Source organism: Acinetobacter sp. FB, from assembly GCF_056033405.1.
In genome coordinates, this window is sequence record NZ_CM148502.1 from 1,902,305 (window position 1) to 2,132,990 (window position 230,686).

Consider the following 230,686-nt stretch of genomic DNA (forward strand, 5'->3'; position numbering starts at 1 on the left):
ATTTTTTCTCCTATGTGATCTATCAATGAAAACCACATATAGATCACATATCTTTTTTAATACTTTCATATCTATTTAGATATATTTTACATATAGAAATTCTATTCACTTTCTCTTGTAAAAAATATTTATTATTTTATTTATGAAAATTATCAATAACTTAAAATTCATTAAAATAAAAACAAGAAGATTGGCACACTCTCTGCAATAACACATCCAAGAAACAACAACTTAAAATTTATGGAGGATGCGTCATGTCAAACCAGACAATTTTTGCCTCTCAGGCAACTAAAAAACAATTGATCAGTAATGAAGCTGGCGGTCGTGCATTTCAATTAAATCACCGTCAAGCCTTAGCTCAACTTGCTGCAACAGGCACGTTGAATCATACTTTTTACCAAAATGCGCAAGCACATCTTGAACAAGTTTTAGCATTTACCCAAAATGTACAGCCAACTTTTATTGCTAAAACAGCAGTCTACACACGTAAAAACAATCATATGAAAGATATGCCTGTTTTACTATTGGCAATTTTATCACAACGTGATCAGGCTTTATTCAAAGCAGTGTTTCCCTCAATAATTGATAATGGAAAACAGCTACGTAACTTTGTACAGATCATGCGTTCAGGTGCGATACAACGCAAATCTTTAGGTAGCTTACCTAAAAAAATGATCAATCAGTGGTTGATCAATGCCAATGAAAATCAGTTGCTTGCAGCCAATATTGGCAATCAGCCTTCTTTGGCAGATGTGTTAAAAATGACCCATCCAAAGCCTAAAGATGCAAACCAAGATGCTTTCTTTGCCTATATCTTGGGTAAAAAATATGAGCTTGAGCAACTGCCACTCAAAGTGCAGGTATTGGAAAAGTTCCGTCAAGGCTTAACACAGGATGTACCTGATTTACCAATGCAATTGCTGACCAATTTATCGCTTTCAGCACAGCAATGGGCTGAGATTGCTAAAAATGGCGGTTGGCAAATGCTCAGAATGAACTTGAATACTTTTGCTCGGCATGGTGTATTTGAGATCGAAGGTATGAACAATGTCATTGCAAATAAATTACAAGATCAGGATATGATTCGTAAAAGTCGAGTTTTGCCTTATCAATTGATGACAACTTGGGCAGCTTTAGATGATGCAGTACCTCAAGTTGTACGACAAGCTTTGGAACAAGTGATGCAAGCCGCCTTAGAAAATGTGCCTCGTTTAACAGGTCGGGTGGTGGTTGCTGTGGATGTATCCGGCTCAATGGCAAGTCCAGTCACAGGCTATCGTAAAGGCGCAACATCAACTTTACGTTGTGTCGATGTGGCATCGTTATTTGCTTGTGCGTTAAAGCAAGTCAATCCTGAGATTGAAATTATGCCGTTTGATACGCAACTGCATTCTATTAACATTACAGAAAATGAATCAGATCAAGCGAGCCTATTTGCTCGATTAAAACAGGTTTTCTATAGCAACAAAACACGCTCTATTTTTGAAGTTGCCAAACAATTTGCTGCACTTGGTGGTGGCGGAACAGATTGCAGCATTCCATTAAAGCGACTTAATCGAGATCAGACAGCTGTGGATTTAATGATTTATTTTTCAGACAATGAATCTTGGGCTGATCAGTTACGCCCACGACATAAAACAGGTATGCTATATGAATGGGATATTTTAAAACAACGCTGCCCAGAAGCTAAATTGGTTTGTGTTGACTTGCAACCATATACACATACGCAAGTCCCTGAACGAACTGATACCATTAATATCGGTGGTTTTAGCGATGAAGTCTTTCGTTTAATAGATCTGTTTGCACAAGGTAGAATGCACAGCGATCACTGGGTTAATGAAATTGAAAAAATCGAATTACCGACTTGATTCGTCAGGTCAGTAAAGTATGGCAAATGCTTTAGGAACTACATCTTTTAAATCTCATGTTTCTAATTTCACTTTGTTGTCATACAATAAAACTGCACAAATGCAGATGGAACTACATCACTATCCTTCCACGATAGCTCAGTACAAGCTGGCTCGATGTTTCATCATTCTTGTTGTGCAGATTTATGATTATCACAAATGCTGATTGGATTACATTACATAGGGCTAATACCCTAGTTCAAAAAATCTAATCACTGACTTGTTGTGATAGTCATAGCCAGTAAAATGCCAATAGGACTACATTTGTTGAGGGTTCAAGTCCCTTCAAATTCATGCAAATCAGTTTGTAGCTCAATTGGATAGAGCCATGTATAAAAGGTCTTATCATTTTTGTTTACTGGTCACAGACCAAATGCTGTTAGGACTACATAAAAGGCTTCAGCGTCAGTAATGACTTGATGGTTCGATTCCATCTTGATCGACTTCGATCAATGGCGGAAAGGAAAACGCACTGAAATGATTGTCTTAATACTCTTTGTTGGTCTATTTTTTGTGGTAAGGCATAAAATGCATTAAGGACTACATTCCTACCATCAATGTGAGTAGCCACTCTCACCTGTATGCAAGTACAGTCGTCTAAATTAAGGCATAATGGTTTTAAGTCTTAGATAATTTTTGTTTATGTCGCATCATCACAAATGCCAATGGGACTACATGGTGAATGCATAAGCATAGGGTTCAAATCCCTATTCCTTTTTAGGAAAAGTCTCATTATTTTTGTTGTGATGATTACTTTTAATCTCAATCAAATGCAATAAGCACTACATCGCAATTGGAGCGTCGCTATATCTATTTATAGATTAGACAACGACATACATGTGTTTATCCAACTTGTTGATTGAGATTAATTTATTATTTATGGAATAATATCTGGAGATGAAGAGTCGAATATTCCTCGCAATAACCGAAATGGTAAAGTAACGATCCAATAAACAACTTCAACCGTAATATCGATCACATCCAGCCAGTCTAACGTATCATTTTTACGATCATGGTTTTCTCGTTTTGGTTTTACCCAATAAGCAAGCAGAAAACAGACCAAACTTACTGCTAGAAATACAAAGTTAAAACCATCTACTAAAAAACGTATAAGGCATAACACCCCAGTAATAAATAAAAGAATCGTGAGTAAATAACGAAGAATATCCATGAGGCTTGGCAATTTATTTGTCTTTTGTTATGTTTATAACATGCCTTTATACAAAGACATATCCTCACCCTTAATAAAAGACAGGTGTCAGTCTTTAAAACGCAAAATATGTCCATTACAGTCTATCTTCAAGACGATCAAGACATTGATCAAGCCTTACACTTGCTCAATCAAAAACATTACTATCTAGAAGCCACTCGTTGGTATAAAAAAAGATATGGCTATTTTGAAAAGCCCTCAGTATTAAAGCGCAAAAGAAAGAAAATGAAGCTTAATCTTAGTCAAAGAAATCGAGCACTATATTATTGCTACCATGAGCATCCTCAGCACACTTTATGGTTAAAAATTAAAAGAGAAAAACAATTTTCTCGTACAGGTAAAAATGCGCTGGGTTATTAAATATAATTTAGGATATAAAAATATATATTTTTATATCCTCCCTCTTATAAAATTCTATTTCAAAAATATTAAAATTAAATTATATAAATAAATATCAATACTTTAAAATTAATTTCATCTGTTACAAACAAGTTGGCACACTCACTGCAATAGTATATATACACAACATCATTGGGATCTTGTGTATATCACCTATCTGCAACCGTTTGGCAGGCAGGCTTTGGAAGGAAAGGAAAATGTCAGTCATTGAAGAAATTAAGCAACAAGTTCAAATTGAACAAGAACAACAAAAACGTGCTTACCAAGTGCTGCAAAATGAAAAAAGTATGCCTGTGAAAATGTGGACAAATGGCGTAATTGTTGATGACAACTCAAAACAACAACTATTACAAACAGCGCAAATGCCATTTATTTATAAATGGATGGCAGTGATGCCAGACGTACACTTTGGCTTAGGTGCAACCATTGGAAGCGTGATTCCAACCAAAGGTGCGATTATCCCTGCTGCTGTCGGTGTCGATATTGGATGTGGAATGATGGCGACCCGTACCAGTTTAACAGCTTCAGATTTACCTGATAATTTACATGGATTAAGAACTGAGCTTGAACGTTTGATTCCACATGGTATGACTAAAACACGTGGTCGCCGTGATCAAGGTTCATGGGAAACGCCACCAGAAATGGTTGATCAAGCTTGGATGGGGTTAGTTGCAGATTTTGAGTTAATTTGTGCCAAACACCCTCGCCTCAAAAATACCAACAACCGTAAACAATTGGGAACTTTAGGAACAGGAAATCACTTTGTAGAAATCTGTTTGGATGAACACGATCACGTTTGGATTATGTTGCATTCAGGTTCTCGTGGTGTTGGTAATGCCATCGGTAATCATTTTATCGAACTGGCGCGTAAAGATATGCAAAAGCATTTTATTAACTTACCGAATAAAGACTTGGCTTATCTAGTGGAGGGTACAGAACATTTTGATGATTACTGGTTTGCAGTAGGTTGGGCACAACGCTTTGCCATGAAAAACCGTGAAATCATGATGCAGTCTGCAATTAAAGCCTTAGCAACGATTATTCCGAAACCGTTCCAAGCACGCTTGGAAGCCGTAAATTGCCACCATAATTATGTGGAAAAGGAAGAACATTACGGCGAAGAAGTGATGGTGACCCGCAAAGGCGCTGTTCGTGCACGTTTGGGAGAGTATGGAATTATCCCAGGTTCCATGGGTGCTAAGTCCTTTATTGTGCGTGGTCTTGGAAATCAGGAATCGTTCTGTTCATGTTCGCATGGTGCTGGTCGTGTGATGAGCCGTGCCGAAGCTAAACGCCGTTTTACTGTCGAAGATCAAATTGCGCAGACTGAAGGTGTGGAATGCCGTAAAGATGCTGATGTGATTGATGAAATTCCATCGGCTTATAAACCGATTGAAGATGTAATGAATGCACAAAAAGATTTGGTTGAAGTAGTTTATACATTAAGACAAGTGGTTTGTATTAAGGGGTAATCATGGAAAAGAATTGTTTAGATATTGAAACCTATAAAATCAGGGTGAATGAAAGAACTGATTTAGTTCTACCTGAGCAATCCTATTACATCATCTTAGTTGTGAATACTAATCAGGTTTTACCTGAATGGCGTAATCAGCTTTGTGAACAGATTGTCCATTCAAAACTATGTATTCAAGCAATGGTTACAGGACATGAATGTTCTATTTGGGACGATGTTTTAGACGAGACTTATGTGGCTTTTTATAACAACGAACCGCCAATTGATACTTTTTTTATGACCACTTGGCATGAGAATGAAACTTTAGATGAAGTTATTGAGTTGGCAAAAATCGGTATGCAATTGGAAAGTATTTCAAAATTAGTCATTGTACAAATTGAATAAAAGGTAAATAAAATGAAACTCGCAGAAGCACTTTTACTGCGAAGCGATCAACAAAAAAAGCTCGCTTCATTAAAACAACGGATCAACGCCAATGTATTGGTACAAGATGGCGATGAACCCAGTGAAGATCCAAATGAACTGATCAAACAGGTATTTGCTTTAACCCAAGAAAGTAATCAATTGATTTGTCATATTCATTTGAGCAATGCACAAGCCAAGTTGGAGGATGGCAAAATATTGCTGTCCCTACTAAGCTTACGCGACAGTTATGCTGAACAGCATAAGATTCTGGTTGATGCGATTACCAATACCCATCGTGAACCTGATCGTTATAGCTCACGTGAGATTAAATGGCAAAAAGTTATCCCTGTTTCTAGCTTGCAAAAACAGGCAGATGATATTAGTGCAAAATTACGTGATTTAAATATCAAAATTCAGGCTGCAAACTGGCAGATTGATTTAGTCGAATAGAAAATAGATTTTGTGAAATCATTTCACAACACCAGTTTGAACATACTGGGCGAGTACAAGATCCCGCTTTACTCCGATCTGAGGGATTGAAAATAATTCAGGCGGCTCTGGCAGCATGTGAGCCGTGCATCAATCTTCACTGATTAGGCTCAGCACAATGTACTTAGTAAACCTTTGCCAAAAGCAAAGTCACGCGTTATTTCGCATTACCATGTACTGACAGTATGTTCATTAAATTAGAAAATAAGGAAAATAGAAGTGAATAAAGCTTTGGCAAAAATGCCAGCAACCATCCAGATTGATGGTTCACAAGGTGAAGGTGGTGGACAAATTTTAAGAACCGCCCTTGCCCTTTCAATGATTACAGGTCAGGCATTTGAATTAATCAATATTCGTGCTGGACGTAAAAAACCGGGGTTAATGCGTCAGCACTTAGTCTGTGTACAGGCATCCCAAAATATCAGCCAAGCGTATGTGGAAGGTGCTGAGCTCCATAGCCAGCGCTTATACTTTGCACCTCAACATGTACAAAGTGGAAAATACCAATTCCAGATTGGTTCAGCAGGCAGCACAACTCTGGTTTTACAGACCCTATTGCCTGCTTTGCTATTGAAAAATGAAGCCAGTGAACTCACGATTTCTGGGGGTACTCATAATCCGCTTGCACCGACAGCTGATTTTATTGAGCATTGCTTTTTGCCTACACTCACAAAGATCGGAATAGAAACCGAATTTAATTTAAATAAAGCAGGCTTCTTTCCGATTGGTGCAGGTGAAATTCAAATCAAGATTCAGCCTTGGCAACATCGAAATAAACTAAATTTATTAGATCGTGGTACTTTACAAAGTACTGAGGCTTTTGCAGCAGTATTAAACCTTTCCGAAGAAGCACAAATTACACAGCGGGAATTAGCAACTTTAAACAAAAAACTAAAGCTGGATACACAGCAGCAATTCCACTTAAATGGCATTAGCCAAGGCAATACGGCGTATGTCAAAGTTGAGCATCAACACCACACTCAGCTATTTACTGCTTTAGGTGAAATGCGCAAAAGTGCAGAACAAATTGCCAACCATTTAGCTGAACAAGTGAAGCAATATACTGCTTCTCAAGCGGCGGTGGATGAATATTTAGCAGATCAGTTGTTATTGCCTTTGGCATTGGGGCAAGGGGGCGAATTTACCGCACAATGTATTAGCGAACATACCCGCACTCAGGCTGCAATGATTGAAAAATTTATTGATTGTGAAATTGAATTTATCGAGTTGGCTAAAACGCTATTTCAGGTCAAAGTAAACGTAGAATAGTGAATATTAAATATGAAAGAACATACTCAAATAAGCAAATTTTTAAGCCTCATATTAAGACATAAGCCTGAACAAATTGGACTTCAGCTTGATCAAGAAGGTTGGGCAAAAATTGCTGAGCTCATTGAAGCTGCGCAACAACACGACGTTCGTCTAGATCAAGCATTACTCCATGTAATCGTCGAACAAAATGATAAAAAACGCTTCCAAATCTCAGACGATGGTTTAAATATTCGTGCAGTACAAGGTCATTCAACCCCTACAGTACAAAGAGAGATGATTGCAATTGAACCACCACAATATTTATTTCATGGCACAGCGAGTCGATTTATAGATTCAATTCAGACGCAAGGCCTAATCGCAGGACAGCGCCATTATGTGCATCTAAGTGAAGATAAAGAAACGGCCTTGAATGTAGGCCAACGCTACGGTAAGCCTGTGCTATTCTTAATCAATACGATACTAATGCATAAAGATGGCTTTGAGTTTTATCAAACAGAAAATGGTGTTTGGCTAACAATACATGTACCAACACAATATTTATCGTTGATTGATCAGACCAAGACAGGATCATTGGTCTGATCTGATGCTAAGATTAAGTTAACGCACACTTTCCAAAGCTGTCACCAACAACTTCCAGCATTTTTCTACCGTGTCGACTTTGACTCTTTCACCCGGTGCATGTGCGCCCTGAATATCAGGGCCAAACGATACCATCTGTAAATTCGGATAATGCTCCGCAATAATTCCGCACTCCAAACCGGCATGAATCACTTTCAAGTTTGGCTCAATCTGAAATGCAGATTGATAAGCTTGTTGTAAACATTTCAATGCAGCTGAATCTGGATTTGGTGTCCAACCTGATACCAACGGCGTTAATTCAGATTGAATCTGGAAATTGGCAAAGTGCTGTTGAATGTTATGTGCAAATGACACTGCTTCTTGGTTTACCATCGAACGAACCATAATCAAAGTTTTGGCTTCGTCTTTAGTCAATTTGACCACACCAAGATTATTCGAAGTCTCAACCACATCAGCTAAAGCACGGCTCCACTGTGCAATGCCGTATGGACACGTTGCCAATGCTAGCAACCAAGCGTGTTGCTGCTGTAATGTCATAACTTCATTTATCTGATTAGCATTTTGCTGTACGGTTATTTGCAACTGATCATCAACGCCCTGTAGCTTTTGTTGCCATTCAACCTGTGTTGCTGCGACGGCTTTTTCTAGACCAGTCAATTGATCTATTTTAATTGCAATGGTTGCCACAGCTTCACGTGGGATGGCATTTCGTGCCGAGCCACCGACAAACTCTACCAATCGACCACCGGATTGCGCCAAATAATCATTAAGAAAATTGGCTAGAATGACATTGGCATTCCCACGACCTAAATGAATATCAACCCCAGAGTGACCACCTTTCAAGCCTGATACCAGTAAATCTACAAAGATTAAATCATTTGGTGCAGCGTCATATTCAAGTGGCTGTCCTACTTCTAGGTCAATACTGCCTGCACAACCAAGATACAGCTCACCCCATTCTTCGGTATCAATATTGAAAAGCCACTGTCCAGTTAACACACCTGACTCAAGCAAACGAGCACCGCTCATTCCTGCCTCTTCATCAATAGTGAGTAGGACTTCAATCAGACCATGCGCAATATCATTTGATTCTAGGACTGCTAACGCCAGTGCAACTCCGATGCCATTATCGGCACCCAATGTAGTATTTTCAGCAATCAGCCAGCCATCTTGTAATACAGGTCGAATGGGATCTTTAAAGAAATCATGCTGGGTGCCACGATTTGCCTGAGTCACCATATCCAAGTGCCCTTGCAAAATCACACCTGCGACTTGTTCTTTACCCTTAGTTGCCGCTTTTCGAATAATTAGGTTACCAATCTCATCGACATAGGTTTCCAAATTGCGCTGTTCTGCCCAATCTTTTAAATGCTGTCTTAACCGTTGTTCATGTTTAGATGGTCGAGGAATTGTACATAAGGTCTCAAAATGCCGCCAAACTACTTGTGGAGATAATTTAGAAAAATCGACCTGTATCATGCACCAATACTCTCAAATAAAGTGTTTAAACAAATATACGCCTAAACAGCGATGCTTAAATCACTTTATTTAAGATTTTATTAGCAATATCGTCTTAGCTTTTCCATACAAATTGAGAAAAGCTATGCTCTGCTTTTAAGCTATTTTCTACGGCTTGGGCCAACTGTCGGATAATACTTTGTGTTTCTATTCGTTCAAACCAAGCTTGTTCTTGCTGTGGATTGGCAGAGATTTCACAGAGAATATGACCTTCTGTTTCTTGTTGAGAGCATAAGATTGACAGAGGTAGTTGATGATTATCGATGCGTACTTCAATTTTTTCATGCTCATGACGAATATGTTCTGCGTCAAAACCATAATGTTCTAATTGTTTATAGAGTAGCGCTGCAACATATTCTTGCGTGATATAGCATTCATTTGGTGGATGATCAATTACCCCATGTTTAGGGCAATCTGCTATAAATTGCAATGTTTTCATGGTATTCCCTCTATTTTTATGTTTTTAGCTGGATCGCAGCATAAAACCGACTCGTACGGTAAGGATTATTATATATACAATTGTCTTTAATTGATTAGCCGATTGTCTTACTTATTTTACTAAATTGATAAATTTAGACCTAATTAGATATGTACATGGCCAAACTCATCATTTTCATTATTTATACGTTTTATATTTGCAGCTAACAACTTATTTTTATGTATAAACAAATAAAAAATGCAGCATTTAGCTATTCTAAATACTGCATTTCTCAATTCGTTTACTGATTTACGACTTGTAAATCTAAACCTGCTGAGTTTGCTAGCTCAGTAAAGGTTGGAAAACTAGTTGCGACAGTTTCTGTACCATGGATCGTGATGTTACCTGAAGTACGTAAACCAGCCATACTGAAACTCATGGCAATACGGTGATCATGGTGTGATTCAATTTCACCGCCAGCAAAGATTGCCGACCAGTCACCAGACTTGCCTTTACCTTCGATGATGATGCCATCTTCCGTTGGTGTACAGTCAATGCCCATGATTTTCAAGCCATCAGCCATGACTTGAATACGGTCAGACTCTTTGACACGAAGTTCAGCTGCACCCGTTAATACGGTTTGACCTTCTGCACATGCAGCCGCAATAAACAATGCTGGGAATTCATCAATTGCTAAAGGTACTTGATCTTCAGGCATATGAATACCCTTCAATGTTCTTGAACCTCTGATATGAATATCTGCAATCGGTTCGCCGCCTGCAATACGTTCATTCTCAACAGTCAGATCAGCACCCATTTGCTTGAGAATTTCGATCACGCCTGTACGGGTTGGGTTAATGCCCACTGCTTCAAGGATCACATCGGCACCTTCAGTAATGGCAGCACCCACCATAAAGAATGCAGCAGATGAAATATCCGAAGGCACTTGAATATCTGTACCAACTAATTTACCACCACCCACCAGCGAGATTTTATTTCCTTCAGTTTTCACATCATAACCGAAAGCACGCAACATACGTTCAGTGTGATCACGGGTCGGTTCAGGTTCCGTCACCGAAGTTTCACCCGCAGCCCATAAACCTGCCAACAAAATACCTGATTTCACTTGAGCTGATGCCATTGGTAAATCGTATTGAATCCCTTTAAGGGCTTGACTACCCGTGATACTCACTGGGGGCGTACCTTTCTCACCTGTGGTTTGGATTTGTGCACCCATTTCACGAAGCGGTTTAGCAATACGCTCCATTGGGCGTTTAGATAATGACGCATCACCTGTCATCACTGAATCAAACTTCTGCGCAGACAACATGCCTGACAGCAAACGCATACTAGTACCAGAGTTACCCATATACAACGCGCTCGCTGGTGCTTTTAAGCCTTGCATACCCACGCCATGAATCGTGACTTCACCATTCTTAGGCCCTTCAATGCTCACGCCCATATCACGGAAAGCCTGCAAAGTTGCAAGTGCATCCTCACCTTCCAAGAAGCCTGTCACATGCGTTGTGCCTTCAGCAATCGCACCGAACATGATTGAGCGATGTGACACAGATTTGTCACCCGGTACGGTGAATTTACCTGTAAACGTTTTCTTTCCCGGTAAAATGGTAAATTGCTGTGTCACCTTGTTTTTCTCCATCAAAGGTTTTTTGGCCAACATATGGTTAAAGTGCTGACGTGCTGCTTGAGCATGCCCGAGCAGTCCCATCAACGCTTGCGAATCTTCCTGTGCAATCAATTTCTTTAAAACTGATAATTGCTGTTCAAAGCCATCAACAGCATTTAAAATTGCCGTTTTATTGGCAAAGAAAATGTCATGCCACATCTGTGGGTCACTAGCCGCAATACGCGAGAAGTCACGAAAACCTCCAGCAGCATAGCGGAAAATATCTAAATTATCTTCACGATTTGCCAGTTGCTCAACCAGATTGAATGCCATCAAATGCGGTAAATGACTGGTATGTGCCAACACTTCATCGTGCTTAGTGACGTCCATGCAAATCACTTCTGCTTTTGCCGCTGACCAGAGTTGAATCAGTTTTTCAACTGCCCAATCGGCACTGGTCGCAAGTGGTGTCAAAATTACTTTATGATTGGCAAATAAATCAACTTTACCCGCATGTACACCTGTATGTTCTGCACCTGCAATCGGATGACCGGGTACAAAACCGACTGGTAAATTTTCGCCAAATACTGCTTTTGCCGCTTCAACCACATTGCCTTTGGTACTGCCCACATCGGTAATAATGACATTGTCTGCAAGATAAGGCTTGATCTGTTCAAGCACTTTTTGCGTTGCACGAACAGGTAAGGCTAAAACAATTAAATCAGCATCCTGAACAGCTTCTTCAGGTGTTTCATAACCGTATTGAATAAGACCGAGTGCCTTGGCATCTTCTAATGTTTTTTTTGAGCGTGTTGAAGCCACAATTTGAGATGCAAGTTGTTCAGCCACAATCACACGAGCAAGACTCGACCCAATCAGCCCAAGCCCAATAAATGCAACTTTCTTAAATAATGGTTGAGACATAAAACATATTTGCCTAATAAGACGACTTTGATATGGATAGATGCTTCATACATCTATCCATAGGATCTAAGAGAATTAAAGAACAGCGATTGGATATGAACCGAGAACACGTAACTCTTTCACCATTGGACGGATTTCTTCCAATGCAGCCGCAACATTTTCCTGACCGATATGTCCTTCTAAATCGATAAAGAACACATAAGCCCATTTTTCAGGTAATGCTGGACGCGTTTCAATACTGGTCAAGCTAATTTTATGCTTGGCAAATGGTGCAAGAATTTCCAACAAAGCACCGGCACGGTCATGGGCAGAGATCAACAGAGAAGTTTTATCATTACCACTTTGAGGAATCTTTTCACGACCAATTACAAGGAAACGAGTGGTATTTTCAGGGTTATCTTCGATATTGCTATGTAAAATCTCAAGGTTGTACATGCTCGCTGCAATATCAGATGCAATCGCAGCAGAATGCCATTCGTTACGAATACGACGAGCCGCTTCTGCATTTGAATTCAGTGCAACACGCTCTACGCCCGGATAATGCGCATCTAACCATTTACGACATTGAGCCAAGGTCTGTTGATGTGCATAAATCTGCTTAATGCTGTCTTTACGCGTATTTTCAGATACAAGGAATTGATGATGGATACGCAGTTCAACTTCACCAATCACATTCACGGTCGATGATTTAAAGCAATCGAGGGTATGGTTCACAATACCTTCTGATGAGTTCTCTACTGGAACAACACCATAATGTGCGCTGCTCGCTTCAACTTCACGGAATACTTCATCAATGGTTGGTAATGGACGTACAACAGCATCTTTACCAAAATGCTTTAGCACAGCCGAATGGGTATAGGTCCCTTCAGGTCCGAGAAATGCAATGCTTTGTGGTGCTTCAAGTGCCAAACATGCAGACATAATTTCACGGAATAAACGTGCCATGGTTGCATCAGATAAAGGACCTTGGTTACGCTCCATGACTTTACGTAACACCTGAGCTTCACGTTCTGGACGATAAAACAGCGGATTTTCTTCTGATGCAAACTTCGCTTTGGCTACCGCTTCTGCAAGCGTTGCACGGCGATTAAGTAACTCTTGGATTTGTTGATCAACACTATCAATATCGTTACGAATTTGTTCTAAATTAAGTGAATTCGATGTGTTTTGTCCATCGTTTACCATTGGAATGCAGCCTCAGCAAAATCATCTATAAGAATGGATTACAATTCATCTGTGAATTGATTATCAGAGCTAGTATAACAACACTTTAAACTATTAAACACGCTGAGTTTTAACTCTTTTTATTACCAAACTTTATTGATAATGATTTTCATTATATATTGCTAATAAAATTTTAATGTTCTCGAATAAATTATGATTAAACAATTTGGTATTTTGGCTTTTTCTCTGCTCATGGTAACACCATTGGCTTTTGCACAACCAACGAGTACCAGTACAAACAAGCCGCCGTTAAAAGCACAAACAAATATTCAGCAAAGCTTTGAAATAACCTCAAAATATACCAAACATGATTATTTGATTCAGATCTCTGTTTCTGCTGGTGAAGCTCCAAAGCAAGGTTTTCCAATTCTGTATGTATTGGATGGTAATGCCACATTTGATAGCGCTGCCAATATTGCTAAATCTATGGGTAGTGCTGCCAATCGTCTAGGTTTAAGCCCTATCGCAATTGTGGCGATTGGATATCTAAAACAAAGTACTTTTGACGTAGAAAAGCGAGCTTTAGACTACACGCCTAAAGCATCGGCCGAATTTCAAAAACAAGCCAAGTACAGTTATGGGGGTGCAGATCAATTTATTCAATTTATAGAGAAAGAACTCAAGCCTGCCATTCAGACCAAAATTAAAGTGAATACACTGCAACAAAGCTTATTTGGTCATTCTTTTGGTGGGCTATTCGTTTTGCATACCTTTATGACACACCCAGAAACTTTTCAGCGTTATATCGCCGCAAGTCCTTCACTTTGGTTTGATAATTATGCATTGCTCAATCGACAGGTAGATTGGTTAAATAGCAAAGCCAATAAAGTACAAAATACAATGCTTATGGCAACAGTTGGGACACACGAGCGACGTAAAGAAACGCAATCAAATGAAGACTCAACACAAATGCAGTATGATTTTTATCAAAATTTTAATAAACAACTTTCAGAAAATTTTTTATTTTGGAAGTTTCAACATCCAGCAGAGCAGCACTTAACTAATCTCTATGCCAGTTTACCCAAAGCGATTATGTTGGCAGGTTGTATAGATCATAAAAGTTGTTCCGCATTTTTTGATGAGCCAGTCACTCCTTAATCTTAAAAACATCACTACAAATAAAAAGACTGAATCAAATTTCTTGATTCAGTCTGAAATCATTTACTAAATAGAGATGATTTTTGTGCTTAAGACTTACCAATCAATCCACGCGCAACGATTTCTTTCATAATTTCATTGGTACCACCATAAATACGTTGGATACGCGCATCAACGAAGAAACGTGAAATTGGATATTCTGTCATATAGCCATAGCCACCAAATAATTGAAGTAAATTATCCGATACTTTCATTTGCATATCGGTACTAAAGCTCTTTAATGCTGCTGCGGTTTCTACATCCAACTTACCTTCATTATACAACGCAACATTTTGGTTATAGAAAGCTGCTGTTGCTAATTCATCAATTTTTGCTTGAGCCAATACAAAACGTGTATTTTGAAATTGAGCAATTGCTTGACCAAATGCTTGGCGTTCTTTTACATAAGCAGTTGCTAAATCAATTGCACCACGGATTGCACCCAAAGCAGTTGAAGCAATTGCAGTACGTTCACGAGGTAATTCTTGCATTAAATAAGCGAAGCCAGAACCCGCATTCCCCAATAATTGGTCTTTAGGTACTTTGACATTATCAAAGAACAATTCAGATGTATCTTGTGAATGTAGACCAATCTTATCGAGATTAGTTCCCTTCTTGAAACCATCTAAATGTGTGTCAACTAACATCAAAGACACACCTTTAGCACGTGCTTGTGGATCAGTTTTGACTGCTAGAACAACAACATCGGCATGCTGACCATTTGAAATAAAGGTTTTTGAACCGTTTAACACATAATGATCATCTTGCAAAATTGCACTAGTACGCATTGCCTGTAAATCAGAACCAGCCCCTGGCTCAGTCATACCAATCGCACCAACAACTTCACCAGAAACCATTTTTGGTAACCAGTACTGCTTTTGTTCTTCAGTTCCGATATGTTGAATATACGGTGCCGCAATTTCAGAATGACAAGAAATCGCAGTTGATAATGCGCAATAACCCGCACGTGCAGATTCTTCAACTAACATTAATGAATAATGGGTTGGTACACCATAACCACCATATTCTTCTGGTACATCTACACAGAGAAAGCCATTTTCACCCAATGAAGACCAAACTGAACGTGGCATAATGCCCTCGCGTTCCCACTGATCATAATGAGGTGCAATTTGCTCGCTCATAAAACGTTTAAAGTTATCACGGAAAAGCTCCAAATCTGCATCGTAAGCTAACATCATTATTTCCTTTCGCTTTCATTGTTTTTAAAAATTCGATTTGCAGCCATGCTAATGATTTTTAGATTGGATGTCATGTTCCGTTTACATCAAATCACTAGACTGATTCGGTCAATAATTTTATTTGCACTCGGCATAAGCAAACACTAATTGTTTATTGATTAGACAGCTCCACATATTTTTTACGCTAAATACGTCACTTTTATGTCATATTCCTTTTATTGTTGGCGAAGATTTCTCATACGATCATGAATACAAAACGAAATATTTATAAAACTGTAGAACATCCCTTTGCTCAGTATGTTCGTATCTTGGGTAAAGGGAAAACAGGTTCTCGTTCCCTCAGTTATGAAGAAGCCTATCAAGCATTTAGCATGATTTTAAAAGATGAAGTTTTGGATGTTCAGTTGGGTGCATTCTTAATGCTTTTACGTGTTAAGGAAGAATCTGTCGATGAGTTGGCTGGTTTTGTTCAAGCCACACGTGATCAACTCAATTTTCAGCCACTTGATGTCGATCTTGACTGGTCATCTTATGCAGGCAAGCGTAAGCACTATCCGTGGTTTTTATTGGCGGCATTAACATTGGCTCATCATGGCTATAGAATTGTGATGCACGGCGCATCGGGTCATACCATTAACCGTGTTTATACGGAACAAGTTTTACAATACTTAGGCTATTCGATTTGTGAAAATGAGCAAGATGTTCGCAAACAACTAGATCAACATAATTTTGCATTTTTGCCACTTGAAGCCATTTCACCAATTCTGAGTGAATTGATCTCACTCCGCAATGTAATGGGCTTACGTTCTCCGATTCATACGCTTGCTCGCCTAATTAATCCGTTTAATGCCAAAGCCACTTTACAAGCCATTTTCCACCCTGCTTATCGTACTTCTCATCAACACACCGCTTTTCGTTTAGGCTATCAAAATAGTTCTGTGATCAAAGGTGAAGGTGGTGAGTTTGAGCGTAATCCTGATGCCAAAACCTTAATTTGCGGGATTAAAAACGGCGAGCTATATGAACACGAGCTACCAAAATTAACACCTGACCGTAGTCCGATTGAAGAAGAACTTGATCTAGCTGTATTTAAAGCAGTTTGGCTCGGTGAGCAAAAGCATGAATATGGCGAAATGGCAGTGATCGAAACCATGGGAATTGCTTTATACACGATGGGTGCTGTGAATAGTTATGATGAAGCAATGATTAAAGCGAAAGCGCTTTGGGAAAGTCGATTCTAATCGATATTTTCTGTTTTTCGCTGCATTCTATATAAGGGTGCAGCGAAATAATATCTACTTATAAATCATCAAAATTTAATCATTTGTGCAGATAGATCAATGAATTCTGAAAATAGATTAATTCAGCTTAAAGAGTTGCTACAGAACTATGAGGCTGGTCTTTATCTTGAGGGCGAAGTTATCTCGATTTGTTTTGAGTTACTCAATTGCCAACTTACTAGAACTCAAATTTGGTCTGTTACACCTGATTGGGTTAAATCTCAAATTATTACAGAAGTAAAAAATTTTTCAGATGAAGATGAAATTATAAGCTTTGGTAGAAAGGACATTCAAACAATTAAAGCTGAAATGTTAGAAATCAAGAATTGGTTATCTATACAAGGTTTATTGGATAAAATCCAAACAAATACACTTTACACAGGCTCCAAACTACTATGAAAAATATTCAAATAACATTACAGCGAAATATATCAACAACCAACCACCTAGCAATACAAATGTCCTGTTAGGCTATTTTTGTTAAAAACCGACTGATAAAAAAATTTATATTCATTGTAATCAACCACAAAACCCAGCTATAAATTTTCAAATCGTCTATAGAATTAAACTGAGCATAAAAGGCACAATAGAAATTGATCAAAGTGAGTATGTACATCATCCACTCTGAAACCAAGATTGTGCTCTGATTCCGCTTAAATAACAGTAAAAATAGAACAGGACAAATAAGAACAACATTTAAGTAAGTTAAATATTCTCCATACATTTATTATTTTTCTCATTTTATTAATTTAATTATAAAAGATGACTTCACAATATAAAGCCATCTTATTCAGGCATATTTAATGATCAAACAAACCTTATCGGCTTAAATTCAGGCTCATTTTTATGATGATCATCATCACACTCTTCACCTTCTTCTTTCGTACCACGATCAATATAACCACTGCGCTGTTCTTTTGGTAAATTTTCCATTTCCCATGCATAAACAGCTTGCATACAAATTTCACGTTGCTCTTTGGTCAATGCAATGCCATTTGGCCATTTACCAATTTCAACAGCAGTTTTCAGACGCTCAACAATTTCAGGATTTAAAATAGCGAGCATTTGTTCAATATTCATGAGTCATCCTGTTGAAAAGATTCAAAATCTTGATTCCAGCCCAGTTTAGTACGGCAAGCCATATAAAAATCATAACCAGGTGGATGTAATAAGCTTAGTTTAAACGGATGTTTACGAATATGCACCGTATCACCCACATTTAATGCAACACTATGTTGTCCATCGGCACTCACCATCGGTAAGACACGATTTTCACGGATGGTGATCTTAATCTCACTTTGTCCACCGACAACGATTGGACGAGATGACAAAGTATGTGGGTGCATTGGTACAAGTGCGATCGCATCCATACTTGGATGCAAAATTGGCCCACCACCCGAAAGTGAATAAGCGGTCGAGCCTGTTGGTGTCGATACAATTAAACCATCACTGTGCTGACGATAGACATATTGCCCATCAATACTCAATTCGAAATCGATCATATGAACCGATTTACCTGAGTGTAACACCACATCATTTAGGGCAATTGCATCATAAATGGTTTCGTTATTGGTACGAACTTCCATTTCGAGCAAGAAACGTCGATCTAGTTGAAATTGACCTTGTAGTACCTGATCCAGTTTAAAAATTGCTTCTGCCGGCTTAATATCAGTTAAGAATCCGAGTCGACCACGGTTAATCCCAATAACGGGTGTATTGTATCTGACTAAAGCACGTGCCGCATGAAGTAAAGAACCGTCGCCACCCACAACGATCACCAAATCCACTACTTCACCTAATAAATTACGGCTCACGGTCTGACCATAACTATAAGGTACAAGTTTGGCTGTTTCCTGATCAAAAACGGGATTTAAGCCTAAAGTGATCAAATGATCATGAATTAAACATAACGTTTCTACTACAGAATTCTTATCTGGTCGCCCAATTAGACCAATATTTCGAAAGGATTTATGTGAAATTTGCACGAATAACTCAGCTCCACCGCGACTATTGACTATCATATCATTAACAATCAAATTTTCGTTGATGATTGATTAAAAAGTATAAAAATGTCTATTCGTTGTTTTTTTATACGATTAATGTCAACACCTTCTGAAAGTTTTTATTGCATGTTGCTATTTATTCACAGTTTTATGATTGCAAAATGACAATAAGCTATCGCATCATTACTCACATTGTTTCGGTTTTAACGCAAGTCTATGAAGTGTGAACGTGGTATTGGTTTTCTAGCACTAATTTTTTCAATTTTAGTGATTGGTGTGTTTATTGCCTTTAGTATCTATCTGATCCGTTTGGATAATATTATTCGCAATAAATTTGAAGGTCAGCGTTGGGATATTCCTGCCAAGGTATTTGCTCGTCCATTAGAAATCTATGCGAATGCACCCATTACTCAAGATAATTTTGTCCAAGAATTAAAATTATTGGGCTATAAAAATACGGCGAACTATGAAAAATCAGGAAGTTACATCATTCAAGGTAACCAAATGTATGTTCATACACGTGGTTTTGACTATGGTGATAGTAATGAACCTGAACAGGTGCTTGAGATTGCTTTCAATCAAGGTCAAGTCGGTGAAATTCGTTCAACTAAACCTTCTAGCACAGGCATTGCTCGTTTAGAACCTCTATTAATTGGTGGTATCTATCCACAACATAATGAAGACCGTGTCCTCATTAAGCTGAATAAAGTACCAAAAACACTAATTGAAGCCTTAATTTCAACAGAAGACCGAAATTTTTATCACCATCATGGTATTTCTATTCGAGGTACAGCACGTGCCTTAGTCAGTAATGCAACAGGTGGTCGACGTCAAGGCGGCTCAACATTAACCCAACAGTTAGTTAAAAATTTCTATCTTTCACCAGAAAAAACGCTCAAACGTAAAGTCAATGAAGCCCTTATGGCGTTGTTGATTGAGCTACATTACAGCAAAGATGAAATTCTAGAAGCTTATTTAAATGAAGTAAATTTAGGTCAAAATGGCAATTACTCAATTAACGGTTATGGCTTAGCTTCACAATTCTATTTTGGTTTACCTCTGAGTGAATTAAATATTTCCCAACAAGCCTTTTTGGTTGGTTTAGTACAGGGTCCAACTTTATATAATCCTTGGCGTAATCCTGAGGCGGCAAAAAAACGCCGTGATGTTGTATTAAACAATATGATGGTGATGGGCTATTTATCTGAAACAGAATATCAAGATGAAATCTCACGTCCTTTAAATATTGTGAGTAAACCAACTTTAGGACCTGCAAAATTCCCAGATTTCCTTGATATCGTACGTCGCCAATTACGTACAGAATATCAAGAAAGTGATATTACCAATCAAGGCTTGAAAATTTTCACAACGCTTGACCCGATTGCACAGACACAAGTTCAAAATGCTTTTAAAGACTCTGTTGAACGTTTAGCAAAAGCAAATCCAGCACGTTTGAAAAACTTACAAGGCGCTGTGCTTGTTGCTCATCCTGAGAATGGTGAATTGGTTGCTGCTGTTGGTTCAACCCAAGATTTTACTGGCTTTAACCGTACACTAGACGCTAAACGTCAAGTCGGTTCGTTGTTAAAACCAATTATTTATCTAAATGCGATCGAATCCGGACGTTATACGTGGGCGAGTCCGATTGAAGATAGTGCCGTTAATATTCCAGTTGAGGGCGATAAGAGTTGGACACCAAAAAATTATAGTGGTGGTGAACACGGTGTTGTACCTATGCAACAAGCCTTGGCAAATTCATATAACCTATCTGCTGTTCGTTTAGGAAATGAATTTGGATTATCAGCATTTTCAAATAAGCTAAAACAATTTGGTGTTAGTTCAAATATCCCAGCTTATCCATCTATCTATTTGGGTGCAGTAAATATGTCCCCAATGGAAGTACTTGGCATTTATGGTAATTTTGCAACAGGTGGTTTCAAATATCCTCCTCGCTCTATTCGTACTGTTGTTGATGCAAAAGGACATTTGCTTGAACGTTATAGCTTAAATGTTCAACAAACTATTGATCCTGCTGCTGCCTATATTTTGAACTATGGTTTGCAACAAGTTATGCGTTCAGGTACTGGACGATCAGCTTATGGCAGCTTACCTGAAACCTTAAATTTAGCTGGTAAATCTGGCACCACCAATGATACACGCGATTCATGGTTTGCTGGTTATTCAGGCAATCATGTCGCTGTCGTCTGGTTAGGTCTGGACGATAATAAAGTTACCGGTCTCACAGGTTCTTCAGGCGCATTACCTGTCTGGACCAATGTAATGAAACAGCTTCGTCAAGAACCCGTCAATCTTCGTCAAACTGACAATGTAGAATGGCAATGGATAGATAGCGCAACAGGTGATTTATCGGCGCAAGGCTGCGATGGCGCAATGTATATTCCCCTACTTCGACAAACTGTACCTCGTCGTGCAACCCTCTGCGGTCAATCACATTATGAAGTTGAACCAACCAATATCCCTTCCGAAGAAGACACTCAAGGGGATCATTATGGTGATGGCAATACCAATTATATTCGAGAAAGTGAAAATCAAATGGACACCGATTTATCCAATCATAATTCTACACGTGTGATTTCGAGCGGTAGTTATAGCGGTGAAAACTAAGTTACAAGGATGATTGGACATGATGAAGAAAATAACGATTGTGATTGGTGTATTGCTGCTTGCAGGTTGTAATTCAGCCCCAACACCGAATAAAAAAGTGGTAATTAAATTGGGAGAACCACCAAGTACGTCAAACACGCAGAAAAAGAAAACTGCTCCGCCCGCGTCGAATGTAAAAATTACGCCGTATGAGCAGAAGGAAATAAAGCGTCAAAACGTACAAGTGGTTGTACCTGAGCAAAAAGTACAGCAAAAGTTCAATGATGGGAGTCAATTACCAGCATTTAGAACATTAATGCAAAAAACCCAAGTTGCTTATAAGCAACAGCAACTTGCGGAAGCAGAACGTTATGCTCTTCAAGCTCAACGTATTGCTCCCCAAGCGACCGAAACTTATTTGTATTTGGCACTGATTGCAGACCAACGCAAGCAATATGCAAATGCGGAAGCTTTGGCACGTCGAGGTTTAAGCTATGCGCAAAGTAACTCGATGAAAAAACAACTTTGGTTTATTGTGCTCCGAGCAAGCGAAGCACGTAATCATCCTGTAAAAGCCCAAGAAGCTAAAAAAGCCATTCAAGCATTATAAAAGTTTGATCAATCAATTGAACTAAATTGACGAATCCCAGCAAGCCCATAAGCATGATGTTTTTGGGCTTGTTCTAAATCTTCAGGTGAGACACCACCTAAAGCAAAAACTGGAATATCACTCTGCTGAGCTAATGCAGCAAAGTCATTCCAACCCAATACTTTTGCATTTGGATGTGTTTCAGTTGCTTTCACAGGGCTCAAAAATACTGCATCACAACCTATATGCTGTGCATGTTGTAATGAAACAGCATCATGACAGGCTGCAATAAAACGTTTACCAACAATCAATTCACCTTTTTTAAGTGCCATTAATTGTGATTGTTTAAGATGAATTGTCTTCACTCTAGACTGTAGAACCATGTTAATATTTTGATAAATATCAGTATTGATTATAATTTTTTGTAATTGTTCATCAGTTAAAATCTCTAACTGTTGTTCAAGCTTTTCAACTTCCGCTGTTGGAATGCGCCAATACATTTGAAAGTTATGATGTGGTAAAGCATCAATTTGATCACTGATCTTAATCAAATGAGACCAGATTAAGCGTTCCAGAATTACAGCATTTGCCTTCGGAAAGTTTAAACTCGCTAGTTGAGCGCGTTGATACCAAGTCCAAGGTTGATGAATTTGATTAAGCATTTCCTCAGGTACGTGTGCATGAAAAAGATGTAAATTAACAATAACATCTTCATATTCATGACGAATAATATCAAACGCATGCCACACCTTTAAACCAATACCGACTTCCTCATAAATCTCTCTACGACAAGCTTGTTCAGGTGATTCCCCTAGTTCGACTTTTCCACCAGGAAATTCATGTTTATTACCTTGATGTTGATCTGCTTGTCGCCAACCCACTAACACTTTAGATTTATGCAATAAAATTGCGATCGCAACATCAACAATAGCTTTTGCCATAACAGTTTAATATCTCTATTTTTTTCACAACAATTTTAATGAATTTAACAACGATTTCACATGCTAAAAACATCAATAATTAATGATTTTGTAAATTCTTGAAATTTACGTTGACAGGCCTATTCGATAATGATTATCATTTAAATCATTAAAAAACACACCACGGAGCATAACAAATGAACGCACCATTTAACCTATTTACACGTAGTACAGATGCAGCTCAATCATTGCCAATGTTGCATTCCAATAATCTTTTTGCCTTAGGTCGGGAAATACGCATAATGCATGCGGGTGAAGAATACCGCTTGCGTTTAACTCGTAATAATCGTCTGATTTTAACGAAGTAATATAATAACAACCGCATAATAATAAACGTGGGAATAGCAGTATGTCAGCGCGTACTGCTTTTTTTGTTTGGTCAAATTAGACCGTATTTAATTGAATACTCACTTTGAGTCCACCATACTCAGATGGTGAAAATACTATTTTACTATCATGTAATTCGATGATTTTTCTGCAAATTGAGAGTCCTAGACCAGAGCCTTGAGTTTTAGTCCCTAAAGCACGATAAAAACGTTCACCCAAGCGCTCAAAAACCTCCTCTTTCAATGCTTCTCCCTCATTCTCTACAATTAGTTCTAAATAAGATTGTTTCTTTAAAGTAATGTAAACATGCCCATTTTCTGGCGTATAACGAATTGCATTATCAACAATATTTCGAATGCAGGTAAAGAGTAACTGTTGATTGGCAAGAATTGTGTGGTTTTCAGTTCCCATAAGTTGTAGATGTAACTTAATCGACTTTTGATTAGCAAATAACTCTAAAGCTTGAATAACTTCATCAATAACAGTATGTAAATTGATACATATTTTAGGCAAATTTTCAGCATGTTCTGGGTCTAGCCGCGCCAACAAAAGTAGATTTTCTAAGGTCTGAATGCCTCGACTTACATCTTGCTGCATTTGTCTAAAATCTGTAGCGTGCTCAGGATATTTGCGTTGTAAAAGTTGTAAACGCATTTGAATAGCGGACAAAGGAGAACGTAATTCATGCGATGCATCAGCTGTAAATCGTTGCTCTGCCTGCAACGATTGATCTAAACGGCGCAATAAATTATTGAGTTGCGTTATCATCGGTTGTAACTCTTTTAACTCAATAACACTGGGCAGAATCGGGCTTAAATCATTCGCATTTTTTGCTGATATTTTGGTAGATAATTGATGAATAATTTTGAATTGACGTTTAATCAAGAAATGTAAAATAATCCATTGCAGTAGCCACACCAGTATTAAAATGAATGAGTAGCTCATAAAGCTATGAAGTAACTCATTAAACCGCTCATCTAATGCTTGTAATACCATAACCTCTAAATTGGAATTAGGCTCATCGACAATATAACTACGCCATAACTTTTGATCTTGCCAAATCAAGCCATAATGATCAGCAGTTTTAAAGATGAGCTTGTAATACGATTGATCAAGATGAAAATCTTTAGACTGTGTTAATACCTGTTGGTGATTACTCAGACGGTATTCAATATCGAACTGATCACTTAACTCATCAATCTGCTGACCAGAGGTTTTAGTTAAATCAGAGATCAATAACATATCAGAAATCTCATCCATGATTTCATCTTGCACTTGCATGGTTTGATATATTGAAATCACTACAAATAGTAGCAATGCCATGCAACCTGCAACAATCGAACTGATTAACGAGGTCTTTAGCAGTTTAGTTTGCAAAGACACGACTTTCATAAGCTTATTCCTGATCCATTCGATAGCCTAAACCACGAATGGTTTTGATATAGTGCCCACCAATTTTTTTACGAATCTGATATATAAAAACCTCAATTGCATTACTTTCAATTTCTTCCCCCCACGCATAAAGGGATTCTTCAAGTTGTTCACGAGTTACAATATGATCAGGTTTTAGCATTAATTTATGCAAAATTTGAAATTCTTTAGCAGTTAGATTAATTGGCTGTTCGGCTTTGGTTAGTGTTTTTGCTTGTGGATCTAGCTGTAAATCTGAAAAATTCAAATATTGCCCAGCTTGAGCTTGATGTTGGCGTAACTGAGCACGCACTCGGGCAGACAATTCTTCTAAGTTAAATGGCTTAACCAAATAATCGTTTGCGCCTAAGTCTAAACCTTCGACTCGATCCTGAATATGATCTCTTGCAGTAATAAAAATAACAGGGGTTTGCGCATTTTGACGGCGAATTACTTTAACAATTTCATCGCCAGAGGCTTGAGGTAAACCACGATCTAACAAGAGACAATCATAATGATGTTGTTCTATTGCCAAAATCGCGTGATCGCCACGTTCTACCCAATCCACATTATAACCATCCATTTCTAACCAGTCTTTAATGCTTTCTGCCTGAGAAGCATCGTCTTCCGCTAGTAAAATGCGCATAAATAATTGTTCTCTTTCTATTTTTAGAATTTAATTAAAGGATAAACAAAAAACCACATGAGCGTCATGTGGTTTTTATTAGTAGTTATGATTTAAAACTGAACTTGATCGACATCGACTTCAACACGCTTAGTCGGTTTATAGTCAATATCAATCTCACCAATAATAGTGACTGGCGTTTTAGCTGAAATAGGTTTTCCTTGCCATAGATCATCATCAATATCGACTGTAATCATCCCCGTCTGATCGCTAAATTGATATTTCTCATCTCCAGTCGCTTTGACTACATAACCTTTCAATTGCACTGGGGTATCGTCTTTTAACGTCAATGCTTGTTTTACTGTGATTACCTGAGTTGGAGCGAGAGCCTGTTGGTTAACTGCACCAGTGTTTGCAATTGCAAATGTTGTGGTACCCACTAAACCAGCAATCACCATAACTTTAGAAAAGATATTCATATTTGATTCCTCATCTTCGTTGCTTGATTTCTATAGAGTCATTAAAACAAATGAAGATGAGGTGAATCTGAAGATCAATAATTTGCTTAACTCAAAGGGACAACACGCAATACCTCTTCTAACGTGGTTGCACCTTCAATGACTTTGCGTGCACCTGCAATCCGCAGTGGCTCAACACCCTCTTTCTTAGATTGTGCTTTCAGATCATTCAGTGTGCCATGAGCACTAATAATAGACTTTAACTCTAAACTTACTGGCATAAATTCATAAATACCTACACGACCTTTATAACCTGTATGGCGACATGCTTCACATCCAACTGCTTTATACATCGTCGTTGGCATATCCATCATATAATCAAAAGTAAGATGCTCCCACTCTTGTTCATTAATTGCCGTTTCTTGCTTACAAAGTGGGCAGAGTCGGCGCACCAAACGTTGTGCTAGAACACCTAAAATCGTTGCTGCGGTTAAGAATGGTTGTACGCCTAAATCATGCAAACGGGTCAGACTTGAAGGTGCATCATTGGTATGTAAAGTCGAAAGAACCAAATGTCCTGTTAATGCTGCTTGAATCGCCATATTGGCGGTGTCATGGTCACGAATCTCTCCCACCATGATAATGTCAGGATCTTGACGCATCAGTGCACGAACACCATCGGCGAAACCTAGTTCGATATTTGGATTCACCTGCATCTGGTTAAAACTTGGTTCCAACATTTCAATCGGATCTTCAATGGTACAAACATTCACTTGTTCTGTTGCTAATTGCTTTAAAGATGAATATAAGGTTGTCGTTTTACCTGAACCTGTTGGCCCCGTCACCAAAATAATCCCGTGGCTATGTTGTGTTAGTTGCTGCCAACTCTGTAATAAATGCCCTTCAAAACCCAATTGTTGAAAACTACGTACTAAGACTTCTGGGTCAAAAATACGCATGACCAGCTTCTCACCAAATGCCGTAGGAAGTGTAGAAAGACGTAACTCGGTTTCTTGACCTTTCGGTGTTCGCGTTTTTAAACGTCCATCTTGTGGTTTACGTTTTTCCGCAACATTCATGCGACCTAAAATTTTAATACGGGAAATCACTGCTGTAAGTGTATTGGCAGGCATATTATAAATTGTATGTAATACACCATCGATACGAAAACGCACCTTGCCTTTGTCTTTGCGAGGCTCCAAATGAATATCACTTGCACCCTGCTCAAAAGCAAATTGCAATACCCAATCAACGAGTTTCACAATATGCTGGTCATTGGCATCAGGGTTTTGTGTATCGCCTAATTGCAGTAAAGCTTCAACCCCTTTATTGTCACGGTCAAAAGCACTTGTGCCTTGAGAAGAACTCACCGCTCGACTAACTTGATAATATTCAATCAAATAACGTTGTAGCTGTTCTGGATTTAATAGCACAGCTTCAACTTTTTTTGGGCTCAAACTTCTTTCTAAATTATTTTTCCATTCCATCATAAATGGCTGATCTGTACCGATTAAAATACGATCAGAGTGAACTTCTACTGCCAAAATATGATTTCGAGCTGCAAACTCTTGAGACATAACATTGGTTAATGCCGTCACATCAGCCTTTAGAGGATCAATTACAAACAAAGGAACATGCGATTTTTCAGCCAACCATAGACATAGACGATTGAGTGTTAAAATGGTTTCTGGATTTAGTTGATCTTTAAGATTAAATTTTGCAACCCACTGTAAAGGATGCCACTTCAATTCATCTTTTTGACGATGTGTTGTTTGTACTAATAATTTATCCCGTTCATTGATTCGTCCATCTTTTTGTAATTGTTCTAAGCACCAAAAAATATCGATTTGAAAATTAAACGTCATTGTTATACCCCAAGCTATTTCTATAATATAACAGAGATTTATTGAAATCTCCCAGATCATTTCATGACTCAATATTGATTAAATGCACTTTAAAAAACATATAGATAACTTAGCCATAAAAGCAAAAAGGATTAAGATAGAGCAATGCATTTATGAAATTTTAAAGCATATAAATTCAACTAAATTTTGCCTAAACAATAACGATGATCCTCTAAGCGAAAGGATATGACATGACTGATTTACTTGATTTATCAATACAAAATACGGCTTTGAGTCAGTTAATCATGATCTTTGCTGTATCGCTCGGTTGTGGATTATTGATCGGCTTAGAACGGGAACAAAGCAAAGCGAAGCATAAGACCAAAACCTTTGCTGGTTTTAGAACCTTTGCAATTAGCTCTCTTTTAGGAACACTGTGCTTTTTATTTAATTTAGAAATAGGAATTACGGGGGCAATTTTAATTGGTGCTATAAGTATTGCATCACTTAAAAATCAACCCGATGATCCTGGTGTGACTACTGAACTTGCACTCATAATGACCTATTTCATTGGTGCTGTTTGCATATGGAATATCAATTTGGCTGCTGGGCTTGCAGTGACGCTGACCATTCTACTTTTTGCGAAGCAATCACTTCACGGGCTCGCAAACCAGTGGATTAATGAAAGCGAACTACGCGATGGCGTGCTATTACTGGCTTTAATACTGATTGCACTGCCCTTAGTACCTAACCAAGCATTTTGGGGACCAGTATTAAATCCCTATACAATTTTGAAATTATTAAGCCTCATACTATTTGTACAAGCATTAGCACATTTTGCCAAAAGACTTCTATCATCAAAAAATGCAATCGTATTTTCTGCTTTGGCATCTGGTTTTGTCTCAAGCACAGCAACTATCGCAAATCTGGGTATGGAAGTTCGTAACAATGGTGCGAACCCTCATGTAAATGCTGGTGCTGCCTTGATGTCCTGCGTATCTACGCTTATTCAAATGCTCATTATTGTTGCAAGCATTAGCTTGGCTTGGTTCAAAATCATATTTTTGCCAACTATCATTTCAACCATCGTTCTATCTATTTGGGCTTTATATTTGATGCGGACATCTATTGGCGATGGTGAAACAATCGTAACCAATGATAGCAGCCGCATGTTCAGCTTCAAAAATGCCATCATTATTACTTTTGCCTTATCAGCAATTCAAGCCGCGGTATATGCTCTCAACCTTTGGCTCGGTAGTTCAGGTCTGATTTTAGGTACATTAATCGCATCTCTTTTTGAAATACATGCGGCAATTGCTGCTATCGTTGTCCAAGCAGAGCCTGATACCGTTCAGGCAACAACACTTATGCTTGCATTAATGATTGGACTTGCTGCTCATGCTTTAGCGAAAAGTATCAACGCTGGACTAACTGGAGGATATAAATATGCTCTTGCTTTTATTCCAGCCCAAATCATACATATGACTGTGTTAATTATCATGCTCTGGATGCAACAGCACTAATATCAATGCTAATTGAGAGTTTCAAGCTTTAAAATACTGATCTTGTCATCGTCAACATTAAAACTCACATCGAACGTGGAAAACTTCATTTTATAAATTCGACTCGCATCATCATGATAAGCAGGCCGTGGATCTAAAGATAGAACTTGTTCTAACTCGTCAAAGATTTTCGGCTGAGTGTCATTCTCTTGAATGAACTTCTGCTTAATTGATTGTGCTAATTCGCTCCATAGAACACGCTTTCGAATCGGCTCGTCTTGCGCATAGCCACTGACTGAATCTATCACTGCATCTGAATAATGGATATAAGGTTTAATATCTAAAATTGGGGTTTTATTGAGTAAATCACTTCCCATCACATACATGCGAACACTCTTAGCACATTTTTCAACACGTAAAAAGCGAACGACCGACAAACCTATAGGAGATGGACGATACATACTCCTCGTTGCAAATACCCCAATTTTTTGATTACCACCTAGTCTTGGCGGACGTACTTGTGGACGAAATTTAGACATTTGATTCAAGGAGTTATCAGTATTTTTATTATCATGGAATTGCCACAACAACCATAAATGACTGAAGTCTTCAATTCCCTCAAATGCCGAAAGATCATTATAAGGTTCTGACAACTCTATATAGGACTCCACCTGCACCAAATTTGGCTGTCTTGGAATACCAAATTTCTCCTGATAAGGAGAGTGCATATAACCGATAATCGGCATGACCACAGAATTGCTCATCACTTTTTCTTATAAACACAATTAAATATATTCAGTTTATAGAGAATGATTTTAGATTAGAATAGCAATCTGTTTCTTTTAACTGTGATCGAGACCTTTAATGGCTGCTTTTAACGTTGAACGCATTACTCATGTTCACCACTGGAATGACACGCTTTTCAGTTTTAAAACTACGCGCGATACAAGCTTACGTTTTAAAAATGGTCAGTTTGTGATGATCGGACTTGAAGTGAATGGTAAGCCTTTAATGCGTGCGTATTCGATTGCGAGTGCGAATTATGAAGAAGAACTCGAATTCTTCTCAATTAAAGTACAAGATGGTCCTTTAACATCTATTTTACAAAAAGTAGAAGTGGGCGATGAAATCCTTATTTCTAAAAAACCTACAGGTACTCTTGTACATGATGATTTATTGCCAGGTAAAAACTTATATCTGTTATCTTCAGGTACAGGATTAGCACCATTCTTGGCTTTATTACGTGATCCTGAAACATATGAAAAATTTGAAAAAGTGATCATGGTTCACGGTACGCGTTATGTATCAGAGCTTGCATACCAAGATTTAATCTTAAATGAACTACCAAACCATGAGTTCTTTGAAGAATTGGGTATCAAAGATAAATTAATCTACTATCCAACTGTGACACGTGAACCTTTCCATACCCAAGGTCGCGTTACAACCGCAATTGAGTCTGGTCAATTATTTGAAAAAATTGGTTTGCCACGTTTCAATCGTGAAACTGACCGTGCAATGCTTTGTGGTAGCCCTGCATTCCTTAAAGACGTTGCAGCATTACTTGATCAACATGGTTTAGTTGAATCACCACGTATGGGTGTAATGGGTGATTATGTTATTGAACGTGCATTCGTTGAAAAATAAATAGAAACAAACTGCTACAAATAAACCGAGGTTATAAACCTCGGTTTATTTTTTATAATAAATATTTTAAAATTCTAAATAAACTATTTAGCAATATTAAATACTAATCAAGCTGCATCTAAATTAATCAATTTTTCAATATAATACCAGCATTCTTCTATTTGTGTATGGTCTTTATTTACTTTAGCATAAGCAGTCATACCATCTAAAATATTAATATACATTGATGTTAATACATGAGGCTGAAATACTTTAGCTTTTTCAAAAAAACCTTCTAATAATTGCATTAACCACTCTCTATATTCAATGATTGGTCGAATAATAGACGGGTACTGTTGTAATACTTCAAGTGATGCTTTCTGAAACATACAACCATGAAAATCATCAGAATTAAACCAAGCTACATGCCAAAAATAGACTGCTTTAATTTTACCTAAATAATCATCTTCGTTAAGTATACTAAGTTCTTTTTCAATCGCTTCTTGAATACTCTTATTACGCCTAGACAAGCACTCCTCTATGAGGTTCTCTTTTGAAGGGAAATACTTATAAAAAGTCATCTTGGCAACGCCAGACTCACTGATAATTCGGTCTACCCCTACTGAGCTGTAGTTATAGCGGTTAAAAAGATTCAGAGCCGTTGCAATAATATCTTCTTTTTTTGACATTTTATTATCCTTTTTAAATTTTATCAAAAAGCTTAATTAATTATTTAGACATAGTTAAATGCTAGAAGTTTCTGGCACCTATGTATATTTATATTAAGCGAATTTCTTATATACCCTCATATAAATTAAGCAAAAAACTTATGATTAACAAGCTTATTTGTAAAAAAAAATTTCCATTTAAAAAAAATTAAAATATATAGTGAATTATATCACCTTTTTACATCAGTTAAGTTAATTAATAATCTTTCTTATTATTTTTTAGATTGTTTAATAAATTGATTTCACAAAAAAATCATTTTATATTTATGTCATCCAATAAAAAGATATTTGGTTGAACTAATAGTTATTCAAAAGCAACCAAAGCAAATCGACACTATATAATTGGAAAAGCAATAATATTAATTCATTGAGTACAAGACTATGCCAAAAAAATTTGAAAACTTTAACGACCCTAGACAGAAAGCTATAGACGGAATGAAAAATAGTATTTCTGAAGAATTATGGAACAAGAATTTGAATTTTCTGAAAGAGTTAAGAGCAGAGATTTCAAATCATCCTGTTTCAACTCATCCAGCTATTCAAATGCTAAATGATGGTGTAATTGATAAAGAAACATTGAAGCATATTCATTTAGAATATCGTCATGCGATTGTTCAGGTGTTTACTGATGCATTACTCATGGCACAGTTCCAAACGAAGCAATTAGAGCCGCGTTTGCTATCTGGTTCTAAGATGTATCCTCGCTTCTTACTTAATCTTAATATCTTAGATGAGTTTGGTTTCCGTCCAGGTTTTGATCAAGAGGGTTACTATGCTGGAAATCCAGAGTATGCACACTATCCTCTCTTTGAAGATGTACTGGACGACTTTGAATTGACTCAATCTGAGCGTAATGATTACCAGCCGTCTCTTATTGCTCAACAAGTACGCAACTACTTAGAAAAATCTTTTGACCGTTATCAGGCAGTTTCAGCTCTTTTAGCCGTTGCTGAAGAAGAAGTGATTTTATTTAGTCCAGCTTTACGTCAAGCAACCAATGCCGTTGGATTCGATGTAGATAGTGGATATTACTACGTTCATGGTGTATCACATGATGAAACAGCAGAAGCTGCTGATGATGATCATGAAGATGATTTATGGTTCGTGCTTGCTCAAGCTTGCGTTGAATCTGATTACAGTGCGATTCGCCAAATGTGCTTAGAATATTGTGACTTATGGCAGCAATTTTGGGATGAACAAATTGCTTATCAATATGGTACATATAAAAAGTTGGCTTAAGCATCAGATCGGGCTACAAGATATTTTGTCTTTAGCCCGTTTCACTATGAAAACACATTCATTCTCAATAATTTAATCCATACAAATACAGCAAATTAATCATCAGTCGTTAAGATAGCGACAATTTACGTTTTTTCTTTTCACCATACATATTCAAATCAGCAACATCAATCAACTGCTGTAACTCTAAACTGTCATGTGGGTATATTGCTAAACCAATACTCGCACCAATTTTCAGATAAATATTTTCAAAACTGAACGGTTGGCTACATGCATCAACCAAACGCACAGTCATTTGTTTAGCTACATCATAATTTTCTACAGAAGGTAGAATAATCGCAAACTCATCTCCCCCCAATCGAGCGACTAAATCATTTTTGCGAATATTCTGTGAAAGCCGTTTAGCAATTTCAATCAGTGCCGTATCACCATACCGATGTCCAAATTGATCATTGATTAATTTCAAACCATCCATATCTACGATCAAAACGGCTAACTGCTCTTTAAATTGTTTTGCTTCTTGCAATTTCAGTCTTAAAGAGTCTAAAAATAATGCTCTGTTTGCTAAACCTGTTAAGTGATCTCGTGTTGCAAGCTTATACAACGCTTGATCGCTGAATTTTGTAGCATGGTACATTGCAGCCGCTATCAAATCTGACATCAATCCTAAAAGAGATAAATCCTTTTCATGAAAAGCATTTATCTGATCAGAATAAATTTTGATTACACCAATCACCTGCTGTTCATAAAATAATGGTACAACTGCCATCGAGCGCAGTCCGACACGTCGACAAGCTTCATGATTAACTCGAGCATCTGTTTCACTATCACGACAATATAAGGTTGTTTTTTGTGAAATACATAAACCTGAAAGGCTCTTATTCAATGGCAGACGCAGACCCAATAGATGCTCAGCTTTATTTGAAACAGCTCGATAGACCATTTCATCGTCTTCAGCCAACTCAACAATTGTTCCTGTTGCAGAAATCACCAGTTTTTGAATTTGATTCGCAACTAGCGTCATTACCGCGTGTAAATCGACACCCAATTTTGCAATAGCAGTTTGAGTTTCGATGACAGACATTAATTGTTTGTTCGATAAGGAGGATTGTTTTGGCATTTTTTGAACAAGCGCAGTTGCATGGCTCAATTGTGCGAATTATTTCTATTAAGTCAAGTTATTGGTTTAATAGACAAAACTGTCTATTAAACCCAAATAAATAAATAAATAAATAATGTTTTTAAACAGTGTAATACTGCGTACGTTTCTGAGAAAATTTTTCTAGTTGTTTGATGAAACCTTCAAAGTAATTCTTCTCCTTATCTTCAGTACGGTAGCCTGCATATAATGTACGTCTCAATCCTTGCGGCGACACACAGTCTAAACGACGACTGACAACCCATCCCTTTTGTTCATATTCATTAACGACCCAGTCAGGTAAAGCCGCAATACCACGCCCACTTGCAACCAACTGAATTAACATCTGCGTTAAATCAGTCGTTCGAATATGCTTAGGTTGAATATTTGCTGGAATGAATAAATGCGCCATGATATCTAAACGATGTTTATCAACTGGATAAGTAATCAACGTTTGTTCAGCCAAATCTTCAACTAGGATTTTTTCTTTACGCACCAACGGATGTGTCGTTGAGAGTACCAAACGTGACTCGTATTCAAAAATCGGAAAGTATTCAATCCCTTTGAGTGCAATTGGATCAGCAGTGATTAATAAATCAAACTCAGCATTTTGCAATAATTCATGCGGATTAGACTCAAAACCCGCTGCAAAATCTAAATCGACATCTGGATATTGCTGACGATATTGATTTAATAAAGGCATCAGCCAGTCAAAACAACTATGACATTCAGATGAAAAAATAATTCTCCCCGTTTGTCCATGCACGATACGAGTAATATCCGTTTGTGCTATCTGAACCTGAGGCAACACATCATCTGCTAGTCGAAGCAAACGCTCGCCGACATTGGAGAAACTTACTGGACGACTACGGCGATTAACAACTTCTACCCCATACCAATGATCAAGTTCTTTTAATTGATGAGAAATTGCTGAAGGAGTTAGGCATAGATCTGTCGCAGCCGCAACCAATGAACCATGCTCACGTAGTGCAATTAATGTTTTTAAATGACGAAGTTCTAACACAACGATCACCACAATTGAATTTAATTCATCCTATCATGTTATTCATGAGTGTGTCTCACCATGAATTTTATTTTATTATTGTTTAGTGAGATGAAATGTACTCACAATTAGAATCTTGACTATATCGATTTAAGCTTATGTTCTTATTTATAAAAATTAGGAAAAGCTAATGACCTAATGCAATTTTGTGGAATATTAAAAATTTTTTATCAGATAATTCAAATATTTGATTGTCCATACCCACCCAAGCACTGTATATTTTCCAAACAATAATAATGATGAAGATAAACTATGAGCATGCTCAAAGAAATTGAAACCCAACTAAGAATCATTCATGCGTGTGAAAAAGGAGCAACGGGGGTTTACTACGGTCATAGGCTGATTGCAAAACTATTTTTTAAAGACATGGTCAAAGCACTAGATGAAATGCATCAGCATGAAACTGAACATTTTAACCTGTTCGGCTATTTTTTTGCTCAATACAAAAATGCTGTTGTCTTACCCTCTATACTCTGGTGTGCAGGCGGAATAATTTATGGATTATTGATTGGATTGCTAGGTAGAAATGCAATTTGGATCAGTACTGCAAGCATTGAAAATATTGTAAACAAAGAACTTGATGAAGCTGCAATTTTCTTCAAAGAAAAAGATATTGAGATTCATCATGCAGTATTAGATATTCAAAAAGATGAAATTCATCATCAAAAGATTGCTTCTGAACATGCAGACTTTGATAATAATTTAGCAAAAATTATCAGTTACTTTGCTCAACAGTGTGCACATTTAGCAAAGTTTCTTGCCATTTATCTCAAAATATCTGTTCCAACAAAAAAATAATCTTTATAACTGATAAAGACTATAGAAAATACGATCTCTCAAATTCACTCAATTATTTAAATGTATGGCCGAAAGGCTCTACGAAATCTGATAAATATGCACAATCAATACGATAAGCTTAAGATCTAAAGTATCTTGATGGTTATAATTTAGATCTCTCTATGTTCTGATTAAAACAGTTGTTAAATTTATCTCTTCAACCTAATTTCTCTCTTTTTCTGGTTATTTTCTCCTTGGCAGTTGGTAGTTTCTGTATTGGAACGACTGAATTTGTTGCTATGGGATTGATTCAAGAAATCGCTACTGATTTAAATGTCAGTGTTCCACATGCAGGCTATTTCATTAGCGCCTATGCGCTTGGTGTTATGGTTGGCGCACCAATTATTGCAATTTTAGGAGCTAAAGTACCGCGTAAAACGCTATTACTCAGCTTGATGTTATTTTATGGTTTAGCAAATGCCGCAACCGCTTTCGCAACAACATCTGAAGCTATGCTGATATCCCGTTTTATTGCAGGCTTTCCTCATGGTGCTTATTTTGGTGTAGCAGCATTAGTTGCAGCCGAATTGGCAGGAAAACAACGTAGAGCGACTGCGATTGCACAAGTAATGATGGGACTCACCCTTGCTAATGTGATTGGTGTTCCTATTGCAACTTGGCTTGGTCAGCAATTTGGTTGGAAATCTGGTTTTGAGTTTTCTGCCGTCATTGCCTTTATTACTTTAATCGGTGTCAGCCTTTTTGTGCCCAATATTCCGCTTCAAAAGACAGCCAGTATTAAAGCGGAATTGGCAGGTCTAAAAAACATCAATATGTGGCTAACACTTGCCGTGGGTGCAGTTGGTTTTGGTGGTATGTTCTCTGTTTATAGTTATGTGTCTCCAATTTTAACTGAATATACACATGCCGATATTCGTATCGTCCCGATTGCACTAGCCATTTGGGGCGTTGGTATGGTGATTGGAGGTCTCGTTTCAGGCTGGCTAGCAGATAGAAGCCTATTTAAAACGATGATTGGAATTTTGGTGAGTTCTGCACTCGCCTTTGTACTTGCAAGTTTTATGATGTCTAATCTCTATACTGCGATTACAGCCTTATTTCTAATTGGTTTCACTGTGATTGGATTAGGTGGTGCATTACAAACACATTTAATGGACATCGCAGGCGATGCACAAACATTAGCGGCATCATTAAATCATTCCGCATTTAATTTAGCCAATGCCTTAGGCGCATTTCTTGGAGGATGGGTACTTAGCCATAATATGGGTTGGTTAGCACCGATCTGGGTTGGGTTTGTACTGAGTTTAGGGGGATTAGCAATCTTATTAATTGCTCTGGCTTATGCTAAATACACTCACAAAAATCAATCTGCCGTAATTTAACGGCAGATTGATCAGTTTATCGATATGAACTGATCAATTTATTGATTTGTTGGTTATGCCATTTAGATAAGAATAACAAGGCTGCGATCGCTCCTATTAAGGCAAAGAACATATCAGATTGAGTGTCCCACTCATATCCTTGTGTACCAAGAAACTCTTGCGCACCTTGTCCAAGTGCTAATGCAGCTGCCCATTCAATCAATTCATAAGTCGCACTAATGGCTAGCACAATACAGATCACAATAAAACTAAGCATTTTCCCTTTGGCTAAAATCTGATGTCGAATCAAAATTTCCCGTGCAGCTATGGCAGGCACAAAACCCTGCATAAAATGTCCAATCTTGTCATAAGGATTTCGATCTAAACCAAACCATTGAGCAATCTCAAAACCCAAAGGTACACGTGCATAGGTATATGCCCCACCGACGATTAATACCATTGCATGCAAAAAAATTAGGCTATACAAGAGATTAGTTAGTGGAAATTTGGAATAAGTTGCAAATAAGATAGGTAAAACAACGAGGACAGGAACAACTTCCATCAACCATGTCGCTCTATCATACGGCTGTAAGCCAGATAAAAGCAGCAACAAAATTAAAATAATAGCTGCTAAACATAGAATCTTTGATTGATTCATATCAAACTCTCAAATTAATTTTATTTTTAATTACATTAACATCAAAGCAAAAACATATTCCAGTAGATCGCTTGGTCAGACCAAACATCGAATTAGAAAAAGAAAAATTTTACGGAATCTATACTTGGCTTTATTATTGAAATGACCAAAAGTAAGGCCATAGATCCATTAAAGAGTTGAACTTTTTTCTGATTATTGACAATCTTTTGCAAGCGCTCACCCATGTAAGCCCAAATACCTACACATGGGATACTCACTACACCAAATACTGTACCAATAAAAATAAACTCAGCGAGATGGCTATCTACAGTACTATAAGTTGCGATTGCACCCATCGCCATAATCCATGCTTTAGGATTAACCCATTGAAACAGAGCTGCCCCAATAAAATTCAATGGTTTTTCTGGACGCTCCTCAGCTTGTACGCTACCCGCACCATAAATTTTATATGCCAAATATAATAAATAGACAATGCCTATTATTTTAAGCATTTCATACATAACAGCAGATTGACCTAAGGTTGCACCAATACCGAAACCAACTAAACTGACCATGACCCCAAAACCAAAGCCGATGCCCAAAATATGTGGAATACTTTTTTTAAAGCCAAAATTTAGTCCTGAAGCAGCTAACATAATATTATTCGGCCCCGGTGTAATGGAGGTCACAATCGAATAAATCACAAATGATAAAAAAGTCAGTAAACTCATAAATGCAGATAAAAAATATTTTCAAACTTGCAGACAATATAGCAGTCAAAAAGATTATTTTTGATTGATTGTTAAAATAATTCTGCCACCTTACTCCGAAAGCTTCTCACCACAATGTGGACAGAAACGATAAGATTTCTTCTCCTGCTCCTGATCTTCAAGTAGTTTTTCTCGCACGAGCTGAATGATAATTTCATGCGTCTGCTCTTTGGGTAAGCCGACTTTTTTCCGAATGCGTTCAATTTCCATTTGATCATGCAGTAGATCCAGACCTTTAGCTTGTAAGACTTCACGGAACTCCTGTTCCAGTCGCTGATTCCTCATATTCAGTTCATTGGCTAGACCTGAAGCCAAGATACCCGCTGGTAAAGCAGCAATCCCTACACCGAGAATAGTAATAAATGCACCTAATATTCGTCCTAGATTAGTCACAGGTGTGACATCGCCATAACCCACTGTAGTTAAAGTTACTACGGCCCACCACATAGCTTGTGGAATCGAACTAAAGGCTTCAGGTTGCGCTTTATTTTCAACGACGTAAATCGCAGAAGCAGTCATCACAATCATAATGACCAAGATAAAAATAACCGCTTGGAACGAGCCTTTTTCTCGCTGAATCACCCGTAAAAGAATTTGTAATGACACAAAATAGCGCGTCAATTTGAGCAATCTTACCAACCGTAGAACACGCAGGAAACGTAAATCGATATGGACAAAGAAATTCAAATAAGCAGGTAAAATAGCCATTAAATCTATAATTGCCCCACCACTTTTCATCCAACGAATACGCTGCTTCCATGCAGCCTCGTCTGGATTTTTTTCGACGATACTCCACAATCTTAATAAATACTCTCCACTAAAAATCAGGATTGAGATATTTTCAAACAAATCAAAATAAGGTTGGTACAGCTTATAGATTTCATTAATCGATTCAAGGAGAACAGCAGCAACGTTACCAATAATGAGAATAATTAATAAATAGTTAACATAAGAACTTATTGTACTTTTGTAGTCATCATTATGAAGATTATTATAAATAAAAAGTCGCAACCGTTGCCATGAAAGTTGAGCCATACCGTACCGATCATGATGTAAACTAAGCTAAAAATGTAACACGTTGCTTAACGATTTGATAAGTGATTTTGAGCAAAGACAATAATTTTACTTATCAATCAAAATAACGCTCTTTACACAAAATTACCTTTGAACTTTTCTGTTTGGCTTTTAATAATCAATCTTTAATGAAAATTTTTTAAATGCTCATTTATACACAACTATAAATTTTATTAAACCCATGACAACAAGGGGAATTCACGTGGGATTCAAGCCTATTCCAACCCTTATTTCTTTATTCATTTCGCTTCTCATATGGTTCATTATTCCAGTTCCTTCAGGTGTCGACCCTAATGCATGGCATTTATTGGCAATGTTTGTCGGTGTCATTTCCGCGATTATTGGTAAAGCCATGCCGATTGGTGCAATTGCGATTATTGCTATTACCTTAGTCGCCGTGACAGGTGTGACTAATGACAGTCCAAGTGGTGCCATTCAAGATGCCCTCAGCAGTTTTGCCAACCCTCTGATTTGGTTGATTGGTATTTCGATCATGATTTCCAAAGGTTTGCAAAAAACCGGATTGGGTGCACGCTTAGGCTATTTATTCATCGCAGTTTGGGGCAAGAAAACAATTGGTATCGGTTATAGCATGGTGCTGTCTGAACTGATTCTTGCGCCAGTAACACCTAGTAATACGGCTCGTGGTGGTGGGATTATTCATCCAATTGTACGCGCGATTTCCACCAGTTATGACTCCGACCCCACCAAAGGTACCGAAGGTCGTATGGGGAAATATTTAGCTTTGGTGAACTACCAAGCCAATCCCATTACTTCTGCCATGTTTATTACTGCAACTGCCCCTAACCCATTAGTGGTTGATCTGGTGGCAAAAGCAACCAACAGTCAGATTTCCTTGAGTTGGAGTACTTGGGCACTGGCGATGTTATTACCCGGTTTAATTGCTTTAATCATCATGCCGTTGATTATGTACTGGATGTATCCACCTGAAGTCAAAGAAACCCCAAATGCAGCTCAGTTTGCGAAAACCAAGCTAAAAGAAATGGGCCCTGTCAGCAAAAATGAAATCATTATGCTGGGTGTATTTGGGATTTTACTGCTGTTATGGGCAGGTATCCCTGCCATGATCTTCGGTTCAGCTTGGGCGGTTGATCCCACCACGACAGCCTTTATTGGTTTAGGCTTACTGTTAATTACTGGTGTATTGACTTGGGAAGATATCCTGACGCAAAAAAGCGCGTGGGATACCATTACTTGGTTTGCTGCTTTAGTGATGATGGCGACTTATTTAAATAAGCTGGGTTTAATTACGTGGTTCTCGGGTGTGCTTGAAACTGGGATTGGCCATTTAGGCTTGAGTTGGATGCCTGCCTGTTTATTGTTAATGCTGGCTTATCTGTATGCACATTATATGTTTGCCAGTACCACAGCACATATCACCGCCATGTTTGCAGCTTTTTATACCGCTGGACAGGCGTTGGGTGCACCACCGATGTTGTTTGCCTTAATGATGGCAGCAGCATCAAGCATCATGATGACCTTAACCCATTATGCAACGGGTACATCGCCTGTGGTATTTGGCTCAGGTTACACCACACTGGGTGAATGGTGGAAAGCTGGCTTTGTTATGAGTGTGGTCAATATCATCATCTTTGTGGTAATTGGCGGACTTTGGTGGAAAGTGTTGGGATATTGGTGAGTTGAATATGAGGAACATTCTGTACGAATAGAAATGTTCCTCTAAATTTAAATACCCAAATGCAGCACATACAAACTATTATTAGAATGAATGATCTTCTGCATCAGTTCTGCCAATATTTCAAATTGTCCTATTACTTCTCTCGTTTGCATAATGATTTTTTCATAACCTGCTGTTTCTTTTAAAATACGATCAACATTTTCATTTGGGTCAATCACATCATCATATGCATGAATAAAAGTATACTCACCTGTTAACGTTAAAACTTTTGGCGATAACTTTAAAATATTAACTAGACTAGAAAACAATTGAAATGCTTCTTTAGCTCCATCTCCATCAATTACTGTTACACCATAATAATTTAAACCAGTATGCCTAACTTTTAAACTTGGATTATAGGTAGGTATCCATTTTAAAAAATCATTAAAATAAATAATAAGATCATCATGGATTGAAACATCATAAGAATCTTTACCGACTAGCTCGCAGCAATCATCATAAGAGAATTCATTTTTATTCAATAAAACAAAATCATGTAGTAGTGCCATAAATAGAACCTCAGTTTAAATGGTGGTTTTCTCTATCAGTCAAAGCTTTCCACTCTTCATGGCTATAAAGTTTAAGATTCTTCAGTTGAGTACCTACTAATAAAAAGCGATCGTCCCATGTTAATACTTCCCTACTGTCGTCTAATTTTTTATTTGAAAAACAAGGAAATAAAATTGGATTAAAATGTATTAATCCAATTTCAAGTAAATGCTTAATCTCTTTCGGGTTCTCAGGAATAGAGTGAAGTACGGGTATATTTTTTATTAATTTGCAAGCAATTTCATGAGGTTCAGAATCTAAATCATCCAAATACCATTTTTGGTCATCGCACCTCCATAAATAAGCAGTAAAACCATTTTGCTCAATCAGTAATGTCTCTGTAATTGCATTTGGTTCCTCATACCAAACAGAAAATGCTAAAGTTTTTGTCGGAATAATTGAAAATTTTGGCGGTTTTAAATAAGGATAATCCTTTAACATTAAAGAAACTAAATCTTTAATTGCTATTTCTAGATCCTCAACCTTCTGCTTTTTATGGATAATATTAACTAGTTCAGAAATGTTATCTTTTATCGTCAAAATACTTTTCATTTTATAAAAAATAAGGGCTGATTACTCAGCCCTTATTTTAGCTTTTTGCTCAAACAAAGCATAGCTTTGTTCTTGCGCTAGGGAAAAGCCTTTCGGCTTTTCTTGATCCTAGCTCATTAAGTCAATTGAGCAGCTTGGATCTTCTTAGTATCAACTTGATCAGCTTCTTTAGTATATTCGCCCATCTTGTCGAAGTTTAAGTATTTGTAGATGTCAGCAGCAGCGCTGTCGATTTGAGACGCGTACTGTTGATATTCTTCTGGGCTTGGTAATTTACCAAGAACCGCAGCTACAGATGCAAGCTCAGCAGAAGCTAAGTAAACGTTTGCACCTTGACCTAAACGGTTCGGGAAGTTACGTGTAGAAGTCGATACACATGTAGTGTTCGGTGCAACACGTGCTTGGTTACCCATACACAATGAACAGCCTGGCATCTCTGTACGCGCACCAGCACGGCCATAGATGTTATACAAGCCTTCTTCCATCAATTGATGCTCGTCCATACGTGTTGGTGGAGCCAACCATAAACGAGTAGACAATGAACCACCAGGTACTTTGTCAAGTAGCTGACCCGCTGCACGGAAGTGACCGATGTTGGTCATACAAGAACCGATGAATACTTCATCAATCTTGTCGCCTTGAACGTCAGAAAGAAGTTTCGCGTCATCTGGATCGTTCGGGCAGCAAAGAATTGGTTCTTTGATGTCAGCAAGATCGATTTCGTAAACTTTTAAGTATTCTGCATCAGCATCAGCTTTCAACAAGCTTGGGTTATCTAACCACTTCTGCATGTTTTCAGCACGACGCGCCATAGTACGCGCATCGCCATAACCTTCAGCAATCATCCACTTCAACATGGTGATGTTAGAACGTAAGTATTCAGCAACTTTCTCTTCAGAAAGTGTGATTGAACAGCCAGCAGCAGAACGTTCAGCAGATGCATCAGAAAGTTCGAATGCTTGCTCAACGGTCAAGTCATTTTCCATTTCTGATAAATCGATCTCAAGGATACGACCAGAGAAGATGTTTTTCTTACCTTTCTTCTCTACAGTTAAGTCACCAGCTTTGATCGCATAGTAAGGAATCGCATGTACAAGGTCACGTAAAGTGATACCAGGCTGCATTTTACCTTTGAACTTAACAAGTACAGATTCAGGCATATCCAGTGGCATAACACCAGTCGCAGCTGCGAACGCAACAAGACCAGAACCCGCCGGGAATGAAATACCGATTGGGAAACGAGTATGTGAGTCACCACCAGTACCAACGGTATCTGGAAGTAGCATACGGTTTAACCAAGAGTGGATAATACCGTCACCTGGACGTAAAGATACACCACCACGGTTCATGATGAAATCAGGTAATGTATGGTGAGTTGTTACGTCAACCGGTTTTGGATACGCAGCAGTGTGACAGAAAGACTGCATCACTAAGTCAGCTGAGAAGCCCAAGCACGCTAAGTCTTTTAACTCGTCACGAGTCATAGGACCAGTTGTATCTTGAGAACCAACAGTTGTCATCTTAGGTTCACAGTAAGTACCCGGACGGATACCTTGACCTTCAGCTAAACCACATGCACGACCAACCATCTTCTGAGCTTGTGTAAAGCCTTTACCAGTGTCAGCAGGTTGTACAGGCGTACGGAATAAAGTAGAAGGTGCAAGACCTAATTCTTCACGCGCTTTCGCAGTTAAACCACGACCAATGATCAAGTTAATACGACCACCAGCACGTACTTCGTCTAAAAGTACAGGCGTTTTAAGCTCAGCTTCTGCAATTTGTACACCGTCTTTGAATGCAGTAACTTTTGCAGCAGCATGATCAATTTTCAATACAACTTCGTCACCCATGTTCATGTTGGCAACGTCGATTTCTACAGGTAATGCACCTGCATCTTCCATTGTATTGAAGAAAATTGGAGCAATCTTAGAACCTAAGCACACACCACCATCTTTTTTGTTTGGAATGTGTGGAAGTTCGTCACCGAAGAACCAAAGTACAGAGTTAGTTGCAGATTTACGGCTTGAACCCGTACCAACAACGTCACCCACGTAAGCAACTTGGTTGCCTTTCGCGATCAATTCTTTGATTTGGTTTAATGGACCAACTTCACCTGGCTTTTCAGGGTTGATACCGTCACGCTCATTTTTCAACATTGCATTTGCGTGTAATGGGATATCTGGACGGCTCCAAGCGTCTTGAGCTGGAGACAAGTCATCAGTATTCGTCTCACCTGTTACTTTGAACACAGTGATTTTGATTTCTTCTGGAACGTCAGCACGGCTTGTGAACCATTCTGCTTCAGCCCAAGATTGTAAAACAGCTTTAGCCGCAGCATTGCCTGCTTTTGCTTTGTCTGCTACGTCATGGAATGCATCAAATACAAGAAGAGTTTTCTTCAATGCTTCTGCAGCTAATTCAGCAAGCTCAGCATTGTCAAGAAGTTCAACTAAAGGAGCAACGTTATAACCACCAAGCATCGTACCTAGTAAGTAAACTGCACGCTCTTTAGTTACAAGTGGAGAAGTTGCTTCGCCTTTTGCTAGAGCAGCCAAGAAAGCAGCTTTAACATACGCAGCTTGGTCAACACCTGCTGGAACACGGTTTTCAAGCAAATCTACTAAAAATGCTTCTTCGCCTGCTGGTGGATTTTTTAATAAAGTTACAAGTTCAGCAGTTTGAGCATCATCAAGCGGCTTCGGTGGGACTCCGAGTGCGGCACGTTCTTCAACGTGTTGGCGGTAAGCTTCTAGCACAGTGTTATTCCTCTTTTTTAAAAAATTACTTGTAAGTTCCAGCTTGCTACAAGCTTTACAAGTAATATGGACAGCAAAATTTTACTAGACTTCGCGTTAAAAGTTAATGCAACTACCGTATTTCTACGTGATGCCCATTATTTTATAGCGAAATGTTCGTCTCTTTTGAATACCGCTTTGGTCTTAGATCAAAGCTTAATAAAACAACAAATTACATGCATAAAAAAAGACAACTGATGTTGTCTTTCAAATGAACCTATTAAAATGATTTATACTTTGGTAGCTGATCATGTGGTGTAGCCAAGCATTGTTCAGTAAATTTCTGTTTCAACTGTTCACGTTCTGCATCAGGATTCGCCTTCAGTTGATCGATTGGCATTGCATATACCGTTTCAATAATTTCAAAGATAAATTTACGTGTTGTTTCATCTTCAATTTTATCTGCATGTTCTTTTGCTTGCTTTTGTTCAATGCCATTTTGACGGTCTAAAGTAATTGAACGTGCTGCATTGCCCACACTGACACAATAACCATGCCACTGTTCTGCTGGAGTTAATTGCTTTTTATCTGCACAACCAACTAACACCAAACCTATTGCAATCAAAAAAACTTTTTTCATCATCGTACTGCGATTAATTTGATGCACACATCATACTGAAAGTTGTTCATTTTGCAAAAAGAAGCGTTTAAATCCGTATGAGCTGCAATAAAATAATACAAATCATTTACTGCATCGCATGCTATTACCCATTTTCTGACATTTACCGCCTGTAGAAGAAAGATATGTTGTGCCTGCAACCAAATTATAAGGTTTGCTTTTCGCATCCCAACATCTTACACCATTGCAATTCTTCACAGGGATCAGTGCTTCACTCGCGACTGTAATGGTTGCATTTGAGGTTGCAGTAGTAGTACCTGCTGATTTCGCAGTTTGTGTTGTTACCGTTGGAACATTTTTTTGTTCTTTGTTATTGGTCACGGAAACATTTATCGCACTGGGAGTTGTCACTGTTGCATTTATATTTTTTTTAGTTGGATCAAGTTGAGGATCTTGCTTCTGAGTGGGCGGTGGTGTTGCAGAATAAGTCGTTACCCCTTTCGAATCGACCCATTTATAATACTCTTTTGCATGTACTTGGAATGTAAAGCTGAGCAATATTAAGCCTATAGTTGCCAAAAGTTGACTTAAAGTGACAGGTTTCATCCACTCTCTCCAAAAAATGTCATTAATCTATATATTTTTCAATAGCTTATTTTTATTTTAGCATATTTTTAAAAATACTCAGCATAAAAAAACCTGCTTTATTTTCATAAAACAGGTTTTCTAAAAAAGCTTTAAAAACGCCAGTTGTAGAATACGTCAATGGCTCTCTCTAAAGATTGACTTGCTTCTAAGTATAAACGGCGATTCATTTGATAACGCAAGGTCAATTTATTTACAGGTGTAAATACGCCTATGCCATAACGAATAAACAGGTCTGGCGTGATATAGCCCGTTAAACTCACTTGAGTGTCATCACCTGTACCCTGTGCATCAAGTGCTAAACCACTGAGACCAAATGTTCGACCTATTTGATTCGTTAACGCGCGCGTTCCTCCTAAGCCCATACTAATGCCTGCCGCTGCAATGGTATTGTTTACATCAGATTTAAAACCTTCTGTATTACTTAGGCCGCTACTCCCTTCATTGATACGACCTGTGACCAATGCATTCAATGCTTCTTGTTCAGATAGACCTGCATCATTATAAATTTGAACATTTGGAACTGTTGCTGTCCCAGTCACACGTAAACCAACCATACTACCTTGGACTGATTTATTCGCATCAATATCAAGTGTTGGATTCGCAAGTGGACCATTAAAACGTGCGATTGCTCGGTTCAAATCTAAGCTTTGACCATAAGCTTCAATCTTCACTTTCTGACTCACACCAATTGCACCATTTGCTCGCATTGCAGTTTCTAACCCACGTTGTGATAAATGCAAGCGACCAACCAATGGAATATTACTTTCAAAACCTTGGAAAATCACTTGATTGCCCAATGTCAGTGTCATATCCGCGCGAATATCCCACGGTTTAGCTGCTTTCAATGTCGCAAGTAAATCTTGCCCTTGCTGTACGACTCGTACATCTGGTGAAATATTTACAACTGGTGCGGTAGTCTCTGGCATAGAAATACGAGCACGTGGTACATCAATCGTTCCTCTTAAACTCAATTGTTGTTTAAATGGGTAAACATCCAAATTTAAATCTGGTTGCACGATCGCGGTAATCATCGGCGCTTGTCGAATTAAAAGATTATCACCTTTCAAACTAAGCGCGAGATGAGGATCTTCTTTCCAATCGAAGCTACCTTTTAATCGCCCAACACCTTGTCCACTGTTGAACGCACCATCAATACTTGCTGAATCTTGTCGAATAGACGAATAAAGCTGAATGTTGTTTAGATTTACAGGCAGTGAAATCATACTAATTGCACCATTTTTTAAGCGCATTTCACCTGTAAATTGTGGTTGAGTCAGTGTGCCATTAATTTTTCCAGCAAGAGCTAATGTACCCGCCATTGAACGTACATCTTTAATAAATGGCTTGAATACTTTGAGTTGTACATCATCAAAAGCAACTTCACCACGCATTGGCATTCCATTTTGAAATGGATTCACGATCACGTTAGCGTAACCTGTACCAATGTCTGGTGTTTTCATATCCACACGCAATAACAAGCCATCATTGACACTTTTCGCGATTAAGCTCAATTCATCATAGGTGACTGTGGTCGCAATATCTTGAGGATCATCAGGCGCAAGACCTATTTCACCTTTACGAGTGACTAAACTTGCATCCAGTTTTGGGCGACTACCTTTAGCCCACGAAGCTCGAGCATAACCATTCAGTTGACCAGTAACTGCTAAACCTTCAGGCATAAATACCGCAAAATCATTTAAATCTAGATTTTTGGTAACAACTGAAAAATTCCCTTTATTTTGGCTAATACGTGCCGATTGATCTAAACAAACCTGACTATGCAGACTTTGCCAACAATGCTGTCCAATATAAAGTTCAGACTGGGCTGTAGAATAAATGATAGCTGCGCTTTGATTTTGTACTAAATCAATACGGCGTGATTTAAAGTGACCTTTTTGTAATTGTCCTAACCATTCATTATTCTGATTGAAACCACCTGCAAGCTGTACATAAAAATTAGATTGGCGATTATTACTTTCAACTTTTAATACATGTGCTTTGCGCGTACCACCTAAGTTAATCGTTGCATTTTCTATTTCACGATTACCACTACGTAAATGATCAACTTTGGCAACTAATAATGTAGGTGTTGCTTCAGAAGTAGGCAATTCACCTTGAATACGTAAAGATCGAATACTCGCCAATTCATTAAATGCAAAATTATCTACGGCAATATTTGCTGTTGCTTTTAAACGTGGTTGTGATTGAACGTTTAAAACGCCGTAGGCACGACCTTGCAAACCCGGATAAAGCTCATACAGGGCTGGAGCATTCAGTTTCACTCTTAAACTTTGTGCATTGCCTGTGGCTTGTAACTGGTTCTGAGCATAGGCAAAAAATAAGTTATTGGCTTCAAACTGTTGTGGTAAAAAACCTTTCTGATTGGAGTCTAACAACAAAGTAAGGTTACCACGACCACGAACAGGTTTATTATTAAGAAAACCTGCCGCGTTTAAATCCCGAATATCGATACGCTTCAGCTTTTCAGACCAAACACCTTGTGTTTTAACATGGCCTGAGAGTTCACCTTTAAGAGTTGAAACAAAATACTGTGGTTTGAAGCGCACTAAAGATGCATTGATATCCCAACCAAGTTTATCTTTTAGGTTCACAGCACCTGTAGCAAAAATCTTACCTGCCACACCATCATGTTTTAACTCATTAATTTTTATATATTCTGGTGTTCCTGCCACTTTGATTTTCAACAATCCATTGCCTTGATTTAATGCATTTAATGAACCGTCGTAATCAACTGCAAAACTTTTAAAACCTCCACCAGACTTCTGATCATTAAACATTAAAGCGGCTGTACTTTTGCCTTTTAATGCAACGGTTTCTATACGATCTGACTGAACAATTTGACCTTTTAAATCAATACGATCAAGTTGAATGATCTGTTGATTCGGTTTTGCAAAACCGGTTGCTTTAATATCGCCATTTAATAGATTAACAGGTGCAGTAGCAACAACTGTTTGTGGATTGAAATTCTCAGCTTTAAGCTGAGCCTGCCACGCTAACTGTTGCTTTTCAGTAGGTAATTTAACTTTTGCTTGCCCAGACAAACTCCCTTTCACAGCCTGATAACGAAAGTTTTCAACATTCAGCAGATTTGATTTTATATCAAGACGGGCATCATATTTACCTGTTGGTAATAATGCTTTCTCATGAGGTTTCACTGTTGTAGAAACATAGATATCTTGTTGACCTTGTTTTAAGGCGATGTCGGTATGACCGTCTTCGCTACTCAACCAACCAATATAAGGGACTGCTCGATCTATATTTTTCCATGCCACATTTAATAGCATCGGCTGCGGTTTGTGATCTTTCGATGCAGCTTGATTGAGTTTAACAGCCCAAGTTTCATATTTATCAAAAGCAAGCTGTGCACTTAAAGCCAAACCTTTTTCCAAAGATCCGGATGAACTTAACTTAGCATCTAAATTCGGTGGTAAAAAATCCTGTGCGATTTGCGGAACAGTTTTATCTTTAGGATTTAAATGATCCAAACGACCTTTAATATCCCATGAAACATGCTCATGCCAATTGACTAAACCTTTGAGCGCAATAGATCCACCCATTAATTGACCATTAAAATCTTGAATATTCAATTGATTCTTTAGATCTGTCTCCATTAAAGCATTGTATTTACCTTCGGGGATTTGCTCACCTTTCAAATCGGTATCTAGATTTAGAACCAATTTCTGAATATCACCGCTAAATCTTGCAACACCATCTTTGGCAAATAATTTCTGTTCTTGCAACAAAGGTAAATGATAATTTTTAAAAAGCAGTTCGCCTTGCATCGGTACGTGATCACGTACTGGATGTATAACAGCCCAACCCGTTAATAAATCTGGAGTCTGTGTTGCGATACCTGCTTTTAATGTATCTAAAGATCCCGCTGCAACAACTTTAATAGTATGAATATTTAAACTTTTTAACGATGGAATAATTAGATCTGCTTTCGCATTAATTGGATATTTACCACTAAAATCCATTTTCCCTGTTGCATGTTGGACTGCTAGATATCCCATATCCATTTTAGAGTCCTTAAACTCTAATTTGGTTCCAGACCATAGAGCATCTTTCAAGTAAATATCATTAAAACCAACTTTCGATGTTTGAGTTTTAATCTCAAGATGATCAAGAGTTGCTTCATCTACACGCAATACAAATGGAAGTTTGATTGCATCAAAGGCAAATGGTTTACCTGAAGGCGGTTTTTTGTTGATCACTTTCAGATTACGTACATCAGCATGACTTAAATGTATTTCTTTATTTAAGATTGCGCGCCAACCAAGAGAAACATCAGCGCGATCCAAAGAAACATCTACAGCTTTTAATTGTACTAAAACATTCTTAAGGATGATTCCTCTGAGTAAATTTCCACCTTCATATTCATAACGAATCATTTTTTGGCTTTGCAGTACCCGATCTAATAAAAAACGACTGCCTTTGTCGGTAGAAATCATAACGATTAAAGAGCTAACCAATAACAAAAGTATGATCGACAAAATTAACGCAACACTTCTCATGATGCGTCGTTTTGATCTTGGTCCAACTGGTAGCGTTAGTTGCGGTTCTACTTCCGTCATAATCAACCTAAAATTGTTTGAGCTTTTCTAAAGGATGTTTTTAAATTATTAAAGCTGTGAGCCGATGAAAAAATGTAATCGGATCGGGTTATTGTCATTGGAAATACCAGATGCCACATCAAGCCGTATTGGTCCTATTGGTGATTTCCAACGGATACCCACCCCAATACTATATTCGGTTGGGTTACTAAACTGTTTGTCATAGGCATTACCAAAATCAGAGAAAATTGCTGCTCGCCAACCATCTTTAAACTGATAATTGTACTCTAAAGATCCTACGCCTAAAGCTTGTCCACCGATTTTAAAACCGTTCTCCTCTGGTGAAAGGCTTTTGTAATCGAAACCGCGTAAGGACTGGTCTCCACCTGTAAAGAAACGGAGGTTATAAGGCACTTTATTAAAATCATCTGTGAAAATATAACTTGTGTCAGCTCGACCTACAAATTGGTGATTTTCATTTTCACCCAATGAATAAATAAAACGCCATCCACCTGTCAAAATTGCCATATTAGCATTTGATAATAATGATTCTGTTCCTAATTCAAGCTTGTAAGTTTGCTTAAAACCTTTGGTTGGATTCAAACGAGAATTACTATTGGTCTTAGAAAGTTCATATCCAAATAACAAGGATTCTTGTTCCGAATCAATCCCAGATACTTTAAAAGCGTCAGGTAATTCATTGATATCAATATCACCTTTTTTAGTTAGACGATCTAAACGGTAACGTAAACCAATGATATGTTGCCAATCACCCAAAGGATTTTTAATAACACGTTCACCGCCTAAAACAGCAGACTCAACCAATAAATTAATATCTGGGCCAATGTCATTACGTTCTTCACGCTCGTAACCACCCACAAGGTTAAAGTAATCGTTGAGTGGATGCTTATAAGGAATGCTGTATCGCCCATCTATAGATTGACGAATTTGCGACACTTCAATATTGGCATCAAATGCATGACCATATTTATTCACAATCGCTCGTCTGTATTGACTACGTACACGAGCACCCGTGTCTGTACCATAACCAATACCAGTTTCTAAACTATTCAAACGATCTGCATTAAGCGTTACTACGACTGGAATTTTTTTCTCAATTCTCGTTTGCTCCTCTAATTTTTGGCGTTCATCTTCGTCATCATCATGTTCATGTGATAAAGGCATAGAGCGTGCTAAAGCATAGGCTTGAGGGGCTTGCCCTCCAGAAAATTGCGTTTCATCAACGACATCTTGTGTTACTTCTTGTGCAGACGTTACTTTTTGTCTTGCCAATTCTGCTTTCTGTTGACTATTTAGCAATTGAGATTGTTGGATTTTCTGTTGATCGACTAAAGCTTGAAGATCTGGCGCTAACTCTAAAGTAGGCTGAACTGGATCAGGTTTAATCGTATCTACCAATGTGTAATTAAAGTAACGTGTATTCGTTAAGTTATTTGCTAAGGCATTTACACGCCAAAATGCATAGTCATCACCCTCTTTCCAAGGTGCCAAACTATCTAAAACTTTTTGAGTTAAAGGCAATGGCTTAGTTGGATCGCTCATACGATACTCAACTTGTTTAAGTTTATATCGCTCACCCGTCTCATATTTTAGATTAATTTCAGCTACTTTTTCTGGCTGGCTAATTTTGACATCATGCAAACGCCAATAACTATCAAAAAAACCGTTATCTGATGCGGCATTCACTATCTTTGTTTTTGTTGTTTCATATTTACCGTGATTAAAAATGTCCCCTTTGTCTTGTTCTGGGATCAAACGTAAAACTTGGAATTGAGGCAAGTTTTCACCCGCACCAGAAAATTCAATATTTTGCTCTTTAATACGGACCGGCTCATTCGGTGTGACAATGACTTTGACTTTATTATCACTTACCCGTTCAAACTTATACGTGGCATTATAATAGCCTACAGCTTGTGTAGCCTGATTGGTCAACACTCTTAACTGAGGTAAAGCGACGTTAAAGTCTTCAAAAGATTCTTGAGTAAAACTTGATAGTTTTGCTTTTATATTTGTAGCCAACGCAGGAGGAGCACCAGTTACATCAGCAGTAATACGTGGGATTTTCTCTGCACCCATTAAGTTATCTGGGTGAAAACGATTCCATATTTTTCGAAAGAACCCGACTTTTTCTTTAGGCTGATCACTTTGTGTTTGAAACTCCGGTAATGTTCTACCTGTTTCATTTGCTTCAACGACAATCTTACTGTCGGTTTGAATGTCTTGCATCAGCCGATTAATATCCACTGGAGCCTTAGTAATTTCTATCAGTTCAGGCTGTGAAATCTCATTAACAACTGTTGGTGGATTTTTTGACGTACTTTCTCGATAAGCTTGGGCCTCATTTTTTGCACTCTCAGCCTCACGAAAAATTTCATTCGCCATTGTTTGATCAACAGGGATAACTGGCAAATTTTCTAAATTATCATCAAGCTGAATCGGTTTTAATTCATTAATCTGATTATTAGATTGCTCTTGCTGTTTTAGTGCCATCAAGCTGTCTTGTTCGGCTTGATTAGCAAGAGGCTGATTTGTACTGCTTGATAAAACAGTTGATGTATCCTCAGTACTTTGATCAGATTTAACTTGATTCAAAGACTGTTGGTCTACGGTTTTATTATTTGATGTATCTGTTAATTGTTCTTGCGCACAAGCAGCTGATATACAAGAAGTAATTAAAAAAGTGCTACAAATAAGTTTAGGAAAGCTCTGCATTTTAAATATTAAATGCATAGAATGAACCAACGTTAACTGTTTAAAATTAGCTTTAGATGACATGTAGAACTCTAAACTTATTTTTAATTTATCATTTGTGACTGGTGAAAATACTTCAAATCTTTGATTTTCATCCAATCAAATATGAAAGTATCATACATGCATTTTGTAGCATTTTTACAGTACGTCACATTTTTTTATAAAACACAATGAAGTGAACACACGATGAAACAAGATGAGCGCTTAATGACATCACGTCGGTTTGCACCGATGTTTTTCACTCAGTTTTTTGGAGCCTTAAATGACAATGTTTTTAAGCAAGCTCTACTTTTAGTGATCACTTATGGTTGGATCCAGCAACAAAGTGCTCCCGTCAGTACACTCAATAATCTAGCTGCCTTATTATTTATCTTGCCTTACTTTTTCTTTTCTGCAACTGCTGGGCAAATTGCTGATAAATATGAAAGATCTCAACTCATTCGCTTTATAAAAATATTAGAAATTATCATTATGTTGATTGGAACCGCGGGGTTCTTGCTTGGAAATTTATGGTTACTACTTTTTGCATTATTTCTGATGGGGACGCATTCAACTTGTTTTGGTCCAATCAAATATGCAATTTTACCAGAAATTCTAAAACAAGAAGAATTGATGTCTGGTAATGCACTTTTCCAATCAGGTACATCGATCGCAATATTATTAGGGATGATTCTTGGAGGTGCAGTCATTGCATCATCGGAAGGAAACTTATTGTGGATTAGTGTCACTGTTGTCATCATAGCTTGCTTAGGCTATTTATGTAGCCGATTTATTTTACCTCAAAAGGTTTCAGCGCCAGATTTACAAATTGACTGGAATTTTTTTCGTACAAGTTTTCAAACTTTAAAATATGCTAAAAGCCTTCCAATCATATTTATTGTTTTGCTCGGTAATTCTTGGTATTGGTTTTATGGCGCAACCTATTTAACTCAAATTCCTCAATTGACCCAACAAAACCTGCATGCTTCTGAAAACGTTGTCAGTCTACTTCTCACTTTTTTCTCTGTTGGCATTGGTGTAGGTTCATTACTGTGTAGACGTATCGGTGGTACAGAGATCAATATTAAAATGGTACCTTACGGTGCGATTGGGTTAACGATCTTTGCTTTGTATTTAGCAGCGAGCCTCTCTTTTGTTCCTGAGCGAACTGGCGATTTACTGAGTTTAAAAGATATTTTTACCCAAGGTGCCGTGTACTATCATGTCATGCTTGCCGTGACTTTATTAGGTATTAGTGGTGGATTTTATATTGTACCGCTATATGCAATGATGCAAGCTTACTCACCACGTTCTCACCGTGCGCGTGTGGTAGCCGCAAATAATATTCTAAATGCTGTATTTATGGTTTCTTCTGCAGTTTTCTCAATTTTAATCTTAAGCATTTTAAAAATTGATATTAAAATATTATTTACGATTACTGCAGTTTTAAGTGCAATTTTCTCATTTTGGTTATTAAAGCGTTTAAAACCGTTGTTGGAAAATGCACCCAATACTTTAGAGGATTAATATATGCGTCATTTTACAGGTATCGATAAACTTATTAATTCTTTTGATCAGGCTCTTCGTAGCTTAGTGCCAGGGGCAACTGCTGCTCAACGATCTAATCCAGCAAATTCAGAACCTTCACAATTATGTGTTAGCGATGCTCGCCATGTAGCAGGTTTAATGCGTGTCAATCATAGTGGCGAAGTCTGTGCACAAGCGCTTTATCACGGTCAGGCGCTCACTGCAAAACTCCCCCATGTTCGAGAAGAAATGCAACAAGCTGCGATAGAAGAACAAGATCATCTCGCTTGGTGTGAAGAGCGTTTAAAAGAATTAGACAGTCATACGAGCGTACTCAATCCAATTTGGTATGGTTTATCTTATGGTATGGGCGCAATAGCAGGTATTGCAGGTGACAAATATAGCTTAGGTTTTGTCGCTGAAACGGAACGTCAAGTCAGCCAACATCTACAGGAACATATTCAACAACTTCCATCTCATGATGATCGTTCACGTAAAATTTTAGAACAAATGAATGAAGATGAATTACACCACCGCGAGACAGCCTTAAAGGCTGGAGGTGTTGATTTACCTGTACCTGTGCGTATTACCATGACAGCTATATCAAAATTAATGACTAAAACCAGTTATTATTTATAGGCTTATATTAAAAACTGAATCAAAGCAGGTAGTAATACATTAAAGCCTGCTTGGTTTAAATTAAATACTTCTTTATTTATGATTCACTCTTATATTTAATATAACAAAACTAGGTCGATCTTAATTTTTTTGATACCATTCGGCTTTAGATTTCAGCTGTAGCTTTCTTTTTATGACCGTATCTTATCAACAGCAACTTCAAGAGAAAGTTGAACGCATTACCACACAATTCGCTCCGTTCAATCCCCCAACTTTAGAAGTGTTTCAATCACCTGAACAACACTTTCGTATGCGCGCAGAATTTCGTATCTGGCATACCGAAGATGATTTGTTCTATGCCATGTTTGAACGTGCTGAAGATGGTAAACAAAAAGAAGTTATACGAGTTGATAAGTTTCCAATCGCGGATCAAAGCATCAATGATTTGATGCCACGTTTATTAGAAGAATTAAAAGCAATTCCTATTTTATCGCAACGTATTTTTGAAGCTGATTTCCTCGCCACATTGAGCGGAGAAATGTTGGTGACTTTAATTTATCATCGCCGTTTAGATGTAGATTGGGAAATCGCTGCGAAAGCTTTAGCAAAAAAGCTGAAGATTAAAATTATGGGGCGTAGCCGTGGCCAAAAAGTGATTATTGGTGACGACTACGTAGTTGAACAACTCAACGTTCATGGTCGTACTTTTAAATACAAACAAATTGAAAGTAGCTTTACACAACCCAATGCACAAGTGTGCCAACATATGTTGGAGTGGGCATGTGATGCTGCGGAAAATTCTGAAAAAGATCTACTAGAATTGTACTGTGGTAATGGTAACTTTACTCTACCACTCTCTTTGAAATTTAAACGTGTCCTTGCAACTGAACTTGCTAAATCTTCAGTCTACGCAGCGCAATGGAACATTGAGCAAAACCAGATTGAGAATATTCAGGTGGCGCGTTTATCTGCCGAAGAGTTTACTCAGGCGTATCAAGGCGAACGTGAGTTTAGACGATTACAGGAAGCTGAAATCGACATTCAGAGCTATGACTTTGACACGGTATTTGTTGACCCACCACGTGCGGGGATTGATGATGAAACCTTGAAGTTACTACAAGGCTTTGAGCGTATTCTCTATATCTCATGTAACCCAGATACCTTACATGACAACTTAAAAACCTTAGCTCAAACACATCGAATTGTGAAGTTTGCGATGTTCGATCAATTCCCTTTTACTCATCATGTGGAATCTGGTGTACTGCTCGAAAAGATTTAAACAAATTATTTCAAAGTAACCATTAAAAATAGAGAGTTTCCATAACTCTCTATTTTTATTTAAAGTTTTTACTAGAAAAAATGATATTTTTCAAAGATCAAGTCATTCAACTGTCATAATTTCGTTAGAAACAAAAAGAATCATCGAAAAAACTGAAGTTCAACTGCTGCTTTTATCACTTAAGCTGACTTGTATTTTATTTTAAAGTGACTATATTTCGATCTATGTTAGGTTGTATATGAAGGCTCTATGAGTTTTTGGCAGAAATTGTTTAATGCAGATCAGCAATATAATGAACACAAGAACCAAACCTCTTGCGTTGAAAATGATTGTTCTTGCAAATCAAATGAACAACTACTGGATGCTTTAGTCAAAGCGACAGATGAAGATGTGATTAAAGGTATAAAGAAAGTCCTCATTTCCCGAGGCTATAGCCGCAAAGAGCTTCTTGCACTTATCAAGACGCCAATTCAATAAAAATAAGTGCTTCTCATCTTCTAATGCATAGAAGATGAGAAGTTGATTAATTACAATTCTCTCGAGCAATTTCAGCAACGATTGGACCTAAATTAAAAGTCTTGTCATGGCGTTTAGTTTGGGATAAATATAAACTTGAAATTGAACCATCCAGATACAACGCATTATCAATTTTTAAATTTTGTTTGAAGAATTGCGCAAACTGATAAAAATTGACTCGTTGTTGTGAAATCACAAAATACAACTGATTATTTCTAACACCGACTCCATTTCTTATTTTAAGAGAATTTGAATCTGCTAAAAATTGGCTATTTACTTGGCCTTTATAAACCAACATTGGTCCAGACTGCGTAGCAAACCGTGGCTTAAATCTCATAGATTTATAATCTGTCGTTGTTTTAATTACAGCATATTTATCATTCCATGCAAGCACGCCATTTGGTTGCATAAAAAAATTACCAAATCCTTGCGCTTCATTGAGTTCAATAATTTCTTTACCCTCTTCAACATATAAACCGACAGGTTGAAAATCAGGGTGATACATACCTGCGTTCATAGCAAAACTTAACTGTTCACATGTTGAAAGCACTTTTTGAATATGAGCAAATTTTTGATAATAACGAGCAGTCTTTGGATCTTTTAAGAAAAGTCTGAGTTGCTGTAAATGGTCTACTTTAATTACATCATATGAAACATTGTCTACTTTAATTATTTGATGCTGCATCGCATAAATATGAGACATACCAATACTGACCAATGAGACTATAAACCATTTTTTTAGCATAATTTAATATTGTTCAAATCGACTAACCTCATTGTCCCACAATGTATTTCAACATAAAAAGAATAGATACAATCTCCACACATAATCGTATAAATGAGTCTTGAAATACACTCGATAGATTCATATTTTTTGATTAAAATACATCTGTAAATACAATAGTCTTGTATGAGTATGCAGCAAACACAGCGACATTTCCCTCTCGGTGCGCACCTAATTGTTAAACACTTTGGCTATAGTCATCACGGTATTTATGCAGGTCGTGGACGAGTTATTCATTATTCAGGTTTTGCCCATATTTTTAAAAAACGTCCAATTGAGATGACGTCAATTCAGCGCTTCGCTCGGGGAAAACCGATTTATACGAGAAATTATAATTCCCCTCGTTACAAGGCGAAAGCGATCGTTCGTCGTATGCGCTCGCGTATGCATGAGAATCATTACCATTTGATTATCAATAATTGCGAACACTTATGTACATGGGCGATCACTGGAATTGAATCGAGTATTCAAGTTGAGCGTATGCAACGGCGTTTAGCAACGATTGGTTATATTAGCTCGATCATGAGTTATATGAATAGCATTATGTTAACGATTGCGACGGCTTGTTTTGCCCTCGTGTTATATATCAAAATGATGCTACGTCGGCAGGCAAAAAGATCAGTTCCTGCATATTTATCATTGAAGGATAAATACAATAAAAATAAAAGTATTTAGTTTTCTAATTTGCTCATAGATTTAATCAATCTGTTTGTTTCGCCATACTTCATATAAATCATGGTTATGATTTGGTTTGACTTGAACAAAAGTAAATTCTTGCTGACTTTCAGGTGGTACTCGTAATATTTGAGCAATATGTTCAGTAGACAAACCAAATGGCTCTGCATCTTGATTAGAAAATGCATAAAATACACAATTAATTCCCGTCATACGCATTGCAGCTAGACACATTGGACAAGGTTGCCCACTCGCGTAAACAACACAGTTTTCAAGATTTGGACTGGCTAGAGCTTTTCCTGCTTCACGCAATGCTGATAATTCTGCGTGTGCAGTAGGATCGTTGGTGAGTTTAATTTGATTCACACCCGTAGCAATCACTTTGCCATCTTTTACAATCACTGCCCCAAAAGGACGACCACCTGATTTTGCATTTTCTAATGCTAAATCCACTGCTTTCTGTATAAATTTTTGATCATCCATCTTTGCCTTATCCTAATAATCAAATTCAAGTGATACGTTTCAATGCCTTTATTATAAATTAACCAATAAAATCAAACCAATTATTGTCATCAGCTTATTAATAATAAAGTAAACTTCACATAAATATTTACTTTTCTTTTAATCAATTATATATTTCCCATATAAATTTCTTATCCAATCTACATTGAGGATTTTATGTTGGAGATAGCAGTAATCTGATAACCATATTTCAATCGCACATTGAAATGGGTTATCAACGCGAATTTTTCGGGCTAAAAGCCTAGCTTTGCTTTTGATTACTTATATCTGGGATTCCAACATGAACCTATCCAAGTCTGAACAAAGGACTTTACACGTCTTAGCAAAAGGCGGAAAAATCGTAAAACTCAAAAATGAATCAGGACAACTCATCGCTGTAGAATGTTATAGCCGCGAAGGTTTTGTATTATCTGACTGCACACTCGATGTTTTTCGAAAACTTAAAAAGAAAAGCTTGATCAAATCACAGGAAGGTCAACCCTATCAAATCAACTTGAATGGGCTTAGAAACGTACGACCTCAACTCGACAATCAATAAACATCCTTAACAACCACCTGATGAAGCAACAACATAATTTTGCTTCGTCAGTTATTTAAAAACATATAGGCAATTAAAATGAATATTCAAATCCGTGATGAACAAAACACTGACATCCAAGCAATTTTTGATTTAACACAAAAAGCTTTTAATGATGTAGAACATTCTAGCCACACAGAGCAATTTATCGTCAATGCACTTCGTGAATCCAAACAACTAACTGTCTCTTTAGTTGCTGAAACTCAGGGGAAAATCATTGGTCATATTGCATTTTCACCTGTTTCTATTTCCGATGGTACGACAGATTGGTATGGCTTAGGTCCTATTTCCGTTCTTCCTGAATATCAAGGAAAAGGTGTAGGCTCTAAACTTATGAAAGAAGGTTTGGATAAGATCAAGATACTGAATGCAAAGGGATGCGTATTACTCGGTGATCCTAATTATTATGGAAAATTTGGGTTTAAGGCTGATACTAGATTGATCTTAGAAGGTGTTCCAGCCGAGTATTTTCAAATTCTTGCTTTTACCGATTACATACCAAGTGGCTATGTCATCTATTCAGATGCATTTAATGCAACAACATAATACTTGTAGAAAATCGTATCTGATCTACGCCTAAAAAATTAAAAATCTCACGCCATAGATAGCGTGAGATTTTTCAATAAATAATTGATTTATTAAATATTACTTCGCAGCAGTTGCTTCAGTCGTAATATTCACAGTGATCTTGTCACCAACATTAGGCACATAGTTACCGATACCGAATGCAGAGCGATTAAAACTTGTTGTTGCATTGAAGCCAATCGCAGGTACTTTCGCCATTGGATGCTCGCCTTGTTTATTCAGCACAGCATCCAATACCACAGGCTTAGTCACACCTTTAACGGTTAAATCACCTGTAATTTTGAAGTGTTTCTTGTCTTTGGTTTCTACTTTAGTACTTTTAAAAGTAATGTTTGGATATTTTGCAGCATTAAACCAAGCTTCTTCTTGAAATTCTTTGTCCAAAGCAACAACATTGGTATTTACGCTGCTTAAAGGAATCGTCACTTCTACAGATGAATTTGCAGGTTTTGCATTATCAACTTTAATTGTACCTTGAATATCAGTGAAGTTTGCACTCGGTGTAGAGAAACCAAAGTGATTCCAGCTAAATACTGTTGCTGTATGTGTTGGATCGATTTTATAGTCTACTGGCGCAGCTAATGTTACAGAACTTGCGATAGCAGCAGCTAAACCGAGGCTTAATGTTTTAAATTGCATTTTTCGTATCCTTGTTTGATATACGTAATAGTTTATAGATCAAGTATTTTTATTCATTATTCTTTATAAAACGATATGTTTCATCCGTGCAACAATAAAAGCGTTACAGCACATATCAAACACAATTATCATAAGACCATTAGGTAGTGGACAATTGATTTTATAAGTAACATGATCAATTGGTATATTTTCATCTAGTTTTTAAAGATAAATAACAAGGTAAAACATGACACATAGAGCACAAGCACTCAGTACATCTACACCTTATCGCGTTTCGTTGACGGATTCATCGGGTCATACTTGGTATGCAGATGAACCAGCAGATAAAGGTGGCCAAGATACAGCACCAAATCCAATTCAGTTACTCTTGTCTGCTTTAGGTGCATGTACAACCATTACTTTAGAGATGTATGCGAATCATAAAGGAATTAAGCTTAATCATGTTCAGGTCGATTTAGCTTTAAATCCCAATGCTGAACCTGAAGCAGGTCAAAACAATATTGAACGTAAAATTATCTTAAAAGGTGAATTTACCGAAGATCAGCATAAACGTTTATTAAAAGTAGCTGAAAGCTGTCCTGTGCATAAATTATTAACGTCGAATATTTCGATTGAGAGTGAATTAAGTATCGGATGAGAGACCTATTACACTAAATTTCAATTACATCCGTGTACCATTCCAATGAGCCACTCATAGAGATATCTATTGCTAGATCGACAATATTTGTGAACTCATTTGGAATAAATGAATATAAATTTTCCCCATCAAAATGAATCCAAAATTCAGGTGGTGGAGTATCACAACCATCGATAAAGCCACCTGTTTCACCCTCACTCAAACTATCAAACATGGTTAAATGAACATTGAAAGCTAAAATTTTCCCTTCTAATTTTAATGATGATTTATTTATATCTAGCTTAAGTCTATTTTGAATTACTTTATCAAAATAGGAACGTAATCGAGAAGAATAGTTATCAACTCTCTTTTTATGCTCCTTTATCTTTGAACTTTCATGGAGAAAACGAATCAAAAAACCATATTCAGCGTATTGCCAAAATCTTTTATCTACGTTCAAATTTAAAAAGTATAAAGATTTGACATTATTTAATATTTCATTAAAAGAATTAAGTTCGAGTTCTTTTTCCATCACGATATCCCAATCTATTAAATTTCAATAAAGAACCACTGATCAGCATAAATGTTTATTAAAAGTAGCGGAAATTGCCCGATTCATAAGTTGTTAACGTCGAATATTTCGATTCAGAGTAAGTCGAGTATAGGTTGAGTCTAAGCTGAATATTTGCAAGAACTTTATAGCCAACCCTCATTTCGTGCAACATCTAAAGCATCAGATCGAAGTCGCTCTAATTCCTCATAATTACGATCATCCAATTTTGGTTTTACTTTTTCAAACTTTTCTTTAAGTAAATCCAAACTTCTCATCAGCATTACAAAAATTAGTTTTTGACGACCTAAATCATCTGTTGTATTAAATACTCTAGGATCTATCTTTAAACGAAAATCCATACTTCTTTTTTTACAGAATATTTGACTCGCTCACCAAAATCATTTGGTCCCATCATTACCGTAATACAATCCCAACTATCTAAAGGGAAATCATATGACTTATTTTTTAACTCTTTCTTAAGTATTTCTTCCACATAATTTCGAGCTAATTGTAATCGAGTAAGTTGCTCTTCATTTAATACCTCTTTACTTGATTCACTACTCATCCATATTTGCATATTAAGTCCTTATTGATTCCATTTAATCGTCATAAAAAAAGCGCCCTAATCAGGACGCTTTTTTATACCACTTAATTTGATTAAGCAGTCAATTCTTTAACCGCAGTTACAACTGCGTCAGTAGTGATACCGAAGAATTGGAACAAGTCTTTTGCTGGTGCAGATTCACCGTAAGTGGTCATACCGATCACTTTGCCATCTAAACCAACAAACTTCCACCAGTAATCCACATGAGCCGCTTCAACCGCTACACGCGCACGGATATGTGCAGGTAATACAGCTTCACGATATGCAGCATCTTGCTTCATAAACTCTTCAGCACATGGCATAGACACTACACGCACACCTTCAAGCTGTGCATATGCTTCCATCGCCAATGAAACTTCTGAACCAGTCGCAATAATGATTGCTTTCAACTCACCTTTTTCTTCTGCAAGTACATAACCACCTTTTGCAGCGTTTTGAATTTGAGCTTCATTACGTGCTTGGAATGGCAAGTTCTGACGAGAGAAAATTAATGCGGTTGGACCATCTTTACGTTGTAACGCAGATTTCCAAGAAATTGCAGCTTCAACTGTATCGCATGGACGCCAAGTATTTAAGTTTGGTGTACCGCGTAACGATGCAATTTGTTCGATTGGTTGATGCGTAGGACCATCTTCACCTAAACCAATTGAATCATGTGTATAAACATGAATCACACGTTGCTTCATCAATGCAGACATACGTACAGCATTACGTGCATATTCCATAAACATTAAGAATGTTGCAACGTAAGGAACAAAACCACCGTGTAAAGCCACACCATTCGCAATTGCAGTCATACCGAATTCACGAACACCGTAATACACGTAGTTACCCGCTGGATTTTCTTGTACGCCTTGGCAACCTTTCCAAAGTGTTAAGTTAGAGCCAGCCAAGTCAGCAGAACCACCTAATAATTCAGGAAGTAAAGGACCGAATGCCTGTAAAGTATTTTGGCTGGCTTTACGTGTTGCAATGGTTTCTGCTTTTGCATTTGTTTCAGCAATAAATGCATCTGCCTGTGCAGCAAATTCAGCAGGTAAATCACCGTTGATACGACGTAATAATTCAGCCGCTTCAGTTGGATATTTTGCTTGGTATTGAGCAAATAATTCATTCCAAGCTGTTTCAGATGTTTGACCTTTTGCTTTTGCATCCCAAGCTGCATAAACATCTTCAGGAATAACAAATGCGTCTTCTTTCCAGCCTAATGCTTCACGTGTTAAAGCGATTTCGTCTTTACCCAACGGCGCACCGTGGCAATCTTCTTTACCTTGTTTGTTTGGTGAGCCTAAACCAATAATCGTTTTACAGATAATAATTGTTGGCTTATTGCTTTCAGCTTTCGCTTCAACAGTTGCTTGACGAATCGCATCAGCATCATGACCATCTACGCGAAGCACTTGCCAACCATAGGCTTTGAAACGTTGTTCAGTATCATCACTGAACCAACCTTCTACTTCACCATCAATCGAAATACCGTTGTCGTCATAGTAGGCAATCAGCTTACCTAGACCTAAAGTACCCGCAAGTGAACATACTTCGTGAGAAATACCTTCCATCAAGCAGCCATCACCCAAGAAGCAGTAAGTGAAGTGATCAACGACGTTTAAACCATCTTTGTTAAATTGTGCAGCTAAAGTTCTTTCAGCCAAAGCAAAACCAACAGCATTGGCAATACCTTGACCCAATGGACCTGTTGTGGTTTCGATACCAGGTGCATAACCCAATTCTGGATGACCTGGAGTTTTAGAGTGTAATTGACGGAACTGTTTTAAATCTTCAATAGATAATTCATAACCCGTCAAATGCAATAACGCATATTGCAACATTGAGCCATGACCATTCGATAATACGAAACGGTCACGGTTCGCCCATTGAGGGTTACTTGGGTTATGATTTAAAAATTCGCGCCAAACTACATCAGCGATATCTGCCATCCCCATTGGAGCACCAGGATGCCCTGAGTTTGCTTGTTGCACAGCATCCATAGCCAAGACACGAATTGCATTTGCAATACGACGTTCATTTAAAGGGGTTGTCATAAGTCAGAATCCGATTAAATCAAATAAGATGAGAGAAGATGAGAAATCATCTTTCAAAAACTGCGACTATTGTCTTAAAAAAACAAGATGGGGTAAAGTGCAATACACGATATTTCTTATATTTTGATCATTCAAATACAATTCTTTATATAAATGCTCACCATCTAAACAACCACTAAAATGCATTCATTCCAATATGAAAATTTACAATTCAGAAAAACTTTATTAATTAAAGCATTAATATTAGTTTTACTGATACACATATCAATAAAAACACAATGAAAATGAAATAAATTCATGCATTTTAGTCAGCTTATGCTAGTCCTATCCGCCAAGTCGATGTAACATACTCTGTCTTTTTGAAAATAACCATGATAGGACGTTCATGCGCGAGTATGCTGTTTTTACTTCAGAATCTGTAAGCGAAGGTCATCCAGACAAAATGGCTGACCAAATTAGTGATGCTATTTTAGATGCAATCCTAAAAGAAGACCCGTATGCGCGTGTCGCTTGTGAAACATTAGTAAAAACAGGTGCGGTTGTTCTTGCTGGTGAAATTACAACGACAGCAAATGTCGACTTTGAAGCAATTGTGCGTCAAACCGTAAATGGTATTGGCTATCATCACTCTGATTTAGGTTTCGACGGATCAACTTGTGCCGTGATCAATATGATCGGTAAACAATCTCCAGAGATTGCTCAAGGTGTTGATCGCCAAAAGCCAGAAGATCAAGGTGCGGGTGACCAAGGCTTAATGTTCGGTTATGCAAGCCGTGAGACAGATGTGCTCATGCCTGCCCCAATTTCTTATGCGCACCGGTTAATGGAGCGTCAAGCAGAATTACGCCGTTCAGGTGCTTTACCTTGGTTGCGCCCAGATGCGAAGAGCCAAGTAACATTTGCTTATGAAAATGGTATGCCAGTTCGTCTAGATGCTGTGGTACTTTCAACTCAGCACGATCCTGAAATTAGTCAAGCTAACTTAAAAGAAGCTGTGATTGAAGAAATCGTAAAACCGATTATTCCTGCTGAAATGTTCCATGCGGGTACAAAATTCCATATCAATCCAACAGGTATGTTTGTGATTGGTGGTCCAGTTGGTGACTGTGGTCTAACTGGTCGTAAGATTATTGTCGATACTTATGGCGGTATGGCACGTCATGGTGGTGGTGCTTTCTCTGGTAAAGATCCATCAAAAGTTGACCGTTCTGCGGCCTATGCAGGTCGTTATGTTGCAAAAAATATTGTTGCGGCTGGTTTAGCGGATAAATGTGAAATCCAAGTAAGTTATGCAATTGGTGTCGCTGAACCAACTTCGATTTCAATCAATACTTTCAATACAGGTAAAGTATCAGACGAATTAATTATTCAATTGGTTCGTGAACACTTTGATTTACGTCCATACGGCATCACTCGTATGTTGAACCTAATTCAGCCAATGTATAAACAAACAGCTGCTTATGGTCACTTTGGTCGTGAAGGTTCAGATTCTGCATTTACTTGGGAAAAGACTGATAAAGTCGAAGTTCTTAAAGATGCTGCGGGACTATAAGTTTATCGCTCACAAAAAAGTTCGCACATTGCGAACTTTTTTATTTGTTATTATTTATTAGATTCAGCACTATCTTGTTTAAATATTTCAAATAAAGAACTTGTCTGAGTTGGTTGATCTTCCTCATGATGTAATGAATATACATGTACCATCTTAATTACAAGTACAACTACAAAACACGCAGCCACACAGAACATCCATAAACCATAAGGACTTCTAATATGCTGAGAACCACAATAAGGGCATTCCTTATCTGTTGAAGCGACTACCTTGTCACAACATGCGCAATGATATTGATATAACATCATTCCTCCTTCCACTTACTATTTTTTATTTTCTTTTTACAACAATTTCTTTCGTCACACTTTTATCCTATGAGAAAAAAAATCAGAATTCAATCTAGTTTTAAAGGCAATTCATTCAAATTAACAATTCTCTTGGATACATTGTAAAGAAGATATACAAAGCTAGATTCAACTAACGCTCAGTATTATTTTGATCTTTCACATAATTTGTTAAAATATATCTTTCAAATCATAGATGACATCAATATGGCTCAATTGATCAATAAAGGTGGATTTCGTGAACGAGCTAATCGAAGTCGTTCATATAAACAATCTGAAAATGAGATAACAAATCTCCCTCCCACCCACTATCAACCTCAGAGCAAAGAACAACAAACACCAGACAAAACAGAATCTAAACAAGAGCAAAGGATAAAAAATGAAACATAAAAAAAGCACATCAACTAGGATGTGCTTTTTAAGCGTATCAACAACTAATTAACATCTTTGAATTCAATCTTCTTTTGATCAGGTTTAACTTCTCTCGCTTCGCCATCAATAATGGTTGAGTCACGATATTGACCACCATGTTGTTGTTGATTCTGCATGTCCTGCATTTGACGCATGAGATCAGCAAATGGATTCTGACCAGCAGCATTACCACCCATTCCACCCATCATTTGATCCATCATCGCCTGTTGACGCTTTGCCATTGCTTTCATCAACATATTTCTAAACGCTGTTTGAACTGAAGGAATTAAAACCAATACAGCCAATACATCAGAAATTAAACCAGGAATCATCAACAAGAAACCCGACATTGCAATTGCTAATTTCTTAGTAACAGCAGGATCAGCTCCAAGTTGACCTGTCATCTGCATTTGTTGCAATTGCGGCATGATATTAGATGTACTAGAACGAACGAGATTCAAACCCACGAAAAAAGTTATAACAAACCAAAAGAATACGTACCACATACTCCCAGCAAGGTCGCCCACGCCGATCCATACTAATATCTCAGCAATTGCGCCAAACACTACGATAAGAAGTAGATTCATGTCAAAGTTTCGTCTATATCAAAAATTAGAAAATAAATACAGTGATTATACTTTTGGTCAAAGCCAAAACGAAAAATATTACTGCAATGTTATAATTGATGGGTACAAAAATAGATTTATCAAGGTCTATCTTTCATTTAGATGAGAAAAGCTTTCAAATTGTTAGATACCAACTTGAAAGCAAAGACTTATTTTATAAATTAACCACAATTGGCACTAAGGATTTTTTTAGATTGCGGATCAATCGTTACCGTCACTCGATTTTCACGATAATCCATCGTTACTGGCTGATTTGGTCCTACACTGCGCACAATTTCGGACTTGGTTTTTTGCTTAATTTGCTGTTCGGTTAAACCAGACTGCCCTACAAGTTTTTGTGCTTCATCAGCAACACATTTATTTTGATTTGCACGGAAAAATGCCCATTCCTCAATCACCTGCCCATTAGGTAATTTACAATATCCAGCCTGACCATTTGCCTCATTACGAATCTCAAGCTGGCCTCCTTGTTCAACGCAGTATTGGCTTGCAGGATTTGCCATACCAATTTTAGGTTGAGTAACATCTTTGCTGGGTGTTGAAGAACACGCTGTTAATGAAGTAATTGCTAAAGCTAAAAATAGATTTTTTTTCATAATTTGAAATCTTGCAAAAATCTAAAGATAACAAATAAATCAAAATATTATGTCTATTATTTGAAACAAAAAACCCAATCTCAGATCAACAATAAATAATAGATAAGTCTATAAACTATCGGTTTTTTGTCATTTGATAGGCTTCCTGAGCAATCGCCAATCCAGCTTTTTTAGCAGCATCAGATTCTTTCGCACCACTCGTTTTCTCTTGCATACTTTCCTTAGATGTATTTGGACTATAGGCTTGCGAAATATTTAGCTTACTTCCTGTTCCACTGCAACGTTTTGCTTGATAAGTGACGGCACCTTTTATCGTACATTTGTAAATTTCCCCAGCAACAACCGTATTACTAACCACCATTAAAAGTATTAAAACTAATTTTTTTTCATTTATAAGCTCCTCTAAATTCAAAATTATTGAATAATGATATATTCAACACGAATAGCCTCATCAATCAAATACTGATCCTTAATCACATAGAAATAAGGTTTGTGTTCAAGCCACTCATCGATTGCTAAAATGGCATTTGTATATCCAGTCAGAGCTGAGAAATCTTTTATTTCGATGTCATCCATAGGCTTACCCTTTTTTCTTAAGCCTAGCATAGAGTGAATATTTAGATATAGTTTAAAGCTCAATCTTAATAGTCATTTTTATTGCTGTTAAAATATAAAGATTATTAAAATTTTATAACTAAGTTATTTTGAACATTAATATTATCAAATATTTAAAAAATAATAATATAAACTACTCAACAGAGACTTACGGCTTACTGATCAATTGTTATTAATAAAAAAGCACCCTAAGGTGCTTTTTTCACTAGAAGCTCGTTGCGATCAAAACTACGAAACTAAACAACAACGTACCTATAGATCGTTTACAATGTACATGAACCTCTTGCTCAAACCCTTGAGTCAATTGCTCTAAGTTTTCCATAACTTTGCGCTCATTTAATGTACGGCAATTGTTAATTTGCCTAAATAATCCACCAGTTAAAATTAGCAAAAAGTCTAATAACATGCTAGGGCAATTTTTTAACCAATAGGTTAAATTGTGACAAAAATAGGTACATTGCAAGAAATAATGATGATTAAAATTTATAGATACTATCCGAAAATTAAAAAAGCTCACAATAGTGAGCTTTTTTAATTAGATGTTTAGTTTTGAGCAATTACTGTAATACCAGTTGCTTGAGGTCCTTTTTTACCATCAGCAATAGTGAATGAAACACGTTGCCCTTCGTGTAAAACCTTAAAACCGTTACTTTGGATTTCACTAAAATGAGCAAATACATCTTGCCCAGAATCCGCATGAATAAAGCCAAAACCTTTAGTTTCATTGAACCATTTAACTGTACCAGTCACAGTGTTAGACATATACTTAACCTATTAGAAATATTTGGAATGCTTATAGCAAGTAACTTGGAATCATAAACTCTGAGATTAAATCTGATAACACGAGAGGTTTATCTAAACTACGAGATGAAAGATTTTCTGAATCAACAGTGTTATTCTTCTAGTTATTATTTAATATACACCACTTTACTTTTTCGGCACAAACATTATCTAACTGTAGATGAAAAATTGAGATCTAATGGTTGTATTATTTAAAAATCCTCTTAAAAAACAATAGCTTTCAATATTTCAAAAATTGTAAAATTTCATTTATTTCAATCAAATAATTATATTTAAAAATTATTTGGATGCTTTTTCCGCACACAAAAAACATCAAAAAAGCCCACATATGTGAGCTTTTTTTACTGGTCTAAAAATTAGATAACAGTGATGAGAGTTGCTTGTGGTCCTTTCTTACCTTGACCAAGTACGAAAGAAACGCGTTGGCCTTCTTGTAATACTTTAAAACCTTTGCTTTGGATTTCGCTGAAGTGAGCAAAAACATCTTGACCAGAATCAGCTTGAATGAAACCAAAACCTTTAGTTTCGTTAAACCACTTAACAGTACCAGTAACTGTATCAGACATACTTTTAAACCTTTTAAAATTTGTTCATTTATAAATTAAATCAAAATTTTCATTCTGACTTAACTTAATCTATCTTTATTTGACAGATACTGCAAGCATAGCAAATTTTAAGTCATACGAGATAGTGGATCAATGAAAGTATTGAAAGTTTTATCTCTTGAGTGAATGAGGTTAAACTTTAATAAACCAAATTATGTAAAACAATATTCTTTTCTAAATCAAAAAATTAGCGTTGATGGTGTAGTTACACAACCTATAAAAGTTAAGATTTACTGACAAGTGATCATAAAAAATATTTTATCTTTCCCATTTAAGATTTTCTTATATACAAATTTACTGATTGCTTTCTTATACAAAATTCGGCTTTTAGGCAGAAGATCAACCTCTATAAAGCTTAGCATCTCATGCAAAGCACAACTAGAAATCAAAAGATAGTTTTTAGATATAAAAAAAAGCCCACATAAAGTGAGCTTTTTTTTTCAAGCAATCTTATTAGATAACTTTAATTGTAGTTGCTTGTGGTCCTTTTTTACCTTGACCAAGTACAAACGAAACGCGTTGGCCTTCGTTTAATACCTTAAAACCATTGCTTTGGATTTCGCTGAAGTGAGCAAAAACATCTTGGCCAGAATCAGCTTGAATGAAACCAAAACCTTTAGTTTCGTTAAACCATTTAACAGTACCAGTAACTGTATCAGACATACTTTTAAACCTTTAAACTTTGTTCATTTATGAATTAAATCAAATTATGAATATTGATTTAACCCAATCTATCTTTAACCAATAGATACTTCAAGTGCGTAAATTATCTATATTAATCGATAAAGCTGATTAACATCGGTATAGAAGCTTTTCCCATCTAGATTAAAATCGACTTCTCGACCCGACTCTAGCTGGACTTTCTTTCCAACCTCTACCCATTTGAAACCATCCAACGTATTTTGTTGACGTTTCATCGGGATAATTTGCACACAAATTTCATTGCCATTGCTGGCTTTGGCTACACGCCATTCATTAATAATTTTCAACACAAAATCACTCATTTATGAGCTCAAGTGATCGATTTGGATTTACTATAACGCTAGATATATGGAGAGAGGTAAACTACAATTCTAGAATCTAATAATTTTTAGCTTTCTTTAGGGTTATTTCAGCTAACTTAATTGCTGTCTAATCTTTCAGATAACAACAATTCAATAATCACAGAGCTAATATTCAATTAACTTTAAAGTGGTAGCGGGAGCTGGATTTGAACCAACGACCTTCGGGTTATGAGCCCGACGAGCTACCAGACTGCTCCATCCCGCATCAACATCTTGATCAACATGTTTGATCAATGAGATGCTTTATACGCCCATCTCCCCCACAATGCAAATTTTTTTTAGAAAAATCACATAATTTACTGCGTAACGCTCAAATTAAATACAAATTGATTAAAAACAAATCAAAATAAGCCTTATTAGTTGATCTGTTCAAAAGAGACCGAATTTTGGAATATGTACTCAATAAAACTAACTCTGTTTAATAAATCCACTATTTTCTTATAATTCAAAATCCTACAAAAATATTATGCATCGAAAAGCCTGCTATGTAACAATATCAACAATCTTTTATTTTTATAGTTCGACATGTCATTAATTATTGGTATTGATCCTGGTTCACGCTTAACAGGTTATGGAATTATCGAAAAAGATGGCAATAAACTACGTTTTGTCGATGCAGGAACCATTCGCACCGAAACTCAAGCAATGCCTGAACGACTAAAACGTATTTTTGCAGGTGTTGAACGTATTGTTAAATTTCACGGGCCTACTGAAGCTGCCGTTGAACAAGTTTTCATGGCACAGAACCCTGATTCTGCGTTAAAACTTGGACAAGCTCGTGGTGCGGCAATTGCGGCGTTGGTCAATTTAGACCTACAAGTCGCGGAATATACTGCTCGTCAAATCAAACAGTCAGTGGTAGGTTACGGCGCTGCTGAAAAAGAGCAAGTACAAATGATGGTAATGCGTTTATTGAACCTAAGCATTCAACCACAGGCTGATGCAGCCGATGCGTTAGCTGCTGCAATCTGTCATGCCCATGCTTCAGGCAGTATGAGCAAAATGGCGGTGTTAAATGCGCTCGGTGGTATGGCTCGTGGACGGAGTCGCTCAAGTAGTAGAAGGCGTTAAATAATTGAAAAATTAGATTAAATTATCTAAAGGCATGCAACACAAATAATATAAGAGAACATTTAAATAGTATGATTATGCAAATATTATTCAACAAAATAGCTGAGCCATATTTTAATTTGAGAGATAAATTAGAGAATTTAGCTAAAGGATATGGTTTTATTCCAACCTCATATTATGCTGACCCTAAAAAAGAAATTGCGCACAAAGTACTTCCTATATTGAGATCATATCAAAAGTTGGTTTTCAAAGGAAAAAATATGTCACTACCAACTTGGGTGGTTAGTAAAGGAAATAGTGATAATTTTACTGATACTCAACTCAATCAAATTTGGTTGGATTATTTAAATAAAATGATTCTCTCCTACGAATTGGTTCTAGCTGGTGCTCACTCAATAGAAGATGAAATCAAAATTGATGAAGGTTTAGTCTTGTTTTCAACCTATTACCAACATTTATGGGATTAATTATTTTCGAATGAATGTTGAGTATTGCATATTCACCACATTATAAATCACTTTCCCCATGTCATGTGCTTGTAAACCACGCATTCCATGTTCAGCAAGTAAATCCCCTGCATGTGCATGTAAGCTTACAATTTCATGCAATGCGACTTGCTCATGAAATTGTGCTTTTAAACTGGCAATCATACCTGCAAGCACATCCCCCATTCCTCCTGTACCCATTCCTGCATTGCCTTGGGTACAGATAAATAATTCAGCTTCTAAGACCAAGCTACCTGCCCCTTTAAGCACCCATTGCCCTGCATATTTTTGTTGTAAATTATGAATCGCAACAATACGATCTTGCTCAATATCACTTGCTGAACAACCCAATAAAGTTGCTGCTTCACCAGAATGTGGGGTTGCGTAAACATGAGTATTTAATTGTTGTGGATGTTTTGCCAAAAACCACAACCCATCCGCATCTAATACCACTTCTAAATGTGAATTTTGATTGAGTAAATTGAACCACTCTAGATAAACCTGCTCTGCCCACTCATCTCGCCCTAAGCCCATACCAAAACACACGGCATCAACTTGCTTTAACAACTGCTGAATTGTCCCTTGATCTAAAACATTAATATCTCGAACCATAATATTTGGTGAACGGCTCAAAATAGCTTGATGATGCTTGGCATGACAGACCACACTGACTTTTCCTGCTCCAGCATGAAACGCTGCTTCAGCAGACATAATCACCGCTCCGCCCATATCCGCATGACCACCAACGACAAGCACATGCCCATAACTTCCTTTATGTCCAAAAGCTTGGCGTTTCGGTAATACAATTTTTTCAGGTGATAGATATGCAAGTGGTTTTAATTCTGCATCAATTGGGATCAAGCTAACCAAATGCAGCTTTCCCACATATTCCTTGCCTTGCCCAGTAAACAGCCCTGCCTTATAACCTAAAATTGTAAAGGTCTGATCGGCTTGTATTACACATGGCAAAGCTTGACCTGTATTGGCATGTAGTCCACTCGGAATATCGATAGCAATCTTTAAACCAATCTGTGAGTTAAATAACTGGATGATCGACTGCCATTTTTGATCCAACATTCGATTGAGACCTATGCCAAACAGAGTATCAATATGACAATCAAAAGTTGGAATTTCTTGGTGATTCGCATTTTCCGACAATAAATAATCGATACTTTGAATATCAACTCGATTTAACAGTGCATATTGTACAGCTTGTTTTAAATCTAAAGATTGACCGAGTTCAGCTGCATAAACCGTGATGTAAAATCCATGTTGCTTTAGAAAAGCAGCGATATAGTAACCGTCACCTGCGTTATTACCTTGTCCACACCAAATTGCGATCTTTTGAATTTTATTTTTATTAAATGGTTCAATTAACTGTTGTGAGATTGTCCAAGCGGCTTGTTGCATCAGTCCTAAAGATGAATTTTGCTGCGCAAACCAACGCTGCTCCCATGCTTGAATGCTTTGGCTATGGTAAACTGAACGTTGCATGTTATCCCCTAATTATTGGTTTATGGCTTCAACCACATCCTCTGGAAAATCACTTGATAAAATTGAGCTTCAGCAGCTTGATCCTCAAGAACTTAAAAAATGGATAAAAACTCAAGCTTTAGACTTGGGCTTTTCTGATTGTGTCATTGCCAAACCTGATGCTCAAGATCAAATGCCACGTTTTAAAGAATATTTAAAACGGGGTTACCATGCTGATATGCACTATTTGCAAGAGAATTTAGAAAAACGTGCTGATCCAACATTGCTTGTGCCTGGGACTAAAAGCATTATTTGTGTGCGGATGAACTATCTTGTGGCATCACCTAAGCCCCGTTATGTACCATTTGAACCAAATTCAGCCATTATTGCACGCTACGCGCGTGGACGTGACTATCATAAAGTCATGCGAGGACGACTTAAAACTTTAGCCACTCGTATTAAAGAAAAAGTAGGCGATTTCGAGTCACGCCCGTTTGCGGACTCAGCACCTATTTTTGAAAAATCACTTGCTGAAAGTGCAGGTATGGGTTGGACAGGAAAACATACCTTACTGATTCATAAAAAATCAGGTTCTTTCTTCGTTTTGGGTGAGCTATTTACTTCGCTTGACCTCCCATTTGATCAACCCGCAACAGCCCATTGTGGCTCATGTACTGCTTGCATCGACATTTGCCCAACACAAGCCATTGTTGAGCCTTATATGTTGGATGCAAGGAAATGTATTGCTTACTTAACTATTGAATATAAAGGAATAATTCCTGAAGAGTTACGTTCAGGTATAGGTAATCGTATTTTTGGTTGTGATGATTGTCAGTTGATTTGTCCGTGGAATGGCTTTGCTAAAACTGCGTCAATTCCAGACTTTGACCCAAGACATAGTTTAGATGACATTAGCTTGTTAGAGATCTGGCAATGGGATGAAGCGACTTTTCTTGCTAAAACAGAAGGTAGTCCAATTCGCCGCACAGGCTATCAATCCTTTAAACGGAATATTGCAATCGGCTTAGGAAATGCTCCATACTCGGCTGAAATCGTGAGCCAATTGCAAGAAGCAAAAGTTCTACACGATGAGATTGTCAATGTACATATTGAGTGGGCAATTCAACAACAATTGCAGCGAATAAACGTACCTGAATAGAAAAATGATGTTTTTTGCCCTTTGGCTTTGGCACGATTTCTGTATGATTAATCTCAATGTTTGTAATCAATCATCATGGATATAACAATGACTTTACGTAATGACTGGACTCGTGATGAAATCCAAGCTTTATATGATCAACCTTTTCTAGACTTAGTATTCAAAGCACAAAATGTTCATCGTGAGCATTTTCAGCCAAATACCATTCAAGTCAGCACACTGCTTTCAATCAAAACAGGTAAATGCCCAGAAGATTGTAAGTATTGTTCTCAATCTGCACATTACGACTCAAAACTAGAAGCAGAAAAGCGTATTGCAGTAGATAAAGTCATTCGTGAAGCTCAAACAGCAAAAGATTCTGGTTCTTCACGTTTCTGTATGGGCGCTGCTTGGCGTAATCCACACGAACGAGATATGCCCTATGTATTAGAAATGGTTCGTGAAGTAAAAGCACTTGGTTTAGAAACTTGTATGACTTTAGGTATGCTGAATCAGTCACAAGCTGAACGCTTAAAAGATGCAGGTTTAGATTATTACAACCATAACCTTGATACCTCTCGTGAATACTATTCACATATTATTAGTACGCGTACTTTTGATGATCGTTTAGATACATTAGATCATGTGCGTCAAGCGGGTATGAAAGTATGTAGTGGTGGTATCGTTGGCTTAGGTGAAAGTCGTAATGACCGTATTGGTTTATTACAAGAACTTGCAACTATGCCTGTACATCCTGAATCAGTGCCAATCAATATGCTTGTACCGATTGAAGGTACACCGCTTGCTGAAGTTGAAAAGTTAGATGTGACCGAATGGATTCGTACTATTGCTGTTGCTCGCATTATTATGCCTCATAGTTATATTCGATTATCGGCAGGACGCGAATCACTCAGTGATTCAGATCAAGCGCTTGCATTCATGGCAGGTGCAAACTCGCTTTTCTCTGGTGATAAGTTATTAACTACGCCTAATGCTGGAGAAGGTAAAGATCAAATCCTATTTGCTAAATTAGGTTTAACAGCAGAAAAACCGAAACCAACTGTTGCTGAACTATCCGTAGATGCTATGAGTGCATAAATAAAAAAAGCCTTGTTATTTGACAAGGCTTTTTTTCGATCATATTAAATTGATGTCACTAAAATGCCGTATCTGGCATTTAAAAACATTCCTACACGAATGATATCCACACCTGCTGCATGTGTGACTGACAACTCTTGAGTATGTACATCAAAATGGAAAGAATCAAAAATATCCTGATGCTGCATCAACCATAGAATGGTATCCGTTATACATTCATCGACTTTATAAGTTTCTGACTTAAAATCTTTATCCATACTATTCAAATATCTTTGCTTGATCTATTTATCATAAACAATCAATAGCTTTTATGCAGCTTGTAAAAAAAACACTTAGCCAAAGGAGATTAATAGCTAAGTGTATAAAAGAGGAAATGATAATAGATTAATTAAGCTGCCAAAGGACTCACAATAATTTGACCTGCCTTTAAGCTTTCAATTGCTTTAGGATTAAATTCGAGTGTTAATACATGATTATCCAAATGCAAATGATAGCTACGAATCAGTGGCTGTGAACCTTCGTCAGTTTCAAGTACATATTCATCAGCAATATTTAAAATACCTTCTAAATTCGTAGTGCTCGATGCACGATCATGACTAAACAAATCGTAAATTGTATGTAAGTTAAAACTTGTTTGCTGTTCAAAAGGATGCGCTTTTAGATAACTTTCCAAGAAGAGAACAAACTTATGAGCAAAGAAATAGTAGTTTGGTTTATGTGTATAAAGCATATTCATGAGTAGCTCCTTTCGATGTATTTTTCATCTAATCATGACTAAAAAACTAAGGATTCAACCTTAAAAAATTCTTAAAGAAAGTTTGGCGTTTTTGTTAAGAATGTAATTCTAGTGCTCATTTTTCATTCGTTATTTTGAAGCTGTAATAAAAAATTAATATAAAAAAACGGCTATTTTGAATAAAAAATAAACAAATAATGCATTATTACTTACAAAATAAGACATTAAATTTCACGTAATTTATCTAAAATTCACAAAACAAAAATCGTTTTAAAAAAGAACTATAAAATAAACAATGAGTTATTTTTTCTAAATTTTTAGCATCAAGCAAAAACACAAAAATGTGACACAGTTTGCATTTTTTAATTTAAATGATATATTTCGCACATTACTTATTCAGCGCAATAATTAACTGAAAAAGTAATCTAATTCAAACTTTAAGCTGATGTATTAGAGAAATTATTATGAAAAAACTTGCTTTGATCGCTACTCTTTCAGTTGTAGGTATTGCTAACGCTCAAGCCGCTGATGGTACTATCACTATTAATGGTTTAGTTACTGACCAAACTTGTAAAATTGTCACTCCCGCGGGCAAAGATTTTACTGTTACTCTTCCAACAGTTTCTAAACAAACATTAGCTGCTACAGGTGATGTTGCTGGCCGTACCCCTTTCCAAATCAAACTTGACCAATGTTCAAAAGGTAAAGTTGCAACTTATTTTGAACCAGGTGCAACTGTTGACTTCTCTACAGGTCGTTTAAATAACCAAGCTGTTGGTGGTGCAAATAACGTTAAAGTTCAATTGTTAGGTAGCAACAACCAATTTATTCCTGTACTTGCAACAGGTTCAAATGGTGCTCAAGCGAACTCTCAATGGGTTGACGTTGTAGACAATGGTAGCGCTGACTTGAACTACTATGCTGAATACTATGCAACTGGCGCTTCTACTGCTGGTAAAGTAAGTACTTCAGTTCAGTACACAATCATTTATCAATAATTTATTGATAATCTCTGCGAATTTCTAAAATTTAGAAATTCGCAGTTTGTTATAAAAATATATTGCGGTAATAGAGTAAGTATAAATGACATTGAACAGTTACAATATTTTGCTTGGTTTAGCAATATCTTCCGTTTTTGCTGTAAGCACAGCTCAAGCAGAAATTATCTTACATGGTACTCGCGTTGTGTATCCGTCTGACGCTCGTGAAGTGACTTTGCAAGTAAGTAACAATGGTTCAAAACCATCGCTTGTTCAAGCATGGATTGATGATGGTGACCCTAAAAGTACACCAGACCAATCTAAAGTTCCATTTATGATTACCCCACCTATCTCTCGTGTCGATCCAACTAAGAGTCAATCTCTTCGTATCGCAGCTCTTCCAAGCGCAACACAATTAGATCAGAAAAAAGAAACGGTATATTGGTTAAATGTATTAGATATTCCACCAAGACCAACAGCAAATAGCAAAGAAGCGGTTCCAGATAATTTTTTGCAACTTGCAATCCGTTCACGTATTAAATTTTTCTACCGACCTGCTGGTATTAAAGAAGACGCTAATTTAGCTGCTGAAAAACTGCAATGGATTAGAAATGGTCAGACCTTAACGGTCAAAAATCCAACCCCATTTCACGTTACGATGACTGCCGTATATCAACTTAATGGTACTCAGCCAGTTGATCTCTTACCTAAAGGCTTAATGCTATCGCCTTTTAGCGAAGATAAAGTGCAGTTAAAAACTGCAAATACTGAAAAACTAAGCTTTATTAGTATTAATGACTATGGCGGTCGTATTGAGCACCAAATTAAGCTTCAATAACAAAGATATTTACTTACCAAGCGATACATTATTGAGTACCTATCGTTGAATAGGCGAAAGAATTATGTCAAATAAGAAAGCTTCTGCTAAGTTCCTTAAACGTCGTATTTGTTATTACCTTACTTCTGGGATAATTACAATTACGATGCCTATGGCTGTTTACTCAGCAGAACAAACAAAAGAACAAGCACCAATGGAAGCAGAATTTGACTCTGTTTTCTTAATGGGTGATGCTCAAAAAGTTGATATTTCACGTTTTAAATATGGTAATCCAGTCCTACCAGGTGAATATAGCGTTGATGTTTATATCAATGGAAACTGGTTTGGTAAAAAACGGATGGTTTTTCGCTCTACTGAACAAAATCAAAATGCTTACACATGTTTTACCGCCAATTCATTACTTGAATATGGTGTAAAACAAGAAGTTTTGATCAATCGTACCGAAACGACAGCTCCAAATGCGTGTTATAAAATCGAAGAATGGGTAGAAAATGCTTATTACGATTTTGATACCTCACGCCTACGAATTGATGTTTCTATTCCACAAATCGCATTACAAAAAAATGCGCAGGGTTATGTCGATCCGAGTGTCTGGGATCGAGGTATTAATGCTGGCTTTTTGTCGTATAACGGAAGTGCTTATAAAACATTTAACAAATCTTCCGGTCAACAAGAAACGACGAATGCTTTTATTGGTCTAACAACCGGCGCCAACATCGGTGGTTGGCAATTTAGACATAACGGTCAATGGCAGTGGCAAGATAACAAAGAATCAGAAAAAAAAGGCTCAAATTACGAAGCTGTCAGTAGCTATGCCCAACGTGCTTTTCCAAATTATCGTGGCGTTCTCACTTTAGGTGATAGTTTTACTAACGGCGAAATTTTTGATTCTTTTGGGTATCGTGGTGTCGATTTTTCTAGTGATGATCGGATGCTGCCAAACAGTATGATTGGTTATGCGCCTCAGATCCGTGGTAATGCAAAAACTAACGCAAAAGTTGAGATTCGACAACAAGGTCAATTGATTTATCAAACCACTGTAGCTCCTGGCCGTTTTGAAATTAATGATTTATATCCAACTGGATTTGGCGGCGAACTCGAAGTTTCGGTTATTGAATCAAACGGTGAAATTCAAAAATTCGCTGTGCCTTATGCCTCAGTTGTTCAAATGCTACGTCCCGGTTTAAGCCGTTACTCACTCACAGCGGGTGAATTTCGCGACCGAGATATAGATTTAACGCCGTGGGTAACGCAAGGTAAATATCAGCGAGGTGTTAATAACTACCTAACAGCATATACTGGTTTCCAATTAGCAGAAGATTATGGATCTGCACTCATTGGAGCCGCTTTTGCTACACCAATAGGTGCAATTTCTCTAGACGTAACACACTCACAAGCAGATTTCAAAAAACAAGAGTCTCAATCTGGTCAGAGTTTTCGCTTAAGTTACAGTAAATTAATTGCTCCAACGGATACGAATTTAACACTTGCAGCATATCGCTACTCTACAGAAAACTATTACAACCTTCGTGATGCAATTTTAATTCGTGACCTTGAAGAAAAAGGCGAAAATACTTATGCCGTTGGTAAACAACGTAGTGAGTTCCAAATTACGCTGAACCAAGGACTACCTGAAGGTTGGGGTAATGTCTATGTTGTTGGTTCATGGATTGATTATTGGAATCGCAGCGAATCAACCAAGCAGTACCAAATTGGTTATAGTAATAATTATCAGGGTATTACTTACGGTATTTCAGCAGTTAATCGTCAAATAGAATATGGCTCAAATCGTAGTGACCAAGATACTGAATATTTAGCGACAATCTCCTTCCCGCTAAGCTTCAAGAAAAACTCTGCGAACGTGAATACCACCATTGCAGATAATAATCGTACTGTGGGTGTAAGTGGCGTGGTAGGTGATCGTTTCAGCTACGGTGCGAGTATGTCTCACCAAGATCGTAATGATCCTAGCTTTAACGTCAATAGTCGTTATAGAACTAATTTTGCAACAGTCGGCGGATCTTATAGTTATGCAGAAGACTATCAACAAGCAATGTTAAGTCTAAGCGGTAGTATTGTTGCACATTCTCAAGGCGTCTTATTTGGACCAGATCAAGGGCAAACCATGGTTCTAGTTTATGCACCAGACGCTGCAGGTGCAAAAGTCGGTAATACCGTTGGTTTAAGTATTAATAAAGCGGGTTATGCTGTTATTCCTTATATTACGCCATATCGTTTAAATGACATTACCCTTGACCCTCAAAACATGTCTACAAATGTTGAACTAGAGGAAACTAGCCAACGTATTGCTCCTTTTGCAGGTGCAATTGCAAAAGTTGATTTTTCAACAAAAACTGGTTATGCAATCTATATCCAAAGCAAACAGGCAAATGGAGAAAGTTTACCTTTTGCTGCTCAAGTCTATAACAAAGACAAAGAAGCTGTGGGCATGGTTGCACAAGGAAGCCTAATTTATGTTCGAACAAAATTACCTCAAGATACGCTTTACGTTAACTGGGGTGATGAAGCGTCTGAGCAATGTCAGGTGAGCTATGATGTTCGTTCTCAACTAGATAAAGATCAACAAAATATGATCATGACTGAGGCAATTTGTAAATGAAGAAAATTCTAATTACTGGTGCTTTATTTACGGCAGGTTTTGGTTTTAATACGGCGACCAATGCATTTTGTACACTCAGCTCAGGCTTCAGTACAGTTGATATTTCTATGGCTGTAGGTCGCGTGGTTGTCCGCCCAAGTGATCCTGTTGGGACTATTTTGCGTAAAGCAACGTTTCCAATCAATCCCAATGGCTCAACACTAAGATGTAATTCAAGTGCTGATCGAATTTACGCAGATTTATCTCAAAGTTATCCAATCAGTCCTTTAGGCGATAGTATTTATTCAACCAATATTGCAGGAATTGGTATTCGACTATATCGCGAAGCCGAAAATGCAACCAATTTCTCTGGATATTATCCCTACTCGCGCAGTCTTTCATCAGGAACGGTTTACAATTTAGCACAAGGCTACTTTGTTGTTGAGATTGTTAAAACAGCATCACAAACTGGATCTGGTGCCCTTGTTCCGGGTAGATATAGTACCTATTACGTGACTGGACAAAACAGTCGTCCATTGTTAACCAGTACTGTTTATGGTAACGCCATTACTATTGCTTCTTCTTCATGTGAGCTACAAGGTAACATCAATAAAACAGTTCAACTTCCAACAGTAATGAAATCTGGTTTTAAAGGGGTTGGTTCGACTCAAGGTGAACAAGCATTTGATTTGAATATCTTATGTAATGGTGGTATCAACCCAACAGGTTACGAAGAAAAAACTCAGGTTAGTTTAAGCTTCGATTACACCCAAGATGGCAGTAATAACCAAGTTTTAACCAATACCGCACCGATTGCAACGAAAGCGAATGGTGTTGGGGTTCAATTGATCTCAAATTACCAAAACATCAATAAGGTGATTGCTCGTGGCGACAAACTTGCACTGGGTACGGTTAAATCAAATGAAGTGATTCAATACAATGTTCCATTAGCTGCTCGTTACTATCAAACTGCAACAACTGTCACTGCTGGAACTGTACGGGCGATGGCAACGGTTACCATTCAGTACGATTAAAACTTTAATTCCCAATTTACCCAACCCCAAATCTAGTCATAGCCTTGGGGTTTTTATTTATTTGAAATAAATCACACAAAATAAAAAAATATTGATACTGTATATATAATTAAAAACACGCCAAGATTATCATTACCCAAGAAAAATTAAACATACATCACATTTTAAATAAATATTTTTATCATAATTAATTTCAATATTGCCTTAATAATAAATTTCATGTTAATTAACAATAAATACATTATATATAGGAAATATTCATGTATAAAAATATTTATAAAATTCTATTGGGTTCATCATTAATTGCATTTACTTCGATGGCTTATTCAGCAAATACCATTCAAATCAGTGGAAGTATTGTTGAAGATACATGCTCTTTAAATCAAACCAACCAAGACTGTGAAATAGCCAACATTTCAAGCAAAAAAAATGAAGAAATAGTGAGTTTAATCCAAAACTTAAAGAATAAATCACAGAAAAACTATACAACTGAGATTAGTATTGAACAATTACCTGACCAAAAAAGTACAGTTATAACTGCTAACTATTACTAAAAATAAATATCGGAATAAAAATAAAATGTGATCCAATTTGCATTTTATTTTTTATTTCATAAATATTGACTTTAAACCCATTATTATATTTTTATACAAAACAGCCTAAAACTAATAATTAATTAAAATTATCTAAATAATAAAAAAACTATTTTAGCTTAAATATTTAGTCCCACGATTTAAAACCTATATTTTATTAGCGCTAACAACAATATCAATTATCATTATCAATTCTTTATTTAATAAAACTTATCAGATTTAAAAAAACGGTCGAAAAATAAATAATTTATTAAAAAACAATAATTTAAAAAATACAGAACTGTTTTTATAGGACATGTATTGACCATATAAATCCTTTTCTGTAATTTCTTATCGGCAATACACTTTATAAATAATTTTAAAAATAATAAGGGATAAATATGGACCATCTAAAATCAATTACGTCTGAAAGTGCACCTTGTGTAGACTGCTCTACTGACCCAATTGAATCTCTAAAAGCGATGTTCGTAGATATGGTACAAGCTGGACGTATTGCCAAAGGTCAATGCCCTGCTATGCGTCCTGTATTTCTGAAACCGCACGGTGTGGCAGCAGCAGAATTCGTTGTTCGTAGTGATCTCCCTGAAAATTTGCGTGTTGGTCTATTTGCAAATTTAGGCAAAAGTTATCCAACATGGATTCGATTCTCATCAGATACCACACCTACTCGTACAGACTATAAATCCACACTGGGTATCGGAATTAAATTATTTGATGTTGCTGGGGAAAAATTACTCGGTAATCCTCATGCCGATACCTTCGATTTCATCTTACAAAACTTTGATGCATTCTTTGTTGATACAGCTAAAGATATGCGCGAATTCACTAAGGCTGGCGTTGTTGATGGCGATTATGATCCATATCTTAAGGCACATCCAAAGACGTCTGAATTGCTTGATGCAATGGCAAAACCAGTCGCAAGTGTATTGGCATCACCTTATTGGAGCGGTTTACCCTTCCGTTTTGGAGAGGATCAATATGTCAAATATAAAATTGAACCGACATTCTATTTAGATCCCCCTACTCACTCACCGAATGATCCCTCATATCTCGCCACCGACCTGAACACTAGATTAAAAAATTCAGAAGCTCGTTTTCGATTCATGATTCAGCTAAGAACGGCTCCAGAACAAATGCCTTTAGATGAAGCAACTGTAGTCTGGCCGGAAGATCTGAGTCCACCTATCCATGTTGCGGATATTGTTATTCCTATTCAAGATATCAGCGCACGTGGTCAAGCAGAATACGGCGAAAATCTAGCAATGAATATCTGGCGTGTGACAGCAGAACATGCTCCTGTTGGTTCTATTGCTGATGCGCGACGTGTGGTTTATGCAGCCTCCGCAGAATTACGTCGTAATGTTAATGGTGTGCCACAAGGTGAACCAGACACACCTCGTCCATTAATATCACCTGCAAATGCTGTTGATACGGATATTGTTCGTGCAGCGATTCATCCTGCTATTGGAATTGCACGGGTTGGTGATAGCATAAACGAGTTTTTTATTGGACCTGAAGTTGTCGATGCACCAGCCGATTTAAATCAACAACCTAATTCTTATCGTGATGCTACAGGTGCAATTAAAAGACAAGCAGCCCGTTTTCGCATTTATGGTTACAACGCAGCAGGCGAAGTGGTACGCGAATTAACTCCTGATAATGCAGATATTGTTTGGACCGTACACGTTGCGAATCGTAAAGCCGAATGGTATCAATTCCAATATGCGCTTGATATTCCAGAAGCTGTGAATGCTCCAGATAATGCTTTTACATTACGTAATCCAACCGTAAAAGATCGTAAAAAATTAGCAATAGATCCAGGACCGCGCAGTATTTTTGGTCGTAATGTATCAGGTGGTGCTGAACATCGTTTTGATACAGGTACGTTTCAAGCTGCTGCTGATCAACCCGTTACCGTACCTCTTGGAGAGATTCAAACTGATGAAAATGGTCGTTTAATTTTCTTAGGAGGACACGGAAAAGCAGCTTCACCAACTGATGCACCTGTATATGACCCAGAAAACCCACCAAGCTTTAACAACGCCAATGACTGGTATGATGACACTTCAGATGGTCCAGTAACAGCAACGGTGTCAATTAATGGAATTAGTATTCCTGTTGAATCCGCTTGGGTTGTTGTAGCTCCACCCAATTACGCACCCGATGTTGTAAGTTGGAGAACAATGTATGACCTGATGTGTGATGTTTATGTTAATGCTGGCTGGATGAGTATGCCTGAAATGCCTTCATTTACTAAAGACATTTTACCTCTGTTACAACGTCTAGGTGGCTTACAGTGGGTAAACAAAGGCTTTGCAGCTTATTTCGGTAAAGGCTGTCCAATGGATTTCACCAATCCGTCTTTGTTAGCCAAGTTGTCATTTAAACCTGAACAAGCTACTGATCCGGACCCATATAGCGAATTACGTCGTGCGATTCTTCATAGCTTCAGACCATTAAAACCGTCAGTTGCTGAACCAGTGACGTGGCCACATATTTGGCCTTGGATTTATGGTGATGCTTTTGGTAGCTTCCCTGAAAATGGTACAGGTAACATGCTCACCATGACAGGTCTACAACAAGGAATCTTACAACATTGGGTAAATGGTAAATTCATCAATGATTGGACAACTGAAACACCTACAGTACCAACATCAATTGATCAAGTACCATTAGCACAACAACCAAATATGCTCGATCAAGCCGCTTTACATTATTGTTTGGCAGATACATTCCACCCAGGTTGTGAAATGACTTGGCCAATGCGTCATGCCAGTATGTACAGTGCCCCTTTCCGTATTCGATTACGTCCAAGTTCAGAACCAGAGCCTTATTATGGTTCGACCATGACTCCGATTAAAGTACAACAGGTTGATGGACCATTGTATGCACAAACTGCCGGAAGCATAACAAGATGGATGGCAATTCCATGGCAAGGTGATACTGCATTCTGCCGTTCAGGCTATGATCCAGACTTTGATCCGTATTTACCAACTTTCTGGGCTGCGCGAGTTCCAAACCATGTATTGACTGAACAAGATTATCAAAAAGTAATGAACCTAGATTTGCCAAGAGAAGAACGAATTGCAGCATTTAATCAACGTCTAAATTGGCTTCGTGCAATTAAAGATGCAAATACTGCAGAAGTGATGCTGCGCATGATTGCCCATTTTAATGAGTTGGGTATTGTTGAGGTACGTCCTGGTATCAAAGATGATCCAGATCTTCCTGAATATATCTATGTAGAAACATTAATCGCAGGACAACTCAAAACTGCGGCAGAAAATGCAACCACATTATTGCGCAATATAGCTCGACCTCTGACCGAATTAGAAAAAGCTGGATGGGCAGATCAAGAACAGCTATTGGCATTCCGTTCAGTTCGTGTACAAAAACGTTAAGATGGAAATTTTTGATGTCGATGTGTGCATAGCAGGTAGTGGTCCTGCTGGCACCATTGTGGCCAGACAGCTTGCGCAAGTAGGTTTATCAGTTACTCTAATTGATAGACCTGCACACAAAACACATAAATTTGGAGAGACTCTGCCCAGTGCAGCAATTCGCCTACTCAATAAACTTGGGCTTATTTCTCTAACCGCAAAATTAAAAACCGAGAATCAATTTAGCAATACCACCTACTCTGAGCATGTTGGCGGTAATATGACTTTTTGGGGAAGTAATATCTTATCAACCACAGATTATATCCATGACCCTTATGGCTTTGGATTAAGAATTAATCGTAAAAATTTTGATGAACTACTCAGAAAAGAAGCGCTCTTAAGTGGAGCAAGACTCTATCCATCAGATGTTGTAGCCCTAGAAAAACATAATGGTATATGGAAAATCAGGCTTGAAGATGGAAAAACAATCCATTCCAAATGGATTGTCGATGCCACAGGTCGCAGTGCAAAATTGATCAAACTTCTTGGGATTGAACGTTACCGTGGGGTTCCATTGGTTGCTTTATACCGTACCTGTACGCCCCAGAAAAATGTAAAACTGAACAGGACCATTATTTCTGCCAGCCAAAATGGATGGGTATACACAGGTAAAATCAATGATCATCAGTGGGTCATTGGATACCATACGACTCCCAAAATAGCTACTCAATTTCATCATGACAATAAACAATGGGAGCATCTGATTTCTAAGAATGTCGGTTTATACGATTTATTGGGCAATTTAGAATTTGGTAAAGATATTTTCTCTCATGATGTTCGTAGTAGTTGGTTGGAACAGCCAATAGGCAACGGTTGGGTTGCTTGTGGGGATGCATTACTTGCATTTGATCCTATTGCTGGACAGGGTCTATTTAATGCTCTTTATACAGGTATGAAAGCCGCAGAAGCTATTTTAGCTACTCAACATAATGAAAATAACCACAGAAACTACACCACTGAAATTAATAAAATTATCAATACTTATGAAAATCGTCGTTACCTCCTTTACAAGCAAGAGCAAAGATGGACCGACAACCCTTTTTGGCAAGCACACCAAACCGTAGCAAAAACAACTTGATTATGCAGTTATGAACGAAGATTTTATAAGCATATTTTAAAAGTCAGACATAAACATAGTCTATAAAAAACCACATTTCGATAAAAGTTAAATATAAAATCAATAACTAAGAACAGCTTGTATTCTTACTCAAGTTTTGATGTACTAAAATACAGGATAGCAATAATTCCGATAACAACATCTTTTACCACACAGTGTATCGATCCATCGCACTCAACAATAGCTGCAATGGGATAAGGAGCAAGTAAATGTCAAGTTATATGCCATCGATACGTTTCAGTTTGTTGTTATTTGCCATGACTCCTATTTTGATAAACATAAGCGGTTGTTCTAACAATCTTCAGCAAAGAAAAACCATAACGAATATGCATCAACTTCCCTATCCAAGCATTGATAGAGAGCTCGGTGAAAAATTACAGCCTGATGAAGAAATAATAGCGAATCAAATTACAGAGCAAATTGTTCAATCAATTCGAAGTCAATACTCCTCTGGCAATGCATTGAGAGATGCACACCCCAAAGCGCATGGCTGCGTACGTGCAGAGTTTCATGTATCAAAATCTATACCCAAAAACTTAGCTCAAGGAATTTTTGTTCCTGATAAAACCTATTCAGCATGGATTCGTTTTTCTAATGCTTCTGGTGATGCCACAAGAGCTGATGATAAAAAAGACGCGCGTGGTATGGCAATAAAATTGTTAGGCGTCCCAGGTAAAAAAATCTTGGAAAATGATGAGCAAGCGCTGACTCAAGATTTTATTATGATCAACCACCCTGTATTTTTCGTAGATGAACCTTTACGTTATTTATCTTTTATAGAAGATACAAATAGCAAAAGTACTTTAAAAAAATTGCATATCCCTTTCGCATTAGGTTTTAAAGGAACACTCAACGCATTGGGAGCAAGTAATTCAAAAATATCGAATCCAGTTCAAGCTCGCTATTGGTCGATGGTCCCCTATCAATTAGGATTAGGTGCTGATCGTCAAGCAGTAAAGTATTCGGCAAGACCTTGCTCCCTAAATGCGGATACTATGCTTAATCAATCAGATCCTAACTTTTTGAGATTAGCTCTACAAGATACCTTAAATAAGAAAGATGTATGTATGGAATTTCTTATACAACCAAGAACATCAAATAAAATGCTTGTAGAAAATTCGATGAATGAATGGAAAGAAGACAAGGCTCCTTTTTATAAAGTTGCAACCATTCATATTCCTCAACAGGTTTTTAATACGCCTGATCAGAATAAATTTTGTGAAAACCTTTCATTTACGCCTTGGCATTCTCTACCTGAACATAAACCATTAGGTGCGATAAATAGATTACGTAAAGTAATATACGAAAATATAAGTATCGTCAGACATGAAATGAATTCTGCTCAGAGACAAGAGCCTAAATAGAAATGTTAAAGAAAATACTTTTAGAGAGCATATTAGAAAATCTTTTGATAATTTAGCTTCTATTATATTGAAGATACTTTCTGAAGATTTTAATCATAAATATTTAGCATTAATAAATGACAAAGATGATTGAATCAAATATTGATCTGATCAAACAGAATAAATTATATAACATTTAGGTGAAGTCTTTTACTGACTTCACTTTTTTACCTTCATAGGGCTGAATATGAATAAGAAATTGATCGGGGCCATAATCGCTGTCGTTATCGTACTAGTTGGGGGCTACTATTATGCTTCCCCCTACCTCGTCCTCAATAGCATTAAGAATGCAGCACAAGCAGGTGACAGTGAGAAAGTCTCTACATTCATGGACTATCCAAGTGTCCGTCAGAGCTTCAAAGATCAAATAAATGCTTACATAGTTAAGGAAATGGCATCAAAAGAAACTAATGGTTGGGAAGCATTGGGAACAATGATCGCAACAACCATGGTTGATAAAATGGTAGATGCTGTCGTTATGCCTGAAGGTATGACATTGATGCTCCAAGGGAAAGACTTCAAGGACAGCTTAAAACCACATACAGAGCAATCATCAAATCAGACTACTTCAAAAGAAAAATTAGATTACAGCACGCGTTATTTGTCGATGAACATGTTTGAGGTCACACTAAAAAATCCAAACAATGAAAAACAGCTAAAAATCATTATGGAACGTGATGGCTTAAGTTGGAAAGTCAAAAAGTTTGCCATTCCAATGGATATTGGCTGATGAAATCAAAATCAGAGGTCAACTTAGCGTAACCCAAGGCAAAAAGCTCATGGATATGCTCAGTACTGCCATCAAGGGCTATCAGAATAAAGTATTGACTGCTGCTGAAGTGATTGACGAACTCATCAAGCTTGCAAAGACTATTCAGGAATCTGACAAGCTTGCTGCCGAACTCAATCTAACTGAATACGAGTATGCCTTCTACTCTGCTGTCGCTGAAAATGACAGTGCAAGAGAACTGATGCAAAAAGATATCCTTAGAGAGCTTGCAGTGGTACTTACGGAATCTATTCGCAAAAATGTCACGTTGGATTGGACAATTAAAGAAGCTGCACGTGCAAAGTTAAGAGTAATTGAGAAACGACTGCTAAAAAAATATGGATATCCACCTGATATGGCATTACTAGCGAAAGAAACTGTTATAGAACAGGCTGAGCAATTGGCAAATGAACTAGCGGAAATGTCGAATCTAGAAGAGGTTTGACCATAAATTGGTCCATCGGATTTTTGAACTGATGGACCATCAAATAGACCGTTGGTCTAAACTGTTTTTCTTATTTATTCCATTGAAAAACCCTCTAAACTCATGGCTTAGAGGGTTCGATATATGGTGGGCCCAGACAGACTTGAACTGTCGACCAACGGATTATGAGTTTAGATAAATTCATATTTAACTATATAAATATCAATGATTTATATTTACCAATCAATAAAAACATATCATTATCAAGATACCGTAAGAACATTCTTTACAAAGCAAAGAAAAATAACGAATTCTCTATATTTCGATAGAGTTTTGATCAAAAAAAGTAAATATCAAGAGATGTAAATACATGAGAAATAAAGCCTTATTATTTCACATCTACAGTAAACCCGAAGATTTACCGTAACAAGACCAGAAGACCGTAACGATAAACCGTAGATAACAATACGTTTTTTATAGACCGTAACTCACCATAAGTACTTTTGCTGACTCTTCGTGTGTAGAACTGACCGTAGACTGATGTTTCACCACTTGACTACGGTCTAACTTATTTTCACGCTGCCATAGTTTGCGTCAACTCCAATATGCCACCAAGTAGCTGACCAGATCGAGCATCTATTCTGTCACCATCTAATTCAATACATTGTGGTTTGTTTGGATCAATATAGGAAAGACCAATATATTCATATCCCAGCCAACCTAACGACACAAAAGTTACAACCTTTTTTTCATAAGGTTTCTTATCATTTTTGATCGTAACATAACAGTATTTTTTAACAAAATTTACGGCTTGCTTAGACTTAAGAACGATCTTATTCGTCTGGTCTAACTCAAAATATTTAGTACTTTTGATTCCCAAAGCAAACTTGGTAGCCGCATCTTTATCAAGCTTTCTTAGTCCTAGATTAATCATCTTTTCCAAGGCTTTTACACCATATGACTTAGATGCTTGATCGTTCCTAAATATATGCTCAGCAATGTGATCCATAATTACTTTAATGATTCGGTTATTTTGATACGCTTCCCCTACCTTTTTGACATGGCTATAGTTATCTGCTCGTAATATTGCAAGAATATCATGCATATTAGCAACATAGCTTGAGATCTTAGCCATTTGATTATACAAAAAAGATTCGATGCTACTCTCTTCTTTCGAATAGGGATTGATTTGTGGTGTTTGTAGCACCTGCCTACCATGAAAAGTGACCCCATGTACTTGGCTCGTATCCTTGAGAAATTGTTTAGCAACTCCTGATACTTTATTTTCTTTCAGTTCTTGCAGCTTTTGCTTAGCTTCTGCGTAAGCTTTTTCCAACTCGCCACCAATGGTTGCAGTGCTGACTGTTTGAGAAATGAATGCATTTGGATTAGCTTCAGTTAATCGATATTCTAAATATCCAATATTAGAATAAAGATTCTGAGTATCTATTGAGAATGCTTTAGCTGCGACAACCGCGTGATTGATAATAATTTCATCATCAATGCATCCAAGCCCTTCTATTTTTATCAAATCTTTGAGAGCCTTGTTTATAGTCTCTACAACCTTATGCCCTTTGAGCGATTGTTTTTGCTTCATAAGTTGTGAAGCAGCTTGAAAATGCTCTAAAATCGCGATATTGGCTGCACATTCTAAGTTAACCATTTCTACACATTGCTGATGAAATGCCACTACATCACCAATTATAGAACTATCAATTTCTTGATCTAAATGAATGTAAATTGGTGGATTTGCATGACGTGTTCTGCCTATAAATTGAGTAATTTCATCTACATGGGTATTACCACCCAATATATGAATACTATCAATCTCATCATCAGTATTCATGAAGTTTATGGCTTCATCCCAAACAGAAGTTGTCAAAATTACGCTATATTCCATTGATAACTTACTTGAGTTAACCATATCAACAATAGCCTCATTCCCCTGTCTTTCTCTGTTTACAACAAGTGTAGAAATACCCTGCTTCTCCAAAAAGAAACGATATTCTTCTGCTTTTCTTTTATCGTTAATTCGAACAAAGATGATCTTTTCAGAATCCGTAGACTTCATCAAATTAACTCGGTTAATGATCAAGTTAACGCAGTTAAGATCATGTTGCTGAGCATATTCTTGTAAAAAGATCTGACGTTGAACTGGCTTTACTTGGGTAAACTGATAAATATGATCAAGTGAAAGTGGCAACTTATCTAAAAGTTCCATAGTAAGCGTTGCACTCACCAACAATACCTTGCTGACATGCTTCTTTTCTATAAAGTCTAATATTTCATTTAATGCCTTGCCTCTATACCCACCAGCACAATAAAGCTGATGCACTTCATCCACCACTAAAATAGTATCTGATTGGATGTATGACTTGATTTTAGCTAACTGATCATATGTAGCCACAATATTATTTGTCGATAATTCTTCCTCAGACACTTTAAGTTCCCCATAACAAAAAACAGTCCCCTGATCTTTGTAATTTTGCTCAAGCTGTTGTACCTGAGACACTTTTGGACACAACATCACAACACGCTCCTGCGGCATAAGAGTTTCCATTACAAATGTAGATTTTCCTGTGCCTGTAGAAGCTTTAAGCAAAGTTGTGCCAACTTCAATTGATGTCAAAAGATCACCAATCATCTGGCCTTCATTTAAGTTAAATGTCGCAGTGTTTGCAAAATTTGGCATAAGTGTTCCTAAGGGTATGATTTTTCATACCCTATAAAATTTAAGTTGGTATTTAGGTTTAGGCGTTAAGCTGAAACTGAAGCCTGATTTACAATTTCTGCAACTTTCTGGTAGGCATCCAGCATGACTTCCCCATTCAGATGGGCATAACGTTGGGTTGTTTGTGGTGAGGCATGACCAAGTAAATGCTGAACAACATAGAGACTTAAGCCTTTGTTTACAGCCATACTTGCAAAGTTGTGTCTCAAATCATGGATACGCATATTTGTTATTCCTGCTGCTTTCATGATTTTGTCGTAACATTTACGAATATCATTAAATGGCTGTCCTGTTTGCGGATTAGCAAAAATGTACTCACTTTGGCGTGGTAACATTTTTCTTATCTCCGTCAGACTCTCACTTGCTAAACGTATCAAGCGAGGTTTGCCTGATTTGTTATTTTCAAGCTTCCAATGACCCGATGACAAATCAACATCGCCCCACTTCATATCCATAACTTCCCGTTTACGCATACCTGTTAGCAATAAAACCTTTACAATTGCCACAATAACTAGATTGTCAATTCCGTATTGAGCAGGCGTATTGAGTACTTGCATAAGCCTAGGTAGCTCTTGCTCAGTTAAGAAACGTTCGATTTGATTAACCTCTTTATATTTCTTAACTCGCAATACTGGATTCCTTTCAACCAAACCAAGATCAATCGCATAGCTATACATGACGGAAAATAATGCACGAATACGATTAATCGTTGCATGTGATAGCTCCGAATCTTTCGCTTGATCAAGAATTTGCATGACGTGTACTGCTTCAACTTGGTTGAGAGGAATTTGTCCAATCACATCTCGCAGATGATTGTTAAACCGTGACAAATCATCACTGTGTGAACGTTTACGTTTCTGTGCATGTGGGTAGTAGGTATTCGTAAAAAACTCTGTTACTGTCGGCATTGCTTTTTGCACATCACGTTCATGCTGTGGGTCTTTACCAATCGCCAGTAAATCATTCTTTGATGCAGCAATGATTCTTACGTCCGCTAAACGTAATTCAGGATAGTTCCCCAGTTTCATTGCACGTTTGGTACCGTTAAACACATAACGAAATAACCAAGTCTTTTTACCCTGACGTGTAACAACAAGTTTGAGCCCTTTGACTAGATTGTCTGTTATCTCTAACTCCCGTTTAGTTTGAGGACAAACAATGCTCATCACGAGCGCTTCATCCAATTTTAGTTTCGCATTCATAGATTTCTCCAAAATTTAGGCAAAAAATCCCCCTGACCGTTAAAGGCCATCATTTAAAAATGAGACAAAATAGGGAAGATTAGATCAATCAATATTTCATTGAAGACTGGGGTTAGCTTCTGAATTTAAATAGCCTTTAAGTTCAAAAGTCCAAAGAAGCAAAAAAATTTCCTAACTGAACAAGTTGAAAATATGGTGCAGGATAGTGAGTTCGATGTAAAGATTAGCGCTATAGGGTTCATTTTCTTACTTTTTGATACAAAAATTAATCTAAATAAAATTCAATAACTTAAGGAATCACTTTTTTTAAAATTATTTGACAATACAAAAAATTGGTCCCTCATAAGGCATTGATTAAATTTAAGAAAATTTTTTGTAAAAAGTTGGCTTCCTAAATTCGACTGTTTGAATTTCAACCAATTTTTTTTATTGTTGACACGTTACATGATTTAGGTTAAGGACTACAAGACCCTGCTTCTTCCTATTTGACGTATGCATTAGCCCTTTCCTTACAAGTCCAAATTAGAATTCCCGTAAAACCCAAAAAGTTTTACGGTTCATCTTACGGTTTAAGGCTGGTGTTTAGGTTTATAGGATGCTGTTTAACAACTAGAGAGGCATAACTCAGGGGCTTATCCAATTATCCTCTCCACTACTTTGCTGACTGGGGTTCCTAAAGCATCATTACGGATTATTTATACCCAAACTTGAATAGATTTGATAAGGAATGTAGATCAATACCCCTTCAGTATCGTTAAGGGTGATATACACTTCACAAGCATGTGGGCATTTCTCAATGTACTCAATTTCACTAGCATTTAGTTTGTCCAGAATTGAGAATGGTAAACCTGCAATAGGTACACTAAGTTCATGACTATGCTCTAAAACAACAAACCACCCATCTTGGGTGGCTTGGTAGTCTTCTTGATACTCTATTTCGATTCGATCAATCGCACTAGATATTGCTAAACGTATAGCTCGATCCATTACACGATCTAAATCTTGCTTACTTTTGACAATATTCATTCGCTACCCCTCCTTTTTTGATGTTTCAGAACGTCCGTGTTTTTGCTTATCCGTGATAGATTTTGTATCGATTGCCTTTTTAGCATCATCGGCTAATACATTGGATAATGGTGCAGATGATACGTCATTGAGCCTTTTTAGCCAAAATTCAGCATCATCACTCACTTCTAATAACCGTTGCGTATTGGGGTGAGGATGAACGACTTTCTGATCAACGAGAATTGCAGCTAGAAAGCATGGGTTATTTGCTGATTTACCAATGAAAAGTCCTTTCAATACGGTTGCATGAAAAGCTTTTCCAGTTTTTCGTAGTGCATAAACTGTCTGAAGAATATCTTCTATTTTGACTAATTCTGCGCTAAACCCACCTGATGATTCATTTTTGCTGATCGCTATTCCTAACGATGCATCATCATTATTTCGCCATATTTGATAATGTAAGTTCCCTTTGGATCGTTCTGATAGCTTTGGGCAAATTAGCGTATTGACTAGGGTATGATTAATTTTATCGGGTACACGTGGTTGCATATTTTTCTCCAAATTTTGGGTATAAAAAATCCCGATGTACTTTTCGTACATCGGGACATAGATATTTCGAATCAGTGAGAAGCTAAATTACCAAAGCCATGAAAATGGCCCATTCAGCTTTCGAACTTTTTCATTGATTTCTTGCTCAGACAGAAAGCAATAACGAACAAATTCGATAAAGCTTAGTATGAGTGGAATATACAACACAGAGAGCACTAGATAGACAATTCCCCACCCCCATGAGCCCACATAGAATTTGTGCCCACCAAAACCGCCTAGGAAAAGAGTGAGTATAATGAGTGCAAACTTAGTTTTTTCCTTTTTCTGCTCCACTGTAGTTGTGGCTAAGGAAGGATAAACATTAATAGCTTGGCCTGATTCATTAAGCTCATAGTCAATTTCTAAACCTTCTTTTATCGGAATAGCGCCCCGCCATTCAAATAGATCAAATGAAATACGTTCACTATTTTTTGTGATGATTACTGCTTTATTTTGAACAGTATCAATTCCGAGAATTTTTCCTTCCATATATACCTGACTTATAAATATTTGAATTAACTGATGATCGAGATACGTTCACAATGTACCTATTTTGGGTACAAAGGTCAATGTATCTTAAATAGGTACAATGACAAATAGTATCTACACCAATGAAATGCTTGCTTTGCGAAGTTGGTTGAAACAAGAACGTGAAGCTAGAAATCTTTCTATGCGTGCTCTAGCAGAACGTATGGAGAAACCGCACTCGTTTATACAAAAAGTTGAACAAGGCGAACGCCGTTTAGATGTCGTAGAATATGTATGGTATTGCCATACTTTGGGTATTGATCCTCAGATTGGACTGCAATTAATTCAAAATGAGCTTCCAAAAGATAATAGTTCCATACCTCCTACCTAAGCATTCATCCACGATAATCTAGATATTTTCATGCTAATTGGTCTTTTACATGGCCTTTCTCCTAATCTGAATGCAAGCATAAAAAATCCCGATGTACTTTTGTACATCGGGATCAATTGTGAAACGTATGAGATTGGATCAGATCAGAATACGACCTATAGCAATTAGCTTCTCAAGAATAGCTCGTTCTGGGTTATTACATGTGTAAAGTGCATTTGCCAAAGTTTGGGCTTTCTCTGTTGGAATGAGCGCAATAGCATCTGCAATGCACTCTAAATGATGCGAATATTTCATCTGTACTCCTGTTCACGTTTATGAATATTATTGCTGCATACATTATTTACTTAGCAACTCACTCAAATAATATGTAAACCAAAGTTAGATTTATTTCGCTTTGCTAGAAAAATGAGATTGATCTACTGTAGGGGGTGAAATTGATATTATATGAATTATTATATAAGAAAACTCCCCCTAGTTTTTGGTCACTAACCCTTATCTAGTAAGGCTTTTACCTATTTTTGCATTATAGATTTTTTACTCCCCCTCCAAAACCAACACTGTAGAAAATATAATCAGCCCGTATAATAGCCGAATCACTTAGGCTGATTTTCTAGCTCATCGCTGATGTACTGGATTCCTTGCTTAGGATCACTCCCTAGCGCATGGCAATAATATAGATACTCAATAATATCCAATACATATTCACCCTGCTCAACATCGTTGATATATGAGCTAGGTTTGTTCAGCTTATTGGATAATTCTAGTTTCGAAATTCCTTTAGATTTTCTTTCTTTTTTGAGCCATTGCTGCAAAATTTGTGTCATTCTGATTCACTCCCAATAAGGGAAAAGCCCAAAATATAAGGCTGTATCGAACAAAAATTTTTGGAAATTAGAACGTTACTTGATACAAAGTAAACTACCTTCATGATCGCTCCTAGTTATAAAGATCATGAAAATAATATGTAGCCGAGCTATTTTTTCATTTCGGATTATTTTTACTCGGCATCCCATTCAAAAGTGATATTGATGTTGAGTTTTAGATATTAATAGGCGGGATAGACAGGTGATGTCATTATGAATAGAGCAATTCAAAAGAGTCAAATTGTAGATCCCATTGAAGTCGAGCATGATTTTATGGGTAACTACATCATTTATCTATCATGGATTAAAAAATCAATATTTTATACTAATAAAATCAATAATTAAGTTATCAAAATTTGATTGAAATGTTACACTTTGAAAAATCATAAAAAGGTATTTTTTGATGCATAATAACTCAATTTTAGTTGATCAAGAGTTTTATAGTTTAGAAAAACATTTTGAAATTGTATGTAGTAGGCATCCACACCTTAAATTATTAGAATCACAATGGCGATTTGACCAAGAACTAATTAGTAAAGCCTTACAGAATGTAAGTTCAGTTTTTCCACACTATAGTCGTCATGATGTATCTCATTCACGGCAGATCATTGTAAATATTGAAAGATTACTTGGGGATAAAATAAAGTACTTGAGTGCTACCGATACATGGCTAATTTTAGAAGCTGCATATAATCATGATATTGGAATGGTTATCACTCAAAAACAAATTGAAGATATGAATACCCCAGAATTTGAAGAGTTTGTTCATTCCTTAAAAGATAGCAGCGATAATAAATTAAAAGGATTTTCTAAAAAATGGATGAAAAACAAAGCATTACTACCTCAAAAAGCCGAAGCTCATGCTTTTTTCCATCAATATATCCAATTACTAGCCGAGTGGTATAGACAAAAACACCCTATAAACTCAGCAAAAATAGTAAGAAATCCTGTTGAAGAAATTGGTTTAAACTCATCAAGAAATGAGTTACTACCAAAACGACTATTTGATGTTCTTGCTGATATTTGTAAGTCTCATGGTGATAATTTTGAAGATTTAAAACAATCTTTACCCAAAGCAGAAGCAGGTATGGCTTCAGAAGATTGCCATCCTTTATATGTAGCATGCCTACTAAGAATGGGTGATCTATTAGATATAGATGACAATCGTTTTTGTCCAGTAATGATGTCAATGTGTGGACATAATTTACCTAATTTAAGCAAAGCACACTATGACAAGCATCATTCAATTAAGCATTTTAGACTAGACTCAGAACGAATAGAGATAAGATGTTTATGTCCTACACCTGAATCTTATGAAGCTGCTTATGATTGGTTTAATTGGTTACAACAAGAATATCATTATCAAACTCAACATTGGGATCAAATAGTACCATGTAAAGAATTAGGTCGATTACCAACCTTAATGACCCCTATAGTTGATATAGATGAACCATATCTAATACTAAGTCAGGGGCGAAAACCAAGCTTTAAAGTTAATGAAGAAGCTATTTTAAAATTAGTAAGAGGCACAGGTTTATATTCTTCAAAGTTTGATTGTATCCGCGAAATTTTACAAAATGCAGTTGACTCAACACTACATAGAATGTGGATTGAAAATCAAGAGGAAATTGAAAGCTTAATTCCAACATCACCTCGATTGAAAGAAATTTATGATAATTATAAAATGACAATAACATTTGAGCCTAAAAAAGAAAATTCAAACCAATGGGTATTGAGAGTTAAAGATCAAGGAATTGGTATAAGTTTTAATGACCTGAAATATATGTTAGAAATAGGTAGTTCTTTCACAAACAAAGATAAACAAAAAAGAATCAGAAAAATGCCAAAATGGTTTAGACCCTCAGGCGCCTTTGGTATTGGACTTCAAAGTGCATATTTGCTTGCAAATAAATTCACAATGATTACACATTCTGTTATAGATAATCAAAAACTAAAAATTTCATTTAACAATAAAAGTAAAAGTGTTATTGTCGAAAAAATATGCAAAAATATCGATTTTGGCACTGAATTTATAATTGAAATCGATATTAAAAAATTACCAAATAATATTTCTTATTCATATGAACAAAAGTCTTTGATAGATGATAAGTTAAGAGAGTTTGACTTTACAAACCCAAGTTCAAATCTCTCTTTTATAGAGACACTTAAAATACATAATAGTATAAATAATTTCTTATTGAATTCCCCTATTTCCTCTAATCTAAAAGTATCTACTGAAGAAAATAAACTTTATTTTGATGAGGAAACATCTATTTTGTTCCATAGAATTGATTTTGATGATTTTGATTCTCGCAACCATTACAAAAATTATTTCAGGGGACAAGAGTTTTCAGACTTATATACAAACTACGAATGCATTAATTTTATAGCCGATTTTTATCACACAAAATCTGATAAATTTCTGACTTATAATCGAGAAAAAATTTTACCAGATGCAAAAAAAAGTGCCAGAAAATTATTACGCAAAGCATTATGTAACTACACTGAAAATTATTTTGATAAATTAGATGAAGAAAAAAAACCATTTGCTGCATTTAGTTATATAGTTAGTCTTTCACATAAAAAATATAATGAAATTGATGATAAATTTATAACTTATCTAGATAAATTCCCTGTAACAATTAATGGAAAAACAATTCTTTTTAAAGATTTAATATCCGACATCAAAGAAGAAAAAATAAAAACCCTTGCTACCACTTCAGACCTTAGTACAAGAGAAGAGAATAAAATAGAAAATTTAATATCAAATAACTCATATAGTGGACTACTTCACATTATTAAGTTTTTAATAACAAAAGATAGTTTTTACTATTGTATAGAACAAAAAACACATAAATTTCAAGTTATAAAATTTTCTAAAACAGATATTCAACCAATATCTAACACACTATTCTTAGAAGAAATAACACAAAAATTCAATGGAGGCTTACATTCCATTGGCTGTAGAATAATTTTTCCAGCTTGGGGAGCTTTTAGAGAACTTTCAATTAAAGATAGAATTAGTTGGGCTGATATTTACCATTACTCCTCTTGTAAATCGGACTTTTTAATTTTACCCCTAAATTTTAAATATAATATATCAGATAAAAATTTTTTTGAAGAATCTGAAGATTTTATTCATTGGATATTCAATCATAAAAAATATAATGAAACTAAAATTGAAGACATTAGAAAATTGAATAAGGAATTGATCGAACATATCCAAAACTTACTTCAAAAGAGAAATTTTACTGATGAACAAAAAAAGGAAAAATAATTGCCTAGTATATATGCTTGCAACAAAGCTCAATCTATAGGAGGTTGAGCTAAATTTGTTAGTTTCGATTATTTTCTGAGCTTCAATACCATCCCTAAAGAATGATATGCACCATAAGTTTGTGTGAAAACGGGCTTTCCAATCCCCATCTGAACTTAGCAAATATATTCTTGATAGGGAAATTCCCCATACATTTTACGATGTAATGGCGATAGCTTCATTAACATGTCTAATTTTCGTATGACAAGATACAATCCTTGAAAGTTATAATAAATCTGTAGGTGCTGTACGATGTAGGCTACTAAGCATATAGACCTACGGAGTATCGAACCGATAGACCATGTACGGTCGATCAAAGGTAGCTGAAAACACAATCAATAGGCACTAAAAAACCTCATAACTCAAATAGTTACAAGGTTTGATAAATGGTGGGCCCAGACAGACTTGAACTGTCGACCAACGGATTATGAGTCCGCTGCTCTAACCAACTGAGCTATAGGCCCTTAACTTTGTAACTGATTGTATTCTCTACAATTCAGCTTGAATCCAATATTAGCGAAAATCATTTTTAATTACAAGTTTTTTCTTGAGTAGACCTATAGTAGACCGCAAAGAATATTGTAATATGATGCTAAATGTTGTGAAACAAGCGGATTCTAGCTCATGTCTGCAAACAGAGTAAAGCTCACTAAGTCATTTATTGATCAACTCGAATTAATTCCTGCGATTTATCGTGATAGTGAGTTAATTGGCTTTGCTGTGCGCGTAAATACTTCATATAAAACTTATATTGTTGAGAAAAAGGTTAATGGTAGGTCTACTCGGTCTACTCTAGGTATTCATGGCCAAATTACTCTGTCTCAAGCAAGAGTATTGGCTCAAGAAGCTCTTTTAGATATGACGATGGGTATAAAACCGATAGATAAGAAAAAGAAGAAAATTGCAGATGCTAAATCAATTTTTGATATTGAAAAGTCTCAGCCAACTTTAAATGAGGCTTACCAGGTATATATCGCAGAACGCACTTTAAAAACGCGTACTTTGGAAGATTATAGTGATGTGGTTAATGGCTACTTAAAAGACTGGAAAGATACTAAGCTTAAAGACATTACTAGAACCATGGTTCAAGAAAAACATAAGGAACTATCAGTTAACAGTAAAGCTCAAGCGAATATGTGTATGCGTGTCTTTCGAGCAATTTATAACTTTTCTATCGAACACTATTTGGATGATGATGAACAACCCATCATTCCCCCACTCAACCCAGTTAAAACCTTAACAGCTAAAAAGTCATGGAATAAGATTCGTAGACGTAGCTCATATATCAATGAAGATAAGTTGCCGGATTGGATCAATGCCGTATTAAACTTCGAAGATCGTGGTCAGCTGCTTGAGACCAATAAAGACTTTCTTATCACATTGATCCTTACTGGTTTTAGACGTGAAGAATGTGAGTCTCTAGCTTGGTCTGCCGTAGATTTAAAATATGGTTATATCACTTCAATAGATCCAAAGAATAATGAACCTCATACCCTTCCTATGGGTGATTATCTTTGGGAGTTGATGAAGAAGCGTCGAAAGCAAATCACTGTAGATTGGGTTTTCCCTTCTGCAAAATCTGAATCTGGTCACATAACAAATATTTCAAAAGTTAGAGCCAAGATCAATGAAAGTTGTGGTATCCAATTTACGTTCCATGATCTAAGAAGAACGTATGGATCGATTGCTGAAAGCTTAGATTATGGAAAGTACACAATTAAGAAATTACTAAACCATAAAAATGAAGACAAGAATGATGTCACAGCGGGTTACGTGCAGATTAGTGATAAAAAGCTTCGTGCTGCCATGAATGAAATTGAAGAAATAGTTTTAGGGATCAATAGAAATTAATACCTTGTTAGATATTTCTAATGACTATTATTTTGAAGATCATTATCATATTGAAAAAAATTGCGAATTAAACCCGTGAAAAAGTCTAAGTTAATTGATCAAAACTCTACTTTAGCTGAAATTATATCATTAAGCCTTATTATCTATATTGTCATAGTTATTTTCGCAATATGTATAGGCTTAATTTTAACAACACAATTTGGTAGTGCGGATACGGATACACCTGCTGTCTTATCTAATATGTTTGTGTGGTCTGCTACTTTATTTTCACCCATTATTGTTATTTTGCTAATTAATGCATGGCGAGTTCAGAAGAATTTTGAAAACGACTCTCAAATACTAAGTTTAGCCGAAGAAAACCTTATCAGATTTTGGAATCAAATTGATCCTATATGCAAAACAATAGCTACTATACACCAATGCTACTCTCCTAAAATTGGTGGGTATTATTTTGCTCCTTCTCTTTTCAAACAGTTAATTTCAAGAGAAAATATTTATCTTACCGAATTTTACATTCATATGGAAAGGTATACTCTTTACACTAAAGAGGATACTAAACTTAAAGAGCTTTTTGATAATTTCTATGGAATAGCTTTCAGTTTTCTACATATCAACTATGAAATGATTAATGATTATTACCACCCTATTTATGAACTATTGACTTCAAATATAAGGGATCCAAATATAGTAGATTCTTTCGTTTTTATTGATAACCCACGTGACCCTGCCTTCAAAACCCATATAACAAAGCTGTATCAAAGATTTGATATTAAATATGAACATACTGGATACAGCACAAAATTCAATAAAGAGTCTAGCAATGCTATTCAAGAAAGAAAAAATTACAAAGAGTTTCATGAAATAATGAAAAATTACTACACAGATATCATTAATGAGATTAAAAGTAAAAATAGAGCATAAAATAGAGGTTAATAAACATGTGCGCTAACTATGAACCAATCTCTAAAAGTCGTGCACAATTACTCAATCTATTTGAGCCTACTTTTGACTATAAAGCTGACATATACCCGAACTATGAAGCACCTATCCTTTTCTCTAAGCGTGGCAACATAGAATGGCGTTTGGCTCGTTTCGGTTTGGTTGCACCTTGGTTGGATGACATTAAAAAAGCAAAGAACACATATAACGCTAGAACTGAAACTGTGGCCACAAAACCAAGTTTTAAAAATGCTTGGAAGAAAAACCAATTTTGCTTAATTCCAGTCGAAACCATATTTGAGCCAAAGTATATAGACGGGAAAGCACATTGGTACGGAATTTATCGCAGGGATGAAATGCCGTTTACGGTTGCGGGTATATATGAATATGCAATTATCGATGGCCAAGAATACAGATCAATGTCGATGTTGACGATCAATTCAGATCTACATCCATTCATGAATCAGTTTCATGCACCTGAAGATGAGAAACGATCAATCATCGTTATTCCGCAGCACCGTAGAAATGATTGGCTGAATTGCAGCCATGAACAAGCTAGAGACTTTTTCTTTGAAATGCCTGTTGATGAGTTCACCGCAGCGCCAAAAGCAGACATGCATAAATTCCGACCAAACACACATTAAGTTGCGACAACTTTTGACTTGTCCTTATTTATCCACAATTTTTTAAATTTGAATTTTAATGTCAGTCTCGAATATCATCTTGAATATGTAACAAATTCAAGTGATAGTCATGAGCACTCCTACTCAAATCATCGAAATCAAGAATCATCTCAGGCGTGAGTTCTTTTCTGATGTGAGTTCTATCTCGCTTGTTGATCCGTCTGTACGAATGGAAATTACTGCAGCAATTGAGAAAGTATCAGCTGGATTTCCATCCCCTGCTCAGGATTATATTGATAAGAAAATCGATATGAATGAGCACTTGATTAGCAATGAGTGTGCAACGTTCATTGTTAAAGTCGGATCTCTATCAATGAAAAATGCAGGTATTGATATTGATGATGAACTTATCGTTGATCGTAGCTTAGATGCAAAACACGACGATATTGTTGTTGCATTGATTGATAATGACTTCACTGTGAAAAGACTAAAAATAGAACCACAAGAAAGTTGGCTAAAAGCTGAAAATCCAGATTATGAAGATATTCATCTATTAGATGGACAACAACTAATCATCTGGGGTGTTGTTACTTTTATCTTGAAAAAAGCTAGAAAGTAATGAAACACGAAAACAAAGTATTTGCTTTAGTTGACGTCAACAATTGCTACGTCAGTTGTGAGCGAATGTTTAATCCAAGCCTTATAGATAAGCCAGTTATTGTCTTGAGCAATAACGATGGTTGTGCTGTGGCTAGATCTAATGAAGCCAAGGCGTTAGGTATCAAGATGGGTGTTCCCCTGTTTCAAATTAAAGATATTGTCCAAAAGCATAACGTCCAAGTTCTTTCGAGTAACTATGCCCTATATGCAGAAATGTCCCGTCGTTTTCACAAAATACTGGGGCAATACGTCACTGAATCAGAGCAAGAAATTTATTCTATTGATGAGTGTTTCTTAGATCTCTCTGCTTATTATAAAAATTATGATCTAAGTGAGTATGGCCAAGACATGCGAAAGAAGATCCTTAAATGGATTGGGCTTCCAGTTTGTGTCGGAATTGGTAGATCAAAGACGGAAGCTAAGATTGCAAATCATATAGCCAAGAAGAATCCAAGCTTTGATGGTGTATGTGATCTGGTGAATATGGACCTTTGCAATAAAGAAGATTACCTGGCACAAATTGATGTATCAGAAGTATGGGGAGTTGGACGTAAAATATCTAAAAAGCTTCAAACCATGGGTGTTAATACTGTGCTTGATCTAGCGAGTTCAGATCCTCGCGAGATGCAAAAACGATTCTCTGTTGTGATGGCCAGAACTGTTGCGGAGCTACAGGGAAACTCATGTATTGAAGTTGAACATACACCACCAAGTAAAAAACAGATTGTAGCCAGCCGATCATTTGGAAATCGAGTAACTGAACTAACAGATTTGAAAGAAGCAATTTCGATGTATGCACAAGATGCATGTAGTCGATTGAGAAGTGAAGATCTGCTATGTGGGACTATTATTGCTTTCGTGCAATCAAATCCATTCGATCCAAATGTGCCTTTCTATAATAAAGCGGTTAGTTATACATTTCCTGAGCCTACAGACTTTGCACCTGAACTGGCTAAGGCTGCAACTTTAATGCTAAATCATATCTACAAGGAAGGCATTAGATACAAAAAGTGCGGTGTGTTGTTGACGTGCTTAGAGCCGAAGAGCGGCCATACGTATGATCTGCTCACAGACTTTGATGAAATTGAAAAGAAAGAAAAACTGATGAAAGCACTGGAGTGTGTGCATCAGAAATTTGGAAAGAAAAAAATTGGAATTGGTCCCTGCTTTGTGCCTAACAGGAATTGGTCGATGAGTCGCGATAAATTGAGTAAAAACCCATTTAAATGGGATGAACTACTGCTTATAACAGGATAACCACTATGCACTTATTTAAAATAACAGATCAGCAACTAACGCAGATGCTTATTCCAGAGCGCTTTGTCCCACCTACTCTGCATGAGCACGAGGGTAAAAATATGGTATATGTATTTGATAGTGATGATAAGTTTGAATTAACTTATGATGAGTTGGTTGAGATTATTAGTAAAGCGAGACAGGCGGGTCCGAGAATGATACCTGTGCTGGGAACGGTAAATTAAATCTACTACTGTACACATATTGCTTTATGAGAAAATATTTGCACTAAAATTAGTATTTTTCTATATTTTGTGCATATTTTTTCTCAAATTTTTTGAAAGAATGATGTATAAATTAGTCGATTACATACGATATGTTGGATAAAATTTCCAACGTGATCAGGTTTGCTTAGAGTGAATTAATATTGAAAATCCTGTTAATTTATTTTAAATTTCAAGATAAATTTTTAAAACTTACAATGATACTTAATCAATTAACTAAAATGAAAGTGAGGATGAAATGAGTAGAATAGATTGTGTTGGGCCTTTTCTTGAAATATTAAATATTGATGGATTGGGACTAGTGTTTAAGGTTTGTCATGAGGATACATCTAAAAGCGAAGGGATTTCTATTCTAACTTCTGCGATAGATAAAACAATTAATGCAACAAATAAAATGTTTTCCAATGAGCAAAATATCCCTAGGCAAATTACTTATTTTTTAGAAGAGTTAAGAGAAAATAATGTAAATAATACATTAGATGACAAAAACATAACTATTTTACTTTCACTTTTCGATAGCATCGATATTTTTGTGAACAAAGAGATTAATTCTACTAATGAAAAAGCAATTAGCATGATTGATGCGAATATTAATTTCAATGATAAGACTTACAATTATTACAGCAATATTAAAAATGAAGCGAAAATAGCAATTCTTTTAACTACATTTATTGCTAGGATGATGCAAATTTGTATTTCTGAGGTTTCTAATATTCTAAAAACCTCACCATCGCAAGTACCTTCGTAATATAGATAAATAGCCATTTATCTAAAATCAGACCTAATTGAACAAGTTTTGAAGCCTAAAAAACAAAATAAAAGCACTCACTATAGTCATTGATTATAGTGAGTGCTTTTAACTTATGCTTCAGTCACAGCCGTAGCTTTCACATTGCTTAAAATCGGCAATTCATAACGATGCTGAGCTGGACTAGACGTCTGTCCGTACCACATGAACGCTTCAAAATCTGACTCGTTATATAATGCATAACAAACCATATTTGACTGATTACCACCTAAGCAAACAAGTTTGCCTGTTGCTTTATCTTTACCTACAACAAAACAAACATGACCACCACCGACACGAGTTTTAACAGCTACACAACCATATGCTGGTTTTGCAAGTTTAGTCCCTGCTCTGAGATAAGCCAGTGCACGAAACCAGTCTTTGGGAAATTTAACTCCAGAGGTTTGTAAACAGTGTGCGACATAAGTACCACACCACGGCGTTTCGTCTTCCATCCACCACGCTCCCAGAGCTTTTAACCAGTTTAGAATGGTTGGTGAATGTTTAAATTTGCTTGTATCTTCTTTTAATCCGATATGCTTTCGCGCTTCAGCAATCCAAGGTAATTCAGGATAATTACTCATTTTCACTTTCCTCTAGACGTAAAAAAACCGACCATAGGGTCGGTTCGTGGGTACTAAAAAACCCGCATTAAGCGGGTCTTATCAACGTTTAATTACCTCAATCACAAGTGATATTTAGTTTTTCACTGTAGTAGTCAGTTGTGATTTTAAGATCATTCATCAACTTATCTTTTGGTTCAGCTTGTGAAAGCTTAAGCAATGCGGGCAAATACTCATGCTCGTAAATTTTCGGATAGTCAATACAAAGGACTTTGCGTTGAAGTTCTTTATCGGCGTTTGGATCATCAAGAAGATCTAAGAACTTTCCGATCTTCTTATCTGACTCCTCAAAAGATTTCTCAACTGATTCGTTTACTTTTTCGGGTTGCTTTTGACAACCAACAATCATCGTTACAAGGCAAATTAATAATATTTTTTTCATGTGTTTGGCTTATTTAGTTATTGAAATAATACCCCTCAAGGCAGTTGAATTTATATCATAAACTTCAATAAATTAAACAAATTTATTAAAACTTGTCTTTGAAGTCTTTCAATTCTTCACCAACTTCTATGATCGTTGCATTCTCACGTGCATTCACATAGTTAAACCACCATCGAGCAATTGCCCAAATCGGCAGTCCAGTTATAAAAAATATACCCCCAATCGTGCAAAGCCCTGCCCATGTAGTTGCATATTCATGTAGCCCAAATCGCTGAATAATAAAGCCGCCACCTGCAATACTCCCCACAACAGTTGTTACCAAGCTAACGACCCACTCGCTTCTAGTCCGCGGCATACGAGTCATTACAACAACCAAATACCCCAAAGCTACTGCAACCCCCACAATTGCTAAAAGTATTGCCATTCCATACATTTTTATAGCAACCGCTACACCTGCCCCACTGCTTACTGGCTCTGCCATTTTTACTTTCTCCAGATAATAAAAAAACCGCCAATCGGCGGCTTCATTTGTTTAAAGTTAAACTTCGATTTGATATATAACGCCCGTGGGCGCACTTCGTTTTATTTCATTTCCACTAATATAAACGCGATCACCGATGTTGAAGCGAGTTGAACTGGTACACAGCACAAGACCTGTGCCATCAACAACCAATACCTTATAGTTCGGATGATCAGCATTTTGTACTGTCGCAATAAATTCAGGTGTTTTGGGCAATAAATCTAAAAGTCTTGATAATGCATTACTCACGATTCACCCTCTCTATTGATGCAGTCTGTGTGACCTTTTCATAACTAAATGATCCACTTACACTGTCAGTAATACCCCACCAGTCACCATTAAACGCAATTAATTCTGCAGGCAAACATTGACCAATTTCTTGCGTAATCGGCATCATTAAACTATGTGTTTCAACCATGCCTGCTTTAGCCAAAGCCTCACGGCCTTTGCTATGCATTGCGGTAGTTGATGTGAGTAATGGGCTATTGATCGACTCTTGAAGCACATCACCTGCAGTACCAACACGATTGATTTGGCCAGTATTTCCATTGCGGTCATTGGTAAGGAATACTCCGTTATAATCCGGGTAAAGTGCATAATCAGTGGAGAGATCCGTCACGAACGATTCAGGAATAACACGATCATATTCATCAATTGCAATCGAATCCCAAAATGTCTTTTTGTACTTTGGTTTGATTGTGAGTGAATTGCTATCAGGCTCACTATACACAAAACCACCTGCTGCATCCGCAATCAATTTAATTGCAGCAATCGGGGTTAAATTCGAATAACTCAGGCTATTAGCAGGCAGTACCCATCCCAATGCATCGATCAATTCCCAATTCAATACGATATCGCTATTCACTCGGTCAAGTTCAGCTTGTACCAACTGTACTGACGTGCGTTCATTCTCTTGAGTAAATGATCTTGTAGGTGAATACGGCGCATCGAGTAATGCAGTAGGACTGCGGCCAGAAAGCTTATACACCTCTTTTGCAAACTGTCTCGAGCGTGAAATGTTTTCAAGCAACATGCGGTGCTCATTACCGTTGACTATGATTTTTAGAATTACAGGCTGGCCATCAATCGGCTCTAATTTTGACTTCTCATAAAACGGGATTGTTAAGTTATAGGACCAACACCACGAACTACGATCGCAACGATAATCACCGTTATTAACTTGAATTTCTTGCCCGTTGTCTAAACGAGTTACTTTTAAATCATTCACGATATACCACCAATTTTTATTAATGATTCCTGGTATGCAATCTTCAGCACCGAAATTTAAAATGAGATTGTGCGAATCAACGTCATTACATAGACATATGAAATTAAGATCAGTTGAACCCACATATTCGGGCTTTGGTTGTGGCTCAATTGGATCTACAGATGATTTGCGATAATAAACAGCTCTCGCTACTTCCCACGGAATAGAATCGGTAGTAACTAGCTCTAAACCTTTATCGTGTTTGAATGTGAATCGTTTTTCAAACACCTCTGCAACTTCATGACTAAACGTAAATTTCTTACGTTTTCGAATCATTTCATCCCAGTCAGTCTGCCGATTGATCAGCAACCTTTTAGACTCTTCAAATACCATGGTTTTAGCAATAAAACGTTTATCGTTCTCTTGCCACACGATTTGATAGTCACTTTCCAGTTGCATAGATTCATCAAATACGAGTCTCACTGCACGCTGAAGAATCCGCCCCTTTTCAAAACCCGTTATCACTGCATTCGATAGGCTTAATCCTGAGTCAAAATTAAAGGCGCTGTTATGCGCCTTAAATCTTGCTTTACCATATCTCAGATGTTGTTCAAGTAATGCTGGCAAAGCATTTTGATAATTAAAAACACTTAAATTATTAAGTCCAAGCACGAAATTAATATCAAAATGAGTCTCAAGATTAGAAACGAAATTGGTATTAATCACGGCATCAATCGAACAGAATTGATTTGAAACTACTGCAGTAATTTCAGCCTTAAAATCTGTCGCAATTGCACAATCGATTTGTGCAACACTGCCTTGTAATGTTGTAATTTCTGCAAGAAATGCGGTTGAAATAACAGCGTCAATACTTGCTGTAATAACTTCATTTGCGCCGAAATTTAGAACGACATTATGCGCATCAACCGTGCCTGCAACATCATTAAAGTTTAGGTCTACGGCGTAACCATCAGGTGGGGTGTAATTTGACACATGCACACCTCTTATGTGGATGGACGAAGCACAATCGAGTTGATCATCAAGGTACTACCAAGCGCCAAGCTTGGATTTGCCAGCGTAATATCTGTACCAACACTAAAATCCGCAACTGCATCACCATTACCGTTATACAAACGCGCCCATGTTGCCGTGCCTGCTTGAGTCACTGTTGCGGTATCCGTTGGATATAACTCTATGCTGTCTGCATTGAGTTGTTTAAAACACGGTTCAGGCAAATTCAGCGTGACTAATTTATTACCTGAACTGGCCGCTATAGTCACATTGGCAGGTTTTGTACCTTTATAAAATGAAAAAGTAGCATTACTGCTACCTGTATCTAAGAAATTTGCCAAGGCTTGTAATTGGGCCAAGCCTGCCGCCATTGATGGAATCACACTCATTTCGGCACCACCAGATCTGCAATGACTGCGTTATATTGATTTAAAGGATGATGAGCAACAATAAAAAACTTATTTGCTGTCAGATGATTAAAAACATAATTTCCGTTTGGATCGGTCATCACTTCAGAAATCAATCTCCCGGATGCACGCTCAAACAGTCTCAAGCGACAAGGAAAAGGAATATTCAATTCTTTAACCTGCCCCTTTATCGCTAATCCTACATCGATCGTTAATATTGGATCAGCACTTGAACAAACTGCAGGAGTAACTTGAAGATTTAAAAGCATTATAAATCCCCTATTTTGATGACAACTTGCCCCTGCTGATTGAAATTGACCGCTGCATTAACTGCGATATACAAGTTATTATTTTTTTCAATCAATTGATAGTTGGAATAAGGCTTCGCTTGGAACAACCAATAAAACCCCGGTATTTCACCTCGCAGAACTGTTTCATTTAAGAAAACAGGTGCAAACGGCGCAACATTTGCAAGGCTAAATGCACCAATATAATTAGAATAGCCACTTGCTATCTCAGTTTTTCCTAGTGAAATATGCATTGATTCTTGCGCCGATGCTGCTTGAGAATATGAGCGCTGCAAGAGTGTTTTTTGGGTTGAACTTGTTCCGCAAATTCCCGTGTAACCGCCTCTTGGATATGCACCACCTGTTGTGGTGTAAAAGTAGGTTGAAGATAAAAATGTGTTTGCAGTATCAACATTCAATAAAGACTTGAACGAACCGAAACCGTAAGTTAATGCTTGCGTATCAGCAGCCACAACAGTCGGCAATATATAGAAATAGTCTTTATTTCCAATCAAAATCCATGAGCGATTCCCCGATGTTGGCGTGGCGGAATCAGCCGGGTTTGATGTCGCACTCACTGACGAAGCGTAATACCATTTCGACCAGCCGTTATAAGCAGTTGTCCCACTCCCAGTGCCTACCCAATTCTTATCGGGTGATGCACTATCATACGGCGCTTGAACTCCTGACATTGCATCAATGCCTGTCATATCTTCGACAATACCTACTTTGGCATATTTTGCATAAGTCGAAGTATATGCAGCATCAAGCACATCAATAACTCTCAAATATGGACGTGATGCAAGCAACGTATTAGACGAGCGATAAGTTGCCTTCCCCGTTCCGCTAAAAGGCTTTAGCCAACCCAAAGATGGTAAAGAACTAGTTATCGTTCCTGTTGCAGTGGTAACACTCGGTACCGAAGGAAGTTGGAAAGTAATAGTATTGGCATTCGGTACGGTCAAAATGCGGAACTCATTATTAAATTCTGCTTGGTTAGCATTCGCAAATTTAATGACTTGATACTGCAAATAATTATGTGCAGATCCATAGGTGGCGGTTGCAGTTGTTCCACTTACTGTCAATGTTGCGACTGCCTGAGACCCAAAACCATTTACTAAACAGGCATCGAGCACATCAATCATACAGCCGAAATTATTTGTTAATTGCGGTGCATTGGTGTTGGTATGCACATAAAACTTAATATCTGTACTTGCGACCATTTCTTATACTCATTAAAAAAGGCTGCATGTGCAGCCCTATGTGTTAATTCCTTAGATAACTCGTTTAATCACAGTCCAAATAGATCAACTCCAATCAAACTCGATCAATATCACCGCGATACATAATTTGAAAGTTATCGCTCAAAGTAGTTGGCTCGGATTGTTTCACTGTTCGTACACACCAAATTGGATACATCGCCGCGATGGTATTAAAGCGTAGAACATTCCCACTTACCCAGCCCGTTCCCCAACCCTCTTTTTTAATAGTGAAATACGGCGCACTGGTGATGGGATTGATTGGCGCACAATCAGCATTTACATTACCCGTTCCAATCTGGCCAGAAACCTCACCGATGATTCTAAAATTGGTTGAGTCTACAAATACAATCGCCCAACGTTCCTGAATCGCTCCCTTATTCGTTACAGCAATCGGATATAAGGCATCGTTGTAGTTTGGTGTGATCGGCGTGCCGCTTGGTTCATCTGACCATGTGCTGTTCCAAGTTCCTTGTACAAATTTGCTTGTGTATCGGCTAAACATATCACCAACAACCAAAGCTGAACCTACGATTGAATTATCAGCATCGTAGTTGTGTGTGACTGGCTTAGTTAAAGTGATTTGACCATTAATCTGCACGTCATTTATGAGACCCATATCTTGATAGCGATATGCAGCTTTTAACGGCGGTACCAAGCTATTTAAAGCAAAATCGCCACTTAACGTGACACGCCCATAATCATAATCAACCACGTACATATCGTACGGGACCTTAACCCCATTTGAGTCCTCAAGCTCACACCACGAAATACGTTGATCATTGAGATCATAAGTTTGACCTGCAACATGACTTGGTAACTGTTGAAGCTTGGATGAAGCAATCACGCCAATGTCGCCAACACGAAAAATCGGTACACGTCCATCAGGCGGCAGGCGCGTAGCACTTAGACCAAGGATCTCACTATCAAGCGGAATATAGGTATAGGCAATTGCGTTATAACGCACACTGGTTGCATCGATCCACACAGGTGCATTCACCCAGACTGTATTACCAACATCCGTATAGTCTAAAAGTGGATCGTACCAATCCTCATCTACAATTTCAGGATGATCAGACTTTTTAGTTTTCTTGTAGAAATAAAGATCTACAAAGCCCGTCTCATAATTGATTGAGCCGTGCGCCTCGTCTGTCTCTATTATACCTGCTTCATCTGCAGTTAAAGTTAGCTGACCGCCTGCAATTTTGCCAACCACAACCGTGAGTGAACCAGGACGAATCGGGATTGTTGGCGTTCTAAAACTAACATGATGAATCGGCAACATATCCGTTGTAGTAGTCAAAGACTGCAAAGTCATTTGGTTATCAACATTCGGTGTCCAACTCTCTAATTCAATAACACCCGTACCATATTGAATAACGCCACTTTGTGTACCTGATCCTGTTGCGGTATCCACATTACGATATAGCAAACCTGTTCGATCAACAAAGGTATCGGCTCCCAATTTAAAACGTACTGAACTCGATAAGATCTGCTCATCAAAACCCTGTGTTAGATCAAAGCTGAGTTTATCTGCAGTGATTGTGGTTGAATTACTACCAGTACCTGAAGTATCACGATAACGAACCGCGATATTGGTAGTACCAAAGGCTTTCAATGTTTGCTGACTTGCAAGGATTTGGTCTACTTGTGGAAGATAAAAACCCATATTTACCCCGCTGAATAAGTTGTTGGCGTATATGCCTTGCTGTACGTGGTTTTTTGCAAATACGGCGTTACTTCACATACCCCAGTTGCATAGATGATGCTGCCTTGAACATTTCCGAATTGATCTACTAGGTTGCCTGTTGTGCTATTCACAGGAACATCATGCAGACTGACTGTTGCCGTTGCGCCGTTTGGGTGGGTTACAGGAATATCTAACCCAACTGAGCTTTGTTGAATTGCTGAACCCGTACCAATGGTAAAGGTTAGTTTTTGATTGGCATCAGGCTCAATAGCATTCAACGTTTGGCTTTTGCCTTCGCCGTAGTCGTAGGTCAAATTAAAAACAGTGCTTTTCTGAGGCAGTTTTTTAGGAATCAAACGCCCTTTGCCTGTATTGAAGATCATTGAGCCAATCGCATCACCTGTGAATTGCCCTGAACTATCAACCGTTGCAGTTTTCGATACCCCATCCAATAGCCATGTCGCTGTTAAACTTTTAATACCGTTATGAAATAACTGAAAATCTAACCCCGCTGGTAATACGGATAAATCAGCACGGGCAAAAGTTGTAATTGGGCTGCCCCATTGCAACAAGATAGGCGTTCCCACATCTGGTAAAGCCCCAGTAGTTAAGAGCCAAGTACCTGTCGTGTAATTGATCGATCCACTACCGACTGACTCATTTGCACCGACCAAGCGACCAGTTCCGTTGTCTTTCAAAACATAAAACTTACCTTGTGCCATGAATGAAATAGATAGCGCTCCCGGTGCAGGAATCGGCACTAAAACCCCTGTCCAATTTGTCCCTTGATTATTCGATGTGACGGGCAAGGTATAAGACTCAAAAGGCTGTACGGGTGCAGAGGCAGGCGTAAATGTAATATTGAGAATGGCATTGCCTGAGCCAATCGCATTGGTCCACACTATGCGACCTGTTTGGTAATCAATCGTGCCGACTTGAGTGCCAGTTGCTGTTTTTAAAGTACCACCGTTATCTGAAACTGACTGCCCAAAAAGCGTAAAGCTTAATGAGCTTGGTAATACACTTGAGCCAATATACAAACTTTGGTTGTTATTTACGTTGGTTGTGAATTGGGTTGTGATCGTTCCGCTATTTCCCGCAACTAAAGCAGGATTTTCACTGACAGCATTCAAGTCTAACAAAGGCGTTTCAGTCTGATTCGATGGAATTAACTGTGAAAACATTGTTCCAGCTTGAATTGTGAAACTTCCCACCGCCACATCATCGGCTAAATCAACACTTGCATAATACACGCCAGCATCAGCAACAACCGTTTCGCGTATAACAGTGGTTGGTTTAACGTTGTTCCACCAATTCGTCACGGACAGGCCGACAAAATCACGACTGAGTGCATCGTTAAATGTATAAGTCGCAACTTTATATTCTTTGGTTCCCTCAGATCCACCGCCGCCACTGCCTGCGCGAAAAGTAGCTGTTCTGGTTTCTACTGCAGTTATACGAAGGTATTGCGCAAACTCATTTGCTAGGCCCTCATTCACCACCAGTACCAAAGTATCCCCGACATTATTCTCAGAATCAGTTGTCATCATTGCCACTTGGATTGACTTCATACCTTGATACGCTGCATCGAGCAAAGCACCTACCGCCTGAGCACCTTTGGCCAGATAATTTTCTAAACGATTCTGAGCACTATCACGGGTATCGGTATGAGACCGTGTACTAAATAGCAATGCTGAAACATTCGGATCTTCAGGATTCTTTGAGATAAATACTGTTGACCCCATGAGTGCATCAGTATCATTACTATTCACGGCGGCATAGATCTTACGCAGCGACACACGTCCAACGGTTCGATCAAGTTCCGATACATCAGGGAAAAGATTATTGCTTTCCCCATCAATGACAACTTGGCCAGAATATTTACCCCCGCCGTCACTAGTATCTGTCAAACGCTCAGACTTATATAAAACTAAGTTATTGGTCTCAATCGGCATTTGGCACCTCTAGGAATTTCAAGGTGACTTCGTAATAGTCACCATCTGATACTGTTGGAAAGCCCATCACTGGTTTGGCATTAATAGCGCCATCTTGGTGATTAAAGATCACATTGAATTGGCGAGTGTCATGCGGATATTCAAAAATCAAAGTGAATTGCTCGCCCTGTAGCGCTGACCAATCTTTTAGTATTGATAGGTCAGATCGTTTAACCCAACCCTGTTCTGGTGCAGGCGAAAGTGTAATAGTTCGACCAGACTTCTTTTTTCCCTCCTGAATAATCATTGAGCCATCAATTGCACGCTCAACGTTTTGTTCAACAGGTTTCCAGTCAAATTCGTCAGACCATAAAAAACCGTCCTCAATTTGGACGGTTGCGTTTGTTAATTTTCGAGTAATCTTCATCATCTAGCCCTATTCAATTGTTCTAGCTCGGTTAAAAAGTCATTCATTAAATTCTGTTGGTTGGAATCTCCAACTAGCTCAAGAGATTTGCCACCAAACTCAATTTTATAAGTAACTGTTTTTGGGCTAGTGTTAGGAATACTTGGAGTATTGATGTTGATATTTGGCGCTTGAATATTTGAAGCGTTTAAACTACCTCCAACAGATACGGAACTGCCACTTGTGCCAGATTTTTTACCCTCCCAATAACTAAGGGTATCTTCCATTTTTTTAAGTAGCGGTGCGCTGTAATCAATTACAGATCCGCTCTGCAGAGCTTTGTAGTAAGCAAATAACATTGCATCTTTAGACTCCTGCGCTTTTGCCTGAGCTGCACCTTTGCTCATTCCAGCTGCTACCAACCGATTTTCATAATCCGCAATTTTGGCATTCATATCATCCATTGCTTGTCCAAGCCCTTTAGAAGTCTCTGCTGCTTGCGCTTTGCGTTGAGCAGAAACTTTTGCCATAGCCGCTTCCCATTCATTAGCGGTGCTTTGGGCTTCTTCACGGGCAATTCGTCCAAGATCACGGAAACCATCTGCTGCGGAGCCACTTGCTGTTTTACCAACATTGTATAAACCATCGACTATCTCTTGAGTAGTTTTAACAGAGGTTTTGCCCGTTTCATCTATCTGCGCTTGTAACCCAACCGATGCACCCTGTGCTTTGGCATTTGCAATGACTGCCTGATCACCCGATGCTGCTGCAGCTTGCATCACTCGCTCATAAGCTTGTTTAAGACCATCAGATGTTGCTTGACCGCTTGCTTTCATTGTATTGAAGTCAGCAATTGCGGAATCAGCAGCAAGCTTTAATTGTTCCTTGGTTTTAATACCAAGGCGTTCAAAAGCCTTTCCAACTTCATCTAAATCATCTGGCAGTTTTTGAGTTTGCTGTTTTATCGCAAGCATCCCCATCTCAACCTGCTTCGTTGAGAAAACGCCCTGTACTTCAAACTCTTTAAGCTTTGTCTTGGCTGCATCAATCTCAGCCTGCGATTTGGCAGTTTCTAGCCATTTAGACCAGGCATTATAGATAATGGCAGCGGCTTGCTCTCCAGTAGCTCCCAAACGCTGGACACCAGCAGCAAGGTCATTGACCTGATCTGATTTCTCCTTGAATCCTCTGGAAACTTTGTTAAGTGCGGCATCAAGATCAATACCAAGAGCCTGAGCACCCTGTTTTGCAGCATTTTCTATGGCCTTGCCAAACCCGCCTGCATCTTGCTGAGCTTCAAATGAACGTTGCTTCCGTGCAATGGCCAATTCCTTTTCTTTGGCATCAATTGCAGTTAAGGAGTCTTGAGCAGACTTTAAGGCACTGAGATCACCAGTGCGCTTTGCATCTTCAATTTGTTTCTGTAATTGAATTTTCTGGACGGCGCTCGTTTTGAGAAATGTAGTGTATTCCTCATCAGCCTGCTTGGCTTTTTCTGTTGATTCCTTTGCCAAAGCTGCTGCCTGCTTTGAAGCCTTGCCAGATGAGTCCCAAGCCTGAACCGCAACCTTACCCGCCTGATCAAGTGTGACGATATAGCCCTTGGTCATCAGATCAGCTTGCACAGTGCCATCCATGACACCACCATTGGCTTTTATTGTTGCCTCAGCATACTCCTGTACAGCGCGAAGCTTTTCACTTTCAGATTGTTTTTTACCATCAGCCTCTGTTTTCTGGTCTTTCAGCAATTCTTCAAGTTTTGCCTTGGAACTAGCAACCGCCTCCTGATCTTTCTGTAGTTGGGTTTTGCTAATATCCTTATAGGTTTCAATCACAGCCCATTTGTGTTCTTCAGACAGCTTAACTGCCTGCTGAGCATTCTTCTCAGCTTGGGCAAATAGCCGTGCGGATGTCTTTTCAGCCTGATCCGCCAAATCACCCATAAAAGGAATGTGATTTAAAATGGAAGCACTTAAATCATAGATACCAGCCGCCAAGAATTGAACACCAGCTAATACTAGTTTTAGCCCTACATTAAGCCCTGTAGCAAAATCATTGACAGCAGCTAAACCCATTCTCAGCACATTGAATGCAGTAGCTAATCCGCTTACATCTTCTTGGCCACTTAATAATGCTGCAAATAAAGGAGATATTGCATCAAGTGCACTACTGAAAGCACTAAAAACCGTTTCCCCTAAATCAATAATATCCTTAATATTTTTCTGTAATTGCTTATATATATCAGATAATGTGTCTCTAATTGCATTGATGGTGGTTAAATCAATATCAGAGAATCTTTCACTGAAGTAACTAATACCATTGGCAATATCATCAAAGAATATTTTTACGATCTGCAAATTATCAGCAATAACCAAAAGTCCATTAGCTATTGTTTCAGTAGTACCAGTACTATTGTTAATTTCTCCAATCGTGATTTGCCACTGCGTTTGAATGCGCTGTAAGGCTTTCTCCACTGTTATTGGAAGTTTTTTATATTCTTCGTCAATAACCTGCGCCTGATTTTGCAGGGCGCGTATTACAACTCTTGATGTAAGGTCTCCATTTTCAGCCATCTTACGCAATTCACTAGTAGTCACACCAAGTTCTTTTGCCAAAGCTCTAGTAATGACGGGTGCTTGCTCGCTCACGCTGTTAAATTCTTCCCCAGCTAAACGACCAGAATTTAGGCTCTGAATCAATTGGGTGATGGCTGCATCTGTAGCCTGTGCTGAACCACCACCAGTTTGTACGGCCTGGGTAATCGTTTTGGTCAGTCCTAATACATCGTTTTGGACAAGCCCAAGTTCTTTACCCACATAGGTAAGCTGTGTAAATAGACCTGCTGTAGACTCAAGGTTGGAGTTGGTTAAAACGGCAGTCTGGTGGACACCTGCCATAGCCTGTTCAAAATTACCAGTGTCACCAATTGCGATCTTGATCCGCGCAGATAGATTGGTATATGTATCTGCTGTCTGAATTAGCTCCTTTACACCAACCCCAATACCCACTGCTGTCATTACAGACACTAAAGTGGTATAGCTGGTTTTCAGTCCGTCAATTCCTTTCTGTGCCTGTGCGGCTGCCCCTTGAGTATTTTTAACTTCCTTGTTTGCATTTAGTACAGCGCCCTCAAATTTATTAAATGCTGCATCTGCCTGCTCAACTTCCTTTTCCAGTTGATCTACAGCGCTTTGGGCTGCTGCAATACTCTGCGGGGTTGCATTGGTTGATGCAAATTCCTGTAATTTTTGTTTTGCCTGCACAAGGTCGGCTTTTAAACGGTCAATGGCCTGTCCTGACTTCACACCAAAATCAGTAAAGTTTTTTTCGGTTTTGGATGCTTCATCCCCTGCATTTTCAATCATCCCTGTGGCTTTTGTAAGTGATGTTGTTAATGCATCAGCAAGTTCCTTTGTGCCCTTTGGAATAATTTCACCAATTTGCTTAGCAGTTTCTTCAGATGCTTGGCGTAATTTGTCTGCCTCTTTTTTTATGGCATCAAAAACAGCCTTGGTCGTTGTGCCTGAACGACCTACATTTGAAATGTAGTCATTTACCTCTGCATCCAACACTAACTTAAATACTAAATCCGACATGGTATATCCACCTTGCTACCGAATAAAAAAAGACCATACAGACATGCGGTAGTAGACACATCTGTATGGTCAAACTGAAAATTTAGGCAATAAAAAAGCCTGCTATCGCAGGCTTCGTTAGATAACTGAGTAATTAATTGATCATCGTTCCACAATGTTTACACTTACGTGCATCAAAACGAATATATTCGCGGCAGTCTGGGCACTGTATTTGGTCAACATCATTGCTTTGTTGTGGGATTTGTTTCGGTTTTGGAATGTAAAGTTTTACATTACTACTTCCACATGCACTGCAAACTTTACTTCCAGTACGTCTCCAAACTTCATAAATGATTCCTGGAATAACTCCCCAAAAAAGTAAAAAAATAGTGATCAGTATACTTCCTTTGGTTTTTGTAGACCCTACATGCCCACACGCAATACATTCAACTGTTTGGCCAGCCATAATACACCCTTTAATAATTTATTATTTAGTTGGGCAATTTATCAAACGGCGTAAACAGTGGCAATAAAAACACCTCAGAACTAAGAAAGAAAGCCACTTTTGGGGCTTTTCTATAAAAAACAATACGAAGATTATTTGTAGAAACAAATTTTACGATTTAGGAATACCTGAATTAGAAATCCACTATTTGTAGTAATCCAACATATATTGCATCATACGCTCAACTTGCAAACTGTATATATTCGGACCCTCAATAACACTTTCTGGCGTATCTGCCAAGCACACAAAATATTGTCCAGTCTTAGGGTCTTTTATTACTGTAAATCCGTTTTCCTTAAACATATTGATTTGTTTGTCAATACTTGGCTTCTCAGCCTCTAAAACTCTTAAATATAATGGATGTACATTTGTAAGTGCAGTAGCCATTTTTACCAAAGCAAGAGTTCGAATATAGAAGCTTTGAACTTCATCTGCTAATTCCTGATTCATACCCATTCCAAACCATTTTATTGTTAATCTATATAGTGTTTAATTTTAGACTTTCAAGCAATTAATAAACTTCCAAATGGCAACATGTCTTTTCAGTCACCTCAATCTAGTTCAACCACTTAATCCATTCAAATACTTGTCAAAATCATTTTGATTTGCATGGTAAGCAGCACGTGCGGCTATAGCTATTGATTTCAAACGTTGTGATTCACGGCGTTGCGTAGATTTAATGTACTCTACAAATGCACCGTAAGACATATTTAAAATATCATCTGGTCTGTGACCTGCTGACAAAAGATATTGAAATGAATCAAACCAACTTTGGTTATCATCCTTTTTTTTCTGCTGTTTCTTTTTTTCTTTCTTGAAATACGCATGATTTGCATGGATGATTTTTAAAACCAGATCGACAATAGCATCCTGATTTTGAATACTGGTTGTAAATGTATCAGGATCAAGTGTAGTTACTAAAGAACAAAGTCCCATAATCTTGACGATATGCTCATCGACAACCATCCCAATCATTTCTATTGAATAACCATCAAGTTCTTTTATTGGCTCAGCGTAGAATGCAAACTGATTTAAGTTCTTTACTTGGATCTGCTTAATCTCAATATTCTGATCAATGAATACATATGGCAATGATTCATTGTTAACTAGAAAAAAATCATTCATAGAAATAATCCTAAAATACAGGCACAAAAAAAGACGCTTATGCGCCCCTGTGCCTGTAGGTATTATTAAGCTGTTACTGAAAAACGTTCGATGTGGCCAAAGACACTTAATTCCGCATCATTGGCTTTGCTATTGTCAGCCATGCAACTACCAGTGATTGAGAACTTATTAAAATCTTCATTGATCAGATCGAATTCCGTTTCAGGTGATAGCGTTAAGCGGTGCAACTCAACCACGACTTTATCCCCTGAGATCGTATCTATCCCTTTGAATAAGACTTTATATTCTGAGCCGGTATTATTTGCGATAGTGGTTCGTGTCTTGGCAGCAGCAGTTCCTGACCACTTCACCGCGCCAGTAACCGATTGAACAAACTCAACAGTTCCGTAAACAGCATCAAGAATATATTTGCTTGAATCAATATCGGCATTAGATCCATCTTTGAATGTTACATCTGTTAGATTTCGCAAACCTAAGTCGATAATACTACCAACTGCAACAGTACCAAGTGATCGATCTGTGACGGTTTCCGAACCAATGCTAATACTATTACCACTCATTACAAGTGCCAAACTGGTTTTATTGACCGTATCTAACTCTCCATCAATATCAACACCAGTTTGCTTGTAAAGCGTTGCATCTTTAGCACGTTGACCATAACGGCTGTCGTAATGATCGACTTTAGCAGATGAAATTTTTAGTTTAAGGGTTGGCATATTACCTACGGGTAATAGTGCACCCGCAACGCCGTTCACAATTTTTGCTAAACACAGCTCGCCCTGCAGCGAAAGTAAATCAGGCTTCGACATTATTTTCTCCTACCTGTTTTTTGCTTGATTGCTTTACCTCAGCCTTAGGCGTTTGCTCCACAATGGCATTTCCGTCTATGGCTTCGATAATTCCGGCTCGTTCTAACTGAATAATTTGTTCAGTCGGCAAAGATCCAATAATTTCACCTTTTGCCCATCGCCCAATTGGCTTCAAAGCTTTGTATTGCTTGTCCATAAATACCTCATGTAAATATTTGAATTTCAAACATCAGTGGAAAATAAGCAAATCCCGGCGAGCTTCCGATTCGCACTGGTGAATTTGCCCGTTTAAACATTCGATAACCTGCTACTTGAGGATTGAAGCCCTGCAATGTGTCTAATAGATTTCGAATGAATGGATCTGCTTCTTTACGCAGTGAGTTTGTATTTTGCAATTGAGCGCCCGCATCTCGAATACACAACACGACTAACCATTGCTGAAATACAGTTGCTGAACTTCCGTTACTCGCACTATCACCAATTCGATCATCGAAATAAATCACACTAACTGACGGCGCATTGTTTGAGGCTTCGAGCATTGCCTCTATCGTAAATGGAGTATTTACATCAACAAGGTCAGGCATTGCTGTTTGAATTTTCTCAACTAGAATTGGCTCAACTGCAAAATAGTCTTTAATTACTGTCATAGTTACACCACAAATATTCCAGTACCAAATAAGTGTGTAGGTTGATCATCCTGCACAGGAAAATTCAAAACAGCTTTGCCTGTTGCAATGTTTTTAAGCCAACTCATCACATCTTCGTAATCAAGGCGAACAATTTCCGTTGGCTTGTCCTTATACAAGTAATATCGTGCGACTACCGCAACGGCACGCTTAACAGGCTCAGTTGTTACAGGTAACGGCAAAGGATATTGAACTGCAATATAGCCGTTCACCATTTCTACAGCATCAGAAATAGCTTGTTCGGATGTTGGTGGGTTTGCTCCATCTGTTTTGGCAATATTACGTTCAAGTCGGACGATTTCACTTTCACCAAAACGACCAATAAGCTCGTCCCGCGTTAAATAAGACATTTAATTCACCACTCGATATGTTATTGATTGTCTTAATTGGCCAGTGTCAATTAATGGCTTGCTACTACCTTTACGCTTAATGGTTCGAGGTTTAAGTGGCACAAACTTGCCATTGACCATGTAGGTTTGCACATCTGCCTGCGCCTCTTGACCTAAAACATGCCATGTTGTCGCCATTAAGGTTTTACCCAGTAACATCGGCTTAACCTGACTCAACAAATACCGACTATATTTGCCTTGGTTTAATTGCAAACTTGCACGAAAGAAAGAGCGTTCAGGGATTTTTCGACCGGGTGCACCATACTCATGTATAGCGGCCAGATCAGCCATAACAATTGAACGTTTGCCGCCACCATATAATTCCGTGATGTGAGGTTTTCCACCAAAGACACCTACCTCAGCATGACCAGTAAATCTGGTGGCTTGCTGGGCAAGTTTGTCAAAAAACCAGTTACCTGTTTGCAAGATTTTTGACGTTACTTTCATGCAAATTCACCGTTAATTGGCCTGTGCCAACTTTGCTTGCAGATCTTCAAGTGATTCATCATCACTAAATTAGACATTAAGCTCGGTCAATTTGGCTTTTACTTCCACCAATTCAGCTTCACGTTTTGCCTTGGCTGCTGCTGTATCTGCTTTACTGTTAGGCTTGGTTTTCTTAACTTCAGATATGATCAATTCACCTGATTTTTCTAAAGCTGTGAATACAGGATGATCGGCTAAGGCTTCATGTTGCTCATCAGTGATTTCAACTTCTGCACCTTTAGGCAATACAACTGCTCCAAATTTGGTACGCGCTGAAAGGCGACCGTGTTCACCTTGATATGTATATTTCGGCATTTTAATTGCTCCAAAAATGACTAAAGCCGCGTAATTGCGGCTATTTAGTCATGATTTATAAATTGGTTAATTAAGTTTTAGGAACGTCCATATAGCGCAAGCTATCAACACGTTTAAGCCATACACCTTGATACAAGTAATAACCCGGTGTGAATAGATCAAGCCCATCAGCTTGAGGTGCTAAGAATTCCAACTCTTTTGGAATGCGCATTTCGATACAAGCTGGATCACGACGATAAACAGTAATACGGCGAATACCACCAACCCCCATCGACTCTGTGCGACTTGTAGCACGGATAGTGAGTTTTTTCCCTTCAAGCGCAAGCAAATTATTCTTAGACACCCATTCAAAAATGGTGGTCTCTAAATTATCAGCGATACGTCGTTGAGTCAGAATGCGCATTAAGCTTGTTGGTAAGATCATCGTATCTGGAGTAATTGCGGGATTGAATTCACTTGCTTCAATCGCATCCGATAAGATGTCATTAATATCTGCAAGGATTTCATCTGGTGTTGCAGTTTCCCATGCCTTCAATGCAGTCTGAACATTAACCCCAGTTTGGTTAAATAAGCCACGCAAACCTAGATTCAAATCACCCACCCAAGCAATACGAGACATATGCTTCTCAAAGCCCAAACGTGCTGCTTGGATCTTATCAGCTTCAAGGGTGATACCTGCTTGAGATGCTGTGGCCAATTCAAGAATTGAATATTGATAGCCAATTGAGCCAGAACGAACGCCTAGATCTACGTTGTCATAAAATACTTCAGCTAAAGGAATATCAACGCCTGTACCACTATGGTCTTGACCCTCACCAACGCCGTTTTTACGTTGTAACGTATGCTTAGTTCCCACGACTGCAGGGAAATTAGATTTCACTGGAATATACGAAGCATATTCAGTTGCTTCTGTCATTTGCGGTGTCATTTCATTACTAGTTTCTAATTGAACCAGTAATGTCACCAAATTTTTAAGGTTAAATGCATCACCCGCCTGAGCTTGCATAATTGGTGCCACCCCCCCAAACAGGGCGAGCTTTCGATTAATAAGTTGTTCACGATTCATGTATTAAGCCCCGCGTAATTGAACAATAGCCATGCCATCAGCATTCGAAATGCAATCCCAAGTAGCACCGACTAATTCAGTGCCATCTGTCGCACTTGTTTGATATGAACCCAATGGGTTGTTTGTAGTTGCATTCGCTGTACGAACGTAAACCTTGCCACCTGTAGCAGTAATTGGAACGGCGGGTTTTACCCAGATTCGACCAACTCGCATGATTGGCGGTACGTCATACTGTTGATATGCTTCTTTGCCACTTGAATCAGTACCATTCTTGCCAATGTGTTGATGCACCACGATACCGATGGGACGTAAACCACCCCCAATGACAGAACAACGAACGCCGTCCCCTGCATCACAAGCAACTTGGCCATCATTTAAAGTGCCTGCCCCTGCCATTGGCATAGAGCGCACATCTTCAGGCGTACTTTTAAGGCGTTGCCCGACTACCGCCACTTTTGAATTAAGCTGCATTTAATAGCTCCTTAAATATCTTTTTTCCAAGCTGTTGTTTTGTCATAGCCCTGTTCTTGTGCAGGTGCCGTACCATTCCCTCCTGCTGGTGGGGTATTTTGGCTATCACCCGTAAAGAAACTATTAATTGGGTTTGACGGGGTTTGAGTACCACTGGTTGCAACAAGCGCACGAAACACCATGTCGACTTGCTCAGGCTTAGCGTCGCCAACCGTAACTGTTCCCAAGATTGCACCAATGATTGCATCGCCAGCTTTGGCAGTAATAGCCTCACGCTTAATTTGCTCACAAGAACACCCATCCGTTTTGACATTTGCATTGAGTTTTTTTGCATCTGAAATTACAGTCGCTCGCTCATTGGCCAATGCTTCTAACTTTTCTGGTGTGACTTGATTGGCTTCAAGCGTTGTTACTTTTTCAGCATTGGTTTTTGCATCTGCAACAACTTTATCGATCACAGCTTGAACTGCGGCCAACTCTGAAATTGAAAACTCTTGATCTCCGATTTTGAGTTTTGAATTAACCGTTTGTTGCAATGAAGCTAATAAGTCCTGATCTTTTTTTAGTGCTGCTGTAAGAGCCGCATTATCGGCAACATCAAAAGGGATGCCATTTACAATGATTTGCATTGTTTTCTCCGTTGGATTTGGTTGATTTGGGTTTTGATCGCCTATGCGGCAATCGCCACCGCAACGGCCATATTTGACAAGGGCAACATGATCGCCGTAGAAGTTTTTGAACTCAGCTTGGTACGGCGTACCATCTGGTGAAGTACCAGTAATGAAATGAAGTTCAGCGCCGTAACCTAAAGACAATTCCAAACGCTCTTGGCTTTGGATCTGCTGAATCACATCACTGTCTTTAATCAGCAAATCGCCAATTAGATAATCCCCATCACGACGAACATTCGATAATGTGCCGATTGAATGAGTTTTCCATGTGGCAGCATTTACAGCATTACCCGGTGGGTGATTGTCTGTGACATCCACACCTTGATAGCTTTGGATTGTTTGAGGTCGAAATACCTCATCGGCTGAACTAAAGACGTTAATGACCTGATCAGGCGTATACCCCTCTATGCCATTAAATTCAGCCGCATAGTATTGGCGTACCTGTGGCGCTTTGCCGAGTCGAGCATCTTTGCACAATAAAAAACCCTCTGGAGTGAGGGTTCTTGTAGATTGAGCAGGTGCAAAGTCACCTAACTTTAAGTGTAGTAAATAGCGTTTCATTGGCTTTCCTATAGGCAATAAAAAACCCACTTCGGATGAGTGGGCTTATATAGGGTTCATTTTCTTTTGTGAAATCTAGTCAATGCTTATGGTTCTACATCGACCCCACCATGTACCTTTATCATCAACTCTAAATTTATTCGTCATCAGTGCAGATGGGTTTGTAAGTAAAAGGCTCTGATATGTAGATATAAAAGCGTAGTTATGAACCTTGAGTGGTTTTAGACTGCATTTTCCAACACTAAATTGAGACATTTGTTTCTTATGTTCAAGAAAGCTAATTTTATGAGGATATTTTGGACCATAAGCTAAATGTTTTAAATTTGAAGCGTCTAACCCTAAATTTGCATAAAATTCATTCTTGTTCATGAGGTTGGATTCCCTGAATCAACTTTGCGCTGCCATCGATCTTGCGCACGCTTTTGTTCGGGAGTGAGATCGTCATATTTCACAGTTTTTAAACTCGCAATATGCGCTTGAGCTTCATCATGGCTTTTTTGCATTTCAGCTTGCCAAGCATCCAGATCGTCACCATATCCATCTTCTTTTGCAATTTCCCGCTGCTTATCTAATGGTAAGGTTAAAATACCAGGAATCGATTTTGTCATTCATCTATCTCCCATAGTTCAATTTCAATTACACCATTAGTCAGCTCTCTGCGATCTTTGACACGAAAACGCTTAGGCCTATTGAATACAACTTCATATTCTTGATCTTTATATTCGCTGATGAAGTTTACACTTTTTCCTGTCTTAGATTTTATCACAAGGCGATGCGGATAGTGCGAAAATACATCACCATCGCCATAAGTCGCACTTGTAAAAGCATTATATTCAACAGTATCACCAATTTGGTGTTTAGCTAAAAAAGCCTCAGGCAATTGAGTCCGCCTTACAACTTGGCCAACATGATTTGGTAATCGATCTAAAGCACTACTCAGCACCTTGGAAGCTGCTACTAGCTCAGAATAAAGCGGATCGCCATCATTAATTAAGCCATTTAACATCTGATTAAGATTGCGATAACCATCCCCCGTGTAATGTCGCAATGCAACTTGTTCAGGCAAAGTGAGCTTATATTCATCGGCTAAGGCTTGAATATTCTTATCGCTCATCAGGCTATTTGCAATTTTGCTGATCTGGTTCTTGTTCAACCAACCTAACAAATCATCATTTTGCTGCTCAATTAAGGTTTTTATCCCTTTTTGAGCTGCCATTGCTTGCTCAGGTGTTTCAGCATTCTTATCAAATAAATGCGCCGTGTAAGGTATTGGTACACATCGGCATCTAATTGGAATACCCGGATGCCCGTCTGATGGTGGGTCATTCCATGCGAATATCAAACCATCACGCAAACGGTGCGAATGTCTTACACGCTCATCATGACTTGTTGACCATGTATAGTGAGTGATACCTAACTTTTGCTGACGGATCTGAGCAAGTCGCCCGTTGATTTTTCCAAGCTGATCAACCGCAATTAACTTAGCGCGTGAATCTGTAGAATGGCCAATGTCCAAAATAGATTTTTTAATCTCATCCGAACGCTTTCCTGTCTGTATCCCATCAAGTACGGCGGCTTCTACTCTATCTAAGTATTGCTTAGGTATTGACTGAATCAGTGATACGTTTGCAGCAATAGCGCTATCAACCGCATCTTGTAGATCCTCATCTCGCATCAAGCCAGTAAAATCCAAACCAGTAGACTTTTGCAGCATTTCAGCTATTTGCTTATCGCTTGCTTTTTTCTGCTTCAGAACGATTTGCGTGGCCAGTTGTGCAGCAATCAAGTCAATACTATTTGAGATTTTCTGCTTTAGATTTCCCAGTGCATTTTTTACACTGGAAAATATGCCATCTCCGATACTGATCTCAATTGAATCACCCATATTGAAAGCCAGCATCGGCTCAATATCATCTTTCACACCCTTTTGACATAAATGACTAATCGATAAGAGTGCCTTGTAATATTCAACTTCTGTTTTCTTGGATATGAATATTGGCTGCGGTTTTGCCTTACGTCCTAACTTAGTTTTATGAGCTTGCTGAATTAGCGGTTTAAGGTTGCTGAGAATTGTCATCTATTTGCCCCGCCAAATCATCGAGCGCTTGGATATGAGCATCATCTATAAAGTCGTAAGTACCATCTTGCTGAAGCTGCTTTGCAATCATTGCCTCAGTGATAATCCCTTTTTCTAAATATTTGATGTCTCGCTCAGTGTTGTTTTTCTCTACTTCAGATCGAGTTTTTACATCTAGCTGCCAGAGCGGATAAAACACAAAATTAAAGCCTGTTGGTATCGCTCCAAACAGGCTTTTAAAAATCAGCGGAAATATCCGTTCTAGTATGGGTCGCAATGTCCAGTTTTGTTCTGTATTGACGCGATCATAGTAACTTCGCAAATCGAATTCACCGCTATTGTTTAAGCCAGATGTGGTTTGACCAAATAACAATGTATAAGGCATATCTGCAGCACCCGACGTTTGTTGGCCAAACTCTCTCATCAAATCTGGCAAACCACCAAATGTATAAGACTTCGACTCGTACTCTTCATTTTTATCAATGACTAACATGCCATTAATACTTTTAAGCAAAGCTGCTGCGCCAAATCGCTCCATCGTCTCTTTAGCGCGGTTAACTATGTTCATCATTAAATCTGGCATACGAATCACATCCACTTTTGCCTCGTGTACTAAGCTCGCTGCGCCAGCATTGGTTGCTATGTAATTTCGCAAAGTGTAGTAAATGGCCAACAAAAGCGACTCTCCCTCATCGCCGTGTTTCACACACATGATTCGAGAATGATGTATTTTGCTTTGGGTACCATTGCCATTACTAATTTGGTAATACATTGGCTGTTCTGGTTCACCTGCGCTCAGCTCTAAAGGTACATATTCCTGAATTAAAGGCTGCACTTTTGATTTCTTTAGAACCGTGAAAAATTGAAGCCCACCTTGTCGTAACTTTTCAATCTCAAAAGGCTGATCTAATGGCAGACCATCTGCTAATCCAAATACCAAGTATGCCCTACCATACAAGCGAGACCAGATCAGAAGCTTTGCCAACCGCTCAATTAAATGTAGGCGCTTAATTTCATCAGTGATCTTAAGTATTTGAGCATCCTCTAAACCATTGAAGTACCAACCAGCCCGAAGCATATCCAAAACAGGACGATTGACAATTTTCTTAGCTAGCCAGTCTTGATAAACCGCTTCGAAATCATAATCAGTAAGATTGGTTTCTTTAGCAAAATGGCCATGTGATGACTTATCACGGCTTGTATTAAGATTCGATACAAAGTTGACATAAGCACCATCATTCACAATGACTGGCGCTTGTGTTTGATTGCGCTCTTCCAAGATATTCTCCTTAATCTAAAAGGTCGTAAGGATTCACAACCATATTTTCGATCGCATCAATAGTTGGGTCCCATTGGTCATCGTGGTCATGGGTCATGTCCGCTGTTAGACCTTCTATTTCTTCGATGTAATTTAATAACCACGGCGCTTTAGCAGGTAACATCACCAAACCATCTTCTACATAGAAAACAACATCCATGGTCCTAACGAGTTTGTCTGTATCTCGTTGGATTGCTCGAATAGGGATAGTTGTTTCTCTTGAAATGGTTTGAATTAAGGTTGTACCACTGGCCTTATCCTCAACTGCCATATAGCGTAGATTCCCAATCTTGGTATCACCCGCCTTATGTTTGTTAATAAACTTCTTACCCTCTTTTATGAGTTCAGGTGCTTCCCACTTACCGCGATGTACATCGATGATATAAAGCTTGTTGTCGTACCCTAGCCCAGCACATAAGAAAACTGAGAAATCGTTATGCTCTTTAATCTTTTGCGCCGTATCAGCAAAGATTGCTCGCCATTTAAGTAGCGGTAACTCTAAATAACGCCCAAACCACTCAGACTTAACTAAATCACCGCCTAGCTTTTTAGGGTTCTGCATGTACTGACTGGCAAATGTATAACGTGAGACAGTCGCTCCATCCTTATCCTCACCACCTTTTTCTAACTGCAGTAACGATTGAAGTGATTCTTTTAGTGGCCAATAGCTTTGACGGCCGTGCTGATCCCGTTCTACATCTCGTGGAACTTTAGCTTGTATGTGCTCTGGCAATTGATTGATGTAGTCATCATCGATCAAAGCGGGAATGCTGATCTGTTCCCAATCACCCGGTACGTTTCCAGTCATCACAAAATTAGTCGGATCTTCAACGTGCAAACGCTGCATGATCAAAATAATTGGTGTGTCCGACTTCGCCTTACGTGAGTTGACCGTGTTCAGGATCTTACGATTGGCTTTCTTACGAGCCGATTTACTAAAAGCATCCTCAGGCTTTAATGGGTCATCCAGAATGATAGCGCCTGTAAAGCCCTCATTTGCCAATGTACCTGCACGGCGGCCTGTGACTTGCCCACCCATTGAAGCAGAATAAACATGCCCAGCATCGTAACCATCAACGGTAGTTTTCCAACTAGATTTAGCATCTGTACTGGTTGATATTTTGACTGGCCACAGACTTTGGAAATCTACTGATTTGACAATGTTTCGCGCCGTGGCAGATACATCCTCAACCAATGACTGGGAAAACGATAAATACAAAAACCGTGATCGAGCATTTCGTGCTAGTCCACGTGCAATTAAATTAGTCAGTAATTCAGTTTTCCCTGAACCTGGTGGAACGTTAATGACTAGGTTTTTAACTTTTCCAGATATGACTTGATCAATCTTGTCTGCAATATATTCATGATGCCAATTGACTGAAAACTTAAAGCCCATGCGTGGTAAGAAAAAACGCCGTGTAAAGAATAGGTGCTCTTTCTCACAGCGTTCTCGTTCTAACTGCATTTCAAGCAGACTAGTATTTACTTTCGAGTTCATCCATTGCCTGCCTTATTTGTTCAGGCGTAGCTACAACATGAGTAACTTGCTCAGGGTTTAAAGGCTGACCATCTGCACCTGTTAATTGCGTTTTACTGGTATTGGTATAAAGCCCACCCATTTCCTTTGCCGCTTGCTCTGCCCATTTCGGAATCAAAACTGGATTGTCTGGATATTTATCAACTAAACCCTGAAGAAGCTGAAGTCGATAGCGCATGTTGGCAATTGGAATAGCTTCAAGTTCTTGGTTTGCTATACGGCGATATTCAAAGAATTTATCTCGTAATTCCTGACTTAGGTCTTGGCCAATTCTTTTTGTTGGATCATAGGCCTCACATTGTTGTGGGGTGACATCAATACTAAAAACTTCTTTAACTGAACGGGATGTTTGGGTTGGTGTTTCAAACTCAGCAAGCATCCTAACGATGAACAGTTTCACCTTCTTGGTAATACGTGCCATTTCCACCATTCCATCTAAGTACATCTAAGAAGAATGGCAAAAAAAATTCTAAACCACTCTTAAATAACAAGTTCCGCAAGCATGATAAACATCAGCTTTTGCTACCGTTGGACGTTGATTTGCAGCATTAACCATTTCTTGAACTTCCTGATTTGCTCCATAACGGCGAACAACGCCCGTGAACTCCTCAACATCATGACCTTGTATCGTCAACTTGGGCTTACCAGTATCACGATTATAGGATGGGATGCCCCATTCATCTTTCTTATGAGCGATGTGATAAAGCTCATGTTCGATCAAAGCACAGAAATCAATATCATTGGCTTGCTGTGCATAGGTTGCATCAATTGTGATTAGGTAATCTGGCAGATCATTGAACCATTGATAAAACTGTTCTTCCTGCCGTTCTTTCTTCCACCCCCCAGCATTGATCATGATCTTTTCAACTTGGCCAACGACAAAGCGACCTTGTTTCTGAAATCCACCTTTTGCCCACATCACAGCGATTTGAGGATAATAGAAGGCTCCTAAATGTGCATGATCAGGGTTGAATAGCTTATGTTCGGGATTAAGAAAAATAGATTTTATCCACCGCCATAGTTCTGGTGCTGGAGCGAAGTTTGGTGTTTCTTGGGCAAATATCCATTCGGGTGGATATGGGCGTTGCTGAATAACAAATCCGACTTCTTTCATAAAATCCACCCATTAAAAAACCCACCGAAGTGGGTCAACTTTATTTAAAATAACTTTCCACTCTTTCTTTTAATTTCCAATCGACATCTTCATCTAAGTAAAAGCACTGTCTATATTTTTCAATTAGATAATGAATAAATTTTTGCTTATCTGGAACTGTATGCTTAAGCATAATTTGGGCAGCAATAGTAATTAAATTATTTGACTGCTTCATTAAAGTTAAAAGCAGTTCCTCATTAAAACCCATCAGATCCCTAGTAAATGAGTGCTTCCCCGTATGAACAAATGAGTTTAACTGTTTCAGATGGTACTTTTTAAAATCCTTAAAAAGAACAAAAATAGCCTTCGGTTCAAGATTAGCTTTCGTTAAGGCCTCGACCATTTCACTCACCATCGGACAAGTATCACTCTGAAATTGCTCTTCAAATGTATAAGAGAAATTCAATTTAGAAACTTGGTGATTAGTTGCAAGAAACAATAACCAATATGCTCGTACTACCGCCTCAAACTGTGATCTAAGTAAAATCATGGCTTGAATTGGTAAATCTGCTGCAAGTAGATTATTAACCCCAATTCCATGTTCAAATGAAATATAAATACATTGCTCAACTAATTCTAATCTTGGCCCACAATCAATAACATCGCTTTCAATTATTTCTTGCTTTAACTCAAATATCATTTTTAGCGAAGACCCAAATAATTCAATTCGATCCAATCTAATAACTCAATTTTTCTGATATTAACTTAATCTACAAATATTGAAATTATTTTTCAACTTTTCAGTCAATTCAATGTAAATATATCCTCACACGGCGGCCTTTGAACCACTTCAATTTTTCGATAGCCAAAAAAAATCGCTCATCTAATTGAGCGATTTTTTTATTCGTTAATCCTTTCGTTGTACAACTACCCAAATGATTCAATTCTTGTTCAGTATTGCGTATCTCAATATCAATGTTTTTATGAATAGGGCTTCCAAACAAGAAAGCCACCTCGCAGGTGGCTTATTCTATCTATTTAGATGTAAATTTCTAATAGACTAATCTTCGTCTATATAAGACTTTAAGGTTACATATAAATGATGCCTATCTTTAGACTTGGCTTCTTTCACAATTGATCGAATTTTTTCCTTAGACCAATTTTTATTATTGCTAACATAATTGATGAATGTTGTTAAAGTAACAAAGGGATGATCATTTTCTCTCAAGTATGGTTTTATCAAAGATTTACTTGCTTTAGCCATAACGATCATCAAATAATTTTGGAATGGAGTTTAAAAAACATACACTTACATCTAAAAAAGAGAATGTAGATATTAAGTATTACTAAAGAGAAACTCGCTAATATTAGGTATATCAACAAGTCTTCATGCACTTTAATCTGTTTCGCAAAAATTAGATATTAAAGCGATTATTGAGTGTTTAAAAATTTACGCATTTGTCTATGTCTTCTACTGAGTCCAAGTATCTCTTTTCGACTTTGAATCGTATCCTCATCAAAGGAAAGGCGTTTCTTTAACTCTTCAATTGGCAATTCGCTATTTTCAATCAAAAAGCAGTCTTGTTCAGTTGTCCAGTTTGAAGGTAAATATTCAGGTGTCTTACGTGATCTTTTCATGTTGGTATTAGAATCAACTTGATTGAATTATTGAATTGAGGAGCCCTGATATTGCCTACATGTCACATTTTCATGGCATTAGAAACGCTCACATTGCTGTGAGCGTTTTGCATCATCTCGTCTTTCCGAGTGTCAGTCGTTAGCCTAGTTAGGCGTTGGAGAAACCCACCTAACCTAGTAAAAAAATACTTAACTTGAGCTCTTAAATCAATCACTTTATTTCGTATTTTTTTGATAATTATCACGTTTATTTCACGATCAATCTGATGGAAACTTAATTGCTAAAGCGATTGAATTTTTGAATTCTATTTTTATAAATATGATGAATTATTTAAGGATTTTTAGTTTTCTATTCTCAATTCATCTCTAAGCGCATTGCTAAAACACATATATTTTTTATTCAATTCATTTTCATACAGTGAAATTTTATTTTTTGTTGTTTCAAATTTATCTTTATACTCACTATAAAAATTCTTTCTCTCGTCTTTTAGTCTTTCAACTCTAGCAAATAACTCCTTTCCTTTTAAATGACTATCCATATGCAGTTTTCTCGGACCAGCATTCTCTACTTCTTGATGATATTCAAGCTCATTTTTTGCTAATTTTACACTTTCAACTGTCTTAGTTAATTTATCATTAATTTTTAACAGGTCCCCAATTACATCATACAAATCATCACTCATAATATGAAAATCTTTAACTAAAGAGTCTACAATCTGCTTATTTTTATTATCACAAATTAAATTTACTTTATTAACTGAAATCAAAAAATCTTTCTTGTTGTTTAAAAAAATTTCATTAAATTTTTCAGGCATATGAATCACAAGTCTTAAATCATTTAATGCTTGTTGAAATTTGGAAATAGAGTCTAAATATACCTCTCTTTTTGCAGACATAATGTTGTTATGTTGCTGAAGCTTTATCCCACTTTGCCAAGCGAACCAAGCTGCGAAAACAATTCCCGCTGCTCCAACTATTGAACTAATTAATGCTGCCCATAATGCATAATTTGCTTGTATTTGCGCTGCATGTATTGTGGCTGCAGCTGTTATAAGGTCATCCACCAAATAAATCCCTTGATATAAAAAAACTCGCATTATGCGAGCTTTCCATATTGGCTTTAAATATAAAAATTCCAATGTAACATAAATATGCCATAAGCTGTGTACACAAGCAATTACTTTTTAAGAAGATCAGATTTTAAATTTGGGTATCTCCCAGAAATAAAAGCCAACCCACATTTCATATCCTGACGTATTTGGATTGTTGATGTATCAAGCAATGTTGCAGCTTGTCTTAACTTTTTATCGTCTACACATACACACCAAATCACATCTAACCATTCCTGTAAAATATCACTTTCATGCTGTCTTAAATCTAAAACTATTCTCTGAAATGCTCGCGCCTCATTATCACTAATTCTGCAAGAAATCCCTTTATGGAAACTCGGTTCTTTGAATTCCTCATCATTAATATATTTTGCAAGCATTTCTTCACGCTGCATTTTACTCAATTTCTTTTTTGGGTATGCTTTATAGAATTTCTGCTTTCTTTCAGTATTCCCATTTATCCATGCCCCAAATTGTCGAAACCAATCTTCAGTGCTAAATCTTGACCAATCAGTTTCTTGCATAATTGTTAATTTTGAGTTCATGTATTAAACCTCTCGTACATCAATATTTAGAACCGTTTTCATTAAGTGCTTTTTGTTTCGATAACTGTCTTTCTTTCTCGTAGCTTCTGATTTCACATCTTCGACAATGTATTCACCTGTGATGATGTAGTAAGTGAAATCAGCAAAATAACGCAATGCTGGCTTTGCCCTTTTCTCTCCCTCTAGCTTGGTTTTTGGTGCAAGTTCAAATTTCTTGTGATGCTGTAAACCAAAGATCTCGCCACGTTGTTGCATTGCTTTAAGCTCGGTGTACCGCTTGTGCTCTTTTTTGCTGTCAAAAGTCATTCCGTCCATTTCAACTTTCTGCGCATTAAACTTGTTGCGTTTTTTAGCCTTAGGCTTATTTCTTTGCTTTAAGATTTCACGGCGGTACTGATCGACGCTCATTGATGTCATTTAGCTTTGTTCTCCGCAACTTTCACGAAGCAATCTTCAAATCCTGTGTACTTGTATCCACGCTCATCTCTAGCTTGAACAACTAACTTCCCAGTTCTTTTACCTTCCCTAATAAATGAAATCCGTAACTCGCCTTGAGGATTCCAACCGGCTTGTTTAAATGCATCCCCATCAGGTCGAACAAGGTCTCCAACACAAAAACTCATTGGCTTTGCTCCCCTGAATTATCGCGTGATTGGTAAAAACCTCTAAGCTTTTGTTCACGCTGTAATTTACTCAACTCAATAGAAAGCTCATGATTACGGGATTCCAATCTTGTGTAATTGCGTTGCATATAGAGAATTTGTTCTGGATCGCTTAAACGTGCCAAAGCCATGGTTAATAGATTTAGTTCGTTTTGAAGATTTCGCTCATCAAATGCAAATGTCTTTAAGTTCTCTTCAACTTTCCCATGGTCGAAATGGCTCTTATTTTTCTTCGACCAATGACAGTAATATTTGACTTTTGGCGCTGACAATACACCTGAAATTACCTTGCATATGCCTTTCTGACTTACATAGATTAAGCCCCATTTTTCTGGCAATTCATGGGGTTTAATCAAATCAGTTGGGCAAATGTAATATCTATATTTGCCCATACCAATTTCAGGATTGATTCGATGAGGTTTTGATCTATCAGCAAGAAAATCAGAACGGCTCGTTTTCGCCTCAAGCAAAAATGTACCTATGCCATGCCCGTGAATACCATGCCTCACACCAAATACATCTGGATTTTCGCCGTAGCAAGCAGCCTCAATCACAGTAAAGTGACAGCCATGACCATTGGCTGATTCTGGTCTTTTTAGAAAGCGTGCTCCGATTTCACAAAGCTGACGATGCGTTAATTCAGTCATTGGCTTTGCTCCTTGACTAAAGCAATCCATTGAAATGTCTGCCCTGTTGAACCCATCAAAGCCTTACAGCTTGGGCAACGCTTACCCCCACCTCTTAGTGACCACTTATAAGCTATGAAAGTATCTTGGCAAAAACCACAACGAACCACATAATAGGAACGACCATGCTCAGCATTGTCATAAAGAAATGTTGATCTAACTTCAACAACACCGTCAGCCAAACGTTTTTCTTCGTGATTCCAAGTATCATCGAATCGTATGGGCTTAATTTTTATAACTTTACTCATCGAGCTTCTCCCTCATTGCTCAGCAAGTTCTTTTCACAAGCGCGGCGGATCATATCCGCCAGATGCATAATTTCAGTTTTAAGTTGATGTTCACCGTTATTCTGAAATGCCTTGATCACTTGGCGAACAACGATAAGTTCGTAGTGAGGACGGCGTTTAATATCTGCCAACCACACCAGGTAAAATCTAATATCCGAATTTGAGAGAACGATATTCATGCAGCTGCCCCTTTTTGTTCGAAGCCCACAGCAGTCAAATACTCAGACCATTTCTGAATATTTTTAGGGTCTTTCAACATGGTTTCTAAACGTACTGCGAGCTGCTCATGCGATTCGTTGCCTACGGCGTATTTACCGAAATCAGGTAAACGAGATAACTTGGCCGCTAAAAATTTGATTTGTTTCTCAGTAAGGCTGTTAGCTGATTTAGATTCCTGCTTCTTGCTTGGTTGAACAGAGCGATTCATACGATCTAATTTTGCTTTGGCTTCGAGTAACCAGTTTGCAAAGTGGTAAATCATGAGTTCATCGCATAGATCTTTACCTGTATTAAAATTCTCGAATGCTCTAAATTCACGATTGAACCAACTTGCTGAGATGATTTCATTTGCATCGATCTCTGGATTTGCTTGAGCAATTTCTTCTCTCAATTTTTTTGAACAAAGCCAGTGTTTTTTATTTTTAGATTCTATTGATAGATTCTTTGATAGATTCCGTGTACCAATATTGGTACTGTTTACTGGAAATGTTGGTACTCTTTCATGGAAATGTTGGTACTGTTCCAATATTGGTACTGTTTCATAATTTAAGCCTTGCGTACCAAGGCTTTCGTCATCTAAGTGTTCCAATGTTGGTACTGTTTGTTCACGACCTTGTACACCAATTAATCGGTACACAATTATTTGCTTGGTTCTACCTTTTCTTTCACCCGTATCAAAGATTACACCGTCTGAAACCAGTTCTTCTAAAATCTTAAAAAGCGTCTTTTTGTTAATTTGGCAATCTTCAGCTAATCGTCTTGTACTCGGATAACAGCAATGCTGCTCATCTGCCCGATCAGCCATCGAAAGTAAAACTAATTTTTTTAATGCTGGGGATGGTCCACCTTTCACCTGTGTGAATTGCTTTTTCCAAGCCCAGACTGTTGCGTCTAAACTCATTCCTCACCACCCTGTTCATTCATTTGAATAAACCGTCCAAACATGATGATTTTTTCACAGCGATGTAAGCTTGAAATAATCATTCCGGCATCTTGATAACTGATACGATGATCTCGACTTAAAGCTTCGATTAGCTCATCGCGGGTTACAGCCGCATTCGCTTCATCACGATTAATCTTGCGCAAATTAGCCTTACGAATTTCTAAGAAATCGCTTAGAGTTTGGAGTGCTGGATCGTGCCAAGATTGAATTATTTGAGTTTGCTTAAACTCAGGAAGATTAGATGTATTCATGAAACCTCCTTCTGAGCTGCAAATGCTTTACTCAAATGGATCTGCACATCATTCGAAATTGTTTTGCACTTTGAAGAAATGTTGTTTTCAATGTACTTATCGTCACCAAAAGTGATTAGTGCTGGCATACGGCGTTGATTTATAAACTCTGCAACAGTTGCGCGACGAATCAAATGATTCAATGCAAAGCTATTATTACCATTGAGCAACACGCCATTTTTTTGAACTTGGGTTACTGTCATTAAATGATCTGGTTTAGATTCATCAATAAAAACAACTGAATCACCGTCTACAAAATCACTGTTGTTCTGCTGTTTTGGTTTTGATATATTTGTCATGTTCTTAGATCTCTCCGATGTATGAACACAAAAAGTTTGATTTCGCAGATCAAGCTTTTTTCGTTTGTAGACCTGATAAATATTTGCTGCATTCTTTGTTCAGAGCAGCTCGAATAGATTTAATTTTGCTTTCAAGTTCTTCTAAGATCAGATCCGCATCGTTCAACTCTTCTGGAGTTACAACGCCGTCCGACATGATATTATGGATTGACTGGTTCATTTGCCCATTGCTGATATTCATACCCAAAAGACACTCAAGCACCGACATCTGATGTTCGTTGTCATTTTGCTTCGCAGGTATGCAAATAAAACCAAACTTATGTGCCCAAGCTTTGATTAAAGCTGTATTACCCGTATAGGCCATAATCGCTTCAACCGCTTTTAAGCTCGGTAAATGCTGGTCCATATTTGGGTTGGCGTAGTTGAGAACGGTCTTATGCGATACACCAAGAACCTGAGCAATTTCTTTAGGCTCTATATCACCTGATTGGTTGATCATTGCATTGAGTGCAATTTTTGCCTCTTTGCTAAGTGTTATTTCACTCATATGTGAATCCTTGTTTTTATTCACGTTTACAGGAAACTGAATTAATTAGATATTTGTTCTATGTTTGAGCATTGCGTGTGTTGTAATGGGATTTTTCCTGCCGCTAAATCTCGGATTTGATATTCACGTGCTAAAGGGATTTTTAAGTCATCCCACTGACTAATGGCGTTATGTGAAATTCCTAAATTTTTAGCTAGCTGAGTTATATTGCACTGAAGAAGGTTTAGAGCCTCGGATTTAGTCATTTAACTTTCCAAAAGGTAATTTAACTTACCTAATTAAATAACACAAAACTTACCTTGTCAATTGGTAAGATAACTTACATATCAAATTGGTGTTTTTTTAATGGAAACTCTTGGAATACGTCTCAAGCAATTAAGAAAAGACAAAAAACTAACTCAGCAACAATTGGCTGATAAAGTTGGCGTATCTAAAACATCTGTTATTTATTGGGAAAAGGATGAAAATGTTCCAAAACATGAAAGCTTAATGTTACTTGCTAGTGCTTTAGATGTTTCCCCTTCTTGGATTTTAAATGGAGATTCAAAAGATAATTCTAATAATGCTAATAAAGATGAAGTCTACTTATCACCTCTTAAATTTAAAACAGCATATGAAAATAAAAATACTGTAAGGATTCCAGTGCATAAAGATGTTAAAGCCGCATGTGGCAACGGTGTTACAAATTTTTTAGAAGATATTTCTGACTACCTTGATATTGATCCAAATATCTTAAAGTTACTTGGAATTAAAGCTAACCCTAACAATCTAAGAATTATCTATTCTGCTGAATATAGTATGTGGCCAACAGTTGCACCAGATAGTCCACTATTTGTTGATATATCACCTGTGGATACTTCGACCATTATTAATGGTGATGTATATGTGTTTTTGCACAATGGATTTCTTAGAATGAAAAGAATTTTTATAAGTTACGGAAATGAAAAAACTGTTCGCTTACAAAGTGATAATCCAGATAAAAACAAGTTTCCAGATGAGATTATTTCCAAAGACCAGCTTAATGAACTAAGTTTTGTTGGTAGGTTAGAGTCAGCACTTGTTCGACCATAATATTAATCAATATTCATAACCCGCTTCGGCGGGTTTTGTTTTGGCTAAATATAAGTAAGTAAAATTACAAAAGGTAATTTAAATTACCAAAACCGCTTGACCATATAAGTAAGTTAGCTTACTATTTTCTCATGAACAGCAAAAAGCCCTGACAACTTACCACGGCGATCAGGGCTTCTTACCAACACATGAGGTCATTATGGAACAAAACGTTTTAAATCACAACCGCAGCTACACCATAGGAAAGTCTTTTCTTGTTGGCTCTGTAGTTTCTGCATTCACTTTAGGTGGTTTGACAGGTGCTTATGCACTTGTGACAAAGCCAATCCAACCTGCACCTGTGTACACCTTTGCAAACACCAATGCTATGTACGGCGTGATGTCAGTAGAAATCACGTCTGATACCACTGGTGAAGCGATTGTTAATTTAAATGGCTATCACGTTTTCACAAGTTTTGATTTTGAATTAGAGCCAGATTACAACGGCCAGTTGGGTAGCGATACCAAAGCTGTACTGATCACAAACTTGGCTGTAGATCGGGTTCTAAAATCAAACGGCGGCTTTTACAACGATTTCACGAACTCTGATGACATCAGAAATATGATTTCTGTAATCACAGCTCACATCGAAAAAAATAAGATGGTTGAGGTGAACTCATGAGCACTCAATACACTACCCCTTTCCGCGAATTTATCACACGCGATGACCAGGGACGTTATCACGTTCGCCTTGGACCACAAACCTTTTCAACCAATTACAAGCTTACAGACATTCGTCTTGAATCAGAGAACGGCGGTACATCTGTAGATCCTGAATATTTGACAGCTAAACCTTGGATTCTTCGCAATTTAAAGCAAGAGGTTGATAAGCAACGTAAAGCAGAACGCAAAGTAATGTATGCGAAAGACTGCTTTCAACGCACGCCGTACAGCAGAAATCAACGTATTGCATACCACAACGCGAAATCTAATTAAGGGGATCTGTCATGTCACAACAACAAACAAATTCTGTTGAATTAGATGTATTGCGCACAATTCAACAGGAATTAAAGGCACCAAAAAGCAAATTCAATAAATTCGGTAATTTCCATTACCGCAGCCTTGAAGACATTCTTGAAGGTGTAAAACCATTTTTGCTCCAATATAACGCTACCCTTGTTCTTACTGACGAAGTGCATGAAATAGGATCTGTAGTTGTTCTAACTGCTAAAGCTGTATTCACTGATGCAACTGGTAAACAAACTATTGTTACTGCACATGCTGGCGTAGACATTAATAAGAAAGGCATGGATGTTGCGCAAACTTTTGGATCTTCAAGTTCATATGCACGGAAATATGCACTTAATGGCCTATTCCTTATTGATGATAGCCAAGATGCTGATACCGATGCCTATCAACAACAGGCTGGATCTCAATCTGCAAATAATCAGCAATCTAATAATGCGCAAAACCAACAGCAGTCAAACGCTCAAAACAATCAGCGTGGCAATACTCAACAAAAACAGGCCGCAACAAAAACCCTCGCAGATCGTTATCAAAGTGCTTTGGTATCTATTCGCAATGCAAATAAACCAGCAACTTTAGATAAAGCTATCGCCACATTTAAAGGCTCAACCTTTTCAACTGGAATTGAGAATGCCTGCCGTGCTCGAGCAGATCAAATGGGTTGGTCGAATGGCAATCCTAACAATGGCCAAAACAACAATATGCATCATTAAAGGTTAAGAACATGAATAATATCTTAAACGCACAAGAAGCTTTTGCAGCAATCCAACTAGGTAAAAATGTTCTTTGTCGATATGCAGGTAATGGAACTTTACCTGGTGATAAGGAGTTCATGACGCTTGACCAAGTGCCAGCAACTGTTTTTTACCAACCTTACTATGAGTTTTGCATAAAAATAGAAACAATTGAATTAGCTGGCATTACTTTTACTAAGCCTATTTCGATTGATGAATATCAAGATGGGCAAGATGTTTTTGTAATCTGTACATATTCCCCTTCTATCTATGTCGTGAACTTCAAAACAAGTGCACTTGTTGAATCAATTAATAGCGGTTTTGTTCAGCGAGATGCCGTAAATGCCAAGCTTCAATTAAAGGCTATCTCTAAAGCACTTGGCCATGAGCTTAACAGTGATTTATCTATTGTTCGACTTGGTAAAGAACCAAGTAAACCAAAACGGAAAAAAGAGCCCGAAGTTAAAATTGATTTAGATCCTCAAATTGAACACAACAAGGATCTAATCATTGATGCAATTGCTACTTGTGTAACGGCTGAAGAAGTAAATACAACGTGCTTTGGTTTAGAGAAGAACGGATTTAATCAAATTCAACTTGATGCGATTGATAAAGCTAAAAATGACAAGCTAGTCCAGTTAGCACAAGAAAAAGCTAATGCGGAAATTGCTGCAGATGAATTGCTTAACCAAAACCAAGTCGATACACCAGATCCTGAACTATCAGTTTTATGTGATGCTTTTGTAGATGAGATTAATGCCGCTGTTTCTGCAGATGAAATTAAAGCGATTCGCACTCGTATTAATTCTAACGGCGACTTAACAGAAGTTGAAAGTGCAGAACTGGCAACGCGTATCAATCTAAAAAGTGCTTTATTTGAAAAAGAACAATCTCATGTTTCATTTGACAATATAGCTGCTGCAGCTGTCGCCCAAGCTCAAAAGGTTGATGAAGCGACACAGCAAAAAAATGAAAATGGCCATTACTTTGATCAAGTGAAAAAAGAGACTGCAGCGTGGAATGAACAATTCCAAAAGCTACTAAAAGATTTGGAAACCACCAAAACACCTGAAGAAGCTAATTCACTGGTAAGCCAAACATTGTCATGGACAAAAGAACAACGTGAACCATTACTACGTGCTATTAGTCGCCGCTTACAACATTTCCAAAATCCACATGCTAAAGAGAATCCATCAATTTCAGTTCAGATCCAAAACGCAACTGATCTAACCACGTTGGATTCTTTGGAAATTGATGTATCGACTTTAGATCCGATTATTCAACCAGATATGATGCGCTTAATCACATCCCGCCGATTGCAACTAGAAAGCGCTGCAAATGATGGAGGTCATGCATCATGAAATTCAAATACTCAACCATTACCCGAACGCTTGAAGTGTTCGGGGGCAACATGACTCATATATATGACAACGTGAATGAGTCGGAAGTGACAGATCTGGTGGCCAATGCCAAGTTTAAAGAATCGATTTGGAGAAAATGATGTCACGCTTAACTAAATTAGATCGTATGTCGCCAGAAGAAAAAACAGCCGAATCAAACCGCTTTTGGGCAGCTAATGATTCAGCTCAATTTCCGCCTGAGACGGTTGCGATTGTGCTAGGTCTATCTTTATCTTGGTTGCAGAACAAGAGGACCAACGGTGGTGGCATCCCCTTTTTCAAACCCAATGGACGAAAGATCATCTATTACTTGAAAGCAGATGTAATTGATTACATTAACAAGAATAAGCTTAAACATACGGCGTAAAGGGGTTTTATACCCCTTTAAATTTATATCATAAATAGACTTTCCGAGTAGACCATGAGTAGACCCAAAAAGTAGACTCAGAGTAGACTTTAGAAAGATTGCAATAGATTGTTAAATGTTGCGAAAAGTAGTAAATAAGGATAATAGTTGAATTAAAACAGTGATTTAAGAGTGGATTTTGTTGCAAAAAGTAGTGAGATGTTGCTATAAATTTTATTAGATTTTTTAATTATGAGTCCGCTGCTCTAACCAACTGAGCTATAGGCCCTAAACTTAAATCATATTTTGTATATGATTAATTAATGCTGCTTGATCTTAGTTAAATTTAACTTAAATTACCAGCAGATGATTTTATCAAATTACGAAAATAATGTTAAAAATCATAAACTGCGCTGATTCTATCTGATCTTCCCAGCTTGAGTAAAGATCATATTGCACTATTTTGATCATTAATAAGACATCCAATTTTTTCATCTGGTGTTTTAGGATATGTATTTTCCTGAAAACTCGTATTACACTGCTGCGACTTAAAGCCTATGATGATAACCATGAAAAAATTTTTAGGAAAATCTATTTTTAAAGCAACAGGTTGGCAATACAATGTTGATCCAAAACTTCTAGAAAAAAAACAAGTTATTATTGGATTCGAGCATACCTCCAACTTAGATACGATTCTCTCCCTCGCTTTATTTGAAATTTTAGAACTCAAAATTCATACCTTAATCAAAAAAGAATTATTCAAAGGCCCTCTAAAACCAATCTTAGAACGTTTAGGTGGTATTCCAGTCGACCGAAAAGCCAATAAAGATATCGTGACGCAAATGGTTGATCTATTTAATCAAAATGATAATTTTAATTTGGTTATAGCCCCTGAAGCGACACGAGCAAAAGATGGTGAAGCGCGAAAACCAATTCGCACTGGTTTTTGGCATATTGCAAAAGCAGCCAACGTACCCATCATCTTAATGTATGCAAATGCTCGAACCAAACAAGGCGGCATTTTAGGTAAAATTTACCCTACTGATCTGCAACAAGATTTAGAAAAAATCAAAGCACTATATGCCGAATATGATATTGATGTAAAAATTAACTAAATCGTGTGAACCATCTGATCATTTTTTGATGCTTAATCAAAATTTTAAATTTTGAATATGTACTATGGCAGTTTTCAAGAAAACTATCGCTATGCTAATATTCACGCACTTTTTTGAGTTTTAATTTTTTGGAGTTACTTCCATGGCGGGTCATTCTAAATGGGCCAATATTAAGCATCGTAAAGCTAAACAAGATGCAAGTCGCGGTAAAGTTTTTACCAAATATATCCGTGAAATCGTAACCGCTTCTAGATTGGGCGGCCCAGATGCGGCGAGTAACCCTCGTTTACGTGCTGTTGTTGAAAAAGCACTTTCAGTGAATATGACACGAGATACGATTAATCGTGCAATTCAGCGTGGTGCTGGCGGTGATGATAACGATGATTTAAAAGAAGTAACCTATGAAGGTTATGGTGTGGGTGGTGTTGCGGTTATCGTTGAAACCATGACAGACAACTTAAACCGTACTGTTCCAGATGTTCGCCATTGTTTTTCTAAAACCAATGGTAACTTGGGAACCAACGGTTCGGTGGCTTACCTGTTCACAAAACGTGGCGAAATTTCTTTTGAAGATGTTTCTTTAGAAGACAAAATCATGGAAGTCGCTTTAGAAGCGGGTGCTGATGATATCGAGATCGATGAAGATAGTATCTTGGTAATCACCAGCCCAGAAAGCTTTGGTGATGTTCAAGATGCACTTACAGCAGCAGGTTTAAAATCTGACAATGCTGAAGTTGTGATGAGCCCATCGACTAAAGCTGAAATCAATGATATTGATCAAGCTAAACAAATCATGAAAATGATTGATATGCTCGAAGATCTTGATGATGTTCAAAACGTTTATACCAACGTTGAATTCTCTGAAGATGTATTAACGCAACTTGATGCTTAATTCATTCAAATCAGTAAAAAATGCATCTTTTTAGATGCATTTTTTATAACTTATTTAATAGTTTATAGCAGTTAAATACGTTGTATTCTTTGATCACGAAACTAGAATGTAGTGCAACGACGCTGTCAATTTTACCAATACGGCGTAATAGAATTTCACTATAGTCATCCATATTACGTGCCACCAATTCCAAAATAAAATCGGCGCTCTGCCCCGTGACTAAAAAGGCATTGGTGACTTCTGGAATATCTTCAATTTCTTGTAGAAATTTATCAAAGGTTTCACTGTCATGTTTACTCAAGGAAACCTGTAAAAGAATATGTAAGCTAAAGCCGAGTTTATTAAAATTAATTTCTCGTTTGAGCTGTCCCATCACTTGGGATTCAATCAGGTTTTTAATGCGTCGATGCACCGAACTCACTGAGAGATTAATACGCTCTGATAATTCATTCAGATTGACATCTTCATGGGTCAAAATCTCAAGTATTTGCTTATCAAAACGATCCAATTCCATTCTACAGTTCTCACTCTTCGTCTACGTTGTTATCGGAACTGCTCACTCAGTAATTTTTAAGGGTCAAGGGAAAACATTCGTTTAACTTTTGACGATGCTGCATGGATAACGCAAACATGATTCCGATAAACTTTTGGTTTATCTTTGTCTCAAAGCCGAAACAAGACCTTTTGAGCAGCTGTTCAACTCATCTCCCAATAGTGAACAACTCGTTTCGATCCCCATCACACCCTGAAACATAAGATAGCAAAGCCTTTCTATAATTATTTCCCTCTTTTCTGTTTTTTTAAAGTAAATTTGGCAATAATTTCTAATATTTTCTGCTTAAAACGAATTTTCTTTTAATAATTAATTTTATTCACCGATAATTTTTTACTTTATTGACTATTTTGCTCTTTTCTTTCTCATAAAAAAGCCCCGATTACTTTCAATCAGGGCTTTGTCCATCAACAAATCTTATAAACCGCGCCAATCAACCCGTGCATTACGTTCAGTCGCATAAATACGCTGTACATATTGTCCAAGCGGTAAATCTAATAGATAGTCATGATATTCCTTCAATTCACCCGTGAATTGTTCAATATCATCATTTTCCAATTCCCACGGCGTACCTTTAATCACGAGTAAAGGCGCAAGAATCGAACAAACTGCTATATCAGCTAAACCTAGACGATCGCCAACCAAATAACGCCCTTGATTATCAATCAAGCGCTGATTGAGGTCAGTAATCAACTCGGTCATTCTCAATTTAGATTTTGCGACTTTCTCAGGATTTAACTTATAGTTTGAAGAAACTAAACTCTTTAAAATTGGTTTAGAAATTTTTTCAAACTGGCGTAAATAGCCTTGCTCACCCATCATAATTTCGAGTGGATGATCGCCAACAGATAATGCTTGCGCCAATGACCAACGTCGGACATGCACACCCAGCTCACCCGATAATTTATCAATTTCTAAAGCTTGCTCACGTAACTGTTCATCACGTCTCAATAATGCATGTTCAGGATAAGTACTATCAAGATATAAAGCGATTTGTGTTGAATCAGCAACCCAGCGCTTATCATCTTTCAACATCGGCAATAGATATTGCCCAGATTTAAGATAGGTAAATGCTCGGTGAAAACCAGGAATTAAATTATGTGCCACATAGTCCAATTCCTTATGATCTAACAACCAGCGAGCTTTTTCACAATAATGAGACAAAGGAAATTGGTATAAAACCCGCATAAACTCTCCAAATTTATTTTTCTACTCGATCAAACCTAATGTTTGCTCTACTTTAGAAGTAAAAATGAATGATTACAATGTCGTTTTCGCTCTATCTTTTTTAATTATGGCAAAGTTTCTTTATCAATATTCGTGGTGAGAATATTCCTTTCTTTCATAGAAAAGAGCTTTTTATACTTATCAATAAACTTTCAATCTACATAAACTATTGTTTTATATTTAGATTAGATATCAATTTTTTTGTTATTTTTCTCATAAAAAATGCTTAGAAATTATTGTGATATTTAAGCCACAACTCATCATTTAATGGAAAAGTAAAATTTTTATAAAGTACTTCTTAGCTATTAGAGGTACTCACATGTCCAGTAAACCATCAGCCATTAGAACTCAAGTACAACTGATTTCAAATGATCAACAGGCCATTAATGCTGCCTATCAAGTTGCTGACTTTGCATTAGAAGATCGAAATAATCGAGATCAAAATCGTGTTTTACCCACAGAACAAATCATTCAGTTTAGCCAAAAAGGTCTCGGTGGAATCCGTGTACCACAACAATATGGTGGTGCTTTTGTCTCCAATAAAACCTTAGCCCATGTGTTTCGTATTTTGAGTAAAGCCGATGCCAATGTTGGACAAATTCCACAAAATCAATTCGGCCTTTTAAATTTTATTAATATCACGGGTTCAGATGCGCAAAAACAGTTTATCTATACTGAAATTCTTGCAGGCAAACGCATCGCCAATGGTGGACCTGAAAAAAACTCCAAAGATACCAAAGCCTTTCAAACCACTTTAACTTTGGAAAATGGTCAATACTTTTTAAATGGAGAAAAGTTTTACTCGACTGGGACTAGTTTTGCAGATTGGTTAGCGATCCGCGCACTACATCCTGAAGGTTATACCGTATTGGCGATCGTTGATCGATATGCTGCTGGTATTGAAGTGATTAACGACTGGAATGGCTTTGGACAACGTACCACAGCCAGTGGAACGGTAAAACTAAACAACGTTGTCGTTGATCATGCACTATTTTTCGATGAGCGCATTATTGCCGACACCCCAAATGTTCGCGGAGCGTATTCACAACTTTTACAAGTTGCGATTGATGTTGGCATTGCCGAAGCAGCTTTTGATGACACCTTATCCAGCATTCGTAAAGCACGTCCCATTATTGATGCAGGCGTAGAAAAAGCCAGTGAAGAACATTACACCTTACAAGAAGTTGGCAAACTCAATATCCTGCTCGATGCAGCCATTTTATTACTGGATGATGCTGCCGAATATCTAGATGAACTTGATCAAATCGCTGCAATTTCTGCTGAGCAAGCTGCTCATGCCTCTATTTTAGTGGCAGAAGCAAAGATCTATGCCAATGATGCAGCCCTGCATATCTCCGAAAAATTACTGGAACTTGGTGGCAGTCGTGCCAGCCTGAGCCAACATAATCTTGATCAGCATTGGCGCAATGCTCGCGTACATACCTTACACGATCCTGTGCGTTGGAAATTCCATGCCATCGGTGACTATTACCTTAATGGTACACACCCTGCCCGCCATGCCTGGATTTAAGGAGTAAATCATGACCTCATACCAAGAATTACAAGGTTTTGCCAAAACCAATCTTAAAACAGCGCATATCATTCAAAGCGATGCGGAAGCGCTTGAAATTGCGACCCAACTGAGTCAGCAGTTTAAACAAAATGCGGTAGAACGCGATGCCAATCGAAACCTGCCATTTACTGAAATCGAAAGCTATAGCCAGTCTGGTTTATGGGCGATTACTGTACCTAAGCAGTATGGTGGCGCAGAAGTTTCCAGCCTCACTGTTGCCAAAGTCATTGCGCTGTTTAGCGGTGTGGATGGTTCGATTGGACAAATTCCACAAAATCACTTCTATGCATTGGAAGTATTGCGTAATACAGGCACAGAAGCGCAAAAGAAACGTCTCTATCAAGAAGTCTTACATGGTGCACGCTTTGGTAATGCCTTAGCTGAATTTAAAACTCGCACATCTGCCCATAAGCAAACAACATTGATTCCAAATGAGAAAGGCTATCTGATTCATGGAGAAAAGTTTTATTGCACAGGCAGTTTGTTTGCACATCGTATTCCAACCTTAGTAGTTGATGAAACGGGTAATGAGTTTCTGGCTTTTGTACAACGCGACAGTCAAGGGCTTGAGCTGATTGATGACTGGTCTGGTTTTGGGCAACGCACCACGGGCAGCGGCACAGTTAAGTTTAATCAGGTCTTTGTTGCCAAAGAGGATGTGATTCCTTTTGATACCGCATTCAAGCAGTTGTCTTTGGTTGGTCCATTTGCACAAATCATGCATGCTGCGATTGAAGTTGGGATTGCCCGTGCCGCATTTGAGGAAACACTACAACGCGTGCGTGTGGCGCGTCCTTGGATTGATGCCAATATTGAGTCCGCCACTCAAGATCCCTTAACCCTATCAGAGCTGGGTCGTGTGGCAACGGATGTTAAAGCCAGCGAATTACTCCTCAAACAAGCAGCTCGATCTGTAGATATTGCCAAACAGGATCTCAATGCAGAGACCTTAGCCAAAGCCTCAATTGATGTCGCCAAAGTTCGTGCGCATAGTACGGAAACCGCATTAAAAGCCTCATCAAAACTGATTGAATTGGCTGGCAGCCGTGGCAGTCAACGTGCTGATGGGTTGGATCGACATTGGCGTAATGCACGGGTTCATACCTTGCATGATGCTGCACGCTGGAAATATTACTTTATCGGTAATTATGTGTTGAATGGCATTCTGCCTCCACGTCGGGGGACTTTGTAATGAGTCAAACGACTGCTAAAAAAATCTTGTTAAATGCCTTTGATATGAACAGTGTCGGTCATATCAATCATGGCTTATGGACGCATCCGCGTGATCAATCACATCGCTTTAATGAGCTGAGTTATTGGACCGAATTGGCACAGACTCTGGAACAAGGTTTGTTTGATGGCTTATTCCTTGCTGATATTACAGGTGTTTATGATGTCTATCAGAATGGCATCGATCTCACCCTGAAAGAATCGATTCAGTTACCAAGTCATGATCCTTCTACCCTAATTTCGGCTATGGCTTTGGTCACGCAGAATTTGAGCTTTGGTGTGACCGTTAATTTGAGCTATGAACAGCCCTACCAATTTGCACGGCGATTTGCCAGTCTTGATCATTTAACCCAAGGTCGTCTCGGCTGGAATATTGTCACAGGCTATCTGGACAGTGCCGAACGCTTAATTGGGCAAAAAGGTTTAAAAGATCATGATGCGCGTTATGATCAGGCTGAGGAATTTTTACAGCTTTGCTATAAATATTGGGAAGGTTCTTGGGAAAATGATGCCTTAAAAAAAGATAAACAACAACGCGTTTTTACTGATCCGAACAAGGTCCACTCGATCAATCATCAAGGGCAATATTACCAAAGCCAAGGGGTATTTCAGGTGGCGCCGTCGGTACAGCGTACACCAACACTTTTTCAGGCCGGTGCTTCACCGAAGGGACTACAGTTTGCCACGCGTCATGCGGAATGTATTTTTATTGGGGGTGATCAACCTGAAAAGATTCGTCAGCAAGTTAATAAAATACGACTACAAGCACAGCAACAAGGTCGTGATGAAGATGCGATTAAAATCTTTGTCGGTATTACCGTCGTAGTCGCGGAAACACATGAACTCGCCCAGCAAAAACTGGCTGAATATCGTCAACATGCCAGCCCTGAAGCGGGTTTAGCACATTATGCCAGTTCAGTCGGGATTGATCTTTCCAAGTTTGCAGATGATGAAGCGATTCCTTATCAAAGGAGCAACAGTATTGCTTCCGTCAATGAGAAATTTAAAGAACAGCGCATCAGCAAAAATGACTTAAAAGCACAACATGTTTTAGGTGGACGTTATCCCCTTATTGTCGGTAGCGGTACTGAAGTTGCTGAATATCTGATTGAACTACTCGATCAAACGGGCATTGACGGTTTTAACCTGACGCGTACGGTTGCACCTGAATCACACCATGATTTTATTCGACTGGTGATCCCTGAGTTACAGCAACGTGGACGTTATAAAACTGGATATGCCACAGGCTCACTGCGCCACAAACTGTTTGCCCAAGGCGATCATTTAGCTGCAAGCCATCCTGCTGATCAGTTCCGATGTAGACCGCATAACAACGCAGATGACCTAAAAATAATTGAAGAAATTAGTGCTTAACATTTAAGAAAAGAATTGGAGAAATATATGGCTCAAACAGCCTCTAAAAAATGGCTTGGTATTGGCCTTGTCGTCGTTGTTGCGATTATTGCCTTATTGATTTGGAATAAACAAAGACAGAACCATAGCAGTGAACTTGTGATTGGGATCAGTCCTTCTTTTGCCCATCCATTGCAAGTTGCAGTGGATGAAGCCAAACAGCAAGGTTTGAATGTCAAATTGGTCGAGTTTTCCGATTGGAATACGCCTAACATCACTTTGAATCATGGTGATATTGATGCGAACTTTTTCCAGCATCAGCCCTTTTTAGATAATGCCATTAAAGAAACTGGCTTTAAATTAAAATCGTTTGCTGCAGGTGCGTCTTCGCATGTTGGACTGTATTCAAAAAAATATAAAAGTTTTGATGAACTCCCGAATGGTGCCACTGTTGCGATTCCCAATGATCCAGTGAATCAAGGCCGTGCATTACTGCTTTTACAACAAGCCAAATTGATTGAACTTAAAGACAGCAACAATCATCTTTCTGCACTAAAAGACATTACTGCAAATCCGAAGAACCTGAAATTTACCGAAGTTGAAGGTCCTCAAACTGCACGTGCGATTGATGATGTTGATCTCGCTTTTGGCTATCCACATTACTTACGCTTGGCAAAAACGGCTGATCCTGAAAGTGCCTTATTGTTTGATGACAATACCAATAAACGTTATGCGATTTTGTTTGTAGTGCGTGATGACTATCAGGACAAGGACAACAAACTACAGAAATTTGTCGAGATTTATCAAAACTCACCCAAAGTTAAAGCAGCCTTGGATAGCGATTTCGGTCCAACGTTGTGGTTCCCAGGTTGGAAATAAGGAGAACAATCATGGTGAGTTTTGGTTCACAAGTCGATTTTTCAGTCCCGCATCTGAAAATACGCGGTTTAAATAAGTTTTATGATGTACAGGGCCAACGCTTACATGCTTTAAAAGACATTAATATTGATATTCCCAAAGCACAGATTGTTGGGATTATCGGAAAAAGTGGTGCTGGTAAATCCTCCCTACTGCGTACCATCAATGGATTGGAGTCGATTGATACAGGCACTATTTTGATTCACCAACAAAATATTGCTGACCTTAGCCATGCCGAGTTGATCAAAACTCGGCAGAAAATTGGCATGATTTTTCAGCATTTTAATTTGATGTCTGCCAAAACAGTGTGGGAAAACGTGGCTTTACCACTCCGTATTGCAGGTTATGATAAGGCTGAGATTGAACAACGCGTCAGTGATGTACTGACATTGGTTGGCTTAGAAGCAAAGCGACATGATTACCCTGCTCAACTGTCTGGTGGGCAGAAACAACGTGTTGGTATCGCACGTGCTTTGGTTTCTCAGCCTGAAATTCTCCTTTGTGATGAAGCAACTTCCGCACTGGACCCTGAAAGTACAGCCAATATCCTGTTCTTATTAAAACAAATCAACCGAGACCTCGGTTTAACCATTGTCTTGATCACCCATGAAATGCAGGTCATCCAAGAGATTTGCGATCAGGTGATTGTAATTGATCAGGGTGAAATTGTTGAAGCAGGGCAAGTCTGGTCAGTATTTTCCAATCCGCAACATCAGATCACACAGGAATTACTCAACTTTGAACAGGTGAATTTACCCTTTGAGTTGAGCCAAACCATTCTGCCTCAGAGTACGCATCAGATTTTAAAATTGAAATATGTCAGTGAATCGAAATCTGTGCCGGATTTATATGAACTATTGGATGGCTTTAATAGCCCCGTTCAGGTGTATTACAGTCAGATAGATACCATTCAACAACATACCATCGGTTCACTAATCATCGGGATTCGCAATCTCGACTTTGATCTCAACCACTCACAATCTGAAAAACATCCTGCAATAACACAACTGGAGGTGATCGGTTATGTACAATCAGCTCATTGATCTGCTACTGACTGGCACTACCGATACTTTAATCATGGTCGGTGTTTCAGCGATTCTCGCCTTTTTGATTGGTCTGCCAATTGCCTTAATTTTGGTGAGTACTGCTGATTTTGGGATTTATCCTTCAAAGAAAATCAATCAATCATTAGGCTGGGTGATCAATATTACCCGTTCTGTACCCTTCCTGATTTTGATGGTGGCTTTGATTCCATTTACCCGATGGATCGTCGCTACCAGTTACGGCGTCTTGGCTGCGATTGTACCGTTGACCATCGCCGCGATTCCGTTCTTCGCCCGTATTGCTGAGGTCAGTCTACGTGAAGTCGATCAAGGGTTGATTGAAGCAGCGCAGGCAATGGGCTGTAATCGAAAGCAGATTCTTTGGCATGTATTGCTTCCTGAAGCTTTGCCAGGAATTGTTGCAGGCTTTACCGTGACGATTGTCACCATGATCAGTTCTTCTGCCATTGCAGGTGCGATTGGTGCTGGTGGTTTGGGCGACATCGCCTATCGTTATGGCTATCAACGTTTTGATATGCAAGTGATGTTGGCGGTGATTTTAGTCCTGATTGTTTTGGTCATGTTGGTACAAACCACAGGCGATAATATTGCCAAACAGCTCGATAAACGCAAAGTTTAAACTCGAAATAAAAATCCACACTCGCCATGACCTGACTTTGTCATGGCTTTCATGTAAAATCAGCAGCAATTTTTAAATAACACATTTGTGAGTGGTTTCATGGGTTTTAATTGCGGTATTGTTGGTCTGCCAAACGTAGGTAAATCTACATTGTTCAATGCATTAACAAAGGCAGCGATTGCAGCTGAAAACTTTCCGTTCTGTACCATTGAGCCGAATACAGGTATTGTCCCTGTTCCAGATCCACGCCTAGACAAACTTACAGCGATTGTTAAACCGCAACGTGTTATTCCGACTACGATGGAATTTGTTGATATCGCAGGTTTGGTTGCTGGTGCATCAAAAGGTGAAGGCTTGGGTAACCAATTCCTTGCCAATATCCGTGAAACTGATGCAATTGCACACGTAGTACGTTGTTTCGAAGATGAAAACGTGATTCATGTAAATGGTAAAATTGATCCATTAGATGATATTGCAACCATCAATACTGAACTTGCACTTGCTGATCTTGATACCGTTGCAAAAGCATTATTACGCTTAACTAAAGCGGCAAAAGGTGGCGATAAAGACGCGATTGCAACCAAAGCAGCTTTAGAAAAAATTCAACCATTATTAGATGAAGGCAAACCAGCACGTGCCGCTGACCTTTCTGATGACGAACGTAAAGCGGTACGCGGTTTCGGTTTAATGACACTTAAACCGACTATGTATATTGCTAACGTTGCAGAAGATGGTTTTGAAAATAATCCACATCTTGACGCAGTAAAAAAACTTGCTGCTGAAGAAAATGCGATTGTTGTACCACTTTGTAACCAAATCGAAGCTGAAATTTCATTATTAGAAGATGAAGACCGCGCTGAATTCTTGGAAGCGATGGGTATGGAAGAACCTGGCTTAAACGTGGTAATTCGTGCAGGTTATAGCTTACTTGGCTTACAGACTTACTTCACTGCGGGCGTACAAGAAGTTCGTGCTTGGACGGTTAAAGTCGGTGCGACTGCGCCACAAGCAGCTGGTGTGATTCATACCGATTTCGAAAAAGGCTTTATCCGTGCTGAATGTGTTGCTTATGATGACTTCATTCAATACAACGGAGAAAGCGGTGCCAAAGAAGCAGGTAAATGGCGTCTAGAAGGTAAAACTTACGTCGTTCAAGACGGTGACGTATTACACTTCCGCTTTAACGTATAATTATTCACATTAAGGCGCTATGGAAAGAACCTTAGAACGATTATTCGCTCATAATCCAGCAATACGACGGTTATTAATTATACTTATTACCACCGTGCTTGGGATAATTGACTTGGTAACAGGTTATGAATATTCGTTCTCTGTGTTTTACCTACTGCCTGTATCAATTGCAGCATGGTACGACCATGCTAAAGTTACCGTAGTAACAATTTTACTATCAGCAATTACATGGTTATTTGCTGATATTAATGCGGGTCATCTGTATTCAAACCCTATCATTCCTTTTTGGAATACAATCGTTCGTCTAGGCTTGTTCTCAATCGTTGCTTTCTTGCTCATAAATGTTAGAAGAAACTGGCAAGAAATGAAAAATTTAGCAATGAAAGATCAGCTCACCTCTCTCGATAATAGCCGTGCTCTCGATATTGAATATCGTATTTTGCGTAAATTAAATTTTCGTAAACAGTCGTTATTCGCCGTTGGAATTATTGATCTCGATGGTTTTAAAGCAGTGAATGATACTCATGGACATCATCGTGGTGACGAAGTTTTATTGCAATTTTCACAAGTTCTAAAAAAATCATGTCGTTCTTCAGACATTGTTGCCCGTTTAGGTGGTGATGAGTTTGCAATTATTTTATTAGATATTGATGAAACTCAAGCATATCTTTGTGATCATCACTTGCGAACATTATTTGCAGAAAGTGGCTTAAATCAAAAATATGGCGTCGATTTTAGTATGGGTTTAGCCATTTTATCCGAATTACCAGAAAACCTTGAAGATGCGACCAAGACTGCAGATCAGCTCATGTATCAATCAAAATCTTTAGGTAAATCACAAACCACGATTCAATCATTTATTTGACCCATTGCGTTGGTGTACAAGCTGTGATCTTTTTAAATATTCGAATAAAGAAACTCACATTTTCATAGCCCACTTCATAAGCAATTTGCTGAATATTCATATCTGTGGTTAATAATAACTTCTTGGCTTTATCAACTCTCACCTGTTGCAAATATTGAATGGGAGAAATCTGCGTCGCCAATTGAAAACGCCGTTTTAAATTCCGCTCACTAAAATTAAATTGCTGGGCCAGATCGGCAATCTTGTTTTCCGCAGCACATGGCAGCTTAGCGCAACCTGAACGATTAGCTAAATATGCGGATGCAGAATTACATTTGATTGAAGCGTGTGGACATTTTCCCCATCGAGAAAAACCTCAACTCATTTTTCAAATCATCAAGGAATTTGTTGAAATCTACGCGTAAAATGACATTAAAAATCGCTCATCCCATCTTACTGATTTTTTAATAATTTCTGTAATTTTTCGGTCACATGCTCTCTTGCCTTCTTCTGTTTAAAAATCGTCGGGATATGCAACAAAAAGAAGGAATAGCGATATTTTTTATGATCACGTAAATCTTCTTTTAAATAATCATAGAGATCTATCGCCGCTTCACGATGAAATGCCCATAGCGCTTGTTGTCTATACATCACCACATAATAGGCATCATTCGGCCAATTCAGTTCATGTTTTTGACGACAACCACAAGATTCACACACTACTCCTCCTTTATTCATTGAAGAGTAAGGAACAGACCATTTTTTTACATCATAAGTCTCAGGTAAATCGCGAATCTGCTGCAAATCAACTGATAAATTGGGATAGTAAAAAGCAGCATTCCAATAACCACCACAACTATCCTGAAAACGCTGATATTCAAAATCTGGATGTTGCTGAAAATAATCGATGTCTTTTTTGAGCTGAATCTTAGCAAATCGAGCAAATTCAAAGTTCGCTTTGCTCTGACATGATGGGCATTTAATGTTTAACTTGTGCGGTAATGACCAATATTCGTAAATTCCTGTCATTTGCTTTTAAATATAAATCTTAGGTTAAAGACCATTCAGCATAACAAGCTGATCGCATATTTTAAATGATCTATTTATTGCAATAAAAAAACCGAAATCTAAATGATCTCGGCTCTTTTAAAATTATCTGGGCTTAAGATGCAGTTTGGACTTTCATATCCATCGCGGCACGTTTGCTTTCAGCTTCTTTCAAAATACGTTGATGTAATGGTTTACGGAAACCCAGTAAAAATACGAACTCAGCTAGAACGAACAATGGACCAATTGCCAAACCAATCAGATCATCAACAAATGCTGGTTTTTTCTTTTCAAAATAATGTCCTACAAACTGAAAAACCCAGCCTACAACAAAAATACCAACACTTGCACCTAACCAACTCCACATGGATAAAGCCGCAACTTTTAAAGCTAGAGGATAAGCCAACACCAATAAAATCAGCATCAATGCACCAAACAACTTATCAAGTGTAAGATAATAAATACTACTTAAAACAATCAGTATCATAGCTAAGGTTATAGAGAAACCAGAAATTTCAATACCTGCTCGTGCGGTTAAACATAAGATAGAGAAAACGATTAAAGGAATGCCTACAAAATGAGTCATAATATTATTTCGATCTAAATGGTAAGCAGCATACTGACTGAGTTGTCGTTCCAAATTTGTCATTGCTCATTCCTCATATATTTAGTTTATGCTGTTAATCTATAAGAAATGAGTATGTGAAATTGTCATATAGCTGACAAATGGATTTATTTTTAACAAAGGAAATGTTGTGTTAGATGCAATTTATATTAAACATTTACATCAAAATGCTTGGTTCAGTCACCTAGATTTACCATTTCAAAACTTCATCATCGAGCATGGGAAAAAATATAGCATAGAAAAAAATGCCGCCGTATTTCATGCTCAAGACCTTTTCGATGGTGTTTATGGTGTGCTTGAAGGATCGATTAGTTTGGGATACATCGATGTGAATGGGAATGAAGCGATTGCTGCAATTGCTGAACCCATCATGTGGTTTGGCGAAATTTCTCTTATTGACCAGCAACCACGCTCTCATGATGCTATTGCACTCAAGAAAAGTGTCGTTTTACAAATTCCAGCACAACCACTTAAAGCATTTCTACTGCAAAATCCCTATTACTGGTATTACTTTGCTTTGCTTACCAGTCAAAAACTCCGTTATGTCTTTTTAGAACAAATTGCAATTCAGACTCAAAGTATCAGCCAGCGTCTTGCACAACGTTTATTATTTATACTTGAAGGTTATGGAAATCGCTCTTGTATTCAAGATTTCAATATTCAAATTTCACAAGATCAACTTGCTAATATGCTAACAATCTCAAGACAAACTGTTAATCAAGAATTAAATCTATTTGAAAAACAAGGAATCATACAACTTGGTTTTAAAAAAATTGAAGTGATTGATATTGAAAAGTTAAAGAAAGTCGCTGCTGTCGGTTATCTAAAGCAATAAAGTGTTACGGCGATAGTATGATCTTATTTAGAAAATTAGATCATCTATTATGCAATATCCACTTAATCTTAAAAATAAATTAAAAGATAAACTCTCGCTATAAAACACTACGCTTCAATTTAAATTATTCACAAAATCATTCTGCTTTGTTGTTAAAAACTCGTCTAAATTAATCATAAGCACTATCGCTTACCTGATTCAGATGACAATTATGAAAAAAGTCGCAACAATTCTAACAGCAGGCTTATTCACCGTATTAAGCGCAAGTGCATTTGCCTGCCCGAAAGGAACTCAATTACAGGGTGGCACAGGACCAAATCATAAAGGTGGCAAGTGCGTAGCAGCAAATCTCGTAAAAACCAAAAAAGAAACCACGAAAGCAAAAGATACAATGAAACATGACACTATGAAAATGTCATCGGATATTAAAAAAGCAGCAACGACATCAACCACACAAATCAAGCAGGAAGCCGCAAAAACAGGAAAAACCTCATAACCCCAAACTCATGATAGCTTTAACCAGCTGAAGCGAGATTTATCATCTCGCTTTTTATTGAAATGGCATCATTTTTAAGCTAAAAACTAGAATAAATTGCAAATTAGATGACTTCAATGTGACGCTTTGACCAATTTCATTTTTTTCACAATTTTGTTTGCTTGACGAAATTGTTCATTGGTAGGCAAACGATCATCAACCAAGAAAAACCATAATTTCTGGTCTGAAATAGGTCTATAAATCCCTTGTATAACCTTCGCTGGCTGTCCATCAATCATGATGCCTAAACCAATTAATTGATTAAATAGACCTTGATCTTGACTTTCTATATTCCTGTTGACTAACTGATTATACTTTTTCTGAGCAGAAGCTGAAATTTCGATTTCAACAACTGCCCTACCTTCAACAAGAATAACCTTGGCATTCACTAGCTCATTGGCAGTAAAGAAGGGCGACAGGCTAACAAATCTAAATGAACTATCATTTAAAAAATGTACAGGCTTCGTATTCGGCATTTTCACCTGATACGTAAGATGAAAATCTACTTGGGCATAACTGGTGTTTATTCCCAACAGACCAAATAGAATCAAGAAAACCGATAAGATACGAAGATACATTTTTCACTCTTATTTAGGTGAGGTATTGCCTAAAGCTGGATTATCAATTGCATCTTTACACTGTGCTTTGTCTCGTTCGTAGTCAGCTTGCTTTTGCGTTGACGAACTCACATTATCTTTGACATCTCTTGCCCAAGTATCCAGACTAGTCAATGCTTTACGGCATAGCGCATATTTTCCTTCAGTCACAGAATCCGTCATTTTGACATTAATTCGCCAATCGGTACTGAGTTGTCGTAATGGTTTTCTGACTTTATCTTCTATCTCAGTAGATTGTTTATTGTAGACAATTGGATCAATTTCATTAATGAGCTTCCAAGCAGCTTGTGCGTAACTTGTTGCATCATTATTAAGTTTAGGTGCTGCTTTAATTTCCACTTTTTTTTCTGGCTGATTGCTTGAATGATCACATGCAGTCAATAAAAGGCTGCTAAACAACATTATTGTCGCTACATGAGTTTTTGTATTAAACATATCAAATCGCCAATGGAACATTTGCGCATTATGCTAGTCAATTCAGCAACAATACTCAATCGTTGTTACTTATTTATCCCAAAGAACAATCTACGTTCTAAAGAATTGATTTAATGCCAATATCATTTAAAGTGGTGAAATAAAAATATCATGTGAATCAAAATTTCTAATCTTAATTTTGGAATAACTTATTTATGTCTCAAATCAAAATTTATGCACTACATCAAACGATTCAACAATTTAGAAGTCAATTGTCAGATGCTATTCACCAAGCACTTGTCACAAGCCTAGATTATCCTGTAGAAAAAAAATTTCAGCGCTTTATTGCTTTAGATCCGGAAGATTTTATATATCCAAATGATCGCAGTGAAAAATATTTGATTATTGAAATTTCAATGTTTGAAGGGCGAACAATTTCGACAAAAAAACAATTCATTCAATCAATTTTTTCTAATATTCAGCAGCAATGCGGTATTTCCCCACAAGATATTGAAATTACAATTTTTGAAACCCCAAAATCAAATTGGGGAATCCGTGGTCAAAATGCAGATGAATTACGACTTAACTATCAAGTCAATGTCTAAACAGATCAACACGATGATAAGTCATATTTTTTGTCTAACAAAACCTTGTTTTTTTGTATCAGGCAAGCTTAATTCATCAAAAAGTTCTGCTATGCTTAACCACAAATTACTCAGGATAGGATTACACGCATGAGCGTCACTCTTGGAACTCCACTTCAATCTTCTGCATTTAAGGTTTTACTGTTAGGTTCTGGGGAGCTAGGTAAAGAGGTTGTGATTTCTTTACAACGCTTAGGTGTCGAAGTTCATGCCGCAGATCGTTATGATCATGCACCAGCCATGCAAGTTGCACATTTTTCTTATACATTGAATATGGCTGATCCAACTAAATTAAAACAATTAATTGAAAAAATTCAACCCAATTTGATTGTTCCTGAAATTGAGGCGATTGCAACTGAAGTGCTTGTAGAAATTGAACAAAGCCAAACAGCAACCGTTATTCCTTCAGCTAAAGCAGTCAATCTCACAATGAACCGCGAAGGAATTCGTCGTTTAGCTGCTGAAGAACTCGGTCTACCAACATCCGCTTATCGCTTTGCCAGTACCTTAGAAAGTTTCCGCGCTGCATGTGATGACATCGGTTATCCAAACTTTGTAAAGCCAGTGATGTCCTCATCAGGTAAAGGTCAGTCTCGCGTTAAAAGCTTTGATGAAGTTGATGCCGCTTGGGAATATGCGATGCAAGGCGGTCGTGTGAATCAAGGTACAGTGATTATCGAATCACAAATTGATTTTGATTTTGAAATCACCTTATTAACAGTTCGTGCAAAAAATCCTAAGACTGGCGAAATCGAAACCCATTTCTGTGATCCGATTGGACACCGTCAAGATGCGGGTGACTATGTCGAAAGCTGGCAACCTCAACCAATGACTGCCGCTGCCTTACAAGAAGCTAAACGTATCGCACACAAAGCAACAACTGCATTAGGTGGCTGTGGTATCTTTGGTGTAGAGCTATTTATCAAAGGTGATAAAGTTTGGTTCAGCGAAGTTTCCCCTCGCCCACATGATACGGGTCTCGTAACTTTAGCTTCTCAATTCCAAAGCGAATTTGAATTGCATGCGCGTGCTATTTTAGGTTTACCTGTTAATACAGCTCGCCATAGTACTGCTGCAAGTGCCGTGATTTATGCAGGTGTAGATGCCAATAACCTCAGCTTTGATGGCTTGAATCTTGCTTTAGCCAATCCGAATACTGACTTACGTTTATTTGGTAAACCTGAAGGTTTTAAACGTCGCCGTATGGGAGTTGCAACAGCACGCGCTGAAACAACAGACCAAGCACGTGAATTAGCGCAACAAGCTGCTGACCAAGTGAGCGTACACACAAACTCTTAACTTAAATTGAGTAGACCCATTTTCATGATCAATACATCTCCTTTGCTGAACTATGTCACCAGTCATCATGATATTAAAGCCATTAATCAATGGCGAACAGATGTAGAAAAGCAATTACAAGAGAGTTATGAAAATGGGCAAGCTATTCGTGAAGTGATTAAGGCTCGTTCCAACTCGATTGATGAGGCCTTAGTCTTTTTATGGAATCATGCTGAATTAAATAAAACTGAATTAGGTTTATTTGCGGTCGGAGGATATGGTCGTCGCGAAATGCTGCCATATTCTGATACTGACATTATGATTTTATCTGAAGATGAAATCAGCGAAGAACAAGAAAAACTGATCTCAACTTTTATTTCATCCTTATGGGATGTTGGTAATTTTAAACCTGGTATTAGCGTTCGTACGATTCAAAACTGTGTTGAACAAGCAGCAAATGATTTAACTGTTGCTTCAACTTTAATCGAGGCACGTTTAATTACAGGCAATGAACAACTGGCTAAATGGCCACGTCGTATTGTCGCCCAGACATGGACAGATAAAACGTTCTATGATGCCAAAATGGCGGAACAGACCAAGCGCTACGCTCAACACAATAATACTGAAAGCAATTTAGAACCAGATATCAAAAATGCACCTGGCGGTATTCGTGATATTAATCAAATTGGTTGGATTGCCAAACGTCACTTCCGTGTCAATCGTATTTATGATTTAGTTCACTTAGGCTTTATTACTGAATTTGAATTAGGCGTACTGGAAGAAGCTGAAAGTTTCTTATGGGAGATTAGAACCCATTTGCATCGTATCGCAAAACGAGATGAGAATCGCTTATTATTTGAATATCAAAGAGATATAGCAGCAAAATTTGGTTATGTTCGCGAAGAAGGTCAACCTGTGAACTTTGCAGTTGAACAATTCATGAAGCGTTATTATCGAACAGCGCAACAAGTTTCAACGCTAAATGAGATGTTACTTGCTTATTTCAATGAATCAGTCATTACTCCTCGTCTGCCTGATTATGAACGCCAAATTATCGACATTAATGACCGCTTTAAAATTGTAGACGGCAAACTCGCTGTTCAGCATCACAAAGTATTTTCTGAAGAGCCGAGTGCAATTTTAGAACTATTCTATCTGTTAGCCAATCGACCAGAAATTACAGGTATTCGTGCTCGTACCTTGCGTCTTCTTGTGCTCGCAGCAAAACGAATTGATCAACGTTTCAGGGACAATCCAGAACATCAAGCATTATTCATGTCAATTATTCGCTCACCGCACTTATATGACACGATGGTGGCGATGAAACGTTATGGCGTACTAGGGAACTATATTCCTTCGTTTGGACAGATTACAGGATTAATGCAGTACGATCTGTTCCATATCTACACGGTAGATGCACACACCTTATTATTACTCAGAAACTTAAGTCGCTTTAAAGAACCTGAATTCGCTAAAGAATTCCCTGTGGTGAGTTCAGTATTCCAACGCATTGCGCGTCACGATATTGTCTATATGGCAGCAATTTTCCATGATATTGCGAAAGGTCGTGGCGGCGATCATAGTGAATTAGGGGCATTAGATGCCATCGAGTTCTGTCGCACGCATGGTTTTACTGAACGTGAATGTAAACTTGTAGCATGGTTGATTAACAATCATCTACTCATGTCACTTACTGCACAGAAAAAAGATATTTCTGATCCAGATGAAGTCAAAGAGTTTGCCGAAAAAGTCGGTGATATGGAACATTTGGACTATCTATACACTTTAACGGTCGCTGATATTAATGCCACGAATCCTAAACTTTGGAATACATGGCGTGCTTCCCTTATGCGCCAGTTGTATACCTATGCGCGAGATGTCATTCGTTCAGGCTTAGGTCGTCCTGTTGACTATCAAATGTTGATTGAAGACACCAAATTTGCTGCCAGTGAATTATTGGTCAATGATTTCTCTCTCGCTGAAGTCGAAAAAGTTTGGCAAGAACTCGGTGATGAATACTTCGTTAAAGAATCAGCTAATGAAATTGCATGGCATACTCAAGCGATTTTACAGCATGGTGATAACCCAGAGCCTTTGGTTTTATTACGCGCACATCGAAATGCTGCGGATGACGCCGTTCAAATCTTTATTTACACCCGTGATCAACCGAACTTATTTGCAACAACGGTTGCTGTCTTAGACCGCATGAATCTTGATGTTCAAGATGCAAGAATTATTACTGCAACTACATCATTTAGTTTAGATACGTATTTAGTTCTTGATCGTTTTGGTACATTACTGACCGACCCAGAGCGTGAACGCAAAGTCAAAGCTGCGCTTGTAGATGCACTCAGCCATTCAGATCAATATCCGGGCATTATGCAACGCCGTATTCCACGCCATTTACGTCATTTCGATGTGCAAAATACCGTGGATATCGTACTCAACCCAACTTTACAGCAACATATGGTTGAAATCTCAACGCTCGATCAACCGGGTCTCTTAGCTCGGATTGGCGCCTTGTTTATGCTACAAGGATTGGATATTCACTCTGCTAGAATTGCAACACTGGGTGAAAGAGCAGAAGATATTTTCTTTGTGACCAAGAAAAACGGTATATTACTCACCCATGAAGAGGTGAAAGCTTTTGCGGAAACGCTTAAAGCAGCTTTAGATGAAGCATCGAATCAAATTTGTAATCCATCTTAAAATCCCCTGAATCCCCCTTGGGTATGATGATTATGTCGTATCTTTGGGGACTTATAACGCTTATTTTGGGTAATTGTTTAAATGAACTCCAGCTTGTCTTTATTGCATCCCTATCCTTTTGAAAAGTTAAATCAACTTTTTAAAGATGTGCAACCTGCCAATTTACCCTTGATTCCATTATCAATTGGTGAACCAAAACATCCTGCACCAGAGTTCGTTAAACAAGCTATTATTGATAATTTTGCACATTTGTCGACTTATCCTAATAGTAAAGGGCAACCCGAACTGCGCCATAGTATTGCACAATGGCTTAGTAATCGTTTCAAACTGAATCATATTAGTGCAGAAGAACATATTTTGCCTGTTTCTGGTACACGTGAAGGTATCTTTTCTTTTGTGCAAGCCTTAATTAAACGCGAAGATGCACCGTATATCGTGATGCCAAATCCGTTCTATCAAATTTATGAAGGTGCTGCATTATTGGCAGGTGCAAAGCCTTACTTTATCAACTGCACCGAGGAAAATGGTTATTTAGGCGACTTTGATGCCGTTCCTGCGGAAGTATGGGAAAACACAGCATTATTATTCGTTTGCACACCGGGTAATCCAACAGGTACTGTACTTTCAAAAGAGCAATTCAAAAAGTTGATTGCACTTTCTGATCAATATGGTTTTGTGATTGCTTCTGATGAATGTTATTCAGAGTTATGGTTTGATGAAGCACCGATTGGGCTTTTAGAAGTTTGTGCTGAAATAGGACGTGATGATTATAAAAATTGTATCGTGTTCCATTCCCTTTCTAAACGTTCAAACCTCCCAGGTATGCGTTCTGGTTTTGTTGCGGGTGATGCAGCATTATTAAAACCTTATTTACAATATCGTACCTATCACGGCGCTGCGATGCCTGTTCAACATCAATTGGCTTCGATTGCGGCATGGAATGATGAAGCACACGTAGAAGAAAATCGTCAACAATACCGTGCTAAATTTGATTTATTCCAAACAGAATTAGGACATTTACTACCGTTACAAAAACCTGATGCAGGTTTTTATTATTGGTTAAAAGTTGATAATGATGAAACTTTTGCGAAAATGTTGATGGAAAAAGCCCATATTAAGGTGTTACCAGGTCGCTATTTATCTCGTGATACCGAACAAGGTAATCCGGGCGAAGGACATGTTCGGATGGCACTAGTCGCAGATTTAGCGCAGTGTGAAGAAGTGGTAAAACGACTAAAAGCGATTCTTTAATCAATAAAATATCTGAAGAATCTATGCCAAAGTATAGATTCTTCAGTAGCTCATGAAAGCTGTCCAATCATCAATATGGTGGCAATCAAAATCATTAAGCTCCCCGAAATACGACTGACTATTTTTACAGCTTGAGGTCGTGTACTTAATAATTTCTTCGCTGCGATTCCAACCAAAATATAAACTACAGCACAACTTAGCAAATGAATCATTCCTAACACAATAATTTGTGCTGTTGGGGAAAGTGCGACTTTAGGATGGATAAATGGAGGTAATAAAGCGAAGAATAACAACAGCACTTTAGGGTTTAATCCACTAATCCCCACGCCCTTAATTAGCCATGATTGAGCAGATTCAAGTGACTGATTTTGTTTAGTCTCATTTGAAATCACCGCGGGGCGAATCAATAGACTTATGCCCATCCAAAATAAGTAACAAGCACCTACAATCGTCATGGTACTTAAAAGAATTGGATAATGATTAAGCAAAGTGCCAACTCCAGCCGCAACACATAAAATAGCCATTAAATGCCCCAACACCAAGCCCATCACCGCTGTCATAACAAACTGTCCTTTTATGCCAGCTAGAATCGCATAAGCCCAATCTGCACCCGGTGTTAAAACAAATAAAATTGAAACACACCAAAAAGCAAAAATTACACTTAGATCCATATCAGACACCTACTCGCCATCATTATTATTTTTCACCATTTGGTGAAAATAGAATTGAGAGAATAGGCTTTAATGCTTAAAATGTTATTCCAAATGTTTGCTTGTTTTCAAAACTAAAAGGTAGATTATTCCAAATGGATCGCATTGATAAGAAAATTATTGCTGAACTACAAGCAAATGGGCGATTATCTATCACCGAATTGGCTGAAAGAATAGGCTTAAGTCTGTCCCCTTGCCATCGCCGAGTGAAGGCATTAGAAGAATCTGGGGTCATTAAAGGCTATCATGCCGACCTTGAAGCCTCTCAAATTGGCTTTAATTTTGCTGCAATTATTTTTGTGACTTTAAAAGATGGTGATAAGCGGGCTTTGTCTAGCTTTGAAGAAAAGGTCAGTGAAATTGCAAATGTGATTCAAGCACAGCGACTGTTTGGCAATCCTGATTATTTGTTGCATGTAGTGACCAAAGATCTAGCAAGTTTTCAAAAACTTTATGACGACAGTCTGTCTGCTTTACCGAATGTACAGCGCCTTACTTCCACGATTGTAATGAAAAGCGTGGTGACTAATCGCTTACTTCCTTTATAGCAATCTGAAATTATAGCGAGTGATCACTTTATAAGCCGTATCTTATTATATTGTGTTGAAACTCGCCCTTTATTAATTTTTTCATCTGTCAGTTTACTATTGACCATCTGTTGAAATCTTCGTCTATACTTAGGCCATCAATATTTGGCGATTATGGAAAGATGGCTTCTCAAACTCCCCAGAAAACTAAGAAAAAAATTTGGTTTACTTTAGCAATCATTGTTGTTTTTTTAATTATTGCAGTCATGTTTTGGCAAACAAATAAAGCCAAAAGCTCAGCAAATATGGAAAAGCGCAAAGGGGCAAATTCAGCAGAACAAAAAGCAGCACTGACGGTGACGGTTGTTCAACCTGAACAGCAAAATTGGAAACAAAGCTTTACCGCAAATGGAAATATTGCAGCGTGGCAAGAAGTTGTCATTGGGAGCGAGCTATCAGGTCAACGGCTTACTCGCGTCAATGTGAATGTTGGTGATGAGGTAAAACGCGGTCAAGTTTTAGCTGAAATTAACAGTGAAACAATACGTGCTGACCTTGCAGCAGCTCAGGCAAGTTATGCCGAAGCACAAGCTGTTTTAGCTGATGCGATTACCAATAACAAACGTATTCAACAGCTTAAAAATACGGGTGCAATTTCTGCTCAAGAATCCACGCAATATCAAACCTCTCAAGCAACTGCACAAGCTCGTCTTGACGCAGCCAAAGCTCAAATTGAAAGTAATCAATTACGCTTAGCTCAAACTCAAGTGGTTTCACCTGATAATGGTGTTATTTCAGCACGAACTGCCACGGTTGGATCTTTAGCACAAACAGGACAAGAATTATTCCGTTTGATTCGTGATCATCGACTCGAATGGCGTGCCGAAGTCACTTCTTCTGATTTATATAAACTTAAACAAGGGATGACTGCACGCATCATTTCACCTGATCCTGCTCAAGCGACAGTTACAGGCAAGGTTCGAATGATAGCACCTGTGATTGACCCACAAACTCGTTACGGTCTAGTTTATGTCGATATTCCAACGACTCAAGCTGTTCGTATGGGAATGTTTGTGAAAGGTGAATTTGATTTAGGTGAAAAACCAGCATTAACCATTCCACAAACGGCATTATTACTGCGGGATGGTTTTTCTTATGTTTTTATTGTTGATCAAAATAATCGTGTAACACAGCAAAAAGTCACTGTAGGTCGCCGTCTAGGTGATCGTGTGGAAATCATGGATTTACCAACACAAGTAAAATTGGTTTCTTCTGGAACAGGTTTCTTAACTGATGGAGATTTAGTTACTGTTGCCAAAGACATACCTGATACCCCACTGACCAAACAACTTGTGAATACACAGGAGAAATAAAATGAATTTCTCTGCTTGGTCAATCCGCAATCCAATTCCGAGCATTTTATTATTTATCATGCTCGGTTTGGCAGGATTGTTATGTTTTCACTGGATGAAAATACAACAATTCCCAGACATTGAACTTCCGATGGTCACGGTAACTGCGGCTTTACCCGGCGCAGCCCCCCCTCAGCTTGAGACCGAAGTTGCACGTAAGATTGAAAACTCCATTGCGACTTTGCAAGGTTTAAGAAATCAATACACCAATATTCAAGATGGTGTTGTTACGGTTACAGCAGAATTTCAACTCGAAAAACCTCTACAAGAAGCGGTTGATGATGTTCGTAATGCTGTATCACAGGTGAGATCCGATTTACCTGCTGATTTAAGAGATCCGATTGTTAGTAAAATAAATTTATCAGGCTCGCCAATTCTCACCTACACCATTCAATCACCAAAAATGGATGAAGAAGCACTTTCATGGTTTGTTGACTATGATATTGCACGTGCCATGTTACAAGTGAAAGGTGTCGGTGCGGTTGCCCGTGTAGGTGGTGTGACTCGTCAAGTTGAAGTTGAACTCGACCCTGAAAAATTACTGGCATTAAATGCAACTGCTACAGATATTACCCGTCAATTACGCTTGATTCAGCAAGATGCCTCAGGCGGTCAAACCAAAATTGGGGGCAGCGAACAATCAATTCGTACTATTGCAACCGTCAAAACGGCTGCAGAGATTGGTGCAATGGATCTTGCGCTCAGTGATGGTCGTCATATTCGCCTTGATCAAGTTGCATCTATTCGTGATGGAATTGCAGAACGACGCTCTGCTGCGCTATTGAATGGTAAACCTGTCATTGGTTTTGAAATTACTCGTAGCAAAGGTGCCAGTGAAGTCGATGTTGAAAAAGGTGTAGCTCAAGCATTAGAGAAACTGAAAGCCTCACATCCTGATATTAAAATTACAGAAGCTTTTAACTTTGTTAAACCAGTTGCAGATAACTATAAAGGTTCGATGTCGCTTCTTTATGAAGGGGCAATTTTAGCAATCTTGGTAGTTTGGCTATTTTTACGTGATTGGCGTGCAACAATTATCGCTGCAACTGCCCTACCACTGTCTATATTACCCGCTCTGATTGGGATGTATTACTTTGGATTTACCCTAAATACAGTGACTTTACTCGCTATGTCATTAGTGGTTGGTATCCTAGTTGATGATGCAATTGTAGAAATTGAAAATATTATTCGGCATTTGCGAATGGGAAAAACCCCGTATGAAGCAGCAATGGAAGCAGCGGATGAAATTGGTCTAGCGGTCATTGCAACCACGTTCACATTAATTGCAGTGTTTTTACCAACAGCGTTTATGAGTGGAATTGCGGGTAAGTTCTTTGTTCAATTCGGTTGGACGGCCGCATTGGCAATTTTTGCTTCTCTATTAGTTGCACGCCTGCTTACACCAATGATGTCTGCTTACATTTTAAAACCATGGATTGGTCAAGTTGAAAAGCAAGATGAAACTTTAAATAACCAAGCAAAACTTGATCATGGTACAACAAAATTAGCTAAAGATCGCGCTAATGATGGACGTGTCATGCGTGGCTATATGCGTTTAGTCACATGGTGTTTAAATCATCGTTGGGTTACTTTATTTGGGGCAATTGCCTTTTTTGTTGGCTCAGTGATGCTAATTCCTTTACTACCTACGGGTTTCGTTCCACCACCTGATACAGGACAGACTCAAGTTCGTTTAGAGCTTGCACCCGGTTCGCAATTTGTTGATACCTTAAAGACAGCAGAATACGCACGTAATCTGATTAAAGATCATCCTGAAATCAAGAGTATATACACAACGATTGGTGGTGGTGCAGCAGGAACAGATCCTTTTTCAGGTGGCGCTTCAAGTGAACCAAGAAAAGCAACATTAACCATTCAGATTACTGGACGTTCTGATCGTAGTGCAAGTCTACAAGAGATTGAAAATCAGATTCGTCAACGATTAGCTACACTGCCGGGTGCTCGAATACAAGTGGGTTTAGCTGGAAATAATAGTCAGTACCAACTTGCTCTTTCAGGTGATGATCCTGAAGCTTTAATGTCTACAGCACGTAAACTTGAACGAGAATTACGCACTATTCCAAATATTGGGAGTATTACCTCAAGCGCGGCTTTAATTCGCCCGGAACTGGTAATTCGTCCTGATTTTGCTAAAGCCGCAGATTTGGGTGTGACCACCTATGATATTGCTGAAACTTTACGTATCGCCACGGCTGGTGACTTTGATCAAAACTTGGCTAAATTAAACTTATCACAACGTCAAGTTCCCGTTGTGATTAAACTGCCTTTGGCTGCTCGTCAAGATCAGGAGTTAATGAAACGCTTAATGATTAAAGGCAGTCACGGCCCGGTTATGTTAGGTACGATTGCGGATGTCAATATTGAAAGTGGGCCATCGCAAATTGATCGTTTCAATCGTTTGCGTAATATCAATTTTAATATCGAACTGAATAATCAGCCATTAGGTGATATTGCTGCTAAAGTTGACCAACTCCCAACCATGAAAAATCTACCGCCAACAGTTAAACGTACCAATATTGGTGATGCTGAAGTCATGCAAGAGTTATTCTCAAGCTTTGGTTTAGCAATGTTGACAGGTGTATTGTGTATCTATGTTGTTCTTGTTCTTTTATTTAAAGACTTCCTACAACCAATCACTATTCTGGTCGCTCTACCTCTATCACTTGGTGGCGCATTCGTACTATTACTTTTAGCAAAAAGTAGCTTCTCGATGCCAAGTTTGATTGGTTTGATTATGTTAATGGGAATTGCAAGTAAAAACTCGATTCTATTGGTCGATTACGCAATTATTGCCAGAAAAGAAAAAGATTATTCTCGGTTGAATGCATTATTGGATGCCTGCCATAAGCGAGCACGCCCAATTATCATGACAACTCTAGCAATGGGCGCAGGTATGCTACCGATTGCGTTGGGTATCGGAACAGATCCGAGTTTCCGTGCACCAATGGCAATTTCTGTTATTGGCGGGTTAATTACCAGTACCTTTTTATCGTTATTGGTTATTCCCGTAGTCTATACGTTCATTGATGATATCAATCGTAAACTACACAGCTTTAGAAAAGCAAAGCCCACATCAATTGAACAGTCTTAAGCAATATTCAACAAAAAAGACGGTCAAATGACCGTCTTTTTTGTTGCTCAATATTATTTTTTTGCTAATGCTTTTTCAATATCTGCTTCTAAGGCATCTGGTTTAGTCGTAGGAGCATAACGCCCTAAAACTTCGCCATTACGCCCAACAAGAAACTTGGTAAAGTTCCATTTGATATTGCGACTACCTAAGATGCCTTTCGCTTCACGCGTTAGAAATCGAAAAATAACATGTGCTTCAGGACCTTTTACATCGACCTTTGCAAACATTGGAAAACTTACACCATAATTTCTTTGACAGAATGCGCCAATTTCTTTATTCGTGCCGGGATCCTGACCACCAAATTGGTTACAAGGGAACCCTAAAACTTCTAAGCCTTGAGCTTTATATTTTTCATGCAACTTTTCAAGTCCTGCAAATTGTGGTGTAAAACCACACTTACTTGCAGTATTTACAATCAGCATGACCTTGCCTTTATAATCAGCGAGCGCTTTTGTTTCTCCCTCTAACAATTCAGCTTCAAACTGATAAATGTTACTCATGGATAGGTTTCCTCGTCATTCTTTTCTTCTGTTTTAAGTTGTAATGATGCCGAATTCACGCAATAACGCAGTCCTGTCGGCTGTGGGCCATCCTCAAACACATGACCCAAATGTGCATCGCAATCATGGCAGACAATTTCCGTTCTGACCATACCATGCGATAAATCTTCATGTTCTTCTATTGCAACACCATCAATTGGTCTATAAAAACTTGGCCATCCACAACCGCTATCGTATTTCGTTTCAGATGAAAAGAGTTCTGCACCACAACATCGGCAGACATAAATACCATGCTGTTTGTTATTCCAATATTGCCCTGTAAATGCTGGTTCTGTGCCTTTCTGACGAGTAATGCGATATTCTTCTGGTGATAGTTCTCTTTGCCATTCCCGGTCTGTTTTATTGACTTTTCCCATAACCTACACCTTTTATTCTGATGTTAAAAATATCTCGATGATCAGGTTTTATATTTACGCCATTCATAACAAAAACTCTAGTCTCATAACGTACAATTTAGTGAAATTTAAGCATTAATTTTTTAATAGCAAAAAGAAAGCAATTTAAAATTTAAAGGTAAGCAAATTTTAACAAAACTATCTTCCTCGTAAGCAAAGATAGTGTTATTCTTGTTTGGCACGGTTGTATAGGACAAAAAATGTCTCAGAAAAAAAGTGTGGTTTTTCAAAAACTCTTACCAACAATTAAACAATATCAACAATCAGGTTTTACCTATGAAAAAATTGTTGAATTACTTAGAGATCAACATGATCTAGATTTGGTAAGTGTCGAAACCTTTAAAAGTTATTTATACCGATATGCAAAAGTGAATCCAGCTATGTCTAAAAATACTGTTACACCCCACTCTGCTCAATCAAGTCGTGAAATTAAGAAATCATCGAAACTTGAGCATGTTTGTTACGACATTCGTGGACCAGTATTACGCGCCGCCAATGAAATGGAGGAGCAAGGACACAAAATCATTAAGCTTAATATCGGCAACCCTGCACCTTTTGGTTTTGAAGCTCCACAAGAAATTATCAATGATGTTGCATTAAACCTACCGAATGCGATTGGTTATACAGACTCCAAAGGGATTTTCCCTGCACGTAAAGCCATTTGCCAGTATTATCAGCAAAAAGGCGTTTTTGATATGCACGTTAATGATGTGTATGTTGGAAATGGCGTGTCAGAACTGATTGTGATGGCAATGCAAGGTTTATTGAACGACGGCGATGAAATGCTCGTTCCTATGCCTGACTATCCATTATGGACGGCAGCAGTCAATCTGTCTGGTGGTAAAGCTGTTCATTATAAATGTGATGAAGAAAACTATTGGTATCCTGATCTTGCGGATATGGAAAGCAAAATCACAGCAAATACGCGTGGTATTGTTATTATCAATCCAAACAATCCAACAGGTTCTGTTTACCCTCGTCATGTATTGGAGCAAATTGTTGCTTTAGCTAAAAAGCATGACTTAATTTTGTTTGCAGATGAAATCTACGACAAAATCGTTTATGACGGCATTGAGCATGTTGCAGTTGCCGCTTTAGCTGGCGATCAACTTTGCATTTCATTTAATGGTTTATCCAAAGCCTATCGTATTGCTGGTTATCGTGCAGGTTGGATGGCGATCACAGGTGATAAATCACGTGCTGCAGACTATATTGAAGGTTTAGACATGCTTGCTTCAATGCGTTTGTGTGCGAATCATCAAGCACAATATGCAATCCAAACTGCACTTGGTGGTTATCAGTCTATCAATGATTTAATTCGTCCAGGCGGTCGTCTGTATGAACAACGTAATATTGCGTGGGAAATGTTAAATGAGATTCCTGGTGTAAGTTGTGTTAAGCCTGATGGTGCAATGTACTGTTTCCCAAAACTTGATCCTGAGATTTATCCAGTTGAAGATGATGAAAAACTGATGTTAGATCTATTAAAAGCTGAAAAAGTTTTATTGGTTCAAGGCACAGGTTTTAATTGGCCAACACCAGATCATTTCCGTGTGGTGTTCTTACCTGCTGAAAATGAGCTACGTGAAGCAATTAATCGTTTAAGCCGTTTCTTGGCGAAAATGCGTTAAGCAAAATTGGCAATAAAAAAGGAAGCAAATCGCTTCCTTTTTTAAATGAATACTAAAAATCCCACAAAACCAATTCACGGTCTATATGGAATAAATATTTTATGATCTTTACTGTATATCTATTAATGTATAGCACATAAATAATAAAAACATCCAGATTGAAAAAATAGAATACCTCCGCTTAAACTCTTTTGGTTTACAAAACAAGAAGATGAATAATCTTGTAATCAGATATGATATTAAAAAAATTGGAATCCATACCATATAACTTCTATAGTGAATAACCACAGGAAAAAACGCAAAAAAACTAAATGCTATAAATACATTTGAAATAGATACCACGTCGTCAGTATATCCATAGTAATATCTACCATTAATTTTTTTAGGGCCTATTTCCACCAATTTAAGAAAATTTTTCAATCTATTTATTTTATTTTTATCCATTACACTTTTATCTAATCCTCAAATTTCTATCACTGTATAGGAATTCCCTTTGGATGATCTAATATAGAATTATCTATTACAGAAATAAGTTTATCATCTTTAGAAAAGATAAGCATCACCGATAATTCATCGACAACCAGCTTGTTCATCTTATTGGGTTGGCGAGAAAAAATATAACTCATAATTAAGTGATGAGATGAAGATTTAAGACTCTTATTTGGTGCTATAAAATATGTATCAGGTTGATAACCTATTTTTTTAACAACTGTAGAGCTACTGTCTCCAGATCTTAAAGTTGATATTTTTTCTATAACTTTCTTCATTTTTATCGTATTTATAGGAATTATAGTATCGTCAATATTCTGAGTTGCTGATAAAGGATATGAAGTAGCAAAAAAATCTTTTTTTAAGTCTATTCCATAACAAAAAGAACTTACCAAACATAGAAGTAAAATTTCTATAAAAATTAACATTAAAACTCATCTCCTCCATTTAGCTTAAGATGCAATATTAATATAGGTGAAAAATAAAAAAATCTAGCAACTTATTATTCTAGCAATTTTATTTTCATCTATATAAAAACAAGACATAGCAGAAAATGGGCCTAGTGTCATTGACACACTATATAGAAGTAACTTAATTCGTATTCCACTGTGAAAAATTAATACTCTAATTTAAAATAAAACTACTTTTCAATTAAATACTCACTTAACTTAATACAATTACCTTTTTTATCAAAGACAAGAACTGCTCCACCACCACCAAATGCAAATAGCTCTCTAAATACTCCTAATGTATGACCATAGATAACTATTTTTGAACCACTCTCAGTGATTGTTAGTCTTCTTTGCCTATTATAGATATCTTTACCCAATTTATTGTAAATAATATCATAAGAGGTATTTTTTAGATGACGTTTATCCTGATAAATAAAACAGCTTTCATATGAATTGTTATTTTTACCATGTAAATCTTTATCAAAATATAGCCATTTTTCATCATAAAAAAACTCTATAAAAATTAGGACGAAAAGAATTATTAGAGATAGAAACCATCTAATTATTTTTGATGAAGCCACCATAAAAAAGCTCCTTTTATCTGTAGAAAGGTTAAATTGATAATCCGATAAGAACACCCATTCCTTAATATAGTAAAGCCGTTTAATTATTCATACAGCTACTAAAAAAGAAACGAGATAATTAATCAACTGAATCAACCAACCACTTTTTACGATTGCATTTAACCCATGACGACATCTTTTCTAGTTGATGATGTGCCTATCAAATAAGCCGATGATTCGTATTATAGAAATATCGGCTTAAGCTAGATTAGGGTTTTTATAATATTTTCCAAGATTAAAACTCGAGATCAACTCTACTCAGTTTTTTGTAGTTCATCCCACTGCGCTTCATACTCTTTCGACTTCTTTAAATTCTTAGCTAAGCCAAAACCGCCATTTTCATATAAACGCGCCAAATCCAACAATGCTTCATTTTCACCCTGCTCTACCGCAAGCGCATAATATTCTGCAGCTTTTTTATAATTTTTTTCAACGCCCTTACCTTCCTCATAAACATAAGCAATATTAGACGTACCTAAGCCATTTTCAGCTTTAGAGGCTAACGTAAACAGACGTAAAGCTTCTTTGTAATCTTGCTTTAAGCCTGCTTTGCCTTCTAAATAGAAAATACCAAGATTGTTAATTGCTGAAGATTCATCTTGCTTTACAGCTAACTGATAGTAATGTAATGCTTTTTTAAGGTCCTGAGCGACTTCATCATTCCCATCACTATATAAATGACCTAATTCAGCTTGTGCAAGATCCAATCCCGCATCAGCAGATTTGGTCATCCATTCCAAGCCCTTTTTAGTATTAATACTAACGCCGTCATCACCATAGAGGTATAAAAAACCTAAATAATACTGAGCGTATAATTGCCCTTTTTGTGCCGCCTGTGTATACCACTTTAACGCTGTGGGATTATCTTCTTCAGTCCCTTCGCCATAGTCATACATATACCCTACGGAAAAAAGTGCATCAGCATTTCCCTTTGCAGCCGCCTTTTTGAACCACTCTAATGCTTTACCAAAATCTTGATCGACATCATTTCCATAATAATAAGCATCTCCAAGATTATTTTGGGCAATCACATCACCGCTTTTTGCTTGTTGAACGAGTTCTTGGCTAAAAGATACATCCTCAGCTTGAGCTAAAGAAATTGCGCTCATACTTAATAATATTGAAAATACGATATTCTTTAATTTCATTCTTGAACCTGCTTTGGTACATTTTTATGCAGATACATTCTAGCGGCTAAACAACTTAAGTAAATGTATATTTATATTTCCATATAAATCAAAAGTTAATTTTTATTAATTTATAAAAAGCACAGAACAAATAGACAGTTTGCCAAAATATTAAGCATGCCATTTTCGGTTTGCATGCTAAACTATGCATTGCTTTGAAAAAGGATAGTCCTTCTATGCGGTTTGTTCATCTCGGTATCCATACAGAATTTTCGATTACGGAATCGATTGTTCGCATACCTGATTTGGTCAAAGCTGCTGTTAAAGATGACATGCCTGCGCTTGCATTAACAGACTTATCCAACTTGCATGCTGCGGTGAAATTTTATGAAGCTTGTTTAAAAAAAGGCATTAAACCTATTTTAGGCAGTGTCATTCGACTGAATGACGCAGAGCACCGCGCAACCTTATTAGCTATGAGCAGTAAAGGTTGGCGAAATCTAACCGAAATCGTATCTCGGGGCTTTATTGAAGGACAACAACTTAGTATCCCATGCGTACAAAAAGAATGGATACTTGAACAATCAGAAGATTTAATTGTATTGCTTGGACAGCATAGTGATGTCGGCAAAATGCTTTGTTCATCCAATCCACAAAAAGCAGAACCTTTATTAGAAGCATGGATTGAAAAGTTTGGTAATCGTGTTTATTTAGCATTAACACGTACTGAACGTGTTGGTGAAGAAGATTTTATTCAACAAGCCGTTAAACTCGCTGCTAAATATCAAATTGGTGTCGTTGCACATAATGATGTTCACTTTGTTGAACAAGATGATTTTGAAGCACATGAAGCACGTGTGTGTATTGCCGATGGTTATGTACTTGGTGATGATAAACGTCCTAAGAATTATAGCTCTGAACAGTATTTTAAAACTGATGAGCAAATGTCTGAACTATTTTCAGACATCCCAAGTGCAATTGAAAATACTTATCAGATTGCCAAACGTTGTAATGTTGCCTTACAACTCGGGACTTATTTCTTACCTGATTTCCCGATCCCAGATGGTTATACCATCGACACCTATTTCGAACATTTATCTCGCACAGGTTTAGAGGAACGCTTAAATCACCTTTACCCTATTGCTGAACGTGATGAAGATTGGGCTGAAATTCGTAAACCTTATGATGATCGTATCAAGTACGAAGTTGATATTATTTTAAAAATGGGTTTTCCAGGTTACTTCCTGATTGTCATGGACTTTATTCAATGGGCCAAAAATAATGGTGTACCTGTAGGTCCTGGTCGTGGTTCGGGTGCTGGTTCATTAGTTGCCTACAGTTTAAAAATTACTGATCTTGATCCATTACGTTATGATTTGCTTTTCGAACGTTTCTTAAACCCTGAACGTGTTTCGATGCCCGATTTTGATGTCGATTTCTGTATTGCGGGTCGTGACCGAGTGATCGAATATGTCGCACAAAACTATGGTCGTGAAGCCGTTTCACAGATTGCGACTTTTGGTACGATGGCTGCAAAAGGCGCAATCCGCGATGTTGCACGAGTTCTAGGCAAATCTTATGGTCTGGCTGATCGTATTTCAAAAATGATTCCAACCAAGCCGCTTGGTGTTGATCTAGTCACTGCGATTGACATGGAACCACAGCTTAAAGATATCGTGACCAACCCATCAAACCCTGATAATGATGATGCTGCTGAAATTTGGGAAATGGCACTTAAGCTCGAAGGCATTACACGAAACACAGGGAAACACGCAGGCGGTGTAGTCATTGCACCCGGAAAAATTACCGATTATTCAGCGGTACTGTGTGAAGCAGATGGAACAAGTCGTGTTGCTCAATACGATAAAGATGATGTTGAAGCTGCAGGTCTGGTTAAATTTGACTTCTTAGGTTTGCGTAACCTCACAGTTATTGAAGATGCCGTTCAAAATATTAATAAAAGAATCAAATCTGAAATTCCTCTCGAAATTGCAAATGTTCCATTAGATGACAAGGACGCTTATTTAGTCTTTGCGGACGCAAATACAACTGCGGTGTTCCAGTTTGAATCCGTCGGCATGAAAAAAATGCTCAAGGAAGCAAGACCGAGTAAATTTGAAGAAATTATTGCCTTCGTTTCTTTATACCGCCCTGGTCCAATGGATCTAATTCCAGACTTTATCCATCGTATGCATGGTGGTGAGTTCGAATATCTACATCCATTGCTTGAAGGTGTATTGGAACCTACCTATGGGATTATGGTTTACCAAGAACAGGTGATGCAGGCTGCACAGTTCTGCGCAGGCTATACGCTTGGTGGTGCAGATTTACTTCGCCGTGCCATGGGTAAAAAGAAACCTGAAGAAATGGTTAAACAGCGCCAAATCTTTATTGAAGGTGCTGCAAAAAAAGAGATTGATGAAGCAACAGCAAACCATATCTTCGACTATATGGAAAAGTTCGCAGGTTATGGATTTAACAAATCACATGCCGCAGCCTATGCCCTTGTTGCCTATCACACTGCATGGCTAAAAGCACATTATCCATCAGAATTTATGGCAGCGGTTTTATCATCAGAAATGCAGAATACTGACAGTATCGTATTCTTAATTGATGACTGCCGTAATAATAAATTAGAAGTGCTACCGCCTTCCGTAAATATGTCTTTGTATCATTTTCATGCCAGTGATGAGAAAACCATTGTTTATGGTCTCGGTGCAATTAAAGGTGTCGGCGAACAAGCGATGCAATCTGTCATCGACTCACGCATCAATGAAGGTCCATACAAAGATTTATTCGATTTCTGTCATCGAATCGACCTGAAAAAAATCAACAAACGTACCTTAGAAGCTTTAATTCGTGCGGGTGCGTTGGATTGTTTAGGTATTGAACGCTCAAGCTTAATGGCTCAATTGCCTGAAGCTGTTCAAGCGGCTGAACAAGCACGAAGTAACCGCGAAACAGGCATAATGGATTTATTTGGTGAAGTTGAAGAAGTTCAACGCAAACCTGCTAAACCTGTGAAACCGTGGTCAGACGAAGTTCGCCTTAAAGGTGAAAAAGATACGCTTGGATTGTATCTCACTGGTCATCCGATTGATGTTTATCGTCCAGAATTAAAATCGTTTATTCCAGCAAAATTAAATGAACTAACACCTACTCGTCGTGGTGTCACGACCGTCTTTGCTGGTTTAGTCGTTGATATTGCCAACTTCCCGAACCGTATCATGATTACACTAGATGATGGCACTGCTCGTGTTGAAATCAGCTGCAATCATGAACGTTTCCAACGTTATAAAGAAATCGTTCGTCTAGAACATGTAATTGTTATCGAAGGCGAAATCTACGAACGTGAAGGCTTTGATCGCCCAATGGCGCGTTTAAGTAAAGCATTTAATTTAAATGAAATCCGCCAAAAGCGTGCCCAAAGTATTCAAATTCGTCTTCCTCAAGATTTAATGACCAAATCTTTAGCCAAAGATTTACAGGCAATTTTATTACCTTATTGCAATGTCGATATGTGTCAGCATATTGCTTTACAAATCCAACTTGAACAAAGCTTTGCGACAGCAGAGTTGCATCTAGGCCCTCAATGGAAAGTCGCACCTTTAGATGAATTGCTAGGCAAGCTACGTGATTATTTTGGTAAGGACGCGATTTTTATTGAATATCAAGTGAAGTCAAAAGCTGCAAAAGTAGCAGAAGCGCCTAAAGTAACCACAGTTGCACCACCACCTGAAAACATGTCTATGGATGAAGCGCTTGATCTGTATCAAGCTGAAATCTCTCAATACTCTTAATTTTGGATGATATATGAATCTGTTTGACTCAAATAACGTGTCCAAACACTTGGATCATGTGCGTATTGTTATGGTCAATACCACCCTACCAGCCAATATTGGTAGTGCCTTACGCGCAATGAAAACGATGGGTTTATCTCAACTCGTTTTAGTTGCTCCTAAAACCTATCCACACCCAGATATTGATGCTTTAGCAGCGGGTGCGCAAGATTTAATTGAAAAAATTGAGATCGTTGATACTTTAGAGCAAGCTATTCAAGACTGTCATCTCGTGTTTGGAACTAGCGCACGTAGCCGTACCATTCCATGGCCGTTACTAGACGTACGTCCTGCAGCAAAAGAAGCGTTACAAGCTGCAACTCAACAACAAAATATCGCTATTGTTTTTGGTCGTGAAGACCGTGGTCTCACCAATGAAGAACTTGCTTTAGCCAATTATCACTTAACCATCCCAGTTAATCCTGAGTATGGTGTTTTAAATGTCGCACAAGCGATTCAAGTCATCTGTTATGAATTGAGAATGGCTGCACTCGAGCAAAATACGCAACAGATGACTGTTGCAGATGATCACATGCAACTTAAACAACAACAGAGCATGGAATGGGATGAACCATTAGTAACACAAAAACAGATGGAAGAATTCTATCCTCACCTAGAAAAAATGCTGACTGAAATCGAATTTTTAGATCCAAATAATCCTCGTTTACTTCCATTACGCTTGCGTCGCCTGTTCGGAAGGATACAATTAGATCGTATGGAATATCATTTATTGCGCGGAATTTTCAGCCGCGTGCAGGCTTTAGCCAAAGGCTCATGGAAACAAACCAATTCGGAGGATCATGCCAATGATTAAACAGCTTAAAGAAGATATCGAGGCTGTATTTGCACGTGATCCTGCTGCTCGAAATACACTCGAAGTTCTAACCACCTATCCAGGTATTCATGCTTTGATCATGCATCGTATGGCACATGAGCTTTGGAAAAAAGAGTACAAAGGTACAGCACGTTTACTCTCGTCATTTAGCCGCTTTGCAACAGGAATTGAAATCCATCCTGGCGCAAAAATTGGTAAACGCTTTTTTATCGATCATGGTATGGGCGTTGTGATTGGTGAAACAGCCGAAATTGGTGATGATGTCACGCTTTATCATGGTGTAACCCTAGGTGGTACAACATGGAATAAAGGAAAACGTCACCCGACACTCGAGGATGGGGTCGTCGTTGGGGCTGGAGCAAAGATTTTAGGACCATTTACCGTACATAAAGGTGCTAAAGTTGGCTCAAATGCTGTCATCACCAAAGAAGTTCCTGAAGGTGTGACGGCTGTCGGCAACCCTGCACGCTATATATTTAAAGACAAGAATCAGATTGAACCAGATGAAGTAAGTCGTCGTGATTATGCTGAAAGTATTGGTTTCCAACCCTATGCAACCACGCAAGACCAATCTGATCCAATCTTAGAAGGGATTCGAGTTTTATTAGATCGTATGCAAAAAAATGAAAAGCGTATGAATATCTTATGTCAGCGACTGTCAGAATTAGATCCGACTTTTAAACCACAAACTTCAAAAAATCAGCCATTAAGTAAAGAAGAACTTAAAATTATTGAAGAAGTTAGACGTGAGTGTGAAGCTCAGAACAAAACTTCTTCGATCTAATCCAATTTATAAAAAATGTAACAAGCTTCTCATTGCAAGTTGGTTTTGCTTTTCCTAGACTGGTAAAACCAACGATCTACTTCTCATTTAACTAAAATTAATGGATGTAAAGCATGAATTTTAAGCCTTTGGCACTTCTTGTACTTTCAACTTCTTTTTTAACGGCCTGTGGTCTTGCACCTGTAAAAAAAGAAAAAGCTGCTGAACCTTTTGTGTTCAAAGAACCTGATCCAACTCCCCCATTTTATGCTTTAAATCCAGTTAAATATGATGCTCCGCCAAGCTTTGAAGTTGCAATTAAAGATGCATCGGCTCAACCTGTAACAAAAATGGTTGTTTCACTTCAAGGTGACCCATCAAAATCAACCACCCTTGAGGTGAATAAATTAATCGTCCCTACGACTGATCAAAAGCAACGTAATATGAAATATGCGGTGCTTGCTGGTGATAATGAAGTAGATGTCACTGAAATTGATGATTTTCTTCAATTGGTTGAAGGTAAAGCGCGCCACTACCCACCACGTTTTACGGAACGCCAAGAACGTAAAGGTTATGAGGCAAAACTTCGTGAAATTACGCAGAAACTCGATGCTTTAGCAGAAAAGCCAAATGCTTCTCTGGATGTACTGACTCGTGCATTTAAAGCAAGCGTTATGGCACGTAATATGGACTTAGGTACAGCCTATACAACCAAATCACTCAACTACGCACAGCGTATTCTTGCGATTAGCCCAAATGATCCTGAAACTAATTTCTGGTTTGGTTTTGGTCTATCTGAAGGTGGCGGTCAACGTGAAGCGATTCCATATCTAGATAAAGCGATTAAAGGCGGTGTACAAGAAGCTTATCTTTCTGCTGCAAATAACTATTTATGGTTAGAGCAAAAGAAAAATGCGATTCAAACACTCAAAAATTATAAAATTAATTATCCTGATGAAGCCGAAGTTGCAGATCAACTGATCAAAGAAGTTGAATCTGGAAAACGCTGGAATGTTTGGCAAGTCCTAAATTAAAGATTTGTGGTTTTGTAAAAATAGACTGTTCAGAACAGTCTATTTTTTTAAGTTGATTGAAAAAACATCTTTTTTTCGTATTATAGCTAGAATCTTCCAGCTAAATTTGCTCTTTGATAATGCAAGCATCTAATTCAAAAAAATATCTATTTGCCTTCACGCTGTTATCAACTATTGCTTTAAATGGCTGTCAGGTCGTTAGCCTTAAGCAACAAGCGGTTGATGTCACCATAGCCAATGAACGTAATAGCATACTAACTCAGAAAAAGTTAAGTGAAGCGAGCCTGAACGTCTTATCGATGTCAGGTAAAGAAGCAAAAATTTGTATGCAATCCCCGAATGAATGCATTGCAGATTTACATAAAATTCCTCAGATTCAAGACGAACAATTATTGTCGACAGCCAGTGAACTATATCTTGCTAAAGCCATGTCACTGTCGGACTCATCAGAATGTAAAATCAGTAAATTGTCTAAACACAAACCTGCTGATGAACAAAAATTAATTCAGCAAAATTATGAAAATTGTTTAGATCAGAAGCTTGAAGCTTTGGATAAAAGTATTCGCTATAGTTATGCGTATTTATTCAAAACATCACGTCAGCCACAAGAACGACTTTTTGATAACCGCCAAGTACAAATCCGAGATTTCTACAATCAGGCACTTACTCAATTGGTGAATGGTCATAGTTTAAGGAATCCATCGACCAATCTTACCCCAACGATTAAAATTGGAAAAAGTACTTATACAATTGATATTCAAGCATATCAACGCCTACAAAATATGAAACTGGAAAAATTTATTTCTAGTTACAACATGAATTTTTCTGGATTAAGAGCGATTAACCGCCGTGATGGTTTCGGTTCTGATTTTGTCGCAGTTTTTCCATCGACCGACTCATCATCACAAGAAAATAAATACATTCTTAATCCTTTAACTCATGATTATCCTAAAGGGATAAATCCTAATATTCACAAAGCACGCTATTTAGCAGCCACAATTATTGCTCAACCTAAAAAATCGAATGCAACGATAGAAGATGTTTTAACAAATCCAAATTTTGAAATTAAGGTTTATGATCCTTATAGCGTTGAGAAAGTAGAGATTGCCGGTAAACCATATTCATTAGCAGCAAATTTTTCTGCACCCTATGGTTTATGGCTAGCAGAAAACAATTTAGGTGCGGCTGCGTATTTGACCTTAATTGACCGCGATCAGCATTTGGCAATGCCGCATCTCTATATGCTGGAACCCTATAACCCGAATAAGAAAATCATTGTATTAGTACATGGTCTGGCAAGTAGCCCTGAAGCATGGATTGCGGTAACTAATGACATTATGGGTGATGCAATATTAAGAGAACATTATCAAGTTTGGCAAATTTTTTACTCTACCAATATGCCAATTTTAGAAAGCCGTTTTCAAATTTATGCTTTATTAAAACAAGCATTTGGTTCGCTTAATCCCAAAGATGCGGCGGCTCAAGATGCCGTTTTAATTGGGCATAGTATGGGTGGAATTATTAGTCGACTTTTGGTGAGTGATGCAGATATTTCTAAACAAGCTTTAGAATTGATGAATAATCGCCAACAAACACGTCTAAGAAAACACCCTGTCATTGGTGAAAGACTCAAAATGAAACCAATTGAAAATTTTGATCGAGCTATTTTTCTCGCGGCACCACATCGAGGGACAGACTATGCAGACCGTTGGTTTACTCTAGCAGCAAGAAAAATTATTAAACTTCCTGCAACTTTCTTAACAACCCTTGCAGATACACTGACCAGTGATGATGTTGATTTAAAAGATTTTGTCAAAACACTGACGAATGATGTAATTCAAAATGGACCAAGTGATCTAAGTAAAAAATCTAAATTTATGGAACTGACAGCTAGTATCCCACCCGAAAAAGGCTTGGTTTTCCATTCAATTATGGGCAATATTACTAAAAGTGATGATCCGAATGTGATTACAGATGGTATCGTTCCATATAAGAGCGCACATTTAGATGGAGCCGTTTCCGAGAAAATTTTTACGGGTGGTCACTCTATTCAAGAAACGCCCGAAGCTGTGTTAGAACTTCGTCGCATCTTACGCCAACATTTAGTTGATCATGGTTTATATAAACAGAAGAACTAAAGACAATAAAAAGCCCCAAATCATTGGGGCTTTTTATTAGTTTACTTAAACACCAGAACGGATCATATAATCAAAAGCTGATAAAGACGCTTTTGCACCTTCACCTGTCGCAATAATGATTTGCTTGTACGGTACTGTGGTACAGTCACCCGCAGCAAATACACCTTTGACATTGGTTTCATTTCGATCATTGATCATGATCTCACCACGACTGCTGAGTTCAACCGCACTGTTCTTCAAGAAATCCGTGTTTGGCAATAAACCAATCTGCACAAAGATTCCTGCGAGTTCAACTGTATGTTCAACATCAGTCGCACGATCTTTGTATTTCAATGCCGTGACTTGTGAGCCATCTCCGACCACTTCAGTACTGAGCGCATTCAAAATCACAGTGGTATTCGGCAAGCTATTTAACTTGTCTTGCAACACTTGATCTGCACGAAGCTTAGTATCAAACTCAACCAACGTCACATGCTCAACAATTCCTGCAAGGTCAATCGCTGCTTCTACACCAGAGTTACCACCACCAATCACCGCAACACGTTTGCCTTTGAATAATGGGCCATCACAGTGTGGGCAATATGCAACACCACGGGTACGGTATTCTGCTTCACCCGGTACATTCATTTCTCTCCAACGTGCGCCTGTTGAAAGAATAATGGTTTTCGATTCAAGCTTAGCCCCATTTTCCAATTCAACTTCAACCAGACCATTGGCTGTCTGATCTGCACCTGTGATCTTGCTGACACGTTGCAAATTCATGATGTCCACACCGTACTCACGTACGTGTGCTTCCATATCTTGAGCAAACTTTGGACCTACGGTTTTTTGAATCGTGGTGAAGTTTTCAATGTCCATGGTATCCATGACCTGACCACCAAAACGTTCAGCCACGATACCTGTTTTAATACCTTTACGCGCTGCATAGATCGCCGCTGTACCACCTGCAGGACCACCACCAATCACCAATACATCAAAAGCATCTTTGGCATTGAGTGCTGCGGCATCTTTCTCAGCTGAGTTGGTATCTAGCTTCGCCACGATTTCTTCCAAAGTCATACGACCTTGTCCAATATGTTCATTGTCTTGAAATACCATCGGTACAGCTAAGATTTTGCGTTCTTCAACTTCTTCTTGGAAGAAACCACCATCAATCATGGTCGCAGTTGCATTCGGGTTATAGATTGCAATCAAGTTGAGTGCTTGAACCACATCTGGACAGTTATGGCAGCTCAATGAGACAAACACATCAAAGTTTGCTTTTAAGTTTAAGCTTTTGATCTGGTTCAATACTTCATCAGAGACTTTTGGTGCATAACCCGATACTTGTAATAAAGCCAAGATCAAAGAGGTAAACTCATGTCCCATCGGTAAGCCAGCAAAGAACACACGTGGTTGTTCACCTGCTTTAGCCACACCAAAACTCGGACGGCGAGCATTTGAACCGTCAAAACGCGCCGTAACTTGGTCAGAAAGTTCCGCAATTTCAGTCACGAGTTCTTTGATTTTTGCAGCTTTGTCTGATTCATCTAGAGCTGCAACTAACTCAATTGGACTTTCTAAACGTTCTAAGTAAGCTTTTAATTGCGTTTTAATATTTTGATCTAACATGTATTTCTCCAAATTCTAAGCAGTTCAAATCAGCTAAATTCATTCAATGAAGCTATAGTACGCAAAATATATAAATAGGTAAAACAGTATGTTTTTATAAATTTAATCGGATAAACCGAATTAAGATTTAAGAAACATCAAGCTTTTGATTAATGCGCATACGGCGATTTTTCAATTGTTTAGCGAGTACATATAAAATGGTGCTTAATGCAACAACCAACACAATCAAGCCCCATAAAATTACATTCACAATCTGAGAAATACGTTCGGCTTTTTGTGCACGCAGATCTAAGGGCTGCGTAATTGAAGTGATACTCTTACCATATAGTTGCTGCTGCATAACCCATAACTGTTCAGGCTTAAAATCATATTGTTTAAACTGAATCGGATTATTCTTCTCAGCGACAATCAATTGATTCACATAGACATTGGCAGTTTTACGATCGACAGGTTGATGCAACAAAGCCACTTGTGCCAACACATAGGCTTTTTCAGTCGATGAAATGTTGGCCTGCTGTAAATCTTGAGCAATTTGACTTTCAACAATATTATTTTGATAGCTCATCCATTGTTGATACGCCTGTTTGGTTTCATCTTTCCAATCGTATTGAATGTAGCTCAGACCAGACCAAAGTAAAATAAAGGCAATAATCCAAGCCAAAACTCGTTGTGTCCATGCTTGGACACGTTGCTGAAAAAACTTAAATTTCTTCATCCAACTGAGCAGTAAAAATGCCCCAATAAACGAAACCAAAATTTTTAGAAACAACCAACCAAACCATGATAATAAATTAAAAAAATAATCGACTGGTTGTTTAAATGGCACCAATTCTTGAACATGATAAGGCAAATCTAATGCCTGAACATGCGTGGAAAGATCAAAGAACCGATAGATAAATTCTTTTTGCAAAAATAACGATGCAACTGTAATAACGACCAATGTACAGGCTAAAACGAACCAGATCATTAAATGACGTTGACGTTTTTTTAATACATCTAAACGTTGGTCAATCGGTTGTACACTAAAATCGTTTATGGGTGACAATGATTTTTCCTTCAAAAATTAACAATATCAAGATTTGGGTGGTTGGCTATGCTCAAGCACTAAATGATTTAAATTCTCTTGCAAAGCACGTAAACGTGTTGTCGCTTCCGCACGCTTTTGCATCCCTTCTTTCTGAATCTGAATTACATCATTTACAGTTTTAATGAGGGTGTTTTGTACATGTTCAAGTGTTTCCACATCAATCACTGAACGTTGATTCGCTTTCGCAGTATCGACTGAATTTTGATGCAATAATTCAGCATTACGACGTAATAATTCATTCGTCGTGTCATCAATAGCCTTGGCAAGCTGGACACTATTCTTTTGCTCTTGTAATGAAATCGCTAGACTAATCTGATTTTTCCATGCAGGTAGCGTAATGTTCTTAATGGCATAGAACTTATCTACCAACATTAAATTATTCGACTGGATGATCCGAATCATCGGCAAAGTCTGCATTGCAGATTGTTGTAAAACCTGTAAATCACTGACTCTTTTCTCAAGATTATTCGCCAAATGATTAAGATCATAAATCTGTTGCGTCGTTTGTTGATCCTGCTCTTGTGATGTGAGCATTGAGATCTGTTGCTGAATATCCTGCTGTTTTAATTGCCCTGCAGCAATATAAACTCCAAGCTGTTTATACTCATCCTGTACCGCATCGAACATTTTATCTAACGTTCCAACCCGAGCTTTCAACCCCGATTGAGAACTTTCAATTTCTTTAACCAATACATCAATCTGCTCTTTGGTGGTATTAAAATGCTGATCAAAATTTTGTTTAGCACTTTTAAATTTACTCAGTAAACCGCCAAAAAACCCAGAGCTTTTTGATTTATTCAAAATACTTGAAGTATTCAATTGCTGTGCGACTTGCACTACCTCATTAAGTTTTTGTCCAGTCGTATCCAAATCTTTATTCTGAACCAGATTTAACAGCTCATCGGTATAAGTTGAAGTTTTACTGGCAATATTTTTGCCATATTCAGCCACCACTGTCGTGCTGATATCTGCCAGTTCTTTATGTGCATCCATTACTTCTGCAAGATCATGTGGTTGCAATCCTAAATCTTTTAAATTCAACTGCTCAAAACGTTGCTCAGGCTTCACTTCAAGCTCATGAGATAATTTGCTAAGTTCTGAATCTGACATCTTTTTTCCCTCTTATTTCTGTAATGATTTTTTCAAATTTTTAATTAAATCTTCTCGACTTTTATCAAGCTGATCAAGTGTATTTGTTGAAGTCGATGCTGTACTTTGTTTAACGTGATATTGCCATGCAGGAATCAAAATCTGTTGTGCTTCTTTAAATCGATCTAGCAAGCCAAAAGATAACTCTTGTGATAACTGCATTTGTTTCATCGCAATATCATTACTCGTTTGTAAGGTTTGTAAGGTATTTATTTTTTTCGAGAGCCGTTCAACAAAATGGTCAAGCTTTTGCTGTTGAGTAAATTGAGGATATTCTATTAAAAACTCATCAGCGGCACGGATATAAGCGGCCATATGTTCTCTTAAACCTAAAGCTTGCTGGAGTCTTGATTGAGATTTTTGGATTTCGATCTGTAATCGCTGGCTTAAATGATTTGCTTCATTGATTAAACGCTCAAGATCTTTGACAAACTTTACTTGACCAGCATCGTATTCAACATCTATACCTAACCATTTTTGCAACGCGTTAAAACGACGGCCACCTAAATGTTTTTTAGAAATTGAAAGTTGCTGAATAATCTGGGTAATCACTTCACTCAATTGCTGATTCAATCTAGGGTCAACACCATTCAGTAATACACTTTGAGCTTGAACTAAATGATCTGCATAATGATTCAAACGATGTGGATCATTTAGTAGAGGAAGTAAATCATTACGTTTAATCGCTAAAATATGTTCTTGATTTGATTCAATTTGCGATAAGGGTATGAAGTCGAACGATTGCGTCATATTAGCCGAGTATAGTAAGAACAAATAAATTTGAACATAATTAGTTTTAGCATGTTCTGACTCTTTCGCATACTTAAATGTTGTTATGTTTTTTAAATTTAACATTTGGGAATTAATAAAAAACCTCTTAATTACAATGAATAAAGAGGTTTTCAGAATTGTAAACTATGCTTTATTCATCATTAAGGGCGCATTCAAAACTATTTGGGTTTTGCTTACAACGCACTTTTTTCAGAAAGTTCATCATTTTTGGATCATAAATACCCGCTTTGGTTAAAGAAATACGAGCTTCGCGCATCATTTTCATATAATTAAGCTGTTCTTCAGGGGGGATATTCATCCAATATTTTTCAGGAATTTCTTTTTCATATTTTGCGATTATATTAAAAGTACGACCAAGTTGACCCGCTACCCATTCACGAGACTTTTGCCCAAATCCTTCAGGAAACTTATCCTTTCGAATAATAAAATTTGCTGAAATTTGTGTTAATGGAAATTTTACGATTCCACCTTTATCCCCCAAACCTTTGTAGAGTTCAAAGGGTTTATAAGCAACGATCGGTGCTGGGACAATATCAATCTGATGATTATTAAATTTTGCACCAGCATTGGTGACGTCGACAGAAACCGCTTGAGCACCAACTTGAGCAACAAGTTTAGGTTGAGCTTCATCATATGCAAATACTCCAACCTTCTTTCCAGCAGCTTTGGCTAAAGTATTAATACTACGATCAGCTACAAAGAGGTAAGCAGGACCAATCGTTCCTAAACCAGCAATTTCATAAGGACCATTAAGCATACTTTTTGCTGCTTGTGGTTTAGATAACAATTGATAGGCAAGTATTGCTGTTTTTAAGTCTGTCAATGCACCAATTGCATCCAATGATCCTACATATTTATTGAATTGGCGACCACGCAAACCACTAATAATCGCACCATCACATTGTCCAACTTTCAAATCTTCTGCTGCGACTCGCTCATCAACATAAGCGCGTAAATCAATATCTGCACCCCACTTTTTAGCTTCAAGTGCATAATCCTTTGCTAATGCAAATGCATCCCCCGATTTGCCGACTGGATCAAAAACACAAACGGTCTGTTTAGCTTGAGTTGATATAGCACATCCAAATAATGCTAACCCAATTAAACTTTTTTTAATTGTCATTTATTCTTGCTCGATAAGATTGATTTCTTTATCACACCCGATCAATGATCATTATCCTATGACAAGGTTTATTTTTTTTAGGAATTTCCAGTCAATTACTCTCTAAACAAGATCATTTTAAACAATTCTAATTTGCCAAATAATTACTGAGCTATTCGCGGTGGAAGCGCATATGTTCCAATCACATGCGCAACTGGTTCTTCATCATCCAAAGAATAAAGCCACACTTCACCTGTAACTAATGTTTTACCAACTTTGATTAATTTACACTCAGCTTTAATATCTTGATTTCCATTAGGTTTACGAAAAAAATTAATGGTCATGTTGGTTGTAACAGCCATAGCAATTAGACCTAAATGCCCCATAATCGCAACATAAAGCGCGAAATCAGCCACCAACATCAAGGTTGGACCTGATACAGTTTGACCTGGACGTAAATCGTTCTGATCTATTTTATAAAGTAACTGTGCCCCTTTAGGACTAATCTCTTCGATACTAGTTTTTTCGAGTGCTTGAGGAAATTCCTGTGCCAAAAAATGAGTAACTTCATGCTTACTAAGCGCCATAACAATACATCCCAAATGACTTAGATTATTTTTAAATTATGACTAAAACTATAAACAAACATTTAATCAGCTTGATCTGAAAGTTCATTTAAGACTTGCCAATAACTAGGAGGCTCAGGAACATGTCCACGCTCTAATAACATCTGGTGCATTTTAGGTAACTTAAAATATGGAACTGTTGCCATTAAGTGATGTTCTTTATGGAAATTCACATGGATGGGCGCAACTAAAGCACGAGCAATATAACCTGCTTTTGTAGACCGTGTATTCGTTAATGCACTATTACTGGTTGGCATACCTGCATGTTCTGCCATCGAACGAACACGTAAAAATAATGGAAATGGTGTTAAATATGCCAATATCCAAAGTGCATATAATTTAGGATGACCGGCTGCCCATAATATTGAAAATAAAGCAGCATTTGTAGCTATTGCACCACCACTATTTTTTAGAAATGCTTTTGGATAGTCGACCCAATGGCGTCCCTCTTGAGAAATCCAACGACGGTCATTTGATACCGTCCACTCCATTTTCTCAACATCCATAAGTACTCGTCCAAGCGCGAATTTTAAGCCGGTTATTCCAGAAACATCACGGAAAAACTTACGCATTAACGATTTCTTCGAAGTTGGGAAACCCTCTACTAAAGACAGATCAGGATCCTCTACAGTAGAAGTTTTACTGTGATGGCGTAAATGATGGGCACGATATTTCTTTAAATCATTCCAGATTGGACGAGCACAAAGCCAATCAGTAGCAATATCATTCAGCCATTTGGTTTTAAATAAGCTTTGGTGTGAAGCATCATGCATAATAATTGCAAGCGCAAGTTGACGACCCGCTAATATTACCAATGCAGCAATACACATCAGTAATTTGCCCCAGACAGGTAAATACTCCCATGTACTGGCAACCGCAGCAAAAGTTCCACCAATGACTGCCCAAGTTGATAAAACAGCCCAACTACCGTGTAAATCTGACTTTGTTGTCAATTCTGTGATTTCTTCTCTTGTGAACAAATCACTTACTGATGTACGTGTATTCATATCCCTACCCTACAATTTTTCTATTTCTATAGATACATAAATATAATTTTTATTTTAGATTAAGTAATATTTCTGTCAATACATTAAAATTAATTTTTAAGTAATATTTATGCTAAACTGATTTCATAGAATCGTTGCCATAATTCCAGTCCAGTCTGATCCAATTGCTGAACACTTAATGCAAATTGATCACGTAAATGAACATCAACAAAATCCTCAGGTAATAATGGATCATTCATCAGCAAAGAAATGGTCTGCCGACCAAGCAATAACGATTCTTTAGCAGCAATATCTAAGCTTAATTGCTCAACTGTCTCCAACCACTTTTGAATCATTTGACTATATTTTTTATAGTTTTGATTAAGTGTTTGAGTGGGCCAAAGCTTCGGAATTTTATTTAATGTTGTGGTGTCGAAATGATTAATTTGACAAATTTTGGCGCTTTTTTCTAAGCCTGAAGCTTGTAATGCCAAAAATACCTCTTTAAAAGAAATGGCTAAATTATCAGGGCGAATATAAATACCTTGTTCTAACTCTTTAAAACCGAAGTGCTTTAATGCGCGTTCTCGGCGGTGTAAAGCTGTACGATCAACCCGCCCTAATTCACCCGTAAAGACAGCTAAGTATTGATGATCCCATTGTTTTGTTTGTTTAATTCCGTTTTTACGGTTCAACATTACATCGGCCCATTCATGTGATTTAGCCGTAAATTGATATATACCCCGCTCAATTGCTTCAATCACCCCATCACTAGATAATCGGGTTACTGCGACACGAATACTATTTTCGCTAATCTCAAAAAGCTTCGCTGCGATAATAATTTGTTTAATCGAGATCTCACGACCTTGTAGCCCTAAAAGTAAATCAATGATTAAATCTCGGGCATTCATTTTAGCTATTGTCATCTTACAATCGAACCAGTTCTAAACATGAAAAAAGAAATAAAGAATAAGAATTTTAACTTAGAATCTCTCCCTTTTAGTAATTTTTCTAAAAGGGAGATTTTATTTTTATAGAAAAACAAATAATAAAATAATACCCAGTACAATTCGATACCAAGCAAATACGCGTAAAGTGTGGCGTTCAACAAATTTAACTAATGCGCTCACCACCAATAATGCCGAAATAAAAGCAGCAACAAAACCGACCCCAATATTCAACATATTATCTTGTGTCAATACATCCGCATTACGAATAAGATCAAAAGTTGCAGCCCCCAACATCGTTGGCATCGCAAGAAAGAAAGAAAATTCTGTTGCCGCTTTACGAGACAAGCCTGAGAACATTCCTCCCACAATGGTAGCACCAGAACGAGAAGTCCCTGGAATCATTGCAACGCATTGTGCACAACCGACTAAAAAAGCTTGCTTGTAAGTAATTTTTGTCGCTTCAGTTGTTTTATGATCAAAATTCTTGGATTCAACCCAGAAAATAATCAGACCACCAACAATCAGTGCGATTGCGACCACAAGAGGACTAAATAGGACGCTTTTAATAAAATCGACTGCAAAAATACCAATCACGACAGCAGGAAAAAAAGCAATTAAAACGCTAAAAGCAAAATGACGTGCTTCTGAATCCCCACTAAAAAAACCTTTAACCAAATCAAAAATCTTTTGTCGGTATAACCAACAAACAGCCAAAATTGCACCAAGCTGAATGACAACTTCAAATACACGCCCATCGTCAGAATGGAAGTCGATCATGTGACCAAATAAAATTAAATGACCCGTACTCGAAATTGGTAAAAATTCGGTCAAACCCTCAATAAACCCTAAAAATAAAGCCTTTAAAATTTCAATATGTTGCATAACTTACTCAAAAAATGCGTAATTCAAGATTAAAATAAAGGGCAAGCTTACCTTGAAATTAAATCATTTTATGTGATTGTCACGTAACGTTTTAAGCTTGATCTTTCTAGCTCTAGTACTGATTTCTTATTAAATAATCATCAAACTATTTTTCTTTTGCATTTGTTCAACAACTTCACGTGTATCGAATCCTAAACGCCAATAAAGCAACTCTAAAACATCTAATTCATCTTGCGTGATGATACGATCGCTCCATAAACATCGCTCTGCAATTGCTAAAATATTGAGCCGATCACGTAATAACAAGCCTGAAACATCATTTAAAATTTCTGCCAAATCAAGTGGTTCATCAGAAATATCTGCATAAATCTGCATTTCTTCGGGTGCTAAAATCTGTTGAAGAATTCGCTCACGCACCTCAAGCTGATTTGGACTATTAATTTGCTGTACATGTAATAAAGCATCAATTAAATGCACAATTTGTGCTTTCACATCTTCAAATGATGTTGGTAAATGTGCAGGCATAAGATTGAGTTCACGCTTCACCCGCTCCAATAATAAAGCATCAAGCAAACCCACCTCACCATCTTCTTGAATAATACAAGCCAATTTAGTCAAAAATTGACGAGCAATACTTGTCGGCATATGCCCAATATTCTTACAGGCATCATGGAAGATTTGAACATGAATACGTCCATCCAAATTCAATAAAGAATCTACGATTGCATGACTTACAGCAGCTTCTTGAGGGATAAACTCACGATATTGACGAATCATCAAAATCGCAACCATCACTTCCCTTGAACCGGTCGCCGTTTGCATCGCTCTTTGTATCAATTCTGGGCGCTTTTTATTCTTCCGCATTTCAGAGTTTAAAGGCTTAATTGCATCATTTAAGGCAAAACTGATCGGTGATAAACGCAATAAAGGTAAAGGCTGTGGCGAGCTCCAAGGTAACGTCATATCTGTCATTTCCTCTTCCAAAGAACGAAATAGACTGAATAAAGGACGATTGCGTAGCTTTTTTAAATTTTCTAATTGTAAATCCTGTAACAAAGTAGGATTTAGTTCATAAATTCGATCTTTGATACTTGGATGAATATTCATCCAACTTTGTGGACTAAGAGAATTTGCGAAACACATATGTGAAATCGATTCTGAATACGCACTATGAATTTGGGAACCTGAATGGTGGACATAGATCCGTAACAAGGTTTGAATATTGGCATTATTATTCATCAAACGCATAGTTTTCAGGTCATTACGAAAGGTTCGCCCACTTAAGGTCAAATATTTAATTAAACGCGTAATTAAGATGCCTAAACTCCCAATTAGCCAAATCACTCCACCAATCGCAACAAAAATAGTTTCGAATTTGTTTCGATAAGACGTTGCATAAGGATTGTAGCCTGCTTGAGCTAATTTACTTCCCCATTGACTAAAGGTGGTTAAACCACTGTATAAGATTTTTAATTTAGTATTTTCAACTGCTTCACCTGATAAAATCTGGTTGAATTCATAACTTAATAAGCCATATAGCTCTAGTTCATCTAAATTTTGTAGAGCACCCCAAGTTAAAATAATTACGATATCTTGAGATCTGAAGCCTGCGGTTAAGGCATTCACACCAACTTCATCTGGGAGCACATAAACAGCGGGGGTATCGATCGCAAAACTTTGAGCAACTTGCTCTACGACTTTTAATGCTGTGCTTTCTTCGGGCGTACTTTCGTCAAAAACAAGGCGTCTTGCTTTAAGTTGTTTTGCAAGTGAATGGCCGCCTTCACGTAAGACATAAAGCTCAGCACCAACCGACCAAACCATAACGAAGAATAAAAGAAAGATGAAATATGGACTAAGAACATGCCACCAAATGGCTTGAGTGTAGTCAAAGAAATGAACGACTAACCCCAAAATCAAATTGAGAATAAAAACTGTCGACAACATAGCGAGCAAGCAAAAACTTACCGACCATGCAATATTTTTATTTTCAATTAAATAATGGCTCATTTCTTTCAATGTAAGTTTTCCTGATTACATTGTTGATCTTAGAGGCTTTGAAACCTTAATTATCATAAAATAAAAAAGCGGGAATTTCCCGCTTTTCTATAGATTTAAATGATTACTCTTCTTTAATACCTGTTAAATCAACAGAAGAAGCATCGATATTTACATCAATATAACCATCTGCTTTCTTTTTTGCTGAATCATTACGTTTCTGCTCGAGATTTATTAGATAGTCATTATCAATCCCACCAGCCACATAGATCCCGTCAAATACAGAACAATCAAATTCTCTTAAATCAGGTACTTTGCTGGTACGCACTGCGTTCTTTAAATCTTCCAAATCTTGGAAAACTAAACGATCTGCACCAATAATCTCACGAATTTCTTCAACTGTACGATCTGAAGCAATTAATTCAGATTTTGCTGGCATATCGATACCATACACGTTTGGATATTTCACCATAGGTGCAGCCGAAGCAAAGAATACTTTCTTCGCGCCAGAATCACGTGCCATTTGAATAATTTCATTACAGGTTGTACCACGTACAATCGAGTCATCCACTAACAGTACATTTTTATCTTTAAATTCAAGCTCAACTGGGTTTAGCTTTTGACGAACTGATTTTTTGCGCTGCTGTTGACCTGGCATAATGAAGGTACGTCCGATGTAACGGTTTTTCATAAAACCTTCACGGAATTTCACACCTAAAATATTAGCCAATTCTAATGCTGAAGTACGACTGGTATCTGGAATTGGAATGACCACATCAATATCGTGCTCCTCACCCCATTCGTTTAAAATTTTATACGCCAGTTTTTCACCCATTTTCAAACGAGCTTTATAAACTGAGATGCCATCAATTGTTGCATCTGGACGAGCAAAGTACACATATTCAAAAATACATGGACGATATTCAGGATTTACTGCACATTGTTTGGTAAACAATTCACCATTTGAATTAATGAAAATTGCCTCACCTGGTGCAATATCACGCTCAACTTTAAAACCTAGCGCTGTAATCGCAACGGATTCAGAGGCAATGATATATTCAGTGCCTTGTTCAGTTTCACGAGAACCGTAAACTAAAGGACGAATCCCATTTGGATCGCGGAAACCAACAAGCCCATGACCTGTGATCATCGCAACAACCCCATAAGCACCTTTACAACGCTCATGAACACGAGATACGGTGTGGAAGATATTTTCTGGCGTTGGATTGAGTGTACCGATCTTCTGTAACTCATGTGCAAACACGTTGAGTAAAACTTCAGAATCAGAATCAGTATTCATGTGACGTAAATCTGTTTTAAACAGATCATCATGAATTTCTGCGGCGTTGGTCAAGTTACCATTGTGTGCAAGGGTAATACCATATGGAGAGTTTACATAAAACGGCTGTGCTTCAGCACTACTTGATGAACCTGCTGTTGGATAACGAACATGTCCTATCCCATAGTTACCAAGCAAAGCACGCATGTGACGGGTATGGAATACATCACGCACCATACCATTATCTTTGCGGAGGAATAAACGCCCTTGATGGCAAGTTACAATCCCTGCTGCATCTTGTCCTCGATGTTGTAACATCGTCAAGGCATCAAATAACATTTGGTTTACTGGCGATTTACCGGCAATCCCAACAACTCCACACATAGCAACCTCGCGACAAGCTAGGAACGGGGTTTAACCCCAATTAATAAAAAGGATTTTTCGTGGAATGATCAGAACGTTGATCTACTGAAGCGCGTTCTGACTCCTCCATTTCAGTCGAAGGGCGATGTAATAACGCACCTTCAGATGTCATTTGATGTATCGCTTCATTTGCAGCATCTTTTGATATTTCGGTCGCTAATGGTGCGTATGGCAATAAGATCTGTACAAATTTTGATTGCTTCCAATGTGGTGAACTATTCACCCAAGGACCGACACCCTGCATCGCAATCAAGACAATTAATAAACCTTTTAGTGAACCAAATGCACCGCCTGCTAGACGATTTAATGGGCCCAATTTTAAACTTTTCAAGAGCCCATTCAGGAATGCGGTAATAACCCACGTGCAAATCACGATGGCTAATACAATAAAAGCAAAAGCAGCAATTTTTTGCACAACTGGGTCTTGGCTTAGACTGCTCATAGCCGGTGCCCAAATGACCGCGTATTTAGCCCCAATGACCAATGCGAATATCCACCCGATCAAGTTCGCAAAGGCTTTAATAAATCCTTGACGCAAACCGTTCAGCCCTCCAATGAGCAAGATGATCAGGATGATGATATCAAGTGTGTTCATGTCACACAGTCATCGCGTTAACACAATCTTTTACTAGTGTTGGACCTGTGTAAATAAGGCCACTGTATACTTGAACGAGACTCGCGCCCGCCTCTTGTTTTGCTACGGCCTGCTCACCTGAAACAATTCCCCCAACACCAATTAAAGGAATTTTTCCATCTAAAACATCGGCGAACTGACGTAAACATTCGGTGCTTTTTTCAAAAACGGGTGCGCCCGACAAACCACCGGCCTCATTACCATTTGGCAGATTTTCAACACCGTCTCGCCCTAATGTTGTATTGGTAACAATCAAGCCATCAATCTTAAATTTCAATAATTGTTTAGCGATGAATGTAATATCTTCAGGCGTTAAATCTGGCGCTACTTTGAGTACTAAAGGAACATAATGATTATTTTCTTTAGCAAGTTCTAGTTGACGTTGTTTCAAAGTTTGTAATAGCTCTGTAAGTGCATCGCCACTTTGTAAACTACGTAAATTCTTTGTATTCGGTGAGGAAATATTAACTGTAATATATGATGCGTAATTATAAACTTTTTCTAAACAAATCAAATAATCAGAAACCGCATCTTCAACGGCAGTCTCTGCATTTTTACCAATGTTAATTCCTAAAATGCCTTTAAACTTAGCAGCTTTAACATTTTCAATCAGTTGATCAACACCGTCATTATTGAATCCCATGCGATTGATGATTGCTTTCGCTTCTGGAATACGAAATAAACGTGGTTGAGGATTACCTGCTTGTGGACGTGGTGTAATGGTACCAATTTCAATAAAACCGAAACCTAAAGCGGCTAGAGCATCAATGTGCGCACCATTTTTATCTAAACCAGCAGCAAGACCAACAGGGTTTGGAAACTCGATACCCATACAGCTCAATGGTTTATGTGCAGTTTTCTGATGCATCAATCCAAATTTATGCGCTGTATCGAGCATAGAAAGTGTGAGTTCATGTGCACGCTCTGGTGCCAAAGTAAACAACAAAGGGCGAGCCAATGAATATAACATACCAATCACAGTCTACTGATTTTTCAAGTAGCCGTATTATAGGCATAGGCTCAACAAAACACCATGCTTGACATAGGCTTATTTTGTAGAGTCTTTGCTTTAGTGCTTCTTGATTAAACAATTTTCTGGTTTTATTCAGATTTTTAATCTTAGTCAGTTCATTTGCAATTGATTCAAATTCACATTTCGCAGTTCAATAAAAAAAGGAACTAAGCTCGTTTAAAGCTTAGTTCCTTTCACTAAATTGTAGAAATGTTACTTATTTCCAAGAATAAGACACACCAGCACCTACAGCAGTTGTATTGCCATTATTAAAGCCTGTTGAGAATGCTCCCTTGATTGCAACACCATTATCGAAGTAATGACTTGCTCCCACAGCGATAGCAGACTGACTATCATAATACCCCATACCCATACCGACAGTAGAAGCCCCTTGTTCAGCTGGCATTGGAATATTTGTCATCGCAGTAATACCAGCAATACCTTGCGCGGCAATTTCTCGGTTTTTACGAACATCTTGATTCGTTTGATCCACACGGCTAGATACATCTCTAAAGTTATTTTCTAGATCCATAACTTTGGTATCAGTATAAGCTTTCGAATCAGAAAGCACTTTTGCATCAGCAGTTTTATATTCTTGACGCATTACCACTTCACGACTATCTGTATATCCTTTTGCACTTGTTAATGTTGCCTGATCACCTGCATCTGCATAAGTTTTAGCATCAGTTAAAGTTTTGGTATTGGCATCTTTCATCTGCTTAACATTTACAGCATCAGTATCTTGTACACCAGCTGCAACATGAATAATCTGACGTTCTTTACCAGCAGCACCAACTGAAACAGTATTATCTCTATCAGACGCTGAATCATTACCCAAAACAACAGCATTTTTGGCAGCAGTATTTACGTTATTGCCAACAACAAAACTGTTATCACCAGTGATCGTATTATCATTACCAACAGCATAACTTCCATTTGCTTGAATGACGTTTGGATCACCAAAGGCACCTGAACGCTCACCTTCAACTTTATTGCCTTTACCGACTACAGTATTTGATTTTCCTTTTGCTGAAGCTCCAGAACCCACAACCGTATTATTTTCACCATCGGCAACAGCACCATCTCCAAGAGCAGTAGCTCCAGAGCCTGTGGCTTTAGCACCAGAACTCGTTACATTTGGATTAGCATCAAGGTAAGGATTGTTACCACCACCACCTTGAGATGCAAGCCACTCTTGTTCTGTACCTGTATAGCCATTGTCAACGGCTATTTCAAATGCACTCTTACCATTTGCTCCCGTATCTCCTTTAGGTCCTTGAGCACCTGTGGCTCCTGTTGCACCAGTCGCACCGATATCACCTTTGTCGCCCTTAGCTCCAGTCGCCCCCGTAGCACCGACATCACCTTTGTCGCCCTTAGCTCCTGTTGCACCCGTAGCACCTACGTCACCTTTATCGCCCTTGTCACCTTGAGCGCCTGTAGCTCCTGTTGCACCCGTAGCACCAGTCGCGCCGATATCACCTTTGTCGCCTTTAGCTCCAGTCGCGCCCGTAGCACCTACGTCACCTTTATCGCCCTTGTCACCTTGAGCACCTGTAGCACCAGTCGCGCCGATATCACCTTTATCGCCCTTAGCTCCAGTTGCACCCGTAGCACCTACGTCACCTTTATCGCCCTTGTCACCTTGAGCACCTGTAGCACCCGTAGCACCTACATCACCTTTATCGCCTTTAGCTCCAGTTGCACCCGTAGCACCGACATCACCTTTATCACCTTTATCACCTTTATCGCCCTTGTCACCTTGAGCACCTGTAGCTCCTGTGGCTCCAGTAGCACCAGTCGCGCCGATGTCACCTTTGTCGCCCTTAGCTCCAGTTGCGCCCGTAGCACCTACGTCACCTTTATCGCCCTTAGCTCCAGTTGCACCCGTAGCACCTACGTCACCTTTATCGCCCTTGTCACCTTGAGCACCTGTAGCACCAGTCGCGCCGATATCACCTTTATCGCCCTTAGCTCCAGTTGCACCCGTAGCACCTACGTCACCTTTATCGCCCTTGTCACCTTGAGCACCTGTAGCACCCGTAGCACCTACATCACCTTTATCGCCTTTAGCTCCAGTTGCACCCGTAGCACCGACATCACCTTTATCACCTTTATCGCCCTTGTCACCTTGAGCACCTGTAGCTCCTGTGGCTCCAGTAGCACCAGTCGCGCCGATGTCACCTTTGTCGCCCTTAGCTCCAGTTGCGCCCGTAGCACCTACGTCACCTTTATCGCCCTTGTCACCCTGAGCTCCTGTAGCTCCTGTTGCACCAGTCGCGCCGATATCACCTTTGTCGCCCTTAGCTCCAGTTGCACCCGTAGCACCTACATCACCTTTGTCGCCTTTTGCTCCAGTTGCGCCCGTAGCACCTACGTCACCTTTATCGCCCTTGTCACCTTGAGCTCCTGTAGCACCAGTCGCGCCGATATCACCTTTGTCGCCTTTAGCTCCAGTCGCGCCCGTAGCACCTACATCACCTTTATCGCCCTTAGCTCCAGTTGCACCCGTAGCACCTACGTCACCTTTATCGCCCTTGTCACCTTGAGCTCCTGTAGCTCCAGTTGCACCAGTTGCGCCGATATCACCTTTGTCGCCCTTAGCTCCAGTTGCGCCCGTAGCACCTACGTCACCTTTATCGCCTTTATCACCCTGAGCACCTGTAGCGCCCGTAGCACCTACATCACCTTTATCGCCCTTGTCACCTTGAGCGCCTGTAGCACCGATATCACCTTTGTCGCCCTTAGCTCCAGTTGCACCCGTAGCACCTACGTCACCTTTATCGCCCTTAGCTCCAGTCGCGCCCGTAGCACCTACATCACCTTTATCGCCTTTATCACCCTGAGCGCCTGTAGCTCCCACATCACCTTTATCGCCTTTAGCTCCAGTTGCACCCGTAGCACCGACATCACCTTTATCGCCCTTGTCACCTTGAGCGCCTGTGGCACCAGTTGCGCCTACGTCACCTTTATCGCCTTTAGCTCCAGTTGCACCCGTAGCACCGACATCACCTTTATCGCCCTTGTCACCTTGAGCACCTGTAGCTCCTGTAGCACCGACATCACCTTTATCGCCCTTATCACCTTGAGCTCCTGTAGCTCCTGTTGCACCCGTAGCACCTACGTCACCTTTATCGCCCTTATCACCTTGAGCACCTGTAGCTCCTGTTGCACCCGTAGCACCTATGTCACCTTTATCGCCCTTGTCACCCTTATCACCTTGAGCTCCTGTGGCTCCAGTTGCGCCCGTAGCACCTACGTCACCTTTATCGCCCTTGTCGCCCTTATCACCTTGAGCACCTGTAGCTCCTGTTGCACCCGTAGCACCTACGTCACCTTTATCGCCCTTATCACCTTGAGCACCTGTAGCTCCTGTTGCACCCGTAGCACCTATGTCACCTTTATCGCCCTTGTCGCCCTTATCACCTTGAGCACCTGTAGCTCCTGTTGCACCCGTAGCACCTATGTCACCTTTATCGCCCTTGTCGCCCTTATCACCTTGAGCACCTGTAGCTCCTGTTGCACCCGTAGCACCTACGTCACCTTTATCGCCCTTGTCGCCCTTATCACCTTGAGCTCCTGTGGCTCCAGTTGCGCCCGTAGCACCTACGTCACCTTTATCGCCCTTGTCGCCCTTATCACCTTGAGCACCTGTAGCTCCTGTTGCACCCGTAGCACCTACGTCACCTTTATCGCCCTTGTCGCCCTTATCACCTTGAGCTCCTGTTGCACCCGTAGCACCTACATCACCTTTATCGCCCTTGTCGCCCTTATCACCTTGAGCTCCTGTGGCTCCTGTTGCGCCCGTAGCACCTACGTCACCTTTATCGCCCTTGTCGCCCTTATCACCTTGAGCTCCTGTTGCACCCGTAGCACCTACGTCACCTTTATCGCCCTTGTCGCCCTTATCACCCTGAGCGCCTGTTGCACCAGTCGCGCCGATATCACCTTTGTCGCCCTTAGCTCCTGTTGCGCCAGTCGCGCCGATATCACCTTTGTCGCCCTTAGCTCCTGTTGCGCCAGTAGCACCTACGTCACCTTTATCGCCTTTATCGCCTTTATCACCCTGAGCACCTGTAGCTCCTGTTGCACCAGTTGCGCCTGTAGCACCTACATCACCTTTATCGCCCTTGTCGCCTTTGTCACCTTTTAAAGAGGCTAGCCACTGCGTTTGTGTACCAACATATCCACCTACAACTGCAAGTTCATAAGCACTTTTACCATCAGCACCACCGCCTGTTGGTAAACCATCAATTTGGCTTTGTAAACTCGTTAATTTAGTATTTACAGCAGTAAAAGCACTTCCTATATTTGTATAATTTGACCCTTGTATGACATAAGTTGGGCCAGTAAATACACCTCCGCTAAAACCTGCACCACCACCAAAAACATTGGCCAACGAATTTAGTTGGCCAAAATTAACTGCATCATTTGTAGATATACCGTTTGATAGGTTAGTGATCTTATTATTATTGAAGGAAATTGAACCATTTCCAGGATCATTCCCTAATGCCCCCTTAGAGGTAATTCCGCCTGCTCCAACTTTTAAAGTATCCGTGCTAATTGTTACATTTAAATCATCATTCAACAGTTTATTATCGGAAACCAATGTACCTGAAGGTTGATTTAAACAATAAAGCGTTCCCCAATATTGTTGTGAAATAATCGTATTATTCAATGCAGCAGTCGCAATACTCGGATTATTGTTAGAGCCTTGTGCGCCACATGTAATCACTTGCTCAGCAAATACTTGTTGTGAAACCAAACTCATTAAAGATAGACCTGTAGCCACTACCAATGGTTTCAACTTAAATAACTGAATGTTACTGGCTATTTTTGATGGTTGTTGCACGCTTCCAGTGACCTGACTCCCCTTACCTGAATTTTTGGTATTTTCTGATACAACGACACAGCACCCTAGAGATTTATTCCAAATTTTTTTAAAGATAAGATTCATACTATTCCCTTCTTTTTGTGAATATAAACACATAAATTAGAGAGTATTTTTAGTAATAAAGAATCATTGAAATTTGGTAGAAAAATAAAAAAATATCGATAAAAAAAACTGTTTGGAATAACAAATTTCAATGATGCAAATCATCTTCAACTCACATTTAATAACGTGAAAACAAAACAAGAAAAAATTAAATATTTTTTATGATTAAAAACAAGGATTAAACATGAGTATCTTAGAGAGACTAAGCAGACGCGAACGTCAAATTTTTTTAAATGTTGGTATACAATTATCGCGTTAAAGAAATATCCCTCAAACTACACATCAGTGAACGTACTGTCACCACGCATCAAGAAAATATTTACCAAAAATTAAAAATCCATCACCGTGCCTGCTTAATTCAGTTCTGTCCCTATTATTCAGAATTTCTAAATAATCTTACCTCTAGAGAACGCAGCATCGTTCAGTTATTAACTCAAGATCTATGTAGTTCAGATATTGCTGTACAGCTCAATCTAACTATTGAAACTATTTATAGTTATCGCAAATCGATAAATCGGAAATTCAAAACAATCCAAGAAAAATACGATGTTTTGGGAGTATGCGCCTAAGTCAAGATCAATTTTAATGACTTACACAACAATGACTAACAACACTTCTGAAAACTAAAAGGAAAAAATTATATGAGCGCAGATCCATATGTTGGTGAAATTATTCTTGTACCTTACAACTTTGTCCCTCGCGGCTGGGCTATTTGTAATGGACAATTACTTTCGATCGCACAATACCAAGCATTATTCAGTTTATTAGGTACAACCTATGGTGGTGATGGTGTAAGAACATTTGCATTACCAAATTTAGTAAATCGATTTGCGCTAGGTGTAAATAATAATGCACAGCTTGGTCAGGTGGCTGGTAATAATAGTACGACCATATTAGCGACTAACTTACCACCTCATAACCATGTGATTGCAGCTCAAACTGTTGCAGCAACAGTAACATTTACTCCACAAGCAAGTTCTGCTGGTGGTAATACATCGAGTCCAACTGATGCTATCTGGGCAAATGCGAACGATGCCACCACAGGTGGAACACTTGATACTTTCGCTCAAAACGTAGCCCAACCAGTCAATATGAAAGCAATACAAGGTAGTGCTCAAGTGACCATACCTTTGCAAACCACTTCTAATACAGGTTCTGGGCAACCAATCAATATAACCAACCCATATTTAGGCTTGTATTACATCATTAGCTTGGAAGGCATTTATCCTTCGCGACAATAATTGTATTTTTATCACAATGAATCTAGACATGTTAATTCAAACTAGATTCATTGTACTAAGATAATTATTTAGGGAATACAACGTAAGGCATAAGTTACAGAATATTTTTAAAAGTTAAAATTAAAGTAATTTTTAGGTGAATTATAGTATAAAAATCAGATATTAAAAAATATAGATTAATAATAATGATAATTAATAAGTTATCGTTTATTATTAAAAATTAAAACAAGTATTAATTTAAAATAAATAAATGAATTATTATTAAAAAAATATAGAAAATATAAAAAGCATGTTTATAATTAAAAAAGCTTCACTACTTGATAATTACTATGATCGAACAAACGATAGAAAAAGAAGCACATTTTGACAGTCCCCTATTTTCATTCGACTTACCAAAACCGGTATTGATTGTCGAAGATGACAGCATTATTCAAAATAGATTAAAAAAACTATTAATAGATCTTAATTACAATAATGAAGATTTAATCTTTTCTAATACACTGGATCAATCTATAGCCTCAGTAAAAGCAAAAAAGATTGCTTTTGCTCTAGTCGATTTGGGACTACCCGATGGTAATGGCACCAAACTAATCAGAACTTTACGCCAAAAGAATCCCACTGTTCCAATTTTAGTTATATCTGCATGGAGTACAAGAGAAGCTATTTTTAAAGCGATTCAAGCAGGTGCAACTGGCTATTTATTAAAAGAACGAGATGATTTTGAAGTCCTCATGTCTATTAAGCAAATCTTAAAAGGCGGTATACCAATCGACCCTTTTCTTGCTCAGATTATTTTAACAAACATGGTCAAAAAGCCACAAAAAATTAAAAACTCACCTGAAAATTTATCTGCAAGAGAATTGGAAATCCTAGATTACGTTACTCAGGGATTTAACAATCAAGATATCGCAAATGAATTAGGATTATCACGTTATACCGTAGAAGCTCATTTACGTAATATATATAGTAAACTTGCGGTAGATAGTCGTTCTAAAGCAATAAAAATTGCTTATTCATTAGGTTTATTCTGAAAATTGAGAAAGAAATTAGAAATACATGTCGATTATTCAAAATTCATTTAACCTATTTATTCCTATTTTCATCATAGCATTTGGTGCTATTTTACTAACCACAACTTTAAAAAAATATTTACCTCCTTCTATTTCTTGGTTATCAATTTTCCTAATAATAACAGGATCTAGTTTATTAATTCTGCATTTAGCCCCTGTTCAAAAAACATCTCATTGGTATTTCTTTTTCAGCTTAATTTATTTAGGTGTATTTTTCTCATTTGCTCAATCAGTTTTATATAAGTTCAATCAATCTTTTTCTTTCAAATTGAGTTTTATTCTGGTTAGTATTTTTCTTCCTCTATTGTTTTATTTCGCTTATCTAAATTCAAAATTAGAACTTACTTTACTTATTTCTTTCCTTTTTTCGGCGTGCATTGTTGGCTTAAAATTTCCAAAAATCTTCGCTGTAAATAGCCATAGTATGATAGACAAAGTGATCAAAATTATTTTTCTAGCATCGGGTTTAATTTTTATAGTCCCTCTCATCGATCAGAAAATTATTTTTCAAACAGTGCACACAGATCATGATTGGTTTCAAATACAATTGTGCTTTTTATTTGGGCTGCTGATTTTTTCAACATTATTAATTATCAGTAATGTCAAAGATATTTTAAATATTCATCAAACAGAATTAGAGAGAATGAGGCGTCAGGAACGACTACAATTTTCTCATGATTTACATGATATTTTGGGCAGCTCTTTAGTTCGTTCTATTGGTGTGATTAGCCAAAGTAAAGAAAATTTTGATAACCAACAATTCTTATCTATTCTGAAACTGCTTCGTGATGATCTCAGAGAAGTCATCGACAGTGGATCAAGTGTCTCAGGTGAAGTTCCAAAAACACCTATTTTATGGGGAGCACCTGTTAGACATCGATTTAGTCAAATTTTCAATGAGTTAAGTATTCAATCTGTTTGGGATTTTGCAGAAGTTTGGCATTCACAACCTAGTGCATTGGAATGTTTGACATTATTGCGGATTACAGAAGAAGCACTTACCAACGTCATCAAACATAGCTACGCCAAAAAAGTCATTGTTCGTTTGTATTTTTCTGACCTTAAGCAAATTATTTTAGAGATTGAAGATGATGGCATCGGCTTTAATGTCGATGAAGTGAATAGTGCAAATGTCAATATTGGTTTGCGTAGCATGAAAATTCGTCTTGAGAAAATTCATTCTGTCATGGATGTTCAGTCCAAGCGTGGTCAAACCATCATTAGAGTCATTCAGAGTTAATCATGATGAATTTATAAATTTAAAGGAGCTTCAAGCTCCTTTATATTTATTGCACGGTTGCAGTTAACTTAATTTGGTTGTTATTTGAAACCATATCCATTTTTTGGATGCTTAACCCCATTTGAGAGAGTTGCATTAAGAAGTTTGCAAGAACAGCATAATTTTGATGTTCAGCGACAATTTGAATTTGCTCACCATTCTGCTGTGAAGAAACTGATAAGCCTTGTTGTTGTGCCGTACGTTGAATTTTATCTGCCGCTGATAGCTCCAGATCATTTGCAGGTTTCATTGTTGCTGCATTACTTTGCATCCAAACCGTTAAATCTTTTAATTCATTTAAACGTTTTTGCTGTTGCTCGGCCAATGCATGCATTTTCCATAATGCAAAACCAATAATCACAACAATTAAAAAAACTGTTGTGAAAATTACCATCACGCGTTCACGTACAGATAAGCTCTGTAAATATTGATTTAAGGTTTCAATTTTTTGATCGAAACTATTTTGTAGAGCTGTTAATGCTTTCATTATTTTACTTTTACCACCCCAATCGCACCAATCGAATCTGCTTGAACGTTACCTAATTCAGCTTGGAAACCTTGTTGGTTTAATTGTTGAGTTAATCCTTGTAAGTCATCTGCGGATTTAGCTTTTAATGACATTGCTAAAGTCGAAGCATCATAATTGACTTGCTGAGCAATGATCTGTTTCTGCATTAAAATCGGTCCTACTCTACTCAACAACGAAAGTGCTTGAGTATCACCTAGCTGACTCATACGTAATTGACTTTCAAACTGACTTTTAATGTTCTGCTCAGTAACGCGACTATTTTCACCAAACCAGAATTTATATTGATCTATCGCCTGCGCCGATGTCTGATCAGCCACTTTTTTTAGTTTAGACCAACGTAAAGCATCATAACCCAATTGAACAAAAATGACGGCAACCAAAACTAATGCTGAAGCTTTCCAATAACCTGACCATTGAACTTCTGCATTCTTGGATTTTGGCAAAACATTAAATGGATGCTGTTTTGCCTTTGCCAAGGGTTGAAATTGGTAACTAAATTCAGTGTACTGATCTTGGCTTGAAGCAGCCATAACAGTTGCTAATTCAGCTGAATTAAGATTTGCCAGCTTATAGTTCGTTTCAGATGTTTGAAACTCAAGGAATAATCCCAAGTCATCCACTGAATTACCAGACCATTCCGATTCTCTTACCAACAAGTGATCATAAAGGTTTGCAATCACCACTTGATTTTCTTCTGGTGTTGGCAAGATTAAAAAATCAGGTAAGAACGCTGCAATTTGAATTGGCAAAAGACTAAGCGCATGTTGCCACGTCTCAACTGTGGAATGAGCCACGCCCATCACATTAAGCTGATCATTTTGAAAATGATGAACCACCTTCATTTGATCAATTGGCAAAGTCACATATTCTTCTAATAAGTATTTAAGCCCTTCCTGCCCTAGCTGCTTGTAGTGCATTTTTGTCATAGGTTGTTGCAAGATTTGTGCATTACGGCTTGGAAAATAGACTACCGTCTCTTTTCCATTATGCGCTTGTAAGTCCTGAATCAACTGCTCAAGACTATTTGCCTGTAACCAATTTTCCCCTGCCGACCAATACCATGTTCCATTGGTTTCGGGCATCCATAAATACAGCATCGGTGTTCAGTACCCTTATCCTATCGCGGATATATAAATTATAGTGTTGGTATAAAACGATTCTTTTGTGTTGATAAACCATTGGCAATCACAGCTTGATCATAAATACGTGCTTCTGCTAATGCAAACGGATTAAAATTCTCATGCGTCAATTGCTCTGCGATATTTGCAACTACATTCATATGACAGACCACAGCAATGGATTCATAGGGTAATTTAGATAACCATTCTATTGCATCCTTAGCATCATCATCAGGTTTAATTTTATCGCAAATTAAAACAGGAATGCCGTGAAAATGAGCCTTGATATGTGCCAAAGTTTCTTGGGCACGTAATAGCGGACTAACAATAAAAATTTCAGGCTGAATGACATCTTTTAAAAAATGTCCTGTTTGCTCTGCTTGTTGATGTCCACGCAATGTTAATGGGCGTTGCGTATCATTACCGTTGATTGCTGGAGATGCTTCACCGTGACGTACTAAAGTTAACTGCATAAAACGACCTTATTATTTATACCTATATACTAACAATGATTGATGACAGTTTTCTGATTAAACTTCATGATGTGGTAAAACAAATTCTACATCACTACGATGACCATTTTTCATCAATGATAAAGCGATCGTCATTGGTGGCGCATTTTCAAAAATAACTTCATATAAAGCATTGGTAATCGGCATATAAACATCCAATTCTTGTGCTTTAGCACGTACTTGGACAATGGTATTAATCCCTTCGGCTGTTTGACCTAATTCTTTAGTTGCTTGATCAAGTGTTTTACCCGAACCGAGTGCAAAACCAATTTGATAGTTACGACTTAATGGACTATTACAAGTTGCAAATAAATCACCTACACCAGAAAGCCCCAAGAAAGTTAAAGGATTTGCACCCTGTTTTACCGCGAAACGACTCATTTCCGCCAAAGCACGGGTTAAAATCATGCTTTTGGTGTTTTCACCGATGTTATAAGCAGCACCCATCCCCATAGCAACCGCATAAATATTTTTTAATGCTCCACCCAGTTCTACACCGTGTACGTCATCGCTACCAAACACACGGAATAACGCACTATGCAAAGCATGTTGTACCGCATAACGTACCAATTCCGATTCACTTGCAATCACGGTTCCTGATGGCATACCTGCCATAATTTCTTTGGCTAAATTAGGCCCTGATAAAACGCCGTAAGGAACTTCTGGTAATTCTGCGCGAATAATCTCACTCATGAAACTAAAGGTTTTTGCTTCAATTCCTTTGGTTAATGAAACTACTGCTTGGGCTGTAATAAACGGCGCAATTTGTTTTAAAACATCACGAAATGAGTGACTAGGAATTGCGACCAAAATAATATCTCGATCTCTTACCGCTAATTCTAAATCAGCAACAGCGCGTAAAGCTGGCTCTAATGGATAATCAGGTAAATAACGTTTATTAATATGTGTTTGATTAATTTCTTCTGCTACAGCCGCATCACGAATCCAAATCATGGTATCGCAACCATTGCGTACAGCTAAATTTGCCATTGCTGTACCAAAACTTCCACCACCTAATACAGTAATTCTTAATGCTGTTTTTTGATCTACTGCCACAGGCTCAACTAAATCACTAAATTTTAACTCTGTCATTTTTTTTCCTGAAACCAATTTCTTTCTTTAATCATTCATCAATAAGATTAAACTTGTTGCCATACTTTTAAAAAATCTTGACTCTCTATTTCTGCACGAGGTGCAATCGTTTTAGCGGCTGTTCCAATATAAATAATACCAGAAATCAAATCTTGCTCTTTTAAGCCGAATTGTTGCTTAAGCCAATTGGATTCTACAACTGCACCAGAACGCCACATACTCGCAAAACCTTGTGCTTGTAATGAGAGTAAGAAGTTTTGAACAGCAGCACCCGTACTTAAAATTTGTTCGAAGTGTGGAACCTTTGGGTGATCTTGGATCGTGGTTAAGACTAAAACAAGTAAAGGCGCGCGAAATGGATGATGTTTTACTCTTTCTAATTGTGCAGGGTCATTTTCGCCCATATCAGCTAAAGCATTTGCCAAATGCTCACCAAAAGCCGCTCGTTGCTCAGGTGTTACAACCACAAAACGTGTTGGTTTCAAACGATGATGATCAGGTGCGGTCAACGCAGCTTGTACTGCTTTTTCGAGTTGTTGTAAATTTGGCGCTGGTTCAACAAGCTGACCAATAGATTGACGTTGATGAATATTTTGATGAATTGTCTCTATATTTGAGTCCGTCATTGACATGAATCTAACTAACACAAGGATTTGTTTAGATTAGCATAATCTAGCCAATTTCCACCACGTTTAATCCTTGCTTAATCATGAATTTGAGAAATTTAACAGAGCGCTACTACAAACTGTACATAACCTGCAAAAGCAATTAAAAATAATATGTTCAAATAATCCAATTAGGTAACTACTTGAGAACAAGCAATGAAAAAAACGTTAATCATGAGTTTATTAGGTGGCTTGGTACTCGGGCTCACCGCATGTGCATCAACACCGACCAACACCTTAGCGATCCAAAAAGAAAATAATCAATATGAAGTGACGGGAATTGGTAAAACCAATTTGATCGCTAAAAATAATGCCATTAGTGCCGCTCAAAAAACTTGCACCCGAAATACATCACCAGTCGTGGTTGATGAGAAAACTGCATATCAAGGCGTTTTAAAAGGTGTAGTCGATGAACAAACAGGCAAATTGGTTGAAGCTGCTGCGGGTGTACTTGGAACGATTACAGGTAAAAATGCTTCATTAGCCAAAGATGATGACTATCAAACAACGCTTACTTTCTATTGCAAAGCCAATTCATAAATATAAAAAAGCCGATATTAATATCGGCTTTTTTATTAAATTCAGCTTAGTGAGCTTCGCTCGTAGCCTCTTCTGAAGCAGGGCTTACTGCTTCAGTATTTTTCTTATCTTGTAATTCTGGCTTATCAATTGCGTTGATCGCAGCTTGTTGCTCTGGAGTAGTCGGTGCTGATACTTCTGAAGCTACTTGTTCTTGCTGTTCAACATTTTTTGCTTCTTCTTTCTTTCCACATGCAGTCAACATGATTGGAGCAATAATTAAAGCGGCAAGGGTTAATTTCATTTTCATCACGGCTTTCCACAGTTACTTGGTTAAGTTGATGACAATCATATTGCAAATATATGACATTTTAATGACACAATAAAAAGAGCCGATTGATATCGACTCTTTTTTAAATCACTTGTTATATAATGGAAGCTAAACCTTACTTAAGCACGCTCAATTAAAACAGCCACCGCAGGTAATGTTTTGCCTTCTACAAATTCTAAGAATGCACCACCACCCGTTGAGATATAACCGATTTGATCAGCAACCTCATATTTATCAATAGCTGCTAATGTATCACCACCACCTGCAATTGAAAAACCAGCAGATTCAGCAATTGCCAATGAAAGCGTCTTGGTTCCTTCACCAAATTGATCAACTTCAAATACGCCTACTGGACCATTCCAAAGAATCGTTTTTGATGTTTTTAAGATTTCTGCAAAAGCTTGTGCAGTTTCAGGACCAACATCTAAAATCATGTCAGTATCTGCAACATCTTCTACTTTCTTAACAACTGCTTGAGCATTTGCCAAAGAACCTAAGAAGTCACTGAAGTCGATTTGAGTTGCATCAGCAACAACGACATCAGTTGGTAATGGAACACTTACTTTTGCAGCAATTTGTTTCGCAGTGTCAATTAAATCAGCTTCATAGAGAGATTTACCAACATTGAAACCAGCAGCAGCAAGGAATGTATTAGCAATACCACCACCCACAATCAATTGATCACAAATGCTAGAAAGTGAATTTAATACATCAAGTTTTGTTGATACTTTAGAACCCGCAACAATTGCTACCATTGGTTTTTCAGGTGTTTGCATTGCTCGACCTAGCGCATCTAATTCAGCGGCTAATAACGGACCAGCAGCAGCAACTTTTGCAAAACGTGCTACGCCTTCTGTTGACGCTTCTGCACGATGAGCAGTACCAAATGCATCCATAACAAATACATCACAAAGTGCTGCATATTTTTGTGCAAGCTCTTCTTTATTTTTCTTTTCACCATGATTGAAACGTACATTTTCAAGTAATACCACTTGACCCGCTTCAACCTCAACGCCATCTAAATAATCAGTAAATAATTTAACATCCTGACCCAAAGCAGTGCTTAAATAAGCTGCAACTGGTGCAAGTGATTGCTCTGGCTTTGGCTCACCCTCTACAGGACGACCAAGATGAGAAAATACCATTACCGCAGCGCCTTTATCTAACGCAGCTTTGATTGTTGGTAATGCAGCACGTAAACGTGCATCGCTGGTAATTTCCCCATTTTTTACAGGAACGTTTAAGTCTTCACGAATAAGAACACGTTTACCTGCTAAATCAAGGTCAGTCATGCGCTGAAAATTCATGGATGGCTCTCTAGTTGATTTTAAAAACGGCACAATTTTAAATGATTCTCTGAAATAAAGGTGAGTTTTTTTGCAGAAAAGCTGTCTAAAATTTCACTTTTGATTATCATAATCATCGTCATTAAATCTTTGTATTATTATGTCTATTCATCCTGATCCAAAAATTAATCGTTTAAATGTTCTTGGAGAACCTTTATCTAGTTGTTGCTTTGACCCAATCACGGGCTATTTCCGTAATGGTTTTTGCCATACGGCGGTCACGGACTTAGGTCAGCACACCATGTGTGCGCAAATGACTTCAGATTTCTTAAATTTCTCACAAAAAGTTGGGAATGATTTAATTACCCCTTTACCAGAAGTGGGTTTCCCTGGATTAAAACCAGGTGATTTTTGGTGTATTTGTGTCACACGCTGGGTTGAGGCATACGAAGCTGGTCAAGCCCCACCGATTAAGTTGAATGCTTGCCATAATGCCGTTTTGCATTATGTGCCACTGAATATTCTCGTGGAATATGCGGTCTAATGAATCAGTTTGAATTGATTTTGGCATCGAGCAGCCAAACCCGTAAAGACTTGATGGATCGTTTACGATTGGACTATCGTTGTATTTCACCTGATATTGATGAATCTGCAATGGGTGAATTACATGCCGATGATTTGGCTAAACGTCTGGCTTATGAGAAGGCACGTGTCATTGCTGAACAAAATCCAAATGCGATTGTCATTGGTTCTGATCAAGTCGCTTGGCGTGAACACGCACCATATGACTTTATTGGTAAGCCTTTAAGTGTTGAAAATGCTATTCAACAATTACAAGAAAACTCAGGGAAAATCGTGTTTTTTAGCACCGCTCTCAGTGTTCAGCACTTGCAATCAGGGTTTGAAAGAACACTGGTTGAGCATTACCAAGTGAAATTTCGCCAATTGACACTAACTGAGATTGAACGTTATATCGAAATTGATCAACCCTTGCATTGTGCGGGTAGTTTTAAGTGTGAAAGCTTAGGGATTAGCTTATTTGAGAAAATGGTTGGTGACGATCAAACTACGTTGATGGGTCTACCCATGATTCAATTATGCAAGATCTTACGCGCTTTCGAGCTTAAGGTTCCTTAGAAAACCTTACCTAAGCTTATTGAGACAAGGTATTTTTTCAAGTCAATTAATGGATAAAGATGCCAACACCAATTTTTTATTCACTATAAACACTTATAACCACTATCCTGAAGACCTTGTTTAATAACCTTTGCATTATCTTCAGGCATTGTTTCTCTTAACTGGTCGATTGATTTCTGAAAATATGGATGAACTTTAGATTGATTAGCTATATAAGTAATCCTTTCCGCTGCCTGTACCGCATCACAAACGGTTTTTTTATCTTTAATTTTATTCAGATCAAAATCATTATCTATTAAAACTTCAAATCCATTCATTAATGCAGGCATATCGCTGTAAATAATTTTTAATAAAGCATAAAATTCCTTCATATCTTTTTTTGTTGGCTCTGCTTCATAAGCCTGTGTTGAGGTTGATCCCATGAGAGCGATTAATGCAAGAAATAGCGCAATCTTTTTCATTTTATAAGTTATTGCAAAATATATGAAAAATTAGTATAGCATTTCATTATTAGCACTGAAAACTACATTTTTGAACCTTTATTGCAACATAACAAATTATTAATATTCGATTTTACTTTAACGCTATCAAATTTTAATACTAACTGCTTATTTTAGCCACACCCTTACCCAAACCCAATTTGGATAAGGGTAAGCCGACTATTCCTCAACTGAAGAAACTCTTTTCGGTAAAGCAAACCAAATAAAAATCGACAAGATCAAGAACAAGAGCGCAGCCACGTTCAGTACGGAACGATGCGATTGACTAAAGGCCTGTTTTGCAGCTTGAATCAAATGTTCAGCAATTGTTGGCTGTAATTGTTTGGCAGCTTGAACCGCCTCACCAATCGAACTACTCATCTGTTCGATAATGTTATGTGGCACATCGACTGGAACCACAATCGAGTTGGCATAAAACCATGACAACATCAAACCAAAAAAGGCAATTCCTAAACCTGCTCCCAACTCATACGCCATTCCCTCAATTGCCCCTGCTGCGGTCGCCTTACTTGGCGGTACTGAAGACATAATTGCAGAGGTTGAAGCCAATAAAGCAATTTCCACACTTAGACCCAAAACAATCATCCAGCCCCATGCTTGCATCTGCGCCTGCATAAAGTCAGTATGTGCCAAGCCCCATAAACTTAAAGCACTCATCAACATACCGAGCGATGCAACTGAGCGCAGACCGAAACGATTGACCAGCATACTGGCAATCGGACCACCTAAACTGATCGCAATCATAAAGGGTAAAATAAATGCCCCAGCTGCCAATGGTGAAAGCTGATAAACAAATTGTAATTCCTGTGAAATCAGCAATTCAAAGCCAACCAAAGCCATCATCGATACAATCGCCATCACTACACCTGTCGCAATCACAGGATGTTTGAATAATTGAATATCAATCATTGGAGAGGTTGATGTGAGCTGTGTACGAATAAAGCCAATCAATAAACTAAAACCCACTGCAAAGATCAAAACTGACCAAATGCTAAAGCCATGCATCACAGTCTTGATCGCATAGATCATACTGAGAATGGCAACCACCAATACAATAGCCTGTAACAAGTTAAGATTCTGTTTCGGTTGCCCTGCCTGTTTCGGAATGACAAATATAGTAAAAATAATGACAGCAAGCATAATCGGAACATTAATCAAGAAGACTGAACCCCAATGAAAATGCTCCAATAGAAAACCACCCAATAATGGACCAAATGCAGCACCGCCACCGCCAACTGTAGCCCAAATGCCTAGAGCAAAATTACGTTGTTTTTCATCAAGAAAAGTATTACGAACTGCAGATAAAGTCGCAGGCAAAATCATGGCTGCACCAACCGCCAATAAAGCACGTGAACCAATCAGTGCATATGCAGTAGAAGAAAATGCGGCCGCCAATGATGCTAGACCAAACAAAATCCCACCAATCACCATGAGCTTTTTAAAGCCAATACGATCTCCCAATGCCCCCATCGGCAGAATAAGACCTGCCATGACCAAAGAATAAATATCAATAATCCACAGCAACTCATTTGCCGATAATGAAAGAGACTCACTTAAGGTCGGTGTTGCGACATGGAGGACAGTTGCATCAATTGATACAGGGAGATAGATCAATACAACGATTGCAAGAATTAACCACTTGCTAGACATAAATTTCTCTAAATTGGACATATGTTCAAGTGGTGTTATTATAACCAAATTTGAACACTTGTCCAATTTAAAGATATGCGTTATTTTGTTTGTGTTTGTGACTATCACCTAAGGCGCTGAAAGTATGGCTTATTTAAATAAAGAACAACGTCGTGAAATGATTCTACAAGCAGCCATGCAGGTTGCCTTGAATGAAGGTTTCTCTGCGATGACCGTTCGCCGTATTGCCACCGAAGCACAAACATCAACTGGACAAGTCCATCATCACTTCGCTTCTAACTCGCATTTAAAAGCAGAAGCATTTATTAAGCTAATGCAGCAACTTGATGAAATTGAAAACCAAGTTTATACCACAAATTATTTACACCGCCTCTCTCTTCTACTTGGATGTGAAAATATTGAACAAATTCAACCCTATTTACGACTATGGAATGAAGCTGAAGTGCTCATTGATCAGGATCAAGAAATCAAACTTGCCTATAATATTGCCATGCAAGATTGGCATCGCTCCATTGTTCGTATGATTGATGAAGGTCAAGCTCAAGGGGAATTTCAATTTGACACGAATAGTCATGATATTGCTTGGCGATTGATTGCTTTTGTCTGTGGGCTAGAAGGCATTTATAAACTGGGTTTGAATGGTTTAAATGAGATCGATTTTAAGAGACATACTGATGCAATTATTCAGGCAGAGCTTTTTAAGAATAGAATCTAAAGAAATGAAATAAAAATAAAAGTACCATTCTTACAAAGTCAAAGATTCGATTTATTTCTATTTCAAATGGATGATCTTGCCGACATCTATCCTTACGTAACAACAACTTTAACCCGTTATATGATTTGGGAACCTGCTCAAAGCTTCAAAGAGTTGGAGCAAATCGGTCAAAAATGGCTAATTGCTGAAACAAAGTATACCGACCATCATTTTGTTCTACGTGATAAAGGAACCCATCTGTTTATTGGCTTAATTGGTATTCATCATTTACACACTTCGACACCAGAATTTGGCTTATGGATTCGGGAAAATTGTCACAATCAAGGTTTTGCCAAAGAAGCGATTTTAGAAGTATTGCGTTAGGCTTCTAGCCATCCAGTTCAATATTTTTTATATCCAGTTACAGTCGAAAATCAGCCTAGTCGTAAACTGGCTAATTTTCTAGGTGGAACTATTGTTGGATACGAGATGCAAAGGAAATATGAGTCGGTGATTTATCATATTCCACCGTTTGATATAGGGTAAATTAAGTCAATCTCAGCTTCAGAAGATACTAGCTGAATTAGCCAATTTTCAAAAGTAGACCAATGTTCTGTATCATCCAACCAAGTTTCAGGATCATCTTCATGGTAAAATATAGACATTTTATCCGATATTGCTTCTCTTAAATCAAAACCTATAACATCCCCTCTACCAGTATTTGAAGCGAACAAAAATAATTGAGGAAATGGATTTTCCATCTCTAAAAAACGTCAGAGGAAAAATTATATATTTCATCCAAAGGTATAAAATCAAAACCCAAACCAAAATTATCAACATAAAGCTGAGAAGCCCCAACCTCTGATAAAAAATACTTAAAACTATCAGGAAGTATGAGATTAAATTTTAATTCAAAAGAGGTGATTTCTTGAAGAGTATATAATTTGATTAGATGAAACTCATAAACTACTCCTGATGGAAATTCTATGGGTTTGCCCTGACTAGCATTCAATAACACTTTTAACTGAATGCAAGCATCAACAAATTTACTCATCTAAGTACCTAATTATATTTCACTGATTTATGTTAAATTAAAACCACCCTTTCTTTCCATTTAAAATAGCATCTACACAGCGTAGAGTCTCTTGGCTTAAACCCCACAAACGATAATCACCTGTTGCAGAGGTCATATTAAAATTATGGGTATAAGCAAAACTCAGTTCACGATCTGGATCACACCATGCTCCTGAGCCATTAAAGCCAACATGTCCAAAACCATGCGGCGCACGTTTGCCCATCGTCAAAATACGGTGATAACCTAAACGCCAATGCATTGGAATTGGCATCACTCGATCACGTGCTTTAGATTGTACGGTGCTTAACTGCTTAAATACTTCTGGACGAATCAATTGTTGACCATTCCACTGTCCTTGATTGGCAAGCATCGCATAGACTTTTGCCAAACTATCTGCGGTAAAGACTCCATTTGCCGCTGGAATAACAGCTTGTAAACCAGCATCACTATAGAAGCTAAAATTACGCATGCCTTTTGGAATCATGGCATCTTGGAAATCTTGAGGGCTTTGTCCTGAAAGTTCTAAGAACTTTTCTGATAATGAGGCTTTGCGAGGTTGATCAGTTTTTTTAACTTGTGGCTTTGGTGCAGATGGTTTTTTAGGTTTTTCAAGTAACCGAGCAACTCGCTGTAATTCAGAGTTTGGTGTACCAAAATATGCACCATCCAATTCAAGCGGTTGCACCAGATAACGCTGCATTAACCAACTTAAAGGCTGTTTCGCTGCTTTTTCAATGACCCCACCTACGAGCCAACCGTAAGTCAGTGGTTGATAAGCAAAGCTTTGTCCTGCTGCAAAACGAGGAGTAGCAGCTGCCATTACCTCTAACATATGCGACCAATCCAACATTTCTGTTGCTGTCTCAATCGTATTGCGGATATCAAATAAACCACTTTGATGCGATAAAACATGACGCAATGTTATATTGGCTTTGCCATTTTGAGAAAACTCAGGCCAATAATGTGCAATAGGCTGATCATAATCCAGTAAGCCTTCACTTACTAAAATATGTGCAAGCGTTGCTAAAACTCCTTTACCTGTCGAATAACACATTGCCAAAGTATCAGATTGCCAATCTTGTTCTTGAGATTTTTTACCGGTAAAAATATCAACAACTTTCTGACCTTGGAAATATACCACCAATGCAGCGCCACCCTGATGGCTTCTCGCATCTTGCAAACGACTGAATTGGGTTGCTAGGTCAATAAAACGATGATCAACCTTGCCATGATAATTATGCGTATCGGCAAATAAAATCTCTTTAATCAATGCACATATCCTTATGATATTTATATTTTTTAGAATAACCCTCTTGCGAACAAAAGGGCTGACTCAACAATACTATTCAGTATTAAAGTGCTTTCACTGTTCCCGCAACATGCGGCTTTTTAGATTTAACGTTACGAATCAAGAAGTCAGTTTGTTTTGATTCAGCAGCTGTTAAAAACTCAACAGTTGATGGTAAATACATCGGCAATTTAAACCAAACATCTGCTTCATAAGCAGCGGGTAACTCAATACTCGCCAAAGCTTTTGCCTTACTCCACATGCCATGAGCAATCGCTTGTTTAAAACCAAATGCTTTAGCTGTGACTGCATGAATATGAATCAAGTTAAAATCACCTGAAATCAATGCGTAGCGGCGACCAGTATTCTCAGAAATATTCCATTCTGCTTTTGGCTGATATGCAGGCTCTTTAGATTCTTTTGATTTTTCAGCAGCTTTTTTCTCAGTTTTTTGACGTGATAAATAAGTCGTTAAACTTTCCATCACCACTTCACCACCCACTTTGGCAGTTGTAATGAAATCGAATTGTAAGCCTTTATCATGTGGCTGAAGTTCGCCAAATTTACATGACAACGTAATTTGCTCATTTACAGCGATTTTACGTGTTTGCTTGATTTGGTTACGAATATGTACCAATCCTAAAATCGCAAATGGAAATGCTTCACTTGTCATCATGTGCATTTGCAGACTTTGCGACAGTACTGCTAGATAAATTGCTGGTACAAAACCATCATTTTTAAAACCACAAATTTCGTTATAGCTTTCTAAATGTTTTGCATCAATGTTAAGCGTATCTACCACATATTCAACTTGTGGTAATACTTTTTCGCCTTTTGGCTTTTTAAAAATTAAACCTTGAATAACTTTTGGATAAGCTAAGTAAGGCTTTGGTAATTGACTAAAATGGCGTGTATTCATAATGAACCTTTCTATATTTTTATAAAAAAGGGATGCACAAGCACCCCTCTTCAAAACTTTTAACGCTTAAGCGCCCAACAAGCTTTGACCGCATACGCGAACAACGTTGCCTGTCACACCTGTTGAACCAGTAGAAGCATACCAAGCAATTGCTTCAGCAACATCTACAGGTAAACCACCTTGGTTCATTGAGTTCATACGGCGACCTGCTTCACGAATCGCAAATGGAATCGCAGCAGTCATTTGAGTTTCAATGAATCCTGGTGCAACCGCGTTGATCGTAATACCATTCTTCAATGTTGGTGCAGTAAATTTAACCAAACCAATTACACCTGCTTTAGACACTGCATAGTTGGTTTGACCCAAGTTACCCGCGATACCACTGATTGATGATACACAAACGATACGACCATTTGCATTTAAACCATCATTAGAAAGTAAGTAATCGTTAACACGTTCAATTGCAGACAAGTTAATGTTGATGACTAGATCCCAAAGCTCTGGCTTCATGTTTGCCAAAGTTTTGTCACGAGTAATACCTGCATTGTGAACAATGACATCCAAACCGCCTTGTTTAGCCGCAGCAGTTTTGATTTTCTCGCCAGCGTCAGCAGCAGTAATATCGATTGCCAATACTGAACCGCCAATTGAACCCGCAACACGCTCAAGATCAGCTTGTTGTTGAGGAACATCTAAGCAAATCACATGTGCGCCATCACGAGCCAATACTTGTGCAATTGCTTCACCGATACCACGGCTTGCACCTGTTACGAGTGCAGTTTTACCCGCAAGTGGCTTAGCCCAATCTAATTTCACTGTTTCTGCTTTAGAAATACGGATCACTTGACCAGATACATAAGCAGAGCGTGGTGAAATTAAGAAACGTAAAGTAGACTCTAAGTTTGCTTCAGCACCTTGATCTACATAAACCACTTGAGCAGTGATACCCTTTTTGAATTCTTTACCAACAGACTTCACAAAACCCTCAAGCGCACGTTGAGCAATCGCTTGTTTTACGGTTTTAGCTGTTTCAGGTGTTGTACCAATTACAATTACACGACCAGAACTTGAGATTTGACGTGCGATTGGATTAAAGAAGTTATACAACGCTTTTAACTGTTCAGAATCTTGAATACCTGAAGCATCAAATACGACTGCTTTAAACTTAGACTCTTTATCATCCGCATTTAAAGGACGAAGGTTTAGACCTACTTTTGCAGCAGTTTGTTGTAATTCAACATTATTGCCTACGTAGCTATCTGCATGGATATTGCTAAGAACTTGTGCAATAGAAGCAGAAATAGTGCTTGAAGGTGCTGCGCCAAGCAATACGGCACCATTTACAACAGGTTGGGCACTTTCAAAACGATCTAAGCTAACTGGTGATGGTAAACCTAAATTTTTTACAACAAATTTACCCAAAGGTGATTGTGTAAATGCTTGGTATTGATCGGTCATGATTATTATCTCTCATACAAATGAATTTTTTACAAACATCTAAACCATGTCAGCAAAATAACATGAAACCAATGTTTGATTGACTCACAATAAATCATACTTGACTTCATGTCTGGATGTCTTGACCTGAATGTGGTCTAAAGCGTCATTCTAGTCAATACAGCAGTATTGGAAATATGCTATGGTTATAGCAAGAATATCGCAATTATGCTTGGAAAAGCCTTATGAGCAAAACAACTCAAGAAAATCCAGCAGTCGAGAATTCTGCTCAAGAGACTGTGTCAAATACATCAAAAGCAACTTCTACTCCAAGTAAAAGTGCTGACGCAACTCCTAAAGCAGCAAGTACGACAACTAAAACGACTCGTCCTCGTTCTACCAGTCGTAGTACAAAAAGCACTGCTTCTTCTACATCTACAAAAGTAGCACCAGCTAAAACAACCAAACCTTCTGTTCAACAGGATAAAATCATGAGCCAAAACACTGTTCGCCGTGTTGCCATTATTGGCGGTAACCGTATTCCTTTCGCACGTTCTAACGGCGCTTATTTTACAGCTTCTAACATCGACATGTTTACAGCTGCATTAAACGGTTTGGTTGAGCGTTTCAACCTACAAGGTCAACGTTTAGGTGAAGTGGTTGCTGGTGCAGTATTGAAACACAGCCGTGACTTCAACATGACACGTGAGTGTGTGTTAAATACTCAACTTGCTCCTGAAACTCCAGCTTGCGATCTTCAACAAGCTTGTGGTACTGGTTTACAAGCTGCATTCCAAGTTGCAAACAAAATTGCTTTAGGCCAAATCGAAGTAGGTATCGCTGGTGGTGTTGATACTACATCTGACGCTCCGATCGCTTTCGGTGATGGTTTACGTAAAGCTTTGCTTGAGCTCAACATCGCTAAAACAGGTAAAGATCGTTTAAAAGCTTTATCTAAAATCAATGTTAAAGATCTTATGGATGCACCTAAAAATGGTGAACCACGTACTGGTTTATCTATGGGTGATCACCAAGCAATCACTGCCCTTGAATGGGGTATTGCTCGTGAAGATCAAGACGCCTTAGCTGCTTCTTCTCATCAAAAAATGGCGAAAGCTTACGAAGAAGGTTTCTTCGATGACTTAATCACGCCGTTCTTAGGTTTAAGCCGTGACAACAACTTACGTGCTGACTCAACTGCTGAGAAATTAGCAAAATTAAAACCAGTATTTGGTAAAGGCGAAGCTGCAACAATGACAGCGGGTAACTCTACTCCACTTACTGATGGTGCTTCGTGCGTACTTTTAGCTTCTGAAGAGTGGGCTAAAGCAAATGGTCATGAAGTTCTTGCTTACTTAACCTTCTCTGAAACTGCTGCAGTTGATTTTGTTGGTAAAAAAGAAGGCTTATTGATGGCTCCTGCTTATGCAGTTCCACGTATGCTTGAGCGTGCTGGCCTTAAACTTCAAGATTTCGACTACTACGAAATCCACGAAGCGTTTGCATCACAAGTACTTTCTACTTTGAAAGCTTGGGAAGATGAGAAATTCTGTAAAGAGCGTTTAGGCTTAGATGCACCTTTAGGTTCAATTGATCGTAGCAAATTAAACGTTAAAGGTTCTTCTTTAGCTGCGGGTCATCCATTCGCTGCAACTGGTGGTCGTATCATCGCGACTGCTGCGAAAATCTTAAACCAAAAAGGTTCAGGTCGTATCTTAGTTTCGATCTGTGCTGCTGGTGGTCAAGGTGTAACAGCGATTATTGAAAAATAATCATTAGTCTGCATTCTAAAAAGCTGAATCAAATGATTCAGCTTTTTTATTTATATATTAAAACTCATAAAAATATTTATACTTATCTTGGTCTTTGAAACTTCACATAATAATCATTTAAAACTTTAATGATCTGCTTTAACTCTTTGAGGCTTTCTTCTGTATTTCCTAAGCGCTCAACAAATCGCTGTGAGTGCAATTCCAAATCAATCTTTTCATTAATTTGCGGTGCAATCCTAAACAGCTTCTCTAGATCATCGAATCGATCTAATTTTCGATTTGAGAAATATTCCAGACGAAAACCTAACTCATTCAAAACGATGCCTTTATAAATTGCACCACGACTATCAAAAACCAAGTTATTTTCTTTGAGGAATAACTGTTCAGGTGTTTCCTTTGAACTTTTGAATAGGTTAGTTAGTTGGCTTAACATTTTGGAATTGATCTTATGGCTATTTCGAGCCTATTAAACCGCTAAACCAATCATTGAAGCAACTGCTAGATCCCACATATAAAAAAAGCATCTTCTAAAAGATGCTTTTTTACAATTTATTCTATTATCCGTACTGCTTCTTGAGGTACTCAACAATTTTAGCTGACTCAAACATTTTCACACCTGTGTTCGGATCAACCAAATACGGAACTTGAATATCTCGCCCCATCACTTCAACAATCTTTTCACGCTTCCCATTCGGTAATGGAATATATTGACCAGGTTTTAAACGCAAAATTGCTGGTCCAATATCTTGCCAACGTTCTTTCGCAACATTATGCAAAATATAGGGAATTTCCAACTCAGTCAGAACTTCACGAACCAATCGTGTATAGGGACTTCCTTCAAAACTCCACAATTCAAGTAATTGCTCTGGTGCTGCTCGATTAACAATTTTCTTGTTAATCCATACACCACGTGCTGCATTTGCAAGTGAAGCTAAAGCAGAAACATAAGGAAGCTTTGGATAGTGGCTGAATTTTTTCGGCGTTTGCCCTGTTTTACCGTAATGCTTGAATAGATGGTGGATAATCTGTTGTGACTCGTATAACTGATCACCCGTGTTTTCATCAATCAAAAAAGGAAACTGTTTCTTACCACCTTTTTCCTTGACGATTTGGCGATATTTTTGACCACCTTTCGGACATGGATAAATTTCCACATCTAGATTCAGCATGGTAATCACTTCACGGACACGGCGACAAAAAGGTGAACCTTCAAACTCATAAAGTTTTAACGGTTTCGAAGGCTGATTCGGTTGTGGTGTTCCCATCACACCTCTTCCGCCTTCAATTAAAGTTGCAACAACAGATTGTAAAACCTTAAATTGATGATTCGCCATTTTGAGCATATTGCTATCCTTTAGCAGTCAACTAGTTTTTCTTTCGCGATTACGATGCCATTATTATCGGCATAGATATAATCGCCAGAATTGATCGTCACACCACCAAAATACAATGTGATATCAACTTCACCTATGCCCTTACGATTACTTTTTTGTGGAATTGCAGCCAATGCATGCACACCTAAATCAAGTTCGGCAATTGCATCAACATCACGCACACAACCGTAAATCACAACACCATTCCAATGATTCTTCACAGCTGATTCAGCAATCAAATCGCCCATCAAAGCACAGCGCATCGAAGCACCACCATCAACAACCAAGACTTTTCCTGCACCATCTGTTGCTAAAAGCTCTTTTACGCGTGAGTTATCTTCAAAACACTTAACTGTTACAACCTGCCCACCAAAGCTCTTACGTGCACCATAACTCTTAAAAAACTTACCGTCTAAAGATGGTGTTACGACCTGTAAATCTTTCTCAGGATTATCATCTAACAAGTCGCAAGTTACAAAAGGAATCGTAGTCACTGAAAAATCTCCATTATTGGGTTTGTTGTATCATCAAATTATCGTACAGCTTGAATGCTGCTGTCTGAGTTTGAGCTGCATTTAGCATAGTATGCGCCAATTGTTCTGCGGTTACAGGCTTATATTTAAACGGCTTGGTCCAAGTTTTTTCGACCAATTTAAATAGCGTTTGTGCCACATCTTCTAAAACTCGTACTTCACTACGCTTACCAATTAAGAGTGACGGTTGAAAAATTGAAAGCTTATACATCGACAAGCTTTTTAAGTAGTTTTCCAACTCACCTTTAACTTTATTATAGAAAACTGGTGAATTAGCATTCGCTCCTAAGGCACTGACCACCAATAAATGAATATTTTTATCTTGGATTAAATCAGCAAAATGAGCATTAATTTCATAGTCAATTGCGTAAAATGCTTGTTTCGATCCAGCTTGTTTAATGGTGCTACCTAAGCAACTAAATGCATGAGTATAAGTGCTTACATCTTCATCATTCAAAAGCAAAAAATCT

The 230,686-nt window shown here is 38.0% G+C and carries 235 protein-coding genes, 2 tRNA genes and 4 pseudogenes (2 of these 241 cut by a window edge); 96 read left to right on the forward strand and 145 right to left on the reverse strand.

The window, feature by feature from the left end; translation table 11 throughout:
* Together AC0JIQ_RS08900 and AC0JIQ_RS08905 are read left to right on the forward strand one after the other, a co-directional pair.
* Position 1: a 1-nt sliver of a ribonuclease Z gene (locus AC0JIQ_RS08900; protein ID WP_474201410.1), read on the forward strand. It extends 965 nt beyond the left edge of the window; only 1 of the gene's 966 nt is visible here; its start codon lies off the left edge, out of view; only part of the stop codon is in view: it crosses the left edge, with 1 base visible at position 1.
* A gap of 253 nt (positions 2-254) precedes the next feature.
* Entirely contained in the window at positions 255-1,868 is a 1,614-nt protein-coding gene (locus AC0JIQ_RS08905) for a TROVE domain-containing protein (RefSeq protein ID WP_346508777.1), read from the forward strand.
* A 916-nt stretch (positions 1,869-2,784) separates the two neighbouring features.
* Here AC0JIQ_RS08905 and AC0JIQ_RS08910 read toward each other — a convergent pair.
* The gene (locus AC0JIQ_RS08910; protein ID WP_474201411.1) at positions 2,785-3,078 is read right to left on the reverse strand and encodes a hypothetical protein; all 294 of its coding nucleotides are present in this window, start codon (positions 3,076-3,078) and stop codon (positions 2,785-2,787) included.
* Positions 3,079-3,186: 108 nt separating this feature from the next.
* Here AC0JIQ_RS08910 and AC0JIQ_RS08915 point away from each other — a divergent pair, with 108 nt between their 5' ends.
* The 6 genes from AC0JIQ_RS08915 to AC0JIQ_RS08940 all read left to right on the forward strand — a co-directional run bounded on the left by AC0JIQ_RS08915 (position 3,187) and on the right by AC0JIQ_RS08940 (position 7,735).
* Positions 3,187-3,477 carry a hypothetical protein gene (locus AC0JIQ_RS08915; RefSeq protein WP_474201412.1) on the forward strand — a complete coding sequence of 97 codons (291 nt, stop codon included), beginning with the start codon at positions 3,187-3,189 and terminating at the stop codon, positions 3,475-3,477.
* A gap of 236 nt (positions 3,478-3,713) precedes the next feature.
* A complete protein-coding gene (locus AC0JIQ_RS08920; protein WP_474201413.1) occupies positions 3,714-4,988 on the forward strand; it encodes an RtcB family protein in 1,275 nt (424 codons plus the stop codon).
* A 2-nt stretch (positions 4,989-4,990) separates the two neighbouring features.
* Positions 4,991-5,374, forward strand: coding sequence for a DUF7684 family protein (locus AC0JIQ_RS08925; protein ID WP_346508772.1), 384 nt, complete (start codon positions 4,991-4,993; stop codon positions 5,372-5,374).
* Between the two features lie 12 nt (positions 5,375-5,386).
* Positions 5,387-5,845 carry a DIP1984 family protein gene (locus tag AC0JIQ_RS08930; protein WP_346508771.1) on the forward strand — a complete coding sequence of 153 codons (459 nt, stop codon included), beginning with the start codon at positions 5,387-5,389 and terminating at the stop codon, positions 5,843-5,845.
* Between the two features lie 258 nt (positions 5,846-6,103).
* Positions 6,104-7,153, forward strand: a complete 1,050-nt coding sequence (gene rtcA / locus AC0JIQ_RS08935; RefSeq protein ID WP_474201414.1) for an RNA 3'-terminal phosphate cyclase — start codon at positions 6,104-6,106, stop codon at positions 7,151-7,153.
* A 12-nt stretch (positions 7,154-7,165) separates the two neighbouring features.
* A complete protein-coding gene (locus tag AC0JIQ_RS08940; RefSeq protein WP_474201415.1) occupies positions 7,166-7,735 on the forward strand; it encodes an RNA 2'-phosphotransferase in 570 nt (189 codons plus the stop codon).
* Positions 7,736-7,753: 18 nt separating this feature from the next.
* Here the strand turns inward: AC0JIQ_RS08940 and AC0JIQ_RS08945 are convergent, their stop codons facing one another.
* From AC0JIQ_RS08945 to pheA, 4 genes are all read right to left on the reverse strand, one after another.
* Positions 7,754-9,214, reverse strand: coding sequence for an aminoacyl-histidine dipeptidase (locus tag AC0JIQ_RS08945; protein ID WP_474201416.1), 1,461 nt, complete (start codon positions 9,212-9,214; stop codon positions 7,754-7,756).
* Positions 9,215-9,308: 94 nt separating this feature from the next.
* Positions 9,309-9,692: a hypothetical protein gene (locus tag AC0JIQ_RS08950; protein ID WP_005215912.1), complete on the reverse strand. Its 384-nt coding sequence runs from the start codon at positions 9,690-9,692 to the stop codon at positions 9,309-9,311.
* A gap of 280 nt (positions 9,693-9,972) precedes the next feature.
* On the reverse strand, positions 9,973-12,222 hold the full coding sequence (locus tag AC0JIQ_RS08955) for a bifunctional prephenate dehydrogenase/3-phosphoshikimate 1-carboxyvinyltransferase (RefSeq protein WP_474201417.1): 2,250 nt from the start codon (positions 12,220-12,222) through the stop codon (positions 9,973-9,975).
* Between the two features lie 75 nt (positions 12,223-12,297).
* Positions 12,298-13,407 (reverse strand): prephenate dehydratase, encoded by a 1,110-nt coding sequence (gene pheA, locus AC0JIQ_RS08960; RefSeq protein ID WP_474201418.1) that lies wholly within the window; start codon positions 13,405-13,407, stop codon positions 12,298-12,300.
* 192 nt (positions 13,408-13,599) lie between these two features.
* Here pheA and AC0JIQ_RS08965 point away from each other — a divergent pair, with 192 nt between their 5' ends.
* Positions 13,600-14,544: an alpha/beta hydrolase gene (locus AC0JIQ_RS08965; RefSeq protein ID WP_474201419.1), complete on the forward strand. Its 945-nt coding sequence runs from the start codon at positions 13,600-13,602 to the stop codon at positions 14,542-14,544.
* A gap of 89 nt (positions 14,545-14,633) precedes the next feature.
* Here AC0JIQ_RS08965 and AC0JIQ_RS08970 read toward each other — a convergent pair whose 3' ends face one another.
* Entirely contained in the window at positions 14,634-15,779 is a 1,146-nt protein-coding gene (locus tag AC0JIQ_RS08970; RefSeq protein WP_005215906.1) for an acyl-CoA dehydrogenase family protein, read from the reverse strand.
* 248 nt (positions 15,780-16,027) lie between these two features.
* On the opposite strand from AC0JIQ_RS08970, the gene AC0JIQ_RS08975 reads away from it, so the two are divergent.
* Both AC0JIQ_RS08975 and AC0JIQ_RS08980 read left to right on the forward strand, forming a co-directional pair.
* Complete coding sequence (locus tag AC0JIQ_RS08975; RefSeq protein WP_474201420.1) at positions 16,028-17,023, forward strand: glycosyl transferase family protein; 996 nt, start codon at positions 16,028-16,030, stop codon at positions 17,021-17,023.
* A gap of 99 nt (positions 17,024-17,122) precedes the next feature.
* On the forward strand, positions 17,123-17,461 hold the full coding sequence (locus AC0JIQ_RS08980) for a hypothetical protein (RefSeq protein ID WP_474201421.1): 339 nt from the start codon (positions 17,123-17,125) through the stop codon (positions 17,459-17,461).
* A gap of 408 nt (positions 17,462-17,869) precedes the next feature.
* Here the strand turns inward: AC0JIQ_RS08980 and AC0JIQ_RS08985 are convergent, their stop codons facing one another.
* A complete protein-coding gene (locus AC0JIQ_RS08985; RefSeq protein ID WP_005159772.1) occupies positions 17,870-18,142 on the reverse strand; it encodes a YeaC family protein in 273 nt (90 codons plus the stop codon).
* Positions 18,139-19,047 carry an NAD(+) kinase gene (locus AC0JIQ_RS08990; protein ID WP_034601775.1) on the reverse strand — a complete coding sequence of 303 codons (909 nt, stop codon included), beginning with the start codon at positions 19,045-19,047 and terminating at the stop codon, positions 18,139-18,141. Before AC0JIQ_RS08990 ends, AC0JIQ_RS08985 begins: the two co-directional genes overlap by 4 nt.
* A gap of 234 nt (positions 19,048-19,281) precedes the next feature.
* Between AC0JIQ_RS08990 and mrcB the strand changes: the two genes are divergently transcribed.
* Entirely contained in the window at positions 19,282-21,690 is a 2,409-nt protein-coding gene (gene mrcB, locus AC0JIQ_RS08995; protein ID WP_046738337.1) for a penicillin-binding protein 1B, read from the forward strand.
* Between the two features lie 19 nt (positions 21,691-21,709).
* Positions 21,710-22,279 carry a tetratricopeptide repeat protein gene (locus tag AC0JIQ_RS09000; RefSeq protein ID WP_474201422.1) on the forward strand — a complete coding sequence of 190 codons (570 nt, stop codon included), beginning with the start codon at positions 21,710-21,712 and terminating at the stop codon, positions 22,277-22,279.
* A gap of 8 nt (positions 22,280-22,287) precedes the next feature.
* Here AC0JIQ_RS09000 and AC0JIQ_RS09005 read toward each other — a convergent pair whose 3' ends face one another.
* Positions 22,288-23,199: a thiamine phosphate synthase gene (locus tag AC0JIQ_RS09005; protein WP_474201423.1), complete on the reverse strand. Its 912-nt coding sequence runs from the start codon at positions 23,197-23,199 to the stop codon at positions 22,288-22,290.
* 176 nt (positions 23,200-23,375) lie between these two features.
* Between AC0JIQ_RS09005 and hemP the strand changes: the two genes are divergently transcribed.
* Positions 23,376-23,546 (forward strand): hemin uptake protein HemP, encoded by a 171-nt coding sequence (gene hemP, locus AC0JIQ_RS09010; protein ID WP_004661888.1) that lies wholly within the window; start codon positions 23,376-23,378, stop codon positions 23,544-23,546.
* Between the two features lie 76 nt (positions 23,547-23,622).
* Here the strand turns inward: hemP and AC0JIQ_RS09015 are convergent, their stop codons facing one another.
* The 4 genes from AC0JIQ_RS09015 to tfpB all read right to left on the reverse strand — a co-directional run bounded on the left by AC0JIQ_RS09015 (position 23,623) and on the right by tfpB (position 27,923).
* Positions 23,623-24,957 carry a sensor histidine kinase gene (locus AC0JIQ_RS09015; protein ID WP_474201424.1) on the reverse strand — a complete coding sequence of 445 codons (1,335 nt, stop codon included), beginning with the start codon at positions 24,955-24,957 and terminating at the stop codon, positions 23,623-23,625.
* Between the two features lie 4 nt (positions 24,958-24,961).
* Positions 24,962-25,621, reverse strand: coding sequence for a response regulator transcription factor (locus AC0JIQ_RS09020; protein WP_474201425.1), 660 nt, complete (start codon positions 25,619-25,621; stop codon positions 24,962-24,964).
* A gap of 92 nt (positions 25,622-25,713) precedes the next feature.
* Positions 25,714-26,079, reverse strand: a complete 366-nt coding sequence (locus AC0JIQ_RS09025; protein WP_046738341.1) for a NirD/YgiW/YdeI family stress tolerance protein — start codon at positions 26,077-26,079, stop codon at positions 25,714-25,716.
* Positions 26,080-26,165: 86 nt separating this feature from the next.
* Positions 26,166-27,923, reverse strand: coding sequence for a type IV pilus assembly ATPase TfpB (tfpB, locus tag AC0JIQ_RS09030; RefSeq protein ID WP_474201426.1), 1,758 nt, complete (start codon positions 27,921-27,923; stop codon positions 26,166-26,168).
* A gap of 230 nt (positions 27,924-28,153) precedes the next feature.
* Between tfpB and AC0JIQ_RS09035 the strand changes: the two genes are divergently transcribed.
* Complete coding sequence (locus tag AC0JIQ_RS09035; RefSeq protein ID WP_346508751.1) at positions 28,154-29,425, forward strand: MgtC/SapB family protein; 1,272 nt, start codon at positions 28,154-28,156, stop codon at positions 29,423-29,425.
* A gap of 8 nt (positions 29,426-29,433) precedes the next feature.
* Here AC0JIQ_RS09035 and tsaA read toward each other — a convergent pair whose 3' ends face one another.
* Positions 29,434-30,168 (reverse strand): tRNA (N6-threonylcarbamoyladenosine(37)-N6)-methyltransferase TrmO, encoded by a 735-nt coding sequence (gene tsaA / locus AC0JIQ_RS09040; protein WP_346508749.1) that lies wholly within the window; start codon positions 30,166-30,168, stop codon positions 29,434-29,436.
* Between the two features lie 100 nt (positions 30,169-30,268).
* Between tsaA and AC0JIQ_RS09045 the strand changes: the two genes are divergently transcribed.
* Positions 30,269-31,048 (forward strand): ferredoxin--NADP reductase, encoded by a 780-nt coding sequence (locus tag AC0JIQ_RS09045; protein ID WP_004661877.1) that lies wholly within the window; start codon positions 30,269-30,271, stop codon positions 31,046-31,048.
* 107 nt (positions 31,049-31,155) lie between these two features.
* Here AC0JIQ_RS09045 and AC0JIQ_RS09050 read toward each other — a convergent pair whose 3' ends face one another.
* Positions 31,156-31,716, reverse strand: coding sequence for a TetR/AcrR family transcriptional regulator (locus AC0JIQ_RS09050; RefSeq protein ID WP_004661875.1), 561 nt, complete (start codon positions 31,714-31,716; stop codon positions 31,156-31,158).
* Positions 31,717-32,136: 420 nt separating this feature from the next.
* On the opposite strand from AC0JIQ_RS09050, the gene AC0JIQ_RS09055 reads away from it, so the two are divergent.
* Complete coding sequence (locus AC0JIQ_RS09055; protein WP_336936978.1) at positions 32,137-32,994, forward strand: hypothetical protein; 858 nt, start codon at positions 32,137-32,139, stop codon at positions 32,992-32,994.
* 109 nt (positions 32,995-33,103) lie between these two features.
* Here the strand turns inward: AC0JIQ_RS09055 and AC0JIQ_RS09060 are convergent, their stop codons facing one another.
* Together AC0JIQ_RS09060 and AC0JIQ_RS09065 are read right to left on the reverse strand one after the other, a co-directional pair.
* Positions 33,104-34,114 carry a diguanylate cyclase domain-containing protein gene (locus tag AC0JIQ_RS09060; protein WP_474201427.1) on the reverse strand — a complete coding sequence of 337 codons (1,011 nt, stop codon included), beginning with the start codon at positions 34,112-34,114 and terminating at the stop codon, positions 33,104-33,106.
* Positions 34,115-34,235: 121 nt separating this feature from the next.
* Positions 34,236-35,156: a LysR family transcriptional regulator gene (locus AC0JIQ_RS09065; protein WP_474201428.1), complete on the reverse strand. Its 921-nt coding sequence runs from the start codon at positions 35,154-35,156 to the stop codon at positions 34,236-34,238.
* A gap of 291 nt (positions 35,157-35,447) precedes the next feature.
* Between AC0JIQ_RS09065 and AC0JIQ_RS09070 the strand changes: the two genes are divergently transcribed.
* Together AC0JIQ_RS09070 and AC0JIQ_RS09075 are read left to right on the forward strand one after the other, a co-directional pair.
* Complete coding sequence (locus AC0JIQ_RS09070) at positions 35,448-35,993, forward strand: demethoxyubiquinone hydroxylase family protein (RefSeq protein ID WP_474201429.1); 546 nt, start codon at positions 35,448-35,450, stop codon at positions 35,991-35,993.
* A gap of 179 nt (positions 35,994-36,172) precedes the next feature.
* The gene (locus AC0JIQ_RS09075) at positions 36,173-37,375 is read left to right on the forward strand and encodes an MFS transporter (protein ID WP_474201430.1); all 1,203 of its coding nucleotides are present in this window, start codon (positions 36,173-36,175) and stop codon (positions 37,373-37,375) included.
* Positions 37,376-37,391: 16 nt separating this feature from the next.
* Here AC0JIQ_RS09075 and AC0JIQ_RS09080 read toward each other — a convergent pair whose 3' ends face one another.
* The 3 genes from AC0JIQ_RS09080 to AC0JIQ_RS09090 form a co-directional block, all read right to left on the reverse strand.
* The gene (locus AC0JIQ_RS09080) at positions 37,392-38,012 is read right to left on the reverse strand and encodes a DUF2238 domain-containing protein (protein ID WP_474201431.1); all 621 of its coding nucleotides are present in this window, start codon (positions 38,010-38,012) and stop codon (positions 37,392-37,394) included.
* A gap of 92 nt (positions 38,013-38,104) precedes the next feature.
* Positions 38,105-38,722 (reverse strand): LysE family translocator, encoded by a 618-nt coding sequence (locus AC0JIQ_RS09085; RefSeq protein ID WP_005215883.1) that lies wholly within the window; start codon positions 38,720-38,722, stop codon positions 38,105-38,107.
* 90 nt (positions 38,723-38,812) lie between these two features.
* A complete protein-coding gene (locus AC0JIQ_RS09090; protein WP_474201432.1) occupies positions 38,813-39,796 on the reverse strand; it encodes an ion transporter in 984 nt (327 codons plus the stop codon).
* 241 nt (positions 39,797-40,037) lie between these two features.
* Between AC0JIQ_RS09090 and AC0JIQ_RS09095 the strand changes: the two genes are divergently transcribed.
* A complete protein-coding gene (locus AC0JIQ_RS09095) occupies positions 40,038-41,495 on the forward strand; it encodes a DASS family sodium-coupled anion symporter (RefSeq protein WP_474201433.1) in 1,458 nt (485 codons plus the stop codon).
* A gap of 47 nt (positions 41,496-41,542) precedes the next feature.
* Here AC0JIQ_RS09095 and AC0JIQ_RS09100 read toward each other — a convergent pair whose 3' ends face one another.
* The 7 genes from AC0JIQ_RS09100 to AC0JIQ_RS09130 all read right to left on the reverse strand — a co-directional run bounded on the left by AC0JIQ_RS09100 (position 41,543) and on the right by AC0JIQ_RS09130 (position 54,007).
* Positions 41,543-42,043: a hypothetical protein gene (locus AC0JIQ_RS09100; RefSeq protein ID WP_474201434.1), complete on the reverse strand. Its 501-nt coding sequence runs from the start codon at positions 42,041-42,043 to the stop codon at positions 41,543-41,545.
* Between the two features lie 10 nt (positions 42,044-42,053).
* Positions 42,054-42,635: a hypothetical protein gene (locus AC0JIQ_RS09105; protein ID WP_474201435.1), complete on the reverse strand. Its 582-nt coding sequence runs from the start codon at positions 42,633-42,635 to the stop codon at positions 42,054-42,056.
* A gap of 116 nt (positions 42,636-42,751) precedes the next feature.
* Positions 42,752-45,391: a bifunctional aconitate hydratase 2/2-methylisocitrate dehydratase gene (locus AC0JIQ_RS09110; protein WP_474201436.1), complete on the reverse strand. Its 2,640-nt coding sequence runs from the start codon at positions 45,389-45,391 to the stop codon at positions 42,752-42,754.
* A 259-nt stretch (positions 45,392-45,650) separates the two neighbouring features.
* Entirely contained in the window at positions 45,651-46,010 is a 360-nt protein-coding gene (locus AC0JIQ_RS09115) for a hypothetical protein (RefSeq protein WP_005160491.1), read from the reverse strand.
* Positions 46,011-46,112: 102 nt separating this feature from the next.
* Positions 46,113-46,595, reverse strand: coding sequence for a DUF4124 domain-containing protein (locus AC0JIQ_RS09120; protein ID WP_474201437.1), 483 nt, complete (start codon positions 46,593-46,595; stop codon positions 46,113-46,115).
* A gap of 131 nt (positions 46,596-46,726) precedes the next feature.
* Positions 46,727-51,232 (reverse strand): translocation/assembly module TamB domain-containing protein, encoded by a 4,506-nt coding sequence (locus AC0JIQ_RS09125; protein ID WP_474201438.1) that lies wholly within the window; start codon positions 51,230-51,232, stop codon positions 46,727-46,729.
* 48 nt (positions 51,233-51,280) lie between these two features.
* The gene (locus AC0JIQ_RS09130; RefSeq protein WP_474201439.1) at positions 51,281-54,007 is read right to left on the reverse strand and encodes an autotransporter assembly complex protein TamA; all 2,727 of its coding nucleotides are present in this window, start codon (positions 54,005-54,007) and stop codon (positions 51,281-51,283) included.
* 162 nt (positions 54,008-54,169) lie between these two features.
* On the opposite strand from AC0JIQ_RS09130, the gene AC0JIQ_RS09135 reads away from it, so the two are divergent.
* The 4 genes from AC0JIQ_RS09135 (at position 54,170) to AC0JIQ_RS09150 (ending at position 57,863) form a co-directional block, all read left to right on the forward strand.
* Positions 54,170-55,489, forward strand: a complete 1,320-nt coding sequence (locus AC0JIQ_RS09135) for an MFS transporter (RefSeq protein ID WP_474201440.1) — start codon at positions 54,170-54,172, stop codon at positions 55,487-55,489.
* A gap of 3 nt (positions 55,490-55,492) precedes the next feature.
* Complete coding sequence (gene coq7 / locus AC0JIQ_RS09140; RefSeq protein WP_004661849.1) at positions 55,493-56,128, forward strand: 2-polyprenyl-3-methyl-6-methoxy-1,4-benzoquinone monooxygenase; 636 nt, start codon at positions 55,493-55,495, stop codon at positions 56,126-56,128.
* 172 nt (positions 56,129-56,300) lie between these two features.
* Entirely contained in the window at positions 56,301-57,386 is a 1,086-nt protein-coding gene (trmA, locus tag AC0JIQ_RS09145; RefSeq protein WP_474201441.1) for a tRNA (uridine(54)-C5)-methyltransferase TrmA, read from the forward strand.
* Positions 57,387-57,635: 249 nt separating this feature from the next.
* Positions 57,636-57,863, forward strand: coding sequence for a hypothetical protein (locus AC0JIQ_RS09150; RefSeq protein WP_004661846.1), 228 nt, complete (start codon positions 57,636-57,638; stop codon positions 57,861-57,863).
* Positions 57,864-57,909: 46 nt separating this feature from the next.
* Here AC0JIQ_RS09150 and AC0JIQ_RS09155 read toward each other — a convergent pair whose 3' ends face one another.
* Positions 57,910-58,647 carry a phosphodiester glycosidase family protein gene (locus AC0JIQ_RS09155; RefSeq protein WP_474201442.1) on the reverse strand — a complete coding sequence of 246 codons (738 nt, stop codon included), beginning with the start codon at positions 58,645-58,647 and terminating at the stop codon, positions 57,910-57,912.
* 171 nt (positions 58,648-58,818) lie between these two features.
* Between AC0JIQ_RS09155 and AC0JIQ_RS09160 the strand changes: the two genes are divergently transcribed.
* Positions 58,819-59,361: a lecithin retinol acyltransferase family protein gene (locus AC0JIQ_RS09160; protein ID WP_034601293.1), complete on the forward strand. Its 543-nt coding sequence runs from the start codon at positions 58,819-58,821 to the stop codon at positions 59,359-59,361.
* Between the two features lie 21 nt (positions 59,362-59,382).
* On the opposite strand, the gene AC0JIQ_RS09165 is transcribed toward AC0JIQ_RS09160, so the two are convergent.
* Positions 59,383-59,844: a nucleoside deaminase gene (locus AC0JIQ_RS09165; RefSeq protein ID WP_474201443.1), complete on the reverse strand. Its 462-nt coding sequence runs from the start codon at positions 59,842-59,844 to the stop codon at positions 59,383-59,385.
* Between the two features lie 319 nt (positions 59,845-60,163).
* On the opposite strand from AC0JIQ_RS09165, the gene AC0JIQ_RS09170 reads away from it, so the two are divergent.
* Positions 60,164-60,421, forward strand: a complete 258-nt coding sequence (locus AC0JIQ_RS09170; protein ID WP_474201444.1) for a YjhX family toxin — start codon at positions 60,164-60,166, stop codon at positions 60,419-60,421.
* Positions 60,422-60,499: 78 nt separating this feature from the next.
* Positions 60,500-61,006, forward strand: a complete 507-nt coding sequence (locus tag AC0JIQ_RS09175) for a GNAT family N-acetyltransferase (protein WP_474201445.1) — start codon at positions 60,500-60,502, stop codon at positions 61,004-61,006.
* Positions 61,007-61,105: 99 nt separating this feature from the next.
* On the opposite strand, the gene AC0JIQ_RS09180 is transcribed toward AC0JIQ_RS09175, so the two are convergent.
* Positions 61,106-61,684: a YceI family protein gene (locus tag AC0JIQ_RS09180; protein WP_288402184.1), complete on the reverse strand. Its 579-nt coding sequence runs from the start codon at positions 61,682-61,684 to the stop codon at positions 61,106-61,108.
* Positions 61,685-61,910: 226 nt separating this feature from the next.
* On the opposite strand from AC0JIQ_RS09180, the gene AC0JIQ_RS09185 reads away from it, so the two are divergent.
* Positions 61,911-62,321, forward strand: a complete 411-nt coding sequence (locus AC0JIQ_RS09185; RefSeq protein ID WP_474201446.1) for an OsmC family protein — start codon at positions 61,911-61,913, stop codon at positions 62,319-62,321.
* A gap of 13 nt (positions 62,322-62,334) precedes the next feature.
* Here the strand turns inward: AC0JIQ_RS09185 and AC0JIQ_RS09190 are convergent, their stop codons facing one another.
* Complete coding sequence (locus AC0JIQ_RS09190) at positions 62,335-62,832, reverse strand: hypothetical protein (protein ID WP_474201447.1); 498 nt, start codon at positions 62,830-62,832, stop codon at positions 62,335-62,337.
* 34 nt (positions 62,833-62,866) lie between these two features.
* Between AC0JIQ_RS09190 and AC0JIQ_RS09195 the strand changes: the two are divergent.
* Positions 62,867-62,970, forward strand: a pseudogene (locus AC0JIQ_RS09195) (OsmC family protein); the annotation flags it as partial.
* Between the two features lie 26 nt (positions 62,971-62,996).
* On the opposite strand, the gene AC0JIQ_RS09200 reads toward AC0JIQ_RS09195, so the two are convergent.
* From AC0JIQ_RS09200 to tkt, 3 genes are all read right to left on the reverse strand, one after another.
* Positions 62,997-63,212: a hypothetical protein gene (locus tag AC0JIQ_RS09200; protein ID WP_474201448.1), complete on the reverse strand. Its 216-nt coding sequence runs from the start codon at positions 63,210-63,212 to the stop codon at positions 62,997-62,999.
* Entirely contained in the window at positions 63,197-63,430 is a 234-nt protein-coding gene (locus AC0JIQ_RS09205; RefSeq protein ID WP_474201449.1) for a hypothetical protein, read from the reverse strand. The genes AC0JIQ_RS09200 and AC0JIQ_RS09205 overlap by 16 nt, the downstream gene beginning before the upstream one ends.
* Before the next feature lie 80 nt (positions 63,431-63,510).
* Positions 63,511-65,499 (reverse strand): transketolase, encoded by a 1,989-nt coding sequence (gene tkt, locus AC0JIQ_RS09210; RefSeq protein WP_474201450.1) that lies wholly within the window; start codon positions 65,497-65,499, stop codon positions 63,511-63,513.
* A 385-nt stretch (positions 65,500-65,884) separates the two neighbouring features.
* Here tkt and metK point away from each other — a divergent pair, with 385 nt between their 5' ends.
* Positions 65,885-67,051, forward strand: a complete 1,167-nt coding sequence (gene metK / locus AC0JIQ_RS09215; RefSeq protein WP_004661829.1) for a methionine adenosyltransferase — start codon at positions 65,885-65,887, stop codon at positions 67,049-67,051.
* Positions 67,052-67,101: 50 nt separating this feature from the next.
* Here the strand turns inward: metK and AC0JIQ_RS09220 are convergent, their stop codons facing one another.
* A complete protein-coding gene (locus AC0JIQ_RS09220) occupies positions 67,102-67,359 on the reverse strand; it encodes a hypothetical protein (RefSeq protein ID WP_474201451.1) in 258 nt (85 codons plus the stop codon).
* A 243-nt stretch (positions 67,360-67,602) separates the two neighbouring features.
* Between AC0JIQ_RS09220 and AC0JIQ_RS09225 the strand changes: the two genes are divergently transcribed.
* Positions 67,603-67,785, forward strand: a complete 183-nt coding sequence (locus tag AC0JIQ_RS09225) for a hypothetical protein (RefSeq protein ID WP_474201452.1) — start codon at positions 67,603-67,605, stop codon at positions 67,783-67,785.
* A gap of 44 nt (positions 67,786-67,829) precedes the next feature.
* On the opposite strand, the gene AC0JIQ_RS09230 is transcribed toward AC0JIQ_RS09225, so the two are convergent.
* The 9 genes from AC0JIQ_RS09230 to AC0JIQ_RS09270 form a co-directional block, all read right to left on the reverse strand.
* Positions 67,830-68,393: an FxsA family protein gene (locus AC0JIQ_RS09230; RefSeq protein ID WP_474201453.1), complete on the reverse strand. Its 564-nt coding sequence runs from the start codon at positions 68,391-68,393 to the stop codon at positions 67,830-67,832.
* A gap of 200 nt (positions 68,394-68,593) precedes the next feature.
* The gene (locus tag AC0JIQ_RS09235; protein WP_474201454.1) at positions 68,594-69,028 is read right to left on the reverse strand and encodes a putative hemolysin; all 435 of its coding nucleotides are present in this window, start codon (positions 69,026-69,028) and stop codon (positions 68,594-68,596) included.
* Between the two features lie 115 nt (positions 69,029-69,143).
* Entirely contained in the window at positions 69,144-69,389 is a 246-nt protein-coding gene (locus AC0JIQ_RS09240) for a hypothetical protein (protein WP_474201455.1), read from the reverse strand.
* Between the two features lie 53 nt (positions 69,390-69,442).
* Positions 69,443-69,604 carry a hypothetical protein gene (locus AC0JIQ_RS09245; RefSeq protein WP_004661819.1) on the reverse strand — a complete coding sequence of 54 codons (162 nt, stop codon included), beginning with the start codon at positions 69,602-69,604 and terminating at the stop codon, positions 69,443-69,445.
* A 582-nt stretch (positions 69,605-70,186) separates the two neighbouring features.
* Positions 70,187-70,405, reverse strand: coding sequence for a cold-shock protein (locus AC0JIQ_RS09250; RefSeq protein WP_004661818.1), 219 nt, complete (start codon positions 70,403-70,405; stop codon positions 70,187-70,189).
* Positions 70,406-70,800: 395 nt separating this feature from the next.
* Complete coding sequence (locus tag AC0JIQ_RS09255) at positions 70,801-71,010, reverse strand: cold-shock protein (protein ID WP_004661817.1); 210 nt, start codon at positions 71,008-71,010, stop codon at positions 70,801-70,803.
* A 492-nt stretch (positions 71,011-71,502) separates the two neighbouring features.
* Positions 71,503-71,712: a cold-shock protein gene (locus AC0JIQ_RS09260; RefSeq protein WP_004661816.1), complete on the reverse strand. Its 210-nt coding sequence runs from the start codon at positions 71,710-71,712 to the stop codon at positions 71,503-71,505.
* A 107-nt stretch (positions 71,713-71,819) separates the two neighbouring features.
* Positions 71,820-72,053 carry a transposase gene (locus AC0JIQ_RS09265; protein WP_346512086.1) on the reverse strand — a complete coding sequence of 78 codons (234 nt, stop codon included), beginning with the start codon at positions 72,051-72,053 and terminating at the stop codon, positions 71,820-71,822.
* Between the two features lie 188 nt (positions 72,054-72,241).
* Positions 72,242-72,318, reverse strand: a tRNA-Met gene (locus AC0JIQ_RS09270).
* A 320-nt stretch (positions 72,319-72,638) separates the two neighbouring features.
* On the opposite strand from AC0JIQ_RS09270, the gene ruvC reads away from it, so the two are divergent.
* Together ruvC and AC0JIQ_RS09280 are read left to right on the forward strand one after the other, a co-directional pair.
* On the forward strand, positions 72,639-73,184 hold the full coding sequence (gene ruvC, locus AC0JIQ_RS09275) for a crossover junction endodeoxyribonuclease RuvC (protein WP_005159580.1): 546 nt from the start codon (positions 72,639-72,641) through the stop codon (positions 73,182-73,184).
* Between the two features lie 71 nt (positions 73,185-73,255).
* A complete protein-coding gene (locus AC0JIQ_RS09280) occupies positions 73,256-73,651 on the forward strand; it encodes a hypothetical protein (RefSeq protein WP_346512087.1) in 396 nt (131 codons plus the stop codon).
* On the opposite strand, the gene AC0JIQ_RS09285 is transcribed toward AC0JIQ_RS09280, so the two are convergent.
* The gene (locus tag AC0JIQ_RS09285; protein WP_346512088.1) at positions 73,652-75,163 is read right to left on the reverse strand and encodes an NAD(P)H-hydrate dehydratase; all 1,512 of its coding nucleotides are present in this window, start codon (positions 75,161-75,163) and stop codon (positions 73,652-73,654) included. It abuts the gene before it with no gap.
* Positions 75,164-75,185: 22 nt separating this feature from the next.
* Here AC0JIQ_RS09285 and queG point away from each other — a divergent pair, with 22 nt between their 5' ends.
* Both queG and bioB read left to right on the forward strand, forming a co-directional pair.
* On the forward strand, positions 75,186-76,301 hold the full coding sequence (gene queG, locus AC0JIQ_RS09290) for a tRNA epoxyqueuosine(34) reductase QueG (protein ID WP_346512103.1): 1,116 nt from the start codon (positions 75,186-75,188) through the stop codon (positions 76,299-76,301).
* Positions 76,302-76,388: 87 nt separating this feature from the next.
* Entirely contained in the window at positions 76,389-77,378 is a 990-nt protein-coding gene (gene bioB / locus AC0JIQ_RS09295) for a biotin synthase BioB (RefSeq protein WP_474201456.1), read from the forward strand.
* A 44-nt stretch (positions 77,379-77,422) separates the two neighbouring features.
* Here the strand turns inward: bioB and AC0JIQ_RS09300 are convergent, their stop codons facing one another.
* On the reverse strand, positions 77,423-77,635 hold the full coding sequence (locus AC0JIQ_RS09300) for a hypothetical protein (RefSeq protein ID WP_474201457.1): 213 nt from the start codon (positions 77,633-77,635) through the stop codon (positions 77,423-77,425).
* 131 nt (positions 77,636-77,766) lie between these two features.
* A complete protein-coding gene (locus tag AC0JIQ_RS09305; protein WP_474201458.1) occupies positions 77,767-78,114 on the reverse strand; it encodes a hypothetical protein in 348 nt (115 codons plus the stop codon).
* A 464-nt stretch (positions 78,115-78,578) separates the two neighbouring features.
* On the opposite strand from AC0JIQ_RS09305, the gene AC0JIQ_RS09310 reads away from it, so the two are divergent.
* From AC0JIQ_RS09310 to AC0JIQ_RS09355, 10 genes and pseudogenes are all read left to right on the forward strand, one after another.
* Entirely contained in the window at positions 78,579-79,112 is a 534-nt protein-coding gene (locus tag AC0JIQ_RS09310; RefSeq protein ID WP_005215828.1) for a fimbrial protein, read from the forward strand.
* An 85-nt stretch (positions 79,113-79,197) separates the two neighbouring features.
* Positions 79,198-79,932: a fimbrial biogenesis chaperone gene (locus tag AC0JIQ_RS09315; RefSeq protein WP_005215826.1), complete on the forward strand. Its 735-nt coding sequence runs from the start codon at positions 79,198-79,200 to the stop codon at positions 79,930-79,932.
* A gap of 64 nt (positions 79,933-79,996) precedes the next feature.
* Complete coding sequence (locus tag AC0JIQ_RS09320; RefSeq protein ID WP_474201459.1) at positions 79,997-82,552, forward strand: fimbria/pilus outer membrane usher protein; 2,556 nt, start codon at positions 79,997-79,999, stop codon at positions 82,550-82,552.
* Positions 82,549-83,565 (forward strand): fimbrial protein, encoded by a 1,017-nt coding sequence (locus AC0JIQ_RS09325; RefSeq protein WP_474201460.1) that lies wholly within the window; start codon positions 82,549-82,551, stop codon positions 83,563-83,565. The genes AC0JIQ_RS09320 and AC0JIQ_RS09325 overlap by 4 nt, the downstream gene beginning before the upstream one ends.
* A 260-nt stretch (positions 83,566-83,825) precedes the next feature.
* On the forward strand, positions 83,826-84,119 hold the full coding sequence (locus tag AC0JIQ_RS09330) for a type 1 fimbrial protein (RefSeq protein ID WP_474201461.1): 294 nt from the start codon (positions 83,826-83,828) through the stop codon (positions 84,117-84,119).
* A gap of 419 nt (positions 84,120-84,538) precedes the next feature.
* On the forward strand, positions 84,539-87,559 hold the full coding sequence (locus AC0JIQ_RS09335; RefSeq protein ID WP_474201462.1) for a LodA/GoxA family CTQ-dependent oxidase: 3,021 nt from the start codon (positions 84,539-84,541) through the stop codon (positions 87,557-87,559).
* 1 nt (position 87,560) lies between these two features.
* Positions 87,561-88,676 (forward strand): tryptophan 7-halogenase, encoded by a 1,116-nt coding sequence (locus AC0JIQ_RS09340; RefSeq protein ID WP_474201463.1) that lies wholly within the window; start codon positions 87,561-87,563, stop codon positions 88,674-88,676.
* Between the two features lie 248 nt (positions 88,677-88,924).
* The gene (locus tag AC0JIQ_RS09345; RefSeq protein WP_474201464.1) at positions 88,925-90,079 is read left to right on the forward strand and encodes a catalase family protein; all 1,155 of its coding nucleotides are present in this window, start codon (positions 88,925-88,927) and stop codon (positions 90,077-90,079) included.
* A gap of 226 nt (positions 90,080-90,305) precedes the next feature.
* On the forward strand, positions 90,306-90,848 hold the full coding sequence (locus tag AC0JIQ_RS09350; RefSeq protein ID WP_474201465.1) for a DUF2939 domain-containing protein: 543 nt from the start codon (positions 90,306-90,308) through the stop codon (positions 90,846-90,848).
* Positions 90,838-91,332, forward strand: a pseudogene (locus AC0JIQ_RS09355) (type I restriction enzyme endonuclease domain-containing protein); the annotation flags it as partial. The gene AC0JIQ_RS09350 and the pseudogene AC0JIQ_RS09355, both read left to right, overlap by 11 nt.
* A 553-nt stretch (positions 91,333-91,885) precedes the next feature.
* Here the strand turns inward: AC0JIQ_RS09355 and AC0JIQ_RS09360 are convergent.
* The 5 genes from AC0JIQ_RS09360 to AC0JIQ_RS09380 form a co-directional block, all read right to left on the reverse strand.
* A complete protein-coding gene (locus tag AC0JIQ_RS09360; protein WP_474201466.1) occupies positions 91,886-94,003 on the reverse strand; it encodes a DEAD/DEAH box helicase in 2,118 nt (705 codons plus the stop codon).
* Positions 94,004-94,068: 65 nt separating this feature from the next.
* A complete protein-coding gene (locus AC0JIQ_RS09365) occupies positions 94,069-95,244 on the reverse strand; it encodes a tyrosine-type recombinase/integrase (protein WP_474201467.1) in 1,176 nt (391 codons plus the stop codon).
* Positions 95,245-95,928: 684 nt separating this feature from the next.
* A complete protein-coding gene (locus tag AC0JIQ_RS09370) occupies positions 95,929-96,270 on the reverse strand; it encodes a hypothetical protein (RefSeq protein WP_474201468.1) in 342 nt (113 codons plus the stop codon).
* A gap of 3 nt (positions 96,271-96,273) precedes the next feature.
* Positions 96,274-96,798 carry a hypothetical protein gene (locus tag AC0JIQ_RS09375; protein WP_474201469.1) on the reverse strand — a complete coding sequence of 175 codons (525 nt, stop codon included), beginning with the start codon at positions 96,796-96,798 and terminating at the stop codon, positions 96,274-96,276.
* Positions 96,799-96,885: 87 nt separating this feature from the next.
* Positions 96,886-97,326 carry a TM2 domain-containing protein gene (locus AC0JIQ_RS09380; RefSeq protein ID WP_409721300.1) on the reverse strand — a complete coding sequence of 147 codons (441 nt, stop codon included), beginning with the start codon at positions 97,324-97,326 and terminating at the stop codon, positions 96,886-96,888.
* A gap of 100 nt (positions 97,327-97,426) precedes the next feature.
* Here AC0JIQ_RS09380 and AC0JIQ_RS09385 point away from each other — a divergent pair, with 100 nt between their 5' ends.
* Complete coding sequence (locus AC0JIQ_RS09385) at positions 97,427-97,696, forward strand: helix-turn-helix domain-containing protein (RefSeq protein WP_126132627.1); 270 nt, start codon at positions 97,427-97,429, stop codon at positions 97,694-97,696.
* 138 nt (positions 97,697-97,834) lie between these two features.
* On the opposite strand, the gene AC0JIQ_RS09390 is transcribed toward AC0JIQ_RS09385, so the two are convergent.
* Both AC0JIQ_RS09390 and AC0JIQ_RS09395 read right to left on the reverse strand, forming a co-directional pair.
* Entirely contained in the window at positions 97,835-97,990 is a 156-nt protein-coding gene (locus AC0JIQ_RS09390) for a hypothetical protein (RefSeq protein ID WP_164546311.1), read from the reverse strand.
* 299 nt (positions 97,991-98,289) lie between these two features.
* Positions 98,290-98,520 (reverse strand): helix-turn-helix domain-containing protein, encoded by a 231-nt coding sequence (locus AC0JIQ_RS09395; protein ID WP_474201470.1) that lies wholly within the window; start codon positions 98,518-98,520, stop codon positions 98,290-98,292.
* 442 nt (positions 98,521-98,962) lie between these two features.
* On the opposite strand from AC0JIQ_RS09395, the gene AC0JIQ_RS09400 reads away from it, so the two are divergent.
* Complete coding sequence (locus AC0JIQ_RS09400) at positions 98,963-101,836, forward strand: HD domain-containing protein (RefSeq protein WP_474201471.1); 2,874 nt, start codon at positions 98,963-98,965, stop codon at positions 101,834-101,836.
* A gap of 426 nt (positions 101,837-102,262) precedes the next feature.
* On the opposite strand, the gene AC0JIQ_RS09405 is transcribed toward AC0JIQ_RS09400, so the two are convergent.
* Positions 102,263-102,339, reverse strand: a tRNA-Ile gene (locus AC0JIQ_RS09405).
* 160 nt (positions 102,340-102,499) lie between these two features.
* Between AC0JIQ_RS09405 and AC0JIQ_RS09410 the strand changes: the two genes are divergently transcribed.
* From AC0JIQ_RS09410 to AC0JIQ_RS09440, 7 genes are all read left to right on the forward strand, one after another.
* Positions 102,500-103,726 carry a tyrosine-type recombinase/integrase gene (locus tag AC0JIQ_RS09410; RefSeq protein ID WP_474201472.1) on the forward strand — a complete coding sequence of 409 codons (1,227 nt, stop codon included), beginning with the start codon at positions 102,500-102,502 and terminating at the stop codon, positions 103,724-103,726.
* Positions 103,727-103,801: 75 nt separating this feature from the next.
* Entirely contained in the window at positions 103,802-104,647 is an 846-nt protein-coding gene (locus AC0JIQ_RS09415) for a hypothetical protein (RefSeq protein ID WP_474201473.1), read from the forward strand.
* Between the two features lie 17 nt (positions 104,648-104,664).
* The gene (locus AC0JIQ_RS09420) at positions 104,665-105,309 is read left to right on the forward strand and encodes an SOS response-associated peptidase (RefSeq protein WP_474201474.1); all 645 of its coding nucleotides are present in this window, start codon (positions 104,665-104,667) and stop codon (positions 105,307-105,309) included.
* 109 nt (positions 105,310-105,418) lie between these two features.
* A complete protein-coding gene (locus AC0JIQ_RS09425) occupies positions 105,419-105,907 on the forward strand; it encodes a LexA family protein (protein ID WP_474201475.1) in 489 nt (162 codons plus the stop codon).
* On the forward strand, positions 105,907-107,205 hold the full coding sequence (locus AC0JIQ_RS09430) for a Y-family DNA polymerase (RefSeq protein WP_474201476.1): 1,299 nt from the start codon (positions 105,907-105,909) through the stop codon (positions 107,203-107,205). Before AC0JIQ_RS09425 ends, AC0JIQ_RS09430 begins: the two co-directional genes overlap by 1 nt.
* Before the next feature lie 5 nt (positions 107,206-107,210).
* The gene (locus AC0JIQ_RS09435) at positions 107,211-107,429 is read left to right on the forward strand and encodes a hypothetical protein (RefSeq protein WP_474201477.1); all 219 of its coding nucleotides are present in this window, start codon (positions 107,211-107,213) and stop codon (positions 107,427-107,429) included.
* Between the two features lie 277 nt (positions 107,430-107,706).
* Positions 107,707-108,216, forward strand: a complete 510-nt coding sequence (locus AC0JIQ_RS09440; protein ID WP_474201478.1) for a hypothetical protein — start codon at positions 107,707-107,709, stop codon at positions 108,214-108,216.
* A 113-nt stretch (positions 108,217-108,329) separates the two neighbouring features.
* On the opposite strand, the pseudogene AC0JIQ_RS09445 reads toward AC0JIQ_RS09440, so the two are convergent.
* The 45 genes and pseudogenes from AC0JIQ_RS09445 to AC0JIQ_RS09665 form a co-directional block, all read right to left on the reverse strand.
* Positions 108,330-108,824 (reverse strand): annotated as a pseudogene (locus AC0JIQ_RS09445) (NlpC/P60 family protein); the annotation flags it as partial.
* Between the two features lie 112 nt (positions 108,825-108,936).
* Positions 108,937-109,260, reverse strand: a complete 324-nt coding sequence (locus AC0JIQ_RS09450) for a hypothetical protein (RefSeq protein WP_474201479.1) — start codon at positions 109,258-109,260, stop codon at positions 108,937-108,939.
* 85 nt (positions 109,261-109,345) lie between these two features.
* Entirely contained in the window at positions 109,346-109,741 is a 396-nt protein-coding gene (locus AC0JIQ_RS09455) for a hypothetical protein (protein WP_474201480.1), read from the reverse strand.
* Positions 109,742-109,798: 57 nt separating this feature from the next.
* The gene (locus tag AC0JIQ_RS09460; RefSeq protein WP_474201481.1) at positions 109,799-110,029 is read right to left on the reverse strand and encodes a hypothetical protein; all 231 of its coding nucleotides are present in this window, start codon (positions 110,027-110,029) and stop codon (positions 109,799-109,801) included.
* Positions 110,022-111,980 (reverse strand): hypothetical protein, encoded by a 1,959-nt coding sequence (locus AC0JIQ_RS09465; protein ID WP_474201482.1) that lies wholly within the window; start codon positions 111,978-111,980, stop codon positions 110,022-110,024. The genes AC0JIQ_RS09460 and AC0JIQ_RS09465 overlap by 8 nt, the downstream gene beginning before the upstream one ends.
* Positions 111,981-111,991: 11 nt before the next feature.
* The gene (locus AC0JIQ_RS09470) at positions 111,992-112,387 is read right to left on the reverse strand and encodes a hypothetical protein (RefSeq protein ID WP_474201483.1); all 396 of its coding nucleotides are present in this window, start codon (positions 112,385-112,387) and stop codon (positions 111,992-111,994) included.
* Positions 112,384-112,674 carry a carboxypeptidase regulatory-like domain-containing protein gene (locus tag AC0JIQ_RS09475; RefSeq protein WP_474201484.1) on the reverse strand — a complete coding sequence of 97 codons (291 nt, stop codon included), beginning with the start codon at positions 112,672-112,674 and terminating at the stop codon, positions 112,384-112,386. Before AC0JIQ_RS09475 ends, AC0JIQ_RS09470 begins: the two co-directional genes overlap by 4 nt.
* Entirely contained in the window at positions 112,674-113,915 is a 1,242-nt protein-coding gene (locus AC0JIQ_RS09480) for a hypothetical protein (protein ID WP_474201485.1), read from the reverse strand. Before AC0JIQ_RS09480 ends, AC0JIQ_RS09475 begins: the two co-directional genes overlap by 1 nt.
* Before the next feature lie 94 nt (positions 113,916-114,009).
* A complete protein-coding gene (locus AC0JIQ_RS09485) occupies positions 114,010-115,620 on the reverse strand; it encodes a hypothetical protein (protein WP_474201486.1) in 1,611 nt (536 codons plus the stop codon).
* A gap of 2 nt (positions 115,621-115,622) precedes the next feature.
* Positions 115,623-117,596: a hypothetical protein gene (locus tag AC0JIQ_RS09490; protein ID WP_474201487.1), complete on the reverse strand. Its 1,974-nt coding sequence runs from the start codon at positions 117,594-117,596 to the stop codon at positions 115,623-115,625.
* Positions 117,586-118,002: a hypothetical protein gene (locus tag AC0JIQ_RS09495; RefSeq protein WP_474203246.1), complete on the reverse strand. Its 417-nt coding sequence runs from the start codon at positions 118,000-118,002 to the stop codon at positions 117,586-117,588. Before AC0JIQ_RS09495 ends, AC0JIQ_RS09490 begins: the two co-directional genes overlap by 11 nt.
* Positions 118,002-121,577, reverse strand: a complete 3,576-nt coding sequence (locus AC0JIQ_RS09500) for a tape measure protein (RefSeq protein WP_474201488.1) — start codon at positions 121,575-121,577, stop codon at positions 118,002-118,004. The genes AC0JIQ_RS09495 and AC0JIQ_RS09500 overlap by 1 nt, the downstream gene beginning before the upstream one ends.
* Positions 121,578-121,710: 133 nt before the next feature.
* Positions 121,711-122,022 carry a Pmp3 family protein gene (locus tag AC0JIQ_RS09505; protein WP_474201489.1) on the reverse strand — a complete coding sequence of 104 codons (312 nt, stop codon included), beginning with the start codon at positions 122,020-122,022 and terminating at the stop codon, positions 121,711-121,713.
* A 183-nt stretch (positions 122,023-122,205) separates the two neighbouring features.
* Positions 122,206-122,511, reverse strand: coding sequence for a hypothetical protein (locus tag AC0JIQ_RS09510; protein WP_474201490.1), 306 nt, complete (start codon positions 122,509-122,511; stop codon positions 122,206-122,208).
* Positions 122,512-122,622: 111 nt separating this feature from the next.
* Positions 122,623-123,186 carry a hypothetical protein gene (locus AC0JIQ_RS09515; RefSeq protein WP_474201491.1) on the reverse strand — a complete coding sequence of 188 codons (564 nt, stop codon included), beginning with the start codon at positions 123,184-123,186 and terminating at the stop codon, positions 122,623-122,625.
* 65 nt (positions 123,187-123,251) lie between these two features.
* Positions 123,252-123,995: a phage tail tube protein gene (locus AC0JIQ_RS09520; RefSeq protein WP_474201492.1), complete on the reverse strand. Its 744-nt coding sequence runs from the start codon at positions 123,993-123,995 to the stop codon at positions 123,252-123,254.
* Positions 123,982-124,191: a hypothetical protein gene (locus AC0JIQ_RS09525; protein WP_474201493.1), complete on the reverse strand. Its 210-nt coding sequence runs from the start codon at positions 124,189-124,191 to the stop codon at positions 123,982-123,984. The genes AC0JIQ_RS09520 and AC0JIQ_RS09525 overlap by 14 nt, the downstream gene beginning before the upstream one ends.
* Positions 124,192-124,198: 7 nt before the next feature.
* A complete protein-coding gene (locus AC0JIQ_RS09530; protein WP_474201494.1) occupies positions 124,199-124,642 on the reverse strand; it encodes a phage tail terminator protein in 444 nt (147 codons plus the stop codon).
* A gap of 2 nt (positions 124,643-124,644) precedes the next feature.
* A complete protein-coding gene (locus AC0JIQ_RS09535; RefSeq protein ID WP_474201495.1) occupies positions 124,645-125,031 on the reverse strand; it encodes a phage protein Gp36 family protein in 387 nt (128 codons plus the stop codon).
* Complete coding sequence (locus tag AC0JIQ_RS09540; protein ID WP_474201496.1) at positions 125,032-125,517, reverse strand: hypothetical protein; 486 nt, start codon at positions 125,515-125,517, stop codon at positions 125,032-125,034.
* 69 nt (positions 125,518-125,586) lie between these two features.
* Entirely contained in the window at positions 125,587-125,871 is a 285-nt protein-coding gene (locus AC0JIQ_RS09545; RefSeq protein WP_474201497.1) for a hypothetical protein, read from the reverse strand.
* A 70-nt stretch (positions 125,872-125,941) separates the two neighbouring features.
* The gene (locus AC0JIQ_RS09550) at positions 125,942-126,937 is read right to left on the reverse strand and encodes a major capsid family protein (RefSeq protein WP_039047531.1); all 996 of its coding nucleotides are present in this window, start codon (positions 126,935-126,937) and stop codon (positions 125,942-125,944) included.
* Between the two features lie 3 nt (positions 126,938-126,940).
* Positions 126,941-127,408 carry a structural cement protein Gp24 gene (locus AC0JIQ_RS09555; RefSeq protein WP_474201498.1) on the reverse strand — a complete coding sequence of 156 codons (468 nt, stop codon included), beginning with the start codon at positions 127,406-127,408 and terminating at the stop codon, positions 126,941-126,943.
* Positions 127,409-127,419: 11 nt separating this feature from the next.
* Entirely contained in the window at positions 127,420-128,640 is a 1,221-nt protein-coding gene (locus AC0JIQ_RS09560; RefSeq protein ID WP_474201499.1) for a DUF2213 domain-containing protein, read from the reverse strand.
* Positions 128,641-129,005: 365 nt separating this feature from the next.
* A complete protein-coding gene (locus AC0JIQ_RS09565) occupies positions 129,006-129,248 on the reverse strand; it encodes a hypothetical protein (RefSeq protein ID WP_474201500.1) in 243 nt (80 codons plus the stop codon).
* Positions 129,245-130,717, reverse strand: a complete 1,473-nt coding sequence (locus tag AC0JIQ_RS09570) for a phage minor head protein (RefSeq protein WP_474201501.1) — start codon at positions 130,715-130,717, stop codon at positions 129,245-129,247. Before AC0JIQ_RS09570 ends, AC0JIQ_RS09565 begins: the two co-directional genes overlap by 4 nt.
* Positions 130,695-131,996, reverse strand: coding sequence for a DUF1073 domain-containing protein (locus tag AC0JIQ_RS09575; RefSeq protein ID WP_474201502.1), 1,302 nt, complete (start codon positions 131,994-131,996; stop codon positions 130,695-130,697). The genes AC0JIQ_RS09570 and AC0JIQ_RS09575 overlap by 23 nt, the downstream gene beginning before the upstream one ends.
* 10 nt (positions 131,997-132,006) lie before the next feature.
* The gene (terL, locus tag AC0JIQ_RS09580) at positions 132,007-133,533 is read right to left on the reverse strand and encodes a phage terminase large subunit (protein WP_474201503.1); all 1,527 of its coding nucleotides are present in this window, start codon (positions 133,531-133,533) and stop codon (positions 132,007-132,009) included.
* The gene (locus AC0JIQ_RS09585; protein WP_474201504.1) at positions 133,511-133,993 is read right to left on the reverse strand and encodes a DUF2280 domain-containing protein; all 483 of its coding nucleotides are present in this window, start codon (positions 133,991-133,993) and stop codon (positions 133,511-133,513) included. Before AC0JIQ_RS09585 ends, terL begins: the two co-directional genes overlap by 23 nt.
* A gap of 48 nt (positions 133,994-134,041) precedes the next feature.
* Positions 134,042-134,686 carry a putative metallopeptidase gene (locus tag AC0JIQ_RS09590; protein ID WP_474201505.1) on the reverse strand — a complete coding sequence of 215 codons (645 nt, stop codon included), beginning with the start codon at positions 134,684-134,686 and terminating at the stop codon, positions 134,042-134,044.
* Positions 134,687-134,726: 40 nt separating this feature from the next.
* The gene (locus AC0JIQ_RS09595; protein ID WP_474201506.1) at positions 134,727-135,365 is read right to left on the reverse strand and encodes a DUF6988 family protein; all 639 of its coding nucleotides are present in this window, start codon (positions 135,363-135,365) and stop codon (positions 134,727-134,729) included.
* Between the two features lie 109 nt (positions 135,366-135,474).
* A complete protein-coding gene (locus tag AC0JIQ_RS09600) occupies positions 135,475-135,654 on the reverse strand; it encodes an ABC transporter ATP-binding protein (RefSeq protein ID WP_474203247.1) in 180 nt (59 codons plus the stop codon).
* A 442-nt stretch (positions 135,655-136,096) separates the two neighbouring features.
* Complete coding sequence (locus AC0JIQ_RS09605) at positions 136,097-136,303, reverse strand: acyl-CoA thioesterase (protein WP_474201507.1); 207 nt, start codon at positions 136,301-136,303, stop codon at positions 136,097-136,099.
* A gap of 341 nt (positions 136,304-136,644) precedes the next feature.
* Entirely contained in the window at positions 136,645-137,400 is a 756-nt protein-coding gene (locus AC0JIQ_RS09610; RefSeq protein WP_474201508.1) for a hypothetical protein, read from the reverse strand.
* Between the two features lie 80 nt (positions 137,401-137,480).
* Positions 137,481-137,957, reverse strand: coding sequence for a hypothetical protein (locus tag AC0JIQ_RS09615; RefSeq protein ID WP_474201509.1), 477 nt, complete (start codon positions 137,955-137,957; stop codon positions 137,481-137,483).
* 3 nt (positions 137,958-137,960) lie between these two features.
* Positions 137,961-138,374, reverse strand: coding sequence for a DUF1064 domain-containing protein (locus AC0JIQ_RS09620; RefSeq protein ID WP_474201510.1), 414 nt, complete (start codon positions 138,372-138,374; stop codon positions 137,961-137,963).
* Positions 138,371-138,580 carry a hypothetical protein gene (locus tag AC0JIQ_RS09625; RefSeq protein ID WP_474201511.1) on the reverse strand — a complete coding sequence of 70 codons (210 nt, stop codon included), beginning with the start codon at positions 138,578-138,580 and terminating at the stop codon, positions 138,371-138,373. The genes AC0JIQ_RS09620 and AC0JIQ_RS09625 overlap by 4 nt, the downstream gene beginning before the upstream one ends.
* Positions 138,577-139,266, reverse strand: a complete 690-nt coding sequence (locus AC0JIQ_RS09630; protein WP_474201512.1) for an adenylosuccinate synthase — start codon at positions 139,264-139,266, stop codon at positions 138,577-138,579. The genes AC0JIQ_RS09625 and AC0JIQ_RS09630 overlap by 4 nt, the downstream gene beginning before the upstream one ends.
* Positions 139,263-139,553, reverse strand: a complete 291-nt coding sequence (locus AC0JIQ_RS09635) for a hypothetical protein (protein WP_474201513.1) — start codon at positions 139,551-139,553, stop codon at positions 139,263-139,265. The genes AC0JIQ_RS09630 and AC0JIQ_RS09635 overlap by 4 nt, the downstream gene beginning before the upstream one ends.
* Entirely contained in the window at positions 139,550-139,771 is a 222-nt protein-coding gene (locus tag AC0JIQ_RS09640) for a hypothetical protein (protein ID WP_474201514.1), read from the reverse strand. The genes AC0JIQ_RS09635 and AC0JIQ_RS09640 overlap by 4 nt, the downstream gene beginning before the upstream one ends.
* Complete coding sequence (locus tag AC0JIQ_RS09645; protein WP_474201515.1) at positions 139,768-140,712, reverse strand: helix-turn-helix domain-containing protein; 945 nt, start codon at positions 140,710-140,712, stop codon at positions 139,768-139,770. Before AC0JIQ_RS09645 ends, AC0JIQ_RS09640 begins: the two co-directional genes overlap by 4 nt.
* Positions 140,709-141,005 (reverse strand): hypothetical protein, encoded by a 297-nt coding sequence (locus AC0JIQ_RS09650; RefSeq protein ID WP_474201516.1) that lies wholly within the window; start codon positions 141,003-141,005, stop codon positions 140,709-140,711. Before AC0JIQ_RS09650 ends, AC0JIQ_RS09645 begins: the two co-directional genes overlap by 4 nt.
* On the reverse strand, positions 141,002-141,343 hold the full coding sequence (locus AC0JIQ_RS09655) for a hypothetical protein (RefSeq protein ID WP_474201517.1): 342 nt from the start codon (positions 141,341-141,343) through the stop codon (positions 141,002-141,004). The genes AC0JIQ_RS09650 and AC0JIQ_RS09655 overlap by 4 nt, the downstream gene beginning before the upstream one ends.
* A gap of 49 nt (positions 141,344-141,392) precedes the next feature.
* Positions 141,393-141,890 (reverse strand): phage regulatory CII family protein, encoded by a 498-nt coding sequence (locus AC0JIQ_RS09660; RefSeq protein ID WP_474201518.1) that lies wholly within the window; start codon positions 141,888-141,890, stop codon positions 141,393-141,395.
* A gap of 41 nt (positions 141,891-141,931) precedes the next feature.
* Complete coding sequence (locus AC0JIQ_RS09665; RefSeq protein ID WP_474201519.1) at positions 141,932-142,135, reverse strand: Cro/CI family transcriptional regulator; 204 nt, start codon at positions 142,133-142,135, stop codon at positions 141,932-141,934.
* 100 nt (positions 142,136-142,235) lie between these two features.
* Here AC0JIQ_RS09665 and AC0JIQ_RS09670 point away from each other — a divergent pair, with 100 nt between their 5' ends.
* The 8 genes from AC0JIQ_RS09670 (at position 142,236) to AC0JIQ_RS09705 (ending at position 148,453) form a co-directional block, all read left to right on the forward strand.
* Entirely contained in the window at positions 142,236-142,961 is a 726-nt protein-coding gene (locus AC0JIQ_RS09670) for an XRE family transcriptional regulator (RefSeq protein ID WP_474201520.1), read from the forward strand.
* Between the two features lie 199 nt (positions 142,962-143,160).
* Positions 143,161-143,622: a hypothetical protein gene (locus AC0JIQ_RS09675; protein WP_474201521.1), complete on the forward strand. Its 462-nt coding sequence runs from the start codon at positions 143,161-143,163 to the stop codon at positions 143,620-143,622.
* Positions 143,619-143,936 (forward strand): hypothetical protein, encoded by a 318-nt coding sequence (locus AC0JIQ_RS09680; protein ID WP_474201522.1) that lies wholly within the window; start codon positions 143,619-143,621, stop codon positions 143,934-143,936. Before AC0JIQ_RS09675 ends, AC0JIQ_RS09680 begins: the two co-directional genes overlap by 4 nt.
* A gap of 11 nt (positions 143,937-143,947) precedes the next feature.
* A complete protein-coding gene (locus tag AC0JIQ_RS09685; protein WP_249571692.1) occupies positions 143,948-144,679 on the forward strand; it encodes an ERF family protein in 732 nt (243 codons plus the stop codon).
* Positions 144,680-144,690: 11 nt separating this feature from the next.
* Positions 144,691-146,061 carry a hypothetical protein gene (locus tag AC0JIQ_RS09690; protein WP_474201523.1) on the forward strand — a complete coding sequence of 457 codons (1,371 nt, stop codon included), beginning with the start codon at positions 144,691-144,693 and terminating at the stop codon, positions 146,059-146,061.
* A 139-nt stretch (positions 146,062-146,200) separates the two neighbouring features.
* Entirely contained in the window at positions 146,201-146,467 is a 267-nt protein-coding gene (locus AC0JIQ_RS09695; RefSeq protein WP_004661607.1) for a DNA-binding protein, read from the forward strand.
* Between the two features lie 536 nt (positions 146,468-147,003).
* Positions 147,004-147,561, forward strand: a complete 558-nt coding sequence (locus tag AC0JIQ_RS09700) for a 1-acyl-sn-glycerol-3-phosphate acyltransferase (RefSeq protein WP_474201524.1) — start codon at positions 147,004-147,006, stop codon at positions 147,559-147,561.
* A gap of 142 nt (positions 147,562-147,703) precedes the next feature.
* Positions 147,704-148,453, forward strand: coding sequence for a YebC/PmpR family DNA-binding transcriptional regulator (locus tag AC0JIQ_RS09705; RefSeq protein WP_004661603.1), 750 nt, complete (start codon positions 147,704-147,706; stop codon positions 148,451-148,453).
* Positions 148,454-148,496: 43 nt separating this feature from the next.
* Here the strand turns inward: AC0JIQ_RS09705 and AC0JIQ_RS09710 are convergent, their stop codons facing one another.
* Positions 148,497-148,967, reverse strand: coding sequence for an Lrp/AsnC family transcriptional regulator (locus AC0JIQ_RS09710; protein WP_004661600.1), 471 nt, complete (start codon positions 148,965-148,967; stop codon positions 148,497-148,499).
* Between the two features lie 456 nt (positions 148,968-149,423).
* Complete coding sequence (locus tag AC0JIQ_RS09715) at positions 149,424-150,194, reverse strand: glutathione S-transferase family protein (RefSeq protein WP_004661598.1); 771 nt, start codon at positions 150,192-150,194, stop codon at positions 149,424-149,426.
* Positions 150,195-150,552: 358 nt separating this feature from the next.
* Here AC0JIQ_RS09715 and AC0JIQ_RS09720 point away from each other — a divergent pair, with 358 nt between their 5' ends.
* The 8 genes from AC0JIQ_RS09720 (at position 150,553) to AC0JIQ_RS09755 (ending at position 159,046) form a co-directional block, all read left to right on the forward strand.
* Positions 150,553-151,764, forward strand: a complete 1,212-nt coding sequence (locus AC0JIQ_RS09720; RefSeq protein ID WP_474201525.1) for an SfnB family sulfur acquisition oxidoreductase — start codon at positions 150,553-150,555, stop codon at positions 151,762-151,764.
* 10 nt (positions 151,765-151,774) lie between these two features.
* Entirely contained in the window at positions 151,775-152,998 is a 1,224-nt protein-coding gene (locus AC0JIQ_RS09725; RefSeq protein WP_474201526.1) for an SfnB family sulfur acquisition oxidoreductase, read from the forward strand.
* Complete coding sequence (locus AC0JIQ_RS09730) at positions 152,998-154,410, forward strand: LLM class flavin-dependent oxidoreductase (protein ID WP_474201527.1); 1,413 nt, start codon at positions 152,998-153,000, stop codon at positions 154,408-154,410. Before AC0JIQ_RS09725 ends, AC0JIQ_RS09730 begins: the two co-directional genes overlap by 1 nt.
* 27 nt (positions 154,411-154,437) lie before the next feature.
* The gene (locus AC0JIQ_RS09735) at positions 154,438-155,268 is read left to right on the forward strand and encodes a MetQ/NlpA family ABC transporter substrate-binding protein (RefSeq protein ID WP_474201528.1); all 831 of its coding nucleotides are present in this window, start codon (positions 154,438-154,440) and stop codon (positions 155,266-155,268) included.
* An 11-nt stretch (positions 155,269-155,279) separates the two neighbouring features.
* On the forward strand, positions 155,280-156,350 hold the full coding sequence (locus AC0JIQ_RS09740) for a methionine ABC transporter ATP-binding protein (protein ID WP_474201529.1): 1,071 nt from the start codon (positions 155,280-155,282) through the stop codon (positions 156,348-156,350).
* Complete coding sequence (locus AC0JIQ_RS09745; RefSeq protein ID WP_474201530.1) at positions 156,331-156,990, forward strand: methionine ABC transporter permease; 660 nt, start codon at positions 156,331-156,333, stop codon at positions 156,988-156,990. The genes AC0JIQ_RS09740 and AC0JIQ_RS09745 overlap by 20 nt, the downstream gene beginning before the upstream one ends.
* A 99-nt stretch (positions 156,991-157,089) precedes the next feature.
* On the forward strand, positions 157,090-158,181 hold the full coding sequence (gene ychF, locus AC0JIQ_RS09750) for a redox-regulated ATPase YchF (protein WP_004661588.1): 1,092 nt from the start codon (positions 157,090-157,092) through the stop codon (positions 158,179-158,181).
* Between the two features lie 19 nt (positions 158,182-158,200).
* Positions 158,201-159,046 carry a GGDEF domain-containing protein gene (locus tag AC0JIQ_RS09755; protein WP_004661587.1) on the forward strand — a complete coding sequence of 282 codons (846 nt, stop codon included), beginning with the start codon at positions 158,201-158,203 and terminating at the stop codon, positions 159,044-159,046.
* Here the strand turns inward: AC0JIQ_RS09755 and AC0JIQ_RS09760 are convergent.
* Positions 159,039-159,365: a helix-turn-helix domain-containing protein gene (locus AC0JIQ_RS09760; RefSeq protein WP_474203248.1), complete on the reverse strand. Its 327-nt coding sequence runs from the start codon at positions 159,363-159,365 to the stop codon at positions 159,039-159,041. The genes AC0JIQ_RS09755 and AC0JIQ_RS09760 overlap by 8 nt on opposite strands.
* Between AC0JIQ_RS09760 and AC0JIQ_RS09765 the strand changes: the two genes are divergently transcribed.
* Positions 159,289-159,450: an alpha/beta fold hydrolase gene (locus tag AC0JIQ_RS09765; protein WP_474201531.1), complete on the forward strand. Its 162-nt coding sequence runs from the start codon at positions 159,289-159,291 to the stop codon at positions 159,448-159,450. The genes AC0JIQ_RS09760 and AC0JIQ_RS09765 overlap by 77 nt on opposite strands.
* A gap of 28 nt (positions 159,451-159,478) precedes the next feature.
* Here AC0JIQ_RS09765 and AC0JIQ_RS09770 read toward each other — a convergent pair whose 3' ends face one another.
* Together AC0JIQ_RS09770 and AC0JIQ_RS09775 are read right to left on the reverse strand one after the other, a co-directional pair.
* Entirely contained in the window at positions 159,479-160,054 is a 576-nt protein-coding gene (locus AC0JIQ_RS09770) for a hypothetical protein (protein WP_474201532.1), read from the reverse strand.
* Between the two features lie 133 nt (positions 160,055-160,187).
* Entirely contained in the window at positions 160,188-160,721 is a 534-nt protein-coding gene (locus tag AC0JIQ_RS09775; RefSeq protein ID WP_046738533.1) for an Mpo1 family 2-hydroxy fatty acid dioxygenase, read from the reverse strand.
* A gap of 106 nt (positions 160,722-160,827) precedes the next feature.
* Between AC0JIQ_RS09775 and AC0JIQ_RS09780 the strand changes: the two genes are divergently transcribed.
* Together AC0JIQ_RS09780 and AC0JIQ_RS09785 are read left to right on the forward strand one after the other, a co-directional pair.
* Positions 160,828-161,532 (forward strand): Crp/Fnr family transcriptional regulator, encoded by a 705-nt coding sequence (locus AC0JIQ_RS09780; protein ID WP_004661578.1) that lies wholly within the window; start codon positions 160,828-160,830, stop codon positions 161,530-161,532.
* Positions 161,533-161,743: 211 nt separating this feature from the next.
* The gene (locus tag AC0JIQ_RS09785; RefSeq protein ID WP_474201533.1) at positions 161,744-162,028 is read left to right on the forward strand and encodes a hypothetical protein; all 285 of its coding nucleotides are present in this window, start codon (positions 161,744-161,746) and stop codon (positions 162,026-162,028) included.
* 113 nt (positions 162,029-162,141) lie between these two features.
* On the opposite strand, the gene AC0JIQ_RS09790 is transcribed toward AC0JIQ_RS09785, so the two are convergent.
* Both AC0JIQ_RS09790 and AC0JIQ_RS09795 read right to left on the reverse strand, forming a co-directional pair.
* On the reverse strand, positions 162,142-162,645 hold the full coding sequence (locus tag AC0JIQ_RS09790; protein ID WP_474201534.1) for a hypothetical protein: 504 nt from the start codon (positions 162,643-162,645) through the stop codon (positions 162,142-162,144).
* A 9-nt stretch (positions 162,646-162,654) separates the two neighbouring features.
* On the reverse strand, positions 162,655-163,119 hold the full coding sequence (locus AC0JIQ_RS09795) for a hypothetical protein (RefSeq protein WP_034601254.1): 465 nt from the start codon (positions 163,117-163,119) through the stop codon (positions 162,655-162,657).
* Positions 163,120-163,313: 194 nt separating this feature from the next.
* Between AC0JIQ_RS09795 and AC0JIQ_RS09800 the strand changes: the two genes are divergently transcribed.
* The 4 genes from AC0JIQ_RS09800 (at position 163,314) to dapC (ending at position 168,980) form a co-directional block, all read left to right on the forward strand.
* Entirely contained in the window at positions 163,314-163,703 is a 390-nt protein-coding gene (locus AC0JIQ_RS09800; RefSeq protein ID WP_474201535.1) for a tautomerase family protein, read from the forward strand.
* A 120-nt stretch (positions 163,704-163,823) separates the two neighbouring features.
* Positions 163,824-165,041, forward strand: coding sequence for a formate-dependent phosphoribosylglycinamide formyltransferase (gene purT, locus AC0JIQ_RS09805; protein ID WP_474203249.1), 1,218 nt, complete (start codon positions 163,824-163,826; stop codon positions 165,039-165,041).
* 24 nt (positions 165,042-165,065) lie between these two features.
* Entirely contained in the window at positions 165,066-167,729 is a 2,664-nt protein-coding gene (glnD, locus tag AC0JIQ_RS09810) for a [protein-PII] uridylyltransferase (RefSeq protein WP_005215553.1), read from the forward strand.
* An 81-nt stretch (positions 167,730-167,810) separates the two neighbouring features.
* The gene (dapC, locus tag AC0JIQ_RS09815; RefSeq protein ID WP_474201536.1) at positions 167,811-168,980 is read left to right on the forward strand and encodes a succinyldiaminopimelate transaminase; all 1,170 of its coding nucleotides are present in this window, start codon (positions 167,811-167,813) and stop codon (positions 168,978-168,980) included.
* Between the two features lie 50 nt (positions 168,981-169,030).
* Here the strand turns inward: dapC and AC0JIQ_RS09820 are convergent, their stop codons facing one another.
* The gene (locus tag AC0JIQ_RS09820; protein ID WP_474201537.1) at positions 169,031-169,651 is read right to left on the reverse strand and encodes a LysE family translocator; all 621 of its coding nucleotides are present in this window, start codon (positions 169,649-169,651) and stop codon (positions 169,031-169,033) included.
* Between the two features lie 134 nt (positions 169,652-169,785).
* Here AC0JIQ_RS09820 and AC0JIQ_RS09825 point away from each other — a divergent pair, with 134 nt between their 5' ends.
* From AC0JIQ_RS09825 to AC0JIQ_RS09835, 3 genes are all read left to right on the forward strand, one after another.
* A complete protein-coding gene (locus tag AC0JIQ_RS09825) occupies positions 169,786-170,238 on the forward strand; it encodes an Lrp/AsnC family transcriptional regulator (RefSeq protein ID WP_004661566.1) in 453 nt (150 codons plus the stop codon).
* A 161-nt stretch (positions 170,239-170,399) separates the two neighbouring features.
* Entirely contained in the window at positions 170,400-171,590 is a 1,191-nt protein-coding gene (locus tag AC0JIQ_RS09830) for an efflux RND transporter periplasmic adaptor subunit (RefSeq protein WP_474201538.1), read from the forward strand.
* A 1-nt stretch (position 171,591) separates the two neighbouring features.
* A complete protein-coding gene (locus AC0JIQ_RS09835; RefSeq protein ID WP_474201539.1) occupies positions 171,592-174,741 on the forward strand; it encodes an efflux RND transporter permease subunit in 3,150 nt (1,049 codons plus the stop codon).
* Positions 174,742-174,794: 53 nt separating this feature from the next.
* Here the strand turns inward: AC0JIQ_RS09835 and AC0JIQ_RS09840 are convergent, their stop codons facing one another.
* Positions 174,795-175,283, reverse strand: coding sequence for a glutathione peroxidase (locus AC0JIQ_RS09840; protein WP_004661561.1), 489 nt, complete (start codon positions 175,281-175,283; stop codon positions 174,795-174,797).
* The gene (gene msrB / locus AC0JIQ_RS09845; protein WP_005215543.1) at positions 175,280-175,699 is read right to left on the reverse strand and encodes a peptide-methionine (R)-S-oxide reductase MsrB; all 420 of its coding nucleotides are present in this window, start codon (positions 175,697-175,699) and stop codon (positions 175,280-175,282) included. Before msrB ends, AC0JIQ_RS09840 begins: the two co-directional genes overlap by 4 nt.
* A 239-nt stretch (positions 175,700-175,938) precedes the next feature.
* Here msrB and AC0JIQ_RS09850 point away from each other — a divergent pair, with 239 nt between their 5' ends.
* Positions 175,939-177,369, forward strand: coding sequence for a pyridoxal phosphate-dependent aminotransferase (locus AC0JIQ_RS09850; protein ID WP_005215542.1), 1,431 nt, complete (start codon positions 175,939-175,941; stop codon positions 177,367-177,369).
* A gap of 473 nt (positions 177,370-177,842) precedes the next feature.
* Here the strand turns inward: AC0JIQ_RS09850 and AC0JIQ_RS09855 are convergent, their stop codons facing one another.
* The 3 genes from AC0JIQ_RS09855 to AC0JIQ_RS09865 form a co-directional block, all read right to left on the reverse strand.
* Positions 177,843-178,286 carry a hypothetical protein gene (locus AC0JIQ_RS09855; protein WP_474201540.1) on the reverse strand — a complete coding sequence of 148 codons (444 nt, stop codon included), beginning with the start codon at positions 178,284-178,286 and terminating at the stop codon, positions 177,843-177,845.
* A gap of 212 nt (positions 178,287-178,498) precedes the next feature.
* Positions 178,499-178,894: a hypothetical protein gene (locus AC0JIQ_RS09860; protein ID WP_336942919.1), complete on the reverse strand. Its 396-nt coding sequence runs from the start codon at positions 178,892-178,894 to the stop codon at positions 178,499-178,501.
* A 293-nt stretch (positions 178,895-179,187) separates the two neighbouring features.
* Complete coding sequence (locus AC0JIQ_RS09865) at positions 179,188-180,081, reverse strand: SEL1-like repeat protein (protein ID WP_474201541.1); 894 nt, start codon at positions 180,079-180,081, stop codon at positions 179,188-179,190.
* A gap of 215 nt (positions 180,082-180,296) precedes the next feature.
* On the opposite strand from AC0JIQ_RS09865, the gene dnaE reads away from it, so the two are divergent.
* The 5 genes from dnaE (at position 180,297) to AC0JIQ_RS09890 (ending at position 188,669) form a co-directional block, all read left to right on the forward strand.
* On the forward strand, positions 180,297-183,860 hold the full coding sequence (dnaE, locus tag AC0JIQ_RS09870; RefSeq protein ID WP_474201542.1) for a DNA polymerase III subunit alpha: 3,564 nt from the start codon (positions 180,297-180,299) through the stop codon (positions 183,858-183,860).
* Between the two features lie 13 nt (positions 183,861-183,873).
* Positions 183,874-184,713, forward strand: coding sequence for an RNA methyltransferase (locus AC0JIQ_RS09875; protein ID WP_287691079.1), 840 nt, complete (start codon positions 183,874-183,876; stop codon positions 184,711-184,713).
* Positions 184,706-185,518 carry a serine O-acetyltransferase gene (cysE, locus tag AC0JIQ_RS09880; RefSeq protein WP_005215533.1) on the forward strand — a complete coding sequence of 271 codons (813 nt, stop codon included), beginning with the start codon at positions 184,706-184,708 and terminating at the stop codon, positions 185,516-185,518. The genes AC0JIQ_RS09875 and cysE overlap by 8 nt, the downstream gene beginning before the upstream one ends.
* Positions 185,519-185,631: 113 nt before the next feature.
* Complete coding sequence (locus tag AC0JIQ_RS09885) at positions 185,632-186,531, forward strand: ABUW_2363 family tetratricopeptide repeat lipoprotein (RefSeq protein WP_050039563.1); 900 nt, start codon at positions 185,632-185,634, stop codon at positions 186,529-186,531.
* A 119-nt stretch (positions 186,532-186,650) separates the two neighbouring features.
* Positions 186,651-188,669, forward strand: coding sequence for an esterase/lipase family protein (locus tag AC0JIQ_RS09890; RefSeq protein WP_474201543.1), 2,019 nt, complete (start codon positions 186,651-186,653; stop codon positions 188,667-188,669).
* A gap of 45 nt (positions 188,670-188,714) precedes the next feature.
* Here the strand turns inward: AC0JIQ_RS09890 and ahpF are convergent, their stop codons facing one another.
* From ahpF to AC0JIQ_RS09960, 14 genes are all read right to left on the reverse strand, one after another.
* The gene (ahpF, locus tag AC0JIQ_RS09895; protein WP_474201544.1) at positions 188,715-190,280 is read right to left on the reverse strand and encodes an alkyl hydroperoxide reductase subunit F; all 1,566 of its coding nucleotides are present in this window, start codon (positions 190,278-190,280) and stop codon (positions 188,715-188,717) included.
* A gap of 127 nt (positions 190,281-190,407) precedes the next feature.
* Positions 190,408-191,325, reverse strand: coding sequence for a hypothetical protein (locus AC0JIQ_RS09900; RefSeq protein ID WP_474201545.1), 918 nt, complete (start codon positions 191,323-191,325; stop codon positions 190,408-190,410).
* 27 nt (positions 191,326-191,352) lie between these two features.
* Positions 191,353-192,477, reverse strand: coding sequence for a toxic anion resistance protein (locus AC0JIQ_RS09905; RefSeq protein WP_474201546.1), 1,125 nt, complete (start codon positions 192,475-192,477; stop codon positions 191,353-191,355).
* A 12-nt stretch (positions 192,478-192,489) separates the two neighbouring features.
* Entirely contained in the window at positions 192,490-193,266 is a 777-nt protein-coding gene (locus AC0JIQ_RS09910) for a tellurium resistance protein (RefSeq protein ID WP_474201547.1), read from the reverse strand.
* A gap of 172 nt (positions 193,267-193,438) precedes the next feature.
* Complete coding sequence (locus tag AC0JIQ_RS09915) at positions 193,439-194,431, reverse strand: putative solute-binding protein (protein WP_474201548.1); 993 nt, start codon at positions 194,429-194,431, stop codon at positions 193,439-193,441.
* Between the two features lie 143 nt (positions 194,432-194,574).
* Positions 194,575-194,997, reverse strand: a complete 423-nt coding sequence (locus AC0JIQ_RS09920; protein WP_474201549.1) for a PaaI family thioesterase — start codon at positions 194,995-194,997, stop codon at positions 194,575-194,577.
* Positions 194,998-195,059: 62 nt separating this feature from the next.
* Complete coding sequence (locus tag AC0JIQ_RS09925) at positions 195,060-196,043, reverse strand: fatty acid desaturase family protein (protein ID WP_474201550.1); 984 nt, start codon at positions 196,041-196,043, stop codon at positions 195,060-195,062.
* A gap of 107 nt (positions 196,044-196,150) precedes the next feature.
* Positions 196,151-196,948 (reverse strand): PaaX family transcriptional regulator, encoded by a 798-nt coding sequence (locus tag AC0JIQ_RS09930; protein WP_474201551.1) that lies wholly within the window; start codon positions 196,946-196,948, stop codon positions 196,151-196,153.
* Between the two features lie 105 nt (positions 196,949-197,053).
* Entirely contained in the window at positions 197,054-197,854 is an 801-nt protein-coding gene (locus AC0JIQ_RS09935) for an undecaprenyl-diphosphate phosphatase (RefSeq protein ID WP_005160682.1), read from the reverse strand.
* A 129-nt stretch (positions 197,855-197,983) separates the two neighbouring features.
* Positions 197,984-199,873, reverse strand: coding sequence for a M48 family metalloprotease (locus AC0JIQ_RS09940; RefSeq protein WP_171066556.1), 1,890 nt, complete (start codon positions 199,871-199,873; stop codon positions 197,984-197,986).
* Between the two features lie 103 nt (positions 199,874-199,976).
* The gene (gene purF / locus AC0JIQ_RS09945; protein WP_474201552.1) at positions 199,977-201,515 is read right to left on the reverse strand and encodes an amidophosphoribosyltransferase; all 1,539 of its coding nucleotides are present in this window, start codon (positions 201,513-201,515) and stop codon (positions 199,977-199,979) included.
* A 40-nt stretch (positions 201,516-201,555) separates the two neighbouring features.
* On the reverse strand, positions 201,556-202,149 hold the full coding sequence (locus AC0JIQ_RS09950; RefSeq protein ID WP_005215519.1) for a CvpA family protein: 594 nt from the start codon (positions 202,147-202,149) through the stop codon (positions 201,556-201,558).
* 1 nt (position 202,150) lies between these two features.
* Positions 202,151-203,158, reverse strand: a complete 1,008-nt coding sequence (locus AC0JIQ_RS09955; RefSeq protein ID WP_474201553.1) for a quinone-dependent dihydroorotate dehydrogenase — start codon at positions 203,156-203,158, stop codon at positions 202,151-202,153.
* 259 nt (positions 203,159-203,417) lie between these two features.
* Entirely contained in the window at positions 203,418-208,157 is a 4,740-nt protein-coding gene (locus tag AC0JIQ_RS09960) for an ESPR-type extended signal peptide-containing protein (RefSeq protein WP_474201554.1), read from the reverse strand.
* A gap of 272 nt (positions 208,158-208,429) precedes the next feature.
* Here AC0JIQ_RS09960 and AC0JIQ_RS09965 point away from each other — a divergent pair, with 272 nt between their 5' ends.
* From AC0JIQ_RS09965 to AC0JIQ_RS09980, 4 genes are all read left to right on the forward strand, one after another.
* Entirely contained in the window at positions 208,430-208,765 is a 336-nt protein-coding gene (locus AC0JIQ_RS09965; RefSeq protein WP_474201555.1) for a helix-turn-helix transcriptional regulator, read from the forward strand.
* A gap of 72 nt (positions 208,766-208,837) precedes the next feature.
* Positions 208,838-209,437 carry a phage tail protein gene (locus tag AC0JIQ_RS09970; RefSeq protein ID WP_474201556.1) on the forward strand — a complete coding sequence of 200 codons (600 nt, stop codon included), beginning with the start codon at positions 208,838-208,840 and terminating at the stop codon, positions 209,435-209,437.
* Between the two features lie 329 nt (positions 209,438-209,766).
* Positions 209,767-210,468 carry a response regulator gene (locus tag AC0JIQ_RS09975; RefSeq protein WP_034601242.1) on the forward strand — a complete coding sequence of 234 codons (702 nt, stop codon included), beginning with the start codon at positions 209,767-209,769 and terminating at the stop codon, positions 210,466-210,468.
* Between the two features lie 682 nt (positions 210,469-211,150).
* On the forward strand, positions 211,151-211,747 hold the full coding sequence (locus AC0JIQ_RS09980) for a sensor histidine kinase (RefSeq protein ID WP_227505844.1): 597 nt from the start codon (positions 211,151-211,153) through the stop codon (positions 211,745-211,747).
* A 46-nt stretch (positions 211,748-211,793) separates the two neighbouring features.
* Here AC0JIQ_RS09980 and gspM read toward each other — a convergent pair whose 3' ends face one another.
* Genes gspM through AC0JIQ_RS10005 form a run of 5 tightly spaced genes read right to left on the reverse strand, consistent with a single transcriptional unit; the run spans position 211,794 to position 215,663 of the window.
* Positions 211,794-212,273 carry a type II secretion system protein GspM gene (gene gspM, locus AC0JIQ_RS09985; protein ID WP_474201557.1) on the reverse strand — a complete coding sequence of 160 codons (480 nt, stop codon included), beginning with the start codon at positions 212,271-212,273 and terminating at the stop codon, positions 211,794-211,796.
* Positions 212,273-213,412 carry a type II secretion system protein GspL gene (gspL, locus tag AC0JIQ_RS09990; RefSeq protein WP_474201558.1) on the reverse strand — a complete coding sequence of 380 codons (1,140 nt, stop codon included), beginning with the start codon at positions 213,410-213,412 and terminating at the stop codon, positions 212,273-212,275. Before gspL ends, gspM begins: the two co-directional genes overlap by 1 nt.
* Before the next feature lie 38 nt (positions 213,413-213,450).
* The gene (gene sixA / locus AC0JIQ_RS09995; RefSeq protein ID WP_474201559.1) at positions 213,451-213,906 is read right to left on the reverse strand and encodes a phosphohistidine phosphatase SixA; all 456 of its coding nucleotides are present in this window, start codon (positions 213,904-213,906) and stop codon (positions 213,451-213,453) included.
* Between the two features lie 57 nt (positions 213,907-213,963).
* Positions 213,964-215,037 (reverse strand): NAD(P)H-dependent glycerol-3-phosphate dehydrogenase, encoded by a 1,074-nt coding sequence (locus tag AC0JIQ_RS10000; RefSeq protein ID WP_004661512.1) that lies wholly within the window; start codon positions 215,035-215,037, stop codon positions 213,964-213,966.
* 47 nt (positions 215,038-215,084) lie between these two features.
* The gene (locus AC0JIQ_RS10005) at positions 215,085-215,663 is read right to left on the reverse strand and encodes a nitroreductase family protein (protein ID WP_474201560.1); all 579 of its coding nucleotides are present in this window, start codon (positions 215,661-215,663) and stop codon (positions 215,085-215,087) included.
* A gap of 195 nt (positions 215,664-215,858) precedes the next feature.
* Between AC0JIQ_RS10005 and AC0JIQ_RS10010 the strand changes: the two genes are divergently transcribed.
* On the forward strand, positions 215,859-216,242 hold the full coding sequence (locus AC0JIQ_RS10010; RefSeq protein WP_004661508.1) for a hypothetical protein: 384 nt from the start codon (positions 215,859-215,861) through the stop codon (positions 216,240-216,242).
* Between the two features lie 46 nt (positions 216,243-216,288).
* Here the strand turns inward: AC0JIQ_RS10010 and AC0JIQ_RS10015 are convergent, their stop codons facing one another.
* Together AC0JIQ_RS10015 and AC0JIQ_RS10020 are read right to left on the reverse strand one after the other, a co-directional pair.
* Complete coding sequence (locus tag AC0JIQ_RS10015; RefSeq protein WP_474201561.1) at positions 216,289-216,531, reverse strand: hypothetical protein; 243 nt, start codon at positions 216,529-216,531, stop codon at positions 216,289-216,291.
* A 140-nt stretch (positions 216,532-216,671) separates the two neighbouring features.
* Positions 216,672-217,859 (reverse strand): phosphoglycerate kinase, encoded by a 1,188-nt coding sequence (locus AC0JIQ_RS10020; protein ID WP_474201562.1) that lies wholly within the window; start codon positions 217,857-217,859, stop codon positions 216,672-216,674.
* A gap of 139 nt (positions 217,860-217,998) precedes the next feature.
* Here AC0JIQ_RS10020 and AC0JIQ_RS10025 point away from each other — a divergent pair, with 139 nt between their 5' ends.
* Both AC0JIQ_RS10025 and AC0JIQ_RS10030 read left to right on the forward strand, forming a co-directional pair.
* Positions 217,999-218,382, forward strand: coding sequence for a DUF2237 family protein (locus AC0JIQ_RS10025; RefSeq protein WP_050039473.1), 384 nt, complete (start codon positions 217,999-218,001; stop codon positions 218,380-218,382).
* Positions 218,382-218,975: a Maf family protein gene (locus AC0JIQ_RS10030; protein ID WP_474201563.1), complete on the forward strand. Its 594-nt coding sequence runs from the start codon at positions 218,382-218,384 to the stop codon at positions 218,973-218,975. Before AC0JIQ_RS10025 ends, AC0JIQ_RS10030 begins: the two co-directional genes overlap by 1 nt.
* Positions 218,976-219,058: 83 nt before the next feature.
* On the opposite strand, the gene AC0JIQ_RS10035 is transcribed toward AC0JIQ_RS10030, so the two are convergent.
* Positions 219,059-219,436: a hypothetical protein gene (locus AC0JIQ_RS10035; RefSeq protein WP_474201564.1), complete on the reverse strand. Its 378-nt coding sequence runs from the start codon at positions 219,434-219,436 to the stop codon at positions 219,059-219,061.
* Between the two features lie 198 nt (positions 219,437-219,634).
* The gene (locus AC0JIQ_RS10040) at positions 219,635-221,125 is read right to left on the reverse strand and encodes a SmvA family efflux MFS transporter (RefSeq protein ID WP_474201565.1); all 1,491 of its coding nucleotides are present in this window, start codon (positions 221,123-221,125) and stop codon (positions 219,635-219,637) included.
* A gap of 124 nt (positions 221,126-221,249) precedes the next feature.
* Between AC0JIQ_RS10040 and AC0JIQ_RS10045 the strand changes: the two genes are divergently transcribed.
* Both AC0JIQ_RS10045 and AC0JIQ_RS10050 read left to right on the forward strand, forming a co-directional pair.
* Positions 221,250-221,840: a TetR family transcriptional regulator gene (locus AC0JIQ_RS10045; RefSeq protein ID WP_474201566.1), complete on the forward strand. Its 591-nt coding sequence runs from the start codon at positions 221,250-221,252 to the stop codon at positions 221,838-221,840.
* 15 nt (positions 221,841-221,855) lie between these two features.
* A pseudogene (locus tag AC0JIQ_RS10050) lies at positions 221,856-222,365 on the forward strand (GNAT family N-acetyltransferase).
* On the opposite strand, the gene AC0JIQ_RS10055 reads toward AC0JIQ_RS10050, so the two are convergent.
* The 5 genes from AC0JIQ_RS10055 to AC0JIQ_RS10075 form a co-directional block, all read right to left on the reverse strand.
* Positions 222,338-222,580 (reverse strand): hypothetical protein, encoded by a 243-nt coding sequence (locus AC0JIQ_RS10055; protein ID WP_474201567.1) that lies wholly within the window; start codon positions 222,578-222,580, stop codon positions 222,338-222,340. The pseudogene AC0JIQ_RS10050 and the gene AC0JIQ_RS10055 sit on opposite strands and share 28 nt — an antisense overlap.
* A 2-nt stretch (positions 222,581-222,582) precedes the next feature.
* The gene (locus AC0JIQ_RS10060; protein WP_474201568.1) at positions 222,583-222,873 is read right to left on the reverse strand and encodes an SMI1/KNR4 family protein; all 291 of its coding nucleotides are present in this window, start codon (positions 222,871-222,873) and stop codon (positions 222,583-222,585) included.
* Positions 222,874-222,910: 37 nt separating this feature from the next.
* Positions 222,911-224,164, reverse strand: a complete 1,254-nt coding sequence (locus AC0JIQ_RS10065; RefSeq protein ID WP_474201569.1) for a serine hydrolase domain-containing protein — start codon at positions 224,162-224,164, stop codon at positions 222,911-222,913.
* 82 nt (positions 224,165-224,246) lie between these two features.
* Positions 224,247-225,101 (reverse strand): MaoC family dehydratase, encoded by an 855-nt coding sequence (locus AC0JIQ_RS10070; RefSeq protein ID WP_474201570.1) that lies wholly within the window; start codon positions 225,099-225,101, stop codon positions 224,247-224,249.
* Between the two features lie 66 nt (positions 225,102-225,167).
* Positions 225,168-226,559, reverse strand: coding sequence for a 3-oxoacyl-ACP reductase (locus AC0JIQ_RS10075; RefSeq protein WP_004661493.1), 1,392 nt, complete (start codon positions 226,557-226,559; stop codon positions 225,168-225,170).
* A 224-nt stretch (positions 226,560-226,783) separates the two neighbouring features.
* Here AC0JIQ_RS10075 and AC0JIQ_RS10080 point away from each other — a divergent pair, with 224 nt between their 5' ends.
* Entirely contained in the window at positions 226,784-228,310 is a 1,527-nt protein-coding gene (locus AC0JIQ_RS10080; protein ID WP_050039467.1) for an acetyl-CoA C-acetyltransferase, read from the forward strand.
* Between the two features lie 82 nt (positions 228,311-228,392).
* Here the strand turns inward: AC0JIQ_RS10080 and AC0JIQ_RS10085 are convergent, their stop codons facing one another.
* The 4 genes from AC0JIQ_RS10085 to AC0JIQ_RS10100 form a co-directional block, all read right to left on the reverse strand.
* Complete coding sequence (locus AC0JIQ_RS10085; protein WP_474201571.1) at positions 228,393-228,743, reverse strand: hypothetical protein; 351 nt, start codon at positions 228,741-228,743, stop codon at positions 228,393-228,395.
* Positions 228,744-228,867: 124 nt separating this feature from the next.
* Positions 228,868-229,653, reverse strand: coding sequence for a glutathione S-transferase N-terminal domain-containing protein (locus AC0JIQ_RS10090; RefSeq protein ID WP_474201572.1), 786 nt, complete (start codon positions 229,651-229,653; stop codon positions 228,868-228,870).
* A gap of 11 nt (positions 229,654-229,664) precedes the next feature.
* Positions 229,665-230,177: a ribonuclease E activity regulator RraA gene (gene rraA, locus AC0JIQ_RS10095; RefSeq protein ID WP_004661483.1), complete on the reverse strand. Its 513-nt coding sequence runs from the start codon at positions 230,175-230,177 to the stop codon at positions 229,665-229,667.
* Positions 230,178-230,190: 13 nt separating this feature from the next.
* Positions 230,191-230,686, reverse strand: partial view of an NAD(P)H-binding protein gene (locus AC0JIQ_RS10100; protein WP_046739194.1) — the 3' portion only. Its footprint extends 170 nt past the window's final position; the window shows 496 of its 666 coding nt (coding positions 171-666); its start codon lies beyond the right edge, outside the window; it ends in the stop codon at positions 230,191-230,193.

What these genes read in the sequence shown, in the direction of transcription:
- AC0JIQ_RS08905 (WP_346508777.1), top strand. Translation starts at nt 255, where the DNA reads ATGTCAAACCAGACAATTTTTGCCTCTCAGGCAACTAAAAAACAATTG.
- AC0JIQ_RS08910 (WP_474201411.1), bottom strand. Translation starts at nt 3,078, where the DNA reads ATGGATATTCTTCGTTATTTACTCACGATTCTTTTATTTATTACTGGG.
- AC0JIQ_RS08915 (WP_474201412.1), top strand. Translation starts at nt 3,187, where the DNA reads ATGTCCATTACAGTCTATCTTCAAGACGATCAAGACATTGATCAAGCC.
- AC0JIQ_RS08920 (WP_474201413.1), top strand. Translation starts at nt 3,714, where the DNA reads ATGTCAGTCATTGAAGAAATTAAGCAACAAGTTCAAATTGAACAAGAA.
- AC0JIQ_RS08925 (WP_346508772.1), top strand. Translation starts at nt 4,991, where the DNA reads ATGGAAAAGAATTGTTTAGATATTGAAACCTATAAAATCAGGGTGAAT.
- AC0JIQ_RS08930 (WP_346508771.1), top strand. Translation starts at nt 5,387, where the DNA reads ATGAAACTCGCAGAAGCACTTTTACTGCGAAGCGATCAACAAAAAAAG.
- AC0JIQ_RS08940 (WP_474201415.1), top strand. Translation starts at nt 7,166, where the DNA reads ATGAAAGAACATACTCAAATAAGCAAATTTTTAAGCCTCATATTAAGA.
- AC0JIQ_RS08945 (WP_474201416.1), bottom strand. Translation starts at nt 9,214, where the DNA reads ATGATACAGGTCGATTTTTCTAAATTATCTCCACAAGTAGTTTGGCGG.
- AC0JIQ_RS08950 (WP_005215912.1), bottom strand. Translation starts at nt 9,692, where the DNA reads ATGAAAACATTGCAATTTATAGCAGATTGCCCTAAACATGGGGTAATT.
- AC0JIQ_RS08955 (WP_474201417.1), bottom strand. Translation starts at nt 12,222, where the DNA reads ATGTCTCAACCATTATTTAAGAAAGTTGCATTTATTGGGCTTGGGCTG.
- pheA (WP_474201418.1), bottom strand. Translation starts at nt 13,407, where the DNA reads ATGGTAAACGATGGACAAAACACATCGAATTCACTTAATTTAGAACAA.
- AC0JIQ_RS08965 (WP_474201419.1), top strand. Translation starts at nt 13,600, where the DNA reads ATGATTAAACAATTTGGTATTTTGGCTTTTTCTCTGCTCATGGTAACA.
- AC0JIQ_RS08970 (WP_005215906.1), bottom strand. Translation starts at nt 15,779, where the DNA reads ATGTTAGCTTACGATGCAGATTTGGAGCTTTTCCGTGATAACTTTAAA.
- AC0JIQ_RS08975 (WP_474201420.1), top strand. Translation starts at nt 16,028, where the DNA reads ATGAATACAAAACGAAATATTTATAAAACTGTAGAACATCCCTTTGCT.
- AC0JIQ_RS08980 (WP_474201421.1), top strand. Translation starts at nt 17,123, where the DNA reads ATGAATTCTGAAAATAGATTAATTCAGCTTAAAGAGTTGCTACAGAAC.
- AC0JIQ_RS08985 (WP_005159772.1), bottom strand. Translation starts at nt 18,142, where the DNA reads ATGAATATTGAACAAATGCTCGCTATTTTAAATCCTGAAATTGTTGAG.
- mrcB (WP_046738337.1), top strand. Translation starts at nt 19,282, where the DNA reads ATGAAGTGTGAACGTGGTATTGGTTTTCTAGCACTAATTTTTTCAATT.
- AC0JIQ_RS09000 (WP_474201422.1), top strand. Translation starts at nt 21,710, where the DNA reads ATGATGAAGAAAATAACGATTGTGATTGGTGTATTGCTGCTTGCAGGT.
- AC0JIQ_RS09005 (WP_474201423.1), bottom strand. Translation starts at nt 23,199, where the DNA reads ATGGCAAAAGCTATTGTTGATGTTGCGATCGCAATTTTATTGCATAAA.
- hemP (WP_004661888.1), top strand. Translation starts at nt 23,376, where the DNA reads ATGAACGCACCATTTAACCTATTTACACGTAGTACAGATGCAGCTCAA.
- AC0JIQ_RS09015 (WP_474201424.1), bottom strand. Translation starts at nt 24,957, where the DNA reads ATGAAAGTCGTGTCTTTGCAAACTAAACTGCTAAAGACCTCGTTAATC.
- AC0JIQ_RS09020 (WP_474201425.1), bottom strand. Translation starts at nt 25,621, where the DNA reads ATGCGCATTTTACTAGCGGAAGACGATGCTTCTCAGGCAGAAAGCATT.
- AC0JIQ_RS09025 (WP_046738341.1), bottom strand. Translation starts at nt 26,079, where the DNA reads ATGAATATCTTTTCTAAAGTTATGGTGATTGCTGGTTTAGTGGGTACC.
- tfpB (WP_474201426.1), bottom strand. Translation starts at nt 27,923, where the DNA reads ATGACGTTTAATTTTCAAATCGATATTTTTTGGTGCTTAGAACAATTA.
- AC0JIQ_RS09035 (WP_346508751.1), top strand. Translation starts at nt 28,154, where the DNA reads ATGACTGATTTACTTGATTTATCAATACAAAATACGGCTTTGAGTCAG.
- tsaA (WP_346508749.1), bottom strand. Translation starts at nt 30,168, where the DNA reads ATGAGCAATTCTGTGGTCATGCCGATTATCGGTTATATGCACTCTCCT.
- AC0JIQ_RS09045 (WP_004661877.1), top strand. Translation starts at nt 30,269, where the DNA reads ATGGCTGCTTTTAACGTTGAACGCATTACTCATGTTCACCACTGGAAT.
- AC0JIQ_RS09050 (WP_004661875.1), bottom strand. Translation starts at nt 31,716, where the DNA reads ATGTCAAAAAAAGAAGATATTATTGCAACGGCTCTGAATCTTTTTAAC.
- AC0JIQ_RS09055 (WP_336936978.1), top strand. Translation starts at nt 32,137, where the DNA reads ATGCCAAAAAAATTTGAAAACTTTAACGACCCTAGACAGAAAGCTATA.
- AC0JIQ_RS09060 (WP_474201427.1), bottom strand. Translation starts at nt 34,114, where the DNA reads ATGCCAAAACAATCCTCCTTATCGAACAAACAATTAATGTCTGTCATC.
- AC0JIQ_RS09070 (WP_474201429.1), top strand. Translation starts at nt 35,448, where the DNA reads ATGAGCATGCTCAAAGAAATTGAAACCCAACTAAGAATCATTCATGCG.
- AC0JIQ_RS09080 (WP_474201431.1), bottom strand. Translation starts at nt 38,012, where the DNA reads ATGAATCAATCAAAGATTCTATGTTTAGCAGCTATTATTTTAATTTTG.
- AC0JIQ_RS09085 (WP_005215883.1), bottom strand. Translation starts at nt 38,722, where the DNA reads ATGAGTTTACTGACTTTTTTATCATTTGTGATTTATTCGATTGTGACC.
- AC0JIQ_RS09090 (WP_474201432.1), bottom strand. Translation starts at nt 39,796, where the DNA reads ATGGCTCAACTTTCATGGCAACGGTTGCGACTTTTTATTTATAATAAT.
- AC0JIQ_RS09100 (WP_474201434.1), bottom strand. Translation starts at nt 42,043, where the DNA reads ATGGCACTACTACATGATTTTGTTTTATTGAATAAAAATGAATTCTCT.
- AC0JIQ_RS09105 (WP_474201435.1), bottom strand. Translation starts at nt 42,635, where the DNA reads ATGAAAAGTATTTTGACGATAAAAGATAACATTTCTGAACTAGTTAAT.
- AC0JIQ_RS09115 (WP_005160491.1), bottom strand. Translation starts at nt 46,010, where the DNA reads ATGAAAAAAGTTTTTTTGATTGCAATAGGTTTGGTGTTAGTTGGTTGT.
- AC0JIQ_RS09120 (WP_474201437.1), bottom strand. Translation starts at nt 46,595, where the DNA reads ATGAAACCTGTCACTTTAAGTCAACTTTTGGCAACTATAGGCTTAATA.
- AC0JIQ_RS09125 (WP_474201438.1), bottom strand. Translation starts at nt 51,232, where the DNA reads ATGACGGAAGTAGAACCGCAACTAACGCTACCAGTTGGACCAAGATCA.
- AC0JIQ_RS09130 (WP_474201439.1), bottom strand. Translation starts at nt 54,007, where the DNA reads ATGTCATCTAAAGCTAATTTTAAACAGTTAACGTTGGTTCATTCTATG.
- AC0JIQ_RS09135 (WP_474201440.1), top strand. Translation starts at nt 54,170, where the DNA reads ATGAAACAAGATGAGCGCTTAATGACATCACGTCGGTTTGCACCGATG.
- coq7 (WP_004661849.1), top strand. Translation starts at nt 55,493, where the DNA reads ATGCGTCATTTTACAGGTATCGATAAACTTATTAATTCTTTTGATCAG.
- trmA (WP_474201441.1), top strand. Translation starts at nt 56,301, where the DNA reads ATGACCGTATCTTATCAACAGCAACTTCAAGAGAAAGTTGAACGCATT.
- AC0JIQ_RS09150 (WP_004661846.1), top strand. Translation starts at nt 57,636, where the DNA reads ATGAGTTTTTGGCAGAAATTGTTTAATGCAGATCAGCAATATAATGAA.
- AC0JIQ_RS09155 (WP_474201442.1), bottom strand. Translation starts at nt 58,647, where the DNA reads ATGCTAAAAAAATGGTTTATAGTCTCATTGGTCAGTATTGGTATGTCT.
- AC0JIQ_RS09160 (WP_034601293.1), top strand. Translation starts at nt 58,819, where the DNA reads ATGCAGCAAACACAGCGACATTTCCCTCTCGGTGCGCACCTAATTGTT.
- AC0JIQ_RS09165 (WP_474201443.1), bottom strand. Translation starts at nt 59,844, where the DNA reads ATGGATGATCAAAAATTTATACAGAAAGCAGTGGATTTAGCATTAGAA.
- AC0JIQ_RS09170 (WP_474201444.1), top strand. Translation starts at nt 60,164, where the DNA reads ATGAACCTATCCAAGTCTGAACAAAGGACTTTACACGTCTTAGCAAAA.
- AC0JIQ_RS09175 (WP_474201445.1), top strand. Translation starts at nt 60,500, where the DNA reads ATGAATATTCAAATCCGTGATGAACAAAACACTGACATCCAAGCAATT.
- AC0JIQ_RS09180 (WP_288402184.1), bottom strand. Translation starts at nt 61,684, where the DNA reads ATGCAATTTAAAACATTAAGCCTCGGTTTAGCTGCTGCTATCGCAAGT.
- AC0JIQ_RS09185 (WP_474201446.1), top strand. Translation starts at nt 61,911, where the DNA reads ATGACACATAGAGCACAAGCACTCAGTACATCTACACCTTATCGCGTT.
- AC0JIQ_RS09190 (WP_474201447.1), bottom strand. Translation starts at nt 62,832, where the DNA reads ATGGAAAAAGAACTCGAACTTAATTCTTTTAATGAAATATTAAATAAT.
- AC0JIQ_RS09200 (WP_474201448.1), bottom strand. Translation starts at nt 63,212, where the DNA reads ATGGATTTTCGTTTAAAGATAGATCCTAGAGTATTTAATACAACAGAT.
- AC0JIQ_RS09205 (WP_474201449.1), bottom strand. Translation starts at nt 63,430, where the DNA reads ATGCAAATATGGATGAGTAGTGAATCAAGTAAAGAGGTATTAAATGAA.
- tkt (WP_474201450.1), bottom strand. Translation starts at nt 65,499, where the DNA reads ATGACAACCCCTTTAAATGAACGTCGTATTGCAAATGCAATTCGTGTC.
- metK (WP_004661829.1), top strand. Translation starts at nt 65,885, where the DNA reads ATGCGCGAGTATGCTGTTTTTACTTCAGAATCTGTAAGCGAAGGTCAT.
- AC0JIQ_RS09220 (WP_474201451.1), bottom strand. Translation starts at nt 67,359, where the DNA reads ATGATGTTATATCAATATCATTGCGCATGTTGTGACAAGGTAGTCGCT.
- AC0JIQ_RS09225 (WP_474201452.1), top strand. Translation starts at nt 67,603, where the DNA reads ATGGCTCAATTGATCAATAAAGGTGGATTTCGTGAACGAGCTAATCGA.
- AC0JIQ_RS09230 (WP_474201453.1), bottom strand. Translation starts at nt 68,393, where the DNA reads ATGAATCTACTTCTTATCGTAGTGTTTGGCGCAATTGCTGAGATATTA.
- AC0JIQ_RS09235 (WP_474201454.1), bottom strand. Translation starts at nt 69,028, where the DNA reads ATGAAAAAAAATCTATTTTTAGCTTTAGCAATTACTTCATTAACAGCG.
- AC0JIQ_RS09240 (WP_474201455.1), bottom strand. Translation starts at nt 69,389, where the DNA reads ATGGTGGTTAGTAATACGGTTGTTGCTGGGGAAATTTACAAATGTACG.
- AC0JIQ_RS09245 (WP_004661819.1), bottom strand. Translation starts at nt 69,604, where the DNA reads ATGGATGACATCGAAATAAAAGATTTCTCAGCTCTGACTGGATATACA.
- AC0JIQ_RS09250 (WP_004661818.1), bottom strand. Translation starts at nt 70,405, where the DNA reads ATGTCTAACACTGTGACTGGTACAGTTAAATGGTTCAATGAAACTAAA.
- AC0JIQ_RS09255 (WP_004661817.1), bottom strand. Translation starts at nt 71,010, where the DNA reads ATGTCTGATACAGTTACTGGTACTGTTAAGTGGTTTAACGAAACTAAA.
- AC0JIQ_RS09260 (WP_004661816.1), bottom strand. Translation starts at nt 71,712, where the DNA reads ATGTCTGATACAGTTACTGGTACTGTTAAATGGTTTAACGAAACTAAA.
- AC0JIQ_RS09265 (WP_346512086.1), bottom strand. Translation starts at nt 72,053, where the DNA reads ATGAGTGATTTTGTGTTGAAAATTATTAATGAATGGCGTGTAGCCAAA.
- ruvC (WP_005159580.1), top strand. Translation starts at nt 72,639, where the DNA reads ATGTCATTAATTATTGGTATTGATCCTGGTTCACGCTTAACAGGTTAT.
- AC0JIQ_RS09280 (WP_346512087.1), top strand. Translation starts at nt 73,256, where the DNA reads ATGATTATGCAAATATTATTCAACAAAATAGCTGAGCCATATTTTAAT.
- AC0JIQ_RS09285 (WP_346512088.1), bottom strand. Translation starts at nt 75,163, where the DNA reads ATGCAACGTTCAGTTTACCATAGCCAAAGCATTCAAGCATGGGAGCAG.
- queG (WP_346512103.1), top strand. Translation starts at nt 75,186, where the DNA reads ATGGCTTCAACCACATCCTCTGGAAAATCACTTGATAAAATTGAGCTT.
- bioB (WP_474201456.1), top strand. Translation starts at nt 76,389, where the DNA reads ATGACTTTACGTAATGACTGGACTCGTGATGAAATCCAAGCTTTATAT.
- AC0JIQ_RS09300 (WP_474201457.1), bottom strand. Translation starts at nt 77,635, where the DNA reads ATGGATAAAGATTTTAAGTCAGAAACTTATAAAGTCGATGAATGTATA.
- AC0JIQ_RS09305 (WP_474201458.1), bottom strand. Translation starts at nt 78,114, where the DNA reads ATGAATATGCTTTATACACATAAACCAAACTACTATTTCTTTGCTCAT.
- AC0JIQ_RS09310 (WP_005215828.1), top strand. Translation starts at nt 78,579, where the DNA reads ATGAAAAAACTTGCTTTGATCGCTACTCTTTCAGTTGTAGGTATTGCT.
- AC0JIQ_RS09315 (WP_005215826.1), top strand. Translation starts at nt 79,198, where the DNA reads ATGACATTGAACAGTTACAATATTTTGCTTGGTTTAGCAATATCTTCC.
- AC0JIQ_RS09320 (WP_474201459.1), top strand. Translation starts at nt 79,997, where the DNA reads ATGTCAAATAAGAAAGCTTCTGCTAAGTTCCTTAAACGTCGTATTTGT.
- AC0JIQ_RS09325 (WP_474201460.1), top strand. Translation starts at nt 82,549, where the DNA reads ATGAAGAAAATTCTAATTACTGGTGCTTTATTTACGGCAGGTTTTGGT.
- AC0JIQ_RS09330 (WP_474201461.1), top strand. Translation starts at nt 83,826, where the DNA reads ATGTATAAAAATATTTATAAAATTCTATTGGGTTCATCATTAATTGCA.
- AC0JIQ_RS09335 (WP_474201462.1), top strand. Translation starts at nt 84,539, where the DNA reads ATGGACCATCTAAAATCAATTACGTCTGAAAGTGCACCTTGTGTAGAC.
- AC0JIQ_RS09340 (WP_474201463.1), top strand. Translation starts at nt 87,561, where the DNA reads ATGGAAATTTTTGATGTCGATGTGTGCATAGCAGGTAGTGGTCCTGCT.
- AC0JIQ_RS09345 (WP_474201464.1), top strand. Translation starts at nt 88,925, where the DNA reads ATGTCAAGTTATATGCCATCGATACGTTTCAGTTTGTTGTTATTTGCC.
- AC0JIQ_RS09350 (WP_474201465.1), top strand. Translation starts at nt 90,306, where the DNA reads ATGAATAAGAAATTGATCGGGGCCATAATCGCTGTCGTTATCGTACTA.
- AC0JIQ_RS09360 (WP_474201466.1), bottom strand. Translation starts at nt 94,003, where the DNA reads ATGCCAAATTTTGCAAACACTGCGACATTTAACTTAAATGAAGGCCAG.
- AC0JIQ_RS09365 (WP_474201467.1), bottom strand. Translation starts at nt 95,244, where the DNA reads ATGAATGCGAAACTAAAATTGGATGAAGCGCTCGTGATGAGCATTGTT.
- AC0JIQ_RS09370 (WP_474201468.1), bottom strand. Translation starts at nt 96,270, where the DNA reads ATGAATATTGTCAAAAGTAAGCAAGATTTAGATCGTGTAATGGATCGA.
- AC0JIQ_RS09375 (WP_474201469.1), bottom strand. Translation starts at nt 96,798, where the DNA reads ATGCAACCACGTGTACCCGATAAAATTAATCATACCCTAGTCAATACG.
- AC0JIQ_RS09380 (WP_409721300.1), bottom strand. Translation starts at nt 97,326, where the DNA reads ATGGAAGGAAAAATTCTCGGAATTGATACTGTTCAAAATAAAGCAGTA.
- AC0JIQ_RS09385 (WP_126132627.1), top strand. Translation starts at nt 97,427, where the DNA reads ATGACAAATAGTATCTACACCAATGAAATGCTTGCTTTGCGAAGTTGG.
- AC0JIQ_RS09390 (WP_164546311.1), bottom strand. Translation starts at nt 97,990, where the DNA reads ATGAAATATTCGCATCATTTAGAGTGCATTGCAGATGCTATTGCGCTC.
- AC0JIQ_RS09395 (WP_474201470.1), bottom strand. Translation starts at nt 98,520, where the DNA reads ATGACACAAATTTTGCAGCAATGGCTCAAAAAAGAAAGAAAATCTAAA.
- AC0JIQ_RS09400 (WP_474201471.1), top strand. Translation starts at nt 98,963, where the DNA reads ATGCATAATAACTCAATTTTAGTTGATCAAGAGTTTTATAGTTTAGAA.
- AC0JIQ_RS09410 (WP_474201472.1), top strand. Translation starts at nt 102,500, where the DNA reads ATGTCTGCAAACAGAGTAAAGCTCACTAAGTCATTTATTGATCAACTC.
- AC0JIQ_RS09420 (WP_474201474.1), top strand. Translation starts at nt 104,665, where the DNA reads ATGTGCGCTAACTATGAACCAATCTCTAAAAGTCGTGCACAATTACTC.
- AC0JIQ_RS09425 (WP_474201475.1), top strand. Translation starts at nt 105,419, where the DNA reads ATGAGCACTCCTACTCAAATCATCGAAATCAAGAATCATCTCAGGCGT.
- AC0JIQ_RS09430 (WP_474201476.1), top strand. Translation starts at nt 105,907, where the DNA reads ATGAAACACGAAAACAAAGTATTTGCTTTAGTTGACGTCAACAATTGC.
- AC0JIQ_RS09435 (WP_474201477.1), top strand. Translation starts at nt 107,211, where the DNA reads ATGCACTTATTTAAAATAACAGATCAGCAACTAACGCAGATGCTTATT.
- AC0JIQ_RS09440 (WP_474201478.1), top strand. Translation starts at nt 107,707, where the DNA reads ATGAGTAGAATAGATTGTGTTGGGCCTTTTCTTGAAATATTAAATATT.
- AC0JIQ_RS09450 (WP_474201479.1), bottom strand. Translation starts at nt 109,260, where the DNA reads ATGAAAAAAATATTATTAATTTGCCTTGTAACGATGATTGTTGGTTGT.
- AC0JIQ_RS09455 (WP_474201480.1), bottom strand. Translation starts at nt 109,741, where the DNA reads ATGGCAGAGCCAGTAAGCAGTGGGGCAGGTGTAGCGGTTGCTATAAAA.
- AC0JIQ_RS09470 (WP_474201483.1), bottom strand. Translation starts at nt 112,387, where the DNA reads ATGAGTGTGATTCCATCAATGGCGGCAGGCTTGGCCCAATTACAAGCC.
- AC0JIQ_RS09475 (WP_474201484.1), bottom strand. Translation starts at nt 112,674, where the DNA reads ATGCTTTTAAATCTTCAAGTTACTCCTGCAGTTTGTTCAAGTGCTGAT.
- AC0JIQ_RS09480 (WP_474201485.1), bottom strand. Translation starts at nt 113,915, where the DNA reads ATGGTCGCAAGTACAGATATTAAGTTTTATGTGCATACCAACACCAAT.
- AC0JIQ_RS09485 (WP_474201486.1), bottom strand. Translation starts at nt 115,620, where the DNA reads ATGGGTTTTTATCTTCCACAAGTAGACCAAATCCTTGCAAGTCAGCAA.
- AC0JIQ_RS09490 (WP_474201487.1), bottom strand. Translation starts at nt 117,596, where the DNA reads ATGCCGATTGAGACCAATAACTTAGTTTTATATAAGTCTGAGCGTTTG.
- AC0JIQ_RS09495 (WP_474203246.1), bottom strand. Translation starts at nt 118,002, where the DNA reads ATGAAGATTACTCGAAAATTAACAAACGCAACCGTCCAAATTGAGGAC.
- AC0JIQ_RS09500 (WP_474201488.1), bottom strand. Translation starts at nt 121,577, where the DNA reads ATGTCGGATTTAGTATTTAAGTTAGTGTTGGATGCAGAGGTAAATGAC.
- AC0JIQ_RS09505 (WP_474201489.1), bottom strand. Translation starts at nt 122,022, where the DNA reads ATGGCTGGCCAAACAGTTGAATGTATTGCGTGTGGGCATGTAGGGTCT.
- AC0JIQ_RS09510 (WP_474201490.1), bottom strand. Translation starts at nt 122,511, where the DNA reads ATGAATCAGGAATTAGCAGATGAAGTTCAAAGCTTCTATATTCGAACT.
- AC0JIQ_RS09515 (WP_474201491.1), bottom strand. Translation starts at nt 123,186, where the DNA reads ATGAATGATTTTTTTCTAGTTAACAATGAATCATTGCCATATGTATTC.
- AC0JIQ_RS09520 (WP_474201492.1), bottom strand. Translation starts at nt 123,995, where the DNA reads ATGTCGAAGCCTGATTTACTTTCGCTGCAGGGCGAGCTGTGTTTAGCA.
- AC0JIQ_RS09525 (WP_474201493.1), bottom strand. Translation starts at nt 124,191, where the DNA reads ATGGACAAGCAATACAAAGCTTTGAAGCCAATTGGGCGATGGGCAAAA.
- AC0JIQ_RS09530 (WP_474201494.1), bottom strand. Translation starts at nt 124,642, where the DNA reads ATGACAGTAATTAAAGACTATTTTGCAGTTGAGCCAATTCTAGTTGAG.
- AC0JIQ_RS09535 (WP_474201495.1), bottom strand. Translation starts at nt 125,031, where the DNA reads ATGTCTTATTTAACGCGGGACGAGCTTATTGGTCGTTTTGGTGAAAGT.
- AC0JIQ_RS09540 (WP_474201496.1), bottom strand. Translation starts at nt 125,517, where the DNA reads ATGAAAGTAACGTCAAAAATCTTGCAAACAGGTAACTGGTTTTTTGAC.
- AC0JIQ_RS09545 (WP_474201497.1), bottom strand. Translation starts at nt 125,871, where the DNA reads ATGCCGAAATATACATATCAAGGTGAACACGGTCGCCTTTCAGCGCGT.
- AC0JIQ_RS09550 (WP_039047531.1), bottom strand. Translation starts at nt 126,937, where the DNA reads ATGAATCGTGAACAACTTATTAATCGAAAGCTCGCCCTGTTTGGGGGG.
- AC0JIQ_RS09555 (WP_474201498.1), bottom strand. Translation starts at nt 127,408, where the DNA reads ATGCAGCTTAATTCAAAAGTGGCGGTAGTCGGGCAACGCCTTAAAAGT.
- AC0JIQ_RS09560 (WP_474201499.1), bottom strand. Translation starts at nt 128,640, where the DNA reads ATGAAACGCTATTTACTACACTTAAAGTTAGGTGACTTTGCACCTGCT.
- AC0JIQ_RS09565 (WP_474201500.1), bottom strand. Translation starts at nt 129,248, where the DNA reads ATGACAAAATCGATTCCTGGTATTTTAACCTTACCATTAGATAAGCAG.
- AC0JIQ_RS09570 (WP_474201501.1), bottom strand. Translation starts at nt 130,717, where the DNA reads ATGACAATTCTCAGCAACCTTAAACCGCTAATTCAGCAAGCTCATAAA.
- terL (WP_474201503.1), bottom strand. Translation starts at nt 133,533, where the DNA reads ATGAACTCGAAAGTAAATACTAGTCTGCTTGAAATGCAGTTAGAACGA.
- AC0JIQ_RS09585 (WP_474201504.1), bottom strand. Translation starts at nt 133,993, where the DNA reads ATGGCACGTATTACCAAGAAGGTGAAACTGTTCATCGTTAGGATGCTT.
- AC0JIQ_RS09590 (WP_474201505.1), bottom strand. Translation starts at nt 134,686, where the DNA reads ATGAAAGAAGTCGGATTTGTTATTCAGCAACGCCCATATCCACCCGAA.
- AC0JIQ_RS09595 (WP_474201506.1), bottom strand. Translation starts at nt 135,365, where the DNA reads ATGATATTTGAGTTAAAGCAAGAAATAATTGAAAGCGATGTTATTGAT.
- AC0JIQ_RS09605 (WP_474201507.1), bottom strand. Translation starts at nt 136,303, where the DNA reads ATGAAAAGATCACGTAAGACACCTGAATATTTACCTTCAAACTGGACA.
- AC0JIQ_RS09610 (WP_474201508.1), bottom strand. Translation starts at nt 137,400, where the DNA reads ATGCGAGTTTTTTTATATCAAGGGATTTATTTGGTGGATGACCTTATA.
- AC0JIQ_RS09615 (WP_474201509.1), bottom strand. Translation starts at nt 137,957, where the DNA reads ATGAACTCAAAATTAACAATTATGCAAGAAACTGATTGGTCAAGATTT.
- AC0JIQ_RS09620 (WP_474201510.1), bottom strand. Translation starts at nt 138,374, where the DNA reads ATGACATCAATGAGCGTCGATCAGTACCGCCGTGAAATCTTAAAGCAA.
- AC0JIQ_RS09625 (WP_474201511.1), bottom strand. Translation starts at nt 138,580, where the DNA reads ATGAGTTTTTGTGTTGGAGACCTTGTTCGACCTGATGGGGATGCATTT.
- AC0JIQ_RS09630 (WP_474201512.1), bottom strand. Translation starts at nt 139,266, where the DNA reads ATGACTGAATTAACGCATCGTCAGCTTTGTGAAATCGGAGCACGCTTT.
- AC0JIQ_RS09635 (WP_474201513.1), bottom strand. Translation starts at nt 139,553, where the DNA reads ATGAGTAAAGTTATAAAAATTAAGCCCATACGATTCGATGATACTTGG.
- AC0JIQ_RS09640 (WP_474201514.1), bottom strand. Translation starts at nt 139,771, where the DNA reads ATGAATATCGTTCTCTCAAATTCGGATATTAGATTTTACCTGGTGTGG.
- AC0JIQ_RS09645 (WP_474201515.1), bottom strand. Translation starts at nt 140,712, where the DNA reads ATGAGTTTAGACGCAACAGTCTGGGCTTGGAAAAAGCAATTCACACAG.
- AC0JIQ_RS09650 (WP_474201516.1), bottom strand. Translation starts at nt 141,005, where the DNA reads ATGAATACATCTAATCTTCCTGAGTTTAAGCAAACTCAAATAATTCAA.
- AC0JIQ_RS09655 (WP_474201517.1), bottom strand. Translation starts at nt 141,343, where the DNA reads ATGACAAATATATCAAAACCAAAACAGCAGAACAACAGTGATTTTGTA.
- AC0JIQ_RS09660 (WP_474201518.1), bottom strand. Translation starts at nt 141,890, where the DNA reads ATGAGTGAAATAACACTTAGCAAAGAGGCAAAAATTGCACTCAATGCA.
- AC0JIQ_RS09665 (WP_474201519.1), bottom strand. Translation starts at nt 142,135, where the DNA reads ATGACTAAATCCGAGGCTCTAAACCTTCTTCAGTGCAATATAACTCAG.
- AC0JIQ_RS09670 (WP_474201520.1), top strand. Translation starts at nt 142,236, where the DNA reads ATGGAAACTCTTGGAATACGTCTCAAGCAATTAAGAAAAGACAAAAAA.
- AC0JIQ_RS09675 (WP_474201521.1), top strand. Translation starts at nt 143,161, where the DNA reads ATGGAACAAAACGTTTTAAATCACAACCGCAGCTACACCATAGGAAAG.
- AC0JIQ_RS09680 (WP_474201522.1), top strand. Translation starts at nt 143,619, where the DNA reads ATGAGCACTCAATACACTACCCCTTTCCGCGAATTTATCACACGCGAT.
- AC0JIQ_RS09685 (WP_249571692.1), top strand. Translation starts at nt 143,948, where the DNA reads ATGTCACAACAACAAACAAATTCTGTTGAATTAGATGTATTGCGCACA.
- AC0JIQ_RS09690 (WP_474201523.1), top strand. Translation starts at nt 144,691, where the DNA reads ATGAATAATATCTTAAACGCACAAGAAGCTTTTGCAGCAATCCAACTA.
- AC0JIQ_RS09695 (WP_004661607.1), top strand. Translation starts at nt 146,201, where the DNA reads ATGTCACGCTTAACTAAATTAGATCGTATGTCGCCAGAAGAAAAAACA.
- AC0JIQ_RS09700 (WP_474201524.1), top strand. Translation starts at nt 147,004, where the DNA reads ATGATGATAACCATGAAAAAATTTTTAGGAAAATCTATTTTTAAAGCA.
- AC0JIQ_RS09705 (WP_004661603.1), top strand. Translation starts at nt 147,704, where the DNA reads ATGGCGGGTCATTCTAAATGGGCCAATATTAAGCATCGTAAAGCTAAA.
- AC0JIQ_RS09710 (WP_004661600.1), bottom strand. Translation starts at nt 148,967, where the DNA reads ATGGAATTGGATCGTTTTGATAAGCAAATACTTGAGATTTTGACCCAT.
- AC0JIQ_RS09715 (WP_004661598.1), bottom strand. Translation starts at nt 150,194, where the DNA reads ATGCGGGTTTTATACCAATTTCCTTTGTCTCATTATTGTGAAAAAGCT.
- AC0JIQ_RS09720 (WP_474201525.1), top strand. Translation starts at nt 150,553, where the DNA reads ATGTCCAGTAAACCATCAGCCATTAGAACTCAAGTACAACTGATTTCA.
- AC0JIQ_RS09725 (WP_474201526.1), top strand. Translation starts at nt 151,775, where the DNA reads ATGACCTCATACCAAGAATTACAAGGTTTTGCCAAAACCAATCTTAAA.
- AC0JIQ_RS09730 (WP_474201527.1), top strand. Translation starts at nt 152,998, where the DNA reads ATGAGTCAAACGACTGCTAAAAAAATCTTGTTAAATGCCTTTGATATG.
- AC0JIQ_RS09735 (WP_474201528.1), top strand. Translation starts at nt 154,438, where the DNA reads ATGGCTCAAACAGCCTCTAAAAAATGGCTTGGTATTGGCCTTGTCGTC.
- AC0JIQ_RS09740 (WP_474201529.1), top strand. Translation starts at nt 155,280, where the DNA reads ATGGTGAGTTTTGGTTCACAAGTCGATTTTTCAGTCCCGCATCTGAAA.
- AC0JIQ_RS09745 (WP_474201530.1), top strand. Translation starts at nt 156,331, where the DNA reads ATGTACAATCAGCTCATTGATCTGCTACTGACTGGCACTACCGATACT.
- ychF (WP_004661588.1), top strand. Translation starts at nt 157,090, where the DNA reads ATGGGTTTTAATTGCGGTATTGTTGGTCTGCCAAACGTAGGTAAATCT.
- AC0JIQ_RS09755 (WP_004661587.1), top strand. Translation starts at nt 158,201, where the DNA reads ATGGAAAGAACCTTAGAACGATTATTCGCTCATAATCCAGCAATACGA.
- AC0JIQ_RS09770 (WP_474201532.1), bottom strand. Translation starts at nt 160,054, where the DNA reads ATGACAGGAATTTACGAATATTGGTCATTACCGCACAAGTTAAACATT.
- AC0JIQ_RS09775 (WP_046738533.1), bottom strand. Translation starts at nt 160,721, where the DNA reads ATGACAAATTTGGAACGACAACTCAGTCAGTATGCTGCTTACCATTTA.
- AC0JIQ_RS09785 (WP_474201533.1), top strand. Translation starts at nt 161,744, where the DNA reads ATGAAAAAAGTCGCAACAATTCTAACAGCAGGCTTATTCACCGTATTA.
- AC0JIQ_RS09790 (WP_474201534.1), bottom strand. Translation starts at nt 162,645, where the DNA reads ATGTATCTTCGTATCTTATCGGTTTTCTTGATTCTATTTGGTCTGTTG.
- AC0JIQ_RS09795 (WP_034601254.1), bottom strand. Translation starts at nt 163,119, where the DNA reads ATGTTTAATACAAAAACTCATGTAGCGACAATAATGTTGTTTAGCAGC.
- AC0JIQ_RS09800 (WP_474201535.1), top strand. Translation starts at nt 163,314, where the DNA reads ATGTCTCAAATCAAAATTTATGCACTACATCAAACGATTCAACAATTT.
- glnD (WP_005215553.1), top strand. Translation starts at nt 165,066, where the DNA reads ATGATCAATACATCTCCTTTGCTGAACTATGTCACCAGTCATCATGAT.
- dapC (WP_474201536.1), top strand. Translation starts at nt 167,811, where the DNA reads ATGAACTCCAGCTTGTCTTTATTGCATCCCTATCCTTTTGAAAAGTTA.
- AC0JIQ_RS09820 (WP_474201537.1), bottom strand. Translation starts at nt 169,651, where the DNA reads ATGGATCTAAGTGTAATTTTTGCTTTTTGGTGTGTTTCAATTTTATTT.
- AC0JIQ_RS09825 (WP_004661566.1), top strand. Translation starts at nt 169,786, where the DNA reads ATGGATCGCATTGATAAGAAAATTATTGCTGAACTACAAGCAAATGGG.
- AC0JIQ_RS09830 (WP_474201538.1), top strand. Translation starts at nt 170,400, where the DNA reads ATGGCTTCTCAAACTCCCCAGAAAACTAAGAAAAAAATTTGGTTTACT.
- AC0JIQ_RS09835 (WP_474201539.1), top strand. Translation starts at nt 171,592, where the DNA reads ATGAATTTCTCTGCTTGGTCAATCCGCAATCCAATTCCGAGCATTTTA.
- AC0JIQ_RS09840 (WP_004661561.1), bottom strand. Translation starts at nt 175,283, where the DNA reads ATGAGTAACATTTATCAGTTTGAAGCTGAATTGTTAGAGGGAGAAACA.
- msrB (WP_005215543.1), bottom strand. Translation starts at nt 175,699, where the DNA reads ATGGGAAAAGTCAATAAAACAGACCGGGAATGGCAAAGAGAACTATCA.
- AC0JIQ_RS09850 (WP_005215542.1), top strand. Translation starts at nt 175,939, where the DNA reads ATGTCTCAGAAAAAAAGTGTGGTTTTTCAAAAACTCTTACCAACAATT.
- AC0JIQ_RS09855 (WP_474201540.1), bottom strand. Translation starts at nt 178,286, where the DNA reads ATGTTAATTTTTATAGAAATTTTACTTCTATGTTTGGTAAGTTCTTTT.
- AC0JIQ_RS09860 (WP_336942919.1), bottom strand. Translation starts at nt 178,894, where the DNA reads ATGGTGGCTTCATCAAAAATAATTAGATGGTTTCTATCTCTAATAATT.
- AC0JIQ_RS09865 (WP_474201541.1), bottom strand. Translation starts at nt 180,081, where the DNA reads ATGAAATTAAAGAATATCGTATTTTCAATATTATTAAGTATGAGCGCA.
- dnaE (WP_474201542.1), top strand. Translation starts at nt 180,297, where the DNA reads ATGCGGTTTGTTCATCTCGGTATCCATACAGAATTTTCGATTACGGAA.
- AC0JIQ_RS09875 (WP_287691079.1), top strand. Translation starts at nt 183,874, where the DNA reads ATGAATCTGTTTGACTCAAATAACGTGTCCAAACACTTGGATCATGTG.
- cysE (WP_005215533.1), top strand. Translation starts at nt 184,706, where the DNA reads ATGATTAAACAGCTTAAAGAAGATATCGAGGCTGTATTTGCACGTGAT.
- AC0JIQ_RS09885 (WP_050039563.1), top strand. Translation starts at nt 185,632, where the DNA reads ATGAATTTTAAGCCTTTGGCACTTCTTGTACTTTCAACTTCTTTTTTA.
- AC0JIQ_RS09890 (WP_474201543.1), top strand. Translation starts at nt 186,651, where the DNA reads ATGCAAGCATCTAATTCAAAAAAATATCTATTTGCCTTCACGCTGTTA.
- ahpF (WP_474201544.1), bottom strand. Translation starts at nt 190,280, where the DNA reads ATGTTAGATCAAAATATTAAAACGCAATTAAAAGCTTACTTAGAACGT.
- AC0JIQ_RS09905 (WP_474201546.1), bottom strand. Translation starts at nt 192,477, where the DNA reads ATGTCAGATTCAGAACTTAGCAAATTATCTCATGAGCTTGAAGTGAAG.
- AC0JIQ_RS09910 (WP_474201547.1), bottom strand. Translation starts at nt 193,266, where the DNA reads ATGACGCAATCGTTCGACTTCATACCCTTATCGCAAATTGAATCAAAT.
- AC0JIQ_RS09915 (WP_474201548.1), bottom strand. Translation starts at nt 194,431, where the DNA reads ATGACAATTAAAAAAAGTTTAATTGGGTTAGCATTATTTGGATGTGCT.
- AC0JIQ_RS09920 (WP_474201549.1), bottom strand. Translation starts at nt 194,997, where the DNA reads ATGGCGCTTAGTAAGCATGAAGTTACTCATTTTTTGGCACAGGAATTT.
- AC0JIQ_RS09925 (WP_474201550.1), bottom strand. Translation starts at nt 196,043, where the DNA reads ATGAATACACGTACATCAGTAAGTGATTTGTTCACAAGAGAAGAAATC.
- AC0JIQ_RS09930 (WP_474201551.1), bottom strand. Translation starts at nt 196,948, where the DNA reads ATGACAATAGCTAAAATGAATGCCCGAGATTTAATCATTGATTTACTT.
- AC0JIQ_RS09935 (WP_005160682.1), bottom strand. Translation starts at nt 197,854, where the DNA reads ATGCAACATATTGAAATTTTAAAGGCTTTATTTTTAGGGTTTATTGAG.
- purF (WP_474201552.1), bottom strand. Translation starts at nt 201,515, where the DNA reads ATGTGTGGAGTTGTTGGGATTGCCGGTAAATCGCCAGTAAACCAAATG.
- AC0JIQ_RS09950 (WP_005215519.1), bottom strand. Translation starts at nt 202,149, where the DNA reads ATGAACACACTTGATATCATCATCCTGATCATCTTGCTCATTGGAGGG.
- AC0JIQ_RS09955 (WP_474201553.1), bottom strand. Translation starts at nt 203,158, where the DNA reads ATGTTATATTCATTGGCTCGCCCTTTGTTGTTTACTTTGGCACCAGAG.
- AC0JIQ_RS09960 (WP_474201554.1), bottom strand. Translation starts at nt 208,157, where the DNA reads ATGAATCTTATCTTTAAAAAAATTTGGAATAAATCTCTAGGGTGCTGT.
- AC0JIQ_RS09965 (WP_474201555.1), top strand. Translation starts at nt 208,430, where the DNA reads ATGTTGGTATACAATTATCGCGTTAAAGAAATATCCCTCAAACTACAC.
- AC0JIQ_RS09970 (WP_474201556.1), top strand. Translation starts at nt 208,838, where the DNA reads ATGAGCGCAGATCCATATGTTGGTGAAATTATTCTTGTACCTTACAAC.
- AC0JIQ_RS09975 (WP_034601242.1), top strand. Translation starts at nt 209,767, where the DNA reads ATGATCGAACAAACGATAGAAAAAGAAGCACATTTTGACAGTCCCCTA.
- AC0JIQ_RS09980 (WP_227505844.1), top strand. Translation starts at nt 211,151, where the DNA reads ATGAGGCGTCAGGAACGACTACAATTTTCTCATGATTTACATGATATT.
- gspM (WP_474201557.1), bottom strand. Translation starts at nt 212,273, where the DNA reads ATGAAAGCATTAACAGCTCTACAAAATAGTTTCGATCAAAAAATTGAA.
- gspL (WP_474201558.1), bottom strand. Translation starts at nt 213,412, where the DNA reads ATGCTGTATTTATGGATGCCCGAAACCAATGGAACATGGTATTGGTCG.
- sixA (WP_474201559.1), bottom strand. Translation starts at nt 213,906, where the DNA reads ATGCAGTTAACTTTAGTACGTCACGGTGAAGCATCTCCAGCAATCAAC.
- AC0JIQ_RS10000 (WP_004661512.1), bottom strand. Translation starts at nt 215,037, where the DNA reads ATGACAGAGTTAAAATTTAGTGATTTAGTTGAGCCTGTGGCAGTAGAT.
- AC0JIQ_RS10005 (WP_474201560.1), bottom strand. Translation starts at nt 215,663, where the DNA reads ATGACGGACTCAAATATAGAGACAATTCATCAAAATATTCATCAACGT.
- AC0JIQ_RS10010 (WP_004661508.1), top strand. Translation starts at nt 215,859, where the DNA reads ATGAAAAAAACGTTAATCATGAGTTTATTAGGTGGCTTGGTACTCGGG.
- AC0JIQ_RS10015 (WP_474201561.1), bottom strand. Translation starts at nt 216,531, where the DNA reads ATGAAAATGAAATTAACCCTTGCCGCTTTAATTATTGCTCCAATCATG.
- AC0JIQ_RS10020 (WP_474201562.1), bottom strand. Translation starts at nt 217,859, where the DNA reads ATGAATTTTCAGCGCATGACTGACCTTGATTTAGCAGGTAAACGTGTT.
- AC0JIQ_RS10025 (WP_050039473.1), top strand. Translation starts at nt 217,999, where the DNA reads ATGTCTATTCATCCTGATCCAAAAATTAATCGTTTAAATGTTCTTGGA.
- AC0JIQ_RS10030 (WP_474201563.1), top strand. Translation starts at nt 218,382, where the DNA reads ATGAATCAGTTTGAATTGATTTTGGCATCGAGCAGCCAAACCCGTAAA.
- AC0JIQ_RS10035 (WP_474201564.1), bottom strand. Translation starts at nt 219,436, where the DNA reads ATGAAAAAGATTGCGCTATTTCTTGCATTAATCGCTCTCATGGGATCA.
- AC0JIQ_RS10040 (WP_474201565.1), bottom strand. Translation starts at nt 221,125, where the DNA reads ATGTCTAGCAAGTGGTTAATTCTTGCAATCGTTGTATTGATCTATCTC.
- AC0JIQ_RS10045 (WP_474201566.1), top strand. Translation starts at nt 221,250, where the DNA reads ATGGCTTATTTAAATAAAGAACAACGTCGTGAAATGATTCTACAAGCA.
- AC0JIQ_RS10055 (WP_474201567.1), bottom strand. Translation starts at nt 222,580, where the DNA reads ATGGAAAATCCATTTCCTCAATTATTTTTGTTCGCTTCAAATACTGGT.
- AC0JIQ_RS10060 (WP_474201568.1), bottom strand. Translation starts at nt 222,873, where the DNA reads ATGAGTAAATTTGTTGATGCTTGCATTCAGTTAAAAGTGTTATTGAAT.
- AC0JIQ_RS10070 (WP_474201570.1), bottom strand. Translation starts at nt 225,101, where the DNA reads ATGAATACACGCCATTTTAGTCAATTACCAAAGCCTTACTTAGCTTAT.
- AC0JIQ_RS10075 (WP_004661493.1), bottom strand. Translation starts at nt 226,559, where the DNA reads ATGACCGATCAATACCAAGCATTTACACAATCACCTTTGGGTAAATTT.
- AC0JIQ_RS10080 (WP_050039467.1), top strand. Translation starts at nt 226,784, where the DNA reads ATGAGCAAAACAACTCAAGAAAATCCAGCAGTCGAGAATTCTGCTCAA.
- AC0JIQ_RS10085 (WP_474201571.1), bottom strand. Translation starts at nt 228,743, where the DNA reads ATGTTAAGCCAACTAACTAACCTATTCAAAAGTTCAAAGGAAACACCT.
- AC0JIQ_RS10090 (WP_474201572.1), bottom strand. Translation starts at nt 229,653, where the DNA reads ATGCTCAAAATGGCGAATCATCAATTTAAGGTTTTACAATCTGTTGTT.